Origin of the sequence: Pseudooceanicola endophyticus, from assembly GCF_018760365.1 — a bacterium.
GTDB lineage: Bacteria > Pseudomonadota > Alphaproteobacteria > Rhodobacterales > Rhodobacteraceae > Pseudooceanicola > Pseudooceanicola endophyticus.
In genome coordinates this window covers 1-188,172 of record NZ_JAHIAB010000012.1, presented here as the reverse complement: position 1 = coordinate 188,172, position 188,172 = coordinate 1, and the positions used below count along the sequence as shown (strand labels likewise).

The window sequence follows — 188,172 nt, the reverse complement described above, 5'->3', positions numbered from 1 at the left end:
CGACAAACCCGACAAACCCGACAAACCCGACAAACCCGACAAACCCGACAAACCCGACAAACCCGACAAACCCGACAAACCCGACAAACCCGACAAACCCGACAAACCCGACAAACCCGACAAACCCGACAAACCCGACAAACCCGACGGTTTTGGATCGATAAATCTCCCAAAACCGTCGCCAAGCCGAAGTGCTGACGGTGATCGGCGGCTCGGACTCGGGCAAGTCGACACTGTTGACGTGCATCAACGGGCTTGAGCCCATCGACAGCGACCGCATCCTGGTCGACGGCACCGAGGTTCATGCGAAGTCCACCAACCTCAACACCCTGCGCCGGAAGATCGGCATCGTGCTCCCGTAGTGGAATGCCTTCCCGCATCTGACCGTGCTAGAGAACGCCACCATGGCGCCCCGCAAGGTGCTGGGCATCGGCCCTTGGTCCGCAGCTGGTGGAAGAGGTGCTAGAGACGCCGAAGATGCTGGCCGAAAAAGGCACGACGATGATCTGCGTGACCCACGAGATGGCCTGCGCGCGCGATGTCTCGGACCGAGCGGCCTATTGCCACAAGGGCATCATGGCCGAGATCGGCACCCCGGAGCAGCTTTTCAACGCGCCGCAGCAGGAGGTCACGCAGCAGTTCCTCTCCAGCGTGCGCTGAGCGCGATCCCCGGACACAAGAAGGGCGCGGAGGTTTCCCTCCGCGCCCTTATTCGTTGCGATCCGCGTTCAGGCGTCGAGGGCTCAGGCGTCGAGGGCGGCCAGACCCTGCGCCTGGAACCGCTCCAGCTGCGCCAGTTCCGCGTCGCTCAGCACCACGCCCCCGGCCAGCGCCCTGTCACGGGCGGCAAAGCGGCGTTCGGAGGGCAGCCGGGCGCCCTGCGCCCCGATCGCGCTCAGCAGGCGCTCTCCCTCGGCGATGGGATCGCGACCGCTGCGGCGCGCGAAGCTCTGCGGATCCAGCGCCAGCACCAGCGCGCCATGGCGCGGCAGCAGCCCGCCCGGCCCCATGAACTCCAGCGCCTCCTTGCTCATGAACTCGCCCAGCATGGCCCCGGCCAGCAGCTCCACCATGGTCGAGATGGCCGAGCCCTTGTGCGCCCCGAAGGTCAGCATGGCACCCGACAGCGCCGCATCGGGATCGGTGGTGGGCTGGCCCTCGTGATCGACGGCCCAGCCCTCGGGGATCGGGGTGCCGGCGCGGCGGTGCAGCTCGATCTCGCCGCGCGCGGCGACGCTGGTGGCAAAGTCGAAGACATAGGGATGGGAACCGGGACGCGGCCAGCCGAAGGCGATCGGGTTGGTGCCCAGCAGCGGCTCCTTGCCACCGGCGGGGGCGACGAAGGCATAGCTCGGGCACATCGAAAGCGCCGCCAGCCCTTCCCCGGCCAGCGCCTCCACGTCATGCCAGAGCGCCGAGAAATGCAGGCAATCCCGGATCACCAGCGCCGCCAGCCCCATCTCGCGCGCCCGCGCGGCCAGCAGATCCTTCGCCGCGTAGAAGGCCGGATTCGAGAACCCGCCCCCCGCATCGACCTCGATCACCGCGCGGCCCGCGTCATGGATCTGCGGCACCGCATCCGGCGCGACCTTGCCGGCGGCGATCACCCGCAAGCAGCCCTCGATCCGGTAGAGACCGTGCGATTTGCAGTTGTCGCGCTCTCCGGCGACGATGACATGGGCCACGGCACGGGCGTTTTCGGGGGGCAGGCCCGCGGTCTCGAAAATCGCCCGGACCCGGCTCATCAGGTCTTCGACGGAAAGGATGTTCTGGTCGGCCATCGGCGGCGCGCTCCTTCGCAAGGGTTCAGGTGGTATCGGACGCGGCGGGCCGGCTGCCCCGGATCACTTGTCCACGTCCACGTAGGTACAGGCCCAGAAGACTCTGGTTTCGGTCTCGTCCAGGGCGCGCAGCCCGTGCTTGAGGGTGCTGTCGAAATAGGCGCAGTCGCCGGTTTCCAGGATCACCGCCTCGTAATGCTCGACCGTCAGCTCGACCCGGCCCGACAGCACGTAGAGCGTCTCTTCGCCGTCATGGGATTCCAGCTCGTCCCGGGTCAGCGGCGCGCGCTGCTCGACCCTGGTGACAAGCGGGATGATCTTCTTTTCCGCCAGGCTGTTGCACAGCACCTCGTATTCGAAGTTGCGGGTGCGCACCTTGCGGCCCTGCCCTGCGCGGGTGATCGCCAGCCGCGTCGTCGGCGTGCTGTCCTGCTCTCCGGCGTAAAGCCGCTCCAGCCCGATTCCATAGCCCCGCGCGACCCGCACGAGGTTCTCGTAGCTGGGCGAGACGCGACCGTTCTCGATCTTGTGGATCGTCGAAAGCGCTAGGCCCGTGCGCTGCGCCGCGACCTCAAGCGTATAGCCGCAGGCCTGCCGCACAGCCTTCATTCGCGCGCCCAGCTCATCGCGCAGCTGCTGGCGCTCCGCTTCCCAATCCTCACCGGGACCGGGGGCTGCGTCTTTTTCCGTTTCGGTCATTTTTTTCTTTTTTTACCATTGTTGGTCGTTTATGCATATATTTATGCCAAGCGCAACAATAGCAAATCGGCAAGACGCTTGGGAATGTCCCTGACCCAATTTTGTCGCCTTACCCCCATCCCCCCAGGGATTTGCAGAGATGATGAAGCAGACATGGCCGATCGGGGCCCGGGTGCTGATGACCAATTCCGGCACATACGCCCCTAAGGCTCTGGGCCTGACCGACCGCGCCGTCCGCTTCGGCTCTCTCGCGCACTGCGCCGTGACCGCCTGCAGGGGCCCCGCCCCCGCCACACTGCCCCGCTGGATCGACACCGGCGCGGCCCTCGCCTGACACACCCTTTCACCAACGGACTACCAGATGAACAAAGACGTCTTCCTCGGCACCATCCCGGCCCTGCTGACCCCCTGCAAACCCGACCGCAGCCCCGATTTCGACGCCCTCGTGCGCAAGGGCCAGGAGATGATCGCCGCCGGCATGTCCGCCGTGGTCTACTGCGGCTCCTGCGGCGACTGGCCCCTGCTGAGCGATGAGGACCGCATGGAAGGCGTCGCGCGCCTGACCGCCGCCGGCGTGCCGGTCATCGTCGGCACCGGCGCGGTCAACACGAAATCCGCCGTCGCCCATGCCGCCCATGCCCAGAAGGTCGGCGCCGCCGGGCTGATGGTGATCCCGCGCGTGCTCTCGCGCGGCCTCTCGGTTGCCGCGCAGCGCAACCACTTCAAGGCGATCCTCGACGCCGCGCCGGACGTGCCCGCGATCATCTACAACAGCCCCTACTACGGCTACGTCACCAAGGCCGACCTGTTCTTCGCCCTGCGCGCCGAACACCCCAACCTGATCGGCTTCAAGGAATTCGGCGGCAAGGCCGACCTCTCCTATGCCGCCGAACACATCACCAGCCAGGACGAGGACGTCATCCTGATGGTCGGCGTCGACACCGAGGTCTACCACGGCTTCGTCAAATGCGGCGCGGTCGGCGCGATCACCGGCATCGGCACGATCTTCCCGCAGGAAGCGCTGCTTCAGGTCGCCCTGTCGCGCCGCGCCGCCGAAGGCTGCCCCGAGGCCGACCTGCGTGCCCGCGAACTGGCCGAGGCCTTCTGGGTGCTGGCGAAATTCGACGAGGGCGTCGACCTCGTGCTGTACTTCAAGCATCTGATGGTGCTGAAAGGCCATGAGGAATATCGTCTCAACATCAACGAGACCGATGCGCTGTCGCCCTCTCAGGCGCGCTTCTGCGAGGCACAGTTCCACCAGTTCAACCGCTGGTTCGCAAACTGGTCGCAACAAGGCGGGGTGATCGCCGAATGCATGTGATCGACAGCCACACCGGGGGCGAACCCACCCGGGTGATCCTGGACGGCGGGCCGGATCTGGGCGCGGGGCCGCTGGCCGAGCGCGCCGCCCTTCTGGCGCGCGACCATGTGGATTTCACCCGCTCGGTCAGCCTTGAGCCGCGTGGCCAGGTCGCCATGGTCTGCGCCCTGCTGGTGCCCCCGGTCGATCCCTCCTGCGTGACAGGCGTCATCTATTTCGACGCCGGCGCGGTACTGGGGATGTGCGGCCATGGCACCATCGGGCTGGCGGTGACGCTGGCCCACATGGGCCGCGTCGGCCCCGGCGCCCACCGGATCGAGACCCCCGCCGGCGTTGTCACGGTCGAGGTGCTGGATGCCAATACCGTCACCGTCACCAATGTCGAAAGCTGCCGCCTGCGGGCCGATGTCTCGGTCGAGGTGCCCGGCCTTGGCACCGTGACGGGGGATGTGGCCTATGGCGGCAACGGCTTCTTCCTGGTCGATCCCAGCCCCCTGCCCGTCACCCCGGGCAATCTCCGCGCGCTGACCGATGCCACCATCGCCACCCGCGAGGCGCTGAAGGCCGCCGGCCATGGCAACGAGGTCGATCACGTGATCTTCTACGGCCCCTCCGACACGCCCGGGGTGCACAGCCGCAACTTCGTGCTCTGCCCCGACGATGCCTATGACCGTTCGCCCTGCGGCACCGGAAGCTCGGCCCGGCTGGCCTGTCTGGCCGCCCGGGGGCGCCTGCCCGCGGGGCAGGAAATCGTGCAGGAAAGCGTCATCGGCAGCAGCTACCGACTATCCTATGCGCCCGGACCCGGCGGCGGCGTGATCCCCTCGATCACCGGGCGCGCCTACGTGATGGCCGAAAGCACGCTGCTTTTTGATCCGGCGGACCCGTTCCGCAACGGCATCCCCGTGTGATCCCGGTTTGATCCCAGCGTGATCCCTCCCCCCGCGGCCCCTCCCGGGCGGCGGGGGCCTTCCGATCAGATCCCTTTCGAGGTTCGCCATGGCCCTGGCCTCTTTCCCTGAACTTGCCCCGCCCACGGGGATCATCGTCATCGGCGGCGGCATCATCGGCGTCACCGCCGCCCTTGCCCTGCAATCCGAAGGCCATCAGGTCCGCCTGATCGAGCGCACCGGCATCGCCGCCGAGACCTCCTCGGGCAATGCCGGCGCCTTCGCCTATGCCGATATCGAGCCCCTCGCGACCCCCGGCATCATGCGCAAGGCGCCGAAATGGCTGCTGGATCCGCTTGGGCCGCTGTCGCTGCGCCCGGGCTATGCGCTGCGCATGACGCCCTGGATGCTGAAGTTCTGGCGCGCCAGCCGGAAGGATCGCTATGCCGCCGCCGTGCAGGCGCAATCGGCGATGATGCAGTTTTCCGCGCAGGCCCAGGAGGCGCTGATCACCCGGCTGAAGGCCCAGGACCTGATCCGCCGCCAGGGCCAGCTGCAACTCTACGAGGGGCGCGCCGCCTTTGCCGCCAGCCAGCCCGGATGGGCGCTGCGCCGCCGTCACGGCGTGGTCTGCGAGATGCTGGAAAGCCCCGGCGCCATCGCCGAGATCCAGCCCGGCGTCTCGCCCCGCTTCACCCATGCGGGCTTTACCCCGGAGTGGATGAACACGGTCGATCCGGCGCTCTGGACGCGCCATGTCGCCCGGGCCTTCACCGAGGCCGGCGGGCAGATCGAAACCGCCGAGGTCCGCGCCCTGAAGCCGCTGTCCCCCGGCGTCGAGGTGCAGACCGCCACCGGCACGCTGCGCGCCGCCAAGGTGGTGCTGGCCGCCGGGGCCTGGTCGAAACGGCTGGCCGCGACGCTGGGGGATCGCCTGCCGCTGGATACCGAGCGCGGCTACAACACCACTTTCCCCACCGCCGCCTTTGATCTGCGCACCCACCTGACCTTCAGCGATCACGGCTTTGTCGTCACCCGCATCGGTGCGGGGCTGCGCGTCGGCGGCGCGGTGGAACTGGGCGGCATGGAGCTGCCGCCGAACTACCGCCGCGCCGAGATCCTGCTGGACAAGGCCCGCAGCTTCCTTGAGGGCTTCGATCCCCGGGGCGGCAAGCAATGGATGGGCTATCGCCCCTCGATGCCCGACAGCCTGCCGGTGATCGATCAGGCGCCGGGATCGCGCGACGTGATCTATGCCTTCGGCCACGGCCACCTGGGGCTGACGCAATCGGCGGGCACCGCGCAGCTGGTCGCGGCGCTTTGTGCCGGGCGCAGGCCGGGGATCGACCTGTCGCCGTTCCGCGCCACGCGGTTCTGAACCCCTGATCCCCCTCCTGTCCCGCCCGGGCCAGCGCTTTGGCCGGGGCGGAACAGCAGCCCCCGGACCGCCGCGCTAGGCTTGGGCCATCCACAACGGAGAGGCCCCATGCATATCGAACCCGGCGTCGTCGAGGGCGCCAAGATCCTCCTGAGCTATGCCACCGGCGCCGGCGCCGCCGGTCTGGCCCTGCAGCTGGCGCGTCAGACCGCCCGCCAGGAGGCCGCGCTGCTGCCGCTGCTGAGCCGCAGCGCCCTTGCCACCGCCCTGGTCCTGGGCGCCTTCCAGGTCCTGCCGCATTACCCCGTCGGCGTCTCCGAGGTGCATCTGATCCTCGGCTCGACCCTGTTCCTGCTGCTGGGCGCCGGGCCCACCGCGCTTGGCCTGGCCCTGGGCCTGCTGATCCAGGGCCTGATCTTCGCCCCCTTCGACCTGCCGCAATACGGCATGAACCTGACCACGCTGATCGTGCCGCTCTGGGCGCTGCAACGGCTGGCCGGGCGGATCGTCGCCCCGGGTACCGCCTATCGCGATGTCACGGCCCCGCAGGCCGCCAAGCTTTCAGCCGCCTACCAGGCCGGGATCGTCGGCTGGGTCGCCTTCTGGTCGCTCTATGGTCAGGGCGTCAATGCCGCCACCTGTGCCGCCATTGCCACCTTCGCCCTCGCCTACCTGCCGGTCATCGCGATCGAGCTGGCGCTGGATACCGTGCTGCTGGGCGCCCTGCGCCGCAGCGACCGGCTGCGCCCCACGCTGCTGCAACGGCGCCTCTCCCGGGGCTGAGCCCCCGCCTGCGCCCACATCCCGGGCGCAGGCCCATGCATCACTTCGCTTGCATCACGTCCCGGGCCGGGCTCAACTGGAAGGGTTCCCCTGCGAAAGGATCCTGCCATGCCCGTCCGGACCCTCTGCCTTTGCCTCGTGCTGCTGGGCGCCACCACCGGCTGCGCCGGCGCGGTGTCGTTCAACGACGCGCCACCCAATGCCGCCGGGCAAAGCCCCGCGTTCAAGGGCCAGACTCGCGCCCCGGAACGGCCCGCCACCCCCACCTTGTCGCGCCAGGTCCTGGCCTCCGGGCTGGAACATCCCTGGGGCATGGACGCGCTGCCCGACGGCAGCTGGCTGGTCACCGAACGCCCCGGGCGGCTGCGCCGGATCGGCGCCAACGGCACCGTCTCGGACCCGATCCGGGGGCTGCCGGACGTCGATGCAAGGGGCCAGGGCGGGCTTCTGGACGTGCTGGTCGATCCCGACTTCCCGCAAACCCGCCGCATCTGGTGGAGCTATGCCGAGCCCCGGGGCGCCGGGCGTAACGGTACCGCGGTCGCCACCGGGCAACTGTCGGCGGACGGCGGCAGCCTGAACGCGGTGCAGGTGATCTTCCGGCAGGAGCCCGCCTGGGCCTCGACCCTGCATTTCGGCGGGCGGCTGGTCATGGACCGGGACGGCGCGCTGTTCCTGACCACCGGCGAACGCTCCCTGCCGGCGGCACGCCAGCTGGCGCAGGATCCCGCGACCCATCTGGGCAAGGTGCTGCGGCTGGCGCCCCTGGGTGGGGCCGCGCCCGGCAACCCCGCCGCCCCCGGCATGGCGCCCGAGGTCTGGACCCTGGGCCATCGCAACATCCAGGCGGCGGCGCTTGCCCCCGACGGCGCGCTCTGGACCATCGAGCACGGGCCCCGCGGTGGGGATGAGCTGAACCGGCTGCGCCCCGGCGCCAACTACGGCTGGCCGGTGATCACCTATGGCGAGGATTACAGCGGACGGCCCATCGGCGCGGGGATCACCGCCGCCGAGGGGATGGAGCAGCCGGTCTATTACTGGGACCCGGTGATCGCGCCCAGCGGCATGGCTTTCTACGACGGCGCGCTGTTCCCCGACTGGCGGGGCAGCCTGCTGGTGGGCGGGCTGGCCGGTCAGGCGCTGGTGCGGCTGACGCTGTCGGGCGCGCGGGTCACCGCAGAGGCGCGCTACCTTCGGGGACAGGGACGCATCCGCGATGTGGCGGTCGCCCCCGACGGGGCGGTGATGATCCTGACCGATGCCGATGACGGCGCGCTGATCCGGCTGACCCCCGAAGGCTGACCCGCCTCAGGACCGCGACGGGTAGAGCCGCTTGTTGGTCTCGTCCGCATAGCGGCGCAGGCAGTACTGTTCGCTCAGGATGCCCAGAACGGTGCCGTCCTCTCCGACCACGGCCAGGGTGTCGGCCTCCTGCCGGGAGAACAGCTTCATCGCATCGTGCACGTTCTGCTCGGGGCGCAGCCAGCAGGCCTTGAACCGGCCCAGCGTTCCGGCGCGCTCCTTTGGGTCCAGGTCCTCGCCATGCAGTTCGGAGATGAAGCAGAGCCCGCCATATTGCCCGGCCTCGTCCGCCATGGGCATGACCTTGGTGGCGCCCAGCGGGTAGCGGCGGCGAACTTCGGCGATGGTGCTGGCAACCGGGATCGGCGTGCCGACCTTGCGCATCATTCGCCCGACGGTCAGGTCGCGCACCCAGCCCACATCGGCGGCCGATCGGATGGTCTCTCCGCGCAGGTGGAAACGCCAGGTCGAGAAGCTGAAACCGAAGACCTGGCGCACGATGGCGGTCGACACCAGCGCCGAGAACAGCACGGCAAGCGCCAGCGGCAGGCTCTGGGTCATTTCCAGCGCAAGGAAGCTCATGGCCATGGGGGCGCCGATGATGGTGGTGGCAAGCGCACACATGCCGACCACCGACAGGATCACGATGGGCAAGTTCAGCCCGAAGGCCACCATCCACAGGATGCCGATGATATTGCCCAGGATCGCGCCCAGGAACAGCGAGGCAAAGAACAGCCCGCCCCGGAACCCCGTGCCGATGGAGATGACGGAGGCCGCGGTCTTCAGCAGGAACAGCCCGGCCAGCGCCCCGATGGTCAGGTTGGCCCCCAGCACCCCGGGCATGGCGCCATGGCCCGAGGACAGTACCTGCGGCGTGATCAGCGCCAGCAGCCCCACCATCAGCCCGCCCAGGGCCGGCTGGGCCCAGTAGGGGATCGGGCTGCGGTTGAACAGCCCCTCGATCACCGTGACCGAGCGCATGATGACGATGCCGACGCCGGCGCAGACCACCGCCAGAAGTGCCACCGCCAGGTAGGCCTTGACCGAGATCTGACCGGCGAAGAACAGGCTGAAACCGGATGTGGCCCCCAGCATCCGCACCGTTGCCGTCGCGGTGATCGAGGCCGCCAGCACCGGCAGCAGCGCCGCCACGGAATAGGAGGCCAGCACCAGTTCGAAAGCGTAGAAGGCCCCGGTCAGCGGCGCATCGAAGGCCGCCGCAATGCCGGCCCCTGCCCCTGCGGCCACCAGCTGGCGCAGGTCCTCGCGGCGCAGGTGCAGCCGCTGGCCCAGCCAGGACGACAGCGCCGATCCGGTCTGGGTATAGGCGGCCTCCATCCCCACGGAGCCGCCCGTGCCGCTGGACAGGATGGTCTGGAGCGTGATGTAGAGGCTGCCCGGCACCGACAGCTTGCCGCCTTTGATGGCATTGGCCTCGATCGGGTCCGAGACCCGGCGGAACCAGCGCCGCCCGATGATGTAGCTGAGCCCGACGACGACACCGCCCAGCAGCGGCCCCGCGATGACCCGCAGCGGGTCCAGTGCCACCGCGCCGCTTGAGGGGTTCTCGGCGGCGTAGATCCATCCTTCCATCAGGTGGATCACCTCGCGCATACCGACGACCGCCAGCCCGCACAGCATGCCCAGCACCGCCGCGACGGCGGTGTAGGCGATTTCATTGCGCCGGATCAGCGCCCTCACGACGAAGGGCGCGCGCATCCGGCGCATCAGCCAGCGGCGACGGGCAGGACGCAGTCGCCAGACCACCGCTCAGCCCGAGATGTAGGCTTGGTAGAGGTCGTTCATCTTCGCGGTCATCGGGCCCGGCTGGCCGGTGCCGATGTCGCGCCCGTCGATCTTGGTGACCGGGGTGATGCCGCCCAGCGTGCCGGTGACGAAGGCCTCGTCCGCCGAGTAGACCTCGGCCAGGGTAAAGCGTTTTTCGCGAACCACGTAGCCGGCCTCCTGCCAGATCTTGATCGCCTTCTTGCGGGTGATGCCGTTAAAGCAGGTCTCGCCGTTGGAGGTCCAGAGCTCATTGCCCCGGAAAATGAAGAAATTCGTGGAGTTGCACGAGGCGACGAAACCGCGGTCATCCAGCATCAGCGCCTCGTCTGCACCCATGTTGATGGCCTGAAGCAGCGCCTGGATGAAGTTCAGCCGCGAATGCGAGTTCAGCCGCAGGTCGAAGACATCCGGGGTCGAGCAGCGGATGGTCGAGGTCATCAGCTTCAGGCCGGTCTGCTTCAGCGCCGGGTTGGGCTGCTTCCATTCGGCGACGATGACGATGGTGGCGCCGCCGACGATGAAGCGCGGATCCTGGTTCGGCGTCGATTTCAGCCCGCGCGAGATCATCATGCGGATATGGACGCCATCCTCCATCTTGTTGTGGTTCAGGCATTTCCAGATCTCGGCGATCAGGCCTTCCTTGTCGAAGCCGATGTCCAGCTGGATCGAATTCGCACCTTCGAACAGCCGGTCGATATGTTCGTCGATGGCCAGCAGCTTGCCGTTGATCAGCCGGAGGCCTTCCCAGACGCCGTCGCCCAGCACGAAGCCCGCGTCGAAGATCGACACCTTGGCCGCGTCGCGCGGGAAGAATTCGCCGTTGACGTAGATCTCCACGCCGTCGTTGCGCGGATCTTTGACATAGCTCTGCGAGGACGAGCTGCTCAGAGGGGTCATGATAGTACCTTGGAGTTTGAAAAGGGGGTCAGAAGGCGAATTCGCCGAAGCGGCGCAGGAATTCCTGCGTGCGCGGCTTCTGCGGGTTCTTCAGCACCTCGTCGGGGGTGCCGACCTCGTGGAAGACGCCATCGGCGAGGAAGATCACCCTGGTGGCAAAGTGATAGGCAAAGCCCAGCTCGTGGGTGACCAGCAGCATGGTGCGGCCCTCCTCTGCCAGCTGGTTGATGACGCGCAGCACCTCTCCCACCAGTTCCGGATCGAGCGAGGAGGTGGGTTCGTCGAAAAGCAGCACCTCGGGTTCCATCGACAGCGCACGGGCAATGGCGACGCGCTGCTGCTGCCCCCCCGAAAGCCGCCCCGGCCAGGCATCGTGCTTTTCGCCCAGGCCCACCTTGGCCAGTTCACGCACGGCGATCGCGCGCGCGTCCTGGCGGGACAGGCCCTTCACGGTGATCAGCCCCTCCATGACGTTCTGAAGGACCGTCATGTGGGGAAACAGGTTGAATTGCTGGAACACCATGCCCAGCCGCTCTCGGACCTTGCAAAGCTGCTTTTCGGGATAGGTCATGCGGCCCCGGACCTGCTGGCCGATGCGCTGACCGTCCAGCCAGATCTCGCCCTCGCTCAGCGTCTCCATGAAGTTCATGCAGCGCAGGAAGGTCGACTTGCCCGAACCCGAGCCGCCGATGATCGCCACGCGCTCGCCCGGCTCGACGCTGAAGTCGATGCCCTTCAGAACGTGGTGGTCGCCGAACCGCTTGTGCAGGCCCTTGATTTCCAGAATGGGGTTTTGAGACATTTCAGGGTCCTTTCCGGGCTCAGTTGGAGCGCGCCAGGTGCTTCTCGAGACGTCCGGCCAGGAAGGTGCCGGGATAGATCAGGACGAGGTAGATGAAGGCCACCGCGGTCAGCAGCTCGAACGGGCGGTAGTAGGTCGAGGACAGCAGCCGCCCCTGGTACATGAGCTCGTGCACCGAGATCACGGAGGCCAGCGACGACATCTTGGCGACCTCGATGGTGCGGTTGGTGAAGGCGGGCAGCATCCGCTTGATCACCTGCGGCAGGATCACCCGGCGCATGGCCTGGGCGCGCGACATGCCGATGGCCAGCGCCCCCTCCATCTGGCCGCGATGGATCGAGCGGATGCCGCCGCGAAAGATCTCGGAGGCATAGGCGGAGGTGTTCAGCGTCAGACCCAGCATCGCCGCCGCGAAGGGGCTGAGCTGGATCCCCACGAGGATCGGGAAGGCGTAGTAGAACCAGATCAGCTGGATCAGCACCGGCGTGTCGCGGAACAGTTCCACGTAGACCAGGCTGATCCCCGAGACGAGGCGGCGCTGCGACAGCCGCGCCTGGGCGATCAGGAAGCCGCCGATCAGCCCCATGGCGATGGAGGGCAGCCAGATCTCGAGGGTGACCCAGAGACCGCGCAGCAGGACCGGCCAGTTGTTCCAGACGACACTGAAATCAGGGGTGTAATGCATGGCTTGGACCTTACTGATACGCGGTGAGCCGGCGTTCGGCGATGCGGGCAAGCTGGCTCGCGGTGACCAGCAGCACGAGGTACATGGCCGCGATGGTCGTGTAGACTTCGAGCGGGCGGAAGGTCTGGGAATTGACCATCATCGCCTGGTAGAGCAGGTCGGCATAGGCCAGCGTGGAGGCCAGGGCCGTGGTCTTCAGAAGCTCGAAGCTGCGCTCGATGAAGGGCGGCACCATGCGCGAGATGGCCTGGGGCACGATGACCCGGCGCATCAGCGCCGCATGGGTCATGCCGAGCGCCCGCGCGCCCTCCCACTGGCCGCGCTCGATCGAGACGATGCCGCCCCGGAACACCTCGGCGTAGAAGGCGCCCGATTGCGTCGACAGCGCCAGAACGGCGGCGACATAGGGGCTCATGCTGACCGAGAGCAGCACCGGGAAGGCGTAGAAGAACCAGAAGAAATGCACGATCGGCGGGGTGTTGCGGTAGAACTCGATCACCACGGCGGCGGGCCAGCGCAGCCAGCGGCGCACGGAAAGCCGCATCATCGCCAGCACCAGCCCCACGAGAACGCCCAGGACGATGGATACGGCCGCGATCTTGACAGTATTCAGAAGCCCCAGTGCCAGCATATCGAAATGCGCAAACACCGGGCGGAAGTCCCAGGAATAGTTCATCTGTCGACTTTCTTTGGGGAGAGAGGGGGGACCCGCGCGCGGGGGCGCAGGTCCCGGGTGCCGGGCTTACCAGGCTTCCTTTTCCAGGCCGGGGATGCCCGTCGGATCGATGTTCTTCGATTTCAGGTAGGCTTCGAACAGGTCGTTCGGCACGCCTTCGGCATAAAGCTTGCCGAAGATCTCGTTCACCCAGTCCCTGAATTCGGGCGGGGTTTCCTTGCGCATCCCGGCCGAGGTCGCGACCGGATTCACCGGGATCGGCAGCAGCACCTTGCCCAGCTTCAGACGGGAATACTGCACCACCAGCGCCGGGTGGAACTGCACCACCGCGTCGACCCGCCCCGAGGCGAAGGCCGCGATGGCCTCGTCATTGGAGGAGAAGCGGTTGATCTGCGCGGCCTTCATCGTCTCGGTGACGTTGCGGTCCAGCGAGGTGCCCAACGTCACGCCGATGCGGGTCTCGGCGGTATCCAGATCGGCCCAGGTCGCCGCGGTGCTCTTGTCGGAAACCAGCGCGCCCATGGCATAGTAGAAGAGCGGGTTCTCGGGGAAGTCGATGGCCTTCTTGCGCTCTTCGGTCGGGTCGAGGACGAACATGATGTCGAACTGGTTGGCCTGAAGACCGGCCACGGCATTCGCCCAGGAGGTTTCGACCGGGACCATCTCCACGCCCAGTTCCTTGGCCATGCGCTCGCCCATGGCGACGCCGACGCCGGTCCATTTCTCGGACATCGGGTCCTTGAAGAACCACGGCTCGGCCGAGGCGACACCGATGCGCAGCTTGCCGGATTTCTTCACCTCGGCCAGGGTGCCGCTGTCGGCGGCGAAGGCGGGCAGAGCGCTGAAAACGCCGGCCGCAACGCCCGCAAGCAGGACGGATCTTCTGTTCATCTTACTCTCCTGTTGGAATTTTCCTTCGTATCCTCAAGGGATTGAACAAAGGTCTTGGTTGTTTCGAGGCCACGCTTCATATGGGCGCGGATTTCCGTCCTCATCGCCTCGCAATCCTCGCCCAGGGCGAGGGCGATGTAATCATCGTGGCTTTCGCGCTTGGGTCCCTGGATGCCGTGGGCGCGGTGATGCGCGGCCCAGTACAGCTGCAGCCGACCGCGGATGCCGGTCCAGCTTTGCAGCAGGATGCCATTTCCCGCGCATTCATAGGCCAGCCCGTGCAGGTCAAGCTCTGCATCGATGGCCCGCACATCGTCACGGTCGTCGATGGCCTGCAGCAGGCGGGCTTCGCGCGCGGCCAGCTCCTGGCGGAAATCGGCATCGCGGCGGTCCCAGATCTGCTCGAAGGCGAAGATCTCCAGGCAGATGCGCATCGCGTAGATGTCGTTGATGTCCTGGCTCGACAGCTCCAGCACCCGGGTTCCGGTATAGGGCACCGAGACCAGCAACCCCTCGTCGATGAGATGGCGCATGGCCTCGCGGATCGGGCCGCAGCTGGCGCCGAAGCGCACCGCCAGGCCCGCCTCCGTCACCGAGGCGCCGGGCGGATATTCCCCCGACAGGATCGCCGCCCGCATCATCGCGGCCAGCTGCGCCCCCATCGTCTCTCTCTTGATCACGCTGCCCACCATCTGATTCCCCGCATCTGCTCTCATGCCATACTGTAGATTGTCTACAATCTGGCATCCCAAAAATCAGTGAGGGTCGGGACAACCTGCCAATTTTGTGGCCAAGGCACGAAAACCGCCCCCGGAACGGACAGGCGCGACCATGCGCGATGCAATATTGGGCATTTCGCACCTGCTGCGGTCACGCAGCCTCTGCCGCCATCGGCCAGCAGAAACGAAAACGCCCGCCCCGCCGGGGGGCGGGACGGGCCATTGGGACCAGCCGATGGCGCGGGGCGCCGCTGTTACAGGATCTCGCCGCCGTCGATGACCAGGGCCAGCCCGGTCACGAAGGCCGAGCGGTCCGAGGCGAGGTAGAGGATCCCCTCGGCGATCTCCTCGACGCTGGCCCAGCGGCCCATCGGGATCGTCTCGGCCACGTAATCCTCAAGCGCGGCGCGCCCGCCCATCTGCTTCTCGAAGCCAAGGTTGAAGGGCGTGTCCACGAAGCCCGGGCAGAGCGCATTGAAGCGGATCTTCTCGCGGGCGTAATCCACCGCCATCTGCTTCACCATCGCGACGGCGGCGTGTTTCGTCGTCGCGTAGGAGACCATGCCGCGATCATACTGGCAGCCCGAGTTCGAGGCCGTGATGATGACCGAGCCGCCGCCCTGTGCGCGCATATGCGGGATCGCGGCGCGGGAGGCGACGAAATGCGCCCGCACGTTCAGCGCCCAGGCGGCATCCATCTGCGCCGGGCTGACATCTTCGACGCGGCCCTCGATCTGGATGCCGGCATGGCTGTGCAGCACGTCGAGGCGCCCCCAGGTGGCGGCGATCCGGTCGATCTCGGCGGTCACGGCATCGTCGTCGCGCATGTCGAGCGCGCGCGCCTCGCCCCTGCCCCCGGCGGCCTCGATCTCGGCCAGGGTCTCCTGGGCGAGGGCCGCGTTCAGATCGGTGACGATCACCCGCGCGCCCTCGCGGGCCATGGCCACGGCGCCGGCACGCCCGATCCCGGAGCCCGCCGCGGTGACGAGGGCGACACGGTCTTGCAAAATCATTCTGGTCTCCTGGGAACTGTATTACGGGCGCGGCTGCGCCTGGGAGCGCCGCAGCATGACCTGCGCGACGATCAGGATGGTCAGGGAGGCGCCCATCACCATGGTGCCGATGGCGTTGATCTCGGGGGTGACGCCGCGCCGGATCGACGAGAAGATGTAGATCGGCAGGGTGGTGTCCGACCCCGCGACGAAGAAGGCGATGATGAAGTCGTCGAAGCTGAAGGTGAAGGCCAGCAGGAAGCCCGCCATGATCGCCGGCAGGATCTGCGGCAGGGTCACCTGGAAGAAGGTGGCAACCGGGGTGGCGCCCAGATCGCCCGAGGCCTCGATCAGTGCGGGGTCGAGGGATTCCATGCGACCGCGCACCAGCAGGATCACCAGCGACATGGTGAACAGGCCATGGGCCGCGACCAGCGATCCGGTGCCCAGCGACAGCTTGAGGCCGGTCAGGGGCTCGAGCCAGGGGTTCACCAGGTCGAAGACGCTGACCAGGGCGATCAGGGTGGCGATGCCGATGACGATGCCGGGGATCATCACCGCGACCTGCACCAGCGTGTCGAAGATGGCGCGCACCCGCCCCCGCATCCCCGTCAGGGCAAGCGAGGCCAGCGTGCCGGCGATGGTGGCCAGCAGCGCCGAGAGGAAAGCCACCCGCACCGAGGTCCAGAGCGCCTCCAGCACGAAGGGGTTGTGCAGCGCCTTGTGGTACCAGTGCACCGAGAAGCCCTGCAACGAGGCGGCCGAGCGTCCGGCCGAGAAGGAGAACAGCGCGATGATCGCGATGGGCAGGTAGAGGAAGGCGTAGACCGCCAGGGCATAAAGTCTCATCCGGGGGTCCTCACATCAGGCCGACGTCGTCGCGGCTGGCGCCGAAGCGCTTGATCAGGCGGGAATAGATCGCGACGGTGATCAGCATGATGACCACCAGGGCCACGGCGACCGCCGATCCGAAGGCCCAGTTGCGCGATTGCAGGAACAGGTCGACCATGGCGTTGCCGATGAAGAAGACCTTGCCGCCGCCCAGGATCGAGGGGATCAGGAATTCGCCCATCAGCAGGATGAAGACCAGCATGGAGCCCGTCAGCACCCCCGGCATCGACAGCGGCAGGGTGATCTGGAGGAAGCTGCGCCAGGGCGGGGTGCCCAGATCTGCGGCGGCTTCCAGCAGCCGCTTGTCGAGCTTTTCCAGCGCCACGTAGATCGGGAAGACCATCAGCGGCAGGTAGCCGTAGACGATGCCCAGCAGCACCGCGAAGGGGGTGTTCAGCAGGCGGATGTCCTCAAGCCCGAACTGCGCCAGCAGCGCCGGGATGCCCTTGCCGCCCAGCAGGAAGATCCAGGCGTAGGAGCGGATCAGGATCGAGGTCCAGAACGGCACGATGACCAGCACCAACAGCAGGGTCTTCCATTTCGGATCGACCCGCAGCGCCAGGAAATAGGCCAGCGGATAGGCGATGAGCAGCGCCGCCACGGTCCCGAGCGGCGCCAGCGTCAGCGTGTTGCGGAAGGCCGCGAAGCGCGAGGGCAGGTTGGCGTACTGCTCTAGCGTGAAGCCTGGGGCGTAGCCGCCGATCGGGCTGCGTTCCCCGAAGGAGAAGATCAGGACGACGGCCAGCGGCAGCAGCAACAAGGCTGCGTACCACAGTCCCGCGGGTGTCAGCAAAAGCGCGCGCGCTTGGCGACGGGTGATGGCCATCGTCCCTGTCTCCTTCAGTGGGTCAGGCGGATTTGAAGCGCGCCATCAGCTCGGCACGGTTCGGGTCGGTCAGGGTCACGGCAGCGCCGAATTCCAGCGGCGCCAGGGCCTCGGCGGCGGGGTAGAGGATCGGATCGTCCAGCAGCTCTTCGGGCAGCAGGTCGTTCACGCGCTTGTCGGCCACCGGGTAGCCATGGGCGAGCGCCTCCTTGGCGTTGACCTGCGGATCCAGCAGGAAGTTGATCAGCGCATAGGCGGCCTCGCGGTGCGGGGCATCCTTGGGGATCGCGTAGTAATCCGACCAGATCTCGCCGCCTTCCTTGCCCAGGGCAAAGCCGATCTCGGGCATGTCGGTGTGCATCTGCTTGCCATCGCCCGTCCAGCACATGGTCAGCCAGGCATCGCCGTTGCGCATCGCCGGCTGGTAATCCGAGGAAATCGCGTAGAGGTGCGGCTTGACGTCCAGCAGCAGCTTTTCGGCATCCGCCAGATCGGAAGGATCGACCGAGTTGAAGCTGTGGCCGAAGTAGACCAGCGCGTTGCCGATGGTGGTCAGCTGGTAGTCATGCACCATGACGCGGCCGTCGAACTGGTCGCGCGCGCCGTCGAAGAAGGTCTTCCAGCTGTCCACGACGCCGCCGGTCTTCTTGCTGTTGAAGGCGATGCCGGTGGTGCCCCAGTTCTTCGGCACGGCATAGACCTTGCCGTCGATGGTGCCGGCCACGGCAAAGCGCGGGTCGAAGGAGGCCGGGTCGTAGTTCGGGATCTTCGACAGGTCGAGGGGCTCGATCAGGTCGGCATCGACATAGGTCTGGATGGCGTAGTTGGTGGGCACGAAGACGTCCCAGCCCGAACCGCCGGCCTGGATCTTGGCCAGCATTTCCTCGTTCGAGCCGAAGACGTTGACCTGGGTGTAGACGCCGAACTTGTCGGCGAAATCATCAAAGTTGGCCGGATCGTGGTAGTTCGGCCAGGTGGCCAGCACGACGCGGTTGCCCAGATCGGCGGCACGGGCGCGCCCCGGCAGCAGCGCGGGCATGGAGCCCCCCATCACCGCCATCGCGGTGCCCAGGCCCGTCACGCCCAGGAAGTGGCGCCGCGTGACCGAGCCCTTCTGGTAGCGGCGCAGCTCCTCGATGAAGGCCTTGCGCGAGATCGGTTTGGAATCGTCAGTCATCTTTGGATTTCCCTTGTTGGAGGCGCTGTTGGAAGGCGCTGTCGGAACGACGGAACTCAGGCCGTGGTCGCTTCGGCGGCCAGCACCAGCCCGGTGCCCGCCGGCCAGAGGATCTGGACCATGGCCTCGACATCATGCCCGCCCAGAACTCTCTCGGCCTGTCGCGGGACATTCACCTGAAGCGGCCCGATGCCTTCGGCCACCAGCAGGTATTCGGTGTGATCACCCAGGAAGGTGCGATGGGTGATGCGCGCGGGGAGCGCCGCGGTGCCCTCGGGCAGGGGCGCGCCGGCGGCGGCCAGCGAAAGCACCTCGGGGCGGATCGCGATCTCGGCCTTGCGGGGGGCGGTGTCGCCGGCGAAGACCTGCGGATGCACGGCGATGCCGTTGGCCAGGGTCGCCGTGCCGGTGTCGCCCTGGACGCGGGTCAGCTGCGCTTCCAGGATGTTCGCCTTGCCGACGAAATCGGCCACGTAGCGGCTGCGCGGGCGGTCATAAAGATCCTGCGGCGTGCCGACCTGGGCGATGCGGCCCTTGCCCATGATGCAGATCCGGTCCGACATCGCCAGCGCCTCTTCCTGGTCGTGCGTCACCAGAACGAAGGTGATCCCCAGGCTGCGCTGCAAGGCCAGAAGCTCGTGCTGCATCTCGCTGCGCAGCTTGGCATCCAGGGCCGCCATGGGTTCGTCCAGAAGCAGGATCTTGGGTTCGTTGACGATGGCGCGGGCCAGCGCCACGCGCTGCTGCTGGCCGCCCGACATTTCCCAGATCCGGCGGGGGCCGAAGGCCTCTAGGCGCACGGTCGCCAGCGCCTTCTGCACCTTGGCGGCGATCTCGGCCTTGGGCATCCGGGGACGCTGCTGGCGCAGCCCGTAGCCGACGTTCTGCGCCACCGTCATGTGCGGAAACAGCGCATATTGCTGGAAGACCATGTTCACCGGGCGCTTGTAGGCCGGCACCTTGCTGACATCCTTACGGTCGATCAGCACGCCGCCGTCGGTCGGGCTTTCAAAACCTGCCAGCATGCGCAGCGCGGTGGTCTTGCCACAGCCCGAGGGGCCCAGGAAGGACAGGAATTCGCCGCGCCGGATGCGCAGGCTCAGCCGGTCGGCGGCCAGCACCGCGCCGTATTGCTTCGAGGTGGAGACAAATTCGGCAATGGTGTCGCCTGCGCGGACCTGGGTGGTGGCGTCGGTGGAAAGGGGCTCTTTGGTCATCATCTTCCCTGTCGCGTCGCTCGCGGACGGCTTTATAACGAGATGGCACTGATTCCGATTGGTCTTGCCAAAGGGCGCATATGCCTTAACTTTCAAAAAAGTTACGAAGTTTGGTATCTACTGTATATATCACAAAGGGCATAGATGGCTGGTAAACTTCAAATCCATGAATGGGCCTCCGCCAGCGCCGAGGTCGTCTCCGCGATCGGAACCGAATCGTTCTGCAAGGCGCTGACCCGGGCCATGCGGCTGGTCGTGCCCTATGAGTTCACGGTGATCTTCGGCTATCACAAGGACCTGCGACCCATTGATATCTATGACGATTTTCCGCAATCGAAACGGTGCGTCATGGTCGATGACTACCAGGAGGGGCCCTACCTGCTGGATCCGTTCTACCAGAACTCCACCGCCCCGACCGAAAGCCGGCTGATGCGTCTGCGGGATCTGGCGCCGGATCGTTTCTATCAGGCGGAATATTTTCGAAATTACTACGTCCAGACCGGACTTGCTGAAGAAATAGGCTTTATCGTCGATATCGATGGCCAGGTCAGCGTGGTGATCTCGGCCATGCGCGAGCACAAGGCGTTTTCCGCCCGCGAATTCCGCGATCTGGAGGGGATCTTTCCCTTCGTGGCGGCCTGTGCCCGGCGTCACTGGACCGGCCTGCTGGAAGAGTTCGAGGGCCGCGAAGCCCCGGAAGGCCCCCGTCTGCCGCAGCTGATCGAGGACGCCTTCCAGCGCGTCGGGCGCAACGTGCTGACCCCGCGCGAAGCCGAGATCGTCGAATACACGCTGAAAGGCCATTCCGCCGAGGCCACCGGCCAGAGCCTCGGGATCTCTCCGGGAACGGTGCGCATCCACCGCCGCAACATCTACGGCAAGCTCGGCGTGCGCTCTCAGGGAGAGCTGTTTTCCAAGTTCATCTCCTCTCTCGAAGAAGAGATGTGAGGGGCGGGCGGGTCAGTGCCCGCCGCCCGCCCGCGCCTTCGGGGGCCGCATCGCCAGCGCCAGCAGCGCCAGCCCGGCAAACAGCGCCGTCAGCAGGGTGAAGACGTCGATGAAGGACATCACCGTGGCCTGCTGGGTGACCCGCCCCGCCAGCTGGCTGAGCGCCGCCGCCTCGCCGTTGACACCGCGCACGCCAAGGCTGGCCGACAGCATGTCGATCTGGCGCAGCGCCTCGGGGTTGGACCAGTTCAGCGCCTCCTTCAGGCGGTCGGCATGAAGGGCCTCGCGGTCGGTCAGCACGGTGTTGATCATCGCCAGCCCCACCGCGCCGCCAAGGTTGCGCGTCAGGTTGTAAAGGCCCGAGGCGCCCTTGATCTTGGCCGGCGGCAGGGTACCAAGCGCCAGGTTGTTGATCGGCACCATGCAGATCATCAGCGAAACGCCCCGCAGCACCTGCGGCCAGAACAGCTCGGAGAAGTCCCAGTCGGCGGTCATGCCGGTCAGCATCCAGGACGACAGGCCGAAGCCCAGGAAACCCACCAGCAGCATCAGCCGCAGGTCCAGTTTGGACGACAGGATGCCCGCCAGCGGCGCCGTCAGGAACATCGCCAGGCCCGAGACGAAGACCGTTTCGCCGATCATCAGGCTGTCGTAGCCGCGGATCTGCGCGAGGTAGAGCGGATAGAGGTAGACCATGCCGTAAAGGCCGATCCCCATGGTGAAGCTGAACACCGACCCGACGGCAAAGTTCATGTTGCCGTAGGAGGAGAAATCCACCACCGGGTTTTCCCGGGTGAAGGCGCGCCAGAAGGTCAGCACGCCGCCCACCACGGCGATCACGAACAGCACCGCGACGGGGCCGTCCTGCAGCCAGTCGTTGTTGGGCCCTTCCTCCAGCACGTATTCCATGCCACCCAGGAACCCCGCCAGCGCCGCCAGCCCGATCCAGTCGAAGGTGCGGAACAGCTTCCAGTCGGGCTCATCGAAATCGACAAGGGCCAGCACGCCCAGGGTCACGCCGATGCCCGCCGGCACGTTCACCAGGAACAGCCAGTGCCAGCTGAGCGCATGGCTGAGGTAGCCGCCCACCGTCGGGCCCACAGTCGGCGCCAGCGTCGCCACCAGCCCGATGATCGGAGAGACGATGTTGCGTTTCGACGGCGGGAAGATCGTGAAGGCCGCCGCGAAGACCGAGGGGATCATGCCGCCACCCAGGAACCCCTGAAGCGCGCGCCACAGGATCATCTCGTTGATGCTCGATGAGGTGGCGCACATGAAGGAGGTCGCGGTGAACCCCGCCGCCGAGAGCGCGAAAAGATAGCGCGTCGACATCATCCGCCCCAGCAGGCCGGACAGCGGGATCATGATGACCTCGGCGATCAGGTAGGCAGTCTGCACCCAGCTGATCTCGTCCTTGGAGGCGCCAAGGCCGGCCTGGATCTCGGTCAGGGAGGCCGAGACGATCTGGATGTCCAGGATCGCCATGAACATCCCGAAGACCATGATGATGAAGGCCGCGACCCGGCGCGGCGTCAGCTCCGGCTCGTCCTGGGGGTTCATGTATCGGCCCTCACTTGTCGGCCTGGGCCAGGGCGGTGCCGTCGGGCCCGCTGCGCCGGTCGATGTCGACCACCACGGAAAGCCCCGCGCGCAGGCCCGGCGCGTCCTTTGGCAGGGCGATACGCACCGGCACGCGCTGGACGATCTTGGTGAAGTTGCCGGTGGCATTGTCCGCCGGCAGCAGCGAGAAGACCGATCCCGTCGCCGGCGCGATGGAGGTCACGCGGCCCTCGATCTCGTGACCATCCAGCGCATCGACGCGGATCTTCGCGATCTGGCCGGGCACCAGGCCCACCAGCTGGGTCTCCTTGAAATTGGCCTCCACATAAAGCCCATGGTCGGGGACCACGGCGGCCAGACGGGCGCCGACGCTGACCAACTCTCCGACCTCGGTGGCGATATTGGCGACGACGCCGTCGAAGGGCGCACGCAGCACCGTGTGGTCAAGGTCGCGCTGCGCCTGCGCCACCGCCAGTTCCAGATCGGCCCGGCTGGCATCGCTTTCGGCGCGCTCGGCCTTCAGCACCTCGATCTGCGCCTCCGCGCCCTTGATCGCGGCGCGGGCGGCGGCAACATTGGCCTCGGCGGTTTCCATCGCCGCCTCGGCATCGTCCAGATCCGCCTGGCTGCCGACCTTGCGGGCGGTCAGGGTGCGGGCGCGCTCCAGCGTGGTCTGCGCGGTGTGGCGGGCGGCCTGGGCGGCCGAGAGCTCGGCCTCGGCCTGAGTGACGCTGGCCCGGGCAGCAAGGATCTGCGCGTCGATGCGCGCCAGCGTGCGATCCAGCGTCGGCAGCTTGGTCTGCGCCTGTTGCAGCGTGATCCGGTAGTCGCCGTCATCCAGCTGCACCAGCACCTCGCCCTTGGTGACATGCTGGTTGGCCTTCACCGGCACCGCCGTCACGTAGCCCTGCAGCTTGGAGGACACCAGCGACAGGTCGGCCTGCACATAGGCATCGTCGGTGCCGGTCTGGAAGCGCCTGTTGGTCCACCAGCCGTAACCGGCATAGCCCCCGCCCCCCAGCACGGCCAGCAGGACGACGCCCAGCACAAGCTTCTTGCGGCTGCGCTTGGGCGGCAGATCGGAACGGGGCGCGGTGGTGTCGGGGGCTGTCATGGCAGCGTCCTCCTCGGGGTCGGCAGGGCCGGGGTCGAAACACGAAAGGGTGGTCGACAGAATCGAACCACCCGGTTCGATGACGGCTAAATGATGCCACTCCGAAACTCAAGACTTTATCGAACCAGGTGGTTCGATTATATCCCGGACATGAGAGACGAGATTCCAGATCAGCCCGGCCCGCCCCCCCCACAGGGCCGCCGCCATGCCGCCGGCGCGGATCCCGGCAAGCGCTGCCAGATCCTGGAGGGCGCCGCGCGGGAGTTCTTCGAAAAGGGCTATGATGCGGCCTCGATGAACGGGATCTGCAAGGCCGCCGGGGTGTCTAAGGGGACGCTCTATGTCTATTTCGAGAACAAGGAAGACCTCTTCGTCGCCCTGGTCGAGAACCGCCGGGCGGAGTTCTTCGAAAGCCTGACCCAGGCGCTGGCCGGGGCCGGCACGGTCGAGGGGCGGCTGCTGACCTATGCGCGCGCGCTGCTGCGCAAGCTGACCTCGGAAGAGGTGATCCAGCTTCAGCGCATCGTCATCGGCGTCGGCACCCGCGTTCCGACGCTGGGCGCGCGCTTCTACGAGGCGGGCGCGACCTATTTCCTTGGCCGGCTGGGCACCTTCCTGCAGGCCGAGATCGACGCCGGCACCCTGCGGATCGAGGATGTGCACCGCGCCGGGACGCAGTTCGTGGAACTTATCTCCTCCGAGATCTGGCGGGCGCGGCTGTTTGCCCATCGCCCCGCCCCGCCCGGCCCCGAAGAGATCGAGGCCCTGGCGCAGGACGGGGTACGGGACTTCCTGAAGCTTTACCGGGCCTGATCAGCGTGCGCGGGCCCTGCCCGCCCGCATCCGCCGCCAGAACAGCCCGCCCGAGATCAGCGCCAGCAGGATCACCGCCAGCCCGTAGACATCGGCGGTGCGGTCCAGCCCCAGATGCGGCGCGGCCACCCCGGCCAGGATCACCGGCAGGCTGAAGGCCAGGTAGCTTTCGGTGTAGAAGGTGGCCAGCAGCCCGGCGCGATCCTCCGGGGTGGCGCGCGGCAGCAGCTCCCGGAAGGCGCCCGAGAAGGAGGCGCCAAAGCCCGCCCCGGCCAGCACGACCCCGAGGAAGATCACCGGAACCGAGGCCAGCGCCAGGGCCAGCAGGGCCAGCGCCATGCCGATCGCCAGCGCCAGCGTGCCCGCGATCAGCGCGCGTTCGGCAGGCCAGAGCCGCAGCCCGGCGACGGCCAGCACCGCCCCCGCCATCAGCGTCGCCACCACCAGCGTCCCGGTCAGCGGCGCGCTGTGCCCCTCGGCCAGGCCGACCAGCGCGGGCATCAGCGAAAAGTTCAGCCCGCCAAGCGCCCAGCCGGCGATATTGACCGGCGAGACATGCAGGAAGCTGCGGCGGGCCTCGCGCGGCAGGCGGACCTCGGGAAGGAGCGAGCGCAGGGCGCCGGGGCGGCGCTGCGTGGTCTCGGGCATCCAGAAGATCAGCAGGGCCTGAAGCGCCGAGAGCAGCAGCAGCACCAGATAGATCAGCACCGTGGGTTCGGGCGCCCAGCTGACCAGGATGCCCGAGCCGAGCGCGCCGAAGAACAGCCCGGTGAAGGCGGTCACGCTGTTCAGAAGCGGCCCGAGCTTGCGGTCGGTATCAAGGATCGCGGCGCCAAGCGCGGTGGTGGCCATGCCGGTGCCGAAGCCCTGCACGATGCGCGCCGCCCCGAGGCTGATCGCCGAATCCGCCGTCATGAAGACCACCATCGCCAGCACGTTGATCAGCGTCGCCGCCAGGATCACCGGGCGGCGGCCAACGAAGTCCGACAGCGCCCCGACGGTCAGCAGCGCGAACAGCAGACTGAGCGCATAGAGCGCGAAGATCACCGTCAGCGCCCCCGAGCCCAGCCCGAAGGCGGCCTGGTAATGCTGGTAGAGCGGCGTCGGCGCGGCGGCACTGGCCAGGAAGGTGGCGGCGGTCAGCGCGCTGTAAAGGGTCATGGCGCGCGGCGAAAAGCGGGCGCGGCGGCCATCGGGAGGGTCAAGGGCAAGGAAGGACATGGGGTCTCCAGTTCGGGTCAGGGGTGCGGGAAAGATGCGGGGGGACGGCCCGCGCGGGTAGGCCCGCCGGGATCGAAAGACTTGTGCGTTCAGCGCAAAGGCCGGGGGATCAGACCCGCCAGACCGGGGGCGATCCGATCTGACGCTTCAGCGCCTCGCTGACCACCCGGAAGCGGGCAGAGGGCTGCGCCAGGGCACGCAGCAGGGTGATGCCGGTCTCGACCGGCGGGCGGGCGGGCCCGGCGGGGGTCAGCGCCTGCAGCCGGCCCGTGCGCAGCGCCTCGCCGACCACCCAGTCGGGCAGGTAGGCCAGGCCCATCCCCTCGCAGGCGGCGCCCATCATCGCCTCGAAATCATCGCAGCGGAAGACCACGCCAGCGCGCGCCGGGGTGCCCAGAAGATCCGCCCAGCCCAGAAGGTCGGCCCCGTGCAGCTTGTCGATCAGCCGGTGCCCGGCCAGATCGTCGCAGTGCTCTGGCGCGCCGTGCCGCGCCATGTAGTCGGGCGCCGCCACCAGCACCATGCGCTGCGCCGCAAGCCGGGTGGCGATCAGCGTGCTGTCGGCCAGCGCCCCGATCCGGATCACCGCATCCAGCCGTTCCAGCACCGGATCGGCCATGCGTTCGGTCAGGTCCAGCTCCACCGTCAGGCCGGGATGGTCCCGCATCACCGCCTGCATCGCCGGGATCACGTAACGCTTGCCGAAGGTCGGAAAGCAGGCCAGCCGGAAGACCCCGGTGACGGCGCCGTCGAAGGCCGAGATCTCGGCATGGGTATCGGCCAGATCATCCAGCAGCGACTGGGCGCGTTCGAAAAGGCGCTCTCCGGCGCCGGTCATCGCCAGCGCCCGGGTCGAGCGCAGCAGCAGCGGCACGCCGACGCTGGTCTCCAGCGCGTCGATCTGGCGGGCAATGGCCGAGGGCGTCAGCCCCCGCCGCCGCGCCGCCGCCGAGAAGCTGCCAAGGCGCACCACCTCGACGAAGATCGCCAGGTGCTCGGCAAAGCGCGGATCGGTCATCTGTGCGTCCCATGCAAAAGGGTTGCGCCAACGGCGGACGTTCCGGGACAGGGCGGCGCGGCGTAGGGTCCCGGGCAGAGGCCCCCGACGGGCCGGCTCAACCCACGGAGATTCCGATGAAAATCCTTGACCGCATCCTCTCTCAGTCCGCCTATTCCGCCGAGATCGACCTGCCGCTGTCGCAGATCGACCTGGAGGACTGGCTGTTCACCCTGCCCGAGGCGGAATACCTGCGCTGCTGCGCCCCCGACCATATCGCCGCCGGCCTGACCTGGACGGATGACGGCCGCCGCATGTCGATCAACGTCGAGATGATCGGCACCGGGCTGGTGGTGCAGCACTATGTCTGCGAGGAGGCGCGGCCCGATTACCTGCGGATGAACTCGATCTCGGACGTGTTCACCGGCAATGGCCGCACCCAGGTCAACGTGGTCTGGGAGCTGATCGCCGAGGCCACGGACTCGGGCCGGACGCGCTACACCAACCGCGTCACCGCCCACCCGACCGAGGCCTTCATGGAGTTCCTCGACCAGCACGGCATCCCCTTCGAGGCCGCCGCCACCGCCCGGCAGGAGGCCGGCGGCGATCACAACCGGCGCGAAACGCCGCTGTTTGCCGAAAGCATCGGGCGCCGGGCCCGGCTGCGCACCGCCGCCTGAGGCACAGCCGCCTGAGGCACGGGGGGCCGCGCGCGGCAAGTCCTGCGCGGCCCCCGCCATGATCACGCCTCTTTCAGGGCGCGGATGCGCACCGGGATCGACTTGTAGGCGGGGGTGCCGCTGTCGGGATCATGATAGCCCAGCGGCACCAGGCAGTTGGCCTCGGGGTAATAGGCCCCGACAGAGCCGCGCGCGATGTTGTAATCGACCGCGGTGAAGCCGCTCAGCTTGCGGGTGCGGCCATCGCCGAAGACCGTCTCGACCTCGATCTTGTCGCCGGGTTCGATGCCCTGGGCGGCCAGGTCCTCGGGGTTGACCAGCACCACGTCGCGCCGTCCGAAAACCCCGCGATAGCGGTCGTCCAGCCCGTAGATCGTGGTGTTGTACTGGTCGTGGCTGCGCAGCGTCGTCAGCTTCAGCACCGAAGGATCGGTGGTTTCGGGATCCTCGGCCAGACCCTTGAACAGCAGGAATTCGGCCTTGCCCGACGGGGTGTTCCAGATCCGCTGGGTCGGTGCCAGCGGCAGGCGGAAGCCGCCGGGCACCTTGATGCGGGCGTTGAAATCCTTGAAATCGGGGAAGACGGCCTCGATCTTGTCGCGGATCAGGTCGTAATCGGCGGCCATGGCAGCCCAGTCGACGCGGGTGGCGGGCAGCGCGGCGCGCGCCATCTCGGCCACGATCACCGGTTCCGAGCGCAGGTGTTCGGAGGCCGGCGGCAGTTTCCCGCGCGAGGCATGGACCATCGACATGGAATCCTCGACCGTCACCACCTGGGGCACGCCGTTCTGAAGATCCTCCTCGGTGCGCCCGAGGCAGGGCAGCAGCAGCGCCTCGCGCCCCACCAGCAGATGCGAGCGGTTGAGCTTGGTCGCCACAGACACCGTCAGGTCCAGATCCTTCATCGCTTCGTAGGTCTGTTCGCGGTCCGGCATCGCCACGATCAGGTTCCCTCCGAGCGAGATCAGCACCCGCGCCGTGCCCGCCACGATCGCCTTGACCGAGGCCACGGCGTCATGGCCATGGGCGGCGGGGGGCGTGAAGCCGAAGGTTTCCTCGATCCGTTTCAGCAGGACCGGGCCGGGCTTTTCGGTGATGCCGACGGTGCGGTCGCCCTGGACGTTGGAATGGCCGCGCAGCGGGCAGATCCCGGCGCCGGGCTTGCCGATATTGCCGCGCATCAGCAGCAGGTTCGCCATCTGCTGCACGTTTGAGGTGCCGGTGGCGTGCTGGGTCATGCCCATGCCGTAGGTGATGATCGTGGCGCTGGATTTCACGTAGGCTTCGGCGACGCGGCGCAGGGCCTCTGCGCCAAGGCCGCTCTGGGCCTCGATGGCGTCCCAGCCGGTCGCCTCCAGATCCGCCTTCAGCGCCGCAAAGCCGTTGGTATGTTCGGCGATGAAGGCCTGGTCCAGCGCGCCGCCACGGCTCGCCTCGATCTCAAGCACGGCCTTCATGATGCCCTTCAGCGCCGCCGCATCGCCCCCCACCTTCACCTGGTGATAGGTCGAGGCGATGTCGGTGCCCGAGAAGGTCGCCATCTCGACCGGGTTCTGCGGGTCGGCAAAGCGTTCAAGCGCGCGTTCCTTCAGCGGGTTGAAGACCACGATGGGCACGCCGCGCCGGGCGACCTCGTGCAGGGTACCCATCATCCGGGGGTGGTTGGTCCCGGGATTGTGGCCCATGGCGATGATCATCTCGCAATCGTCGAAATCCTTCAGCGATACGGTGCCCTTGCCGATCCCGATGGAATGGGGCAGCCCGACGCTGGTCGCCTCGTGGCACATGTTGGAACAGTCGGGGAAGTTGTTGGTGCCGTATTCCCGCGCGAAAAGCTGGAACAGGAAGGCCGCCTCGTTCGAGGCCCGCCCGGAGGTATAGAACTCTACCGCGTTGGGATCGCTCTGGGCCTGAAGGATGCGGCCCGTGATCGCATGGGCCTCTTCCCAGCTGACCGGCAGGTAGCGGTCGGTTTGCGCGTCATAGCGCATCGGGTGGGTCAGCCGGCCCTGGGCCTCGAGGTCGTGATCGCTCCAGCCCAGCAGGTCGCTCACGCTGTGTTCGGCGAAGAATTCGGGCGGAACGCGGCGCTTGGTGGCCTCCCAGGTGACGGCCTTGGCGCCGTTCTCGCAGAACTGGAAGGTCGAGGTGTGCTCCTTGTCGGGCCAGGCGCAGCCGGGGCAGTCGAACCCGGCGGGCTTGTTGGTGCGCAGGAGCGTCAGCGCGGCGTCGGAGGCATCCATCTGCGTGCGCACGGCCTTGGCGGTGGCGCGCAGCGCCCCCCAGCCACCGGCGGGGTGGTCATAGCGGGCAATGCCGGGAATGGGCTTCTTCATCGGTATCCTCCTGTTCGCGGGCTTCGGGTCCGGGACCCGGGGCGCTGGACCAGCCATAGCGCCCCGGGACCCGACATGCACCCGGGATCAGGCTTCGGTCAGCACTTCGGGCAGCTGCGCGGCCCGGGCGCGGGCCTTGCGGGCGATGCTCTCGGCAAACAGCGGCGTCTCGCGGTGGTTATGGTCGCCCCCGGCGGCCTGGCGGGCGGCGGCGGCCTCTTCGAAGGACTGGCCGTTGACGGCGATGAAGTCCATGAAGGCATCGGTGGGGTGGCAGGTCACGCGGTTGGTGTAGCGGATGCGCCCCTCGCCGGCGGCCTCGGCGATCAGTTCCCAGATCACGTTGACCTGAGTGCGCGCGCCGGTCGGCGTGAACACGTCCGAGATCGAGTTCATCCGGCAGTAGGTGGGCGTCGCGGCCTCGGCCACGTAGTGCTGGATGACCAGCCCGGTGCCGATCTTCTCGACGTTGATCGACATGCGGCGGCCGTCATCGGTGAAGGTCGCCCCGCAGGAGACGTGATCGGGGGCACAGCAACGCTGGTATTCCGCCTCGGGCAGGTTGAACAGCCAGTCGGCGATGTCGATCTGCTCCAGCGGCACCTCGACCTCGTGGGAATAGGCGGAATAGGACAGCAGCTTGTCGGTGATGACTTTCATGATCTTTTCCTGATCTGGGCCGGCGCCCTGTGTCCCGGCTCATCCGGGATCTGCGGCGCTCTGGCGATGCATTTGGCAGCGACAGACTTGGGCGTCTGCCTGGCATCGAAACTGGGCCCCGGGGCGGGGACGCTCAATCATACGCAGGGATGAGGGGGGCGGCGAAAGCGGGAAATGGCCTTTGAAACAAGGGCCGAAATCCGGATCCCCGGGGCGGGACAAACCTAAGGATGATATCTGCCGCCCTGCCCTGCCCCTAGCTCTGGCTGCACCGGGGCCCAAAGTGCAGCCCCGTTTCCGGGCCAAGGAGAGCGCTCATGCCAGATCACCCCCTTCCCCTGACGCGCCGGCATTTCGTCGCCGCAAGCGCCAGCCTGAGCGGACTGCTCCTGCTGGCCGGCCCCGCCGGGGCCGCCACCCCCGAGATCCCCGCAAACCAGAACGGAGAGACCGCCATGACCAGCGGATATGTCACCACCCCCGACGGCACCCAGATCTTCTACAAGGACTGGGGTCCGAAGGAGGCCCAGCCGATCATGTTCCACCACGGCTGGCCGCTGAGCGCGGATGACTGGGACGCGCAGATGCTGTTCTTCCTGTCGAAGGGCTATCGCGTTGTCGCCCATGACCGGCGCGGCCATGGCCGTTCCTCGCAGGTCTCGACCGGGCACGACATGGACCATTACGCCGCGGATGCGGCAGCGGTGGTGCATCACCTCGACCTGACCAACGCGGTGCACATCGGCCATTCGACCGGCGGCGGCGAGGTGGCGCGCTATGTCGCCCGCCATGGCCAGCCCGAGGGCCGCGTGGCCGCCGCCGTGCTGGTCAGCGCCGTGCCGCCGCTGATGCTGAAGACCGAGGCCAACCCCGAAGGCACCCCGATGGCGGTCTTCGACGGTTTCCGTTCCGCGCTGGCGGCGAACCGGGCGCAGTTCTTCCTCGATGTCGCCTCGGGGCCCTTCTACGGCTTCAACCGGCCCGGCGCCGAGGTTTCCCAGGGGGTGATCACGAACTGGTGGCGCCAGGGCATGATGGGCGCGGCACTGGCCCATTACGAGGGGATCAAGGCCTTCTCGGAGACCGACCAGACCGAGGACCTGAAGGCGATCACCGTGCCGATGCTGGTGATCCAGGGTGATGACGACCAGGTGGTGCCCTACAAGGACGCGATGGTGAAGCAACATGCGCTGCTGGTCAATTCGCAGATGAAGATCTACCCGGGGTTCCCCCATGGCATGCTGACCACCCATGCCGATGTGACCAACCCCGACCTGCTGGCCTTCGTCACCCAGGCCTGAGCCCCCTCTCGGACAACAGGAAGGGCGCCGGAAGGCGCCCTTTTCGCATCTCGGTCGGAAGGGGGAGCGGATCAGCCGATGGCGGCGTCGATGGCCTCCAGCAGGCAATCCGGATCGACGGGCTTGGTCAGGAAGGCATGGGCGCCCTCCTCCAGCGCGCGGCGCCGGGCCGTGGCGGTGGGATAGGCGGTCATCATGATCACGGGCTGGGCCCAGTGCCGGCGGCGCATCTCGACCTGCAGGTCGAGGCCGGACATGCCCTCCATGTGCAGATCCGTCAGGATGCAGACCAGCGCGCCGGGGTCCTCGCAGGCCAGCAGCGCCTCGGCCGAGCCAAAGCCGACCCCTTCCATGCCCGCCGAGCGCAGCAGGCTGTGGAGGCTGCCGCGCACGCCGGGATCGTCATCCACGATCGCCACCAGGTAGGACTGCACGAATTCCGCTCCATCTTCACCGGGGACATCCCCGGATCAAGCCTAGCACGCCGGTTCACGAAACCGGCAGTCATACCTAGATGCTATACCGGCTTATCGTCGCGTCCCGCACGCCCAGCTGCTCGGCCATGCGCACCAGGTCGGCCAGAGACTGCGCCGCCATCTTGCGCATGACGTTGCCGCGATGGATCTTCACCGTGATCTCGCTCAGCTCCAGATGAGCCGCGACCTGCTTGTTCATCAGCCCGGTGACGACCAGCGCCATCACCTGCCGTTCGCGCGGCGTCAGCTGGTCGTAGCGGCGCTGCAGACCGGCCAGCAGGGCCGCCTGCGCGCGCAGTTCCGCATCGGCCTCCAGCGCGGCCGAGATCGCCTCCAGCAGCTGATCCTCGTCGAAGGGCTTGGGCAGCACGTCGATGGCGCCCGCCCGCATCCCCCGCACCGTCATCGGGATGTCGCCATGGCCGGTCATAAGGATCACCGGCATCGCCTCGGGCAGCGCGTTCAGCTCTTCCTGGAAGTCCAGCCCGTTCTCGCCCGACAGGCGGATGTCCAGCAGCAGGCAGCCCGTCGGGCCGGGCGGCGGGGCCGCCAGGAAATCGCGGGTGCAGCCGAACAGCCGCACCTCGTAGCCCATCGCGCGCAGCAGGCTGCCGATGGAGCGGCACAGCTCCGGGTCGTCGTCGATCACGCTGATGCAGCCCTGCGGGGCCTCTGAGGGGGCGGTCTTCATGGCGTGGGTCCTTCGCGGGAATCGCTTTCGGGCAGGCGAAAGCGCATTGCCAGCCCGCCCTGGGGCACGGCCTCGGCCACCAGGGTGCCGCCGTGCTGTTCAAGGATGGAGCGGCAGATCGTCAGGCCCATGCCCATGCCCTCCGGTTTGGTGGTGAAGAAGGGCCGGAACAGCGCTTCGGGGTCGCGCCCGCCCAGCCCGCCGCCGTGATCGCGGATCACCATTTCGACGAAATGGCCGTCGGTGAAGGCCGAGACGTCGATCCGGCGCTGCCCCAGCGGGGTCGCGGCCATGGCCTGGCTGGCATTCAGCAGCAGGTTCATCATCACCTGCTGGATCTGCACCCGGTCGGCCAGCACCCGGGGCAGGTCCCGGGGCAGGCTGGCGCGCACGGTGGTGCCGGTGGCGCGCATCTCCGGGGCCAGCATGGCGCTGGTCTCGGCAAAGACGTCTTCCAGGCTGATCGGCGCCGGCTGCGGGTCGGACTTGCGCGCCAGGCCGCGAATGCCGGCGATCACCCCGGCGGCCCGGCTGCCGTTATGGGCGATCTGGTCCAGGCAATCGCGCACCTCTGCCGCGTCGGGTGCCTCGCGCGCCAGCCAGCGGCGGCCCGATTTCGCATAGGTGATGACCGCGGCCAGCGGCTGGTTGACCTCGTGCGCGATGGAGGCCGCGATCTCTCCCAGCGTCGTCACCCGCGAGATATGGGCCAGCTCGGCATGGGACTGCGCCAGCCGCCGTTGCGCGCGGTTGCGTTCCGTGACGTCGATGGCGGTGACCAGGACGCGCGACCAGTCGCGGCTGTCGGGCGGCAGCGAGGCCCGCAGCACCGCCTCCACCGTCTCGCCCGCGCGGGTGACGAACTGGGCTTCGACCTCGACCGGGGACAGGCCCGCCCGCAACCCGCGGTACAGCGCCGCCTGCGCTGCCTCGGCCCCGGCGGCGAAATGCATCGACACGCTCTGGCCGATCAGCGCCGCGCCGCTGTCGTAGCCGAAAAGCCGCCCGGCCTGCAGGTTGGCATTGCGCACCCGCGCTCCTGCCGCCGCCTGGCGCACCGCCTCCATGCCGGGGACCGGATCGTGCTGCAGCAGCCGGTAGGCCGGGGACCAGTCGGTCTCCCAGATCGGAAAGCCGGCGGCATCGAAGATCGTGGCATAGCGCGCATCCGCCCCCCGCCGCGCCCGCGCCGCCGAGATCTGGCTGGCCGAGAGCAGGCCGGTCAGCACGATGGCGACCAGGCTGACGGCCAGCCGCATCGTCGGGCCCGCCAGCGGATCGTTGCCATGGCTGATCACGTAGCCGCTGATCGCCAGGCAGACGCAGACCCCGCAGGCGACCAGCACCAGCAGCCGCGATCCCTGGCGGGCCAGGATCACCACGACGATGGTGTAAAGCACCGCGACCGCGCCCTGCAGCGGCGACATCACGTCGAGCGCGAAGATGCCGAGCGCAAGGCACAGCGCCGCCCCCGAATACAGCAGGTTCCGCCCTGCCGTCGGTCGGTCCTGGTCCCGCCGGCTGGCCTGTCGCATGCGCACCGCCCAATGCTCCCATGGTTCCGTCTTGTCCGCGGGCGCAGGATAGGGCGGCCTTGTCCTGCCGTCTTGTATCATCGTGCCATCATCGGCATCCGCAGCACGAAACGCAGGCCCGGGCGGGCGTTCTCCCAGGCCGGCGTGCCGCCCAGCTCGCGGCAGGTCGCCTCGATCAGCGCCAGGCCCAGCCCGCGCCCGGTTTCGGGCGGATGGGCGCGCGGCCCGTGATCCTCGACCTCCAGGCGCAGCAGGCGGCCCTGGCGGGCGCGCAGGCGGATCACGATCTCGCCGGGGGTGCGGGGGTCGTAGGCGTGCTTGGCGGCATTCATCACCAGCTCGCTCACCAGGATGCCGGCGGCAGTCAGGGCCGAGGGCGCCATCCGCGCCGGCTCGGCCTCCAGCCGCAGCGGCCGATGGGCGGGCAGCAGCCGGGCGAAGGCACCGCAGAGCCGGCCCAGATAGGCGGCGGCCTCGGGCTCGGCGCCGGCATGGTGCAGCAGGCGGTGCATCTCGGCAATGGCCAGGATCCGCCCCTGGGTGCGCAGCAGCGCGCCGCGCTCGCCCGCTCCGGGGTCGCGCAGCTCCCGGGTGATCAGCGCCGAGAGCATCTGCAGGCTGTTGGCGATGCGGTGATCGGCCTCGGCGGCGCGATCGGGGACCGTCAGCGGCGGCAGGACGGTTCCGGACAGGACGGGCGGGCGGATGTCGGCAACGGGGGTCGGACGCATCGGGCGCTCCTTTCTCGGGGATCGGGGCCATCCTGCCCCGGGGCGCGCCCGGGGATCCATCATACGCAGGTTTGCGGTGCCCCGAGCGGGGCCATACCTGCGTATGATTTCGCCGCGCCGCCTTGTCGGGAAGACTGAGGCCGGGACCCGTCGCCCCCTCTCGCGGCGGCTCTCCGACCGGACGCCCGCGTTCCGGAGCCACCGACCGCCCCGGCGGACCGGCGGCCACCCCTCCGGGGCGCGGGCGTATCCCAAAGCCCTTCCGCCTCGCAAGGAGACCCGCCATGACCACCCAGGAGACCATCCGCAGCGCCGCCGAACGCCGGCTGAGCCTGCGCAGCGACCTGTCCGCCGCCGATACCCAGGATATTGCCGCAGGGCTGAACCGGCTGCTGGCCGACACCTTCACGCTGTACCTGAAGACGAAGAATTTCCACTGGCATCTCAGCGGTCCGCATTTCCGCGACTACCACCTGATGCTGGACGACCAGGCCGCCGCGCTGATCGCGATGACCGATCCGCTGGCCGAACGGGTGCGCAAGCTGGGCCGGACGACGCTGCGCTCGGTCGGCGACATTTCCCGCCGCAAGAGCCTGCTGGAGAACGAGGCCGACTACGTGGAGCCCTTCGACATGCTGGCCGAGCTGCAGGAGGATACCCGCCACTTCCTGGCCGAGCTGCGCGGGGTGCACGGCATCTGCAGCGCCGCCGGAGACGTCGCCAGCACCAGCCTGATCGAGGTCTGGATCGACGAGGCCGAAACCCGGATCTGGTTCCTCTACGAGGCCGGGCGCTCTACCCCGCTGCTGTGATCCCCTGCGGTCCCCCGGCCCGTGCCTGCCCGGGGACCCATCGCGCCGGCGATCCGCTGCCCTGCCCGCCCCGGTCCGCTGCCTGCCGGAGGCCAAGGTGCAGGATGGCGCTGCCCGGTGTCCCCTCCCCGGTCCCGCACCGGGACGCCGGCGCGATCCCCGGGGGGAGGTTCCCCCCGTTGCCCCCGGTCTGCCCCCCAGGCCGGGGGCCTTTTGTCCGGGCAGACCCGCTAGGCCTGCACCGCCCGGCGCCAGCGGCCCGGGCTCAGCCCCTGGGCACGGGTGAACATGCGGGTGAAATGGCTCTGATCGGCAAAGCCGCAGGCCAGCGCGATATCGACCAGCGGCAGCTGGGTCAGCCGCAGCAGCAGCCGTCCCTGTTCCAACCGTTCCGCCAGCAGCCACTGGTAGGGCGACAGGCCGGTGGTCTCCCGGAAGCCCCGGAAGAAGGCATTGCGCGGCAGATCCAGCGCAAGCGCCACATCATCCAGGCGCAGCCCCTCGAATTCCACCGACATCAGCATCTCCTTGGCGCGGGCCAGCTGGGCCGGTGACAGCCGGCTGCGCCGGCGCAGGCGCCGGGTGATGGCATGGTTGCGCTCCAGATGCAGCATCAGCCGCGCACCGATCTCGTCCGAGGCCAGCGGATCCAGAAGCGCGGGCCGCGCGAGCCAGTCCAGCAGGCCGCGCGCCATCTGGCCCAGGCGCGGATCCAGCGCCTCGTTGGTGGGGCGCAGCCGCAGCGGGCTGTGCAGCGGCAGCTCGATCAGCAGGAAATCAAAGGCCCCCTCGGCGGTGGCGGCATAATCGACGTCGAATTCACGGATATAGATCGCGTCCTGGTCGAAGACCCGGTCGTAGCGGCGGCTGCCCTCGCGGATGCGGCGGCGGTGTCCGGGCAGCAGCGACATGCCCAGGATCATCCCCCTGTCCTGCGCCGGGGTCGCGATCTCGGAGCGCACCGGGCCCGAGGCGGTCTTGCGCAGCAATGTCAGGTCTCCGGCGCGGGCGCTGTGGTTGTGGCGCAGCGATTTCAGCGAACAGCCCAGGTTGTCCCGGGATTTGCGCAGCTCCGTCTGGATTTCCGAGAGTTCCGTTGCGGCCATTGTCCGACCTCCTCACACCGCCCGGAAGCACCGGGCACCCGCATCCCGAGGATGCATGCCACAGGGCGTTACACAAGCCCGACCCGCCGGTCCAGGGCAGGGCTGCGCACCAAGCGCCCGACGCTGCCCGACCGATGGGCGGGCAGACCGGGGGCGCAGCGGACCCCGGATTTCGGCAGGGCATGGCGCCCTCCCGAGGCCGGCGCGGGCGGCGCCGCCCCCGTCATGCGCCGGCGCGGCCCCGGGCTCTTGAACGATTGTACCGCATCGCGCCGGAAGCACCGCACAAGTGCTCCACCCGCCGTCCGGATCCGCGCAGCTCTCCGGGTGCTGGTCGAAAATTCGGCAAATCCCAAAAAGATCTCCGGGACATAGATCCTTTGCTTTGCAGGGCCGCGCCACTGCCTCATTGTTTTCATACAAACAAGATTCCGGTCCACCTCCCCATCTTCCCCGACCCGTCGCCCCCGGCGCCGGCCCGGACACCGCATGTCGTATCCGTTCCTTCCGACCCTGCCAGAGAGATGCCCATGACCAAGTCCCTGCTGCTTTTGACCACCCTCGGCGCGGTGCCGATCCTGACGGCGGGCGCCGCCCGCGCGATGGATTGCTCGGTCTCCGCGATCGAGGCGCTCGCCCTGCCCGGCGTCACCATTTCCCAGGTCGCCCCCGCCCCGCAGGGCGCCGCCGCCTGTCTGGTCAGCGGCCAGCTGGTGACCACGGGCGGCACGGCCCCCGATGGCAGCGCCGGGTTCCAGATCCGCCTGCCCGACAGCTGGAACGGCCGTTTCGCCATGCTGGGCAACGGCGGCCTGGCCGGCAAGGTCGCGGTCTCGGCCAACCCGGTGGACGTGGCCTATGCCGACAGCACCGGCTATGTCACGGCGATGACCGATCTGGGCCACAGCGCCGACAGCATCCTGGATGCCAGCTTTGCCCTGAACCCCGACGGCACCCCCAACGAGGCGGGACTTGCGGACTATTACTACCGTGCCTCCCATGCCGTGACCCGGCTGGCCAAGGACATGGCGCGGGCGGTCTACGGCAAGGCGCCCGATCATGCCTATCTGACCGGCTGTTCGACCGGCGGGCGCATGGCGCAGGTCGCCGTGACCCGCTACCCCGATGATTTCGACGGCGTGATCTCGGGGGCGGCGTTCAGCGACATTTCCTCGATGCTGAAGATCCAGCACTTCCAGATCAACCAGCTGGCCAGCCCCGATGCCCAGCTGCTGCCCGGCAAGCTTCCGGCGATCAATGCCGCGATCCTGGCCAATTGCGATGCCACCGACGGCGTCACCGACGGGCTGATTCAGAACCCCGCCGCCTGCAGCTTCCGCCCCGAGAGCCTGATCTGCACCGGCGCCGAGACCGACAGCTGCCTGACCCCCGCCCAGGCCGGTGCGCTGCGCGCCTATTTCACCGCCGTGCATACCGAAGACGGCCAGCTGGTCTACCCGGGCTATGCCCCGGTCGAGATGACCGGCGGCTTCACCCTGTTCCAGGGCGGCAAGGAAAAGGCCGGCGACGTGACCGCCGCCGAGCCCTGGGGCAATGACGGCTACGCGCCCGCGCCGCTGGAATGGGCCTTCTCCGACCATATCATCCAGGACATGGTGAAGCGGGATCCCGATTACGACGTGCGCAAGCTGGGCATCGGCGCCGACGGCACCATCCCGACGGCGGTGGTGCAGGACTTCGTCGCGGCAACCGAGGCGGGCAATGGCTCGGACCTGGGCCGGACGCTGTCCTACCTGAAGGGCGGCGGCAAGATGATCCTCTACCACGGCTGGGGCGATCACGCGCTCTCGCCGTTCCGGACGGTGCGCTTTGTCGACGACCTGGCGCGGCGCGACGGCGGCTATGGCGCGCTTGATGCCTCGGCGCGGCTCTTCATGGTGCCGGGCATGTCGCATTGCGGCGGCGGCTCGGGCCCCAACAGCTTCAACACCCTCGCCGCGCTCGAGGCCTGGGTTGAACAGGGCATCGCCCCCGCGCGGATCGAGGCTGTGAAACGCGACGCGGACGACAAGGTGACCCGCTCCATGCCGCTCTGCGTCTATCCCGCCGAGGCCCGCTACAGCGGCACCGGCGATGTCATGGATACCGCCAACTGGAGCTGCACCGACAACAGCGACGGGCTGAAAATGGGCGCCATCGGCATTGCTGCCGGGATGCGCATGGCCGGGGAACCGACCCAGTAGGTCCGCGCCGGGATCACCTGTCAGGGCGGCCCCGGGCCGCCCTTTTCATGCGGCGGGCAGGCCAAGGGCGTGTTTCCCGCCTCCTGAGGTTGCGCCCCGCAGAAACAGGCGGGCCCGGTCCCGGCGGATGGCGGAAGGAAGACCAGTCGGCCCGGGTCGGCCCTTGAGGGCCGCGACCTCGACCGCTCTGGCGGCCCCGGACCGATGGGCCGCGCAGGCCCGGGAGCGAGAGGTCTTGCAACATTGCCGCCCCGATCACCGCCACCATGGGCCACGGCAGGATCAGCGCGCCCCCGGAGGTAAGGCAACGCCCAGCCGGCGACAGCACCGATCGGAATCGACAGGCTGCCGTTCACCGGTCGGATCGTGGTCGTGCCACCGGCCTCCACGGCAGCGCCGATGGTGCCGATGAACTTGCAGGCCCCTTCGGGGGAATGGTGAAGGGCGCGGCGCCGGGATCGCATCGGTCCCGGACTTGAGGCCCTGAGCCGCACCTTGGAGAGATCGGCGCGCCGCCGGACCCGACCGGATCGCCTTATCGGGAAAATCGGGGTGGGCAAGGGCCGATCCAGTTGATCCCTCCTGCTTCCTGCCCCGCGCCGGAAGGCAGGCAGAGAGGCGGCACCGGAGCGCCGCCTCTGGCATCTAAGGGCCAGGTTCAGCGGGAAAGCGTCACGTCCACGTAAGGCTGCAGGGTGATCGGACCGCTCAGCCCGGTCTTCAGCGGCTGGCGCGGACCGCCCGGCAGATGCGCGAACATCTCCGGAGCATGGGCCAGCAGCGCATTGCCCAGCGGGGTGGCAAGTTCGATCCGGATCACGTTGTCCCCGGGCTGCAGGCTGTGCCCAAGGTCGATCTGGCGGGCCAGCTGATCCACCGGCCCGAGCGGCTGAGCGTTCACCGTGATGCGGATCGTGTCGTCATGGCCGGGGATCACGATCCGGGCCCCCATCTGCCGGCTCCAGTCCGCCGGCAGGGTCAGCGTCGTCTCGTAGACACCGACGCCCGAGGCCTCGGCCAGGGCCGGGATCTGCGTCCAGGGCTCCAGCGCCGCCAGCGTCCCGGCATCGGTGCGGACATGGTCTGTCCGGCTGGCGGTGGCGCCCGGTGTCCACCCGTCCACGACCAGCCGCCAGGGGCCCAGCCGGCGCGCCTGCGGCAACGCGGGAACCTCTGCCGACAGGGTCTCTCCGGTCGAGAGGCGGGCACGGACCGTCCCCGGCGCCCCGGCCCGCAGCATCAGCGCCTCGGGGCGCAGGGTCCGCACCTCGGCACTGGCCTCGGTCACATGGGGCCGGTCCACCGCCCCCGACAGCCGCAGGATCCGGGTCTGCGACGGCCCGAGATGCAGCGTCACGGTCACGCCGTCACCCGTCGCGGTCCAGGGACCCGGATCGCGGATGGCTCCGGTCCAGGCATCCAGCACCTCGGGCGCGCCCTCCCCGCTCAGGTGCAGCTGCGCCGTCAGCGGCTGGTCGCTGTCGTTGAACAGGTAATAGTCGTCCCGCTCCGCCCCGTGGCGATGGATGCTGCGCAGCGGCACAGGCGTCCGGGGTGCGGCATCGGGGCGGAGGCCACGCCCGGCCAGCAGGGCCGTCAGCGCCGCCTCATCCGCCACCCGGGGCCAGCCGAGCGCGCCGATCCGCTGCGCCAGCGCCGTGCCTTCGCCCTGGACGGGCAGCGGGCCCAGCAGGATCACCGGCAGCCCCTGCCCGGCCAGCGCCTCCAGCCGGTCCAGCAGGGCGTCGTCCAACTGCGCCGCAAGCGGCACGATCAGCGCCTTGTAGGCCGGCCCATCGGCCTTCAGCCGTCCGCCGCTAACCCGGGCTGCCGGCAGATCCAGCACGGCGGGGCTCAGATACCCCAGGGTGTAGCCCGCATCCGCCAGCGCCCTGTCCGCCAGGTAGCCGCCCTCGATGTCGAACCCGGTGCGCAGCACCGCCAGATCGGTCCGGTTCACCCCCTGCTGCAGGATGCCCTGGGTCCGCGTCAGGTAGCCCGAGATATCCGCAAGATGCCGCCAGGTCGGCTGCTTGCCGTTCCAGGCCTCGGAAAACATCGCGCCGAAGGGGGCAAAGCCCGGCCAGCCGGTGCCCGGCGCCGTGTCATAGGCATAGCCGTGCAGGTAGAGCTGGTTCACCCCGTAGGCGAAGTTCCGGTTGATCTCGGGCAGCATGTCGCGGGTCCATTCCGTGGCATAGCCCTTGAAGAAGGCCCCCATCTCGTCCGAGAGCAGCCCGCCGCTGCCCATGTCGCGCCCCGCCCGCAGCGCCTGGAACTTGCCGTGTTCGCGCGCGAAGCCCAGGCTCTCTCCCTCGGGCTGGCCCGTGGTGGCTGCCGACAGGATCGGATCCACCGGGCCGCCATACCCCTGGTTGCGGTAGATCATGCCCAGCCCCGCCGCCCAGTCGCGCAGCGGCACCAATCGGTTCCGCTGCCAGAGCCCGGCCAGCGTCCGGTCCCAATCGTGGATCACCTGCCCGGTCAGGGCGGCATCGCGGAAAACGAAGGCCCGCTGCGCCGGTGCCGACCAGCTCTTGAGGGTGCGAAACAGCAGCACCGGCAGCTCTGTCCGGGGATCATGGCCGCGCCGGTCCGCGAAAGCCTCCAGCACCCCCGGGGTCCAGATCTGCAACGACTTCAACTCCAGGCTGTCCTCGAAAAAGGCATGGCCCGCGCGGCTGAGCCCGGCGCGGACTTCGGGCGTCAGCAGCCTGTCATCCCAGAAGGCCGTCACCGCCCGGCTGCCCTGCGCCCCGAAATGATCGACCACATAGGCGTGCGGATCGGTGACCGGTGCGTTGCCGGGACTCATGTCGAACATGTTGACCCGCTGGGCCGTGGGCCGGTGCCAGATCGCCAGCAGGATCCAGGGCCCGCCCGCCGGTGCCGTCCAGCTCAGCTGCCCGTCCCGCACCCGGTCGGTCAGATCCTGCGCGCCCTGCGCCTCCAGCACCACCGGATCCGTGCCCTGCGCCGTGCAGTCCTGCGCGCAGCGCAGCGCCAGCACCGCCACCAGGTGCCGCCGCACCTGCACATCCGGGTTGCCCGGGGTCTGGCCGCTTGGCGGCAGGATCGGCCCCGGCAGCGCCCCCGAGACGGTCTCTCCTGCCGCAACGATGCGCTGGCCATGCACCATCTCCTGCGCCGCCGCCGGACTGTCCGGCGTGATCGAAGGCAGCGCAGAGGGCCAGTGCGGCCCGAGGGTCAGATCGACGGTCATGCCCAGCCGGGCGGCCTCGTCCAGCGCGACCGCAACGGCACGGTTCCAGGCCGGCGTGCCCCAGCCGTACAGTTTCGGGTCGATGGGCGCCGAGACCGCATCGTAGACATCGGCAATTTCGACCCCGCCAAAGCCCGCCGCCGCGATCTCGCGCAGTTCGCGGCGCAGCTCCTGCGGGGTGACAAGGGCGCCGGGCCACCACCAGCGGAACCGGGGCTGGGCGGCGCGGTCATCGACCCGCGCGAAGGGGACGGGCGGCGGCCCCGCCCGGGCCAGGGCCGCCCCCGCGGCGGACAGTCCCAGCAGGCTGCAACAGCCCAGCACGCGCAACAGGGTCTTGGTCATGAAATCCTCCTCTCCTTGCACCGGCCCGCGAACTGGCGCGCACAGCAGATCCCCGACGGGCACCACAGGGCGCCGCCCGGCCCCGGCCTGGCGACGGGGCTTGGGGATCTTCCGGTGCGGGGTCCGCTCTCCTCCCGGCGCCGGTGGTGCGACCGGCGCCGGGATCAGGGGTAGAGATCTCTCGCCCGAAGGGGAAATATATTTGTCTTCTCTCATTGATTGATGAAATCTATCAATCATGCCGGATCTGAGACATTACCGCCATTTCGTCACCCTCGCCGAAGAGCTGCACTTCGGTCGCGCCGCCACGCGCCTGGGCATCGCGCAACCCGCGCTCAGCATCCAGATCCGCAAACTTGAGGATCAGCTGGGCGGCGCCCTGTTTCGCCGCACGCAGCGCTCGGTCGAGCTGACCGAGGCGGGCCGGATGCTGCTGCCCCAGGCCCGCGCCCTTCTCGAAGGGGCCGCACGGCTTGAAGACAGGGCGCGCCGTGCCATGACCGGCGAAATCGGCCATGTCACCATCGGCTATTCCAGCCTGGCGCTGCTGACCGGGCTGCTGGGGGCGGTGGTGGGCGGCATCCGCGCCGCCGCGCCCGACCTCGACATCCGGGTGCTGGAGCGCGATCCGGTCAGCCTGGTCGAAGCCCTTCAGGAAGGCCGCATCCAGCTTGGCCTGACGACGACCCTGGGGGTGCCGCTTCCCGAAACCCTGGGCCGCACCCTCTGCGCCACCTGGGGGCTGGAGGTCGTGCTGCCCCTGGCGCATCCCCTGGCCGGGCGCCCCATGCTGGAAATGGCGGATCTGCGCGCCGAGACCTTCATCGTCTACCGCCATTCGGTTGCCGATGACGGGCGCACCGTGATCCGCAAGCTGGGCGGGTTCGAGCCGCGCGCGATCCAGGAAGTGAGCAGCCCGATGATGGTGCCCGCGCTGGTCGCCGCCGGGTTCGGCGTGTCGATCCTGCCCGCCCCGATGCTGGCCCGCGCCCGCGATCCCGGTGCCCTGGGCGTGCCGCTTGCCGGGCCGGAGCCGCGCATGGACTGCTCCCTTCTGGCCCGGGAAGCGGCGGTGGAACCCTTCCTGGCCCGCGCCCTGCAGGGCGCCCGCGACGGGGCGCGCAACTGGGCCGGGCCCTGATCTGGCGCCCTGGCCCGCCCGGTCCGGTGCCGGCGCCGGCGCCGGCCGGGATGCCGTGACGGAGCCATGCTCTGGAAGCAAGGCAGGTTTGGCGAGACAGCGATGGTGCTGCGTCGCAGCAATTGCTATCTAGGGATCACGGCACAGCGATGTGCCAAAGAGTTTCCTGGACCTCTCTCCTCCTCCCTGAGGTCCGGAAATCAGCGGCGGCCCCTCTCCTCCTCCCTGGGGTCGCCGCGCTCCTCCCTCCCCCGGATTTCAGATGTTTCGCGACGCCTTTCAGGGCGTCTTCGGCATGGAAGATCCGCGCCCCTGACCGACGGGACGCGGATCTCTTCGTCGGGTCCGGCGGACCTCCCGGGAGGGGGGCGCCCGCCGCCGCCCTCAGAACGGATAGGCCTGCTTGGGATCCTCAAGGGTGATCCAGCGCAGCTGGGTGAACTCCGCGATGCCCGCCTTGCCGCCGAACCGCCCGTAGCCGCTGGCCTTGACGCCGCCGAAGGGCATCTGCGGCTCGTCCGAGACGGTCGGGCCGTTGACATGGCAGATGCCGCTTTCCAGCCGGTTGGCCACCGCCAGCGCCCGGGTGATGTCCTGGCTGAACACCGCCGAGGACAGGCCGTATTCGGTATCGTTGGCAACCCGGATCGCGGCCTCGGTATCGGCGACGCGGATCACCGATTTCACCGGGCCAAAGCTTTCCTCCGCATAGATCCGCATCTGCGGCGTCACGCCATCCAGAAGGGTCGCGGAATGCAGCGCGCCCGTGCCGCTGCCCCCGGCCACCAGCCGGGCGCCCTTCGCGGTGGCATCGGCGATCAGCGCCGCCATCTTCGCCCCCGCCTCGGGCGAGACCAGCGCGCCCAGCACCACGTCGCCCTGTGCCGGATCGCCCCAGGGCAGTGCGGCCGCCCGCGCCGCCAGCCTTTCCACGAAGGCATCCGCCACGGCCTCCACCACGATGATCCGCTCGGTCGACATGCAGATCTGGCCCTGGTTCATGAAGCTGCCGAAGATCGCCGCGTTGACCGCCCCGTCGATATCGGCATCCTCCAGCACGAGGAAGGGCGCCTTGCCGCCCAGCTCCAGCAGGGCGGGCTTCAGGTTTTCGCCCGCCAACCGCCCGATGATCCGGCCCACCCCGGTCGAGCCGGTGAAGTTCACATGCCGCACCTCGGGCGCCTCGATCAGCGTGCGCACCACCTCTGCCGCATCCTCGGGCGCGTTCGAGATCACGTTGATCGCACCGGCGGGCAGCCCGGCCTCGACCAGGCATTCGCCGATCAGCCGGTGGGTGCGCGGACACATCTCCGAGGCTTTCAGCACCACGGTATTGCCGCAGGCCAGCGCCATGGCAACGGCGCGGGTGCCCAGGATCACCGGCGCGTTCCAGGGCGCGATGCCCAGGCAGACGCCGCGCGGACGCGCCACCGCCATTGCCAGCGTGCCGGGTTTGTTCGACGGGATCACCTCTCCGCCGATCTGGCTGGTCATGGCGCCCGCCTCGCGCAGCATTCCGGCGGCAAGATGCACGTTGAAGCCGGCCCAGACCTTCGTGGCGCCGGTCTCTTCGGTCATGGCGGCGACGAAATCGGCGGCGCGGGCCTCCATGATGTCACCGGCGCGCAGCAGCACGGCGCGGCGCGCTTCGGGGCCGGTGGCGGACCAGGCGGCCAGCGCCCCCTGGGCGGCGGCCACGGCGGCACGGGCATCGGCGACGCTGGCGGCGGCGGCGCGGGTGGCGGGGGTGCCGCTGACGGGGTTCAGCCGCTCGTAGCGCCGCCCGCCCTCGGCCAGGGTATCGGTGCCCCCGATCAGCAGATCCAGATCTTTCATGACATGCTCCTCATGCTTCCAGGCCGTTCGAGGTGGCCTCGATATGGGCCCTCATGCCGCCATCGCAGGCGATATTGACCCCGCGCAGCCAGACCGAGCCCGGCGACAGCAGGAAGGTGACCACCGGCGCGATGTCCTGCGGCGTGCCGGGGCGGTCCATGATGCGCATGTCCTCCTCCGCGCGTTCGCCCAGGGTTTCCAGGAAATCGCCCAGGATCGGAGTATCGACGGGGCCGGGGCTGACCGCGTTCATGCGGATGCCCCGGTCGCGCCAGGTCCAGCGGTGCTGGTGGGTCCAGGCGACCAGCGCCTGCTTGGTGAAGAAATAGCTGCTCTCGGGGGTGATCCCCTGCGCCGCGCAGAAGTCCGCGACGGCATCGTGGGTCAGCCCCTCGGCGGCGCGGATCTTCGCCACCTCGTCCTGCCAGCCCAGCCCCGCCAGAGAGGCAAGGTTCACGATCGAGGCGCCATCGGCCAGGCTGTCGACCAGCCCCAGCGTCAGCCGCTTCAGCGCCACAAGGTTCACCGTCAGCACCACATCGGGCGGCGCGGTCGGCGGCACCCCGGCGATATTGGCCAGCCCGTCGGCGCGCAGCTCGCGCAGCCGCGCAATCAGGTCCTCCAGCGCCGCCGCATCCATCAGGTCGACCTGATGGAAGGCCGCCAGGTCCAGCGCGGCGGGGTTGCGATCGGCCCCAATCACCCTGCCGCCCGCCGCCATCACCCGTTTCGCGGTTTCCGCCCCGATCCCCGAGGCAACCCCGGTGACGATGATCGTCTTTCCTTCCAGCATCATCGCCCCCTCACTCAGCCGCCAGCGGCCCGGGGACCATCTCGTAGCCCTCGGGGTGGAAATGGCCGTTCTCGTCGCGGAAGGAATGGGCATAGTCCGGCCAGACCAGCGTCAGGCGGCCCGAACGTTCATCCACGTACCAGCTCTTGCATCCCCCGGCGAGCCAGACGGTGCCCTCGGCGCGGCCCTGAAGCCGGTCCATGTAGGCATCCTCGGCCTCGGCGGCGGCTTCGAACAGGCGAACCTGGTTCTGTTCCAGATGGTCCAGCGCCTCCAGGATGTAGTTCACCTGCGCCTCGATGATGTAGACGACCGAGTTGTGCCCCAGCCCGGTGTTCGGCCCGTTGATGATGAAAAGGTTGGGATAGCCATGCACGGCGATGCTGTCATAGGCCTGCATCCCCTTGTCCCAATGGGCATCCAGGCTGATCCCCTCGCGGCCGAAGACGCGGGCGGCGAAGGGCGGGCGCACCGCCTCGAAGCCGGTGGCGAAGACCAGCACGTCCAGATCGTAGCTTTCGCCGCTGGCCCCGTAGACCGTCGAGCCCTCGATCTTCGCCAGCGCCGAGGCCTCGAGCCGGGTGTTTTCCGCGCACATCGCCGGGTAGTAGGCGTTGGAGATCAGCAGCCGCTTGCAGCCGACCTCGTAATTCGGGGTCAGCCGGGCGCGCAGATCGGGGTCGGCCACGTTCCTTTCCAGATTGCCAAGCGCCATCGCCTTGGCCTCGTTCAGGAAGCGCGGCACGTTGCGGCGCTGCGCGAAGTTGTATTCGCCGGCCCAGAAGATTTCGGACCGCATCGCCTCCACGGTCGAGGGATCGCGGCGGAACATGCGCTTTTCGCCCTCGCTGAAGGCGCGGTCCCAGCGGGGGATCATGTAGGGGGCCGAGCGCTGGAAGACGACCAGTTCACCGGCGACCTTCTGCATCTCGGGGATGATCTGGATCGCCGAGGCGCCCGACCCCACGACGCCGATCCGCCTGCCCTCCAGCGCCACCTCGTGGTTCCAGTCGGCCGAGTGGAACAGATCGCCCGGGAAGCTCTCGATCCCGGGGATCTTCGGCATGTGGCTGTCGGCCAGGTGGCCGGTGCCGGTGATCAGCACGTTGCAGGTGTAATCCCCCTGCGAGGTCTCGATGGTCCAGAGCGCGCTGTCCTCGTCCCAGCGGCAGGCCAGCATCTCGGTGCCGAAGCGGATATGCGGCATCAGCCCCTCGTCCTCGGCGCATTGGCGCATGTAGGCCTGGATCTCGGGCCCCGGAGAGAAGACGCGGCTCCAGTCGGGCTTGGGCAGGTAGGAGAAGGAGTAAAGATGCGAGGGCACGTCGCAGGCGACGCCCGGATAATGGTTGTCGCGCCAGGTGCCGCCGACATCCTGCGCGCGCTCAAGGATCACGAAATCCGCGCGCCCGCTGCGTTTCAGCTGGATCCCCATGCCGAGGCCGGCAAAGCCCGAGCCGATGATCACGATCTTGCTGTGAAGGGTCATGTGCCTGTCCTCCGTCAGGGTTTCTGCGCCGGGATGATGGTGCCGGCGGGATGGGCGCCGGGCGCCCGGGTGAACATGTCGATGTGGTGAAACAGCTCGGCGGCGCGTTCATGCACCACTGCGTGCCCCGAGGGGATCTCGGTGTAGCGGGCGTCCTCGATGGCGCCGAAGAGCTGCTTGGAATGGTGTTTCGGCACCATCATGTCGAAGGTGCAGCCGATCACCAGGGTCTTCGCGGTGATCGTCTCGCAGGCCTCGGCGATGTCGATGCGGGTGTTCAGATCCATCTGGCGATCCACGAAACCGCTCATCTTCAGCATACCGGCGGCGGCGACCATCTCGGGCAGCGACTTCATGTTCATGAAGCCCGGCGAGAAGGCGCAGAAGGTCATGTATTCGGTGATCGAGGCACTGTCCTGATCGCGCAGCGCCCGCCAGATCCGGTTGCGCATCTGCTGATGGGTGTCGGTCTTCAGCCAGCCGGCGACCAGGATCAGGTTCGCGACCTTGCCGGGCAGCTCGGCGGCGGTCTGCGCCGCGACGCAGGCGCCCAGCGAATAGCCCAGCAGCGTCACCGGCCCTACGGGCACCGCGTCCCCGATCACCGCACGGACCTGGGCGACCAGATCCGCAAGCTCAAGCGTGGCGCCTTCGGTGTCGCTCCAGTCCAGCGCGATCACCTTCTGGCGATAGGCCATCATCGGGAAGATATAGCCGAAATGGCCGTCGACGGAGCCTGCGGTGCCATGCACCAGCACCAGCGGCGTGCGGTCATTGTCGGGCCCGGCGACGCGGTAGCGGACGCGGACCCCGGCGACGCTGACTTCGCCGTCGCGATATTTCAGATCATCAAGCATGTCTGTCTCCTTGCATGGGGATCCCGGTCCGGGGCCGCGGGGCGGCACCGGGGAACAACGGGATCGGGGCGGTCTTGGGCGGGGGCCGGGCCCCCGGGGCTGTCAGGCGGTGGGGATGTGATACCCCCCGTCCACGTAGATCGGCTGGCCGGTCACATAGGGCAGATCGCCGGCGGCCAGGGTGGCGGCGACACGGCCGATATCGGCGGTCTCTCCCCAGCGTTTCATCGCCACGGCGCCGCTTTCGACATAGGCGTCGATCTTGCCGGTGGGCGCCGATCCGGTCATCTCGGTGCGGATGAAACCGGGGCGGATCTCGTGCACGGCGATGCCGGCGGGGCCCAGGCGGTCGGCGTAAAGCTGCGTCACCATCGACAGCCCCGCCTTCGAAACGCAGTAGGGGCTGCGGTCGGTCGAGACATGCGTCGCCGCGATCGAGGCGATGAAGGTGATGGAGCGGTAGCGCGTGCTGTCGCGCGCCAGCATCCGCTTTGCCACCGCCTGGGTCAGGAAGAAGGTGCCGCGCAGGTTGATCGACAGGTTGCGGTCGAAGGCCTCCGGGGCGATCTCAAGCAGGTCGGTCAGGGGGCGTGCGGCGATGCCGGCATTGTTGACCAGCGCATCCACCGGGCCAAGCGCGGCCTCGACGGCCTCCAGCGCCGGGGCATGGGCCGAAAGATCGGCCAGGTCCATCACCCCGAAATGCGCCTTCGCGCCCTTTGCGGCCAGCGCCTCCAGCAGGCTTTCGGATTTCTCATCCGCCAGCAGGTCCAGCCCCGCCACGTCAAAGCCCCGATCCGCCAGCGCCAGCGCGATCCCGCGCCCCAGCCCCTGCCGGGCGCCTGTCACCAGTGCAACAGGTCGTGTCATCCTCATACCTCCAGCCATTCGGCACGTACCTCGGCGGACTGCATCAGCGCCGCGGGCGTGCCTTCGAAAACGATCTCCCCGTGGCCCATCACGTAGACCCGATGAGAGATGTCGAGCGCGATCACCAGCTTCTGCTCGACCAGCAGGATCGAGACGCCGCGCGCCGCGATCCGTTCCAGCAGGGTGCCGATGGCGGCGACCATCTTGGGGGCCAGCCCCTCGGTCGGCTCGTCCACCATGATCAGCTCCGGATCGCCGATCAGCGTCCGGCAGATCGTCAGCATCTGCTGTTCCCCCCCCGAGAGCGCCCCGGCGCGGGTGTCGGCGCGGGTGCGCAGCACCGGGAACAGATCGTAGATCTCCTCCAGGCTCCAGCGCCCCTCGCCGCCCGGCTTCAGCCCCAGGATCAGGTTCTCTCGCACCGTCAGCTCGGGAAAGACATCGCGGCTTTCGGGGACATAGCCGATGCCGGCATGGGCAATCTGGTGGGGCTTGCGCCCGACCAGATCGGTGCCCGCGAAATCCACCCGACCGGTGGTGCGGATCGCCCCCATCACCGCCTTCAGCAGGGTCGAGCGCCCGGCGCCGTTGCGCCCCAGCAGGCTGACGATCTCGCCCCGGCGCACGTCCAGCGTGACGCCGTGCAGGATGTGGCTCTTGCCGTACCAGGCCTCAAGGTCGCGGATGCCCAGCAGGGTCTCGGCGCGGATGTCGGTTTCGGGACGGCTCATGCGGCCTCCTCCGCATTGGGGGTGCCAAGATAGGCTTCCTGCACCGCAGGGTTGGCGCGGATCTCTTCCGGGGTGCCGGTGGCGATGACCTCTCCGTAAACCAGCACGCTGATGCGATCGGCCATCTCGAAGATCACGCCCATGTCGTGCTCGACCATCAGCAGCGAACGCCCCTCGGTCACCGCCATGATCAGCTCAAGCGCGGCGGCGGTTTCCGAATGGCTCATCCCGGCCATCGGCTCATCCAGCAGCAGCGTGTCGGCGCCGCTCGCCACCGCCAGCCCCAGCTCCAGCGCGCGCTGCTCGGGGTAGCTCAGGCTGTCGGCCCGCGACGTGCGGCGATGGGTCAGGCGCAGCTCTTCCAGCAGGCGGGTGCATTCGGCCTCCACGTCGCGCAGCCGGCCCAGCGGGCGCAGCACCGAATAGCGATGCCCCAGTTTCCACAGCACCGCGCAGCGCAGGTTCTCAAGCACCGTCATCTCGGGGAAGATGTTGGTGATCTGGAAGCTGCGCGAGAGCCCGGCATGGACGATCCGGGCGGGCGGCTTGCCCTGGATCTCCTGTCCGTGCAGCAGGATCTTGCCGCTGGTGGGGCGCAGCCGCCCCGAGATCAGGTGGAACAGCGTCGATTTCCCGGCCCCGTTCGGCCCGATCAGGGCGTGGCGTTCGCCGGCGCGCAGCTCCAGGTTCACGCCGCGGATGATATCGACCGGCCCGAAGCTTTTCCTCAGGTCGCGGATCTCGATGGCATTGGCACTCATGCGGGGTCTCCTCCCTTCAGGCCGAGGCGGTGTTGCAGGGTTTCCAGACGGCTCAGCAGCGGGCGGATGCTCAGGGCGCCGCCAAGCGCCAGCAGCGCCGCCAGCCCCCAGGAGTTCAGCCCATGCGCATCCATCGGCAGGCCCAGGATCCGGATCTGCGATCCGAGCGCGGCATCCAGCCCGGCGCGGTAGCCCAGTTCGATCAGCATGATCACCCCCGCCAGCGACAGCAGGCCCAGCCCGCCGATCGCCGCCAGCAGCGGCAGCTGCGGCCCCAGGCGCCCGGCGCGGATCATCGCCCCCGCGCCCACCAGGATCCCGGCCAGCCCGCCCGGCGCCACCATGACGACGAAGATGAACAGCAGGCCGAAATACAGCATCCAGGCCGGCGTCAGGTCCGACAGCCAGACCTTCATCAGCCCGATCACCACCGCGCCCAGCACCGGACCGAAGAACACCCGCGTGCCGCCGATATAGGTCATCAGCAGAACCAGGGTCGAGGTCGCGGCGCCCAGCTCGATCACCGTGATGATCTCGAAGTTGATGGCGGCAAGGGAACCCGCGATGCCCGCGACACCGGCGGCGATGGCATAGGTCCACATCCGCACCCGGCGCGCCGAGAAGCCCAGGAACTCGACCCGTTCGGCATTGTCGCGCACCGCATTGGCCAGCAGGCCCAGGGGCGTCGTGGTAAAGTACTTCAGCCCGGCGGCGCAGATCACGAACCAGACCGCGACGATCACGTAGATGTCCGTCGCGCTGCCGTAATCCATCCCGAAGCTGGAGCCCAGCTCCATCCGGTCCATCGACACCCCCTCCTCGGAGCCGTAGATGGAGGGGAAGATGGCGGCGGCGGCATAGACCAGCTCCGACAGGCCCAGGGTGATCATCGCGAAGGGCATCCCCCCCTTCCCCGAGGCCAGCCAGCCCCCGAAGATCCCCAGCACGAAGGCGCCAAGGCCCCCGATCAGCGGCAGCAGCGGCAGCGGAAAGGCCCAGCCCGCTTCGGCCATGCCCAGCAGCGCATGGGTGGCGATGAAGCCGCCCAGCCCGAAGAAGGTTGCATGGCCCAGCGACAGAAGCCCGGTCTGGCCCAGCAGCACGTTGTAGGACAGGGCGAAGATCGCCATGGTCCCCAGGTAGTTCAGCGTCGACACCATGGCCGTGCCCGGGAAGGCCAGCGGCAGGATGAAGAGCACCGCGATCACTGCGGCCCAGGGCAGCGTGGCCGGCAGCAGCGTCTGGCCGGGGCGCGAACGGGCGGTTTCGATGGCATTCATGGTCATGGGTAGTCCTCCTCTCCCCGGCGGCTCAGCCGCGTTTTCCGACCAGCCCGGCAGGCCGGAAGATCAGCATGACGACCAGCAGCAGATAGGGGATCACCGGCCCCAGCTGCGCCACGCTCACGCCCCAGGCATCGGTGAAGACCGGGCCCAGGAAGGTCGGCGCCTCGCTCACGCCCAGCCAGCCGAAGACGTCGCGCACAGACAGGTCGATGGCCACCGCGAAGGTCTGGATGAAGCCGATGATCAGCGAGGCGATGAAGGCCCCCGAGAGCGAACCCAGCCCCCCGACCACCACGATGACGAACAGGATCGGCCCCAGCGACGCCGCCATAGAGGGCTGCGTGACCAGCACCGGCCCGGCGATCACCCCGGCGATCCCCGCCAGCGCCGAGCCGACGCCGAACACCGCCATGAAGACCATCGGCACGTTGTGCCCCAGCATGGAGACCATCTCGGGATGGGTGAGCGAGGCTTTCACGATCAGCCCGACCCGGGTCTTCGTCAGCAGCAGCCAGAGCCCGGCAAAGACCGCCACCGCCACCACCAGCATGAAGACGCGGAAGGCCGGGTAGCCGGTGCCGAACAGCTCGAAGGCGGTGAAATCCAGCGCGGCAGGCACCCCGAAGTTCTGCGAGGACCGGCCCCAGATCATCTGCACCGCCTCCTCGATCACGAAGGCCAGCCCGAAGGTGAACAGCAGCTCGCCCAGGTGGCCGAAACGGTGCACCCGCCGCAGCCCGTAGCGTTCGACCAGCGCGCCCAGAACCCCCACGATCAGCGGCGCCAGCACCAGCGCCGGGAAAAAGCCGATGTCCTTGGACAGCTCGTAGCCAAGATAGGCGCCGACCATGAAGAAGCTGGCATGGGCGAAGTTCAGCACGCCCATCATCGAAAAGATCAGCGTCAGCCCCGAGGCCAGCAGGAACAGCAGCATCCCGTAGAGCACGCTGTTGAGGATGGAAAAGCTCAGTACGTCCAGACCCATGATCACAGCCCCGAAAAGTTTGGTTTCAGACCCGGCCGCGGCCAGTCCACCGCGATCAGCCGCCCCGAGCCCGACAGCGTCACATAGGCCGTGCGCATGTCCGGGCCGCCGAAGGCGATGTTGGTCGAGAAGGGATCGGGCATCTCGACGGTCTCGACCTCCTCGCCCGCAGGCGAGATGACCGAGATGCAGCCGGGCGTCAGGCCCGCGCAGCAGATGTTGCCGCACGCTTCCACCGCCAGGCTGTCGTAGCGCCGGAACCCCTTCAGCTGCGCCAGCACCGCCGCGCCGGGCTGGTAGGGATCGGGGGGCACGATGGTGCCGGGGCCGGTGACGGCATAGGAATAAAGCCGCCCCGTCTCGGTATCCGCGACATAGACGGTCTTCTCATCGGGGCTGAGGCCGACGCCGTTGGCGGTGGTGATCGGCCAGGCGACCTCGCAGGCGAAAGAGCCGTCGGGCCGACCGTAATACAGCCCGCCATGGACAAAGCTGCGCGCCGTGCGGGTGCCGTGATCGGTGAACCAAAGCCCGCCGTCGCGGTCGATGACGATGTCGTTGGGCATCAGCAGGTCATGGCCGCCGATGCTGCGATACAGCTCGGTCACGGTGCCGGTGGCAAGGTCCACCCGCTCGATCCGCCCGCCCGAGAAGGCCGGGTTGCCGCCGACCGGCTGGGTCACGCCGCCCGGCGCGCCCCAGGCGAAGCCGTCGCCGTTGTTGCAGATATAGAGCGCGCCATCGGCGCCCAGGGCGGCCCCGTTCGGCGCCTCCTCAAGCTGGCAGAGCACGTCGCGGCTGCCGTCGGGATGGATGCGGGTCAGGCGGCGGGCCTTGATCTCGCAGAGGATCACGCTGCCGTCGGGGCACACCACCGGCCCCTCGGGAAACCCGAGGCCCTCGGCGACGACGCGATGGGGATAGGAGGTTCTGGTCATGTCGATCTCACTGGAAGGAAGCGCCGGGAAGGCGGGATCGCCTTCCCTCTTTCGGGATCCGGGGCGCCGGATCAGGGCCGCTTCATCTTGCAGGTCGAGGGCAGGGTGACCTCCGATGCCGGGATCACCGCCACGTTGTGCCAGCCCCAGCCGGTGCCTTCCTCGTCCAGCGCCGCACCCGTAACGGGGGCGAATTTCGACACCGACATCTGGGTCAGCAGCTGGTGATCCTCGGGGCGCAGGGTGGCGGGGGCGCCGTAGATCGTGCGGAACTCGGATCCCTCCAGCGCCGCGACCAGCGGATCGACCTCGAGGCTGCCGGCCTTCTGCGCCGCCGCCACCAGCGCCCGCAACGCCGAGCTGTCGCCCGGGAAGGGGCTGGCCGAGATGCCGGTGGCGGCGCGGAAGGCGACCTCATGGGCCTGAAGACCCGCGTCCGGCAGTCCGGGATCGCCGTCGAAGACCGAATAGACCAGCCCGTCCAGCCCGGCCTGGGCAATCGCCGTGGGCGCGCCGGGGCCGGTCGAGAAGAAGGTGAACCATTCGGCCTTCAGCCCGCCCTCGCCAGCCGCCTTCAACACCAGCGACAGATCCGCCCCCCAGTCCGAGGTGATCACCGCCTGCGCGCCCGAGGCGCGGATCTTGGCGATATAGGGCGCGAAATCGGTGATCTTCTGCAGGGGATGGGTATCATCGCCCACCCATTCGATATCGGGGCGCGCCTTGCCCACCATGTCGAGGAAGGCCTGACGGCTGGTCTGCCCGGAAGAGCCTTCGGCGTTCAGCAGGAAGACCTTGGTGATATCGGGGCGGCTTTTCAGATAGGCGGCCAGACCGGCGGTCTTGGCATGGGCGTTCAGCACCCAGGAAAAGCTGTAATAGCTGCATTTCTCGCCGGTGATCGCCGGGTCGTGGCTGGCGCCGTCGAAGACGATGACCTTGTGATCGGGATTGCGGCGGTTGTGCTTCCTGACGAAATCCACCAGCGCGAAGGTGTTCGACGAAGACACGCTGGTTTGCAGGATCGTCGCGCCTGCGTCGATCGCCTTCTGCGCCTGGATCGCGGTCTCCTGCGGGGACATCTTGTTGTCGAAGGTCAGGATCTCGATCTTTTCGCCGTTCAGCCCGCCCTCGGCGTTCACCTCGTCCACGCCGTAGCGCAGGACCTTCTCGATGCGCTCGGTGACCATCGCCGCCGGACCCGAGAACGGGTCGATCATGGCGAACTTGAAGGTCTCGGCCTGGGCGGCGCTGGCGGCCCAGAGCGCGATGGCCGACGTCAACAGAATCTGCGGTTTCTTCATGGTTTCCTCCCTCGGGACAGCGCTGGAGAGCCCGCGGACGCGGGGTTTCCGGTTTCCAGCCGGAACGGCACTGTCGTAGAACCTCCTCCTCGCGGGTTGCCCCGCCCGGTCCTGCCCGGGGCGCCTTCCTCCTGCGAAGACGCCCCCGGACGGGCTCCGTGAGGTCCACATGTCCAAAAGGACCCCACGTCGTCAACCCGATCAGTCCACATGTCGGACTTAGGATCGGGAAATTTTACGATTTTTCGCGAATTTCCCGAAGATGACCTTCCTTATTTGATTTATATCAATGACTTTCAGGACATCTTCGGTGTTTTAGAAAGTTTGTATTCCGGACTTTTATTTCCCCCAACCCAGGCAGATCAGTAGGTCGCCCGCCCGCCGGACAGGTCAAAGACCGCCCCCGAGCAGAAGGAACACTCGGCGCTGGCCATGAAGGCGATCATCGCGGCGCATTCCTCGACCGTGCCGAATCTGCCCTGCGGGATCTTCGAAAGAGAGAAGGCCACCTGCTCGGGCGGCAGCTGCTCCATCAGCGGGGCGTTGATCAGCCCGGGCGCGATGACATTGGCGCGCACGCCCGTCGGCGCCAGCTCCTTGCCCAGCGACTTGATGAAGCCGATGATCCCCGCCTTGGCCGCCGAGTAGCTGGAGGCATTGGGATTGCCCTCCTTGCCCGCCACCGAAGCCACCGCGATGATCCGCCCCCGATCGCGTGCCACCATGCCATCCAGCAGCGAACGCGCGCACAGGAAGACCCCGCCCAGATGGATATCCACCACCCGCCGCCAGCTGTCATAGGGATGACCCTGCACGGGCCGGGTCTCTCCGGTGATGCCCGCCGCGGTGACCAGGATATCGACCTGGCCGCACAGCGCCTCCGTGCGCTCAGCCGCCGCGGCGACCGAGGCCTCCTGCCCGACATCCACCGCCAGCCCAAGCGCATTCCCCGGCAGCGCAGCAGCGGCTTCCTCGGCGCCCTTCAGATCCCAGATCACCACCCGGGCGCCCTCGGACGCCAGCCGTTCGGCCACCGCGCGCCCGATGCCGCGCGCTCCCCCCGTCACCACGGCCACCTGGCCCTCGAACCGCTTCATCTCCATCGACCGTCCTCCAATAGTCCATTTATGGAACCTCAGATGCAGGGTCTTTTCCGATCAGAGTCAACATGAAAAGGGATTTCCCCTATGCATCTCTGAAAATGCCCTTTAACTTGGTCCGTATGACGGACTTTCTGAAACCCCGGAACGAAGCGATGGAAAAAGACGACAAGGGCGGCAAGAGCCAGGTGGTGGAACGCACCTGCGCCATCCTGCGCGAAGTGGCGCGCCACGGGCCCCGCGGCGCCCGGCTGATCGACGTGACCACGGGCACCGGGCTCAGCCGGCCCTCGGCGCACCGGATCCTGGGCACCCTGGTCAGCGAGCAGTTCGTGCGCCGCACCCGCGACCGGCGCTACCAGCTGGCCCCCCTGATGCACGAGCTGGGGCTGAGCGCACCCAGCCCCGTCGGCAATCCCGAGGCGCTGCGCCCGCTGCTTCAGAAGCTGGCGGATGACTGCGGAGACACCGCCTATCTGGCGCTGCGCCAGGGCGATTACGGCCATTACCTGCTGCGCTGCGAGGGGCCCTACCCGATCCGCACCCATGTGGTCGGCGCCAGCCAGAGCCGGCCCCTCGTCTCGACCCATTGCGGCCGCTCGCTGCTGGCCGCCATGCCCGAGGAAGAGGCCGAGGACATCATCGCCCGCGCCTCCGACGATCCGGCGCTGTTCCTGAACGCCACCCCCGACGGGCTGCGCGACGAGATCGCCTTCCTGCGCCAGCGCGGTTTCGGCTGGGCGCAGGACGTGACCTTCGTGGGGATCACCGGGCTGACGGTGCCGGTGCCCAACCCGCTGGGACTGTCGCTGCTGGCGATCTCGGTCTCCGCGATCTCCCAGCGGCTCAGCTATGCCCGCGCGATGGAGCTGCTGCCGCTGCTGCAACGCACCGCCGAGGCGGTGGCGCAGCGGGTCGCGGAAGGCTAGGCGGCGGCGGGGCCTGGTGGCCCCGCGCCGGTTTCAGTGACGGTCCTGGCGCAGGAAGACCCGGCCCAGGGCGGCGGGCGCCACGTCGGCGCCCCTCTGGCGCAGCATGGCGACCACGAAGACCACCAGCGTCAGCGCATAGGGCAGCATGGCGCCGATATAGACCGGGAAGGCCACGCCGACGGCCTGGAGCCGGGGCATCAGCGCCTCGGCACCGCCAAACAGCAGCGCTCCGACCAGCACCATCCCCGGGCGCCAGCCCGCGAAGATCACCAGTGCGACGACGATCCAGCCGCGCCCGGCGATCATCCCCTCGACCCAGACCTGCGCCGAAACGACGGACAGGTAGGCTCCGGCCAGACCGCCCAGCAGGCCGCTCGCGGCAATCGCCAGAAGCTGCACGCGCTGGACATTGACGCCCGCCACATCGGCGGCGGCCGGGTCCTCTCCGACCGCGCGCAGGCGCAGGCCGGCGCGGCTGCGCCCCAGCCACAGGCCCACCGCCACCATCAGCACCAGCGCCAGCACGATCACCGCGTTCTGCTGGCCCAGCAGGCGGGGCAGATCGGCGCCCCAGCCGGTCTCGCCAAAGCGCGGCAGGCCGGTGAAGGGCTTTTGCACCGCGTCGCGCCCGAACAGCCCCGACAGCCCCAGACCGGCGGCCACCGTGGCCAGCCCGGTCAGCGTCTGGTCGGCGCGGAACACCACCACGGCCAGGCCAAAGCACAGCGACAGGGCCATGCCCGCCAGCGCGCCCACGGCAAGGCCGGTCCAGGGCCCCTGCCCGCCCATCACCACCAGCGCGCCGGTCATCGCACCGACCGCCATCACCCCCTCTGGGGCGAGATTCAGCACCCCGGCCTTCTCGCAGATCACCAGCCCCAGGGCGGCGATCAGCAGGGGGGCGGCGTAATCGGGCACGGTGGCGGCCCAGGACAACAGGAACCCGCTCATGCATTCCCCCTGCGTTCAATGCGATAGGTCGAGAAGAGCTGTGCCGAAAGCACCGTCAGCAGCACGATCCCCTGAGTCAGCAGCACCACCGCCTCGGAGACGCCGTAGAACATCTTCAGCACGTTGCCGGTGGTGTAGAAACCGCCCAGCACGAAGGCCACCACCAGCACCGCCAGCAGCTGAGAGCGCGCCAGGAAGGCGATGACGATGCCGCTGAACAGGTAGTCTCCGCCGATGGTCTGGCTGAGCCGGTATTCCGTGCCGGTGACGATCACTGCCCCTGCAAGGCCGCACAGCGCCCCCGAGGCCAGCACCAGCCCGGCAATCGTGCCCAGCACCGGCAGGCCGGCGGCGCGCGCGGCGCGCGGGTTCAGCCCGACCGCGCGGGCGTAGAACCCCACCCGGCTGGTCGCCATCACCAGAACCCCCAGCAGCGTCACCCCCAGCACGATCCAGATCCCGGCGTGCAGATGGCCCCAGCCCAGCAGCGGCAGGCGCTCCTCGGGGGCGAAGCTGCGGGAATTGGCAAAGCCCGTGGTGGTATCGCGCCAGGCGCCGAACAGCAGGTGCTGCACCCAGAGAAAGGCGATGGAGCCCAGCATCAGCGTGGTGATCACCTCGCTGACGTTCCATTTCAGCCGCAGCAGCAGCGGCAGGCCGACCCAGGCGGCCCCCGCCAGGCAGGAGAGCACCAGCATCAGCGGCAGGCGCAGCGCGCCGGGGCCGATGCCATGCAGCGACACCCAGGTCGCCGCCACCGCCCCCATCCACAACTGCCCCGAGATGCCGATGTTCCAGAACCCCACCCGCATCGCCAACGCGGAGCCCAGCCCCACCAGCGCCAGCGGGATCATCGCGGTCAGGGTCTGGCTCAGCCCGTCCGAGGTCAGGAAGGTTTCGACGATGAATTCATCCCAGAGCGAGGGGCCCGGCACGCCGAGCGCCATCAGCAGCCCGGCGGCAATCGCCAGCCCCAGGATCAGGCCGCCGGCATAGCACAGCGCGCTCAGCCAGCCGGGCACGCGCTGGCGGCGGATCAGCAGCGGCGCCTCAGGCATGGCCGGCCATCAGCGCGCCAAGCGCCTGGGCGCTGGCCTCGGCCACCGGCATCGGCGCGCTCAGGCGGCCGTGGTTCATCACCGCGATACGGTTGGACAGGGTCATGATTTCCTCAAGGTCTTCACTGATCAGCAGGCAGGCCGCGCCTTCGCGCACCGCCTGGCGAAGCGCGTCATGCACGGCGCGCGTGGCGCGCAGGTCCAGCCCGCGCGAGGGGGAGTGGGCCACGATCACCCGCGCCCCGGGGCCCAGTTCGCGCGCCAGCAGCAGCTTCTGCGCATTGCCCCCCGACAGAAGGCCCGCCGGGGTGGCGACACCGCCGCCGCGAATGTCGCGTTCGGTGATGGCGGTTTCGGCGGCGCGGCGCATCCGCGCCTTGTTCAGCCACCAGAACGGCCCGAAGGCGCCGCGCCAGACGCCGGTCAGCGCCAGGTTCTGCGCCAGCGGCAGCCCGCCGATCAGCGCGCTGTCCGAGCGGTCCGCCGGGATCACCGCCAGGCCCGCGCGACGGCGCCGGCGCACCGGGGCGCGCGTCGCCTCCTGCCCCGCCAGCCGGACAGTGCCCGCCACCGCCGGGCTGAGGCCGCTCAGGCAGTCCACCAGCTCTGGCTGGCCATTGCCGCCGACGCCCGCGATGCCCAGGATCTCTCCGGCGCGCAGCGACAGGCTCAGCCCCTCGACCGCCGCCGAGCCATCACCGCGGCGCACCGAGAGGTTCTCGATCTCCAGCAGCGGCGCACCCGGCGTCACCGGCGCGGGGCGCGGCGTGTCGGGCAGCTCGCCCACGGCGAGGCGGGCAAAGTCGTTCAGATCGGCGCCCGCCACCTCGGCGGCGGCCAGCACGGTGCGGCCCTGACGCATGATCGTCACCCGGTCGCAATAGCCCGCGACCTCGTGCAGCTTGTGGGTGACCAGCGCCACCGCGCGCCCCTCGTCCGCCAGGCGGCGCACCAGCGCAAGCAGCGCCCGCGCCTCGGCGGCGGTCAGCACCGCCGTCGGCTCGTCCAGGATCAGGATGCGCGCGCCCAGCAGCAGCACCCGCAGCACCTCGGCGCGCTGCTGTTCGGCAATCGAAAGACGCTCGACCCGGGCATGGGGATCAAGGCGGAAGTCCAGCTCTGCCGCCTTCTCGCGCACGCGCCGCGCGGCCTCGGACAGGGAACAGGGCTGACCGGCCCCGCCCAGGGCCAGCGCCACGTTCTCGGCCACGGTGAAGCGCCCGACCAGGCGGAAATGCTGGTGCACCATGCCCAGCCCCGCCGAAAGCGCCTCGGCCGGGGTGCGCAGCGCGGTGCCGTAGCCATCGACGATGACCTCTCCGGCATCGGCGGCATAGACGGCGGTGGCGACGTTCATGATCGTTGACTTGCCCGCCCCGTTCTCGCCCACCAGCGCGTGGACATGGCCGTATTCAAGGCGAAACCCCGCGCCGGTCAGCGCGGGGTGGCCATCGAAGGCCTTGTCGATATCGCGCATCAGCAGGGCCGGCGCGCGGCCCCTGCCGGACGTATCGGAGGGGGTCATTGCGTCTTCGGCATGGTGCCGATCACGCCCTTGACGAAGTAGTCCATGGTCCAGAGATCCTCCTCGGGCAGGACCTTGCCGGCGGGCACGACCTCGGTGCCGTCCTGACGCAGCACCGGGCCGGCATAGACCTTCAGATCGCCGTCGATGATCTGCTTCTCGGCGGCGGCGACCTTCTCCTTGGTGCTCTCGGGGACGTTCGGACCCCAGGGCGCCAGACCCACCACGCCCGAGGACAGCCCCTCGAACCAGCCATAGGGTTCCGGCTTCCAGGTGCCGGCGATGACTTCCTTGATGCGCGGCACCAGATACTTGTCCCAGTGGAACACCACCGAGGTGATGATCTGCTTGGGCGCGGCGGCGGACATGTCGAGCTGATAGCCGATCGCCCCCGCCGGGCGCTTCTCGGCGGCATTCAGCGCCGAAGCCGCCGACAGGTTGGTGGCAAGCTCATCCGCGCCCTGATCCAGGATCGCCTCGGCGACCTGGCCTTCCTTGACCGGGTCCCACCAGCTGTTGGTGAACACGGCGATGGTCTGGGCATCGGGCTTGGCGGCCTGCACGCCGCGGGCAAAGCCGTTCAGGTCCCAGTTCACCACGCCCACCGGGAAGCCCGCCAGGATGCCGACCTTGCCGGTCTTGGACATGTCGCCCGCCGCCATCCCCGCCAGGTACCAGGCCTGATAGGTGCGCGCGTAGAAGCTTTCCATGTTGTCGGAGTTGTTGACGCCCGAGGCATTGAAGAAGGCGACATCGGGATAGGCCTTGGCGGCCTCGGCCATCGCCTCGGAATAGCCGTAGGTGGTGCCGACGATGATGTTGTAGCCGCGCTTGACGTAAAGGTCGATCGCGTTGCGCAGGCTGGTGGCATCCTCGGGGATGTTCTCGGCCACGGCGATCTTGGTGTGCAGCTCGTCCGCAAGTGCCTCGCGGCCCTGATCGATGGCCTCGTTCCAGCCGCCGTCCTTGACTGTGGTGGCGTAAATGAAGGCGATCTTCGGCGGCGCCTTCAGCTCGAAGGCCTGGGCGGAGCCCGCCGCCAGGAAGGGCAGAGCCAGAACGGCGCCGGCCCGCAGCATGGATGCGATCATGTGTCTTTCCCCGTGTTCTGAGGGGCCCCCGGTCGTCGGTGCGACCGGCGGGCACGGCCTCGTTCCCTGTCGTGTCCCTTGCAATAGACGGCATTTCATCGTTCAATCAAGTGGACGATGACTCGAATATTTTCGGGTTTCCGTTCACATAACTGAACAGGTTTCCATGGATTTACAGGCACTTGACTTCTTCATTAAGGTGGCAGACGCCCGGTCCCTGTCCGCGGCGGCGCGGCTGCATGGAATCCCCAAGTCCTCGATCAGCCTGAAACTTAGGCAACTGGAGGAGCGGATCGGCGCCGTGCTGTTCGAACGGCGCGGCAAATCGCTCGAGATGACGGAATCAGGGCGCCTGCTGATGGCGCGGGCGCGCCAGATCCTGGCGCTTTGCGATGATGCCCAGGCCGCCGTCGCCGCCGTGCAGGAAGAGGCCGCCGGGCTGCTGCGCATCGGCGCCTCGGGGGAATTCGGCACCGCGCTGAATGCCCAGATGCTGCAGGCCTTCCGGGCGCTGAACCCGCGCGTGCGGGTCGATCTGGTGCTGTTCGGGCCCAATGACCAGCCCGACGCGGCACAGCAGCGCAGCTTCGACGCCATCCTCTCGTCCGGCGATGCCGAGACCGCCCAGGGCGCCGAGGTACTGTCGCGCGTGCATCACCGCCTGGTCGCCAGCCCCGCCTACCTGGCTGAGGCCGGCACCCCCGAAAGCATCGACGACCTGGCCGCCCATCGTGGCATCTTCTACCGCGCCGCCGGAGAGATCCTGCCCTGGGAACTGACCCAGGGCCGGCGCCGCCAGCGCGTCCAGCCTTCGGCGGACGTGGTGGCCAATGACTACTGGTCGCTGAAATACTTCGCCGTCGCCGGGGCCGGCATCGCCCTGCTGCCCGCCTTCTTCACGGAGCTCGAGGTGGCGCATGGCCATCTGGTGCCGGTGTTGCCCGACTGGCAGACCCAGTCCCATCCGATCACCGTCCGGGTGCCCGATCCGCGCTACGTGGCGCCGCGCACCCGTGCCTTCCTCGAATTCTGCAAGGACTACTTCCAGCCCGGCTTTGCCTATGCCGGGCCGCGCTATTTCGTCGATGCCCTCAGCTTCGGGCCCGACGCCCCAACAGGAGAGAAAAAAGAACCATGACCACGATGCTGCAAACCGGCAACGGCACCCGCACCTTCAAGAGCGCCGGGCTGGAACCCAACCGCGTGCCCTTCGACAGCCTGCCGGTGATCGACCTGGCGCCGATCTTCGGCACCGACGAGGAGGCCCGCCAGCGCCTCGCGGCCGAACTGCGCCGCGCCTGCACCGAGGTTGGCTTCTTCTACATCCGCAACCACGCCGTGCCGCAGGCGGTCATCGACGGGGCCTTCGGCGCCGCGCAGGACTTCTTCGCGCGCCCCGATGCCGACAAGCAGGCGATCCACGTCTCGAAGTCGCGCAACAACCGTGGCTACGCGGCGCTGCTGGAAGAGAACACCGACCCCACCGCCCGGGGCGACCTGCACGAAAGCTTCGACATCGCGCTTGAGGTCCCCGAGACCGATCCCGACGTGCTGGCCGGCAAGAATCTCTACGGTCCGAACCTCTGGCCCGAGGGCGCGCCCGCCTTCCGTGGCGACGTGGAGGCCTATTACGACGCGATGATCACCCTCAGCCGGAACCTGCTGCATGCCTTCGCGCTGGCGCTGGACCTGCCCGAGGATCACTTCGACACGCTGGTCAGCAAGCCGCTCGCGACCCTGCGCCTGCTGCACTACCCGCCCCAGTTCGGCGAAATCGACGACCGTCAGATCGGCATCGGCGCGCATTCCGACTACGAATGCTTCACCATCCTGGCGCAGGACGACATCCACGCGCTTCAGGCGCTGAACGCCAATGGCGAATGGATCTCGGCGCCGCCGCTGCCGGGGCATTTCGTGGTCAACATCGGCGACCAGATGGCGCGCTGGACCAATGGCCTCTTCGCCTCGACCGTGCACCGCGCGATCAACCGTTCCGGCAAGGAGCGCTACTCGATCCCGTTCTTCTTCGGCCCGAACTACGACGCCGAGATCACGCCGCTGGAAAGCTGCGTCGATGCCGATCACCCCGCGCAGTTCGAACCGATCACCTCGGGCGCCTATATCAACAGCCGCTTCGAGGCGACCTTCGCGGGCTATGCCGCCCAGAACAAGGCCGAGGACTGACAAACGAAAAGGGCGCGGTGTGACACCGCGCCCTTGCTTCGATCCGGCTCCGGACCTTACGCCCGCGACAGCAGGCTTTGCGGACGCGCCCGCGCCAGAGAGACCGTCAGCGCGGCGGTGATCGCCGCCTTCACGATGTCGCCGGGCACGAAGATCAGCACCAGCCCGGCCGATTCCAGCAGGCCGCGGTGCAGCACCAGCGCCATGCCGACGACCCCGAAGGCATAAAGCACCACGATCCCCCCGATGACCGAGGCGACGCCCGCCACCAGCCCCAGCGGGGCCGAGCGCCAGCGCTCGACGATCAGGCCGGTGACGAAGGCCGCCGCCACCCAGCCCGCCAGGAACCCGGCGGTGGGGCCGACGAAGACCCCAAGGCCGCCACGCCCGCCCGCCAGAAGCGGCAGGCCAAGCGCCACCAGCAGCAGGAACACCAGCACGGCCAGCGCGCCGCGCCGGGCCCCAAGGATGGCGCCCGCCAGCATGATGCCCATGCTCTGCGCGGTCACCGGAATGCCGAAGGCCAGCGTCAGCTTGGGCATCAGCCCCAGCACGGCAATGACGGCGGCAAACAGCGCGACGTGGGAAACGGTCTTTTCCATGGCCTCTTCGTCCTCTCCTCGGATCAGGGCAGTTTCGTGGTCTTGGGACCGGCCACGCCGCCACGCGCCTTCAGCGCCTCGGCCACGTGATCGGCATCGTCCAGTGCCAGCAGGGTCAGCGGCGGGATCAGCCGCCAGCGCGGCGCGCGATGCGCGCGCGCCTGCCAGCTGCGCCGCAGCAGCCCCGCCTTTTCCGACAGCGCCGGGATCGAGCGGATCACCAGCGCCAGGCAGATCTCGAGCGCGCGCAGGTTCAGCCCCAGCCGCGCCAGCGGGCGGCCCAGCCAGTGGACCACCTCCATCATGTCGCTGAGCCGCGTCGTCATGGTCACCAGATTGGCCAGCGCCACCGCGCTGACCATCCGCAGCACCACCACCACGCCGCCCAGCGGATCGCCGGTCAACCCGTCCCAGGCCAGCACGATCAGCGCCACCGGCCAGAGGCCGCGCAGCGCCCGCAGCCCGGCACGGAAGAACCGCCCCCCCGGCAGCAGGTACAGCCCCAGCGTGCCCGCCAGCGCGCAAAGATGGAAGGCCAGCGCATCCTGCGCGGCCAGCAGCACCGTCGCCGCCACCAGCAGGCCCAGCTTCAGCCCCGCCGGCCAGCCATGGGCCCGCGTCCTAACCGGGGAGGTCAGAGATATCATCGCCCTCTCCCTGCCGGGTCATCTCTGCCAGATAGGCGGGCAGCACCGTGCCGCTTGCCCCGACATCGCGGATCCGGCCCTGTTCCAGCCAAAGCACCGTCTCGCAATCCGCCAGATCCTCGGGCGCGTGCGAAACATGGATGACACTGCCATGATACCGCCCAAGATAGCGCATCAGCTGCGCCTTGGTCGGAATGTCGAGCCCCGCGAAGGGCTCATCCAGGATCAGCACCCGGGGCCGCATCGCGACGATGGACATCAGGCAGACCAGGCTTTTCTGGCCCTGCGACAGGGTCGAGACCGGCGCCTCTTCCCAGGCCGCCTTGCCGAAGGCCGCCAGCACCGCGCGGGCCGCGTCATCGGCATCGCGCCGGCGCAGGCCCTGCTGGCGCAGCCCGAAGGCGACCTCCTCCAGCACGGTGGGAAAGATGATCTGGTGATCGGGGTTCTGGAACAGGATGCCGACGGTCGAAAGCGCCGCCGCGCGGTCCGCCGCCACATCGACGCCGCACAGCCGCAGCTGCCCCGCATCGGGCGCCATCAGCCCCGCCAGCAGCCGCGCCAGCGTCGACTTGCCCGACCCGTTGCGCCCCACCACGCCCAGGGCACGGAACCGCAGGTCCAGCTCCAGCCCCTCCAGCACGGCGCGCGGACCGATCCGGCAGCTGACCTGCTCCAGCCGCAGATGCGCGGCGGCGATATCGGCTTGGGTGGAGATGGCCCGGCCTCCCGTTGCGGTCCCGTCAAAGCGCTTCCTGTGCCCGCTAATCGGGCAAGGCGCAAGGGCCTCGGCCCGCAGGCGCGGCACAGGGTGCGACAATTTGTCCTCCCGCTCACCGTTCACCCGCGATCACATTTCTGGCACGTCCCCCGCATGGCTGCCCTTCGTCGCCCGTTTCTGGCCGTCCTGGCGGCGCTGGTCCTTTCGATGGTCAGCGTCTTCTCGGCCATGCACATGGCGCCGGCCCCCGACAGCCGCGCCCGAATCGAGGCGCAGCTGATCCTCGGGGCGGATCCCGGCGATCTCTGCGGCATGCCCGAGATGCACATGGGCTATCACTGCCCGTTCTGCCATGCCCTGCCCGAGCCGCCCGAACCCGCCGCCCCGGACCGCCATGTCCCCCTGGCCCGCGCCCTCGACCTGCCCCGCCTGGCCGCCTTCGTGCTGCCGCGCGCGCGGCTCGACTTCGGGCTGACCGCCCGCGCCCCTCCGCTCCCGGCCTGACCCGTTTTTCCAACTGTCAGACCCCGCCCGCCACCGCGCGGGCCCGATCGGAGATCCAAGATGATCCGTACCCTCTTCTGCACCCTGACGCTGGCCGCCCTGGCCGGCCCCGCGCTGGCCCATGTCACGCTCGAACAGACCTCTGCCGCCCCCGGCGAAACCACCAAGATCACCCTGCGCGTGCCCCATGGCTGCGACGGTGAAGCCACCCGCGCCGTGCACCTCTCCCTCCCCGAGGGGGTCTATGCCGCCAAGCCGATGCCGAAGGCCGGCTGGACGCTTGAGACCGAGACCGGCGCCTATGCGCGTCCCTACATGAACCACGGCCAGCAGATGTCCGAGGGGCTGCGCCAGATCAGCTGGACCGGCGGCGACCTGCCCGACGCCTGGTATGACGAGTTCACGATCCGCGCCACCATCGGCCCCGACGTGGCGCCGGGCACGGTGCTGTACTTCCCCACCGTGCAGCAGTGCGACAACGGCCAGGCCGCCTGGACCGACACCTCGGGCGCGAAGGGCGCCGAGGGCCCCGCGCCCAAGCTGCTGGTGGTGGCGGGCGAGGCCGCGCCCATGGGCCATGACCACGCCGCTGCCCCTGCGGCGGTGACGCTGGGCGCGCTGCAGCTCTCGGGCGGCTTCTCGCGCGCGACGCTGCCCAATGCGCCGGTGGGCGGCGGCTTCCTGACCATCACCAACACCGGCACCGCGTCCGATCGCCTGGTCTCGGCCGAAACCCCCGTCGCGGCCCGCACCGAGATCCACTCGATGGAGATGAAGGAGGGCGTGATGGTCATGCGCCCGCTGGAAAACGGGCTGGAGATCCCCGCCGGCGCCACCGTCACCCTGCAACCGGGCGGCTATCACCTGATGTTCATGCAGCTGAAGCAGCCGCTCAGGCAGGGCGGGACGGTCGATGTCACCCTGACCTTCGAAACCGCCGGTACCGTCACCCTGCCGCTGGCCATCGGCGCGCCCAATGCCCGGGCGGGCGGCCAGGATCACGGCGCGATGGCGATGCCCGGCCATGACCACGACCATGCGGAGCACAACTAAGTGTCGCGCACCGCGGAACGCCTGACACTGGGACTGGTCGGCGCGGGTCTGGTGGCTGCCATCGCGCTGCTGGTCATCGAACCCCGCATCCAGGCCAACAAGGCGGCGCTGCTGGGCAAGGGCGACTACCAGCTTGAGACCACCGAGGGCACGCCCTTCACCGAGGCGACGCTGAAAGGCGCCCCCTCGGCGGTGTTCTTCGGCTTCACCCATTGCCCCGATGTCTGCCCCACCACCATGGGCGACATCGCGCTGTGGAAACAGGATCTGCCACAGGCGGAGGATCTGAAGGTCTATTTCGTCACCGTCGATCCCGCCCGCGACAGCCTCGACCAGCTGCGCGGCTACACCTCCTGGATCCCCGGGGTGACCGGCGTCACCGGCCCCCCGCAGGAGGTGCGCAAGGCCCTCTCCTCCTTCGACATCTTCGCCAACCGCGTCGATCTGGGGAACGGAGAGTACACGATGGACCATACCTCCTACGTGATGCTCTTCGATGCCCAGGGCCTGTTTGTCGAGGAGATCCCCTACCAGTCCCCCGCCGCCGAGGCGGAGGACAAGCTGCGCAACCTTCTGGCCGGCAACCCCGAGGGACGCGGCGCGCGCATGCCCTCGGACCTGATCGGGCAGATCTGCTACACGTTGCAGGACAAGGTGCTGTAACGGCGCCCGCGCTTTGGGGCGGGCCGTCGCAGGACGGCCCCCCTTCCCAGACCTCCCCCATGGCCTTGCACCTGCCCGCCTCCCCGGCCTAGGCTGTCACGCCAGCAAGGAGACCGACCGCCAGATGAGCGCCACCAAGGACAGCCCCGGGGCCCTGACCCAGAACCCCCACGCGGTGCGCGAGACGCGGGAGAAGAACCTCGAACTGGCGATCGGGCGGCAGATCCGCGACCTGCGCAAGCGCCAGCGGATGACCGGCTCGGATCTGGCGCAGGCGGCGGGCCTTTCGGTCGGCGCCCTCTCCAAGATCGAGAACGGCCTGGTTTCGCCCTCGCTCTCCACGCTTCAGGCGCTGGCCGACAGCCTGCGGGTGCCGATCACCCAGCTTTTCTCGGGCTACGACCAGCCGCGCCGCGCCGTCCACGTCAAGGCCGGAGAAGGGGTCGAGATCAAGCGCGCCGGCACCCGCGCCGGGCACCAGTACAACCTGCTGGGCCATATCGGATCGACCGACAGCGGCGTCGTCGTCGAACCCTACCTGCTGACCCTCAGGGACGAGAGCGACACCTTCCCGGTCTTCCAGCACGAGGGGATCGAGATGCTCTACATGCTGGAGGGGCGGCTGGAATACCGCCACGGCGACACGCTCTACCTGCTGGAGCCGGGGGATTCCCTGCTGTTTGATTCCGATGCGCCGCACGGGCCGGAACGTCACCTGGACCGCCCGATCCGCTACCTGTCGATCATCTGCTATCCGCAATAGGCGCCAGCTGCGCCATCAGGCTTTCGCACAGCGCATGGAAGGCCGGATCGGCGAACAGCTCCGGGCCGCGGGGCCGCGCGAAGGGCACCGGCACGATGGCGGCAATGCGCCCCGGGCCGCCCTGCATGATCACCACCTGATCGGCCAGAAAGACCGCCTCCTCGATGCCATGGGTGACCAGAAGGGTGGTGATGCGGCGCTCGGCCCAGATCCTTTGCAGCTCGATGGTCATGGTGCGGCGCAGGATCTGGTCCAGCGCCGCGAAAGGTTCGTCCAGCAGCAGCACCTGCGGATCGCTGACCAGCGCCCGGGCAATCGCAACCCGCTGGCGCATCCCCCCCGAAAGCTGCCCCGGCAGGGCCCCCTCGCGGCCTTCCAGCCCGACCAGCGCGATCAGCTCGCGGATGCGGGCGGCATGGGCGCGCCGGCTGCGCCCCAGCACCTGAAGCGGAAAGGCGACATTCGCCTCGACCGAGCGCCAGGGCAGCAGCGCCGCGTCCTGAAAGGCGATGCCCAGCCCGCCGCCGGCGCGGAACGCCTCGGGGGGCTGGCCGGCCAGACGGACCTCTCCGGCATCGGGGGCCTCAAGCCCCGCGATCAGCTTCAGCAGGGTGGACTTGCCGCAGCCCGAAGGCCCGATGACGGCGGTGAAGGTGCCGGGCGCCAGGCGCAGCGACACGCCCTCCAGTGCCTGCACCCCACCCTTCTGGTAGCGCCGCGCCACATCCCTGACCTCTATCTCCGCGTCCATGCGCCCCCTCCTAGCCCTGCCGGGCCTTGCGATAGGCGCGCGGGCTGATCCCGTACTGCGCCCGGAACGCGCGCGAGAAATGCGCCACGTCCTTGAAGCCGCGCCGCAGCGCGATGGTGGCAATCGGCCAGGAGGCAAGCAGGCTGTCGCCCAGATCGCGGCGGATCCGCTCCAGCCGCTGCGTCCGGATCCAGCCCGAGACCGGCACCTCCTCGGCCTCGAACAGCTCGTAGAGCGACCGCAGCGACATGTCCTGCGCCTCGGCGATGGCGCCGGGATTCAGCGCGGGATCGTCCAGATGCGCAAGGATATGCGCCTTGACCCGCGCCAGCTGCCCCTGGCGATGCGCCGAAAGCGGCTGGTCCGACACCATGTCCGACAGCGCCATCGCCAGCAGCTCGGTGATCTGGCTGCCCAGCCGGATCGCCAGCGGCGCGCGCCCGCTCTCGGCCTTCTCGTCACAGAGCGTCAGCACGAAGTCGAACAGGAAGCGCCCCGGCAGCGACTGCCCCGAGATCGGGCGCAGGATCAGCCCGTCGATCCCCGGCACCCGGTCGCGCAGCCCCGCCCGGGGCAGCTTCAGCGCGATCTGCCGATAGGGGCCGTCGAAGGTCATCACATAGGGCTGCTGGCTGTCGTAAAGCACGATGTCGCGGGGCCTGACCGCGATAAAGCGCCCGCCCTGCGCCAGCCGGCAATCGCCCTCGACCTGCAGGCAGGCCTCGTACCACAGGTCGGCCTCGGCGATCTCCTCCTCGCCGCGCGACACCTCCGCGGCGGTCGAGACGAAATCGGCCACCAGCACCTCTCCGCAGCGCAGCCAGGAGACCGCGCCGAAGAAATCCGCCGCCCCTGCCGCCTCCAGCACGCTGCTCGGGAACAGGGTGTTGGCCGCCGCCTGCCAGCCCGCCCGCCGCGCCGCCTCCTCCAGAGAGGCGGTCGAGAAGCTGTGCCAGCCGGGCGTCGGGCCGGCATCGGTCTGGATCAGGGGATCAGGCATCGGGCCGGTCCGTCGGCTGCAAGGGGTTGAGCGCAGGCTGTGCCACGCCCGCGCCGCGCTGAAAAGCCCCCTTCACGCCACGGTGCACCCGCCGCGGTACCGCGGGCTCTGGGCAAACCCGTCCCGAGAGGGTAGCGAGAAAGCAAACCCGACCTTACGATGTTACAGAAGGCCCCAGCCATGAGCGCAGCTCCCCGGATCGTTCTCTTCGCCCTTGGCGGCACCATCGCCTCCCTTCAGGGGGCAAGCGGCCGCGCGGTTGCCGGCGCCATGACCGGCATGGAACTGATCGAGCGGCTGGACCTCGACCTGCCCGTCACGCTTGAGGTCGAGACGCTGGCCCAGAAGCCCTCCAACGCGATCACCTTCGACGATCTGTTCCTGGTGCGCGACCTGGCCGCCCAGGCGGTGGCCGAAGGCGCGGCGGGCGTGGTGATCAGCCAGGGCACCGACACTCTGGAGGACAGCGCCTTCCTGATGGACCTGATCTGCGACCTGCCCCAGGCCGGGCTGGTGCTGACCGGGGCGCAGCGGGTGCCCTATGCGCCGGGCAGCGATGCCGCCCCCAACATCCGCGACGCCATCACCACCGCCGCCTCGCGCGCCGCGCAGGGCGCCGGCGCCCTGCTGGTCTTCGACCAGGAGATCCACGAGGCCCGCCATGTGCGCAAGGTCTCCAGCCACCGGCTGGGGGGCTTCGGCTCTCCGGGGCATGGCGCGCTTGGCACGCTGGATGGCGAATTCGTCGACCTGCGCCGCCCCGCCCCCTGGGACAAGCCGCGCTTCACCACGCTGCAGCCCCCCCTGCCCCGGGTCGACATCCTGCCGGCGGCGATGCAGGCCTCGCCGAAGCTGCTGCGCGCGGCGGTCGAAAGCGGCGCGCAGGGTCTGGTGCTGGATGGCATGGGGCGCGGCCAGGTTCCGCCCGACTGGCTGCCCGAGATCGCGCAGCTGCGCCAGGACGGCGTGCCGGTGGCGATCACCAGCAGCACCCTGTCGGGCCGTCTGGCCGAGGATTACGACTATCCCGGCTGCCTGGCCGATCTGAAGGCCCTGGGCGTGACCCCGATGGACGAGATCACCGCCCGCAAGGCGCGTCTTCTGATGATGTGCGACCTGGCTGCCGCCCGCCCCACCCCGGCCTGAGGTCCAGACCGGGGCGCCGGCGCGCTCAGGCGGCGTTGAAGCGCGCGGTGCGGGTGTCGCAGGTGTAAAGCGCGGCCATCGCCTCGGCCTTCTGGGCCAGGTCGCGCACGGCGGCGATGATCCGGTCCGCCTGCGCGTCATCGTGCAGGTAGGACAGGTTCAGCCGGGTCCAGCCGGGTTTCTCCAGCTCCTCGCCGGCGGCAAGGCGCGCCATCAGCGCTTCCGAGGCAGGCTCGTCGATCTCCAGCAGGCGGTGGGCATAGGGGCCGGCACAGGCACAGCCGCCGCGCGCCTGCACGCCGTAGTGATCCGACAGCATCCGGGTGAACAGCTGGTGATGCACCCGGCCCTTGTCCCCGAAGACCCGGAACGAGAACACCGGCAGCGCATGGCTTTGCGCGTTCTGGCCCAGGATCTGAAGCTGCGGCAGGCCGGACCAGGCGGCCAGGGCGCGCTGGCGCAGCGCCTCTTCGCGCTGGCCGATATAATCGGTGCCAACCGCATCCTTCACCATCATCACCAGCGCGGCGCGGATATCGGCCACCACGTTCGGCGTACCGGCTTCCTCGCGCGCTTCGACCCGACCGGAATAGACCTGCGTCCAGGGCGACACGAAGGACACCGTGCCACCGCCCGGCAGCGTCGGCGTCGCCCGCGCCACGATGCTGTCGCGCAGCACCGCCACGCCCGAGGCGCCCGGCCCCCCGGGGAACTTGTGCGCCGAGAAGACGATGGCATCCTTGGCGCAGTCGGTCCCCGATTTCATGTCCATCGGCAGGTAGGGCGCGCCGCAGGCATAATCCCAGACCGCCAGCGCCCCGTGGGCCTTCAGCAGCCGGGTCACCGGATCGGGATCGGTCAGCAGACCGGTCACGTTCGAGGCCGCCGAGAAGCTGCCGATCAGCAGGCCCGCCCCCTGCGCCGCGACCAGCTCTGCCTCAAGCGCCGCCAGATCAACCCCGCCGCCGGGGGCTTCGGGGATCTCGGTCACGCGGGCGCCGCTTTCGCGCCAGGGCAGGATGTTGGAATGGTGCTCGTAGGGGCCGATGAAGACGCGGATGTCCTCTCCGGCGGCGACGCGCTCGCGCAGGTTCAGCAGGCCGACGATGCGGTTCAGCCCGCCGGTGGCGCCGTTGCCGGCAAAGATCACGTGGCAATCGGGCCCCGCCCCCACCAGATCCGCGATGATGCCGCGCGCCTCTTCCCGCATCCGGGTGATCACGCGGCCCACATGCGAGGCCTCGGTATGGCTGTTGGCATAGACCGGCAGCACCTCTTCCATCACGAAGGTCTCGACCTGGCGCAGCGCGCGGCCCGAGGCGACGTAATCGGCATAAAGCATGTTCTGCAGACCGAAGGGCGTCTCGAAGGGCATACCGTCGCCGATCAGCCCGGCCTGGAGGCGTGCGGGCAGGTCCGGCCCGGCCAGGCTGCGGGCAAAGCGCTGCAGCGCGGTCTGGAATTCGGGAACGGCGGGGAAGGAAAGCGGGTCGGCCATGGCAGGTCTCGGGGTCTCTTGAAAGTCTTTTGAGGAAGTTTATTGACTTTCACCGCAAATTTTCGTCTGTTCTCACACTGAATTTCCGGAATTTTGCAGTCATTGATCGGCATATGGCCCAGAACCTAGATGAAATTGACCGCCGCATCCTGACCGCCCTGCAACGCGACTCTGCCCGCTCCCAGCGGGAGCAGGCCGAAGCGGTCGGTCTGTCGCAGAATGCCTACTGGCGGCGGCTGAAGGCGCTTGAGGCCTCGGGGGTGATCACCGGCTACCAGGCGCGGCTGGACCCGCAGGCGGTGGGCGCCAGCCTGATCGTGTTTTCCATGGTGCGCACCCGCAGCCATTCCGCCGACTGGCTGAAGCGCTTCCGCACCCATATCGCCACCATCCCCGAGGTCATCGGCTTCTACCGGATCGGCGGCGATTACGATTACCTGCTGAAGATCGCCACCAGCGACATGGCCAGCTACGACCGGGTCTACCAGCGCATCATCGAGAAGATCGAGCTTGAGACGATCACCTCCTATTTCACCATGGAGACGATCCTGGATGACCGGGCCCTGCCGGTCTGATCAGGGCCCGGAGCCGCCTCAGCTGCGGTAGTCGGTGCCGACCCCGGCGATGGAGCGCAGATGCGCCTGCCATTCCAGATCCAGCTCGCCCTCCTCGGCGCCCTGGGCATATTGCGCCACAACGTGACGGCCGATCTTGTCGTCGATCAGCCGCGGCGTCGCCCCGCCCATCGACAGCGCCGCCACCTGAATCTCGCAGGCGCGCTCCAGGTAGAACATGTTGTTGAACATCTCTGCCGCCGAGCGCCCCATCGCCACCAGCCCGTGGTTGCGCAGCACCAGCACCGGCTTGTCGCCCAGATCCGCGACGATGCGCTGACGCTCTTCCAGATCCAGCGCGATGCCCTCGAAATCATGGTAGGCCACGCGGTCGTAGAACTGCAGAGAGATCTGGTTGAGCGGCAGCAGCCCCTCCTCCATGCACGACACCGCGACGCCGGCGCGGGTATGGGTATGCATCACCCAATGGGCATCCTCGCGGTTCATGTGGATCGCGGAATGGATGGTGAAGCCTGCCGGGTTCACCCCATGGGCGCTTTCGCCGACGATATTGCCGTCGACGTCGATCTTGACCAGCGAGGAGGCCGTGATCTCGCCCCATTGCAGCCCGTAGGGGTTGATCAGGAAATGGTTGTCACTGCCCGGCACCCGGGCGGTGATATGGGTGTAGATCAGGTCGGTGAAGTTGTACTTGGCGGCCAGACGGTAGCAGGCGGCCAGCTCCTCGCGGGCCTGTTTCTCGGCGTCGGACTGGATGTCGGTGCTCAGCATGGGATCTCCGGAAATGCGCAGGGCCCCGGGCCGGGACGGCACGGGGGCTGGGCGCAGCATGGCCCGACGGGCGCTGGAACAACATGCAGATCGCGTCTAGGATCGTGCAGATGACGCCAAAACGCCCCCCTTTCGTGCAGGACCGCCCGATCCGCGTCGGGGTGCTGCTGTTTCCGCGCTTTTCCAACCACTGCCTGTCAAACGCGGTGGAGCCGCTGCGCGCCTGCAACGACCTGACCGGCCGGACCCTGTTCGAATGGCGCTACCTCGGGCTGGAGGGCGGCGCCGTCCCCTCCTCTTCCGGGCTTTCGGTGCAGACCGAGGCGCGCCTGTCCGACGACCCCGGCGGCGATCTGCTCTTCGTGCTGCCCTGCTACGATCACCGCGCCCTGGCGACACCGGCCTGCGCCCGTGCCCTGCGGGCGGCCCGGCGCCGCTATGCCACCCTGGTCGGCATGGATACCGGCAGCTGGCTGCTGGCCGCCGCCGGACTGCTGGACGGGCGGCGCGCCACCATCCACTGGGACGAATGGCAGGCGCTGGCGGAAACCTTTCCCGCCGTCGATGTGGTGCAGGAACGCGTCGTGCACGACGGCGACCTGCGCAGCTGCGGCGGCGCGCTGACCACGTTCGAACTGCTGCTGGACCTGGTCGAGGAACTGCACGGCCCCGCCCTGCGGCTTGCGCTCGCGGCCTTCTGGATGCAGCCCGACATGCCCGCCCCCTCGCCCGCCGCGCGCGACCTGCCGCAGGCGGCGGCGCTGCTGATGCGCCGGCACATCGAGCAGCCCCTGACCATCGCGCAGATCGCCGCCCGGCTGGGCCTGTCGCGGCGCCGGCTGGAGCGGCTCTGCCGCGCCCGTTTCGGCTGCGGGCCCGACGCGCTCTACCGCGACACCCGCCTGCGCGAGGCCCGCCGCCTGATGCGCCACACCGGGCTTTCGGTAGCCGAGGTCGCGACCCGCTGCGGCTATCTGGATGCCAGCGCGCTGACCCGCGCCTTCCGCCGCCACTTCGGCGACACCCCCACCCAGGCCCGCGCCCTGGACGCCGCCCCCTGACCCCGCGCCCCCGGTCGCTTCCGCGAAGTCAGGCCCCTGTCGGTTTGCAACCCGGGGGCGGCCTTGCTACACAATCCTTCGATGATGAAAGCATTCAGACACCGAGGGCCGCCGCGAGACAGGAAATGTTTCGCGTTTCCGGCGTGACGCCCCTTCTGCTTTCCTAAAAACAACTTCCATCTCCGAAGGAGTTCTCCATGCGTACCCTCGCACTGGCGCCCGTTGCCATGGCCGCTGTCCTGTCCCTGCCGCTGGCCGCCCAGGCCGATGAAACCCAGGCCGATGCCCCCCGGACCGAAGGCCAGTGCGGCGCGGTCTCCATCGCGCAGATGGGCTGGGCTGCCGCCGAAGTGACCACCAACATCGCCAAGTTCTTCCTGGAACAGGGCTATGGCTGCGACGTGAGCCTGGTGCAGTCCGACACCGTGCCCGCCATCACCTCCGTCGCCGAGAACGGCAGCCCCGACGTGGTCACCAACCTCTGGCTGAACTCGGCGGGCGATGCCTACAAGAAGCTCGAAGAGGGTGGCACGATCGAACGCGTCGCCTCCGTGCTGACCCCGGGCGGCGTCGAGGGCTGGTGGATCCCCACCAAGCTGGCCGAGGAACACCCCGAACTGAAGACCATCCAGGGCGTGCTGGATCACCCCGAATGGGTCGGCAACCGCTTCAACAACTGCCCCGATGGCTGGGGCTGCCGCGTGGTCTCCGACAACCTCGCCCGCGCCCTCGACCTGGAAGGCCACGGCATCAAGGTGTTCAACCACGGCTCCGGCGAAACGCTGTCCTCCTCGATGGGCGCCGCCGTCACCGACGACACCCCCTGGTTCGGCTACTACTGGGGCCCGACCGTGCCGATGGGCAAGTACGACATGACCCGCGTGTCGCTGGGTGATTACGACAAGGCCGCCTTCGACAAGCTGCAGAACAAGGACACGCCCGATCCCAAGGTCTCGGAGTTCCCGGCGGCGCCGATCCTGACCTCGGTCACCACGGCCTTCGCGAAATCCCACCCCGCCGAGACCGATTTCTTCCGCCACATGACCTTCAAGACCGCCACCATGAGCGGCCTGCTGGCCTGGCAGGACGAGAACAACGCCTCGGCCGAGGAAACCGCCGTGCACTTCATCACCTCGAACCCCGATGTCTGGGCGGACTGGCTGGATGACGATGCCAAGGCGAAGCTTTCCAAGCTGATGCAGTAAGCGCCGCCAGGCGCCGGACGCGGAGATGCGTCCGTTCCGACGGGGCCGGTCAGCGGCCCCGTTTTCCGTTTTCACAACAAGGGCGGGCCGCCCGGGCGGTCCGGAACCAACATGGCAACCTATGACGGCGTTTTCGACACGCTGGGCCTGCGCAGCTGGTGCGACGGCGGTCAGAGCGAAGGGCCGATGTCGATGGCCGACCTGCTGGCCAAGACCGGCGGCGACAGCGCCTCCGACACCTCGGCGGGCTGGAACACCCCCTTCCCCTCCCTCGACGCGCTGCACGATGCCTGCGGCGCCATCCCCCAGGCCCGCGACCTGACCCAGGGGCTGGAAAGCGGCTTTCTGGCGATCCGCGATCCGCTGCGCGTGGTGGTCGATCCGCTGACCCAGCCGCTGTCGTGGATGCTGGAACACATGCTGGCGCTGATGACCGCCACGCCCTGGTTCATCATGGTGCCGGTGCTGATGCTGCTCAGCTGGTTCGTCACCCGGTCGTGGAAGATCGTCGCCGGCGTCGCGCTCTGCCTGGGCCTGCTGGCCTTCGTGAACCACTACCAGGCCGCCATGGAGACCCTGGCGATCATCTTCGTCTGCGCCTTCATCTGCGTGCTTTTCGGCGTGCCCATCGGGATTGCCATGTCCCGCAGCGACCGGCTGCAGAACATCGTCACCCCGATCCTCGACATGCTGCAGACCCTGCCGCCCTTCGTCTACCTGATCCCGCTGATCTTCCTGTTCTCGGTGACCGAACCCAAGCTCTACGGCATCGCGGTGATCCTCTATGCCATCGTGCCGGTGGTGCGCCTCACCAACCTCGGCATCCGGCTGGTTGATGCCGACGTGACCGAGGCCGCCGATGCCTTCGGCATGACCAAGCGCCAGAAGCTCTTCGGCGTGCAGATCCCGCTGGCGCTGCCCAACATCATGGCCGGCGTCAACCAGACCATCATGATGAGCCTCGCCATGGTCGTCGTCGCCTCCATGGTCTCGGCCCCGGGTCTGGGCATCCTGGTTCTGCGCGGCATCCGCAATCTGGAACTGGGCGTGGGCCTGGTCGCAGGCTTCGGCATCGTCATCCTCGCCATCGCGCTTGATCGCGTCACCAAGGCCTCTCTGGCCCGCATCGATGCCAGCCAGGCCAACCGCTGAGGAGCCCGCCATGACCGAGACCACGACCGACACCCCCAAAATCTCCATCCGCCACCTCTACAAGGTCTTCGGCGAGGATCCCCAGGGCGCCCTCGCCCGGGTCCGCGACGGCCTCTCGAAGGCCGACCTGCTGGAGTCCCACGGCCATGTGCTGGGCCTCAACGACATCAACATCGACATGCATGCCGGCAAGATCACCGTGATCATGGGCCTGTCGGGCTCCGGCAAGTCGACGCTGATCCGGCACCTCAACCGGCTGATCGAACCCACCGCCGGAGAGGTCCTGCTGGACGGAGAGGACATCCTGTCCTTCAACGAGGCACGGCTGCGCGAGCTGCGCCGCACCGCCATGTCGATGGTGTTCCAGAAGTTCGCCCTGCTGCCGCACCGCACCGTGCTGGACAATGCGGGCATGGCCCTGGCGACCCAGGGCCGACCGGTCTCGGAACAGCATGAACAGGCGCGCAAGTGGCTGGACCGCGTGGGTCTTTCGGGACAGGACGCGCAATATCCGCACCAGCTTTCGGGCGGTATGCAGCAGCGCGTGGGCATCGCCCGGGCGCTGGCCTCCAACGCCGAGATCATGCTCATGGACGAGGCCTTCTCGGCCCTCGATCCGCTGATCCGCACCGACATGCAGGACCTCCTGCTGGAACTCCAGGACGAGCTGCACAAGACCATCGTCTTCATCACCCACGATCTGGACGAGGCGCTGAAGCTGGCCGATCACCTTGTGATCCTCAAGGATGGCGCGGTGATCCAGCAGGGCGAGCCGCAGCACATCCTGCTGAACCCCTCCGATCCCTACATCGAAGAGTTCGTTGCCGACATCAACCGCGCCCGCGTGCTGCGCGTGCGCTCGATCCTGCGGCCCGGCGAACCCGCCCGCTGCGACGGAGAGATCGGCCCGCAGGCCAATCTGGAAACCGTCATCGGCATGGCCGGCGGGGCTGCCGACCGCGCCTTCCGGGTGACCCGTGACGGGACGCTGCTGGGCCATGTGACGATGGCCGATGTCATGCGGGCGCTGGTGCCGCCCCACGCCGCCTGACCCCTGCCGGACGGCTCCGTACGGGGCCGTCCGGTCTTCTGCGCCTCAGCCCTGACGGGGCCGGCGCAGCTCCTGCGTCTGGCGCCGCAGCTCGGCCCATTCCTCGGCCTCCTCGCGCCGGCCCTGCTCCAGGCAATCCCGGATCTTCTCGGCCAGCGCCAGCTCGGCCCGTGGCCCCTGTGCCCGGTAGAGGGCGCGCGCCATGGTCGTGGTCTGCATGATGTTCATCGGTCTTTCCTCCCGTCCGATGGTCCTCCTCGTGCGGGCATCCTACACGAAAGGGCGCTTTGGCGCGCGCATCTCGGCCAAAGCCTGCCGATCCCCCTGCCCCGCCGCCGGGTTCACTCCTCGATGCGCAGCTCGGCGATGCTGGGATCGGCACGCCGCGCCGCCGCCAGCAGCCGCGTCGCCAGATGGGTGCGCACATAGCTGGCATGGAAGGCCGAGGGCGCGGCCAGCACCAGCCGCCCCGCCGCCAGCTCGACCTCCGTCAGGGCATGGAACCAGGCGCCGTAGGTCACCGGGTCCTCGGCATGGAGTCGCGCCTGCACGGCCCCCCAGACGCTGCCCGTGGCCACCGGTGCGGGCCCTGCCCGCAGCGGCACCACATTGGTCTCTTCGGGGGCGATCTGCGCGGGGTCCATGCGCTCGACGAAATCGGGGCCGACATTGGGCCAGCAGCCCCGGGTGTCCTCCAGGATGCGATCCAGGTCCAGCCCGTAGACGCTCAGGTGGCCACGGGCGCCGCGCCGTTTCTGCACCAGCCAGCCCATGGAGCGCAGCGTTGCCATCTCGCGCTTGACGGTGCGTTCCTCCACCGACCACAGCCGCGCGATCTCGCGCTGGCCGACGCAAAGTTCGTCCCGGCTCCAGTTGTAGCGGGCGGTGATCAGGGCCATGATCCGAAGCACCCGGCGCTGCACCAGACGATCCGCCGCCAGCGCATAGGCCATCAATGCCGACAGAATGTCGTATTTGCGCGCCGCCGCGCCCGGTCCGGCGGGTTTCGCCACCTGCATCGTCGTCTCCTGTCGGGCGCGGTCGCACCCCTGCCTGTCCTCTGGGGCCTGTTTAGCCCGGGCGGAAAGAACTTCTCAACGCTCTTTCTCGTTATGTGGCCATTAACGTCCGCTTTCTCGATTCTGTCAAGCAGACAGCCGAGGGGACGGGTCCAGGATCCGAAACCGAAATGAAATGGAGGGTATTATAGGTATTGGGGGACAGTTTCCTGTGTCCCCTATTCCGCCGGAAATGTCCCCTATTTCCGCGGCCTGGGTCCCGAACTGTCCCCTATTCCGGGTCTCGGGCGGGGGCTTTGGCACGGATCCGGCAGGGCGCAGGCCAGGGCATCGATTCGGCGGGCGTTTCCCCGGGGACACAGGCCGTAAACTTCCCTGCGGGGAAGATCCGCGTTCAGTAAACTCTCTCTTTACGCAAAAAGCAAATCCAGCGTATTTAGGAAACAGATAAGAATTTACGTTGAGGTTTTCATGTATACCCATACCGACCTGGCAAAGCTTCAGGCGCAATCCCTGAAGATGCAGGGCTGGATCCGGCAGCAGACCTTCAGCCCGGAACACACCAAGACGCTGCGGCGCTTCTCGTCCTGGGAAGTGTCCGAGCTGATCTTCCGCATCAACCAGTCGACCTTCCGCGGCCGCCTTGCCGCCGATCCCAGTCTTCCCGGCGGGGAAGTTGAGGCCGACGGGCGTCAGCGCTGGTACTCTCTGGAAGAGATCAACGAGCTGCGCCGCCGCATGAAGATCAACCGCAAGTCCCTGATGCCCGAGCGCCCCGCCGGCAAGCGCGCCTTCCGCGCCGCCGTCGCCAACTTCAAGGGCGGTGCGGGCAAGTCCACGGTGGCGCTGCACCTCGCCCATGCCGCCGCCCTTGATGGCTACCGCGTGCTGGTGGTGGACTTCGACCCCCAGGCGACGCTCAGCCATTCCATGGGCCTGACCGACGTGGCCGAGGATTACACCGTCTGGGGCATCATGGCCCGCGACCTGATCCGCGAAACCGACCGGATGAATGCCACGGTGACCGGCGCCGCCTCGGGCACCGCCCTGCCCCAACGCAAGATCCCCGCCTCGATCCGCGACATGGGTCTGGACGAGCTGCGCCATGCGGATTTCATCAAGACCACCGCCTGGTCCACCATCGACATCATCCCCTCCTGCGCCAACGCCGCCTTCGTCGAATTCGCCTCGGCGCAGTACCGCCACCTGAACCCGGAGTGGACCTTCTTCGCCGCCGTCAGCCGCTACCTGGATGGCATCGCGGATGACGACTACGACCTGATCCTCTTCGACTGCCCGCCCGCCATCGGCTACCAGTCGATGAACGCGGTCTTCGCCGCCGACATGCTCTATATCCCCTCCGGCCCCGGCTACTGGGAATATGACAGCACCACCTCCTTCATCGGTCAGCTGGCCGAGGCGCTGGAGGATCTCTCGCACGGGTTCTCGGGGACCTTCCCCGCGGGGAACATCACCCTGCCCAAGGCCTTCGCCGACATCCGCTTCCTGATGACCCGTTACGAGCCCGGCAACGACCTGCACCGGGCGATGCTGGAAGCCTTCCGAAAGGTGTTCGGCGATCATGTGACGGAACACCCGATCGAGATGACCCGGGCCGTCGAACAGTCCGGGCGCTTCCTGTCCTCGGTTTACGAGATCGACTACCGCTCCATGACGCGGGAGACCTGGCGGCGGGCAAGGATGAGCTTTGATCGGGCCTATGAAGAGTTCAAGGCCAACGCCATCGCGGCCTGGGACAAGGTCTGAAAGGAGGCTGAGACATGGCACGCAAGAGACGGATGTTCGACATCGAGATGCCGGACGAGGCCCCCGGTGCCGCACCGGAACCGATCGTCCCCGCGGGGAAGGTCGCGGAAGACCCGCCCGAGGCGCCGGTGCGCCGGCGTGGCCCCATGGCCACCGCAATCGGCGAGAATGCGGAGAGCAGCCGCGCCCGCCACGAGATCGAGGCGCAGATCCGCGCCGAGAACGATGCCCTGGCCCATGAGCACATGCGCCTCAAGCGCCTGGGCCTGGTCATGGAGCTGCTGCCGCTGGAGAGCATCGACACCGCCAAGCTGGTGCGCGACCGCGCCAAGGGCATCGACTACGAGCTGGGAGAGCTGAAGGCGTCTCTCGCCGCGCTTGGCCTGTCGAACCCGATCCGGGTCGAGGCGCGCGCCGATGGCCGTTACGAGCTGGTGCAGGGCTTCCGCCGCCTGGCCGCCTATCGCGCGCTGCTGGAAGAGACCGGCGATACGGACCGCTGGGGCACGATCCCGGCGGCGGTCAGCCAGCCCGGCGACGAGCTGGAGACGCTCTATCGCCGCATGGTGGACGAGAACCTGGTGCGCAAGGACATCTCCTTTGCCGAGATGGCGCAGCTGGCGCTCGACTATGCCGCCGACCCTTCGACGCAGGAAGATGATGCGGACAAGGCGGTGGCCGAGCTGTTCCAGTCCGCCGGCTACCAGAAGCGCAGCTACATCCGCAGCTTCATCAAGCTGATGGCACGGCTGGGCGACACGCTGCGTTTCGCCCCCGATATCCCGCGCGCCCTTGGCCTGGCGCTGGTCCAGAAGATCGAGGAGGTCGAGGGCGTGGTGCCCGCCATCAAGGCCGAGCTGGCGCCGATGGACAACCGCTCGGTCCGGGACGAGATCGAGGTGCTGCGCCGCCACGCCGGCCTGTCGGAGGCCGCGCCCGCCCCGAAGACCCCGGCGCCCAAGGCCAAGACCCCGGGCACCGCACGCACCAGTTTCCAGTTCCAGCGCCGCGAGGGGCGCGCGCGCTGCACCGCCTCCAACGGGCGGCTGGAGCTGCGGCTCGAGCGCGACTTTTCCACCATCGACCGGCGCAAGCTGGAAGAGGCGGTGAAGCGGATGCTGGACCAGCTGGACTGATCTTCCCCGCAGGGAAGACCCCCGAACCCCCGGTGCCCGGCGCCTGGGGTTTTTCTTTGCGCCGAGGCGGGGCGCGGTGTCCCGTCAGACCTGAGGGATCTTCCCGGCGGGGAAGGTGCGGTGGGGCGACATGGGGCGCTCGGACTTGGGGGCTGCGGGGCCGTCTGGATGCGGGCCGGGGATCGCTGCGCCAGCCTGTTTGATGCGGCGGCAGGGATCCTTCCCGGCGGGGAAGGTCCGGGATGTGCCGCGCAACTGCTTCCGTCTTCCCCGTGGGGAAGAGACCCCGGGACGAAACGCGGCGGGCCCTGACGGTGCGGGGGCAAGGGCTCTGGCCAAAGCGGCGATCTTCCCTGTGGGGAAGATGGCGCGGGGGGCGGTTGCCCGCCGCCGATGCCGCGCCGCGCTTCGGCCCGGAGTGCGGTGGGGCCCGGCGGTTGGGGCCGGGCCTTGGGCCGGCACCGGATCTTCCCCATGGGGAAGATCGCCCGGGCGCCATCGGCCCGGTCCGGAGCGGGCAGGGGATGCCCCTGGCCACGCCGGACGGGCATGGGGCCGGGGATCGCCGGAGCTTCCCCGCGGGGAAGATTAGAGGGGAAGGGGCCGAATGGCCGGCGCGGGGGGGGGAGGGCGGCGCCGGGCACGGAAAGGGCGCTGGCCCCGGAGGCAGGCGGCGGATCGGGTCTTCCCCGCGGGGAAGATGCCTGGGAAGATCCGGGCGGAAATGGGGCCGCCACGTCGCCAATTGCGCTTCGGAAATTTACCTGACATATGTCAGGTACTTTCAAGGAGGCCCAGATGCTGACCGATTCCATCGCCCGAACCCGCCGCTTTCACCGTGCCGTCACCACCGAAGCCGGGGTGCTGGATGCGTCTTTCCTGGGGCGGAGGCGGCCCCTTGGCCCGGCGCGGGTGCTGAACGCCATCGGGCGCGGCATCACCGATATCGCCGAGATCCGCAGCTACCTGCGGCTGGATTCCGGGCTGGCGAGCCGCTTGCTGCGGGGGCTGGAAGAGGAGGGGCTGGTGCAGACCGGCCCCAGCCCCGAGGACGGGCGCCGCCGCATCGCCACGCTGACCCCGGCGGGGGACGCCGAATATGCCGCCTACGAGGCGCTCTCGGATGTGCAGGCGGCCGAGATCATCGCCCGTCATCCCCGCCCCGAGGTGCTGCTGGAGGCGATGGATATCGTCGCCACCGCGCTTTCTTATCCGCGCAGCACGCTGGAGGAGGTCGATCCGGGCGACCCGCGTGCCATCGCCTGCCTGGAGGCCTATTACGCCGAGCTGGCGCGGCGCCTGCGCCAGGGCTTTGACGTGACGCTTTCGGCAGATCCCGAGGCCGGGGCGATGCGCCCGCCGCGCGGCAGCTTCCTGCTGGCGCTGTCGGACGGGATGCCGATCGGCTGCGTCGGGCTGAAGGGCACCGAAAAGGGCTATGCGGAGATCAAGCGGATGTGGGTCGCGCCTTCAGCGCGCGGCATGGGTCTGGCGGGGCGGATGATGGCCGAGGTCGAGGCCCGCGCCCGGGAGCTGGGGATCACGCTGCTGCGGCTGGATTCCAATTCGGCCCTGCCGGAGGCGGTGGGGCTGTACCGCAAGCTTGGCTGGCAGGAGATCCCGCGCTTCAATGAGGATCCCTATCCGGACGTCTTCTTCGAGAAGGCGCTGTAAGGCGGCATACGCTATCGTATGGAAAGTGTGTCCCCCGTCCCGGCGGGGCGGGGGAGGGGGCGGCTCAGCCCTTCAGTTCGTGGAACTTGCGGCCCCAGTAGGCCGAGGCGCTGGCGCCGGGGGTGGTGACGACGCCGACGATCTCGGCGAAGAGGACGGTATGGGTGCCGACGTCGAGGCGCTGCGTCACCTCGCAGTCGAAGGAGACCACGGCGCCGTCGAGCGCGGGCGCCCCGGTGGCGGCGGCATGCCAGTCGGCGCGGGCAAAGCGTTCCTCCATCGGGGTCTTGCCGCCGAAGAGCATCGCCAGCTCCTGGTGTTCGGGGCCAACGGTGTTGACGCAGAGCGCGTCATTGCCGGCGAAGGTCTCGGCGACGGAGCCGGAGCGGTTGACGCAGACCAGCAGGGTGGGGGGCTCTGCGGTGACCGAGCAGACGGCGGAGGCGGTGAAACCGGCGCGTCCGGCGGGCCCGTCGGTGGTGACGATGTTCACGGCCCCGGCGAGGCGGGACATCCCCTCGCGGAACTGGTCCAGGGAGACGCGGCTGAGCGCCTGGGGCGGGGTTTCCGGAAGCTCGTCCAGTTTCATGTCGGGTCCTCTGCTGCGGGCGCCGGGGGCTGGCGGTCCGTTCCAAGTGCGCAGAACCTGACGAAACGGGGCGCTGATTGCAAGGTGCGGGAGGGCGCGACGGGCTGTGCGGGGGCGCGGGACGCGGGGGCAGTGCCCGTCAGGCGGGCGCTGCGGAGGCGGGCGGGGCAGGGCGGAACACGACCGAGACGGCGGTGCCCTGCTCCGAGCTGCGGATGCTGAGCCGGGCGCCGATGCGTTCGGCGCGCCGGCGCATCCCCTGGATGCCGTAATGCGGGCTTTCGGGGGCCGGCAGGTCGCCGGGATCGAAGCCCCGGCCATCGTCGCAGATCCGGATCTGGCGCTGGTCGGTGTAGATGGTGATCACCGAGGCGCCGGCATGTTTGACCACGTTGGTGATCGCCTCCTGGACGATGCGGGCGATCTGGAGATTGCGCGAGGGGTCGTGATCGCCGAAATCGGGTTCCTCGCCGATCTGCCAGTCGAAGCGCAGCCCGTGGCGGTCCAGCAGCCCCTCCAGCCGGGTGCGCTGCATCCCCAGCAGGGTGGTCAGGCTCTCGTCGTTCTCGATGCAGTCGAGCATCAGGGCGAGGTCGCGCAGCATGTCCTCGAGCGCGTCCCGGAGGGTGCTGTCGCGGATGTCGTTGTTTTCCAGATAGGCCATGGTGCTGACGATCTGCCCGCCCAGCCCGTCGTGCAGGTCCAGCATGATGCGGTTGCGTTCCGCCTGCACCGCGCCCTGGCGTTCGGCGCGGGCCTGAAGGGCAAAGCTTTCCTCCAGCTTGCGGGATTTCTCGGCGATGCGGTCCTGGAGGTCGGCGGTCAGCGCCTCGTAGGCGGAGAGGCTGCGGATCAGCTGCGAGACGATCAGCCAGAGCCCGACCACGGTGGTCAGCAGCGGGATCAGGTGCAGCAGGTGGATGCTGCCCGGGGGCGAGGGCAGCAGCCAGCGGAACAGCCCGTCGAGCGAGAAGGTCAGCGACAGCGAGAGCGCCAGGAAGAACACCCGGTAATCGGCCTTCGCCAGCCGGTCGCGATGGCGGTGCAGCAGCACCACCGAGACCAGGCAGGTCAGGATGATCTGGAACATCAGCGGCGTGGCGGCAATGTCGATCCAGCGCAGCGGCAGCAGCAGCATCACCACCACCCCCAGTCCCAGCAGCCAGGCGTGCAGCCATTCCAGCCAGAGCCGCGGCACCTCCAGCAGGCAGCGCAGGAATTTCAGCATGAACAGCGCATAGGCCGAGAGCGAGGTGATCTGGAGCACCTTCCAGATCCGGTAGGGGCCGACCGGAAGGTTGGTGCCGAACTGTGCCAGAAAGATGCAGGCGCTGGCGCAGCACAGCGCCAGCCAGAGCTGCTTGCGATCACCCGGGCGGCGGATCCAGATCATCCCGAAGCCCAGGGTCAGCAGGATCATCATGCCCAGGCCGAACAGGCTAAAGCCCGGGCCCATCATGATGCGGACCCGGTAGAGCGGGCGCAGGACATCGACGGGGCCGAAATAGACCTCGTGCAGGTCGAGGCGCCCGGGAATGCCGCCGATCAGCGTGATCTGGAGGTCGTTGTCGCCCCGATGCATCAGCTCGGGAGAGATCTGGGCCAGCAGCGGCTGGTTCCACAGCCGCCGGTAGGGCAGGGGCTGGGAGACGAGGGCGCCGTTCAGCCGGATCTCGACATCATCCGAGAGCTTGGGCAGGTAGACCGATTGCAGCCGGTCGGGCACCGCAGAAAGGTGGATGGTGGTGCGCAGGTGGTGGATCTCGGGGGCGTCGTCATAGTGGTAGGGGGTGTAGTAGGGCAGGTGGATCGGGGTGGCATCGCGGCAGTCGGCGCTCTGGCACAGCTCCATCTCGCGGATCATCAGCGTGCCGGGCACCGGATGCAGCGCGCCGGGGGTGAGCCAGAGCATGAGCGCGCTCAGCAGCCCGACCCAGAGGGTCACGAAGACCCAGGATGTCCATCCGCCCGGCATGTGTCGCCCCTTCTGGTGGTCCGGTCCCGGTCGTCAGATCATGCCGGCCTGGGAGGCCTGCGCGACCGCTTCCATGTTGGAGCGGACCTCGAGCTTGCGATAGATGCTGGTGATGTGATTGCCGACGGTGCCGGCGGAAATGCCCAGCTGTTCGGCGATCTCGCGGCGCTTGTAGCCGCGCGAGACGGCGCGCAGGATCTCGGTCTCACGCTCGGTCAGCAGTTCGGCCGGGGCGCCGGGGCCGGGCAGGCCGGTCTTGGCGATGTTGAGGACATGGCGCGCGATCGCCGGGCTGATCGGGCTGCCGCCCTCGATCAGCGAGGTGATGGCGGTGCCGACCTCGGCCAGGTTGCCGCCCTTCAGGATGTAGCCCTTGGCGCCGGCGCGGATCGCCTCGACCACCCGGGTCTCGTCGCCGAAGATCGAGATCACCAGCGCGTCGACGGGCCAGTGCGCCCTTTGCAGGGCCGTGATCGCCTCGATCCCGGAGCCATCGGGCAGGCCGATGTCGACCAGCACCACCCGGGGCTGCCGCGCGAAGATCATCGGCACCCCCTGGTCGAGCGTGCCGGCGACGCCCGCCAGTTCCAGCCCCTCGGTCGCGGCGATGGCGGATTGCAGGCGGCGGCAGATTTCCTGCCGGTCCTCGAGGATCAGAACGGAATGCTGCGACATGGGCGGGGCTTTCGATGGGGGACTGTTGCAAATTCTAGCATGGGAAAAAATGCGCTCCATGTGTGAATCTACACATGGTCCGACGGGGCCGCGGCGGTGTTCATGGGGGCGGCCGCATGATGGCGTGCCGTGCATTGTCCCACCGATTGACCGACGCCTTTTCAGTTCCGTCATTTCCAGCAGTCTCGGCCTGTCGCGGATCCGCCCGCGGCAGGCCCTTTTGCGGGGCATGGCCGCTCAGGCGCGGCGCAGCGCCTCGCCCAGGCGTTTCCAGGCCAGGGTCGGGGCGACGCCCGACGGCCAGAAGGGCTGGAAGGCGATCGGGGTGATCGGGGTGGCGGGCAGCACCGGCGCCGGGGTCCGGGGCTGGGCCAGCAGGGCGCCCATCTGCAGCCCCATCACCGTGGCCATGGCGACGCCGCGCCCGTTGTAGCCCAGGCAGACATAGCCGGTCTGTTCGATCTGGTGGAGATGGGGATAGTGATCGGCGGTCAGCGCCACGCGCCCGTTCCAGCCGTAGTCCCAGCCGACCTTGCCGATGCCCGGCCAGAGCTTTTCGGCGTGGCGTTCCAGGCTGGGGAAGGCGCGCGGCCCGCCGGCCTCGGCCATCCGGCCCCGGCCACCGAAGACCAGCCGGCCCTCTGCATCGACCCGGTAATAGGTGGTGACGGCCGAGATCTCGAACAGGGACTGGCCGTCTGCGAGGATGCGCTTGCGCAGCTCCTCCGGCAGCGGCTTGCTGGCCAGGATGGAGCTGAACACCGGCAGCAGCGAGCGCCGCAGCCCCGGGATCAGCGGGCCGGAATAGCCGTTGGTGGCAAACAGCACCCGGTCGGCGGTGACCTTGCCCTTCGGCGTCGTCAGCGCCCAGGAATTCATCGTCTTCTCGGCCTTCAGGACCGGGGTGTCGCCATGGATGCGGGCGCCCGCCGCCCGGGCCGCCGCCGCCAGCCCGAGGGCGTATTTCAGCGGGTTCAGCTGCCCGCCCTTGGGGTCGATCATGCCGCCGGCATAACGGCCCGATCCGGTGGCCGCCGCCATCTCGGCGGCCGAGAGCATCCGGTAGGACACGCCGCAGCGCGCCGCTTCGGCGGTCAGTGCCTCGAGATCGCCCACCAGGGCGGCGGTGGGGGCGGCGCGCAGCGTGCCGCCGCGGCGAATGTCGCACTCGATGCCCAGCTCTGCCACAAGGTCGAAGACTGTGTCGGCGGCGGCCTGGGAGATCTTCATCATCTCGGCATTGAGGTCGCGGCTGACCGTTTCGGGGCCGGATTTCAGGCCCGGGTTGATCTGGCCGCCATTGCGCCCCGAGGCGCCCCAGCCCGGTTCGTTGGCCTCCAGCACCACCACGTCGATGCCGGCGCGCGCCAGTTGCAGCGCCGCCGCCAGCCCGGTGAAGCCGGCGCCGACAATGGCCACCCTTGCCGAGGTCGGCCCGCCCAGCGGCTGGCGCGGCGGCGGCGGGGCCGGCAGGGTGCGGGCATAGAGACTGTCGGGCAGCGCTTGCCCGGGGATGGTTTGAACGACATCTGTCAGCATGTCAGGAAGCTCCCGGATCGGTTGCGGCGACGGTACATCAGCGGCGTCCGGGCGCCAGATGGCAGCGCGAAAAACCCTGCCTTCGGGGGGATTTGGCGGCCCGGCTGCCGAAACGCCGGGCGCCGTGGTCACAGCCCCGGGGCGCTGAGCGCAAGGGTGCTGGCCCCGCCGCCGTGGCGGCTGACGCGGATCTGCACCGGAATGCGGTCCTTCAGGGCCTCGACATGGCTGATCACGCCAATGGTTCGACCCTGGGCCTGCAGCGCCTCCAGCGCATCGACGGCCACATCGAGGCTTTCGGCATCGAGCGAGCCGAAGCCCTCGTCGATGAAAAGCGTGGCCGCAAGCTGCGCCGTGCTGCCCATCCGCGACAGCGCCAGCGCCAGCGCGAGCGAGACCAGAAAGCGTTCCCCCCCCGAGAGCGAGCGGGTCGAGCGGGTCTCCTCGCCCATGTCGCGGTCGACGATGTGCAGCGAAAGCTCCTCGGCGCCCTGGATCAGCCGGTAGCGCGGCTTCAGCTCGGCAAGGTGGAGATTGGCGCGTTCCACCAGCAGGCTGAGGGTGACGCCCTGGGCGATCTGGGCGAATTTGCCGCCATTGGCGGAGCCCACGGCGGCATTCACCGCCGCCCAGGTCTCCTGCTGGCTGCGGGCCTCGGCGATCTCTGCATCGAGGGCGCGCAGCCCACCCAGCAGCCGGTCGTCGGCTTCCAGCTGTTCGCGGATCGCGCCGGTGCGGCTGTGCGCGGCATCGCGGCGCGCCTCGGCCTCGGCCCGGCGGGCCTGGAGGGTCTCTTCCGGCTCTTCGGGCAGAGGCTGGGCGCGGATCTGTTCCAGATCCTCGCGGCGCGCGGCCAGGGTAGCGGCGGCGCTGGTGCGGGCCTCGGCCAGGGCGGCAAGGGCCTGACGCAGCTCCGGGATGGCCCGGGGCCCCTCGGCCAGCAGGGGGGCGAGCGCCTCCGGGGCGATCCCGGCGGCGGCACAGTCGGCGGCCAGCCGCGCCCCGGCCTGCGCGGCTCGCGTGCGGGCGGGGCCGAGCGCCTCGCTGGCCTGGGCCTGCCGGTCAAGCAGCGCGGCCTGGCGTGCCTCTGTCGCGGCCAGTGCCTCGGCGGCGGCGGTGGCGGCCTCTCCGGCGGCGATCCGATCGGCATTGTGACGGCTGCGGTGGGCGGCGGTGTCGGCGCCGTCGGGTCCCTCCAGCAGGCCGTCGCGGTCCTGGCGCAGCGCCTCCGCCCGGGTCCCGGCCTCGGAGAGGCGCGTGCTCAGCTGGTCGAGGGCCTGCTGCGCGGCGGCCAGGTCGCGGGCGGCCCCGGCGATCCGGGGGGCGAGGTCGGCCAGGGTGGCCTCTGCCCCGGAGAGGGCGGCGGCCTGGTCCCGGTGCCAGTCGTGCAGCGCGCCGAGCTGCCGGTCGAGATCGCCGGAGCCAAGCGCGTCCTGCGGCAGGCCGAGCCCGGCGAGGACCGGATGCAGGATCGCCTCGGCGCGCTGCGCGCGGGCGTCGGCCCCGGTGGCATCGGCATCGCAGCCGGCGGCGGTGGCGCGGGCCTCGGCGATCCCGGTGCTCAGGGTCTCTCGGGTGGCGGCGCGGGCGGCGCGGGTCTGGCCGAGGGCGGCGATGCGGTCGCGGGTGGCGTCGATGGCGCCGCGCAGCGTCTCCAGCCGGGCCAGCTGCGCGCCCGCCTCGGCCAGCTGCGTCGTGGTGTCGGCGCCAAGGGCGTCGAGCGCGGTCTGCGCGCCGGGGGCCTCGGGGGAGGGCAGGGGGGGCAGGCCCAGCTGGCGGCCCCGGTGATCGGTGTCGGCCAGCGTCGCGGCGGCTTCGTCCCGGGTGGCTTCGGCGGTGTTGGCGGCGCTGGTCGCGGCCTCTGCCGAAAGCCGTGCGGCCTCGGCTGCGGAGAGGGCCTGTGCCTCGGCACGGGCCTGGGCATCGCGCGTGGCGCGGGCCTCCGTCAGGGCCGCGCGCATCTCCCGGGCAAGGCCGGTCAGGGCGTCGTCGGCCTGCACGGGATGGCTGAGCGCGCCGCAGACCGGGCAGGGCTCTCCCGCGCTCAGGTGGCGGCGCAGGCGGGCCGCCAGCTCCGAGGCGGCGGCCTCGGCACGGTCCACCGGCGCCTCCAGCGCGTTGATGCGGATCGCGGCCTCGGCCCCGGCGCGGGCGGCGCGGTCGGCGGCCTCGCGGTGGCGGGTCGCGTCGGTGCGCGCGGTGTCGGCGCGGGCGCGGGCTTCGTCGCGGGTGCCGGTGGCCTCGTGATGGGTCCGAAGGGCGCGGCGGGCCGCGTCCAGCAGGGTCCCGGCGCGGGTCAGCCGGTCATGGCGGGCCTGCGGATCCCCGGCCAGCAGGGCGTCGCGGGCGCTGCGGTCACGGGCGAGCTCGGCCTCGGCGGCAGAGAGCGTCTGGCCGTCGGCCTCCTCCTCGGCCTGAAGGGACTGGCGGCGGGTCTCGGCGGCCTCGGCCTGTTGGCGCAGGGTGGCGGCGCGGTCGCGGGCGGCGCGTCCCTGGGCCCGTGCGGCGTTGCGGGTCTCGAGCGCCTCGGCGATCGCCGGCCATTGCTCGGCCAGGCGGGCACTGCCGGGCCGGGTTTCGAGGGCCGCGCGGGCGGTGTCGCGGGCGGCTTCGGCGGTCCCGGCCCGGCGCAGCAGCGCCGCATGGGCCTCCTGTGCCTGCGCCAGCGCGGCCCTGGCCTGCTGGCGCCCCTCCGAGAGCTGCGCCAGGTCCTGCGCGGCGGCGCGCAGGCGTTCGTCCAGCTGCGTGGCCCGGGTCCAGACCGGCCCGAGGGTCTTGAACAGCGCCTCTGCCGCGCCCTGACGGCGGCTGGCCTCGGCACGCCGGTCGCGGGCCCCGGCCAGTGCCGCCGCCAGATCCGAGAGCTGCGCCCCGGCGGCGGCGGCGCGCTGTTCCAGCTCCTGCACCGCCTCCGCCGCATGGCGGCGGGCGTCATGGGCGGGGCGCAGCGGGGCGGCGGCCTCCAGCCGGGCCAGCCGGTCGCGTTCGGGGGTGGCGGCGGCCTCGGCGGTGCCGGCCTCGGCCAGGGCGGCCTCGGCGGCGGCAACGCGGGCCTCGGCCTGGGTGCGGGCGGCATGGCGGGCCAGCGCCGCGCCGGTTTCCGCCAGCAGCGGCCCGAGCGCCGCGATCTCCTCGTGCAGGGTCGCGGCCTCGGCCTCCAGCGCCTGGCGCGCCTCGGGGGGCAGGGCGGGGGTGGCGGCACGGCGGGTCTCCAGCGCGGCCAGGGCCTGGCGCGCGGCCTCGTGACGTTCGTAGATCCGGCGCGAGATGTCGCGGTAGATGCCGGTGCCGGTGACCTTTTCCAGCAGGGCGGCCCGTTCCTGGGTGCGGGCCCGCAGGAAGGCATCGAAATCGCCCTGCGCCAGCAGGCAGGTGCGGCGGAATTCCTCGTAGGTCAGCCCGCTCAGCGCCTCGACGCGCTTGGTGACGGCGGTCTTCTGGCTTTCCAGGACCTGCCCGTCGGACAGCCGCGTCAGGCTGCGTTCATCGCTCTGAAGCCGCCCCTCGGCGCGCCCGCGCGCCCGCCGCGCCGCCCATCCGGCCCGGTAAAGCTGGCCGTCGGTGGCCTCGAAATCGACCTCGGCAAAGCCCGAACTGGTGCCCCGCCGCAGGATCGAGCGCGCATCGGTGGCGCGGATCGTCTGGCCCTCGATATCGGGCACGTCATCGTCGACGCCATCGTTCGACAGCCGCGGGCAGCGCCCGTACAGCGCCAGGCACAGCGCGTCGAGGATCGTCGATTTGCCGGCGCCGGTCTCTCCGGTGATGGCGAAGAGCCCGGCCGACCGCAGCGGTTCGGCGGCCAGGTCGATCTCGAATACTGCGGAAAGGCTGGCCAGGTTGCCGCCCCGGATCGCCAGGATGCGCATGGATCAGACCTCCGATGCGGCGTCGCGGAAGGCCGCGACATGGGCGGCGCCCGGGGGCTGGCCGTTGGTCTTCTCGAAGGCCTTGCGGAACAGCTCTTCGGGCGAAGTGTCCTGCAGGGAGACCGGCGGCGGCGCCTCGGGCGCGGCCTCGGCCCGGCGCACCCGCAGCCCGGCGGGGCGCAGCGGGCGGGCGGCCAGCGCGGTCTCGGCGCGGGCGATCAGCACCGGGGCGGGGGCGGTGGCCTCCAGCTCCAGCTGCACGAAGGGCCGCAGCCCGGGCGCAAGGTCGGGATCGAGCGCCAGCGCCTCCAGCGCGCGTTCCAGATCCTCGATCGCCAGCGCGCCGCGCGCGGGCAGGCGCAGCATTCCGGCGGGACGGGGCAGGGGGCGGTGGCGCGGCTCCAGCCGTCCGTCTTTCAGCTCCAGCACGGTGACGCCGTGGTCATAGCCCGCCTCCGCCGCCGACAGCGGAAAGCACGATCCCGCATAGCGCACCCGCCCGCCATCAAGGCTCTGCGGCCGGTGCAGGTGGCCAAGCGCCACGTAGTCGAAGGCGGCGGGAAAGATGTCGGGAGGCACGGCATGTTCGCCGCCGATCAGGATGCGCCGTTCGGCGCCCTCGCTCTCGGTGCCGCCCTGGCAGTGCAGGTGGCCAAGCGCGATCAGCGGGCGCGGCCCGGCGATGGCCCGGGCTGCCTCGGCCAGCTCCATATGCAGCGCGCGGGCTGCCGCGACCACCGGCGATCCGCGGTCTTCGCCGGCCTCGAAGCGCAGCCCCGGCAGGTCGGCGGCGCGCAGGAAGGGGACGGCGCAGACATGGGCGGCCACCGCCCCCGAGGCATCGGGCAGGTCGATCACATGGGCCGCAGCATCGACCGCCGTGCCGTGGCGCCGCAGGCTGCCCACCACATGCACGTCGAGGCTTTCGAGGATGGCGCGCGGTGCCTCCAGCCGGCCTGCGGGATCGTGGTTGCCGGCAATCATCACGGTGACCAGCCGGGGCCGCACATCGCGGAAGCGCCGCAGCGCGGAATAGAGCAGCCGCTGCGCCTCGCCCGAGGGGTTGATGCCGTCGAAGACATCGCCCGCCACCAGCAGCACGTCGATCTCCTCCTCGGCCAGAACGCCTGCCAGCTGCTCCAGCCAGAGCGCATGTTCGGCGTCCCGGCTCCAGCCGTTCAGCGTCTGCCCGATATGCCAGTCGGCGGTGTGAAGGATCCGCATCTGCCCCCCGGATTTGCCCGTCCGCGACTATGGGCGATCGGGCGGGAAGACGCCAGCACCCGCCCCCTCGCTTTCATCTTTCCCCAAATATGCCGGGGGGAATGGCGCCGGCGGCGCCATGGGGGGCAACGCCCCCCCGCGCCCTCTCCACCCCGGGCAGGGCACAAAGCATCTCATACAGGAAATTCGCCGCGATCACCGCGGTGTTGCCCGCCGGATCATAGGGCGGAGAGACCTCGACCAGATCGCCCCCCACCAGGTTCAGCCCGGCGCAGCCGCGGATGATCTCCAGCCCCTGCTGGGTGGTCAGCCCGCCGACCTCGACCGTGCCGGTGCCGGGCGCGAAGGCGGGGTCGAGGCTGTCGATGTCGTAGCTCAGGTAGACCGGCGCATCGCCGATACGTTCGCGGATCCAGCCCATCAGCGGTGTCAGCGAGCGGTGCCAGCACTCTTCCGCCTGGATGCAGGTCCAGCCCTGCCGCCGCCCCCAGTCGAAATCATCCGCCGCATAGCCGGTGCCGCGCAGACCGATCTGGAACACCTTGTCGTTCTGCAGCAGCCCCTCTTCCCAGGCCCGGCGGAACGGGCAGCCATGGGCGACGGTTTCGCCGAACATCTCCGCGTTGGTGTCGGAATGGGCATCGACATGGATCAGCGCCACCGGCCCGTGGCGTTCCGCCATCGCCCGCAGGATCGGCCAGGTCAGGGTGTGATCCCCCCCCAGCGTCAGCGGGATCACCCCGTGCGAAAGCACCTCGCGGTAGTGATCGGCGATGATGTCCACCGATTTCTTCAGATCGAAGAGGTTGATCGGCACATCGCCGATATCGGCGACCTGAAGATGCTCGAAGGGGGCGGCACCGGTCGCCATGTTGTAGGGCCGGATCATCCGGCTCTCGTCGCGGATCTGGCGCGGGCCCAGCCGCGTGCCGGGCCGGTTCGAGGTGCCGATGTCCATCGGGATCCCCAGAAAGCAGGCATCAAGGCCCGCGGCGCTGTCCTGGGCGGGCAGGCGCATCATGGTGGCGGGGCCGCCGGTGCGGGGCATGGCATTGCCGCCCAGCGGCTGGTTGAAGGGGGAAACACTCATTGGGAAACGGGCATGGCAGGGCTCCTTTGCGCCCAGACTAGGGACGCGCGGGCCGGGGTAAAGCCGCATCCGTCCGCCCGCATGTCCGCGCGCCCGGAGTGCCGGGCAAAGCGGCAGCGCGCCAGCCCCTCGCATCCGGCCTCGACCGATCGTGAGCGGATGCGAGGGGCTGCCCCCTCGACCCCGGGGGCGGGGCGCGGCATTGCACCCCTTCTTCCCGGAGCCAAGCTCCAGACAGAAAGGACCTTTCATGCCGCGTCTCCTGCTTCTCTCGCTGCCGCTTCTGGCCGGACTGGCCGCCTGTGCCCCGATGCCGCGCACCCAGGCCAGCCAGCTCAGCCCCGAGGAGGCCGGTGCGCTTTACAAGACCGGGACCACGGCGCTGGAGGCGGGGGATGCGCGGGCGGCGGCGCGCGCGCTGCTGCCGGCGGCGGGGGCCGGCAATGTGCAGGCCGAGGGGCGGCTGGCGCAGATGTACCTGGCCGGGACCGGCCTGCGCCGCGATCCCGATGCCGCCCGCAGCTGGGCCGAGAAGGCTGCCGGCAAGGGCGATGCGGCCTCCATGCTGACGCTGGGGATCATCTACCGTCAGGGTCTGGGGGTGGCGCCGGACAAGGGGCGGGCGCTGAAATGGCTGCGCCTGGCCGAGCGCAACGGCCAGTGGCGCGCCGGGCGCTACCTGGGGCTTTACGCGCGCGAGGCGGGCGACAACGACAGCGCCGCCTACTGGTTCGGCAAGGCCGCCGCCAAGGGCGACACGATCAGCCAGTACAACCTGGGCCGCGCCTACGAAACCGGGCTGGGCCTGCGGCGCGATTACGGCGCGGCGCGCGAATGGTACGGGCGCGCCGCCGATCAGGGCGGTGCCACCGGCACCGCCGCCAAGGTCGCCCTGGCGCGTCTTTACGAACATGGCGAGGGCGGCCCGAAGGACGCGGCCAGGGCGCGCGACCTTTATACCCGTGCCGCAAATGCCGGCAGCTCCGAGGCCCGCGAGGCGCTGGCGCGGATGAACGCCACGATCTGAGCCGGCACCGGCGGGGCCCCGCCCTGTGCGAAGGTCTAAGGCCCGGGGACATTCCCCGGGGGGAAGGGCTGGGCTATCCTGCCCTTCGGGAGGACCTGACGATGACGAATTCGACCCATGCCGAACGGGTGCTGCGCACCGCCACCGATCCCGCCGCCGCGGCGCGTTCCCGGCTGGCGGCATCCTGGCGGCGGTCCCTGGACCACCACGGGCTGGACCCGGCGCAGCGCCAGGGGGTGCACCGGATCACCGAGGCCGCGCTGGCCGAACACCGGGGCCGCGCCGAGGCGATGCGCCATGTCGCGACGCCGCGGCTGGACGCGCTGTTCCAGCTGGTCGGCACCTCGGGCTGCGCGGTGCTGCTGACCGATGCCCAGGGCGTCGTGCTGGACCTGCGCAGCGCAGAGGGCGACCGCGGCGTCTTCGAAAGCTGGGGGCTCTGGCCCGGGGCCGACTGGTCCGAGGCCTCGGAGGGGACCAACGGCATCGGCACCTGCATCGCCGAGCACCGCCGCATCACCGTGCACCGGGATGAGCATTTCCATGCCCGCAACATCGCCATGAGCTGCATGGACGCGCCGATCTTCGGCCCGGAGGGAGAGCTGATCGGCGCGCTGGACGTGTCCTCGGCGCGGGTCGACCAGACCGAGGGATTCAACCGGCTGATCGCCGCCATGGTGGCCCAGACCGCCCGCCAGATCGAGACGGATACCTTCCGCGCCGCCTTCCGCGAGGCCCGCATCATCGTCGCCGACCAGGACGACAGCGAGGCTGCGGTGCTGCTGGCGGTGGACCAGGACGATATCGTGCAGGGTGCCACCCGGGGCGCGCGCCGGGCCTTCGGGCTGTCCGCCGCCGGACCGCTGGCGGGCTGCCCGGCCAGCGATCTGCTGGGCCGCGACGACGGGCCCCGGGGCTTCGAACGTGCGCAGCGCGCGGCGATGAACCGGGCGCTGGCGCGGGCGGGGGGCAATGTTTCCGAGGCCGCGCGGATGCTGGGCGTCGGCCGCGCCACCCTTTACCGGCGGATGAAGCGGCTCGGGCTGCACTGAGGGGCCGCGACCTGTCTCAGCCCTGAGACAGGTGGCCGGGGTCGCGTGCCGGGGCCCCGGTGCGGTGCAGGATACAGCGTGTCATGTTGGAGCCATGATCCGGTGGAGGACCGGAGCAGAGGAGGACACCATGAACGAGATGACCCAGGTAGGCGTCGGCTACGCCTCGCCCTTCAGGACCCGCTACGACAATTTCATCGGCGGCAAGTTCACCGCCCCCGTGAAGGGCCAGTATTTCGACAACATCACCCCGATCACCGGCGCCAAGGTCTGCGAGGTCGCCCGTTCCAGCGCCGAGGATATCGAGCTGGCGCTGGACGCCGCCCATGCCGCCAGGGAGGCCTGGGGCAAGACCTCGGCGGCGGAGCGCTCGAACATCCTGCTGAAGATCGCCGACCGGATCGAAGAGAACCTCGAGCTGATCGCGACCGCCGAAACCTGGGACAACGGCAAGCCGATCCGCGAGACCACCGCCGCCGACATCCCGCTTTCGGTCGACCATTTCCGCTACTTTGCCGGGGTGCTGCGCGCCCAGGAAGGCAATATGTCGGAGATCGACCACGACACCGTGGCCTATCACTTCCATGAACCGCTGGGCGTCGTCGGCCAGATCATCCCCTGGAACTTCTCGGTGCTGATGGCGGCCTGGAAGCTGGCACCGGCGCTGGCGGCGGGCAACTGCATCGTCATGAAGCCGGCGGAACAGACCCCGGCGGCGATCCTGGTGCTGATCGACTGCATCGCCGACCTGCTGCCCCCGGGCGTGCTGAACATCGTCAACGGCTATGGCGCAGAGGTCGGCGCGGCGCTGGCGCGCAGCCCCCGGATCGCCAAGATCGCCTTCACCGGCTCGACCGAGACGGGCCGCAAGATCATGCAGGCCGCGACCGAGAACCTGATCCCGGTGACGCTGGAACTGGGCGGCAAGTCCCCCAACATCTTCTTCTCGGACGTGATGGCCGAGGATGACGCCTTCCTCGACAAGGCGGTCGAGGGCTTCGTGCTGTTCGCCTTCAACCAGGGCGAGGTCTGCACCTGCCCCTCGCGCGCGCTGATCCAGGAGGACATCTACGAGGAATTCATCAAGCGCTGCATCGCCCGGGTCGAGGCGATCAAGCGCGGCGATCCGCGCGACATGGACACCATGGTCGGCGCCCAGGCCAGCCAGGAACAGCAGGACAAGATCCTGTCCTACCTGACCATCGGCGTCGAGGAAGGCGCCCAGGTTCTGACCGGGGGCAAGGCGGCCTCGGTCGAGGGGCTGGACGGCGGGTTCTACATCGAGCCGACGATCCTGAAGGGCCACAACAAGATGCGGGTCTTCCAGGAAGAGATCTTCGGCCCGGTCGTGTCGGTCACCACCTTCAAGGACGAGGCCGAGGCGCTGGCGATCGCCAATGACACGATGTACGGACTCGGCGCCGGGGTCTGGACCCGCGACGGCACCCGCGCCTACCGTTTCGGCCGCAATATCGAGGCCGGGCGCGTCTGGGTGAACAACTACCACGCCTATCCGGCCCATGCGGCCTTCGGCGGCTACAAGCAGTCCGGCATCGGGCGCGAGACCCACAAGATGATGCTCGACCACTACCAGCAGACCAAGAACATGCTGGTCAGCTACAACCCGAACAAGCTCGGATTCTTCTGATCCATCCCTCCTCAGGACCCGAGCCCGGCTGCCGGCCGACCTCCCCGGTCGGCAGTCCTTATCTCCCCAAAGCCCCGGAGCCGATGGCGCCGGGGCTTCCGGTTTCTCAGCGGGCCTGAAGGCGGGGGGAAAGCTGCGTCACGCTGTCCAGCGCGGGGGCGGGATCGGCTTCGATCCGCTCGATGCGCTTGAGGGCCTGGGTGAAGGTGTCGCGTTCGCGCGCGGGCAGGGCGGGATCGGCCAGCACCGCATGGAGCTGGCGCACGGCGTTCCAGACCCGCAGCGCGTCCAGCCCGTGACGGATCGCCGCCTCGCTGCCCTGGCCGGTGCGCAGGCTGGTGCGGATCAGCCGCAGCACCCGGTGATAGAGGCGTGCCTGCCAGACCCGGCCATTGTCCAGGGCGCGGGGATCGGCGGCAAAGGCGGCGAGATCCTGGCGGGTCATCCGCACCAGCGTCTCGGCGCGCCGTTCGGGGCGGGCGTGGAACATGAAGCGGTACATCACCCAGGCGAACATCGGCGCCATGACCACGCCGACCCCGGCCATGACCGACTGGCCGAAGCTGCCGGTCAGCGGGAAATGCGGCTGCAACGTCAGCAGGAAGACCATGTTGTAGTCGAAGGCGATCGGCACCGTGCGGTGATGCGCCATCACGAAGGCGCCCAGCAGCACGAAGGGCATCATCATCAGGATCAGCTGCACCTCGGCACCGGCATGGGGCCAGAGCAGCCAGCGGCAGGCCAGCATCCCCAGAACCCCGGTGGTCTGGCCGATGCCGACCCATCGCATCATCCGCACCGGGCTTTCGAAGGTCGAAAAGAGTGAGATCATCACCGAAAGGCCCAGCAGCATCAGGTTGCCCGAGCTCCAGCCGCTGACCTGCCAGAACACCCCCACCAGCAGCAGCGCGGTCAGGGCGCGCAGCCCGGCTTCGCGTGCGCCCAGCCAGTCGCGGTGCAGCACGACGGGCGGTTCGGGGCGGGTGGTCGGGGCGGCCTCGGTGGTTTCCAGGCGCGCCAGCGCGTCGCGCAGGTCCGACAGGGCCGCCGCCTGATCGGGATCGGCCAGGTTCACGGCGTCCAGATGGGAGATCGCGGTGTCGAGCTGCCCGTTGCGCAGCGCGCGTGCGGCGGCCGAAAGGTTGGGGCTGGCCGGCGGGCGCCCGGTCTGCATCAGCAGCGCCACCGCCGAGATCAGCACCGCGCGCAGGCTGCGCACCTGCTGGCGCGACCGCAGGGAGCCCGCGGCATGGGGATCCAGCCCCTCCTCGATGGCGGCGATGCGTTCCAGAAGTGCGGCGCGCGGGGTGCCCGAGGCACCGCCCGGGACGCCAAGCTGCGTCAGGATGTCGGCGACGAGGGTGCGGATATCGGCGCGCAGCCCGGCGGCGGGATTGATCCGGCCCGCCAGCAGCAGCCCCACCAGCGTGGCCACGACGACCCCGGTCAGCACGGTTGCGACCCGGTCGGCCCCGATGGCAAGCACGTGATCGGGCTGGCCGATGTCGATCAGAGAGACCATGGCGGCGGAATAGCCCGCCAGCACCGCGCCATAGGCCACGAAGCCGCGCAACAGGTTCGTCGTCGCCGTGCACAGCGCCACCCAGAGCGCCAGGCCCGCCACCATCAGCAGCGGCTCGACCCGGTAGGCCTGCACCAGCAGGATGCCGACGGCCGCCCCCGCCAGCGTGCCGAGGATGCGGAACAGGCTTTTTTCCAGCAGCTGGCCGCGCAGCGGCTGGGAGGCCGCCCAGACCGACATTGCCGCCCATTGCGGGTGGTGCAGTCCAAGCGCCCAGGCCAGCAGCAGCGCCAGGCAGGCGGCAATTGCCGTGCGGCCCGCGAAGGCCAGCTTGCCCGGATCGAAACCGAGCCGTTCGAGGACCGAGGTCATGTCCGTTTCCTTTTCGGGTCGGCGTCGTGGATGCGGGTCTCGATGCGCTCGAAGGCCTCGATCATCGCGGCTAGGGTGGCATCGTCGAGATCGGCCAGCATCTCGGACTCGATCCCCTGGAGGCGGTCGCGGATGCGCGCCACCTCGGAGCGGCCCAGATCGGTCAGCAGGATGCGGCGGGCGCGGCGGTCGGCGGGATCGACGCGGCGTTCGATCAGGGCGCGCTTTTCCAGCAGGTCCAGCAGCCGCACCAGGCTGGAGGCATCCAGCCCGACCCGTTCGGCCAGTTCGGCCTGGCTGACATCGTCGCCGCCGAGTGCGAGGTTGACCAGCGGCGCCCAGCTGGCGTCGCTCAGCCCCGATTGGGCAAGGTCATGGTCGATCATGCGGCGCCACTGGCGCGCCATGGTCACGAAGCGGTAGCCGAAGCGCGTGCGCGGAGTCTCCTGCATGGGTAGATGCGATTCCAAATGATTTGAATTGCAATCTATTTGCCATGGAGAGGCCCGCCCGGCAAGGGGCCTGCCGGGCGGAAGAGGGGCTTAGCCCTCGGCCAGCCCGGCCACCGCCACCAGCGCCTTCAGCCCGGCGCGCAGCCCGCGCAGCGACAGGGTGGGTTCGACATCGATCCATTCCTCAAGGGTGTGCGCGCGGTCGCCGGACCCGCCATGAGAGAATTTCACCGCCGGAATGCCCAGCGACATCGGGATGTTGGCATCGGTGGAAGAGGTGTCCATCCTGGGTGTGAACCCTTCCGAGCGGATCGCGGCGAGGCTGGCAAGGACGATCTCGGCGGTTTCGGGGGTGGCACCGGCGGGGCGATGGCCCAGGGGCAGGATCTCGGCGGTGACGGCGCCGGCGGCGGTGTCGCCCCGGGCGTTCTCGGCCGCGACGGCTTCGTCCACCAGGGTGCGCAGCTGGGCCTCCAGGTCGGCCAGGATCTCGGCGCTTTCAGAGCGCAGGTCGACGCCCAGGCTGACCTCGGCGGGGATGGCGTTGATGCCGGTCCCGCCCGAAAGCGTGCTGGCGCACCAGGTGCTGCGCGGGCTGGGCGGGGCGGACAGACGGCTGATCCCGTCCAGCACCCGGCCCAGGGCATAGGCCGGGTTGACCCGCCCGAAGTTCGACAGGCTGTGTCCGCCCGGTCCGCGCAGCACGACCCGGCTGCGCAGCGAACCGACGGCGCCGATGGTCAGGTCCGCGGTCTCGATCCCGTCGAAGGTGAAGAAGGCGGCGATGCGCCCGGCCCAGGGCCCCTTGGTGAAAAGGTGGCGGATGCCGCGCAGATCGCCCAGCCCCTCCTCTCCGACATCGGCGACGAAGAGGATGTCCTGCCGGGTGTCGACCCCGCCCGCCTGAAGCGCGCCGAGGAAGGCCAGCAGGGCCGCCAGGCCCCGGGTGTCATCGCCGATGCCGGGGGCAAAGAGCCGGGTCCCCTCGCGCCGGACGGTGACATCGGTGCCGGCGGGAAACACGGTGTCCAGGTGGGCGGCGGCGACGATCACCGGGCCGTCGGGGGCTCCGGTGCCGCGTCGCAGCGCGGTGACATTGCCCTCGGCGTCGATCTCGGGGGTCAGGCCCAGGGCGCGGAAACGCGCGGCCATGGCGGCGGCGCGCTCGGCCTCCTGGAAGGGTGGGGCGGGGATCTGGGTCAGGGCGACGATCTCGTCCACGAAGTGGTCGTGGTTGGTGGCAAGATGGTCGAGGGCCGCGCGCAGGCGGGGGCTGTCGGGGAGGGGGAAGTCGGTCATGACGGCGCCTTTCGGGGATCGGATGGCGCATCCTTCCGCCTTGGCGCCGGAAAGGCCAGAGCCGCCCCCCGGGATCAGCCCCGGGCGGCGCGGTTGTGGAAGGCGTAGCGCAGCGGCTGCACAGCATCCGGATCGTCAAGGCCCGCCGCCTCCGCGCAGCGGCGCGGAAAATCGAAGGCGCGCAGCATCTCGGTGCCCACGGCCACCAGATCGGCCTGGCCCTGCGCGATGAGGTCGAGCGCCTGGCGCGGTGCATGGATGCCGCCCACCGCCATGGTCGCCAGCCCGGTTTCGGCGCGCAGCCGGGCGGCCATGCCGTGCTGGCCGGTCAGCGCCGCGCCGAGGGCGGCGCCGTTGGTGCCCGGGGCGATGCCGCCGGCGGAACAGTCGATCAGGTCGACGCCGGCCTCTTTCAGGCCCTCGGCCAGCCGCAGCGTGTCCTCCAGCGTCAGCCCGCCCGCGACCCGGTCGATGCAGGAGGCGCGGTAGAACAGCGGCATGGCATCGGGCATGGCGGCGCGCAGTCCGCGGGCCACTTCCAGCGGCAGACGCATCCGGGCCTCGGGGCAGGCGCCATAGCCGTCCTCGCGCCGGTTCGACAGCGGCGACAGGAAGCTGTGCAGCAGGTAGCCATGGGCGCCGTGCAGCTCGATGAAGTCGAAACCGGCGGCGATGGCGCGCCGGGCGGCGGCAACATAGGCGGCGCGCAGCGCGGCCAGGTCGGCCAGGCCAAGCGCGCGGGGCACCGGCCAGCCCGGGGCATGTGGCAGCGCCGAGGGCGCGACCGGCTGCCAGCGATCGGCCTGGCCGGCGGGCAGCGGCGCGCCGCCGTCCCAGGGCGCGGCGCAGGCGCCCTTGCGCCCGGCATGGCCCAGCTGGATCCCGGCGCGGGCGCCGTGGCGGTGCAGCGCGGCGACGATCCGGGCCAGCCCCGGCACATGGGCCTCGTCCCACAGGCCCAGGCAGGCGGGGGTGATGCGGCCCTCGGGCAGGATGGCGGTGGCCTCGACCACGGCGGCCCCAAGGCCCGACATGGCCATGTGGGCATAGTGATCGACATGCCAGTCCCCGGCCAGCCCGTCGCGGGCCGCATACTGGCACATCGGCGACAGCACCAGCCGGTTCGCGAACTCGAGGCCGCGGATCCGCAGCGGGGTGAACAGGCCGGCCGGGGCCCGGGACATCAGAGGTCCCGCAGCAGCGAGGTGTCGAACATCTCGGGCGTGGCGGGGATGCCGACGGCGTTCAGCGTTTCCAGCGTCTTGGCGATCCAGCTGTCGCTCATCGAGAAGACGCCGCCCTTGGCCTTGATCAGGTCGACCTGGATCTTGGAGTGGAAGGCGGTCATGTCGGGGGTGTAGCCGTTGCCCTTGAACCAGCTGTCCTGCCAGTGCAGCGCTGCCTGACCGGGGGCCTGGAACTCGGTCTCCCAGCCCTTGCGGGAGGCGCGCAGGAAGCCCACCAGATCCGCGCGCCGCTTTGCCAGCGTCTCTTCGGTGACGCAGACCAGGTTCTGCCCGTAGACCAGCCCGGCATCCGAGAACAGGATGTAATCGGCCTTCTTGTGGGCCGCCTGACCGATGACATAGGGCATCGAGGTCATGAAATCGACGATGGCGTCGACCTCGCCCAGCACCAGCGGGGTGGGGTCGAAAGTATAGGGCACGATCTTGATCTTGTCGGCGTCGATCTTGTCATGCTTGAGCAGGATGCGGAACAGTTCGGTGTTGAGCGGCGGGCAGGCGACGGTGCGCCCTTCCAGATCCTTCAGGGTGCGGATGCCGCTGTCCTCGAGGAAGATCACCGCGTCGGGGCTTTTCTGGAACTGCGCGCCGATCACCTTGAAGGGGGCGCCCTTGCCAAAGATCGCCTCGGCGGTTTCGGGCGGAGAGGTCAGCGCCACATCCGCCTTGCCGGTCAGCAGCGCGGCCTGCGGGATCACGTCCGGCCCGCCGGGAATATAGTCGATCTCAAGCCCCTCGGCTGCGTAGTAGCCGTCTTCCATGGCGATGTAATAGCCGTTGAACTCCGGGTCGTTGACCCAGATCGCCTGCAGCGCAAGGCGGCTGGTGGCGGCCTGGGCGGCGCGGCCCGGCAGCAGCGCGGCGCTGGCAAGGCCGCCAAGGGCGGCGGCGGTGAAGGCACGACGGCTGAGCTGGGTCATCTGGGATCCTGAAACTGAAGGCTGGGGCTGCAAGGGTGGCGCCATATAGAAACTTGACCATGGATGCGTCAATACTTGCCTTGACGTGCGAAGGCGGCTAGGCAGCGGGCCTGATCCCGGCCCCCTCCGCTTTGCAGGAACCCCCATGCCCGCTTGTCCGATCCCGCGTCTGCTGCCCCGGCTCTGGCCGCTGGCGGTGGTGCTGGCGGGGCTGGCGCTGTGGCAGGGGCTGGGCAGCGGCACGCTTTGGGGGCGCCACATCCTGTCGACGCCGCCGCAGATCCTGGGCGACCTGTGGCAGGCGCGCCCGCTGTACCTGCTGCACGGCGCGGCGACGCTGCGCGCGGCGGCGGCGGGCTTTGCGATGGGCTGCGGCACCGCCTTCCTGGCGGCGCTGGCCTTCTGCCGCTGGCCGCTGCTGGAGCGCGCGCTGCGCGGGATCAACATCGCGATCTACACCATCCCCGCCATCGTCGTCGGCCCGCTGCTGGTGCTGTTCCTGCGCGGCGATGCCCCCCAGGCGGTGCTGGCCGCGCTGATGAGCTACTTTCCCGCCATGTCGGTGATGCTGATGGGGCTGCGGCGGGTCGATCCGGGGCTGCGGGCGCTGGTGGCGGTCTATGGCGGCGGCGAGGCCGCCCTGCTGCGCCATGTCCGCCTGCGCGGCGCTCTGCCGGAGATCCTTGCGGCGCTGCGGCTGGCGGCGCCGCTGTCGGTTCTGGGCGCGGTGCTGGGAGAGTTCGGCTCGGGTGCGCGCTTCGGCTTCGGGGCCTTCCTGCTCTCGACGCTGGCGCAGGCCAACCCGGCGCGGCTCTGGGGGATCGCGTTGGCGACCTCGGCGATCGCGGGGGCGGGCTACCTGCTGTTCCGGGGACCGGGGCGGGACCGGCTGGCGGCGCCGCTGGGCGCCGCCCTGCCCGAGGGCGCGCCGGTCGGTGGATCGCGCCTGCTCTGGGCCGTGGTGGCGATGGCGCTGCCGGGTCTGCTCTGGGCGCTGGCCACGCGGCTGAGCGCGCTGCCCGCCCTGATCGCCCCGCCCCCGGCCGAGGTGCTGGCCTACCTGGTGACCCCCGAGGCGCGCCCGCTCTGGCAGGCGCTGGCGCAGACGCTGCCGCTGGCGGGGCTGGGGCTGCTGGCGGGGATGGCGCTGGCCATGGGGCTGGCCGCGCTTGGAGTGTTGGCGCCGCGGCTGGCGCGGGGGCTGATGGGCGCGGCGCTGGTGGTGCAGAACACGCCGCTGATCGCCATGGTGCCCTTCGTGGTGCTGGTCTTCGGACGCGGCACGGCGGCTTCGGTGGTGCTGGCGATGCTGGTGGTGTTCTTCCCGGCCTACGTGGTTCTGGCGCGGGGCATGGCGGCGGTGCCGCAGGCGGCGCGCGACCTGCTGGCGGTCTACGGCGGATCGCGCTGGCAACTGCTGTGGCGCCTGGCACTGCCCTGGTCGCTGGGCCATGCCTTCACCGCCCTGCGGATGGTGGCGCCGATGGCGCTGCTGGGGGTGATGGTGGCGCAATGGCTGGTCACCGGCACCGGCCTTGGCAACCTGCTGAACGTGGCGCGGGCCAGGATGGATTACCATGCGATCTGGGGCGGCGCGCTGCTGTCGGTGCTGATCGCGGGACTGGCCTACGAGGGCGTGGGCCTGCTGGAACGGCGCTGGCGACGCTGAGCCGGGGCCACCCGCGAGGCGCGTGAAGGAAGCCGCATCTGCACGCGGGGCGGGCGCCTTCGCCACATCGCGGGAACGTCACCCGGAATCCGGCGCCTCAAACCCGGAAGCTATTCCAATTCTTCACATCCCGGTGTCATGGTAGCGATCACTTCACGACCGAAAAGAGGCTTGGGACAGCGTGGGCGGATCCGGATTCCGAATTAGAAACATCACTTATGGAACGGCTCTGGCGCTGATGATCGGCTGGGTGCTCTGGGTCGGCCAGCCGGTGCTGGTGCCGGTGCTGGCGGCGCTGATCTCGGTCTATGTGCTTTCGGCGGCTGCCGCCTCAATGGAGCGGGTGCCGCTGCTTGGCCGGCTGCCGCCCTGGGTGCGCCGGGCGCTGGTGCTGGTGCTTTTCGCGCTGGCGGTGGTGCTGTTCTTCATCCTGGTGATCAACAACCTGAGCCAGGTCGCCTCGGCGCTGCCGAAATACGAGCAGAACCTTGAGACGCTGATCACCCAGCTGGCCGGCATGGCCGGGATCGAGGACCAGCCCACCTGGGAGAACGTGCGCAGCGCCACCTTCGATCGCATCAACTTCGGCGCCTACATCACCCCGGCGCTGCTGTCGCTGCGCGGCCTCGGCACCATGCTGTTCCTCGTCGTGCTGTACGCCGCCTTCTTCATGGCCGAACGCGGGGTGCTGGCGAAGAAGGTCGTCATCGCCATGGGCGGAGAGGAAAAGGGCGACCGCGCCCTGGACCTGCTGGGCCGCATCAACGAGCGGATCGGCGGCTACCTTCTGGTCAAGACCACGCTGAATGGCATCCTCGGGGCGATTTCCTACGTGGTGCTGCTGGTGCTGGGGATCGAGTTCGCGCTGTTCTGGAGCGTGCTGATCGCCTTCCTGAACTACATCCCCTACATCGGGTCCCTGGTGGGGGTGGTCTTCCCGGTTCTGCTGAGCCTCGCGCAGTTCGGCGATATCTGGATGTCGGTGCTGGTGATGGTCTGCCTGACCATCGCGCAGATGTTCGTCGGCGCCTATCTGGAACCGCGCATGATGGGGCGGGCCTTCAACCTGTCGCCCTTCGTGGTGCTGCTGGCCCTGGCGGTCTGGAGCACGATCTGGGGCATCGCGGGCGCGGTGCTGGCGGTGCCGATGACCGCCTCGATGGTCCTCGTCTTCGCCGAGATCAAGGCGACGCGGCCGGTCGCGGTGCTGCTGTCGGGCACGGGCCGGGTCTGAGCCGCCAAAGCTTCCGGCAGGCCGAGGAGAAAGCGGGCAGTTTGCCCGCTTTCGTCGTTTCGGGGGGGCAAAGCCGTGCCGCGTGCTGGCACGGGGGCCGGGGCGGGGCCAGTCTTGTCACGGGGAAGAGCGGCGAGGAGGCGCCTCATGACATATGCGACGGTGATCGGGGGGACGCGCCATGTGTTCGCCTCCCTGCGGGAGCTTCTGGCGAAGGCCAGCCCGGAGCGGTCAGGCGACCAGCTGGCGGGGCTGGCGGCGGAAGGTCCGGTGGAGCGGCTGGCGGCGCGCATCGCGCTGGCCGACCTGCCGCTGCGCGCCTTCCTGGAGCAGGACGTGATGGGGGTGGAGGGCGACGAGGTGACGGCGCTGATCTTTGCCCGCCACGACCCGGGTGCCTTCGCGCCCGTCGCTGCCCTGACGGTCGGAGAGTTCCGCGACTGGCTGCTGTCGCCGGCGGCGGATGAACGCGCGCTGGCCGCGCTTCGCTGGGGCCTGACCCCGGAGATGGTGGCGGCGGTCTCGAAACTGATGCGGATCCAGGACCTTGTGGCGGTGGCCTCGAAGGTGAAGGTGGTGACGCGGTTTCGCAATACGCTGGGCCTGCCGGGGCGGATGGCGACCCGCAACCAGCCCAACCACCCGACCGATGACAGCCGGGGCATTCTGGCCTCGGCGGTGGACGGGCTGCTGCTGGGCACCGGAGACGCGGTGATCGGCGTCAACCCGGCGACCGACACGGTGGAGGATTACATCCGCATCGTCTCTCTGCTGGAAGAGTTGCGGCTGACCCTCGACATCCCGACGCAGCATTGCTGCCTGGGCCATGTCGGCGTGGCGCTGGAGGCGATGGGGCAGGGGGCGCCGGTGGATCTGGTGTTCCAGTCGATCGCCGGGACGCAGCAGGCCAACACCGGCTTCGGGCTGGACCTGGCGCTGCTGCACGAGGCGCGCGAGGCCGCGCTGGCGCTGAACCGCGCACCTGCCGGCGCCAACGTGATGTATTTCGAAACCGGGCAGGGGGCGGCGCTGTCGGCGGGGGCGCATCACGGCATGGACCAGCAGACGCTGGAGGCCCGCGCCTATGCGGTGGCGCGCGAATTCGATCCGCTGCTGGTCAACTCCGTGGTGGGGTTCATCGGGCCGGAGTACCTTTACAACGGCAGGCAGATCCTGCGCGCGGGGCTGGAGGATCATTTCTGCGGCAAGCTGCTGGGCCTGCCGATGGGGGTCGACGTCTGCTATACCAACCACGCCGATGCCGATCAGGAGGACATGGACAGCCTGCTGATCACGCTGGTCGCCGCCGGGGTGAATTTCGTCATCACCGTGCCCGGGGCCGATGACATCATGCTGAACTATCAAAGCCTTTCGGCCCATGACGCGGTTTTCGTGCGCGAGACGCTGCGCCGTCCCCCGGCGCCTGAATTCGAGGATTGGCTGGTCGGCATGGGGGTGATGGATTGCGGCGGGCGCACCAGCGACGGGGCGGCGCTGGTGGAGCGGCTGCGTGGCGTGCCAATGCTGGCGGCTGCGCAATGAGCCCCCGCGCCCTGTCGGAACGGCTGCGCGCGATGACCGAGGCACGGGTGATGCTGGGGCGCGCGGGCGGCGGGATGCCGACCCGGGCGGTGCTGGATTTCGCGCTGGATCATGCCCGCGCGCGCGAGGCCGTCTGGTCCGAGATGGATCTGCCGGCCCTGCGCGCGGCGCTGGCCGGTTATCCGCTGGCCGAGGTGGTCAGCGCGGCGGGGGATCGGGAAACCCATGTGCGCCGCCCGGATCTGGGGCGGCAGCTGGCCGCCGGGACGCGGCTGGCCCTGCCGCCCTCGGATCTGGTGATCGTGGTCGCGGACGGGTTGTCGGCGATGGCGGTCGATGCCCATGCGGCGCAGGTGGTGCACGCCCTTCAGGCGCTGCGCGAGACTGCCGCGCCGGTGGTGCTGGCACGCCAGGCCCGCGTGGCGCTTGGTGACCAGATCGCTGCGCGGGCCGGGGCGCGCGCGGTGGTGGTGCTGATCGGGGAACGTCCGGGGCTGTCGGCTGCCGACAGCCTGGGCGCCTATGTCACCTGGGCGCCGGAACCGGGGCTGCCCGACAGCCGCCGCAACTGCCTGTCGAACATCCGCAGCGGGGGCCTTGATCCGCAGGAGGCCGCCCATCGCATCGCCGCGCTGCTGGCGCAGATGGCACGGGAGGGGACCTCGGGCGTGGGGCTGAAACGCGAACCGCCCCTGCCGGGACAGAGCGCCAGGGCCCTGCCCGGAGGGGCGGAAAGGTAGCGCGCCGTGGCGGCGCGCTGCCGAAGGATCAGAAGGACTTGCTGAGCGACACGTTGAAGGTGCGCGGCTCGCCCTGGAAGTTGAACACCGTCGTGCTGCCGACGCGGGTGTAGTAGGCCTTGTCGAAGACGTTATCCACGCCGAACTGCAGCGTCAGGTCGTTGTCGAAGTGCTTCTTCGCCATCAGGTCCACCACGCCGTAGCCCGGGGCGGTGATGCCGTTGGAGGAGAAGTCGGACATCGTGGTCAGGCGTCCGCCGAAGCTCCAGCCGGAAAGCGCGCCCTCGGTCACGTCGTAGGAGGCCTGGATCTTGAACATGTGCTCGGGCGTGTAGGTCGAGAAGGTCTCGCCCTCGTCGTCGCCGTTCAGATATTCGGTGTGGGTGTAGGTGTAGCCCGCCGAGAGGTGCAGGTTCTGGGTCACTTCGCCGGCCACCGTCAGCTCGACCCCTTTCGATTCCACCTTGCCCGAGGCGACGTAGTAGTCGTCCACCGAGGTCGGGCGGTTCACTTCGCGCAGGTCGAAGATCGCGGCCGAGACGTTCAGGCCATAGGCCAGGGACGCCTTCACGCCGGTTTCGAACTGGCGGCCTTCGACCGGGTCCAGCAGCTTACCGCTGGCATCGGTGTAGGACTGCGGAATGAAGATCGAGGAATAGCTGGCGTAGAGCGTGGTCGAGGGGCTCAGGTCATAGGTGACGCCGGCGAACGGGGTCACATGGCCCGAGACATCATAGGAGGACGTGCTGGAAGAGCCGGTGGACAGCGTCGTCGCGGTGCTGTCGCCCTCGTACCAGCTGAGGCGCGCGCCGCCGATGAAGGTAAGCGGTTCGATCGGCGAGAGGCGCAGCTGGGTGTAGAGCCCCTTGGAGATCGTGTCGGTCTTGGTGCGGGTGGAATAGTCCACGTCCGGCGCCGAGGCCGCGCTGGCGTCCCAGTCGTCCAGGTCGAAGGTGCCCGAGATCGCGCCGCGCGCCTGGTACATGGTGCTTTCGACATGCTGCCAGTCGGCACCCACGATGGCGTTGCCGGCCCAGCTGCCCAGTTCGAACGGGGTCTCCAGGTGCGCATCCAGTGCCAGGCTGTCCTGGTGGAAGTCGCGCGCCAGCCAGGCCAGACGGGAGATCGTGTTGTCCTCGGAGGCGGCGGAGCCGGAATAGGCGTAGAGGAAGTTCGCGTCCTGCACCGAGCGGCGCATGGAGAACTTCAGCCGCGCGCCATTGTCGAAGTGATGTTCGGCGGCGACCACGTAGTCGTTGGTGTTGTTCTCGAAGTTGTTCCAGTCCATCACCGTGGTGGCAGAGCTGTCGGCGTCGATCAGCGTGCCGTCGGAATAGGTCGGCAGGCCGTTGTAGGGGGTGATGTCGCGTTCCATGTGGCTGACCGAGAAGGTCAGCTTGGTGTCCGGCGTCACGTCCCAGGCGACGGTGCCGTAAAGTGATTTCACGCCGTTGGTCACGCCGTCGACCCAGCTGTCGCCATCGCCGTAGGCGGCGACGAAGCGACCGCGCAGGGTGCCGTCCTTGTTGAGCGCGCTGGAGATATCAAACTCGCCGCGCATCTGGCCGTTCGAATCCGCCGAGACCTTGGCATAGCCGGTCTTCTCGGTGGCATTGGCCTGCTTGAGGCGCATGTTGATCGCGCCGGCGGGTTCGCCGGTGCCGATGAACAGGCCCGCCGGACCCTTCAGGACCTCGACGTGATCGACGATCGAAAGGTCGGGCTGGGTGCCGTAGATCGAGCTGACCGGCGCGGGCAGGCCGTCGAAGTAGAGGTAGTCGAACTCGTAACCGCGCGAATAGATCGAGGAACGGCCGACGTTGTTGTTCAGGATCATGATGCCGGGGGTGTCCGACAGCGCGGTCTCAAGGGCGGTGTAATCGCCGTCCTCGATCTGCTTGCGGGTCACCACGGCGGTCGACTGGGGCACCTCGCGGGCCTCCATCGCGGCCTTCTCGCCGACCGAGACCACGTCCGAGGTGTAGCTGTCGGTATCCTCGGTCTCGTAGCTGGAGCCCTTGATCGCGATGGCGTCGAGGTTGATCGCGTCCTGGGCGAAGGCCGGGCTGGCAAGCGCGGTCGTGGCCAGCAGGAACGCCAGCGAATGTCGCGTGAAGGCGGGCATGTCGTCACTGTCCTTGTAATTCTGAGTAATTCAGTCGATTATTAGGACGCCAGCGCATCGCCAGCCAGCGGCTTTCCTTTCCGGGGACGGTCGAAAACTTTCGCCAGACGGTCAGAATGGAAGGTGCGGGCGCGATGGTCAGTCGGGGACTTCAGGTCAATGGGCGGGATCTTGCCGCGCAGGGCGCGAGCATCGGCGGGGCGCTGCCGCTTCCCGAAGGTGTGACCGGCCGCCAGGAGGTGCTGCCCTCGGGCGCGCTTCTGGAGGTGCTGAGCGGCGCCCCGGCGGCGCGCAGCGCCCAGACCCGGATGCGCCCCGAGGGGCTGGCGCTGTATCTGGTGACCGAGGGGCGCATTCCCGCGCAGGTGGCGGGGCTGCCGCTGGATCTGGCCCGCGCCCCGGGGCGTCCGGCGCATGTGGTGCTGAGCGCCCTTGAGGCCCCCGCCGAGGCGCGCCACCGGATGGCCGCCGGGCAGCGGATCGGGCTTCTGACGTTGCGGCTGGGCTGGGACTGGCTGGCGGCGCGCGGCCTTTCACGCGACGCCGTCCTGGCGGGGCGGGCGCATCGCTGCGACAGCTGGCTGGCCGCGCCGGGCGATGTCTTCCGTGCCGAGGCGCTGATCCGTGCCGAGGGCAGTGCCGAGGCCGACAGCCCGGTCCTGACCCTGCGCCGCGAGGCGCTGGCGCTGTCGCTGCTGGCCCAGGCCAGCGAGGTGCTGCTGGGCACCCCCGACGGGCTGCGCCCGACCGAGCGCGAAAGGCTGCGCCGGATGGAGGATCTTGCGACCCGCCCCGGCCCCCTGCCGACGCTGGAGGACATCGCCGCCGCCGGACGGATGAGCGTCTCGTCCATGCAGCGGCTGTTCCAGCGCGCCCATGGTCAGGCGGTGCTGGGCTGGGCGCGAGGGGCGCGGATGCAGCAGGCCACCGCCGCGCTGCGCCGGGGCGAAAGCGTGGCCGAGGCCGCCCGGATCGCGGGCTATGCCACCCCGGCCGCCTTCTCCACCGCCTTCCGGGAGCTGACCGGAACCCCGCCCTCGCGCTTTGCGAAGGCGGGCTGAGGCCTTAGTCCGTACTGGATTTCTCCCACAGGTTGATACCCAGATCCTGGGCGTGCACGTCGATCTCGGCCAGCTCGACCTCGGTGAAATCGAGGCGGGTGATTGCCGCCAGGTTCTCTTCCAGCTGGCGCACGCTGGAGGCCCCGATCAGCGCCGAGGTGACGGCGGGCCTGCGCAGCGTCCAGGACAGCGCCATCTGCGCCAGGCTCTGGCCGCGGCCTTCGGCAATGGCGGTCAGGGCGCGGATGCGGGCAAAGGTGTCCTCGTTCAGGAACGAGGGCCGGAGCGAGCCGTCCTTGGCGCCGCGCGATCCCTCGGGGATGCCGTTCAGGTAGCGGGTGGTCAGCAGCCCCTGCGCCAGCGGCGAGAAGGCGATGATGCCCAGGCCCAGCTCTTCGCAGGTCTCGCTCAGCCCGTCCTCGATCCAGCGGTTGAACATCGAATAGCTGGGCTGATGGATCAGCATCGGCGTGCCCATCTGCTTCAGGATCGCCACCGCCTCGCGGGTGCGGGCGGGCGAGTAGGAGGAGATCCCGGCATAGAGCGCCTTGCCGGATTTCACCGCCGTATCCAGCGCGCCCATGGTTTCCTCAAGCGGCGTGTCGGGATCGAAACGGTGGGAATAGAAGATGTCGACGTAATCCAGCCCCATGCGCTGCAGCGACTGGTCGAGGCTGGCCAGCAGGTACTTGCGCGATCCCCATTGCCCGTAGGGGCCCGGCCACATGTCGTAGCCCGCCTTGGTCGAGATGATCATCTCGTCCCGGTAGGGGCGGAAATCCTCGGCCAGGATGCGGCCGAAGTTGATCTCGGCGCTGCCGGCGGGGGGGCCGTAGTTGTTGGCCAGGTCGAAATGGGTGATCCCGGCGTCGAAGGCGCGGCGCAGGATGGCACGCTGCGTCTCCAGCGCGCGGTCATCGCCAAAGTTCTGCCACAGCCCGAGCGAGATCGCCGGCAGCAGCAGCCCCGAGCGTCCGGTGCGGCGGTAGGGCATGGTGTCGTAACGGCTGTCGGCAGCCACGAAGGGAGAGGTCATCGCAAATCGCTTTCTGAAACGTGGGGTTGCAGGGGCGTCTGTCCTGTCCCCCATGTCGGGAGGCGGGGGCGCCTTCGTCAAGGGGGGCTGGCCCCGCCGTTGCGTCAGCCCCGGGCTGACGGGGCGCCGCTTTGCCCTAGCTGAAGGGCAAGGCCAAGCACAGGAGAGATGCCAAGATGACACATCCAGCCCTTCAGCCCGGCGCGCTTGCGGTGATCACCGGCGCGGCCAGCGGCATCGGACTTGCCGCGGCGCGGGCCTTTGCGGGCGCCGGAATGCGCCCCGTCCTGATCGACCTGCCCGGCCCCGCGCTGGAAGAGGCCGCGCGGGCGCTTGATGCCGTGGCCATCGGCGCCGATGTCTCGGACCGTGGGCAGATGACGGCGGCGCGCGACCAGGTTGCCGCGCTTGGCCCGGTCTCTGTGCTGATGTCGAATGCCGGGGTCGAGGGGGGCGGGGCGCTGTTTGCCGATCCCGAGGTCTGGCGCCGCACGCTGGAGGTCAACCTGGGCGGCGCGGTCAATTGTGTGCAGCTGTTCCTGCCGCAGATGATCGCGGGCGATACCCCCGGGGCGGTGATCTTCACCGGCTCCAAGCAGGGCATCACCCTGCCGCCGGGCGACACCGCCTACAACGTCTCGAAGGCGGCGCTGAAGGCGTTGGCGGAAAGCACCGCCCATGAGCTGGTGCAGGCCACGGGGAGCAGGATCTCGGCGCATCTTCTGGTGCCGGGCTTCACCTATACCGGTTTCACCCGCGCCAAGGGGGTGACGGAACAGCCCGAGGGCGCCTGGAGCCCCGAGCAGGTGGTGGCCGAGCTGACCGGCGCCATGGACGCGGGCCGCTTCTACGTGATCTGCCCCGACAACGAGGTCGACCGTGCGACGGATACGAAACGCATGGTCTGGGCGATGGGCGACCTGACCGAGGGCCGCCCGCCGCTGTCGCGCTGGCACCCCGACTGGGCCGGGGCCTTTGCCGCCTACATGGACGAGGGCTGAGCCGGCTGCGCGGGGGCCTGATCCCGGGGCATCTCCTGGCGCAGCAGGTAGAAGGAGGCGACGAGGATCAGCAGCGAGCCCAGCCACATCGACCCCGGCGGCACGAAGCCGAAGAAGGCCAGGTTCAGCCCGACGTTCAGCGGCAGCTTCAGCTGGTCGAAAGGTTGCAGATAGGCGGCATCGGCGATGCTGTAGGCGCGCGCCAGCAGGTATTGCGCCAGTGCCGTCAGGATGCCGATTGCCAGCAGCAGCAGCGTCACCTCTCCCGATCCGATGGCCAGGCCACTTCCCGCCGCGATCACCGCATTGACCGGGGTCAGCAGCAGCAGCAGGAAGAAGGTCAGGGCCTCGGGGCTCTGGGTTTTGGTCATGCGCTTGGTCATCAGCGTGGTCGCGGCCCAGCAGGCGGCGGCGATCACCGGCAGCAGGGCGGCGGGGCGGAAGGCATCGGACCAGGGCGCCAGGATGATCACGCCGCCCAGGATCCCGCCCAGAACGGCGATCCAGCGTTCCAGCGTCAGCTGCTCCTTCAGCAGCAGCCCGGCGCCGAGGGTGACGAAGAAGGGCGACAGCAGGATCAGCGCGATGGCCTGCCAGACCGGCACCTGCTGCAAGCCGATGGTCCAGAACTGCACCCCGGCGACGGCAAAGGCCACCCGCAGCAGGTGTGCGGGCAGCGCCCGCGTGCCAAGTGCGACCTTCACGTTGCGCACCAGCCAGGGCAGCGCGCAGAGCAGCGCGATGGCATATTGCCAGAAGGCCAGCCGGGTCGGCGGCAGGTGCAGCATCATCGCGCCGTATTGCAGCAGCGCGTTGACCACGGCGAACAGCGCCCCGGCCAGCACCATCAGCGCGGCCCCGGTCAGCGCGGGAGATTTCGGTCGGGGGGAGGGGAGAGTCATGGCGGCATCCTTTCCTTGCGCTCACAACCCAAGGCAAACAGGACCGCGCCCCGTCCGGGAAGGGCCCCTGTCGGAACTGACCTGCTCTCTTTCATCCGGACTGTGACCGTCGGCCCCGGAGTTGCACCGGGTCTGCTGACCTCCCTGAGGGGAGCGCTCGCGGGCTTGCAGGAGGGCCTGCTTACCGCCGGTGGGGAATTCCGCCCCGCCCTGAGAACGCCGGCACGCTAGTCCCGCGCCGCGCCGGCCACAATGGCAAAGCGTGCTGGGAGGGGTGCGAAAATGCGCAGGCGCCGGTGCAACTGCCTGTCAGGAGGGCAGATCGGCGGTGCGGCTGCGGCCAAGCTCGGGCAGGGCGATGGCAAGCAGGGCGGCGGCGGCCAGCAGGTAGACCAGCGCGCCGATCCCGCCATAAAGCAGCGCCCCCAGCACGCCGCCGCCCGCAAAGGCCAGCAGCGTCGCCACATGCAGCCGGAAGCGCGCGGCCACCACGGCGCGGGTGTCGGGATCGCGGGCCCCCCCCAGCAGCACCGCCAGCTCGATCCCGAGGTCGGTCGAGATCCCCGAGAGATGCGTCGTGCGCACCCGCCCGTCCGAGATCCGCGTGCTGGCGGCGTTCTGCAACCCCATGGCCAGGCTCAGCCCCAGCAGGATCATCTCTCCGCGCAGGGGGCCTTGCCAGAGCAGGTCGGCCAGGGCGAAGGCGGCGATGATCAGCGCCTCCAGCACGATGGAATAGGCATAGATGCCCCGGATGCGCGCGGCGCGCCCGCGCTCGATCAGCAGGGCCGAGACGAAGGCCCCGGCGATGAAGGCGGCGACCAGCCCGGCGGCCAGCGCCACCGGCCCCCAGAGCCCCTGCGCCAGATGGTCGGCCAGCGCCGAGACATTGCCCGTCATGTTGGCGGAAAAGAAGCCGAGCGCGCGGAAACCGGCGGCGTTCACCGCCCCCGCGACCGAGGCCAGCAGCACGGCGAGGCGCAGATCGACGGCGGTGCTGCGGCTGGCGCCGGAATGGATCAGCATGGCGCGCCCTCCGCCGGCAGCACCGCGAGACGTGACAGGATGGCGGGGGCATCCTCCCAGCGGTCGATCCGGTCATAGAGCAGGAACAGCGCCTCCCCGGCCACCACGAAGGCGACGCCGGCGTGGGACTGCGCCGGCATCCTCAGCGGGTCGGGAAAGTCGGGGGCGGCGCCGGGCACCAGCGGGCGGACCTGCGGGGCGCCGCTGCGGTCATAGAGATTGGTCGGGAACGGGCAGCCGGAAAGGCTGCGGTGAAAGAAGCGATCGGCGGCGGTCTCGTCCTCGGGGGGGCGCAGCAGCTGCGCCTCGGGGGGAAGGGGGCGCGACTGTTCGGGCGGCAGCGCCGAGGTCAGCGTCTCGATCAGCTGCGACGGGGATGTCGGTTTCGCCATGGTCCTGCCTTTCGTCCCGATGGCGCCAGTGTCGGGCGGCGACGGCGGGCAGGCAAGGGGGCCAGCGGGATTTCCCGGAACCATGGCGGCGCTGCCCCTCTTTCGGGGGGCGCGGATCGGGGGCATGGCGCCGCCTAGGCTGGCGCGACACCCAAACGGAGGATGCAAGGATGCGCGACGGCACGGGGTCCGATACCGGTCCCACCCTGACACTGGCCTGCCTGGATTGCGACCGCCAGGGGCGGATCCTGGGCTGCGACGCGGCCGCGGGGGGCCTGCCGGGGCTGGGGCCGGGCGCGCGGCTGACCCGGGCGGGGCTGGGCGATCCGGTGCGCCTGGCGGCGCTGCTGCGCGCCGCTGCCGCCCCCGAACTGCGGCCCGGGATGCTGGGATCGGCGGCGGCGCCGGTGATGCAGGTCAACCTTCTGCCGCTGCGCCCGGGGCGGGTGCGGGGGGTGCTGTTCCTGGAAGAGCCGCCGCCGGGGGCCGCGCTCAGCCCCCGGGAATGCGAGGTGCTGCGCCATGCGGCACGCGGGCTGCGGCGTGACCGGATCGCCCATGCGCTGAACATCTCGGTGCCGACGGTGGACATGCATTGCCGCAACCTGCGCCGCAAGCTGCACGCGCGCACTACCTCGGAGGCGGTGGCCATTCGGTGGCCATTGCCGGGCGCGCCGGGCTGATCGGCGGCTGAGTGCGACCCGCCCGTCTGTTGCGCAACCCGTCCGGGGGGGCGGGCGAAAAGCGCCCTCTGGCCGGGGCAGGGCCTTGCATTCGCCCCGCACCCTGCCGAGCGTGGCGGCACGTCAAGACACAGGACCTGCCGCCATGCCCCCGATCCGCGCCCCCCGCCCTCTGGACCCCCGCGCATGAGCGCCGCCGTCGGCGCCGAACTGGCGACCCGTGCGACCCGCCTGACGCCCGCGGCCTGTGCGGCCATCGCGCAGCGCCACTACGGGCTTGAAGGGACGGCGGAATTCCTTTGGGGCGAGAAGGATTCGAATTACCGCCTGAGCCTGGCCGACGGGCGTGCCTACCTGCTGAAGGTGCTCAATCCCGGAGAGGACCCGGCCACCACGCGGATGCACAGCGCGGCCCTGCTGCATGTGGCACAGGCCGATCCCGCCGTGCCGGTGCAACGCCTGCACCCGACCCGCGACGGCGCGCCCGATCTGCGGCTGACCGCCGAAGAGGGCGGCGTGCGCGCGGTGCGGCTGGTCAGCTTCCTGCCCGGCATGGCGCAGAAGGCGGCGCCGCATTCCGCCGCCCAGAGGCGCGCGGTCGGAGAGACGCTGGCGGCGCTGCAAAGCGCGCTGGCGGGCTTCGATCACCCGGCGGCGCGCAATCGCATCACCTGGGACATGAGCCATGCCGCCGACCTGGAGGACCTGCTGCCGGTGATCGCCGATCCGGGGCGGCGCGCCCGCCTGGCGGCGCTGCTGGCGGCCTTCCGAACCCGCATCCTGCCGGTGCTGGGAAGCCTGCCTGCCCAGGTCATCCACAACGATTTCAACCTCGAGAACATCCTGGTCGATCCGCAGGCGCCCGCGCGGGTCAGCGGCATCATCGACTTTGGCGACATGGTCCATGCGCCGCGTCTTTTCGACCTGGCGGTTGCGGCGGCCTACCAGCTGGGGACCGATCCCGCCGATCCGCTGGGGGCGGTCTGCGACCTGCTGGAAGGCTATCGCCGGCACCTCTGCCCGCAGCAGGCCGAGGTCGCGCTGCTGTGGACCGCGATGCGCACCCGGATGGCCATGCGCATCCTGCTGCCGGAATGGCGCGCGGATCTCTTCCCCGAAGAGCGCGCCCGTCTGACCCGCAACTCCGCCTCGGTTTGGCAGGAGCTGTCCTGGCTGGACCGGGTGAGCGAGGCCGAGGCCACGGCGCGCTTCACCGCTGCGCTTCAGCCGTAGATCCGCTCTTCGAAGGGGCGCACCTCGATCTCGGTGCGCAGGATCTCAAGGAAGGCCACCTCGGCCCGGTTGAGGCGGGCCTGGGGATGCCAGATCAGCTGAACGTCGACGGCAGGTGCGGCCTGATCGAGCGGCGGCAGGCGCCGCAGCCGGCCCCGCGCGACATCCTCGGCGGCGACATGGACCGGCAGCGGGCCGATGCCGATCCCGGCCATGATCATCCGCCGCAGCTCTTCGGTGTTGGAAGAACGGGCAACCACGTTGGGGTCCAGCTTCATCGCCATCAGCATCAGCTCCACCGCGTGGGTGTCGGTCATGTGAGAGACATGGCGCTGCCCGGCCAGGTCGGCCTCGCTGACCTCGGGGCGGCGGAACAGCGGGTGCGGCGGGCCGCAGAACAGGCCGAAATGTTCCCGGTAGACGGTTTCGCAAACCAGTTTCGGGGCCGGTTCGCGCAGCAGGCAGATCGCCGCCGTGGCCCGCCGGGCCGAGACCAGCGCCACCGCATCGCGCGAGGGCACGACCTCAAGCGAGAGGGTGGCGCGGGGGTGCTGGCGGTGAAAGCGGCTGAGCGCCTGGTCGAGGATCGGCGTCACCACATGGCTGGCCAGCATCAGGGTCACATGGCCCTGGACCTCTTCGCGGGTTTCGCGCAGCAGCACGCCCAGCCGGCGCACGGCGCCCTCGATCTCAACCGCTTCCTCGCGCAGCAGGCGCCCGGCATCGGTCAGCGCGAAATGGCCCGGGCGGCGGTCGATAAGTTGCCGTCCCAGCCGGTCCTCCAGCCGCTTCAGCGCCATCGAGACCGTTGGCTGACTGAGCCGCAGCCGCTGCGCCGCATCGGAGACAGAGCTGCTCTGGGCAAGCACGACGAAGGTGCGCAGCAGGTTCCAGTCCAGATCGCGCGCCAGCCTTTCGGCGGGGGTATCGGCGACATGGGCGGGCGCCATCCGCGAGGCGCTGCCGGTGGGGCTGGGCTGGGTGGCGGCGGATCTGAAATCCCTCATCTGACCTCCGGACGGCTGGAAGACGCTGGGCGCAGGCTAGCAGATCGGGACCGGACCGCCATCGGCGCGCCGCCCGGGTCCGGGTTTTGGCGGGGGCCGCGACCCTTTTGCCTGTTGTTCCGGCAGCGCCTGCCCCTGCGGCGCGACCGGGCCCGGATCCCCGGGACGCCGCCGCGGCGATGCGCTAGCATCGGGGGCCTGTCCCAAGGAGGCTCCCGTGCCCAGCGATCCCCTGCACCACCTGCTGTTTGTCTATTCCGCCTACCTGGTGCTGATTGCCAGCCCCGGTCCCAGCACCCTGGCCATCATGGGCGTCGCGCTTGGTCAGGGGCGGGCGCGGGCGGTGGCGCTGGCCTGCGGCGTGGTGAGCGGCAGCGTGATCTGGGGCCTGCTGGCGGCGACCGGCCTGTCGGCGGTGCTGGTCGCCTATGCGCAGGTGATCGTGGTGCTGAAGATCGCCGGCGGCCTCTACCTGCTGTTCCTGGCCTGGAAGTCGGCCCGTGCGGCCCTGGGGCCGGGGCCGGCGGCCCGGGGGCAGGCGGCGCTGCCCCGGGCGGTGCTGTACCGGCGCGGCGTGCTGATGCACCTGACCAATCCCAAGGCGATCCTGGGCTGGATGGCGATCATGACGCTGGGCCTGACCCCGGGGGCGCCGCCGATGACCCTGGCGGCGATCCTGGCGGGCTGCGCGGTCCTGTCGGCGGCGGTCAACCTGGGCTATGCGCTGGTCTTCTCGGCGCCCGCCCTCGGGCACGGCTACCTGCGGCTGCGCCGCTGGATCGAGGGCACGCTGGCGCTGGTCTTCGGCTATGCCGGGTTGCGCCTGCTGCTGTCGCGGCCCTGAAGGGCCGGCTCCGGCGGGATTCCTCCCCCGCGATCGGAGCCGGCTACACGCGGGCGGGTGTCGAGACCGGCACGTGCGCCCGAGCTATGCGAGGGCGGCGGCGGAAATGGCAAGGCCTGCCGGACGCGCGGCGCGGCACGGCCATCGGGGGGGGCGGCGCGGGCCCCTGTTTTTCCGGGCTCCGTGCGGCCATTCTTTCCGGAACGGAGAGAGTGCCTGTTCGATCCCGCGACGGAAGCCGGGGCCCCTGCTCAGTTCCCCTTGAACAGGGAGGCCGAGGAGAAGGCGATGTTCAGGCCAAGGTTCACCTCGGCGCCACGGTCCTTCAGGCTGCTGCCAAGGGTGTCCACGTAGCCGATCTGCATATAGACATTCTCCTGCACGGCCAGTTCGGCGCCCAGGCCCAGCTGGTAGAAATCGTCCTCGGTCGTGCCGAAGCTTTCCGAGACATAGGCAGCCTCCAGATAGCCCCGGGTGATCTTGGCGCCACCACTCTTGCCGATCCGGTGAGTGTAGCGCCCCGAGATCCCCCAGCTGTCGACGATGTCGATGGTTCCGTCCGCGGCATCGGGCAGCAGGCTGTCGCGCACCAGCCCATCGGTCCAGAACCCCGAGACGGTGCCCTGCGCCTCTTCTCCCAGCGGGAAGGCGTAAGAGATCCAGGCGCCGCTGCCCTGCCGGTCGGGGGCGCCGTCCAGCGTGCTCCAGTACTGCGCCAGCCCGAGGGAAAAGATCTTCCGGTTCCAGCGCAGCACCTTGTCGAGGCAGGTGTTCTGCACCGACACGATGTCGAAGGACTCGTCCAGGATCCCGGGGATCTGAACCAGCTTGGCGACACCCGCCAGCGCATCGGACTGGCTGACAATCTGTTCGCCACCTGCCGCCTCGATCAGCGCCTTGGCGACGGCGCCCGGATTGGTGACCTTCTTGCCGGCGATCTGGTTCTTGACGACACCTGACATCTTGCTCAGGCGGTCGTTGTTGGGTCCGTCCCCGTCCCACCCCTCTGCCGGAAGAAGCGTGAACAGGATGCCTTCCGCCTCGGGGATCCATGAGGAGCTGGTCTGCGCAGCCTGCGGAACCCCGGCGTCGCGGATGCAGTCCTCGAAGCGCCTGTAGGCGTTGATCGGGGCGTTCGCATCGTAGGTCCAGGACAGTCCCAGCCCGAACTGGCGTTCGACGGGATCGGCATCGCCCCGGATATAGGCGGCCTGCAGCGACAGGTTGCTGAGCCAGGCGGCGGTCGTGGGCCGGTCCTGCCCATCCAGGATTTCGCGCCGGCTGATCCCATCGCCCAGCAGCAGCAGGCCGGGGTTGACCGAAACCCCGAGGGAGACGGCCTCGTCCCGGGCCAGCGCCGAGGCGGCGGGCAGAACGACCGACCATTTCTCGCTGGCGCGGGGATCGACGACGCTTTCGGGGGTGGTATTCATCAGCGTGAACAGCGGAGAGGTCGGCGCCCCGTAATCGAGCGCGGAAGACAGCTGATCGGCGGTCAGGCACGTATCGCCTACGACGCTGTAGCAGGTGGCTTCGTCCTGGCTGTCCTCGGCCAGGGTCAGCTGCGGCATCAGCAGGCAGATCGGCAGGGCGGCGTGCAGCGCGCGGGTCCGGTTCCGGGTCATGCCGGGTCCACCGGAAAATTAAATTGGCTGCTGTCGGCAGGGACGGGCGTAATCGGCACCCTGACCGTAACGCCTGTCTCATTGGTGAAAACCAGGGTCAGGGCACCGGTCAGGGCGGCGCCGGATTCCACGTGAACCTGGGGGTTGGGAAGGGCGGCCAGCGCCTTCTGGACCAGCGAAGTGGCGTCCGCCGAAGCCAGGATCTTGCCTGCCGCGTGCCCCACGCGGACTTCCATCCCGGTCGATCCGGGCAGCGTGATTTCGACGATCAGGACTGTCAGGAGGTCTTTCTCCGTCAATTCCAGTTCAAGTGTCCATTTGTCGGATTGAGGGAAATTCGCCATTGGGACCTCCTGCGGATGATCATGCGATGATCGCCGGCTGTCGGCTTTTCAATGTCGATTCTTTATGGTGTATGCTGGAATATCCAATGCAATAAATTAATTGTATTTAAATTAATGCAATACTTAATGTATTATCCTGCTTTTGCTCTGAAAAGGCAGCGCTGTTTCTTTCCGGGGCACCTGGCAATGCAATACCCTCTTGGATGCCGCGCCCCGGGATCCCGGGGCGCGGCTTCGGGTTCTACTGCTTGATCCAGGCGTCGCGCAGGCCGTTGTTCACGCCGCTGGCGGTGCTGACCAGGTTCTGCACATGGCAGTTGTAGATCGTCGGAAAGCTCATCTCGGTCAGCCAGAGCACCGGAAGATCCTCGCGCAGGATGCCCTGCACCTGGCTGTAAAGCTCCTGCCGCTTTTCCGCCGGGAAGGCGATGGCGGCGGCGTTGAACAGCTTGTCGACCTCGGGGTTCACGTAGCCTTCGACGTTGTTCCAGGGGCTGCCGGCATCGCGGTTGGTGGACAGGTAGTTGCGCGCCACCCCCAGTTCCGGATCGCCGTTCTGGTAGAGGTAGGTGAAGGCAATGTCGTAGTCGCGCTGCGCCAGGCGCTGGTTCCAGCCGGCGACATCGGTGCTCTGCATCTCGACCTTGAAGCCCACGTCCTCGAGGTTCTGGCGCACCACCTCGGCCCAGCGTTGCCAGGTTTCGCCATAGGGCAGGGGCAGCAGCTTGATCGGGGTGCCGTCATAGCCCGCCTCCTTCAGCAGCGCCTTCGCCTTCTTCGGGTCATGCGGGTAGAAGGGCTTTTCCGGGGCCGAGTAGAATGGCGTGGTAGAGGTGATCGGCCCGTCGGCGGGTTTGCCCATGCCGTTCCAGAGCACATCGACCATGAAGTCGCGGTCCATGGCGTACATCATCGCCTGGCGGATCTTGACGTTTGCCAGGATCGGGTTCGCCTCGTTCACCCAGAGCCAGCTGAGCGGCGAGTAGAATTCCCAGCCCTTGGTGGTGTTGCAGCTGTTGTCGAGGCCGGTCAGGCGCGGCACGTCGAAATTCTCGACCGAGCCGCCGGGCAGCACGTCGACCACGCCGGTCTCGAAGGCGACGGAGCGCGAGGAGGCATCGGGGATGATGTGGTAGATCACGTCGTCGAGGTAGGGCTTGCCCTTCAGGTAGTAGTCCTGGAACTTCTCCAGCTTGATGTAGCTGCCCTTCTTCCATTCCACGAACTTGAACGGTCCGGTGCCGATCGGCGTGTCGTTGGCGGGGGCGCGGGCGTAATCCTCGACGCCCTCGTAGATATGCTTGGGCATCATCGGCAGGCTGCCGTAGTTGAAGGCTCGGATGAAGGGTTCGAAGGGCGCCTTCAGCTTGAAGACCACGGTCAGCGGATCGGGGGCGGTGACGCTTTCGACGTGATCCATCGTCATGCGGGCCTTGACCAGGGTCTTGGGCAGCATGGTCTGCAGCGTGAACAGCACGTCATCGGCGGTGAAGGGTTCGCCGTCGTGCCATTTCACCCCGTCCTGAAGGTGGAAGGTGTAGGTCAGGCCGTCCTCGGAAATCTCCCAGCTTTTCGCCAGCGAGGGTTCGGGATCGAGGTTGGCATCATAGCGCAGCAGGCTTTCGTAGATCGAGCCGCCGACCAGCCCGGCGGGGCCGTTGGCGACAATGCCGATGACCAGCCCGGGCGGTTCGGGCTGGACGATGACATCAAGGGTGCCGCCCGGGGTGGGGGTCTCCTGGGCGAGGGCCGGAAGGGCCAGCGCGGTCGTCAGGCAGAGGGCCGAAAGAAGGGTTTTCATGTCCTGGGGTCCTGTTGGTTGGGAAAGGGCCGGTTCTCCGGCGCCGGTTATGGGCGCCGCCCCCCGGGGCAGGGGGCGGGGCAGGTTCAGCGCAGCCCGGGGGCTGCGAGGGGGGCTGTGGGCATGGCTTCGGGATGGGCCGCCTGGTAGGCCGCCGAAAGGCGCAGCACGATGTCGTCGCGGAAGCGCGGCCCGACGAATTGCAGCCCGATCGGCATCCCCTCGGCAGAGAAGCCGCAGTTGACCGAGGTCGCCGGCTGCTCGGTCATGTTGAACGGGTAGGTGAAGGGCGACCAGTCGGTCCATTCGCTCATGCCGCTGCCCGGGGGCACGTCGACGCCGGCCTCGAAGGCGACCAGCGGCATGGTGGGCAGCATCAGCGCGTCGTAGTCCTTGTGGAACTTCGCCATCACCACCTTCAGCTCGGCGCGCACCTGGTCGGCGCGCAGCAGGTCGCGGGCGCTCAGCAGGCGGCCCTGTTCGGCGATGTCCAGCAGGCCCGGGTCCATCCGGGCGCGCTGTTCGGGGGTCGGATCGGCGGCCTCGACCGCCAGCGCCTGGGCGGCATACCACAGATCCAGCAGCGCCTTCTGCGGCGAGGCAAAGCCGGGATCGACCTCTTCCACGATGGCGCCCAGATCGGCCATGCGGGTGGCGGCGCGCTCGACGGCGGCGGCCACCTGCGGATCCACACGGGCGCCGTCCAGGGTGCGGGCATAGCCGATGCGCAGGCCGCGGATGCCGGCGGGGTCCTGGCGGGCGATGGCGGGCCAGTCGGGCACATCGGGCGGGCACCAGCCGTAAAGCTGGTTCACCGAAGGTCCACTGACCGCTTTCAGGAACAGCGCCGCATCCTCGACCGTGCGGGTCAGGGGGCCGCGATGGGCAAGCTCCTGCAACCCGGTCGGCGCGTCCGAGGGCACCCAGCCGAAGGTCGGCTTGATCCCGAAGACGCCGCAGAAGCTGGAGGGGATGCGGATCGAGCCCGCTCCGTCCGAGCCCTCATGCAGCACCCCCATGTTGAGCGCCGCCGCCACCGCCGCCCCGCCCGAGGAGCCCCCCGAGGCGCGCGAAGTGTCCCAAGGGTTCACGGTATTGCCGCCGAAGGGGCCGTGCGTCAGCCCCTTCCAGCCGAATTCCGGAGAGGCGGTGGTGCCCAGGATGCAGGCCCCGGCGGCGCGCAGGCGGGTGACGATCTCAAGGTCGGTTTCGGCGGGTTCGGGGCTGCCCAGCACCGAGCCGCGGCGGAACGGGATGCCCCGGACCCGCGTCAGCTCCTTGATGGAGGTCGGTGCGCCGTCGATCTCCGAAAGCGGTTCCCCGGCCTGCCAGCGTGCCTCCGAGGCGCGCGCCTCGGCCAGCGCCGCCTCGGGCACCACGTGGACGAAGGCGTTGGTGGCGGCGTTGAAACGCTCGATCCGCTCCAGCGCGGTCTGCACCGCCTCGACCGGAGAGGCCTCGCCGCTGCGGAACAGCCGCGACAGCTCGGCGGCGGACATCTCTCCTAGGTCGGTCCTGGTTTGCGCGTCCATGGATCACGCCTCCTGCGAGAGGGTCGCGGCCACGGTGTCGAGCGCGCGGGTCACGGCATCGAACATCGCGTCGATCTGTTCGGCGGTGATGATCAGCGGCGGGCAGAAGCACAGCGCATCGCCGATGGCGCGGGCGATCACCCCCTCTTCCAGCATTGCCGCCTGCACCGCGCGCCCGGTGGCGCCCGGGGTGGCGCCGGGCGCCAGCTCGATCGCGCCGATCAGGCCGACGCCGCGCGACCACAGGCCCAGCGGATGCTCTTCCAGCGCCTTCAGCCGGCCCAGGAACTGCGGCGAGAGCCGCGCGGCATTGCCGACCAGGTCGCGTTCTTCGATGATCTTGAGGTTTTCCAGACCCACGGCGGTGGCGACCGGATGCCCCGAGGCGGTGTAGCCGTGGCCGAAGATCCCCAGACGATGGCTTTCATCGGCGATCGGGGCAAAGAATTCCTCGGACATCAGGATCGCCGAAAGCGGCATGTAGGAAGAGGAGATCTGCTTGGAGGTCACCATGACATCGGGGGTGATGCCGTAGGTCTGGCTGGCAAACATCTGCCCGGTGCGCCCGAAGCCGCAGATCACCTCGTCGGCGACCAGCAGGATGTCGTATTTCTTCAGCACCGCCTGGATCGCGGCCCAGTAGCCCTCGGGCGGGACGATGACGCCGCCCGCACCCATCACCGGCTCGGCGAACATGGCGGCGATGGTCTCGGGGCCTTCCGCAAGGATCAGATCCTCAAGCGCCTTTGCCATGCGGGCCGAGAACTCTGGCTCGCTCTCGCCTTCCAGCTTCTCGCGCGGGTAGTCGGGGGTCAGCGTGTGCTTCATCCGCTCCAGCGGCAGGTCGAAGCTGGTGTGGTTCGCCGGGATCCCGGTGATCGAGCCGGAGGCGATGGTGACGCCGTGATAGGCCTTCAGGCGGCTCAGGATCTTCTTCTTGGCGGGCTTGCCCAGGGCGTTCGAGCGGTACCAGATCATCTTGACCACAAGGTCGTTGGCCTCGGATCCCGACGAGGTGAAATGCACCTTGGTCAGATGCTCCGGAGAGATCTCGATCAGCTTCTCGGCCAGCTCCACGGAGGGGCCGTGGGTCTTGTAGTTGAAGATGTGGTAATAGGGCAGCTTGGACATCTGGCGGGTGGCGGCCTCGACCAGGCGGGGTTCGCCAAAGCCCACGGCGACGGACCACAGGCCCGCCAGCCCCTCGATGTACTTCTTGCCGGTGTTGTCGAAGACATAGATGCCCTCGCCCTCTTCGATCACCAGGCCGCCGGTTTCCTCATAGAGGCGGTGGTCCACGGCGGCATGTACCTGCACGGCGATGTCGCGGGCCTCAAGGGAATTGGGCGGCGGGGTCAGCTTGTTCATTGCGGTCGTCCTTTCGGGGAAGTGTCAGGCCCGCCCGGCCTCGTAGGCGCGTCCGGGGATCGCCTCGATCAGGGAGCGGGTATAGGGGTCCTTCGGGGTCTCGAAGATCTCGGCGCCGGTGCCGATCTCGACGCAGCGGCCCTTCTGCATGACCATCACGCGGTCGCAGATCTGGGCCGCGACCCGCAGGTCGTGGGTGATGAAGACAAGGGTCAGGCCCAGGCTCTGCTTCAGTTCGGCCAGCAGATCGAGGACCTGCGCCTGGATCGACACGTCTAGCGCCGAGACCGCCTCGTCCGCGACGATCAGCTCGGGCTCCAGCGCCAGGGCGCGGGCGATGCCGATGCGCTGGCGCTGCCCGCCCGAGAATTCGTGCGGAAAGCGGTTGGCGGCCCCGGCGCCCAGTCCGACGATTTCCAGCAGCTCGGCGGCGCGTTCCAGCGCCTGCCGGGGATCGGTGCCATAGGCGATGGGGCCGTCGGCAATCGCCCGGCCCACCCGGATGCGCGGATTGAGCGAGGCATAGGGATCCTGAAAGATCATCTGCACCCGGCGGCGCGCGGCGCGCAGCGCCTTGCCCTCCAGCGCGGCCATGTCCTCGCCCTCCAGCAGGATGCGCCCGCTTTCGGGATCCTGCAGCCGCACCAGGCAGCGCCCGAGCGAGGATTTGCCCGAGCCGCTTTCGCCGACGATGCCCAGGGTCTCTCCGCGCCCGATGGTGACCGAGATGTCCTTGACCGCCTCGACCCGCTTCACCTTGCGAAACAGTCCCCCGCCCAGGGTGTAGGTCTTGCACAGCGCCTCGACCGTCATCAGCGGCGCGCGCGCCTGCGCGGTGTCGCCGCGCGCCGAAAGCGTCGGGATCGCCGCGATCAGCTTCTGGGTATAGGGGTGCTGCGGACGGGTCAGCACGCTTTCGGCATCGCCCTCCTCGACCACCCGGCCCAGCTGCATCACCGCGACATGATCGGCGATCTCGGCGACCACGCCGAAATCGTGGGTGATGAACATCACCGCCATGTCGCGATCCCGTTGCAGGGTCTGGATCAGCTCAAGGATCTGCGCCTGGGTGGTGACATCAAGCGCGGTGGTGGGCTCGTCCGCGATCAGCACCTCTGGCTCCAGCGCCAGGGCCATGGCGATGACGACGCGCTGGCGCTGCCCGCCCGAAAGCTGGAACGGATAGGAGCGCGCGGCGCGTTCGGGGTCGGGCAGGCCGACCTCTGTCAGCAGTTCCAGCGCCCGGGCGCGGCGCGCGGCGGGGCCGAGCAGCCCGTGCGCCTCGAAGACCTCCTCGATCTGGGCCGAGACCCGCATCAGCGGGTTCAGCGCCGACATCGGTTCCTGGAAGATCATGCCGATGCGGCGGCCGCGCACCTGGTACATCGCCTCTTCGGGCAGTTTCAGCAGGTCGGTCTCGCCCAGGGTGATGCGACCGCTGGCCGCGCGCACCCCCTCGGGCAGCAGGCCCATCATGGCATTGGCCGACATCGACTTGCCCGAGCCGCTTTCGCCCACCACGCACAGGATGCGCCCGGGGAACAGATCGAAGCTGACGCGGTCGACGGCATAGGGGCGGTCGGCCCCCTCGGGCAGGGTGATGCGCAGGTCGCTGATCGACAGGACCGGGGTCGCTGCCATTTCGGCGGCGGTGGTCTGGCTTTGCTGCATGGCTCAGCTCCTGCGTTTCGAAAGGCGCGGGTTCAGCACGTCGTTCAGCCCCTCGCCGATCAGGTTGAAGGCCAGCACCGTCAGCAGGATCGCCAGACCCGGGAAGAAGCTGATCCACCAGGCCTGGCGGATCACCGTGCGCCCGGCGCCGATCATGTAGCCCCAGCTCATCACGTTGGGATCGCCCAGGCCCATGAAGGACAGCGCGCTTTCGGTCAGGATCGCGGTCGCCACCATCATCGAGGCCAGCACGATGACCGGCGACAGGGTGTTGGGCAGAATCTGGCGCCAGATGATGGTCAGACCGGACTGGCCCGACAGCTCCGCGGCCTCGATGAATTCGCGGGTGCGCAGCGACATCACCTCGCCGCGCAGAAGCCGCGCGACGGGGGGCCAGCTGACCAGCGCGATGGCGATGACGATGGAGGTGATCGAGGGCTGGAAGATCGCCACCAGCACCACCGCGAAGGCGAAGGCCGGGATGACCTGGAAGAATTCGGTGATCCGCATCAGCCCGTCATCGACCCAGCCGCCGAAATAGCCCGCGGCGGCGCCCAGCGGCACGCCGATGGCCAGCGACACCACGGTCGAGATCAGCCCGACCATGAGCGAGACATAGGCGCCATGCGCCAGCCCCGACGCCAGGTCGCGCCCCAGCGTGTCGGTGCCCAGCGGAAAGCCCGGCACCGAGAGCGGCGGCAGGAAGGGGCGCTGGACGATGGACCAGGGCGAGCGGGGAAACAGGAGCGGCGCGGCCAGCGTCAGGCCCAGCACCAGCACCAGGATGACGATCCCCAGCACGGCACCGCGGTTGCGGGCAAAGCTCTTGGCAAAATCCTTCATGATGTCAGACGGATCCTCGGATCGACCACGCGATAGAGAAGATCGGTGATCAGGTTGAACAGCAGCACCATGGCGGCGGACATCACGAAAACCCCGAGCAGCAGGTTGTAATCCCGCGCCTGAAGGGCCTCGAACATCAGCCGGCCGATCCCGGGCCAGGCGAAGACGGTCTCGATCAGCACCGCGCCGCCGACCAGCTGGCCGGCCTGCAGCCCCGCCAGCGTCACCACCGGCAGCAGCGCGTTGCGCAGCACGTGGCGGCGCAGGATGAGGCCCGGGCGCAGGCCCTTGGCGCGGGCGGTCTTGACGAAATCAAGGCGGCTGACCTCCAGCATGGAGGCGCGGGTCATGCGCACGTAGACCGCCATCACGAAGAGGCCCAGCGTGGTGGCCGGCAGGATCAGGTGCTTGAAGATGTCGAAGGCGCGGGCCAGCCCCGTCAGGTCGGATCCGACGGTCAGGTAGCCGAAGGCCGGCAGCCAGCCCAGCTTGACCGAGAACAGCAGCACCGCCATCAGCGCCAGCCAGAACAGCGGGGTGGCATAGAACAGCAGCGCCACCGCCGAGATCAGGCTGTCGGACCAGCGGCCCTGGCGCGCGGCGGCGACGACCCCCGCCAGCACCCCCAGCCCGAGAGAGATCACGAAGGCCGACAGCGACAGGATCAGCGTGGCGGGCAGGCGCTCGGCGATCAGGGTCAGCACGGGTTCTTCCTGGCGGTAGGAATAGCCGAGGTTCAGCTGCGCCACGTTCGACACGTAGCGCCAGAGCTGCACGTAGAGCGGCTGATCGAGGCCGAAGCGTTCGCGCAGGTCGGCGATGAAGGTGGGATCGGCCTCTCCGGCCTCTCCGGCCATGACCAGCGCCGGATCGCCCGGCGCGGAATGGATCAGCAGGAAGTTCATGACCGTGATGGCCAGCAGGATGATCACGGCCTTGACCAGCCGCTGGGCGATGAAGCTCAGCATGGCGGCCCCTTTCGGGCATGGCTTCGCCGGGCGCGCAACAGCGCGGCAACGGTCCCTGTCATGGGAAGGTCCTTTCGTTGGAGGCGGGCCGGGCTGGGGCCGGGCCCGCTGCTGGTCCCAGCCTGACCCGCAGGGGCCGCGCCGCTCCAATAGAAACGCTGCATCCTGACTATAGCGGCGCTTTATACCTTCTCGGAAAATCGAGTATTCCCATAGGTCTACGAAAAACCCCCGCGCCATTGGACCGGGCGCGGGGGCTGATCAGCAATTGGGCAGAGCCGTTTACAGAACCTGTTCCAGCGCCAGATCGGCCAGCAGCTGCGCGCCGCGCGCGGCGTCCTCGGGGCTGCACCATTCGGCCTCGCTGTGGGAAATGCCGTCCCGGCAGGGCACGAAGATCAGCGCCGTCGGGCAGAGCGGCTGCATCGAAAGCGCATCATGCGCGGTCAGCGTCGCCAGCTCTGCCACGCTGTAGCCGCGCGCCTGCGCGAGCGTGAGGGCACGGGCGCGCAGATCGGCATCGAAGGTCAGGGCCTCGCGGAAATGGCGGTGCTCCAGCGTGATCTCAAGCCCGGTCTCGCGGGCGATCCGGGAGACGGCCTCCTCGATCTGCGCAGTGATCGCGGCGCGGCCCTCGGGGCGCATGTGGACCACCGCATAGGACATCTCGGCCCGGTGGGGGATGTTGACGCGGTTGTTGGGCCAGACATCCAGAACCGAGGCGCTGACCATGCCCTCGGGCTCCTGCGCGGCGCCGATGCGCTCGATCTCAAGCACCAGCCTGGCGGCGGCGACCAGCGCGTTGCGGCGCCGCGACATCGGGGCGGTCTGGGTATGGCCGTTCTCTCCGCGGATCGTCACGTAGCCCGAACACATGCAGGAGGACCGGTCGACCAGCCCGATCTGGGTGCCGGTGCGCTCCAGTTCGGGGCCCTGCTCGATATGCAGCTCAAGGTAGCTGTGCACCGGGCGGGCGAAGGGTAGGGGGCCGGGCGGGGCGTTCTCGGCCATCGCCTCGGCCAGGCGCAGGCCCGTGGCGTCGCGCCGCTCCAGCGCTTCGGGCAGCGACAGCGTGCCCGCAAACAGCGCCGATCCCATCACCCCGGGCTGAAACCGCGCGCCTTCCTCGTTGGTCCAGTTCACCACCTCCAGGGGGCGGCGCGGGGTGATCCCGGCGCGGGTCAGCGCGCGGCAGACCTCCAGCCCCGCGAGCACCCCCAGCACGCCGTCGAAGCGCCCGCCGGGCATCTGGGTGTCCAGGTGAGAGCCGATCAGCACCGGATCGGCCTGCGGATCCAAGCCCTCCATCCGGGCGTAAAGGGTGCCGATGGCATCGGCGCCGACGCTCAGCCCGGCCTCCTGCGCCCAATGACGGAACAGGTTGCGCGCCTCGCGGTCGGCGGGCGATAGCGCGGGGCGGTAACTGCCGCCCGCAGGGGTGGCGCCGATCGCCCCCATGGTCATCAGGTCGGACCACAGGCGGGCGGCGTCGATCTGGAGGCAGGCGGGCATGGCAGGATCCTTCTGGCGGTCACGAATGGGCGCAGTTGGCCCCGCGCCCGGCGCCCCCACAAGGGCCGCGCAGCCCGGCCCGCCCCCGTCCGCGCGCTCTGCCCGGAAATGGGGCAACGGCGCCCCGGCGCCAGAAGTCCAGCAAATACCGGCTATTGGCGCCCTTGATAGCCGGCGGACCCGCCGTTCCCATTGCCAGCGTCCCCGCAACCGGAGACAACGGGACGACTTTCCCAGAACGGACCCCGGAGCGATGAACCAGAAGCAGCTGACCGCCTTCCGGATGGTGATGCGCCACGGCACCATCACGGAGGCCGCCCGCGCCCTCAACGTCTCGCAGCCCGCCGTCAGCCGGCTGATCGCGGATCTGGAGGCCAGCATCGGCTTTCCGCTGCTGCACCGCCCCGGCGGCAAGGCCCTGCCCACCCGCGAGGCCTATGATTTCTTCCAGGAGGTCGAGCGGATGTTCTACGGCCTCGACCGCCTCGGTCAGGTCGCCGAGGAGATCCGCACGCTGAACCGCGCGGTCTGCCGCATCGCCTCCATGCCGATGGTTTCGTTCGAGATCCTGCCCCGGGCGCTGCACGGCATCGTCATGCATCATCCCGGGATCGAGTTCAGCCACGACGTGCATACCTCGCCGCGCATCCTCGATCTGCTGGCCTCGCGGCAGATCGACATCGGCATCGCCCAGACCGATCCCGGCCGTCAGGACGTCGAGGTTCTGGCCGCCTACCGCACCGATTGCGTCTGCGTCATGGCCCCCGATCATCCGCTGTCCACGCGCGAGGCGATCCACCCGGCGGACCTGCATGCGGTGCCGATGGTGGCGCTGAACTTCCGCACCCTGACCTACAGTTACCTGATGCGCTGCTGCGCCGAGGCGGGCGTGACACCGCGCATCGTCGCGGAAACCCAGCCCAGCTATTCCGCCTGCAGCCTGGCCGCCCTGGGCGTGGGCATCGCCATCGTCGATCCGATCACCCCGGGCATTTTCGGCGACAGGCTCTGCGTGCGGCCCTTCCTGCCGGCGCTGCCCTTCGATTATCAGGTGATCAAGCCGGTCGGCCTGTCAATGTCCCGTGCCGCAACGGCTTTCTACGAAGAGCTGCGCGAGACGATCGCCGGGCAATCGCATTTCGGGCGACCTGTCCATAACATTTCTGCATAAACTCAGCTGAACTTTGTATTTGAAATTATCTCCTCGCCAAGAGAGCGTCCCTGTCAGAAAAGAAGACGACCATTCCAACGACAGGGTGACGAGATCATGACCATTTCCAGACGCGACGTTCTTGCCATGGGCTCTGGCCTGGCGGCCCTGGCGGTTGCCGGCCCGGCGGCGGCTGCTGCCAAGTACACGCTGCGGATTCACACGCTGGTGAAGTCTCCGCACCCCTACAACGACATGGCCGCCGCCATGAAGGCCGAGATCGAGGAGAAGTCGGGCGGCAAGATCGCCGTCAAGATCTTCGACAGCGGCCAGCTGGGCCAGGATCCCGCCGTCATCGGCGAAATGGCCTTCGGCACCATCGACATGATGATCTCGACCACCTCGAACGCGGTGCAGCAGATCCCGGAATACGGCATCTTCACCATGCCCTACCTGTTCAAGGGCATGGACGAGGCACTGGCCAAGATCGGCCCCGGCACCCCGGTGCATGACCATTTCGAAGAGGTCTACGAAAAGCGCGGCGTCGGCATGAAGCTTCTGGCGCTTGGCGTTTCCGGCACCCGCAACATGTCCACCGCCAAGGTCGACGTGACCGGCCCTGCCGATCTGAAGGGGCTGAAGATGCGCACGCCCCCCTCGCCGATGGACGCCAAGACCTGGGCCGCCTTCGGGATGCTGCCGGTCACCGTTGCCTGGGGAGAGCTTTACGCCGCCATCCAGACCGGTGTCGCCGAGGCAATGGAAAGCTCCCTGCCGGGCTATGCCGGCTCCAAGCTCTACGAGGTCGCGCCCCATGTCGCGCTGACCCAGCACACGCTGCAGGTCAACCATACCTCGATCTCCGAGGTGACCTGGAAGAAGCTGCCCGCCGATCTGCAGGCCGTCGTCACCGAGGCCGCCAAGAACGCCAATGCGCTCGGCGTCGAAAAGGCCAAGGGCTATGATGCCGCGCTGGTCGAGGATCTTCAGGCCAACCACGGCGTCACCGTCTCGCGGCCCGATACCCAGGCCTTCATGGAGGTGCTGGCCCCGATGCAGGTCGGCCTTGCAAAGGATCTGGACCTCTCCGACGAATACGCCCTGCTGAAGGCGTAATCCCCCCTGACCGGCCGTTCCGCGCGCCCCGTGCGGGACGGTCCCGTTGAAAGACTTCTCATGCTTCATCGTCTCTGCGATGGGCTGGCCGCCGTGATCCGCTTCCTTGGCTGGATCGCCTTCGCGGCCATGATCGTTGCCGTGGCCTTCCAGGTCCTTGCCCGCAATGTCCTGGATCTGCCGGTCATCTGGACCGGCGACCTGGCCCAGCTTCTGTTCACCTGGCTCATCTTCATCGGGGCGGCCCTGGGTCTTCGGACCGGCGCCCATTACTTCGTCGACGTGCTGCCGACCCACCGCCCGAACGTGGCCTTCGCGGTCGAGGTGATCTCTCTCGTCGCGGGCGTCTGCGTCGCCTGGATCCTGGGCGTGCATGGCTGGCAGCTTGCGCAGATGCGCGCCAGCGGCGAGATCCAGTCCCTCGGCATCTCGCGGTTCTGGATCTACCTGCCGCTGCCGGTCAGCGGTGCGCTGATGGCGATCTTCCTGCTCGAGATGATCCTGGAGCTTGTCCGCAACCCCTTCCCGGAGCCGCGCGCATGAGCCCTCTCGTCGTCCTTCTCGGCAGTTTCTTCGTCCTGATCGCCCTGCGGGTGAACATCGGCTTCGCGCTGATCCTGTCCTCGGCCCTGGTCATCAAGATGCAGGGGCTGCCGCTGATTTCTGTGGTCAACCAGATGTTTGCCGGCGTCGACAGCTTCACGCTGCTGGCCGTGCCCTTCTTCATGCTGCTGGGTCGCATCCTGAACGCGGGCTCCATCACCGACCGGCTGCTCAGCGTTGCCGATGCGGCGGTGGGCCATGTGCGTGGCGGCCTCGGGCATGTCAACGTCTTCGTCTCCATGGTCTTTGCCAGCCTCTCGGGTTCGGCGGCGGCCGATACCGCCTCGGTGGGCTCGATCCTGATCCCGGCGATGAAGAAGGCGGGCTATCCGGCGCCCTTCGCGGCGGCGCTGACGGCGGCCTCCTCGACGCTGGGGGTGATCATCCCGCCCTCGATCATCCTGATCGTCTACGGCGCCTTCGGCAATGTCTCGATCGGGGCGCTCTTCGTCGGCGGCGTGGTGCCGGGCCTGACCATCGGCCTGTTCATGATGGTCTATACCTACGTGCTGGCGGTGAAGAACGGCTACCCGGCCAACCCCTTCCCCGGCATCGTGAAATTCCGCGGCATCCTGATCAAGGGCGCGGCTCCGCTGCTGATCCCGGTGATCGTGCTGGGCGGCATCGTCGGCGGCATCTTCACCCCGACCGAGGGCGCCATCGCCGCCGTGCTCTGGGCGCTGTTCCTGTCGGTGGTGGTCTATCGCGACGTGCCGGTGCGGGCGCTGCCCAAGCTGCTGTCCGATGCCATGGTCGATTTCGCCATCCCGATGTTCACCGTCGCCGGTGCCGGCATCTTCGGCTGGCTGATCGCCTATCTGGGCGCGGCGCAGATGGTGGTGGACTTCATCCTGGGCGTCACCGACCAGCCTTTCCTGATCATGCTGATGCTGATCGTCTTCCTGCTGCTGATCGGCATGGTGCTGAACCCGATCTCGGCCACGCTGATCTTCCTGCCGATCATCCAGGCGCTTGGCGATGCGGCCCATATGAACCCGATCCACATGGGCGTCCTGTCGACCATCATCCTGTCGGTCGGGCTGATCACGCCGCCCTACGGCATCTGCCTGCTGATCGCCTCGCAGATCGCCGGTGCCTCGCTCGGGCGCTGCATGCTGGCTGCCGCCCCGATCTGCCTGCTGACCATCGGCGTCGCCATCCTGTCCTACTTCGTTCCCGATCTTGTCCTGGGGCTGCCCAAGCTCCTGGTCCCGCAACTTTTCAACGGAGGCTGATCCTCATGTCCCACACCAAACCCACCGGCTCTTTCGTCGCGCTTGTCACCCCGATGAACGAGGACGGCTCGATCGACCTCGAGGGCTTCCGCACCCTGCTGAACTGGCACCATGAGAACGGCACCTCCGCCGTGCTGATCATGGGCTCCACCGGCGAGGTCTCGATGCTCTCGCCCGAGGAACGCAAGCTGATCATCGCGGAGACCGCGAAGATGAAGCCGGGCAACATGCAGATGTATTACGGCGTGACCGGCAACAATACCGCCACCACGATCGAGTACACCCGCTTCGCCAAGGAAAGCGGCGCCGACGGCATCATCATGGCCGCCCCCGCCTACATCTGTGCCGACAACGACGCGATCACCGATTACGCGATGGAAGTGCTCGACAGCACCGATATCGCCATGGGCTTCTACAACAACCCGCCCCGGGTGAAGACCGACCTGCACTGGGACAACATCCTGAAGCTGGCCAAGCATGACAACATGGTCGTGCTGAAGGAAAGCACCACCCGCGTCGGTCAGGTCGCCCAGGTCTGCGCGGCCAAGCCCGACATGTCGATCATGTGCTGCTGCTCGCCGAACCTCGGCCTCGTGGTGCCGACCATGGCGCTTGGCGGCCATGGCACCGCGAACATGACCGGCAACATCATCCCGCAGGAAATGGCCGTGATCTCCAAGCCCTGGGAAACCGGCGAGGATGCCTTCAACCACCGCGCGGCCTGGCTGGAAAACCTCGACATGCTGCATTTCGCCTATTCGACGATCAACCCGGTCTCGATGAAGACGCTGATGCGCGCCGTCGGCCTGCCCTCCGGCCCGCTGCGTTCGCCCCTGCAACCGGCCAAGCCCGAGATCCTGCAAAAGGGTCTGGATGCCTTCGCCAAGCTGGGTCTGGCGCAGAAATACGGCCTGTCGGTTCCCAAGGCCGCAGCCGAGTGATCCCCATGGCCAAGGACATGATCCCGACCGACGACACGCGCGACGCGCAGGACCTGACGGCCCCGATCAGCCTTGGCCACTGGGGCGCCTTTCGCGCCCATGTGAAGGGGGGGCGGCTGGAACGCGCCGTTCCCCTGGGCGGCGCCGATCCGCAGATGGTCGGCGCCTGGCCCGAACTGGTGCATTCCCCATTGCGCATCGCGCGCCCCCATGTCCGCCGCGGCTGGCTGGAGAACGGCCCCGGCCCGACCCCCGACCGTGGCCGGGACGAGATGGTGCCGGTGGACTGGGACACCGCGCTCGACCTTGCCGCGCGCGAGATCGCGCGGGTTCAGCGCGACCATGGTCCGACGGCGATCCTGGGGGGCTCCTACGGGTGGTCCTCGGCGGGGCGTCTGCACCATGCCCGCAGCCAGGTGCGCCGCTTCCTGGCGGCTGCGGGCGGCTTCACCGATCAGGTGACGAATTACAGCTGGGGCGCGGCGGCGGTGATCCTGCCCCATGTGCTGGGCAATACCGATGCCGTGGCCTTCGCCTCGACCAGCTGGGAAAGCATCGCAGAGCATTCCGACGCGGTGGTGGCCTTCGGGGGTCTCAACCCGAAGAACTGGCGGGTGACCTCGGGCGGGGCGGTGGATCATCCGCTGCCCGGTCTGGTGGCGCAGGCGCAGGCGCGCGGCTGCCGCTTCACGGTGATCTCTCCGCTGGCGCAGGACGTGCCCCCGGGGTTGGAGGCGGCGCTGATCCAGCCGCGCCCGGGTTCGGACACCGCGATCATGCTGGCGCTTGCGCACGAAGCCTGGGTGTCGGGCCGCGCCGATCGCGATTTCCTGAACCGCTACACCACCGGCGCCGATCGCCTGGTGGCCTATCTGAGCGGCGCCACCGATGGCGTGCCCAAGACCCTATCGTGGGCGGCGGAACAGGCCGATGTGCCCCTCTCTGCGCTGGAAGACCTGTGGCAGACGATCCGCACGGGCCGCGTCATGCTGACCGCCGCCTGGTCGCTGCAACGCGCCCAGCACGGCGAACAAAGCTTCTGGGCGCTGATCGCGCTGGCCGCGATGCTGGGGCAGGTGGGTCTGCCCGGCGGCGGCTTCAGCTTTGGCTACGGCTCCATGGGCTCGGTCGGGGCCAATGCCCGGCGCGGCTTCGTGCCGACCTTCCCCGGGCTGCCCAACAAGGGCATGTCGATCCCCTGCGCCGCCTTCGCCGATGCGCTGCTGCATCCCGGCCAGCCGCTGGATTTCAACGGTCGCCGGATCACCCTGCCGGATCTGAAGCTGGTCTACTGGGCCGGCGGCAACCCGTTCCACCACGCCCAGGACCTGACCAAGGTCGAATCCGCCTGGGCCTGCGCCGAAACCGTCATCGTCCACGAACCCTGGTGGACCCCGACCGCGCGGCGCGCCGATATCGTCTTTCCCGCCACCACCGCAGCCGAGCGCAACGACATCGGCGGCACCTCGCGCGATCCCAACGTCGTCTTCATGGCGCAGCTCGTGCCGCCCCAGGGCGAGGCCCGCAATGACCGCGACATCTTCGCGGATCTGGCCGAACGTCTGGGCTGTCGCGCGGCCTTCGACGAGGGGCTGGACGAAGAGGGCTGGCTGCGCCGCATGTGGGCCCTGTCGCAGGCGCGCGGCGCCGATCAGGGCCTTGAGGTGCCCGATTACGACAGTTTCCGCGCGCAAGGGGTCTGGCAGGTGCCGCCCCCCGAGACGCCCGAGGTCATGCTGGACACGTTCCGCGCCGATCCCGACGCCGCGCCGCTGAAGACGCCCTCGGGCCGGATCGAGCTGTTCTCGGAAACCATCGCGGGCTTTGATCTGGCCGATCAGCCCGGCCACCCTGTTTTCCATGCCCCCGCCGAATGGCTGGGCGCGGCAAGACCCGGAGAGTTCCATCTGGTCACCAACCAGCCCGAGACGCAGCTGCACAGCCAGCTCTGGCAGACCTCCTCGGGGATGAAAGGGGCGCCCGCGCCCCTGCGCATCCATCCCGGCGATGCCGCCGCGCAGGGTCTGGAAGACGGCGCCCGGGTGACGCTTTATAACCGGCGGGGCAAGTGCCTTGCCACGCTCCGCCTTGATCCCGGCGTCCGCCCGGGGGTCCTGGTCATGCCGACCGGCGCCTGGTTCGATCCCGATCCCCGCACCGGGACCGAGCGCAACGGCAATCCGAACGTGCTGACCTCGGACCGGCGGACCTCTAAACTGGGGCAGGCCTGTGCCGCGCTCTCGGCGCTGGTGCGCATCGCGCCCGCGCCCACCGAAGACTGAAGGAGACGACTATGGATCTGGGGATCAAGGGACGCCGGGCGCTGCTGACCGGGGCAAGCCGGGGCATGGGCAAGGCCTGCGCCATGGCCATCGCCGCAGAGGGCGCCGAGGTGACCATCGCCGCGCGCAACGCCGACCAGCTGGAACGCACCGCCGCGGAGATCCGCGCGGCCACCGGCGCCACGGTCCACTGGGTCGCCGCCGATGTCACCACCGAAGAGGGCCGCGCCGCGATCCTGGCCGCCTGTCCGAACCCCGACATCCTTCTGAACAACGCCGGCGGCATGCTGCCCGGCGATTTCCGGGACTGGAGCCGCGAGGACTGGATCGCCGCTGTCGACCTGATGATGCTGCCGCCGATCCTGATGATCCGCGACGTTGTGGACGGCATGATGGATCGCGGCTGGGGCCGGATCGTCAACATCGTCTCGCGCAGCGTGAAGATCCCGCAGCTTGAGCTGGGCCTGTCGAACGGCGCGCGCTCGGGGCTGGTCGGCTTCACCGCCGGGCTGGCGCGCCAGACCATCGCCCGGGGCGTGACGCTCAACAACCTGCTGCCCGGCCCCTTCGACACCGATGCGCAGCGCGAACATATCGAAGGCATGGTGGTGCCCGGCGGCCCGACGGCGGAACAGATGCATGCCGCCCGCGCCGCCGGCAATCCCGCCGGCCGGATGGGCCGCCCCGAGGAGATGGGCGCCTATTTCGCCTTCCTGTGCTCCCAACATGCGGGCTTCGTGACGGGGCAGAACCTGCTGGTGGATGGCGGCGGCTATCCCGGCACCTACTGAGGGACCAGCGATGAAGATCACCGTCATCGGGGCCGGCGTGGTCGGCGTCACCTCGGCCTGGTACCTGACCCAGGAGGGCCACGAGGTCACCGTGCTGGAGGCCCGCGAAGGCGTCGCGCTCGAGACCTCCTTCGGCAATGCGGGCGGTGTCTGCCCGGGCTTCGCGGGGCCCTGGGCGGCGCCGGGGATGCCCTTCAAGGCGGCGAAATGGATGTTCCAGCCCTCGGCGCCGCTGAAGGTGCGGCCCCGGGCCTCGCTGTCGCAATGGCGCTGGCTGGCACAGTTCGTCGCCAATTGCACGGCCCCGAAATTCGCCGCCAACAAGGCGCGGATGCAGAAGGTGGCGCATTTCTCCAAGGCCTGCCTGGTCGAGCTGCGCGAGGAAACCGGGATCGCCTATGATCACGGCACCGGCGGCGTGCTTCAGGTCTTCGAAACGCCCGAGGAATATGCCGGCGGCGAACGCTCTGCCGCCGTGCTGGCCTCCATGGGGATCGCGCATCGCCTACTGGACCGCGACGCGGTGCTGGAGGTCGAACCGGGTCTGGGCCGCTCGGGCATCCGTTTCAGCGGCGGTCTGCAACTGACCACGGACGAGACCGGCGATTGCCACCTGTTCTGCAAGGCGCTGGCGGGGCTGGCGGAAAAGGCCGGGGCAACCTTCCGCTTCAACACCCGCGTCACCGGATTGCGGACCGCAGGGCACCGTGTCACCGCCGTGCAGATCGGCGAAGAGGACCTCCCGAGCGAGGCCGTGGTGATCGCCACCGGCCCCCAGATCGGGTTGCTGAAACCGCTGGGCATCCACGTGCCGGTCTATCCGGTGAAGGGCTATTCGCTGACCGCGCAGATCACCGACAGCGCCGCCGCGCCGCGCTCCTCGGTGATGGACGAACATTCCAAGGTGATGATCACCCGGCTGGGCGACCGGCTGCGCGCCGCCGGCATCGCCGAGCTGGCGGGCTTCGATCCCGCCATGCCGGCCCCGGTCCTCGACGGGCTGAAGACGCGGGTGGCCGAGCTGTTCCCCGGTGCCGCCGATTATGACACTGCAAGCCTCTGGCACGGGTTCCGCCCGATGACCCCGGACGGGCCCAGCCGGGTGGAACGCACGCGCTATGCCAACCTGTACCTGAACCTTGGCCACGGGTCGAACGGCTGGACACAGGCCTGCGGGACCGGGCGGATGATGGCGGATCTGGTGGCCGGGCGGCCCCTGCCGGTCTGAAGCCCTCGCCCCGCCCCGGGAATTTGATCAAATATCAGATCCCGGGGCCTTCCCCGCAGGGAAGGTCACGCGCCGTGCAGCACGGGGATCTCTCCCAGCGTGCGGATGCGGTCGCGGTAGGGCGCCAGCGGGCCCTGCCAGTCGCTGCCCTCGGCCAGCAGGGCGCCGATGCCGACGATCCGGGCGCCGGCCTGTTCCAGCAGCCGCAGCGCCGCCAGCGCAGACGACCCGGTCGAGATCACGTCATCGACGAACAGCACCCGCCGGCCCTTCAGCGCCGCGACCCGGCGGCGGTCCAGGTACAGCGTCTGGCCGGGCGCGCTGGTCAGCGTGGTGCGCACCTCTTCGCGCAGCGCATCGCCCATGTGCACCTTGCGGGTCTTCTGCAGCACCACGTAATCGTCCAGCTCCAGCGCCCGCGACACTTCGATCCCCAGCGGAATGCCCAGGGTGGCGGCGGTGGCGACGATCTCGGGGCGGGTGTCGGCGAAGGCTTCGGCCAGCTCCGCCCCGGCGCGGGTGATGAAGCGCACCCCGTGGTCGATGGTCATCAGCAGGATGATCGAGGTGTCCGCGTTCACCGGAACGACGGGAAGCGTGACGGTCTGGGTGCCGATCCGCACCTGCCGGCTGGGGGGCTGGGCCATGGCCTGTCCTTTCTGAAAGGGTCCGCCGACAGCCCTCGCGCCGATGGCGGGCGCTGTCGCCTGGCGGCGGGCACCAGCCGGCAAAAACTCTCCCCTCAGCCCAAAATCAAGGCAGCCACCGGGGCATATATCCTTTTTATTCAGCAGGATAATCTCGGAACCAAAAGGGCGCAGCGTCACTTTTCACATTTGTTTGACAGCCAACGATCACCGGCGCCTCAACTGGGGTCACAGTTCCGGGAGGCGGCCGTGAAGACCCGATGGCCCCTCTCTGCCATCCCTTTCACGCCCGAGGCCTGCCATGCTGCGTACCCTGCTTCTGTCCACTGCCCTTGCCGGGCTTGCCGCCGTTTCTGCCGAGGCGAAGACGCTGATCTTCCTCTCTGCCAGCCCGGTCAGCGTGAACGACTTCCTCCAGCTCGGGGCCAATGGCGCCGAGAAGGTCGCGAAGGAAACCGGGATGGACTACAAGATCTACGAAAGCTCGGATCCGACGGTGAAGCTGCAGAACCTCGAGGCCGCCGCCGAGGAGGCCGACATCGTCGTCGCCATCACCTATGAGTATGACGAGATCCTGCCCGCCGTCGCCGCCAAGCATCCCGATGTGCAGTTCCTCGCCGTCGACAGCTGCCCTGCAGAGTCCGGCGCCAACGTGCATTGCGCCGTGTTCCGCGAATACGAGGCCAACTTCCTGGCCGGCGCCGAGGCCGCGCTGACCTCCGAGACCGGGCAGGTGGGGGCGATCGGCGCGCTCGATATCCCCTTCATCCACCGCTATACCGATGCCTTCCTGGCCGGTGCGAAATATGCCGTGCCCGATATCCGCACCGCCCCCAGCCTCTGGATCGGCGGCAACAATCCCTTCGCGGACCCGGCCAAGGGCCAGCAGCGCGGCACGATCATGGCCTCGGGTGGCACCGACCGCATCCTGGCGGCGGCTTCGGGTTCCAACGGCGGGATCTACCGCGCGCTCGGGGACTTTCCCGGCGCCGCCGCCTTCGGGGTCGACATCAACCAGTGCCCGCAGGCCCCCGGCCTGGTGATGGACAATGTCGAGAAGATGACCGATGTCGCGGTCGAGAACGGCGTTCGGGGCATCCTGTCGGGTGATCAGCCCAAGGTCGTCACCCTGGGCCTGGCCGAGGGCGGCATGACCCTGACCAGCCTCAAGCCCGGCATCACCGACAGCGGCTGCCTGTTCGAGGAACATCCCGACGTGATCGAGAAGGTCGCGGCGATCCGCGACAAGGTGATCTCGGGCGAGGTCGTCGTGGCCGATCCGATGGCCCAGTAAGGGCCGCCGGAAACCTCGATGCAGTGGGAACTTGAGACTACGGGCCTGACCAAGCGCTACGGGCGCCTGGTCGCCAATGATGCCGTCGATCTGCGCGTCGCCGCCGGAGAGGTCCATGCCGTCATGGGCGAGAACGGCGCGGGCAAGTCGACGCTGATGTCGATGCTCTACGGGCTGACCCGCCCGGACGAGGGCGCGATCCTGCTGCGGGGCCAGCAGGTGCGGCTGGCCTCCTCGCTTGATGCCATCGCGCGCGGGCTGGGCATGGTGCACCAGGCCTTCAAGCTGTTCGAGGACCTGACGGTCTGGGAAAACGTCGTCTACGGCGCCGAACCGCGCCGCTTCGGTTTCCTCGACCGGCGCTCGGCCTGCACCCGGGTGCAGGAGCTGGCGCAGCGCCATCACCTGGCCGTCGACGTGCGCGCCAGGGTGCGCGACCTTTCGGTCGGCATCCGCCAGCGGGTCGAGATCCTGAAGGCGCTCTACCGCGATGCCCGCATCCTGATCCTGGATGAACCCACCGCCGTGCTGACCCCGCAGGAGCGCGACGGGCTGTTCGCCATCATCCGCGCGCTGCGCGCCGACGGGCGCACGATCCTTTTCGTCACCCACAAGCTGCACGAGGTGATGGAGCTGACCGACAGCGTCACCGTGCTGCGTCAGGGCCGCGTCAGCGCCCGGATGCGCACCGCCGAGACCGATGCCGATGCGATCATCCGCGCCATGACGGGGCGTTCGGTCAACCTCAGCGTGGCCCGCAGCCCCGCCACCCCGGGGGCCGAGATCCTGCGCGTCGAGGCGCTGCGCGTGCCCGCCCCGGTGCGCGGCGCCAAGCCGCTGGTCGATGACATCAGCCTGAGCCTGCGCGCCGGAGAGATCGTCGGCATCGCCGGTGTCGCCGGCAACGGCCAGAGCGAGCTGATCGAGGCGATCACCGGCCTGCGCGCCGCCGAGGGGCGCATCCATCTGAACGGGCAGGAGATCTCCGGGCGTTCCGTGGCCGCGCGCCGCGCCGCCGGCATGGCCTATGTGCCCGAGGACCGCGCCCTGACCGGCACCGCCGCCGGCGCCCGCGCCACCGAGGCGCTGCTGATGGGGCGCCAGCATGACCCCGCCTTCGCCCGCCACGGCGTGCAGGACGGCGCCGCCATTGCCGCCCATGCCCGGGACCTGATCCAGGCCCATGACATCCGCATCACCTCCGAACGCACCCGCGTCGGCACGCTTTCCGGGGGTAACCTCCAGAAGGTCGTGCTGGCCCGGGAGCTGGATTTCGACGCCCCCCTGCTGATCGCCGAACAGCCCACCCGCGGCGTCGATGTCGGCGCCATCGAGGCGATCCATGCCCGCCTTGTCGCCGAGCGGGATCGCGGCCACGGCGTGCTGCTGGTCTCGGCCGAGCTGAGCGAGATCCTCGGCCTTTCCGACCGGATCCTGGTGATCTACGAGGGCCGCCTGATCGCCGAACTGCCCGGGGCGGAGGCTACCGAACAACACCTGGGCCTGCTGATGGCCGGCCGCACCCAAGAGGTCGCCCGATGATGCACCGCCTTGCCCTTCTGCGCCCCCATCCCGTGCTGATGGCGATCCTGACCGGGCTGGTCTTCGGCGCGCTGCTGCTGCTGCTGTCGGGCCAGAACCCGCTGCGCGCCTATGCCGAGATGGTGCGGGGCGCGCTGGCGCCGCGCAACTGGAACAACACGCTGGTCTGGGCGGTGCCGATGATCGGCATGACGCTGGTGGCGGCGCTGCCGCTGCGCGGCGGCATGGTCAACCTCGGCGGGGACGGCCAGCTGGTGATCGGCGGCTTCGTCGCGGCCATGGCGGCGATCTACCTGCCGCTGCCGGGGCCGCTGCTGGCGGCGGTGGCGATCCTGTCGGCAATGCTGGCGGCGGGGCTTTACGCCGCCCTTGCCGCGCTTGGCCAGACGGTGCTGGGCATCCCGATGCTGATCTCCTCTCTGCTGCTGTCCTACCCGGCCATCGGGCTGACCTCCTGGGCGGCGGGCTTTCCGCTGCGCGATACCGCGACGGGCCTTGCGCAGACCCTGCCGGTGCCCGAGGCCGCCCGCCTGCCGATGCTGTTCGGGCCGGTCTCGACCGGGGTGGTGCTGATGGCGCTGGTGGCGGCGGTGGTGGTCTGGGCCGACCGGCGCAGCGTGCCGGGATACGAGCTGCGGATGCGCGGCCTCAATGCCCGTTTCGCCCGCTACGGCGGCGTGCCCACCGCGCGCCAGACCGTCACCGTGATGTTCCTGTCGGGGGCGCTGGCGGGGCTGACCGGGGCGATCATCGTGCTGGGGACCCATTACCGCTTCATCAACGGCGCGCTGGTCTCTCCGGGCTATACCTGGTCGGGGCTGATGGCGGCGCTGCTGGCGGGCGGAGAGCCCCTGATGGCGATCGCCGCCGGCTTCTTCTTCGCCGCGCTCCAGACCGGCGGCTTCGCCATGCAGCGCGAGATCCAGGTCCCCCGGGTCCTGTCGATGGTGCTGCAGGCGATCATCATCCTCTTCGTCTCGCTGCGCAACGGCCGCGGCGCCGCCCGCAAGGAGGATCGCTCGTGACCCTGCTCAACGCCTTCACCGTCAATGCGACGGTCCAGAGCATGTCGCCGATCCTGCTGGCGGCGCTGGCCGGCTCGCTCTGCGGCCGGGTCGGGATCTTCAACATCGCGCTCGAGGGGCAGATCCTGGTCGGCGCCTTCGCCTCCATCGCCGGCAGCTTCTACACCGGCTCGGCCCTGCTGGGCGTGCTGAGCGGCATCCTGGTGACCGCGCTCTTCTCGCTGATCCTGGCGCTTGGCACGACGCGGTTCCGCGGCGATTCCATCGTCATCTCGGTGGGGATGAACTTGCTCGCCTCGGGGCTGACGGCCTATCTGCTGCGGGTCCTCTTCGACACCGCCGGCACCTTCTCCAGCCCCGAGATCGCCGAGGTGAAGCGCATCGTCATCCGCGCCATCAACACCACACCCTGGATCGGCTGGATCTTCTCGCGTCAGACGCCGATCACCTGGGCGGCCTGGATCCTGACGATCCTGGTGACGCTGGTGATGTTCCGCATGCCGCTGGGCCTGCGTATGCGCGGTGTCGGCCAGAACCCCGAGGCCGCGCGCACGCTGGGCGTCAACGTTGAACGCCTTCAGCTCTGGACGGTGGTCGCCGCCGGTGCCCTGACCGGGCTGGCCGGCGCGCAGCTCTCGCTCGGCACGGTCGGGATCTTCGCCGAGGACATGAGCGCGGGACGCGGCTGGATCGCCGTCGTCGCCGTCATGCTGGCGCGCAACCACCCGGCCTGGGCGGCCTTCGTCTGCCTGGTCTTCGCCATGGCCGATACCGCCTCGGTGCAGCTTCAGGCCCAGGGCCTGCCGAACCAGCTGACCGATGCGGTGCCCTACGTGATCACGCTGGCGGCCCTCGTCATGGGCTCGCTGCGCAACCGCAAACGGCGTCAGGCCGCCCTGGCCTGAGCCCCCTTCAAGGACCTGCCATACCCGCCATGCCCAAGGCCAAGATCATTCTCGATGTCGATACCGGTGTCGACGACGCCCTCGCCATCTACTACGCCCTGCGCCATCCCGATGTGGATCTGGTCGCGCTGACCTGCGTCTTCGGCAATACCGACGTGGAGATCGCCACCGCCAACACCCTGCGCATCCTGGAACTGGCCGGCCATCCGGAGGTGCCGGTGGCGATGGGCGCGGGCAAGTCGCTGCTCTATCCCTACACCCGGGAGGCCGATTACGTGCACGGCACCAACGGCCTCGGAGAGGTCGCGCTGCCCGAGCCCGCGATCGCCCCGGTGGCCGAACATGCCGCCGACCTGATCATCCGCCTGGTCAAGGAAAACCCCGGAGAGATCACGCTCTGCCCGGTCGGCCCGATGACCAATGTCGGCCTCGCGCTGGCCAAGGCGCCCGAGATCGCGCCGCTGATCCGCGAGATCGTCGTCATGGGCTCGACCCTGCAGCATCCGGGCATCCACGGGGTTGCCCGCCCGATGGTCGATGCCAATATCCACAACGACCCCGAGGCGGCGCATATCATGATGTGCTCGGGGGCGCCGATCACGCTGGTGGGCATGGACGTGACCATGCAGACGCTGATGTCGCGGGACATGATGGCCGACATCACGGCCAATGGCACCCCTGCGGGCGCAAAGCTGATGGAGATCGCCGATTTCTACGTGCGCAGCTACGAGGCGATGCATCCCGGCATCTCCGGCTGCCCGCTGCATGATCCGCTGGCGGTGGCGGTTTGCCATGACCCCAGCCTGGTGACGCTGGAAACGATGCGCGTCGACATCGAGCTCAGCGGCCCGCTGACCCGCGGCCAGTGCATCCCCGACCGCCGCCCGATGGGCCTGGCGCGCGCCAATTGCAAGGTCGCAACCGGCGTCGACAAGGCCCGCTTCGAAGCCCTCTTCCACGAGGTCATGCGGAGCTGAAGCGCCCGACCGGCCCCGGCCTCCCTGTCATCTGGCCGAAAATATCCCGGGGGTGCGGGGGCTGGCCCCCGCCCCTGCGGGTGCGCCAGCCCCCGCAGGGTTTCCTCCGTCGCAGCGGCTGCGCCCGCAGGGGTTTCCCTGCCAAAGCAGAGCGTCAGCCCCGCAGGGCTTCCCCCCGCCGCAGCCGGCCATCGACCCAGACGCTCCGGATCGCGCCCCGGTCGGCGCTCAGCACCAGCTTCTCGAACACCTCCGCCAGCGGTTCCTCCGCATCGAAGCGCCGGAAGGCGCAGCCCGGCGCATTGGCCTGCACCACCAGCGCATCGAAGGGCGCCCCGACCCGGAACTGTCCGAGCGGCAGCGCCAGCGCCTCGCCGCCCCCGGCGGTTGCCAGCCAGAAGGTCTCCACCGTCGAAAGCGCCGCGCCGCCCGGGCCCCGCAGCTCCGGCGCAAGTCCCGGATCGGTCCCGGCGGCGGCCAGCCGCGAGGCCATCAGCGCATGGCGCGCCGCATCGAAAAGCGAGGCGCTGAACCCGCCCGAGATATCGGTGCCCAGCCCCACCTTCACGCCGCGCTCCAGCGCGTCGCGCAGCGGGAAGACCGCATTGGCGAAATAGGCATTCGACATCGGGCAATGGGCGACGGCGCTGCCGGCCTCGCGGATCAGGCCCATGTCGGCCTCGGTGATGAAGTTCGAATGCGCCAGCACCGTGCCCTCGCGCAGCAGGCCGAAGCGCTCCAGCGCCGCGCAATCGGTGCAGCCCAGCCGGTCGTGGACATGGCCGACCTCCCAGTCGCTTTCCGAACAATGGGTCTGCACGTGGCAGCCCAGTTCCTCGGCCAGCGCACCCAGGCCCGCCAGCAGCGCATCGGTGCAGGTGGGGATGAAACGCGGGGTGATCACCGGCAGCACCAGCGGCAGCTCGCCCGTGTCCTGCGCCATCTCGCGCAGGCGCAGGACGAAATCGCGGGTGGCGGCGATCCCGGCCTCGGCCCTGGCATCGCGGTAATCCTCCGGGCATTGCGCGGGATCGTCCATGGCCACCTTGCCCACCAGCGCGCGCTGGCCGTGGCGCAGGCAGGCCTCGGCCAGGATCAGGTTGGGCTCCACGTCGACAGAGCCGAAATAGACCGCCGTGGTGGTGCCCTGATCCAGCAGGGTCTGCACCAGGTCATCATAGACCCGACGGGCGAAATCGGGATCGGCGAAGCGCGCCTCCAGCGGGAAGGTGTATTTCTGCAGCCAGACCTCCAGCGGCGCATCCAGCGCCTTGCCCAGCTGCGGCCATTGCGGCGCATGGACATGCAGATCGACCAGCCCGGGGATCAGGAAGGCGTCCGGGGGCAGGCGCTCCAGCCGGTCCGCCGCCCCGGCCTCGGCCAGAAGGGCGGCCCGCCCGGGTGCATCGGGGGGCAGCACGGCAGAGATCCGGCCCGCCCCATCCAGCACGAAGGCATGATCCTCTAGCACCTCAAGCCGGTCGCGGGCGGGGGTGTGGAAGGCGGTGCCCACAAGGATACGTTCATAATTCGGCATGGGGGATCCTGTCGGAGAGGGGGGCGTCTTGCGGCCCCGGAACATGCCCGCAGGGGTATCCCGGCGCGGGCCGGGATGCCAGAGGCGGCCTGGGCAAGCCCGGGTCAGGCGGCGCGGAAGGTGATCCGGCCATCGCAGACCGTCAGGCGGGGTGCGACCTGATCGACGGCTTCGGGGGCGGTGGCGTCCAGATCGGCATCCAGCAGCACCAGGTCGGCCAGGTAGCCGGGCTTCAACATGCCCTTGCGGTCCTCCTTGAACTCGGCCCAGGCGCCGCCGCGGGTATAGGCCTCAAGGGTTTCGTCCAGGGTCAGGTTCTCGGGCGGCAGATCGGGCGCCCAGGGGGTGCGGCAGATGCTTTCGCGGATCGTCAGTGTCGGGCTGAGCGGCACCACCGGCCAGTCGGTCGAATAGATCATCGTCACGCCGCTGTCCTTCAGCGACCGCGCGCGGAAGCCCTGGGACCAGCGCTCGCGCCCGATCTTGCGCAGGTAGAGCTCGGCACCCATCAGGCGGTTGCCGGGCACGTGCAGCGGCTGCATGGAGGCCGCAACGCCAAGGGCGGCGAAACGCGGCAGGTCGTCGGGATGCAGCAGCTCGATATGCTCGATCCGGTGGCGGCTGTCGCGGGGTCCGTTGACCGCGCGGGCGGCTTCGTAGGCGTCCAGCACCATGCGGATGCCGCCATCGCCGATGGCGTGGATCGCCACCTGGAAGCCCAGCCGGTCGGCCTCGGCCACGGCCGCGTTCAAGGCGGGCTGGGTGAACAGCGGATCGCCGTTGTGATCGGGCGCGTCGCCGTAGCCGCCCAGCATCACCGCCGTGCCGCTTTCGGCCACCCCGTCGATGAACATCTTGACGAAATCCGAGGTCAGCCGGTCGCCGGTGAACCGGTCGCGCCAGGCCGCCGCCCGGGTGGTGAATTCCGCCATCGGGGTGGTGTTCTTGCAGTGGAAGGGCACGCGGACGCGCACCGGAAGCCCCTCGGATTGCTCGATTTCCTCCAGCAGCTCAAGGGTATAGAGGTTGCCGTCCATGTTCTGGATCGAGGTGATGCCATTGGCGGCGCAGTAGTGCAGCCCCTGAAGGATCGTCGCACGGTCCGAGGCGCGCTGTTCGGGGGTGACGTGATCGGGCTCGCCCCCCGTCAGCATCCCCAGCCCCTCGCGGTAGCCCGAGGCCGACATGACGCGCACCGGGGTCATCGCCTCATGCTCGCGCAGCTCTCCGGTGGCGAGGCCGTCGGAGCCCATGACGATCTCGTTCCCGAGCGGCAGGGCGCGCCCTTCGAGGATGCCGGCGGCCTTCAGCGCGGCGGTGTTGGCCCAGGCGGTGTGGTTGTCGTAGGCGGTCATCAGGAAGGGGCGGTCGGGCAGGATCTGGTCGAGCAAATGACGCGTCACAGGCGTGTCGCCCAGGATCGCGTAATCGGTGAACTCGGCGCAGAGCAGCGCCTCGTCGGGATGGGCCTTGGCATAGTCGCGCACCAGCGTCGTCAGCCGGTCCAGCCCGGTGACCCCCAGCAGGCTGAGATGCGACAGGCCGACGGCACCGACGAAGATATGCACATGGGCATCGTTGAAACCGGGCAGCAGGGTGGCGCCCCGGGCGTCGATCACCTCGGTCGCGGGGGTGGCGAGGGCGGTGATTTCCACGTCCGGGCCAACCGCCAGCACGCGGTTTTCGGCCAGGGCGATGGCACTGGCCCGGGGCTGGTCTGGGTCCATGGTGCGGATGCGGGCATTGTGCAGGATCAGGGTCGGCGTCTGGGTCATCGGAAATCTCGGGTCGGGACAGAAAAAGGGGCCGGCCACCGGGGCCGGCCCGCAGGATCGCGAAGCGCGATCAGGTCACTTCTGAAGCTCGGTCCAGATCTTGGAGTAGATCGCGTTGACCGCCGGCGGGCAGGGGGGCACGAACTCTCCCGCGGCCTTCAGATCCTCGGGAATGTTGATCTCGGGGGCGTCCTTCATGTCGGCGGGCATGTACTGTTCCGAGCCCTTGATGCCGTTCGCGTAGCGCGCGAAGGCCGAGATCAGCGCGGCGTTCTCGGGCTCCATGATGAAGTTCATGAACAGCTTGGCGTTCTCGACGTTCTTGGCGTCCTTGAGGATGGCGACGTTGTCCATCCAGATCGGGTAGCCTTCCTTGGGATAGCCGTAGTGGATATCAGGGTTCTTCAGCCGCGAGCGGAAGGAAGATCCGTTCCAGTTCACCCCGGCGACGAAATCGCCCTTGGCGTAGTTGTCGACAGTGCCGTAATCCATCGACAGCCATTTCGCCTTGGCGGCCACTAGGTCATCACGCACCTTCTTCAGCACCGTCATGTCGTCGGTGCAGGCCTTCCCGCCCTCGTAGAAGATCGCCAGGGACATCACGTCCGACATCTCGGGGACGACGTTGATCTTGCCCTCAAGCTCCTTCGGGGGATCCATGAAGATCGCCGAGGTGTTGATATCGCCCTTGTAGACCGAGGTGTTCACCGAGATCCCGGTGGTGCCCCATTGCCAGGGCACGGAATAGTGCCGGCCGGGATCGAAGGAGACATCCACCCACTGCGGATCGACGTTCTTGAAGTTCGACATCTCGTCGGGGCGGCTTTCCAGCAGCAGCCCCTCGTTGATCCAGATCGGCATCACCGAGGAGGTCGGCACCACGATGTCAAAGCCCGAGCCCCCCTGGCGCACCTTGGCCAGTGCGGTGTCGTTGGAATCGTAATCGGTGACGGTGACTTTGACGTCGTACTCTTTCTCGAACTTTTTGATCAGCTCGGGGTTGGTGTAATTGCCCCAGTTGTAGATGTTGAGCTCGCCCTCGGCATGGGCCAGGCCCGCCTGGGCGGCCAGCGCCAGCACCGCGCTGGCGGCGAAAAGGAATTTCGGCATGGTCTCTCTCCTGTCTGGAAGGGATTTTCTAGGCTTTTCGCTCTGTTATGGTCAGGTCTTCTTGCGGTTGCTTACCAGGTAGAAGACCACGATCAGCACCACCGACAGGGCCAGGAAGGCGGTCGAGATGGCGTTGATTTCGGGGGTGATGTTGCGGCGCAGCTGGCCCAGCATGTAGGTGGGCAGGGTGTCCTGGCCGGCCGATTTCACGAATTCGGTGATCACCACGTCATCGAGGGAGATCACGAAGGCCAGCATGAAACCGGCGATGATGCCCGGGGTCAGCAGCGGCAGGGTGATGTGGCGGAAACACTGCCAGCGCGAGGCGTAGAGATCCATCGCGGCGGCTTCCAGCGTGCTGTCCATGCCCGCCAGGCGCGCCCGGATCGGCATGTAGGCGAAGGGCACGCAGAAGGCCGCGTGGCTCAGGATCAGGTAGCCAAGGCCGGTGTAGCCGGTCCAGACCTTCAGCCGCGCCACCACGATCAGCAGGGCCACGGCGGTGACAATCTCGGGCACCATGAGGGGGACTGTGAACAACAGCACCTTGGTCTTCATGCCGCGATAGCCCTTGGTGCGGGTGGTCGCCAGGGCAGCCAGGGTCGCCGAAACCGTCGCCAGCCCCGCCGCCACCACGGCGATCTGGAGCGAGCGGATCGAGGCTTCGATCACCTGGTCATTCTGCGCCGCCGAGACGAACCAGCGCAGCGAGAAGCCCTGCCAGATCGCGATCGAGGTGCCGGCGTTGAAGGCGAAGACCACCAGAACCGCGATGGGCAGATAGAGCATCAGGAAGCACAGCAGGGTGATGAAGCCGAAGCCGGGCAGGCTCTTGGTATCGAAATGCCGGGTCATTTTTCGCCTCCGCTGCGGTCATTGCGCTGGAAGATCAGCAGGCCCAGCATGACCAGCACCACCAGGGTGATGGAGAGCGCGGCGCCCAATGGCCAGTTGCGGCCCTGGCCGAACTGCAGCTCGATCAGGTTGCCGATCATCAGGGTGCTGCCGCCGCCAAGGATGCGCGGGATCACATAGGTCCCCAGGCAGGGGATGAAGACCAGCGTCGCCCCCGCGATCAGGCCGGGCCGCACCAGCGGGATCACCACCCGGGTCAGCACCTGAAAGCGCGAGGCGTAAAGATCGTAGGCGGCCTCGGTCAGGCGGAAGTCGAACTTTTCCATGGTGGAATAGAGCGGCAGCACCATCAGCGGCAGGTAGACATAGGTCATGCCGACCAGGATCGCGAAATCGGTGTAAAGCAGCTGCACCGGCTGGTCGATCAGCCCCAACTTCATCAGCAGCAGGTTCACCACCCCCTCGGAACGCAGCAGCTGCTGGATCGCGAAGGCGCGGATCAGCAGGTTGGTCCAGAACGGCACGGTGATCAGCAAGAGCAGCAGCGCGCGGGTGCGCGGGCTGCGTCCGGCCATGTAGTAGGCGGTCGGGAAGCCGACGATCAGGCACAGGATCGTGGTGATCGCCGAAAGCTTGAAGCTGCGCCAGAAGATCGACAGGTGGGCATCGGCAATGGAAATCGTGCCATCGAAGATATCCTTCGTAAACAGCACGTTGAACCATCCTTCCGGAGAGAATTTCCACACCACGTCGCCGTAGTCGCCCGGCGCCAGGAAAGAGTAGATCACCACGATCGCCAGCGGTCCGACACCGGCCAGCAGCACGATCAGGAGGGCGGGAAGGCTGAGCCACCAGCGCCGGCGCACATCGGCGCGGTTCAGGGCGGTCTCGAGCTCGGTCAGGCTCTGGTCCGGCATGTTCAGTCCTTCAGGATGCGGGTGGCCTCGGATTCCAGCGTGACGCCGACCCGCGCGCCCACCGGCGGCAGCATCTGGCCGTCGGCCCGGTTCTGGCGACGCACCACCAGCGGCACGCCGCTGTCGAGGGTCAGGTGGAAATGGGTGTCCGTGCCGAAGTACACAATTTGATCAATTTTGCCGCAAAGCTGCCCGGGGGCCGGGTCGGCCAGGGCGGTGTTCTCGGGGCGCACGGCCAGGGTCACAGCGCGCCCTGCGGCCAGTGGCCGGTCGGCCTGGGCCGTAACGGTGACGCCCCCCTCCAGCGCGACCTCGACGCGGCCCGCGCCTTCGTGCACCACCCGGCCCTCCAGCAGGTTGGTCTCGCCGATGAAATCGGCGACGAAACGGTCGACGGGGTGATTGTAGATCTCGTGAGGGGTGCCGACCTGTCTCAGCGCGCCGTTCGACAGCACGGCGATCCGGTCCGACATGGTCAGCGCTTCTTCCTGGTCATGGGTGACGAAGACGAAGGTGATGCCTGTTTCCTTTTGCAGGCGCTTCAGCTCTATCTGCATGTTCTTGCGCAGTTTCTGGTCCAGCGCCGACAGCGGTTCGTCCAGCAATAGCACCGCCGGACGCGGCGCCAGGGCACGGGCCAGGGCGACGCGCTGCTGCTGCCCGCCCGAAAGCTGGGTGATCAGCTGACCGCCGCGCCCGTCCAGCTGGACCAGTGCCAGCATCTCTTCGACGGTGCGCTCGATCTCGGAGCGCGGCTTGCCCCGCATCTTCAGCGCAAAGCCGATGTTCTCGGCCACGCTCAGGTGCGGGAACAGCGCGTAGTTCTGGAAAACGGTGTTGATCGGACGCTGGTTCGGCGCCAGCCGCGCGATGTCGCGCCCGTTCAGCAGGATCTCTCCGCGGCTCGGGGTCTCAAACCCGGCGAGCATCCGCAGCAATGTGGTCTTGCCGCAGCCCGATGGCCCCAGGAGGGTGAAGAACTCATTGCCGCGAATATCGAGGTCGATATGCTCGATCGCGGTGAAGCTGCCGAAACTCTTGCCAATTCCGGAAAGAGTGATGGTCCCGTCATCCTCGGATGGGCGCGTTGTGTCCAGCATGTAAATCCCCTGATTGCCCTCGCTTCCCAAGTGCAGTCCACCGGGTGCGCGCCTGTAAAGGGCCTTGCCGTGTCAGGGTTTCATAATTTGATCAAAATGGCTCAGAGGTCCCGCAACGGGCGGTTTTTGCACAAGTCCTGAGCACCGGGCGTCCGTGCCGGACCCCGGTTTCGGACAGGGCGGTCCGAATGGGCAGGGGCGTTGCGGGGGACGGAAACGAAAAACCCCCGGCCCCGTCCGGCCGCCCCGCCAGGGGACGACCGGTCGGGAGACCGGGGGGAATTGCCGTGCGGGGCCTTGCGGCCCGGACGTGAAGCTTACCGGCCCGAGGAGGCCAGGTAGGGCACGTCGGGGCGCGGGAAGCTGGTGACGGTGAATTCGTCGTTCAGCGCCAGGTCGCGGTTTTCGCGGGCCGAGGTGTTCAGATGCGAGGCGGCGACTTCGTGGGCCGTGCCGGAGGTCACGGTCACCGTGGCCGAGGCGATGCCTTCGTTTTCCGGCGAGGCATAGACGGAGGCGGTGGGAACCTGGACGCTGCTGTAGGTGGCGTCATCGGTGTTGGCGAAAGCGGCGCCGGCAGTGGTGGCGACGATCAGGGCGGTCAGGGCAGAAGCTGCGAGTTTCATTTCGGTCATCCTTCGTGAGGGTTCTGGTGTGACGCGGTGTGTTGCGTCTTGTGAAGCCTAGATAGCCCCAGCACCGACGGAGGATTAGACGCTCTTCATTGTCTTCTGTTTTTCACAAAATAGCACAAATGACACAAATTAACTGCGTGTTGTTCATCTGCGCACCATATTGATGCCAAAGGAGGGGTTTTACAAGGGATCCGGTGCCCCAGAGGGGGCATTGGTCGGTGCCGGCAGGGCCTCCAGCACCGCCGTGGAGGTTGTGACGGCGCCGAACAGCCCGTGATCGCGCAGGGTCAGGTTGAGGATCGTGGCGTGATGGGCGGTCAGGACCGAGGCCGTGCAATCCTCCAGCAGCAGGCAGTCGTAGCCGCGATCGCAGGCCTCGCTCATGGTGGTGTGCACGCAGCAATCCGAGGTCACGCCGGCAAAGACCAGGTTGCGGATGCCCCGCCGGCGCAGCAGGTGATCCAGGTCGGTGGCGTGGAAGGCACCCTTGCCGGGCTTGTCGATCACCGGCTCTGTGGGCAGTGGCACAAGTTCTGGCACGATCTGCCAGCCGGGTTCGCCCCGCGTCAGCATCCGCCCGCAGGGGCCGGGGCTGCCGATCTCGGCCCCCGCGCGCGCCGAGCGCCAGCGCTTGTTGTCGTTCAGGTCGCTCAGATCGGGGCGGTGCCCCTCGCGGGTGTGCAGGATGAAGTGGCCGGCCGCGCGGAAGGCCCGAAGCACCCGGCGGGTCGGGGCGATGGTGGCCTGAAGCAGGGCGAAATCCGATCCCGCCTGATGGGCAAAGCCGCCCTCGCCGCAGAAGTCGATCTGCATGTCGATCAGGATCAGCGCGGTATCGGCGGGGCCGGGCGTGCCGGACAGGGGCCAGTCGTAGGGGCGGGCGGGGACGGTCACCGGGGGTCCTCCAGCGCGGCCAGCAGATCGGCGCTGCGTCCGACCGATCCCCACAGCCCGCCGGCCAGCGCGAACATGCGGATCTGTTCGGCGTGCTGGGCGGGGCTTGTGCTGGCGCAGAGATCCTCCAGCACGAGGCATTCGTAGCCGCGGTCATTGGCCTCGCGCAGGGTGGCCTGGACCATGCCGTCGGTCAGCGCGCCGGCCAGCACCAGATTGCGCAGGCCGCGCAGCCGCAGCAGGGCATCAAGGTCCGTGCCGTAGAAGCCGCTGCGCCCGGTGACCTCGATGATGTCCTCTCCGGGCAGGGCGGGCAGCACCAGATCAGTTCCGGGCGCGCCACGCACCAGATGGCGCCCCAGCGGACCGGGGTGGCCGATCTCGGCGCCCATCCGGGCCGAGCGCCAGCGCTTGGTCTCGGGCAGGTCGTTCAGGTCGGGGCGGTGCCCCTCGCGCAGGTGCAGCACGGCCAGCCCGGCGCGGCGCAGCGCCGAGAGCGTGCTGCCCAGCGGCGCGCTCAGGGCGGCCAGCGGCGCGATGTCATGGCCCGCGCAGTCCAGCCAGCCCCCGGCGCAGAGGTAATCGCGCTGCATTCCGATCACCAGAAGGGCGGTGTTGTCGGGGCGCAGGTCACCGTCGAAGGGCCAGGGATAGAGGCCGGGCACCGGCCCGGCCTGCGGGCCGCCGGTGCCGGAGGGATCGGCAGGGGTCATGGGCGCACGCCTTTCCGTCAGGATGCTGCGAGGTTACTGCCCGGTTTTCCCGAAAACAACATTATACAACATTTTCGAACACAGCTTTGCTTGCAGTGCCTGCTGAACCGGCTTAGCCTGCCTGAAGAGTGCATATTTCCCGGGGCTCTACCGGGCTCCGCACGCAAATCACAAAATCGAACACAGCGGAGCACGCCCATGTCCGAGATCGAGTTTCGCGGGGTCACGAAAAGCTATCCCGACGGCTATACCGCCATTCGCGGCCTCGACATGACGATCCGCGAGGGCGAGTTCCTGGTGCTGGTCGGCCCCTCGGGCTGCGGCAAGTCGACGGCGCTCAGGATGATTGCAGGGCTGGAGGAAATCTCGGGCGGGGACCTGATGATCGGGGGCGTCCGCTCCAACGATCTGGCGCCCAGGGACCGCGATATCGCGATGGTGTTCCAGAGCTACGCGCTTTATCCGCATCTGACGGTGGCGCAGAACATCGGCTTCGGGCTGAAGGTGCGCGGCATGGCCAAGGCCGAGATCGCCGCGCGGGTGCAGGAAACCGCCCGGCTGCTGGAACTGGACGCGCATCTGGCGCGCAAGCCCGGGCAGCTGTCGGGGGGGCAGCGGCAGCGGGTGGCGATGGGCCGGGCGCTGGTGCGCACGCCGCAGGCCTTCCTGATGGACGAGCCGCTGTCGAACCTCGATGCGCGTCTTCGGGCGCAGATGCGGGCGGATGTGGCACGGCTTCAGCGGGCCTCGGGGGTGACGACGGTCTACGTGACCCATGATCAGGTCGAGGCGATGACCATGGGCGACCGGGTGGCGGTGATGAATGCCGGAGAGCTGTTGCAGCTGGACACGCCGCGCCGGCTTTACGATGCCCCGGCGGATCTGTTCGTGGCCAGCTTCATCGGCACGCCGCCGATGAGCTTTCTGTCCGGCACCATCGAAGGCGACCGGCTGCGCACCGGGCAGGCCGAGATCGCGCTGCCCCGGCCGCCGCGCCCGGGCCCGGTGATCGCGGGCATCCGTCCGGAGGCGCTGGTGCAGGATGCGGAGGGGCCGCTGCACGGAGAGGTCGCCTTCGTCGAGGATCTGGGGGCAAGCCTTCTGGCCCATGTCGCCCTGCCGGAGGGAGCGCTGGTGCGCGGACAGGCCGATCAGGACGGCGCCGACCTGTCGGCGCTGCGGCTCAGGGTCTCGCTTCCGGCGACGGCGCCGCTGCGTCCGGGCACGCCGATCCGGCTGACCCCCGATGCCGCGCGGCTGCATTTCTTCGACCCCGCGACCGGCAAGCGGATCTAGTGGATGCCCCGGGTCAGCCCCTGCACGAAGTAGCGGTTCAGCCCCAGCACGATGACGACGATCGGCAGGGTCGAGAAATGCGCCAGCGCCCCCAGCGTGCCCCAGGTGATGTCCTTGGTGCCGTAGGCTGACAGAAGCGCCACCGAAATCGGCTTGTCCTCCAGCCGGGTCAGGAACATGGCGAACAGGAAATCGTTCCACGAGAACAGGATGCAGAACATCACCGCGGCGATGATGCCGGGGCGCACCGCCGGCAAGGCGATCTTGAAGAAGGCGCCGAACTGGGTGCAGCCATCGGTCATCGCGGCCTCTTCCAGCTCTTTCGGGAGGCTGCGGAAGTAGGAGAACATCATCCAGGTGACGAAGGCGGCGTTCAGCGTGGTGTTGATCAGCGCGACGCTGATCCACTGGCCCAGCAAGCCGATGTCGCGCATCATCAGGTAGAAGGGGATCAGCGTCGCCGCCGGGGGCACCATGCGGATCGCCATGAAGAAATAGGCCAGCCCCATCGCCCAGCGGCTGCGCGCGCGTGCCAGCGCATAGCCCGCCGGCACCCCCACCAGCAGCGACAGCAGCGCCGAGGTCCCGGCGATCTTCAGGCTGTTGATCAGCAGCGCCGGCACGTCGAAGAGCGTCAGAACCTTGCGGAAATTCTCCAACGTCGGGGAAAAGAGCAGGGTGGGCGGGATGGCGAAGATGTCGCGCCCGGGCTTGTAGGCGGTGGCCGCCAGCCACAGGAAGGGCACCAGCGCCAGCACGATGGCCAGGCTGACCACGAGGCGCTCCATCCGGATGCTGCGGCGGTCCGAGGCGATCATCCGTTGGCTCTCCGGTCGGCGCGGCGGATGACGGCGATCAGCCCGCCCGCGATCAGCGCGATGCACAGCAGCGTCACGTTGCCCAGCGTCGAGGCGGCGCCGATGTCGAAGAACTGAAGCCCCTCCTTCACCGCCTGAAGCATCAGCGTGTTGGTGCTGTTGCCGGGGCCGCCGCCGGTGGTGACATAGACGCTGTCAAAGACCCGGAAGGCATCGACCGAGCGGATCATCAGCGCCAGCAGCACTGCCGGCAGCATCAGCGGCAGCACGATCAGGCGCACCCGCTGCCAGCCCGTGGCGCCATCGGTGCGCGAGGCCTCAAGGATGTCGGAGGGCAGGGATTTCAGCCCCGCCAGCAGGATCAGCGCCATCATCGGGGTCCATTCCCAGACATCGATGGCGATCAGCGTGGCCAGCGCGCTGTGCGGATCGGCCAGCAGGCCGCGCGGGTCGCTCAGGCCCCAGTGCGCCAGCCAGTAGCCCAGCAGCCCGAAATCGGGCAGCAGCAGCGCCCGCCAGATCAGCCCGACCACCAGCGGCGTAATCGTCACCGGCACCAGCACCAGCGCCAGGGCGATCCGGTTGAAGCGGCTGTCGCGCCAAAGCGCCAGCGCCAGGCCAAAGCCCAGGACCAGCTCGATCGTGACGGCGGCGGCGGTGAAGATCACGGTGTTGACGAAGGCGGCGCGGTTGGCGGGGGTGTCGAAGACCTCAAGGTAGTTCTGAAGCCCGACGAATTTCGTGCGGTGGGGCTTCAGCAGGTTGTAGTCGAAGAGGCTGAAATACATGCCCTGAAGGATCGGCCAGACCGCCACCACAAGGATATAGGCCAGCGCCGGGGCCGCCATGGCGACCAGGAACCAGCGCCGCCGCTGGTAAAAACCCAAGGGGCTCAGCGCGCGCGCGGGCACCGGGAGGGACAGGTCGCTCATGGGGACTCCTTCAGGCGGGGCGGGGGCCGCAGGGCCCCCGGGCGGGACCTCAGAAGAGGTCCAGCGCCTCTTTCTGCGCAGCGTCCAGCGCCGCCTTCGGATCCTCGTCGCCCACCAGAACGGCGTTCACCGCGGTGCCCAGCAGGTCCTGGATCTCGGGGTATTCGGGGATGCGCGGGCGGTAGCTGCCATCGCCGTTCTCAAAGGTCTTCTCGAGGATCGGCAGGAAGGGGAACTTGGCCTTCAGCTCGGGGTCGGCCATCTCGGATTTCCTCAGGAACGAGCCCGAGCCCTTCAGGATCATCTCCTTGTGGACGGGTTTCGAGGTCATCCACTTGATGTATTCCCAGGCGGCCTCCTTCTGCTTTTCGGAGATGCCGGCGTTGATGGCGATGCCCCAGCCGCCGACCCCGTAGGAGGGTTCCTCGGTGTTCTCGGAGGGCGCCAGCGCGATGCCCACAGTATCGACCACCTTGGAGGAGGCGGGATCGTAATAGCCGGGTGCGCCCACCGACCAGGTCTGCATCATCGCCGCGATCCCCTGGCGGAAGCTTTCCTCGCGCCCGCCCCAGTCGTAATTCGCCGCCCCCGGAGGCGCGGCCTTGTCGAACAGTTCCTTGTAGACCTGAAGGCTGTGGATATTGGCGTCGGAGTTCAGGTCCGGCTTGCCGTCCGGCCCCATGATCGCGCCGCCCATCTGGGCGTTGTACTGCATCCAGTCCTGCGCCCCGGCGGCGCCCTTCTGGCCGTTGGCGACGAAGCCGTAGACGCCGGCCGCGGGGTCGGTCATCTTCAGCGCGGCGGCGGTGAATTCCTCGGGCGTGGTCGGCACGCCCAGGCCGGCCTTCTCAAGCAGATCCTTGCGATAGGCCAGCACGTTGGCATAGCCGGCGAAGGGAAAGGCCACCTGCTTGCCGTCGTATTGCCCAAGCGCCTGCATCAGCACGGGATAGATGTCGTCGGTGTCGATCTCGTCCTTGTCGCGGGCGATCCAGTCGGTCAGATCGACGGTATAGCCGTTCTCGGCATATTGCCCGGCCCAGACGATATCCATGGTCACCAGGTCGTAGCTGCCGGTCTGGCCGACGAAATCGGCGGTGGTCTTGGTCAGCAGCGAACCGTAGTCGAGGATGTCGACCTTCAGCTTGGCGCCGGTGGCGGCTTCGAATTCGGGGGCCATTTCGGCCAGGACGGCGGCGAACTGGTCGTTCTGGGAGGCCAGCGTCAGCGTCACCCCCTTGAGCGACTGATCGGCGAGCGCCGGTGCCGCAAGGGCCGCGACCGAGGCCGACGCCAGGGCGAGGCACCGGAGAGAGGACAATCTTTTCATCTGAACTTCCCTGTTGCTGTGGCGCCCGCAGGCGGGCGGGATCGCGTTTCTTCTTGTTTGTTTTTGGGACATCCTGCCCCAATACGAACAAAAGCACACATATGCGAACTTGACAAAGGCCAAAAATTTTCGACACAAAACATAACTGAACATTTCCGCGGGGGAGCCGAAACAAGCGGCGACCGCATAAATTTCCATCACGCAACCGTCATCCGGGGCCGGGACGTTCCGGCGGGATGCAGGATTTCAGGACTTTTGCACCATGTCGCAGCAGGGGAAAGAGGCAGATTGTCCGGCGCTGAGCGCTCTGGAGGCCCGCATCCCGGTCGAGCTGGAGCAGGTCCAGGCGCTGCCCGATCCCTGGATCGACGGGGCCTCGGGGCAGGTGCCGGTGGTGATCTGCGGGGCGGGCATGTCGGGGCTGGGGCTGGCCTTTGCGCTGCGCCGCGCGGGCGTTGCCGATGTGCGGGTGATCGATGCCCGGCCCGCCGGACGGGAGGGGCCCTGGATCACCTCGGCGCGGATGAAGACCCTGCGCTCGCCCAAGCATCTGTCCTCGCTCGACCTCGGGATCCCCAGCCTGACCATGCGCGCCTGGTACGAGGCGCGCTACGGTGCGCCCGCCTGGGCCGCGCTGGAGCGCCCCAGCAAGGAGGACTGGATGCGCTACCTGCTGTGGTTCCGCCGGGTGAGCGGGATCGCGGTGCAGAACGACACCCGGCTTTGCGCCATTGCCCCGGCGCAGGGCGGGCTGCGGCTGACGCTTGAGGGGCCCGAAGGCGTGACGCAGCTTGGCGCCGCGCGGCTGGTGCTGGCGACCGGGCTGGATGGCGGCGGCGGGCCGCATGTCCCGCCCGAGGTCGCCCGTGCCCTGCCGCGCGCGCGCTACACCCATTCCGCGGAAGAGGCCGAGGACGGGCGCCTGAAGGGGCTGCGGGTCGCGGTGCTGGGCGGGCAGACCTCGGCCTTCGACTGGTCGGTGACGGCGCTGGAGCAGGGCGCCGCGCAGGTGGTCCAATTCGGGCGCGAGGCCCATCTGCCGCGCACCGAGGCGCTGGCCTGGATGGCATTCCCCGGCTTCATGACCAGCTTTCCCGATCTGCCGCCCGAGGTCCGCTTCCGCTTCATGCAGCAGTATTTCCGCTGCAAGATCCCGCCCACCCAGGACCAGTACGACCGTGCCATCGGCGATCCGGCCTTTCGCTACCTGCCCGGCAGCGGGACCTGCCGTTTCGCCATGGAGGGGGCGCAGATCCGCATCGCAAACGCCCATGGCACCTTCCATGCCGATCACCTGCTACTGGGCACCGGCTATCGCTACGATCCCGCCCTGCGGCCCGAGCTGCACAGCCTTCAGGGGCTGTTCACCACCTGGGGCACGCGCCTGCCCGAGGCCGCCGCCGATCCCTTCATCGCCGCCCACCCCTACCTTGGCCCGGGGTTCGAGCTGCTGCCGCAGGCGCCCGGCGCCGACTGGATCACGCGGGTACATCTTTACAATGCGGCGGCGCTGCCCAGCCTCGGCCCGATCAGCAACGGCATCACCGGGTTCCGCTACGGGGTGCCGCGTCTGGTGCGGGCGCTGGTGACGGGCTTGTTCGCGGCGCGGGCGGATGCTTTCCTGTCCGCGTTCGAGGCTTTCGAGGCCCCGCATTTCGATCCCCGCCCGCCCCGCGAAAGGAGCGCCTGATGACTCTCTCCGACACGCTGGACCGCGCCCGCACGGATTCGGTCGAATTCCCGACCATGCTGGCCAACCATGCGCCGATGGTGCTGGTGGCGCTGAAGCGGATGGGCGCCTCTGAGGCGCGGCGCGCGGCCTGGTACGAGGGGTATCGCGCCAGCCATGCGCTGCCTGCGCCGCCACCGCCCGTGGCGCCTCTGACCCGTGCCACCTGGACCGAGGCCCTGGGTGATCGCAGCCGAGAGACCGACGCCCGCGCCTTCTTCCGCGCCGAGGTCGCGCGGATGGGCGTCGATGCCTGCCTGCGGCTTTACCTGCCGCGGCTGGCGCCGGGGATGGCCGGATCGGCGCTGCATCCGCTGATGCGGCTGGCCTATGCGCTGATCGATGGTGATGCCCCGGCGGTGGGCGATGCGCTTGGCTACTGGGTCTGCACCTATCTGGCGGTGCCGCGTGCGGCTGGTGGGCCGGTTACCTCGGATCCGGTGGAGGTTCTGGCCGGGGTCGCTGCTCTGCCCGGGGTGCGCGACTACCGGGTCGAGATCGATCTGCTGTGGAAGAACATCGAGGCGGTCTCGGCCCTGCCGGGCTTTGCCGATCTGGCGGGGCAGATGCAGCCCTGCCCGCAGGCGGCGCGGCGGATGGCGCGGGCGGCGCTGGCGCTTTATGCCGGGACGATGGATTTCTCGGCCCTGCACGCGGTGACCGGGCTGCACTGGCTGCGCCTGCTGCGGCCCCATGTCGATGATCCGGAGGCGCTTTATCCGCAGTTCTGGGCGGTGATCGCGGCGCTGGTGCCGAAGATCGGCTTTCCCGATCTGCCCTGTGCCGAGACCCTGGCCCGCTTGCGCGCCCTACAGGCCCCCGACTGGCCCGAGATCTTCGCGACCGCCTGCGCCTCGGAGGATGAGCACGACATCAGCCTGACCTATTCCGCCGCGCAGGAAGAAGCCGTCTGGGGCGATCCGCTCTACCGCGTGGTGGCGGCGCGGCGGGTGGGGCTGCTGCCATGCTGATCCGGGATGTGCGCATCGATGGTCGCCGCGTCGACCTGCGGCTGCGCGACGGCCTGATCGTGGAAACCGGCCCGGGGCTGGACGCGGCCGAGGGCGAGGCGCTGCTGGAGGGGCAGGGCCGTCTGGCGCTGCCCGCGCTGGTCGATGGCCATGTGCATCTGGACAAGACCCTGATCGGGCTGCCTTTCATTCCCCATATCCCCGGCACGACCATCGCCGCGCGCATCGCCGCCGAACGGCATCTGCGCCGCAGCGTCGCCCTGCCGGTGGCGGACCGCGCCCGCGCCCTGATCGCGCGGCTTTCCGCTCTTGGCACAGTGGCGCTGCGCAGCCATGTCGATATCGACCCCGAGGTCGGGCTGGACAGCCTGCACCAGATCCTGGCCCTGAAGGCGGAACTGGCCGGTGTGATGCAGATCCAGACCGTCGCCTTCCCGCAATCGGGCATCCTGCGCGAACCGGGCACGGCGGCGCTGCTGGAAGAGGCGGCGAAGGCGGGGGTGGACCTGATCGGGGGCCTCGATCCGGCGGGGATCGATGGCGATATCACCGGCCATCTGGACACCATCTTCGGCCTTGCCGAACGGCACGGGCTGGGCCTCGACATCCATCTGCACGACGGCGGAGAGCTGGGCGCGCACGAGCTGTCGCAGATCGCGCGGCGCACCGCGCGCGCCGGGCTGTCGGGCCGGGTCAATGTCAGCCATGCCTTCTGTCTGGGCGCGCTCAGCCCCGATGCTTTCGCGCGGATCGCGGCGGAGTTGGCAGAGGCGGGGGTCAGCATCATGACCTCGGCGCCGGGGCCGGTGCCGATGCCGCCGGTGAAGGCCCTGCGCGCTGCCGGTGTCACCGTCTTTGCCGCCAATGACAACATCCGCGACGCCTGGTCGCCCTTCGGATCGGGCGATCTGCTGGAACGCGCGGCGATCCTCTGCGACCGGCAGGATTTCCGCGCCGATGCGGATCTGGAGCTGGCGCTGGATCTGGTCAGCACCGTGCCCGGCGCCGTGCTGGGGCGTCCGCGTGCGGACCTGACCCCGGGGGCGCTGGCCGATCTGATGCTGGTCCCCGCCGGATCGCGGGCCGAGGCCGTCGCCGCCCGCCCCCCGGAGCGTCTGGTGATCAAGGGGGGGCGCGTGGTGGCGGGCGCTCAGGTCATGTAGACGCCGCCGGTGACGTTGATCGCCTGGCCGGTCATGAAGCGCGCGCTTTCGGAGCACAGGAAGACCACCACGCCCGCCACGTCCTCGGGCGTCTCGATCCGGCCAAGGGGCGTCTGGGCGATGTAATCGGCCTCGACCGCTTCGGGGGTCATGCCGCGCAAGGTGGCCTCCCAGCCGATCTCGCGCTCCTGCATGGAGGTGCGCACGAAGCCCGGGCAGACCGCGTTCACCCTGATGCTCAGCGGCGCCATTTCCCGTGCGAGTGCCTGCGTCCAGCCCACCACCGCGAATTTCGAGGCCGAGTAATGCGCCAAGAGCGGCGCCCCCACCTTGGCCGCCAGCGAGGCGGTGTTGACGATGGTCCCATGCCCCTGCGCCGCGAAGATCTGCCCGGCGATCTGGTTCGCCAGGAAGACGCCCCGGGTGTTCACGTCCATGTTGAAGTCCCATTCCGCATCGGTGATCTCCAGCGCGCGGGCCATCGACGACACGCCCGCATTGGCGATCAGGATGTCGAGGCCCCCCATGGTGTCGAGTGCCGCTTTAACCGCCGCCTCGACCGAAGCGCGCTGACGCACGTCGACGGGCAGGGCGAAGGCGTCTCCGGGCAGGCTGTCTGCCACCGCCTGCGCGGCCTCCGGGTTCAGGTCCGCCAGCGCCACCCGCACCCCCTGCGCCGCCAGGGCCGTGGCGATCGCCCGCCCGATTCCGCTGGCCGCCCCGGTGACAAGCGCCCGCTGACCTGACAAATCGGGGAAAATTGAGGCGGGCAGGCTGTGGGGGGACATGGCAATCTCCTATGCTGAACACAAACAAACAAAAACTAACATCAATCGCAATGAAATTGTTTGAATTTCGGCGGTGCCACGGTTATGCGGGTATAAAAGGAACATTGCGAACATGAGCAGGTCGGAAAGCGAACATAAGCCGGTGGAACGGGCGAAGATCCCGGCGCAGGTCCGGCTGGCGGCGATCCTGGAGCGTCTGCGCGCCGGCGGCTCGGTGACCGTGACCGAGATCGCCCGTGATTTCCACGTCTCGGACATGACCGTGCGCCGCGACCTGAGCGAGCTGGAGCGCGAGGGCCTGCTGGAGCGCGTCCATGGCGGCGCCGTGCTGCTGAGCGAGGGGCCGCTGTCGGTGATCGACGATGTGGAGCCGCGCTTTGGTGCCCGCGCCGTGCACATGAGCGCCGCCAAGACCGCCATCGCGCGGGAAGCCGCGCGGCTGGTCGCGGGCTACCGCACCGTGGCGATGGACGTGGGCACCACCACCCATGCGGTGGCGCAGATGATGGAGGTCACCAGCCGCTCGCGCATCTTCACCAATTCGCTGCGCGTCGCCGAGGCGCTTTCGCCCACCCAGGCCGAGGTCTACGTGCCGGGCGGTCGCGTGCGCCCCGACGAGATGTCGATCACCGGCCCCCAGGCCGTCGAATATTTCGAGAAGCTGCATTTCGACGTGGCGCTGCTGGGGATCTCGGGGCTGACGGGCGAGGGGCTGTTCGATTACTCGATGGAGGACAGCGAGCTGAAGCGCGTCTATGTCGCGCGCTCGGCCACCCGGGTGGTGCTCTGCGACAGTTCCAAGTTCCGCCGCATGTCGCTGACCAAGGTCTGCGATCTGTCCGACGTGCAGCTGCTGATCACCGATGCGGCACCGCCCGCCGATCTGGCCCAGGCGCTGGAGCGCGCCGGGGTCGAGATCCGCATCGCCCCCTGACGGATTCCCTCAAGCCCTTTCCAGGAGCCCCAGATGATCTTTGACTTTTTCGGCGAGACCTCGAAGGCCGTGATTTCCATGGCACATATCGGCGCGCTGCCGGGATCGCCGCTGTATGATGCGGACCGGGGCATGGACGGGCTGATCGAGGACGTGGCGGCGGATGTCGAACAGCTGCAGGCGGGCGGCGTCGATGCGATCATGTTCGGCAATGAAAACGACCGCCCCTATGTCTTCAAGGGCACGCCCGAAAGCATCGCCGCGATGACCGTGGTGGTGCAGGCGATCAAGCCGCTGCTGAAGGTGCCCTTCGGGGTCAACTACCTGTGGGATCCGCAGGCGACGGTGGCGATCGGGGCGGTGACGGGCGCTTCCTTCGTGCGCGAGATCTTTACCGGTGTCTTCGCCTCCGACATGGGCGTCTGGCAGCCCGACTGCGCCGCCGCCGCCCGCCTGCGCAGCACGCTGAAGCGGCCCGACATGAAGATGCTGTTCAACATCAACGCGGAATTCGCCCATTCCCTCGACCAGCGCCCGATCGAGCTGCGGGCGAAATCGGCGGTCTTCTCCTCGGTCGCGGATGCGATCCTGGTCTCGGGGCCGATCACCGGGCAGCCGGCGGATGCCTCGGACCTGCGCAAGGTCTGCGAAGCGGTGAGCGACGTGCCGGTCTTTGCCAATACCGGCGTCAATATCGACAACGTGGCCGATGTGCTGGCGGTGGCCTCGGGCTGCGTGATCGGCACCCATTTCAAGGTCGATGGCGACACCTGGAACAAGGTCGATGGCGACAGGGTAAAGCGCTTCATGGACAAGGTTGCGACCCTGCGCTGAGCCATGGCAATGTTCCTGGGCCTCGATATCGGCACGACCTCGACCATCGGGATGTTGGTGGAGCTGCCGGGCCGCGTGAAGGCGCTGGCCTCGCGCCCTGTCACGCTGCATTCCGACCACCCCGGCTGGGCCGAGGAGGACCCCGAACAGTGGTGGGCCAATGTCTGCGCGCTGGTGCCCGATCTGCTGGCGCAGGCGGGCGGGGGCCGGATCGCGGCGGTGGGCGTTACGGGGATGCTGCCGGCGGTGGTGCTGCTGGATGAAGACGACCGGCTGATCCGCCGTTCGATCCAGCAAAGCGACGGTCGCTGCGGCGCCGAGGTGGCCGAGATGCGCAAGCAGATCGACGAGGCCGCCTTTCTGCACCGCGCCGGCAACGGGGTGAACCAGCAGCTGGTGGGGGCGAAACTGCGCTGGCTGGCAAGGCACGAGCCGGAAAACCACGCCCGCATCGCGACCGTCTTCGGCAGTTACGATTACGTCAACTGGCGGCTGACCGGCGCGAAGCGGATCGAACAGAACTGGGCGCTGGAGGCCGGTGTGGTCGATGTCGCCTCCGGCACGGTTGATCCGGAATTGGCCGCGATGACCGGCGTGCCCTTTGCCGCCCTGCCGCCCCGGTCCCGCTCGACCGAGGTGATCGGCCATGTCACCGCCGAGGCTGCCCTTCAGACCGGTCTGGCGGAGGGCACGCCGGTGATCGGCGGGGCGGCGGACATGATCGCTTCGGCCTATGGCGCCGGGATCCGGTCGGCGGGGGATGTGCTGCTGAAATTCGGCGGCGCCGTCGACATCCTGACCGCGACCGAGCGCGTGGCCCCCGATGCGCGGCTTTACCTCGATGACCATCTGGTGCCGGGGCTGATGATGCCCAATGGCTGCATGTCGACGGGCGGATCGGTGCTGAACTGGTTCGTCGCCACCTTCTGCAAGGGGATCGAGGCGCCGGGCGGCAACCTGCATGGCTGGCTGGATGCCCGGGCGGCAAAGCGGCCCGCGGGCGCCGATGACCTGCTGGTGCTGCCCTATTTTCTGGGCGAGAAGACCCCGATCCACGACCCTGCCGCCCGGGGCGTGATCGAGGGGCTGACCCTGTCCCATGACCTTGGGCACCTCTGGCGCGCGGTGCTGGAAAGCTACGCCTTCGCCCTGCGCCACCATGTCGAGGTTTTGCGCGACATGGGCCACCCGGCGACGCGTTTCGTCGTCTCGGACGGCGGTGCGGCCTCGGATGTCTGGATGCAGATCGTCGCGGATGTGTTGCAGGCCCCGGTGCAGCGCCTTCAGGGGCATCCCGGTTCGGCCCTTGGGGTGGCGCTGACGGCGGCGGTGGCGGTGGGGCAGGCGGATTGGGACGCGGTGACGGGCTTTGTGAAGACCGGCGCGGTGATCGCCCCCGATCCCTCCCTTGCCGCCCGCTACGACCGCGCCTATGCCCGGTTCCATGATCTTTACGCCCGTCTGAAGGGCTTTCACGGCTGAGGAGGCCCCGATGCACGCTCCCTTCATCCTCGACAACGTGCGGCTTGCGGACGGAGAGGTCCTGTCGATCCGGATCGAGGACGGCGTGATCGCCGCCATGGGGCAGGGGCTGGCGGAGGGGCCGGAGCGTTTCGACGCGCAGGGCGCGCTGCTGTCGCAGGGGTTCACCGACGCGCATGTGCATCTCGACAAGGCGCTGCTGCTGGAGCAATGCCCGATCTGCGAGGGCACGCTGCCCGAGGCCGTCCGCCTGACCGCCGCCGCCAAGCGCAGCTTCACCGAAGAGGATGTCCATGCCCGCGCCTCGCGGGTGATCGAGATGGCGGTGCGCGCCGGCACCCAGAGGATGCGCTCTTTCGTGGAGGTCGATCCCCGGGCCGGCCTGCGCAGCTTTGCGGCGCTGAAGCGGCTGAAGGCGGACTGGGCGGACCTGATCGACCTGCAGCTGTGCATCTTTGCCCAGGAAGGCCTGACCCAGGAGATGGAGACCTACGCCCTGATCGACCGGGCGCTGGCCGAGGGCGGCGATCTGGTGGGCGGCTGCCCCTACACCGATGCGGATCCGGTGGCGCATGTGTCGCTGATCTTCGATCTGGCCGAGCAGCACGACGTGGACGTGGATTTCCACGCCGATTTCGACCTTGATCCCGAAGGCTCGATCCTGCCCGAGATCATTGCCCAGACCCTTGCGCGCGGCTGGCGGGGGCGGGTGGCGGTGGGCCATGCGACGAAATTCGCGGCCTTTTCGCCCGAGCGGCGGGAAGCGCTGGCCCGCCAGATGGCCGGGGCCGGAATCGCGCTGGTGGTGCTGCCGGCGACCGACAGTTTCCTCAATGGCGACCGGCGCGATCCGCTGCGGCCCCGGGGGCTGGCGCCGGCGCATCAGATCGCGGGCTTCGGCACCACCGTCGCGCTGGCCACCAACAACGTGCAGAACCCCTTCACCCCGCATGGCGATGCGGCGCTGCTGCGGATGGCGAACCTTTATGCCAGCCTCGATCAGCTTGCGTCGGAGGGAGAGATGGCGGCGGCCTTCGGCATGATCACCACGGCCCCGGCACAGATCCTGCGGGCATCGGTGCCGATGCTTGCCGTGGGGGCGGCGGCGGATTTCGTTCTGCTGGGTGCCGAGAGCCCGGCCCATGCGGTGCGCACCAACGCCCCGGTGCGCGCGGTGGTGCGTGGCGGCGTGCTGCGGCTCTGGGCGCCGGCGCCGCCCCTGGTGCGCGGCTAGGTCAGGTCGGGACGCTCTGGGCGGGCACATGGCCCAGGGCGGCGGAAATCTCCTGCCCGGTGGCCAGCAGCAGGTCGATGTAATCGGCCCGCCGCGCCTCGTCGAAGCGGAAGATCGGGAAGGCGATCGAGATCGCGCCGACCGAGCGGCCCAGATGGTTCAACAGCGGCACCGCCATGCAGCGCACGCCCGCTTCGCTTTCCTCGATCTCCTCGGCAAAGCCCCGGCTGCGGGTCAGCGCCAGCTGGTCGCGCAGCACCTGCGGATCGGTGATCGTGTTGGGGGCGCGGCGGCTCAGCTCCATGGCGGCGATGCGCTCCTCGATCTCAGAAGGGTCACGGAAGGCCAGCAGCGCCTTGCCGAGCGAGGTCGAGTGCAGCGGGTTGCGCATCCCGATGGTCGATTTCATCGACAGGCTGTAGACCGAGGGGTAGCTGTGCACGTAGACGACCCGCTGGTCATGGGACTCCAGCAGCCCGAGGTTGATGGATTCCCCCGTCGCGCGCGACAGCTTGCCCATGCCCGCATCGGCCACCTGCACGATGTCGCCATCCTGCTTCAGCGCCCGCGCCGCGACCGAGAACAGCTTGAGCGTCAGGCCGTATTTCTCGGTCTCGGGGTCCTGGGTGACATAGCCCAGATCGACCATGGTCTGCAGCAGCCGGTGCGTCGTGCTTTTCGAGGTCATGGCGTGCTGGGCGATGGTCGCCAGGCTTGCCGTATCGTCCTCGGACAGGGTCTCGAGCACTGAAAACACCTTCAGCACCGAGGCGACATTCTCGGATTTCTGGAGATTCGCAGCCATGGTTTCCATTTCTGTTTTTATGGAATTGCATTTTGTTTTTTTGAACCGCGCTTGTCAAGAAGCCTGAGCGAATGCGGCCATCATGCTGATATATCGTGATTAATTTAAGAAATGCGCCGCCAATCAACCCTCTTGCCTCGGGGGGCGACTCTGTGCTTACATGTTTTCGGAACGCTATTCCGAAAATTTCGATAGCGGAGGGAGGACATATGAAAGACGCGACGGGGATGCATCCGCTCCTGCGCCAGAAGGATCACGCCATTTCGCGGGCCGAGGTCTGCGCGCTGATCGACCGGCTGACCGACAACCTGATCCATATCGAGGACACCACGGGCGAATTCCTGCTGCGGCTGGAGGACGGGAGGGTCATCGACACCAAGGGCTGGGCCGGCTGGGAATGGACCCACGGGATCGGCCTTTACGGGTTGTTCAAGTACTGGCAGCTGACCGGCAATGCCCCGGCGATGCAGATCATCCGCGACTGGTTCGCCGACCGGCTGGCCGAAGGCACGCCGACCAAGAACATCAACACCGTCGCGCCCTTCCTGACCCTGGCGGAACTGCACGCGCTGGATCCCGATCCCGCCAATGTCCCCTATCTGGAAACCTGGGCCGAATGGATCATGGCCGAGATGCCGAAGACCCGTGTCGGCGGGTTGCAGCACATCGTCTACAACTCGGTCAACGACCAGCAGATGTGGGACGACACGCTGATGATGTCGGTGCTGCCGCTGGCGCGCATCGGCCAGGTGCTGAACCGCCCCGCCTATGTCGAGGAGGCGAAGTACCAGTTCCTCGTCCATGCCCAGTACCTGATGGACACGCAGACGGGGCTCTGGTTCCACGGCTGGACCAGCGAGGGCAACCACAACTTCGCCCGGGCGCTCTGGGCGCGGGGCAACAGCTGGATCACCATCGCCATCCCCGAGTTCATCGAGATGCTGGACCTGCCCGAGAGCGATCCGATCCGCCGCCACCTCGTGGCGTTGCTGGCCCGGCAGGCCGAGACGCTGAAGGCCACGCAGGGGGAAAGCGGCCTCTGGCCGACGCTGCTGGATGATCCCGAGAGCTACGAGGAGGCCTCGGCCACGGCGGGCTTTGCCTATGGGCTGATGAAGGCGGCACGGCTGCGGCTGCTGCCGGCGGACTATCGGGAGGTGGCCGAGCGCGCCGTGCAGGGCGTCATCGCCAATATCACGCCCGAGGGCGAGCTGCGCAATGTCTCCTTCGGGACGGCCATGGGCAGCGACCTTGAGTACTACCGGCAGATCCCGCTGACCTCGATGCCCTACGGGCAGGCGATGGCGATGTTCTGCCTCTGCGAATACCTGCGCGGCTACATCTGAGCCGCGTCTATCAACGGACGGTTCTTTGGGAGGAGAGACCAGATGAACAGGATGATCACGGCGCTTGCGGCGCTCGGGCTGATGGCGGGCGCGGCCCAGGCGGAAACCCTGCGCTTTGCCTATGCCAGCAATGCCACCGCCACCAAGGAGGCCATGGCGAAATTCGGAGAGCTGGTGAAGGAGAAGAGCGGCGGCGATGTCACCGTGCAGTTCTTCCCCGACAGCCAGCTGGGCGGAGAGCGCGAGCTGGTCGAGATGGTGCAGGGCGGGATGCTCGACATGACCAAGGTCTCGGGCGGGCTGATGGAGAGCTTCGCGCCGGTCTACGGCGTCTTCTCGATGCCCTATCTTTTCGACAGCGAGGCGCATTTCTACGCCGCCATGGATGATGCCGACATCATGGAGCCGATCTATCAGGCGACGGCCAAGCAGGGGATGGTGGGGCTGACCTACTACAATTCCGGCGCCCGCAGCTTCTATACCTCGAAGGTGCCGATCAAGTCGGTGGCCGATCTGAAGGGGCTGAAGATCCGCGTCATGCAAAGCCCGACCTCGATCGAGATGGTCAAGGAGCTGGGCGCCTCGCCGATCGCGATGGGGCAGGGAGAGGTCTATACCTCGATCCAGCAGGGCGTTCTGGATGGGGCCGAGAACAACGAATACGCCCTGACCGTCGCGCGCCACGGCGAGGTGGCGAAATACTACAGCTACGACATGCACAGCCGCATCCCCGATATCGTGCTGATCTCGACCGCGACGCTGAACAAGCTCTCGGAGAAGGACCGTGCGGCGGTGATCGCGGCGGCGAAGGAGTCGACCGAGTACCAGAAGCAGCTTTGGGATACCGCCATCGAGGCTGAGAAGAAGAAGGCTCAGGATGAGTTCGGGGTGCAGTTCTTCTACCCGGACGTGGCCGAATTCCAGAAGGCCGTGCAGCCGATGTACGAGGCGCTGAAGGCGGAGCCCGCGAAATACGCGGTCTACGAGAAGATCCGCGCCCTGGCGGGCGAGTGAGATGCGGGGACTTCGCCGCGGCCTCGATCTGATCGTGGGTACGCTGTGCTGTGTCCTGCTGGCGGGGATGGTCTGCATCCTCGCCTGGCAGGTGATAAGCCGCTACCTGCTGGATGATCCCTCGACCTTCTCGGAAGAGGCGCTGCGCTACGGGGTGATCTGGCTGTCGCTGCTGGGCGCGGCCTATTCCACCGGACGCGGCAGCCACATGGCGGTGGACCTGGTGACGGGCTTTGCCCGGGGCCGGGCGCTGCTGGCGCTGCGCTGCCTGGTGCCGCTGTCGCTTCTTGGCTTCGGGATCGTCGTTCTGGGCATCGGCGGCTGGCACGGGGTCGAGATCGCCCGGGGCCAGACCAGCGCCGTGATGCGCCTTCCGATGTCTCTGATCTATGCCAGCCTGCCGGTGAGCGGCGTGCTGATGGCGCTCTACAGCGCGCTGAACCTGGCCGACATGCTGAGCGGAACCCGGGCGCTGCCCGATCCGGTCGAGCAGGCCCTGACCGCAGGAGACTGAGACATGGCCGGACAGGCAAGCCTGCTGCTGCTGGGCACCTTCGGGGTGCTGGCGGCCCTCGGCATCCCGCTGGCGGTCAGCATCGTCGTTGCGGCGCTGGCCGCGGTGCTGATGATGGTGCCCCTCGACATGGCGCTGTTCACGGCGGCGCAGAAGATGATGGCCAGCCTCGACAGCTTCAGCCTGCTGGCGGTGCCCTTCTTCATCCTTTCCGGTGTCATGATGAACTCCGGCGGGATCGCGATCCGGCTGGTGAATTTCGCCAAGCTGATCTCGGGGCGCATCCCGGGCGCGCTGGCACAGACCAATATCGCCGGCAACATGCTGTTTGGCTGCATCTCGGGCTCGGCCATCGCGGCCTCGACCTCGATCGGGGGCGTCATGGTCCCGATGCAGGAGAAGGAAGGCTACGACAAGCGTTTCGCCGCCGCGATCAACATCGTCTCGGCGCCGACGGGGATGCTGATCCCGCCGACAACCGCCTTCATCATCTATTCGCTGGTCTCGGGCGGTACCTCCATCGCGGCGCTGTTCCTGGGCGGCGCGGTGGCGGGGGCGCTCTGGGGGATCGGGCTGATGGCGGTGACCGCCGTCATGGCCTGGCGGCGCGGCTATCGTTCCAGCGGCTCGGTCAGCCTTGGCCAGGCCGGACGCATCACCCTGGATGCCCTGCCGAGCCTGTTCCTGATCGTGCTGGTGATCGGCGGCATCACCTTCGGCATCTTCACCGCAGTCGAGGCCTCCGGCATTGCCGTGCTCTACACGCTGCTGCTGGCGCTGGTGATCCACCGCACCGTGCCGCTGCGCGCCGTGCCGGGCTTCCTGCTGGAAACCGCGCAGATCACCGGGACGATCATGCTGCTGCTGGCGGCCTCGGCCGCGCTCAGCTTTGCCATGGCCTTTACCGGCATTCCCGCCGCGATCTCCTCTCTGATCCTCGGGCTCAGCAACAACCCGGAGGTGGTGATGCTGATCATCAATGCCATCCTGCTGGTGGTCGGCTGCTTCATGGACATCGGACCGGCGATCCTGATCTTCACCCCGATCCTGCTGCCCATCGCCCAGAAGGTCGGCTACGACCCGGTGCATTTCGGCATCATCATGGTGTTCAATCTGGCCATCGGGACCATCACGCCCCCCGTCGGCACCGGCCTTTTCGTCGGCGCCTCGGTGGCCAAGGAACGGGTCGAGCGGATCATTCCCGTGCTCTGGCCCTTCTACCTCCTGCTCTTCGCGCTGCTGCTGGTCGTGACCTACTGGCCCGCGCTGACGCTGAGCCTGCCGCGCCTTCTGAACCTCTGAGGCCGCGGCCCCGGTTCCGCGCGGCCTCCCTGCCGCGCGGGCCCCAACCTGAACTGACGGAGACCGACATGCTGACCGTGGAAACCCGCCACGCCATTCACCCCGACCATGCCCGCGCCATGGACACCGCCGCCCTGCGCAGCCATTTCCTGGGCACCGGCCTGTTCGCGACCGGAGAGATCCGGCTGCTCTACACCCATTACGACCGCTTCGTGCTGGGCGGTGCGGTGCCCGGTGACGCGCCGCTGGTGCTGGATGTGGTGGCCGAGACGAAAACGCCGAGCTTCCTCGACCGGCGCGAGATGGGCATCGTCAATATCGGCGACACCGGCACGGTGACGGCGGGGGGCGAAAGCTACGAGATGGGCAAGGGCGATGTGCTGTACCTGGGCATGGGAACGGGGCCGGTGACCTTTGCCGGAGCGGGCCGTTTCTACATCACCTCCACCCCCGCCCATGCCAGCTATCCCAGCCGGCTGATCACGGTCGAGGACGCGGTGAAGGTGCAGATGGGCGCCGCCGAGACCTCCAACAAGCGGACCATCAAGCAGTTCATCCACCCCACCGTGATGGAAAGCTGCCAGTTGATCCTGGGCTATACCGCGCTTGAGGACGGCTCGGTCTGGAACACCATGCCGGCCCATACCCATGACCGCCGGATGGAGGCCTACCTGTACTGGGGTATGGCGCCCGAGGCCCGCGTGCTGCACCTGATGGGCGAACCGAGCGAGACGCGCCACCTGTTCGTGGCCAATGAAGAGGCCGTGGTTTCCCCCTCCTGGTCGATCCATTCCGGGGCGGGGATCGGGGAATATACCTTCATCTGGGCCATGGCGGGCGACAACGTGGATTACACCGACATGGACTTCCACCAGCCGGCGGATCTGGCATGAGCGACGTGTTCTCCCTGAAGGGGCGGCGCGCGCTGGTGACGGGGGCCAATACCGGGATCGGGCAGGCCATCGCGCTGGCGCTGGCGGGGCAGGGCGCGCGCGTCACCTGCGCCGGGCGGCGCAGCTGCGGCGAAACCGTCGCCGCGATCCGGGCCACGGGCGGCGAGGCCGAGGAGATGATCCTCGATTTCGCCGATCCGATGGCGGCCACCCATGTCTTCGAGGGCCAGGGCTATTCGATCCTGGTCAACAACGCCGGCATCATCCGGCGCGCCGACAGCACCGACTACCCCGAGGCCGATTGGGACGCGGTGATGGACGTGAACCTCAAGGCGGTGTTCTTCACCTGCCAGGCCTTCGCGAAGGCGTTGGTGGCCGAGGGCGCGCCGGGGGCCATCGTCAACATCGCTTCGCTGCTCTCGTTCCAGGGCGGCATCCGGGTGCCGGCCTACACGGCGGCCAAGCATGGCGTGGCGGGGCTGACCAAGATCCTGTGCAACGAATGGGCGCCCCACGGCATCACCGTCAACGCCATCGCCCCGGGCTATATCGCGACGAACAACACCGAGGCCCTGCGCGAGGATCCCGAGCGCGCCCGCGCCATCCTGGAGCGCATCCCTGCGGGGCGTTGGGGCCGCCCCGAGGATATCGGCGGCACGGCGGCCTTCCTGTGTTCCCCGGCGGCGGCCTATGTGAGCGGCGCGGTGCTGAACGTCGATGGCGGGTGGCTCGCACGATGAGCCCCCGGGTGATCTGCATGGGCGAGGCGATGGGAGAGATCGCCGCCACCCCCGCCGGGTTCGCGGTCGGGGTCGGGGGCGACACGTTCAACACCGCCGTCTATCTGGCCCGCGCCGGGGTGGATTGCGCCTTTGCCAGCGCGGTCGGCCCCGATCCCTTCGGCCAGATGATCCGCGCCCGGCTGATCGAGGAGGGCATCGACGATGCCCTGCTGTTCGACAGTGATCGCGAAACCGGGCTTTACGCGATCACCACGCGCGACGGCGAGCGCAGCTTCCATTACTGGCGCGATCATGCGGCGGCCCGCCACCTGCTGCGGGATCACGCCGGTCCGCTGGCGGCGGCAATCCCGCAGGCCGGGGTGCTCTATCTCAGCGGCATCACCGCCTGGGTGCTGGGGGCAGAAGCCGGGGCGCTGCTGGCGCTGCTTGAGGCCGCACGCGCCGCCGGTGTGATGATCGTCTTCGATGGCAATTACCGGCCCCGGCTCTGGGCCGGGCAGGAGGACCGGGCGCGCGACCTGTTCCGCCGGATCGGCGCGCTGAGCGACCTGCTGCTGCCCACCGCCGAGGACGAGGCGCTGCTTTGGGGCGATGCCGGGCCGGAGCAGAGCCTCGACCGGCTGTCAGGGGGCAGCGCGGCGCGGATCGTGCTGAAGATCGGGGCACAGGGGGCGCTTCTGCGGCAGGACGGGCGGACCCGCCACATCCCGGTGCCGGTCCCTGTGACGCCGCTCGACACGACCGCTGCCGGAGACAGTTTCAACGCCGCCTGCCTGGCGGCCCTGCTGGCCGGCGCCCCGCCCGAGGACGCGGTTCTGGCAGGCCATGCCCTGGCGGCCCGGGTCATCGGCTGTCCCGGCGCCCTGCTGCCCCGCCCGGTGCCGCGCCGCGCCGGACATGGCTGACCCCCGAAGCGCGCCCGGGGCCGGACCGCGTGTTCACGGCAGCGGGCCACCCCTGTAGAACCAGTCGATCGCCTCGGCATCGTCACAGATCTGCTGGCCCCGCGCGCGCAGATGCGCCGCGATTTCCGGGGTCATGCCGTCGTCCCGGGCATGGCCGGCCTCGCCCCTGCGGATCATCGCCCCGGAATCGAGGATCGGCACCTTTCCGGCGCTGCGGGCCTCGAACCTGGCCTCGTGCCGCTTCATCCAGTCGAAAGAGGTGTGCTCCAGGATGACCGGCCATTGCCGGTCATCGGGGCGGATCCCAAGGAAGGCCGCGAGCCGGCGGATCGATCCTTCGTGATCGCGCTTCATGTCCGAGAAATGCAGGAACAGCACGTTCGGGGCCCGGCGCAGCGGCCACCAGGCGGCCAGGAACCCGAAGAAGGCGCCCTGAAGGCCGTGGCTGTCGACGACCTCGTTGTAGAAGCTGGGAAAATCGGGGCGGCAGAGGGCCTCGCGCGGGACCTGCCAGAGCGCGTACCAGGCGTCTGAATGCTTTTCCAGGAAGGGCCGGAAGGACACCAGCGCCTCTTCGGGATTGCGGAAGATGACAACGTATTTCACCGTCCTGTCCGTGCCCGCGGGCAGGAACGGCAGGGTCGGCGGGGCGGAATGGGTCTTGAAGGCCCGGCGGCGGTCGGCAGGCATCGCCTCGACCCGGTCCAGCACCTCGCGGGGGGATTGCTCCGGATGGCCCAGGAATTCGATCCAGGGCACCTCGGCGTAGATGTCGTCGAAGGCCCGGGTGCCGCCGCGCAGCAGCTGGTGGACGATGTTCATGGTCCAGGTTGTGCCGCTTTTCGGCGGGACCGAGATCACCACGTCGCCGTCGCGCCAGTGGATGTGCTGCTGGATGTCGGGATCGATCCAGGGCGGACCGCCGGACGGCTGCGGGGTCTGGTTCATCGGGGTCCTTCCCGGTCTATGCGGCCTGAAACAGCAGGAGCGTGCCCCAGGCGATCAGCCCCACGCCCAGCACGCGGCTGACCAGCATCCCGAAGGGCAGCAGCTTTTCCAGTGCCACGATCAGGGCCAGGAAGACGATCCAGTAGAGGTTCATCACCCCGCCCACCAGCAGCAGCGCCATCAGCCCCCAGCAGCAGCCCAGGCAATAGGTGCCGTGGTCCAGCCCCATGCGCAGCGCCCCGGCCAGGCCGGGCCGGCGCCGTTCCGAAAGAAAGCGTGCGGGGCTGCGGCAATGGCTGAGGCAGGCGGCCTTCATCGGCAGGAACTGGTAGATGCCCGCCGCCAGCAGCAGCGCCCCGCCCAGACGCGTGTCGGTGAGCGTCATCATGGAGGCCGAGACCAGCCCCGAAGCTTCGAGACCCCAGTGCAGGGCGGTCGCCACGCCGCTGAAGCCGGCCCAGGCCAGCAGGTAGCCCGTCAGAAACAGCGCCGAGGCCAGCGGCAGGGCCGTGCCGCCCCGGGCATGACGGCCAAGCGCGGCATGCAGCAGCACCGTGGGGGCGGCACTTGGCAGCATCATCGCCACCATCATGATCCACCACATCAGGAAGACCAGCAGCGCATGGCGCAGCCCCCAGTCCCCGTCCGAAGCCCGTGCCATGTCCGTCATCCCCGACACCGCCGGTGCGGTCATGTCGGATGCGGGCCGATCAGCCACCCCGGCCATGGAGGTCATCTTCAGCGCCGACATCTCCATGCCGACCCCGAACAGGGTATAGAGGGACGCCAGAAGAAACAGCGTTCCCATGAGCGCGGCCAGCATCAGGCGCTCATGCGCCAGGGCGCGCTCGACCAGGGGCAGGCCGGGCATGGGCGGACCTCCGGTTCAGGCGGGTTCGAGCAGACCGGCGTTGCCGATGTGCAGGACGGCCATATGGGCGTGGCTGTCGACATTCCCGGTCAGGGATAGGTCGCCATAGGTCTTCGTGGTGGCCTTGCCGACCTCGGCCAGACGGTATTCGAAGCCCTCGGGCAGGGAAATCCGCGCCCGGTGCTCGGCGCCGGTGACGGGATTGATCAGCGGGCCCCAGTCGGTGTCGAAGACGCCGACCACCCGGGCGGTGCCAGTGCGGGCCTCGTAATCCAGAGTGATCTCGATCGGGCGGAACAGGGTTTCGCGCTTGTGCGGGCTCATGGCTGAGAAGACCCACCAAAAAGTGGCCATTTCCTCGGTGTCCCCGCCGGTGGCGATCTGTTCGAGGGCGGCGCGCTGTTCGGGCGTGGCGCGGTCGTCGATGACGGTCTGCATGGTGCCGTTGCCCTCATGCACGGCGCCGGGCCATTTGAACACCTGCGCCAGTTTCAACCCCGAGAGATCGACATCGCCGTAATGGCCCTTTTCGATGATGAAGGCCGCTGCCGCTTCGCAGGCGCCTTTCGTGGGCAGGGAGACGAATTGACAGGGACACCCGGTGTCGCAATTGCAGTTCACAAGCTCGAAGCCGTGAATTTCCCATGGAGTCATAACCTTACCCTCACGAAAACTACAAACTGTGATTAAATTGTAACAATTAATTAAGTGATTCGTCAAAATAACTTGATTGACTTCGCAAATCAGATCCCGGTTCGGAGCTGTGCGGAAGGGGGATCTCGGGGGCCTTTTGTGACCAGAAAGGTGGATGATTCCGAGGGCATGAGTTCCCTCTTTACGTGTGCATGGTTTGCGGCACGCTGCCGCTGTGAACCGGAGGGGGCGTGGCCTGGGCATCGCGCAACGGGCCGTTACTTTCAGCAGGTTTGACCATTTTTTCGGCAAATGAGATTCATTTGAGATCTGTGGACAGTTTTCCTGTTCATATGAATCGCCGCCGGAGGAAAGTATTCATATGAACACAATCCAAGCCTTGGTGATTCATCTGAATTCTTGAGGCGCCGGAGATACAACAGGGAAACACACATGTTCACGCATTCCTCTCTTGCGCGCGGTCTGGTGCTCGGCGCCGTGCTCGCAACTTCGATGCTGGCGACGGGGGCCCAGGCCGCCGACCTGCGTCTGAAATTCGCCGGCACCCTGCCGGTCGAACATCAGGGCACAAAGACGATGGAGCAGATCGCCAAGACCATCGAGGATGCCGATGTCGGCCTCAAGGTCACGGTCTTCCCCGCAAACCAGCTGGGTTCGGGCGAGGAGCTGTTCGAGGACACGATCCGCGGCAATATCGATTTCTCCATGGGCTTCATCTACGCCCACAAGGATCCCGCCTTCGAGATCGCCTCGATGCCCTACCTGGCCGGCGACTGGGACGAGATGTCGGCGGTGCTGCGCAACCCCGACAGCGCCTACAACCAGGTCATGGGCGAGCACCTGGATGCCATCGGCCTGCACCTGCTGCAGAACAACCCGGAAGGCTTTGCCAACGTGCTTTCCACCAAGGAGCCGAAGAACTGGGACACGCTCGACCCCAAGGACATGAACATCCGGGTCTGGTCCTCCAACGTGGTGAAGGACACCATGAAGGAGCTGGGCTTCAACACCACCACCATCGCCTGGGCCGACATCTTCCCGGCGCTGCAGTCGGGTATCGTCGATGGCGCGGAATGCTGCACCAAGCAGGCGACCTACACGATCTTCGCCAAGTCCGGGGTCGGGTCGTACTACATCGACTACAATGCCTTCATGGAGATCTCGACCTTCTACGCCTCCAACAAGACCTGGGCCAAGCTGAACGACGAACAGCGCGCCGTGGTCGAGAAGGCCTTTGCCGAGGCTTCCGACAGCTTCTTCCAGTGGAACCGCGACAATGACGCGGCCTTCGAGCAGAAGCTGGTCGAGAGCGGCTACACCGTGCTGACCCCCTCGCCCGAGAAGGCCGCCGCGATGCGCGATGCCGTGCGCGCCAAGATCTGGCCGCAGATGGCCGATATCGTCGGCCAGGACGTGCTGGACCGCATCAAGGCCGACGTGGAGTAATCCCGCCGCCGGCGGAACGGGCGCCGTCCCGTTCCGTCCCCTCCCTCCAGCAAGCGAGCCCGCCGCATGAGCGACCTCTCCGACCATCTGCCCCGGCCCCTCGCGGTGCCGCTGCGGGGCCTGCGTGCCGTGATGCACGCGATCATCGTGCTGAACGGCTGCCTGATGGCGCTGACCTTCTTCTGCGTCGTGATCCTGCGCTACGTCTTCCACGCCGATCTCTTCGCCTACGAGGAATGGCTGATGGCGGCGGCCTTCTGGGGCTTCTTCATGGCGGCGGCGGTGGCGACCCATGACCGGGCGCATATCAATGCCGACATCCTCGGGCTGCTGATCACCCGCCCGCTCTGGCGCTGGCGGCGCGCCCTGCTGGTCGAGGCGCTGGAACTGGCGATCCTGAGCTACCTGTCCTGGCTGGGCTGGGAAATGGTCATGGAAGAGATCGCCGATTACCCGATGTGGCAAAGCACCATCGCCCTGCACATTCCCTTCCTCGTGCCGCGCGCGGCGATCGCGCTCGGCTTCGTCCTGATGTGGCTCTTCTCGGCGCTGCACCTGTGGGTGCTGCTGAAGGAAGGCCCCGCCGCCCCGGAGGCCCAGGCATGATCATCGCAGGCAGCATCTTTGTTCTCTGTGCCCTTCTGCTGATCGGGCTCAGCGTGCCGCTGGCCTTCGGTGGCGTGCTGATCTTTCTGGCCAGCGTGACCACCACCGATGTCACCGGCTTCCTGCCCTCGGGGCACTGGAAGATGAACTCGGTCGTGATCCTGGCGATCCCGCTGTTCATCCTGGCCGGTGCGGTGATGGAAAAGGGCCGGATCGCCGCGCCGCTTGTGGCGCTGGCGCAGCTTTTCGTCGGCCATATCCGTGGCGGCCTGCCGGCGGCCGCCGTCGTGGCCTCGGGCGTCTTCGGGGCGATCTCGGGCAGCGCCAATGCCACGCTGACCTGCATCGGCGGCATCATGATGCCCCACCTGCGCAAGTCGAACTACCCGGAGGGGCTGTCGGCGGCGCTGATCGTCAACGCGAGCCCGCTGGGCCTGCTGATCCCGCCGTCGGCCAGCCAGATCCTTTATGCCTGGGTGGCCCAGCAATCGGTGCTGGCCTGCTTCCTCGCGACCGTGATCCCGGGGCTGATCCTGATCGTGCTGCTTTCGCTGACCAACCAGGTGCAGCTGCGCAAGTACCGCAACCTGAACCTGCCCCCCGCGCCCGAGCGTTTCCTGCCCGAGTTCAAGGCCCGCACGCGCAGCGCCATGCCGGCTCTGGTGATGCCGCTGATCATCCTGGGCGGCATCTACGGCGGCGTCATGACACCCACCGAGGCCGCAGGCTTTGCGCTGATCTACGCCATCCCGGTGGCGATCTACGTCTACCGCGGCCTGACCTGGCGGAGCTTCCTGACCACCATGCGCGAGGGCGGCGTCACCGTCGGCGTGGTCATGGCGATGATCTTCATGGTGCTGATCGTCTCGCGCTTCCTGATCTTCGAGGACATCCCCGGCATCGCCCAGGACCTGGTCTATTCCGTGTCCGAGAACCCGGTGGTGATCCTGCTGATGGTCAACCTGGTGATGATCCTGATCGGGATGCTGATGGACGACATCTCGGGGCTGCTGCTGGCCACGCCGCTGCTGCTGCCGATCGTGCAGGGTGTCGGCATGGACCCGGTGCATTTCTCTGCCGTGCTGGGCGTCAACCTCGGGATGGCCAATGTCACGCCGCCGACCGCGCCGCTGCTGTATCTGGGCGCAAGGGTCACCAACACGCCGGTCAGCCGGATGCTGCTGCCGACCTTCATCTTCATCCTCTTCGCCTGGCTGCCGACCCTGCTGCTGACCACCTTCATCCCGGAAATTGCCCTCTGGCTGCCCGAAGTACTGCTGGGCCGATGAAAAGGCCCGGCAAATCTTGCGCCGCCGTTGAGGCGCGCGGCACCCGGAGGTAATCCTGTGGAAGATATTTCAGAACGGAAACAGGCGCTTGCGATGAGCGAATATCAAGACCTCCAGGACCGGCTGAAGCGGGGCTTCCCTGATCTGCCGCCCGCCCTGCAAACCGCCGCGACCTATGTGCTGGAACATCCCGGCAATATCGCCACCCTGTCGATGCGCCAGGTGGCGGCGGATACCGGGATCTCGCTCGGGAATTTTCCACGGCTGGCCAAGGCCCTGGGCTATGACACCTACAACGAGCTGCGCTCGGTCTTCAGCACCCATGTCCAGACCGGCAGCGTCGGCGACTACCACATTCGCGCCGGCGCCCTGCAGGAGGGTGCGGTGGGCGACGGCCTGCAGGCCACCTGGCAGGAGTTCCGCGACGCCGCGCATCGCAATGTCGATGCGCTGTTCGAGCAGAACCACCTGTCGGCGGTGAATGCCGCCGCCGGGCGCCTGGCGCAGGCGCGGCGGATCTACGTGGTGGGGATGCAGGCCTCGCTTTCCAGCGCGATCTACGCGAAATACCTCGGCTCCATGGTGTCGGAACGCTTCCGCATCGTCTCGGGGCAGGGCGGCGTCTTTGCCGACGACATCGCCGAAATCGGGCCCGAGGACGCCGTTCTTGCGGTCTCCATGCGGCCCAGCAGCGAGTTCACCATCCGCGTTGCCCGCGCCGGGCGGGCCGCCGGGGCCCATGTGGTGGCGCTGACCGACAGCGATGCCGCGCCGCTGGCGCTGAGCGCCCAGGAAGTGCTGCTGATCCCCAACCGCAGTCCGATGTTCTTCGACAGCTACCTCGGCGTGACCCTGATGCTGGAGGTGCTGCTGGGCTTCCTGACCATGCAGAGCCCCGATGCGGTTGCCCGCATCGAGAACATGGAAAACCGCCGTCGTGCCATGGGTGAATACTGGCAGGACCGCGACATCTGATGACTGGCCTATTTTGACGGACCCCAAGACATGACCGATACGCTGCGCATCCTCGCGTGCCAGATCGACATCCCCGCGATGACCACCGCCGCCGAGCGCGACGCCCATCTGGCCCGCGTCTCGGAGGAGGTGCGCCGCCAGCTGCGCGACCGGCCCGCCGACCTGGTGGTGCTGCCCGAACTGGCCAGCATCGACTACTCCCGGGCCGCCTTCGACAATCTTGATGCCCTGGCCGAGCCGCTGGACGGCGCCTCGTTCCGGTGCTGGTCCGAGGTCGCGCGCGAACATGGCATCCACGTGGTCTACGGCTTTGCCCGCGATGCCGGCGAGACCGCGCATATCTGCATGGGCGCCGTCGATCCCCAGGGGCGTCTGGTCGGCCATTACGACAAGCTGCACCTGGCACAATACGGCGCCTCGATGGAGAAGGACTATTTCACCCGCGGCGACCACCTTCTGGTGCTCGAGGTCGCGGGCTTCCGCGTGGCGCCGATCATCTGCTACGACATCCGCATCCCCGAGCTGTGCCGGACCCTTGTGCTGGATCACGGCGTCGACGCGATTCTGCATTGCGGTGCCTATTTCCGCGATGTCTCGTTCCACACCTGGCACGATTTCGCGGTGTCGCGCGCGATCGAGAACCAGTGCTACTTCCTGTCGCTGAACCGGGCCGGGGCGGATTACGGCCAGTCGCTGTTCTGCCATCCCTGGCATGACGAGACGCTGGCGCCCACGGCCTTCCCCGCCCATGCGGAGGCCTTCCTGCACCTGCGCGCCACCCGGGAGGAGATCACCTCCGTGCGCGAGACCTATTCCTTCCTGCGCGATCGCCTGGACAGCTACCTTCTGCCGGTGACCGGAAGCGTCGATCCGGTCACTGCCTGAGGCGGGCGGTGCCGGAAAAAAGGCGGGCCCCGGAGACATGGCGTCTCCGGGGCCCTTTCGCATCCGGGCTCAGCCCAGCTCGCGGGTCAGCTCGGGAACGGCCTCGAAGAGGTCGGCGACCAGGCCGTAATCGGCGACCTGGAAGATCGGCGCCTCTTCGTCCTTGTTGATCGCGACGATCACCTTGCTGTCCTTCATCCCCGCAAGGTGCTGAATTGCCCCGGAAATCCCGACCGCAACGTAAAGATCCGGCGCCACGACCTTGCCGGTCTGGCCGACCTGCCAGTCGTTCGGCGCAAAGCCCGAGTCGACCGCCGCACGCGAGGCGCCAACCGCCGCGCCCAGCTTGTCCGCCAGGCCCGAGATCAGCGCGAAATCCGCCTCCGAACCGACGCCGCGACCGCCCGAAACCACGATCTTCGCCGAGGTCAGCTCGGGCCGGTCGCTCTCGGCCACCTTGTCCTCCAGCCATTCCGAC

172 protein-coding genes, 1 pseudogene and 1 riboswitch are annotated in these 188,172 nt (G+C 68.6%); of the genes and pseudogenes, 76 read left to right on the top strand and 97 right to left on the bottom strand.

All coding sequences use genetic code 11. The annotated features are described in order from the left end of the window. Both KM176_RS19520 and KM176_RS25305 read left to right on the top strand, forming a co-directional pair. The coding region (locus tag KM176_RS19520; RefSeq protein WP_215558811.1) for a hypothetical protein at positions 1 to 259 on the top strand (259 nt) is incomplete at its 5' end. After that, positions 183 to 660: pseudogene (locus tag KM176_RS25305) on the top strand (ATP-binding cassette domain-containing protein); the annotation flags it as partial. The gene KM176_RS19520 and the pseudogene KM176_RS25305, both read left to right, overlap by 77 nt. A gap of 83 nt (positions 661 to 743) precedes the next feature. Here KM176_RS25305 and KM176_RS19510 read toward each other — a convergent pair. Both KM176_RS19510 and KM176_RS19505 read right to left on the bottom strand, forming a co-directional pair. After that, positions 744 to 1,781 (bottom strand): Ldh family oxidoreductase, encoded by a 1,038-nt coding sequence (locus tag KM176_RS19510; protein WP_160895639.1) that lies wholly within the window; start codon positions 1,779 to 1,781, stop codon positions 744 to 746. Positions 1,782 to 1,844: 63 nt separating this feature from the next. Beyond that, complete coding sequence (locus KM176_RS19505; RefSeq protein WP_160895640.1) at positions 1,845 to 2,480, bottom strand: helix-turn-helix domain-containing protein; 636 nt, start codon at positions 2,478 to 2,480, stop codon at positions 1,845 to 1,847. A 139-nt stretch (positions 2,481 to 2,619) separates the two neighbouring features. On the opposite strand from KM176_RS19505, the gene KM176_RS19500 reads away from it, so the two are divergent. From KM176_RS19500 to KM176_RS19475, 6 genes are all read left to right on the top strand, one after another. Beyond that, positions 2,620 to 2,814, top strand: coding sequence for a hypothetical protein (locus KM176_RS19500; RefSeq protein ID WP_160895641.1), 195 nt, complete (start codon positions 2,620 to 2,622; stop codon positions 2,812 to 2,814). A gap of 27 nt (positions 2,815 to 2,841) precedes the next feature. After that, positions 2,842 to 3,801, top strand: a complete 960-nt coding sequence (locus tag KM176_RS19495) for a dihydrodipicolinate synthase family protein (RefSeq protein ID WP_160895642.1) — start codon at positions 2,842 to 2,844, stop codon at positions 3,799 to 3,801. Further along, the gene (locus KM176_RS19490; RefSeq protein ID WP_160895643.1) at positions 3,792 to 4,712 is read left to right on the top strand and encodes a 4-hydroxyproline epimerase; all 921 of its coding nucleotides are present in this window, start codon (positions 3,792 to 3,794) and stop codon (positions 4,710 to 4,712) included. Before KM176_RS19495 ends, KM176_RS19490 begins: the two co-directional genes overlap by 10 nt. 88 nt (positions 4,713 to 4,800) lie before the next feature. Beyond that, complete coding sequence (locus tag KM176_RS19485; protein ID WP_160895644.1) at positions 4,801 to 6,069, top strand: NAD(P)/FAD-dependent oxidoreductase; 1,269 nt, start codon at positions 4,801 to 4,803, stop codon at positions 6,067 to 6,069. A 108-nt stretch (positions 6,070 to 6,177) separates the two neighbouring features. After that, a complete protein-coding gene (locus KM176_RS19480; RefSeq protein ID WP_160895645.1) occupies positions 6,178 to 6,852 on the top strand; it encodes an energy-coupling factor ABC transporter permease in 675 nt (224 codons plus the stop codon). Positions 6,853 to 6,960: 108 nt separating this feature from the next. Further along, positions 6,961 to 8,154: a PQQ-dependent sugar dehydrogenase gene (locus KM176_RS19475; protein ID WP_160895646.1), complete on the top strand. Its 1,194-nt coding sequence runs from the start codon at positions 6,961 to 6,963 to the stop codon at positions 8,152 to 8,154. Between the two features lie 6 nt (positions 8,155 to 8,160). On the opposite strand, the gene KM176_RS19470 is transcribed toward KM176_RS19475, so the two are convergent. From KM176_RS19470 to KM176_RS19415, 12 genes are all read right to left on the bottom strand, one after another. Continuing rightward, positions 8,161 to 9,921: a chloride channel protein gene (locus tag KM176_RS19470; protein ID WP_202397928.1), complete on the bottom strand. Its 1,761-nt coding sequence runs from the start codon at positions 9,919 to 9,921 to the stop codon at positions 8,161 to 8,163. A 3-nt stretch (positions 9,922 to 9,924) separates the two neighbouring features. Then, on the bottom strand, positions 9,925 to 10,839 hold the full coding sequence (locus KM176_RS19465; RefSeq protein WP_160895647.1) for an aminotransferase class IV: 915 nt from the start codon (positions 10,837 to 10,839) through the stop codon (positions 9,925 to 9,927). A 28-nt stretch (positions 10,840 to 10,867) separates the two neighbouring features. Next, the gene (locus KM176_RS19460) at positions 10,868 to 11,641 is read right to left on the bottom strand and encodes an amino acid ABC transporter ATP-binding protein (protein WP_160895648.1); all 774 of its coding nucleotides are present in this window, start codon (positions 11,639 to 11,641) and stop codon (positions 10,868 to 10,870) included. Positions 11,642 to 11,660: 19 nt separating this feature from the next. Further along, on the bottom strand, positions 11,661 to 12,326 hold the full coding sequence (locus KM176_RS19455) for an amino acid ABC transporter permease (RefSeq protein ID WP_160895649.1): 666 nt from the start codon (positions 12,324 to 12,326) through the stop codon (positions 11,661 to 11,663). A 10-nt stretch (positions 12,327 to 12,336) separates the two neighbouring features. Then, a complete protein-coding gene (locus tag KM176_RS19450; protein WP_160895650.1) occupies positions 12,337 to 13,002 on the bottom strand; it encodes an amino acid ABC transporter permease in 666 nt (221 codons plus the stop codon). 66 nt (positions 13,003 to 13,068) lie between these two features. Further along, positions 13,069 to 13,893, bottom strand: a complete 825-nt coding sequence (locus KM176_RS19445) for a transporter substrate-binding domain-containing protein (protein ID WP_160895651.1) — start codon at positions 13,891 to 13,893, stop codon at positions 13,069 to 13,071. Next, positions 13,890 to 14,585 carry a GntR family transcriptional regulator gene (locus KM176_RS19440; RefSeq protein ID WP_215558810.1) on the bottom strand — a complete coding sequence of 232 codons (696 nt, stop codon included), beginning with the start codon at positions 14,583 to 14,585 and terminating at the stop codon, positions 13,890 to 13,892. Before KM176_RS19440 ends, KM176_RS19445 begins: the two co-directional genes overlap by 4 nt. 281 nt (positions 14,586 to 14,866) lie before the next feature. Then, the gene (locus KM176_RS19435; protein ID WP_160895653.1) at positions 14,867 to 15,625 is read right to left on the bottom strand and encodes an SDR family NAD(P)-dependent oxidoreductase; all 759 of its coding nucleotides are present in this window, start codon (positions 15,623 to 15,625) and stop codon (positions 14,867 to 14,869) included. 21 nt (positions 15,626 to 15,646) lie between these two features. After that, on the bottom strand, positions 15,647 to 16,453 hold the full coding sequence (locus tag KM176_RS19430; protein ID WP_160895654.1) for an ABC transporter permease: 807 nt from the start codon (positions 16,451 to 16,453) through the stop codon (positions 15,647 to 15,649). 10 nt (positions 16,454 to 16,463) lie between these two features. Then, positions 16,464 to 17,321: an ABC transporter permease gene (locus tag KM176_RS19425; RefSeq protein WP_160895655.1), complete on the bottom strand. Its 858-nt coding sequence runs from the start codon at positions 17,319 to 17,321 to the stop codon at positions 16,464 to 16,466. A 22-nt stretch (positions 17,322 to 17,343) separates the two neighbouring features. After that, on the bottom strand, positions 17,344 to 18,498 hold the full coding sequence (locus KM176_RS19420; protein WP_160895656.1) for an ABC transporter substrate-binding protein: 1,155 nt from the start codon (positions 18,496 to 18,498) through the stop codon (positions 17,344 to 17,346). Between the two features lie 56 nt (positions 18,499 to 18,554). Beyond that, the gene (locus KM176_RS19415) at positions 18,555 to 19,715 is read right to left on the bottom strand and encodes an ABC transporter ATP-binding protein (protein WP_160895657.1); all 1,161 of its coding nucleotides are present in this window, start codon (positions 19,713 to 19,715) and stop codon (positions 18,555 to 18,557) included. Positions 19,716 to 19,859: 144 nt separating this feature from the next. Between KM176_RS19415 and KM176_RS19410 the strand changes: the two genes are divergently transcribed. Further along, on the top strand, positions 19,860 to 20,663 hold the full coding sequence (locus KM176_RS19410; protein WP_160895658.1) for a helix-turn-helix transcriptional regulator: 804 nt from the start codon (positions 19,860 to 19,862) through the stop codon (positions 20,661 to 20,663). Positions 20,664 to 20,675: 12 nt separating this feature from the next. Here KM176_RS19410 and KM176_RS19405 read toward each other — a convergent pair whose 3' ends face one another. Both KM176_RS19405 and KM176_RS19400 read right to left on the bottom strand, forming a co-directional pair. Further along, positions 20,676 to 22,223, bottom strand: a complete 1,548-nt coding sequence (locus KM176_RS19405) for a DHA2 family efflux MFS transporter permease subunit (protein WP_160895659.1) — start codon at positions 22,221 to 22,223, stop codon at positions 20,676 to 20,678. A gap of 10 nt (positions 22,224 to 22,233) precedes the next feature. Next, entirely contained in the window at positions 22,234 to 23,337 is a 1,104-nt protein-coding gene (locus KM176_RS19400) for an HlyD family secretion protein (RefSeq protein ID WP_160895660.1), read from the bottom strand. Positions 23,338 to 23,487: 150 nt separating this feature from the next. Between KM176_RS19400 and KM176_RS19395 the strand changes: the two genes are divergently transcribed. After that, a complete protein-coding gene (locus tag KM176_RS19395; RefSeq protein WP_160895661.1) occupies positions 23,488 to 24,150 on the top strand; it encodes a TetR/AcrR family transcriptional regulator in 663 nt (220 codons plus the stop codon). Here the strand turns inward: KM176_RS19395 and KM176_RS19390 are convergent, their stop codons facing one another. Both KM176_RS19390 and KM176_RS19385 read right to left on the bottom strand, forming a co-directional pair. Continuing rightward, positions 24,151 to 25,371, bottom strand: coding sequence for an MFS transporter (locus KM176_RS19390; RefSeq protein WP_160895662.1), 1,221 nt, complete (start codon positions 25,369 to 25,371; stop codon positions 24,151 to 24,153). 109 nt (positions 25,372 to 25,480) lie between these two features. Then, entirely contained in the window at positions 25,481 to 26,389 is a 909-nt protein-coding gene (locus KM176_RS19385; protein ID WP_160895663.1) for a LysR family transcriptional regulator, read from the bottom strand. 116 nt (positions 26,390 to 26,505) lie between these two features. On the opposite strand from KM176_RS19385, the gene KM176_RS19380 reads away from it, so the two are divergent. Next, a complete protein-coding gene (locus tag KM176_RS19380; RefSeq protein WP_160895664.1) occupies positions 26,506 to 27,048 on the top strand; it encodes a hypothetical protein in 543 nt (180 codons plus the stop codon). 62 nt (positions 27,049 to 27,110) lie between these two features. Here KM176_RS19380 and KM176_RS19375 read toward each other — a convergent pair whose 3' ends face one another. Both KM176_RS19375 and KM176_RS19370 read right to left on the bottom strand, forming a co-directional pair. Next, positions 27,111 to 29,384 (bottom strand): FdhF/YdeP family oxidoreductase, encoded by a 2,274-nt coding sequence (locus tag KM176_RS19375; RefSeq protein ID WP_202397929.1) that lies wholly within the window; start codon positions 29,382 to 29,384, stop codon positions 27,111 to 27,113. Positions 29,385 to 29,471: 87 nt separating this feature from the next. Beyond that, the gene (locus KM176_RS19370) at positions 29,472 to 30,044 is read right to left on the bottom strand and encodes a hypothetical protein (RefSeq protein WP_160895665.1); all 573 of its coding nucleotides are present in this window, start codon (positions 30,042 to 30,044) and stop codon (positions 29,472 to 29,474) included. 317 nt (positions 30,045 to 30,361) lie between these two features. Between KM176_RS19370 and KM176_RS19365 the strand changes: the two genes are divergently transcribed. Next, positions 30,362 to 31,345, top strand: a complete 984-nt coding sequence (locus KM176_RS19365) for an alpha/beta fold hydrolase (RefSeq protein ID WP_160895666.1) — start codon at positions 30,362 to 30,364, stop codon at positions 31,343 to 31,345. A 71-nt stretch (positions 31,346 to 31,416) separates the two neighbouring features. On the opposite strand, the gene KM176_RS19360 is transcribed toward KM176_RS19365, so the two are convergent. The 4 genes from KM176_RS19360 to KM176_RS19345 all read right to left on the bottom strand — a co-directional run bounded on the left by KM176_RS19360 (position 31,417) and on the right by KM176_RS19345 (position 34,778). Continuing rightward, positions 31,417 to 31,779, bottom strand: coding sequence for a response regulator transcription factor (locus KM176_RS19360; protein ID WP_160895667.1), 363 nt, complete (start codon positions 31,777 to 31,779; stop codon positions 31,417 to 31,419). Between the two features lie 76 nt (positions 31,780 to 31,855). Then, on the bottom strand, positions 31,856 to 32,512 hold the full coding sequence (locus KM176_RS19355; protein WP_160895668.1) for a response regulator transcription factor: 657 nt from the start codon (positions 32,510 to 32,512) through the stop codon (positions 31,856 to 31,858). Next, the gene (locus tag KM176_RS19350; protein ID WP_160895669.1) at positions 32,509 to 34,047 is read right to left on the bottom strand and encodes a sensor histidine kinase; all 1,539 of its coding nucleotides are present in this window, start codon (positions 34,045 to 34,047) and stop codon (positions 32,509 to 32,511) included. Before KM176_RS19350 ends, KM176_RS19355 begins: the two co-directional genes overlap by 4 nt. A 77-nt stretch (positions 34,048 to 34,124) precedes the next feature. Next, a complete protein-coding gene (locus KM176_RS19345) occupies positions 34,125 to 34,778 on the bottom strand; it encodes a sensor histidine kinase (RefSeq protein ID WP_160895670.1) in 654 nt (217 codons plus the stop codon). A 284-nt stretch (positions 34,779 to 35,062) separates the two neighbouring features. Between KM176_RS19345 and KM176_RS19340 the strand changes: the two genes are divergently transcribed. After that, entirely contained in the window at positions 35,063 to 35,590 is a 528-nt protein-coding gene (locus tag KM176_RS19340; RefSeq protein ID WP_160895671.1) for a Dps family protein, read from the top strand. A gap of 230 nt (positions 35,591 to 35,820) precedes the next feature. On the opposite strand, the gene KM176_RS19335 is transcribed toward KM176_RS19340, so the two are convergent. Continuing rightward, positions 35,821 to 36,696 (bottom strand): helix-turn-helix transcriptional regulator, encoded by an 876-nt coding sequence (locus KM176_RS19335; protein WP_160895672.1) that lies wholly within the window; start codon positions 36,694 to 36,696, stop codon positions 35,821 to 35,823. A 530-nt stretch (positions 36,697 to 37,226) separates the two neighbouring features. On the opposite strand from KM176_RS19335, the gene KM176_RS19330 reads away from it, so the two are divergent. Continuing rightward, on the top strand, positions 37,227 to 38,900 hold the full coding sequence (locus KM176_RS19330; protein ID WP_160895673.1) for a tannase/feruloyl esterase family alpha/beta hydrolase: 1,674 nt from the start codon (positions 37,227 to 37,229) through the stop codon (positions 38,898 to 38,900). 658 nt (positions 38,901 to 39,558) lie between these two features. Here KM176_RS19330 and KM176_RS19325 read toward each other — a convergent pair. Continuing rightward, positions 39,559 to 42,468, bottom strand: a complete 2,910-nt coding sequence (locus KM176_RS19325; RefSeq protein ID WP_160895674.1) for a glycosyl hydrolase — start codon at positions 42,466 to 42,468, stop codon at positions 39,559 to 39,561. A 238-nt stretch (positions 42,469 to 42,706) separates the two neighbouring features. Here KM176_RS19325 and KM176_RS19320 point away from each other — a divergent pair, with 238 nt between their 5' ends. Further along, on the top strand, positions 42,707 to 43,609 hold the full coding sequence (locus KM176_RS19320) for a LysR family transcriptional regulator (RefSeq protein WP_160895675.1): 903 nt from the start codon (positions 42,707 to 42,709) through the stop codon (positions 43,607 to 43,609). A 384-nt stretch (positions 43,610 to 43,993) separates the two neighbouring features. Here KM176_RS19320 and KM176_RS19315 read toward each other — a convergent pair whose 3' ends face one another. From KM176_RS19315 to KM176_RS19260, 12 genes are all read right to left on the bottom strand, one after another. Then, complete coding sequence (locus KM176_RS19315; RefSeq protein WP_160895676.1) at positions 43,994 to 45,445, bottom strand: aldehyde dehydrogenase; 1,452 nt, start codon at positions 45,443 to 45,445, stop codon at positions 43,994 to 43,996. A gap of 10 nt (positions 45,446 to 45,455) precedes the next feature. Then, positions 45,456 to 46,241 carry a coniferyl-alcohol dehydrogenase gene (locus KM176_RS19310; RefSeq protein WP_236045376.1) on the bottom strand — a complete coding sequence of 262 codons (786 nt, stop codon included), beginning with the start codon at positions 46,239 to 46,241 and terminating at the stop codon, positions 45,456 to 45,458. A 7-nt stretch (positions 46,242 to 46,248) separates the two neighbouring features. Further along, a complete protein-coding gene (locus KM176_RS19305; RefSeq protein ID WP_160895677.1) occupies positions 46,249 to 47,727 on the bottom strand; it encodes a flavin-containing monooxygenase in 1,479 nt (492 codons plus the stop codon). 14 nt (positions 47,728 to 47,741) lie between these two features. Next, positions 47,742 to 48,584: an alpha/beta fold hydrolase gene (locus KM176_RS19300; RefSeq protein WP_160895678.1), complete on the bottom strand. Its 843-nt coding sequence runs from the start codon at positions 48,582 to 48,584 to the stop codon at positions 47,742 to 47,744. Between the two features lie 102 nt (positions 48,585 to 48,686). Beyond that, positions 48,687 to 49,454 carry a 3-ketoacyl-ACP reductase gene (locus tag KM176_RS19295; RefSeq protein ID WP_160895679.1) on the bottom strand — a complete coding sequence of 256 codons (768 nt, stop codon included), beginning with the start codon at positions 49,452 to 49,454 and terminating at the stop codon, positions 48,687 to 48,689. A gap of 2 nt (positions 49,455 to 49,456) precedes the next feature. Next, positions 49,457 to 50,185 carry an ABC transporter ATP-binding protein gene (locus tag KM176_RS19290; RefSeq protein ID WP_202397930.1) on the bottom strand — a complete coding sequence of 243 codons (729 nt, stop codon included), beginning with the start codon at positions 50,183 to 50,185 and terminating at the stop codon, positions 49,457 to 49,459. After that, positions 50,182 to 50,946, bottom strand: a complete 765-nt coding sequence (locus KM176_RS19285) for an ABC transporter ATP-binding protein (RefSeq protein WP_160895680.1) — start codon at positions 50,944 to 50,946, stop codon at positions 50,182 to 50,184. The genes KM176_RS19290 and KM176_RS19285 overlap by 4 nt, the downstream gene beginning before the upstream one ends. Continuing rightward, a complete protein-coding gene (locus KM176_RS19280; RefSeq protein WP_160895681.1) occupies positions 50,943 to 52,232 on the bottom strand; it encodes a branched-chain amino acid ABC transporter permease in 1,290 nt (429 codons plus the stop codon). The genes KM176_RS19285 and KM176_RS19280 overlap by 4 nt, the downstream gene beginning before the upstream one ends. 25 nt (positions 52,233 to 52,257) lie before the next feature. Next, positions 52,258 to 53,217 carry a branched-chain amino acid ABC transporter permease gene (locus KM176_RS19275; RefSeq protein WP_160895682.1) on the bottom strand — a complete coding sequence of 320 codons (960 nt, stop codon included), beginning with the start codon at positions 53,215 to 53,217 and terminating at the stop codon, positions 52,258 to 52,260. A 2-nt stretch (positions 53,218 to 53,219) separates the two neighbouring features. Continuing rightward, a complete protein-coding gene (locus tag KM176_RS19270; protein ID WP_160895683.1) occupies positions 53,220 to 54,155 on the bottom strand; it encodes an SMP-30/gluconolactonase/LRE family protein in 936 nt (311 codons plus the stop codon). 71 nt (positions 54,156 to 54,226) lie between these two features. Then, a complete protein-coding gene (locus KM176_RS19265) occupies positions 54,227 to 55,459 on the bottom strand; it encodes a branched-chain amino acid ABC transporter substrate-binding protein (RefSeq protein WP_160895684.1) in 1,233 nt (410 codons plus the stop codon). 362 nt (positions 55,460 to 55,821) lie between these two features. Next, the gene (locus KM176_RS19260) at positions 55,822 to 56,562 is read right to left on the bottom strand and encodes an SDR family NAD(P)-dependent oxidoreductase (RefSeq protein WP_160895685.1); all 741 of its coding nucleotides are present in this window, start codon (positions 56,560 to 56,562) and stop codon (positions 55,822 to 55,824) included. 152 nt (positions 56,563 to 56,714) lie between these two features. On the opposite strand from KM176_RS19260, the gene KM176_RS19255 reads away from it, so the two are divergent. Further along, the gene (locus tag KM176_RS19255) at positions 56,715 to 57,488 is read left to right on the top strand and encodes an IclR family transcriptional regulator (protein WP_160895686.1); all 774 of its coding nucleotides are present in this window, start codon (positions 56,715 to 56,717) and stop codon (positions 57,486 to 57,488) included. A gap of 33 nt (positions 57,489 to 57,521) precedes the next feature. On the opposite strand, the gene KM176_RS19250 is transcribed toward KM176_RS19255, so the two are convergent. From KM176_RS19250 to KM176_RS19235, 4 genes are read right to left on the bottom strand one after another with little or no spacing between them, the layout of a single operon-like run. Continuing rightward, positions 57,522 to 58,442 carry an ABC transporter permease gene (locus tag KM176_RS19250; protein ID WP_160895687.1) on the bottom strand — a complete coding sequence of 307 codons (921 nt, stop codon included), beginning with the start codon at positions 58,440 to 58,442 and terminating at the stop codon, positions 57,522 to 57,524. Further along, positions 58,439 to 59,500, bottom strand: coding sequence for an ABC transporter permease (locus KM176_RS19245; RefSeq protein ID WP_160895688.1), 1,062 nt, complete (start codon positions 59,498 to 59,500; stop codon positions 58,439 to 58,441). Before KM176_RS19245 ends, KM176_RS19250 begins: the two co-directional genes overlap by 4 nt. Then, on the bottom strand, positions 59,493 to 61,025 hold the full coding sequence (locus KM176_RS19240) for an ABC transporter ATP-binding protein (RefSeq protein ID WP_160895689.1): 1,533 nt from the start codon (positions 61,023 to 61,025) through the stop codon (positions 59,493 to 59,495). Before KM176_RS19240 ends, KM176_RS19245 begins: the two co-directional genes overlap by 8 nt. Then, positions 61,022 to 62,116, bottom strand: coding sequence for a BMP family ABC transporter substrate-binding protein (locus KM176_RS19235; RefSeq protein WP_160895690.1), 1,095 nt, complete (start codon positions 62,114 to 62,116; stop codon positions 61,022 to 61,024). The genes KM176_RS19240 and KM176_RS19235 overlap by 4 nt, the downstream gene beginning before the upstream one ends. A gap of 166 nt (positions 62,117 to 62,282) precedes the next feature. Here KM176_RS19235 and KM176_RS19230 point away from each other — a divergent pair, with 166 nt between their 5' ends. Together KM176_RS19230 and KM176_RS19225 are read left to right on the top strand one after the other, a co-directional pair. Further along, positions 62,283 to 63,254 carry a LysR family transcriptional regulator gene (locus KM176_RS19230; RefSeq protein ID WP_160895691.1) on the top strand — a complete coding sequence of 324 codons (972 nt, stop codon included), beginning with the start codon at positions 62,283 to 62,285 and terminating at the stop codon, positions 63,252 to 63,254. After that, positions 63,251 to 64,300, top strand: a complete 1,050-nt coding sequence (locus KM176_RS19225; protein WP_202397932.1) for an isopenicillin N synthase family dioxygenase — start codon at positions 63,251 to 63,253, stop codon at positions 64,298 to 64,300. The genes KM176_RS19230 and KM176_RS19225 overlap by 4 nt, the downstream gene beginning before the upstream one ends. A 56-nt stretch (positions 64,301 to 64,356) precedes the next feature. Here the strand turns inward: KM176_RS19225 and KM176_RS19220 are convergent, their stop codons facing one another. From KM176_RS19220 to KM176_RS19210, 3 genes are read right to left on the bottom strand one after another with little or no spacing between them, the layout of a single operon-like run. Beyond that, positions 64,357 to 64,902 (bottom strand): biotin transporter BioY, encoded by a 546-nt coding sequence (locus KM176_RS19220; RefSeq protein ID WP_160895692.1) that lies wholly within the window; start codon positions 64,900 to 64,902, stop codon positions 64,357 to 64,359. A gap of 23 nt (positions 64,903 to 64,925) precedes the next feature. Next, positions 64,926 to 65,549, bottom strand: coding sequence for an energy-coupling factor transporter transmembrane component T (locus KM176_RS19215; protein WP_160895693.1), 624 nt, complete (start codon positions 65,547 to 65,549; stop codon positions 64,926 to 64,928). Then, positions 65,524 to 66,369, bottom strand: coding sequence for an energy-coupling factor ABC transporter ATP-binding protein (locus KM176_RS19210; RefSeq protein ID WP_236045375.1), 846 nt, complete (start codon positions 66,367 to 66,369; stop codon positions 65,524 to 65,526). The genes KM176_RS19215 and KM176_RS19210 overlap by 26 nt, the downstream gene beginning before the upstream one ends. Positions 66,370 to 66,423: 54 nt before the next feature. On the opposite strand from KM176_RS19210, the gene KM176_RS19205 reads away from it, so the two are divergent. From KM176_RS19205 to KM176_RS19190, 4 genes are all read left to right on the top strand, one after another. Further along, a complete protein-coding gene (locus tag KM176_RS19205) occupies positions 66,424 to 66,774 on the top strand; it encodes a hypothetical protein (protein ID WP_160895694.1) in 351 nt (116 codons plus the stop codon). 60 nt (positions 66,775 to 66,834) lie between these two features. Next, the gene (locus KM176_RS19200) at positions 66,835 to 67,827 is read left to right on the top strand and encodes a DUF1775 domain-containing protein (protein ID WP_160895695.1); all 993 of its coding nucleotides are present in this window, start codon (positions 66,835 to 66,837) and stop codon (positions 67,825 to 67,827) included. Next, complete coding sequence (locus tag KM176_RS19195) at positions 67,828 to 68,490, top strand: SCO family protein (RefSeq protein WP_160895696.1); 663 nt, start codon at positions 67,828 to 67,830, stop codon at positions 68,488 to 68,490. It begins immediately after the preceding gene. Between the two features lie 124 nt (positions 68,491 to 68,614). Continuing rightward, a complete protein-coding gene (locus KM176_RS19190) occupies positions 68,615 to 69,253 on the top strand; it encodes a helix-turn-helix domain-containing protein (protein ID WP_160895697.1) in 639 nt (212 codons plus the stop codon). Here the strand turns inward: KM176_RS19190 and KM176_RS19185 are convergent. After that, entirely contained in the window at positions 69,234 to 70,004 is a 771-nt protein-coding gene (locus tag KM176_RS19185; protein WP_160895698.1) for an ABC transporter ATP-binding protein, read from the bottom strand. The genes KM176_RS19190 and KM176_RS19185 overlap by 20 nt on opposite strands. 10 nt (positions 70,005 to 70,014) lie before the next feature. Further along, on the bottom strand, positions 70,015 to 71,004 hold the full coding sequence (locus tag KM176_RS19180; RefSeq protein ID WP_160895699.1) for an AraC-like ligand-binding domain-containing protein: 990 nt from the start codon (positions 71,002 to 71,004) through the stop codon (positions 70,015 to 70,017). A gap of 180 nt (positions 71,005 to 71,184) precedes the next feature. Between KM176_RS19180 and KM176_RS19175 the strand changes: the two genes are divergently transcribed. Next, positions 71,185 to 72,150 carry an asparaginase gene (locus KM176_RS19175; RefSeq protein ID WP_160895700.1) on the top strand — a complete coding sequence of 322 codons (966 nt, stop codon included), beginning with the start codon at positions 71,185 to 71,187 and terminating at the stop codon, positions 72,148 to 72,150. A gap of 25 nt (positions 72,151 to 72,175) precedes the next feature. On the opposite strand, the gene KM176_RS19170 is transcribed toward KM176_RS19175, so the two are convergent. Beyond that, positions 72,176 to 73,648: an aminotransferase class V-fold PLP-dependent enzyme gene (locus KM176_RS19170; RefSeq protein WP_160895701.1), complete on the bottom strand. Its 1,473-nt coding sequence runs from the start codon at positions 73,646 to 73,648 to the stop codon at positions 72,176 to 72,178. A 113-nt stretch (positions 73,649 to 73,761) separates the two neighbouring features. Here KM176_RS19170 and KM176_RS19165 point away from each other — a divergent pair, with 113 nt between their 5' ends. Next, entirely contained in the window at positions 73,762 to 74,223 is a 462-nt protein-coding gene (locus KM176_RS19165; protein WP_160895702.1) for an Lrp/AsnC family transcriptional regulator, read from the top strand. An 18-nt stretch (positions 74,224 to 74,241) separates the two neighbouring features. On the opposite strand, the gene KM176_RS19160 is transcribed toward KM176_RS19165, so the two are convergent. Beyond that, a complete protein-coding gene (locus KM176_RS19160) occupies positions 74,242 to 74,994 on the bottom strand; it encodes a class II aldolase/adducin family protein (protein ID WP_160895703.1) in 753 nt (250 codons plus the stop codon). A gap of 110 nt (positions 74,995 to 75,104) precedes the next feature. Between KM176_RS19160 and KM176_RS19155 the strand changes: the two genes are divergently transcribed. From KM176_RS19155 to KM176_RS19140, 4 genes are all read left to right on the top strand, one after another. Next, positions 75,105 to 76,055, top strand: a complete 951-nt coding sequence (locus KM176_RS19155; protein ID WP_160895704.1) for a GlxA family transcriptional regulator — start codon at positions 75,105 to 75,107, stop codon at positions 76,053 to 76,055. 197 nt (positions 76,056 to 76,252) lie between these two features. After that, complete coding sequence (locus tag KM176_RS19150; RefSeq protein WP_160895705.1) at positions 76,253 to 77,260, top strand: glycine betaine ABC transporter substrate-binding protein; 1,008 nt, start codon at positions 76,253 to 76,255, stop codon at positions 77,258 to 77,260. Between the two features lie 111 nt (positions 77,261 to 77,371). Then, on the top strand, positions 77,372 to 78,412 hold the full coding sequence (locus KM176_RS19145; protein ID WP_160895706.1) for an ABC transporter permease: 1,041 nt from the start codon (positions 77,372 to 77,374) through the stop codon (positions 78,410 to 78,412). 10 nt (positions 78,413 to 78,422) lie between these two features. Then, positions 78,423 to 79,463 (top strand): quaternary amine ABC transporter ATP-binding protein, encoded by a 1,041-nt coding sequence (locus KM176_RS19140; protein WP_160895707.1) that lies wholly within the window; start codon positions 78,423 to 78,425, stop codon positions 79,461 to 79,463. 45 nt (positions 79,464 to 79,508) lie between these two features. On the opposite strand, the gene KM176_RS19135 is transcribed toward KM176_RS19140, so the two are convergent. Then, on the bottom strand, positions 79,509 to 79,691 hold the full coding sequence (locus tag KM176_RS19135) for a hypothetical protein (RefSeq protein WP_160895708.1): 183 nt from the start codon (positions 79,689 to 79,691) through the stop codon (positions 79,509 to 79,511). Between the two features lie 113 nt (positions 79,692 to 79,804). Beyond that, the gene (locus tag KM176_RS19130) at positions 79,805 to 80,482 is read right to left on the bottom strand and encodes a DnaA N-terminal domain-containing protein (RefSeq protein ID WP_160895709.1); all 678 of its coding nucleotides are present in this window, start codon (positions 80,480 to 80,482) and stop codon (positions 79,805 to 79,807) included. 471 nt (positions 80,483 to 80,953) lie between these two features. Here KM176_RS19130 and KM176_RS19125 point away from each other — a divergent pair, with 471 nt between their 5' ends. From KM176_RS19125 to KM176_RS19115, 3 genes are all read left to right on the top strand, one after another. Continuing rightward, the gene (locus KM176_RS19125; RefSeq protein WP_160895710.1) at positions 80,954 to 82,249 is read left to right on the top strand and encodes an AAA family ATPase; all 1,296 of its coding nucleotides are present in this window, start codon (positions 80,954 to 80,956) and stop codon (positions 82,247 to 82,249) included. Between the two features lie 14 nt (positions 82,250 to 82,263). Further along, a complete protein-coding gene (locus tag KM176_RS19120; RefSeq protein ID WP_160895711.1) occupies positions 82,264 to 83,385 on the top strand; it encodes a ParB/RepB/Spo0J family partition protein in 1,122 nt (373 codons plus the stop codon). A gap of 798 nt (positions 83,386 to 84,183) precedes the next feature. Next, positions 84,184 to 85,059: a bifunctional helix-turn-helix transcriptional regulator/GNAT family N-acetyltransferase gene (locus tag KM176_RS19115; RefSeq protein WP_160895712.1), complete on the top strand. Its 876-nt coding sequence runs from the start codon at positions 84,184 to 84,186 to the stop codon at positions 85,057 to 85,059. A gap of 64 nt (positions 85,060 to 85,123) precedes the next feature. On the opposite strand, the gene KM176_RS19110 is transcribed toward KM176_RS19115, so the two are convergent. The 7 genes from KM176_RS19110 to speB form a co-directional block, all read right to left on the bottom strand. After that, complete coding sequence (locus KM176_RS19110; RefSeq protein WP_160895713.1) at positions 85,124 to 85,648, bottom strand: flavin reductase; 525 nt, start codon at positions 85,646 to 85,648, stop codon at positions 85,124 to 85,126. 139 nt (positions 85,649 to 85,787) lie between these two features. Continuing rightward, entirely contained in the window at positions 85,788 to 87,623 is a 1,836-nt protein-coding gene (locus tag KM176_RS19105) for a sensor histidine kinase (protein WP_160895714.1), read from the bottom strand. 33 nt (positions 87,624 to 87,656) lie between these two features. After that, complete coding sequence (locus KM176_RS19100) at positions 87,657 to 88,298, bottom strand: response regulator transcription factor (RefSeq protein ID WP_160895715.1); 642 nt, start codon at positions 88,296 to 88,298, stop codon at positions 87,657 to 87,659. Between the two features lie 237 nt (positions 88,299 to 88,535). Then, positions 88,536 to 89,837, bottom strand: coding sequence for an NAD(P)/FAD-dependent oxidoreductase (locus KM176_RS19095; RefSeq protein ID WP_160895716.1), 1,302 nt, complete (start codon positions 89,835 to 89,837; stop codon positions 88,536 to 88,538). A gap of 128 nt (positions 89,838 to 89,965) precedes the next feature. Beyond that, entirely contained in the window at positions 89,966 to 93,706 is a 3,741-nt protein-coding gene (locus KM176_RS25205; RefSeq protein ID WP_160895717.1) for an AAA family ATPase, read from the bottom strand. 3 nt (positions 93,707 to 93,709) lie between these two features. After that, positions 93,710 to 94,930 carry an exonuclease SbcCD subunit D gene (locus tag KM176_RS19085; protein ID WP_160895718.1) on the bottom strand — a complete coding sequence of 407 codons (1,221 nt, stop codon included), beginning with the start codon at positions 94,928 to 94,930 and terminating at the stop codon, positions 93,710 to 93,712. Between the two features lie 73 nt (positions 94,931 to 95,003). Then, positions 95,004 to 96,020, bottom strand: coding sequence for an agmatinase (gene speB / locus KM176_RS19080; protein ID WP_160895719.1), 1,017 nt, complete (start codon positions 96,018 to 96,020; stop codon positions 95,004 to 95,006). A 250-nt stretch (positions 96,021 to 96,270) separates the two neighbouring features. Between speB and KM176_RS19075 the strand changes: the two genes are divergently transcribed. From KM176_RS19075 to adh, 3 genes are all read left to right on the top strand, one after another. Further along, positions 96,271 to 97,047, top strand: coding sequence for a tetratricopeptide repeat protein (locus KM176_RS19075; RefSeq protein WP_160895720.1), 777 nt, complete (start codon positions 96,271 to 96,273; stop codon positions 97,045 to 97,047). A 101-nt stretch (positions 97,048 to 97,148) separates the two neighbouring features. Further along, positions 97,149 to 98,099 carry a GAF domain-containing protein gene (locus KM176_RS19070; protein ID WP_160895721.1) on the top strand — a complete coding sequence of 317 codons (951 nt, stop codon included), beginning with the start codon at positions 97,149 to 97,151 and terminating at the stop codon, positions 98,097 to 98,099. 130 nt (positions 98,100 to 98,229) lie between these two features. After that, on the top strand, positions 98,230 to 99,747 hold the full coding sequence (adh, locus tag KM176_RS19065) for an aldehyde dehydrogenase (RefSeq protein ID WP_160895722.1): 1,518 nt from the start codon (positions 98,230 to 98,232) through the stop codon (positions 99,745 to 99,747). Positions 99,748 to 99,853: 106 nt separating this feature from the next. On the opposite strand, the gene KM176_RS19060 is transcribed toward adh, so the two are convergent. From KM176_RS19060 to KM176_RS19040, 5 genes are all read right to left on the bottom strand, one after another. After that, the gene (locus KM176_RS19060) at positions 99,854 to 101,641 is read right to left on the bottom strand and encodes an FUSC family protein (protein ID WP_160895723.1); all 1,788 of its coding nucleotides are present in this window, start codon (positions 101,639 to 101,641) and stop codon (positions 99,854 to 99,856) included. Further along, complete coding sequence (locus KM176_RS19055; protein WP_160895724.1) at positions 101,638 to 102,093, bottom strand: MarR family winged helix-turn-helix transcriptional regulator; 456 nt, start codon at positions 102,091 to 102,093, stop codon at positions 101,638 to 101,640. Before KM176_RS19055 ends, KM176_RS19060 begins: the two co-directional genes overlap by 4 nt. Positions 102,094 to 102,183: 90 nt before the next feature. Continuing rightward, positions 102,184 to 103,392: a M20/M25/M40 family metallo-hydrolase gene (locus KM176_RS19050; RefSeq protein WP_160895725.1), complete on the bottom strand. Its 1,209-nt coding sequence runs from the start codon at positions 103,390 to 103,392 to the stop codon at positions 102,184 to 102,186. A 74-nt stretch (positions 103,393 to 103,466) separates the two neighbouring features. Continuing rightward, on the bottom strand, positions 103,467 to 104,576 hold the full coding sequence (locus KM176_RS19045) for an oxidoreductase (RefSeq protein WP_160895726.1): 1,110 nt from the start codon (positions 104,574 to 104,576) through the stop codon (positions 103,467 to 103,469). Next, positions 104,576 to 105,556 (bottom strand): ABC transporter substrate-binding protein, encoded by a 981-nt coding sequence (locus tag KM176_RS19040; protein WP_160895727.1) that lies wholly within the window; start codon positions 105,554 to 105,556, stop codon positions 104,576 to 104,578. Before KM176_RS19040 ends, KM176_RS19045 begins: the two co-directional genes overlap by 1 nt. Before the next feature lie 145 nt (positions 105,557 to 105,701). On the opposite strand from KM176_RS19040, the gene KM176_RS25200 reads away from it, so the two are divergent. From KM176_RS25200 to eutC, 4 genes are all read left to right on the top strand, one after another. Beyond that, positions 105,702 to 107,225, top strand: coding sequence for an ABC transporter permease (locus tag KM176_RS25200; protein WP_160895728.1), 1,524 nt, complete (start codon positions 105,702 to 105,704; stop codon positions 107,223 to 107,225). 238 nt (positions 107,226 to 107,463) lie between these two features. Next, positions 107,464 to 108,459, top strand: a complete 996-nt coding sequence (locus KM176_RS19030) for an AI-2E family transporter (protein ID WP_160895729.1) — start codon at positions 107,464 to 107,466, stop codon at positions 108,457 to 108,459. 147 nt (positions 108,460 to 108,606) lie between these two features. Continuing rightward, entirely contained in the window at positions 108,607 to 110,001 is a 1,395-nt protein-coding gene (locus KM176_RS19025) for an ethanolamine ammonia-lyase subunit EutB (protein WP_160895730.1), read from the top strand. Then, complete coding sequence (gene eutC, locus KM176_RS19020) at positions 109,998 to 110,741, top strand: ethanolamine ammonia-lyase subunit EutC (RefSeq protein WP_160895731.1); 744 nt, start codon at positions 109,998 to 110,000, stop codon at positions 110,739 to 110,741. The genes KM176_RS19025 and eutC overlap by 4 nt, the downstream gene beginning before the upstream one ends. Positions 110,742 to 110,769: 28 nt before the next feature. On the opposite strand, the gene KM176_RS19015 is transcribed toward eutC, so the two are convergent. Further along, entirely contained in the window at positions 110,770 to 112,866 is a 2,097-nt protein-coding gene (locus KM176_RS19015; protein ID WP_160895732.1) for a TonB-dependent siderophore receptor, read from the bottom strand. Between the two features lie 134 nt (positions 112,867 to 113,000). On the opposite strand from KM176_RS19015, the gene KM176_RS19010 reads away from it, so the two are divergent. Beyond that, positions 113,001 to 113,927 (top strand): helix-turn-helix transcriptional regulator, encoded by a 927-nt coding sequence (locus tag KM176_RS19010; RefSeq protein ID WP_160895733.1) that lies wholly within the window; start codon positions 113,001 to 113,003, stop codon positions 113,925 to 113,927. Between the two features lie 4 nt (positions 113,928 to 113,931). Here the strand turns inward: KM176_RS19010 and mgrA are convergent, their stop codons facing one another. Further along, positions 113,932 to 114,963, bottom strand: a complete 1,032-nt coding sequence (gene mgrA / locus KM176_RS19005; protein WP_160895734.1) for an L-glyceraldehyde 3-phosphate reductase — start codon at positions 114,961 to 114,963, stop codon at positions 113,932 to 113,934. A gap of 176 nt (positions 114,964 to 115,139) precedes the next feature. Between mgrA and KM176_RS19000 the strand changes: the two genes are divergently transcribed. Continuing rightward, positions 115,140 to 115,964 carry an SDR family NAD(P)-dependent oxidoreductase gene (locus KM176_RS19000; RefSeq protein WP_160895735.1) on the top strand — a complete coding sequence of 275 codons (825 nt, stop codon included), beginning with the start codon at positions 115,140 to 115,142 and terminating at the stop codon, positions 115,962 to 115,964. On the opposite strand, the gene KM176_RS18995 is transcribed toward KM176_RS19000, so the two are convergent. From KM176_RS18995 to KM176_RS18985, 3 genes are all read right to left on the bottom strand, one after another. Then, positions 115,946 to 116,866, bottom strand: coding sequence for a DMT family transporter (locus KM176_RS18995; RefSeq protein ID WP_160895736.1), 921 nt, complete (start codon positions 116,864 to 116,866; stop codon positions 115,946 to 115,948). The genes KM176_RS19000 and KM176_RS18995 overlap by 19 nt on opposite strands. 79 nt (positions 116,867 to 116,945) lie before the next feature. Next, positions 116,946 to 117,088, bottom strand: a riboswitch (FMN riboswitch). An 87-nt stretch (positions 117,089 to 117,175) separates the two neighbouring features. After that, positions 117,176 to 117,892: a YoaK family protein gene (locus tag KM176_RS18990; protein ID WP_160895737.1), complete on the bottom strand. Its 717-nt coding sequence runs from the start codon at positions 117,890 to 117,892 to the stop codon at positions 117,176 to 117,178. Continuing rightward, positions 117,886 to 118,284 carry a hypothetical protein gene (locus KM176_RS18985; protein ID WP_160895738.1) on the bottom strand — a complete coding sequence of 133 codons (399 nt, stop codon included), beginning with the start codon at positions 118,282 to 118,284 and terminating at the stop codon, positions 117,886 to 117,888. The genes KM176_RS18990 and KM176_RS18985 overlap by 7 nt, the downstream gene beginning before the upstream one ends. A gap of 170 nt (positions 118,285 to 118,454) precedes the next feature. On the opposite strand from KM176_RS18985, the gene KM176_RS18980 reads away from it, so the two are divergent. Together KM176_RS18980 and KM176_RS18975 are read left to right on the top strand one after the other, a co-directional pair. Then, positions 118,455 to 118,967 (top strand): helix-turn-helix transcriptional regulator, encoded by a 513-nt coding sequence (locus KM176_RS18980; RefSeq protein ID WP_160895739.1) that lies wholly within the window; start codon positions 118,455 to 118,457, stop codon positions 118,965 to 118,967. A 186-nt stretch (positions 118,968 to 119,153) separates the two neighbouring features. Continuing rightward, positions 119,154 to 120,200, top strand: a complete 1,047-nt coding sequence (locus tag KM176_RS18975) for a phosphotransferase (RefSeq protein ID WP_160895740.1) — start codon at positions 119,154 to 119,156, stop codon at positions 120,198 to 120,200. Here KM176_RS18975 and KM176_RS18970 read toward each other — a convergent pair. After that, positions 120,191 to 121,207: a LysR family transcriptional regulator gene (locus KM176_RS18970; protein ID WP_236045374.1), complete on the bottom strand. Its 1,017-nt coding sequence runs from the start codon at positions 121,205 to 121,207 to the stop codon at positions 120,191 to 120,193. The two genes, KM176_RS18975 and KM176_RS18970, sit on opposite strands and share 10 nt — an antisense overlap. Positions 121,208 to 121,424: 217 nt before the next feature. On the opposite strand from KM176_RS18970, the gene KM176_RS18965 reads away from it, so the two are divergent. After that, the gene (locus KM176_RS18965; RefSeq protein ID WP_202397934.1) at positions 121,425 to 122,051 is read left to right on the top strand and encodes a LysE family translocator; all 627 of its coding nucleotides are present in this window, start codon (positions 121,425 to 121,427) and stop codon (positions 122,049 to 122,051) included. A 251-nt stretch (positions 122,052 to 122,302) separates the two neighbouring features. Here KM176_RS18965 and KM176_RS18960 read toward each other — a convergent pair whose 3' ends face one another. The 9 genes from KM176_RS18960 to KM176_RS18920 form a co-directional block, all read right to left on the bottom strand. Then, the gene (locus KM176_RS18960) at positions 122,303 to 123,676 is read right to left on the bottom strand and encodes a hypothetical protein (RefSeq protein WP_160895741.1); all 1,374 of its coding nucleotides are present in this window, start codon (positions 123,674 to 123,676) and stop codon (positions 122,303 to 122,305) included. After that, on the bottom strand, positions 123,673 to 124,020 hold the full coding sequence (locus KM176_RS18955) for a hypothetical protein (protein WP_160895742.1): 348 nt from the start codon (positions 124,018 to 124,020) through the stop codon (positions 123,673 to 123,675). Before KM176_RS18955 ends, KM176_RS18960 begins: the two co-directional genes overlap by 4 nt. 241 nt (positions 124,021 to 124,261) lie before the next feature. Then, complete coding sequence (locus KM176_RS18950) at positions 124,262 to 125,821, bottom strand: ABC transporter substrate-binding protein (RefSeq protein WP_160895743.1); 1,560 nt, start codon at positions 125,819 to 125,821, stop codon at positions 124,262 to 124,264. An 86-nt stretch (positions 125,822 to 125,907) separates the two neighbouring features. Next, complete coding sequence (locus KM176_RS18945) at positions 125,908 to 127,353, bottom strand: amidase (RefSeq protein WP_160895744.1); 1,446 nt, start codon at positions 127,351 to 127,353, stop codon at positions 125,908 to 125,910. Between the two features lie 3 nt (positions 127,354 to 127,356). Then, a complete protein-coding gene (locus KM176_RS18940) occupies positions 127,357 to 128,721 on the bottom strand; it encodes an aspartate aminotransferase family protein (RefSeq protein ID WP_202397936.1) in 1,365 nt (454 codons plus the stop codon). Between the two features lie 24 nt (positions 128,722 to 128,745). Next, entirely contained in the window at positions 128,746 to 130,392 is a 1,647-nt protein-coding gene (locus tag KM176_RS18935) for an ABC transporter ATP-binding protein (protein WP_236045373.1), read from the bottom strand. Positions 130,393 to 130,395: 3 nt separating this feature from the next. Beyond that, positions 130,396 to 131,235, bottom strand: a complete 840-nt coding sequence (locus KM176_RS18930; RefSeq protein ID WP_160895745.1) for an ABC transporter permease — start codon at positions 131,233 to 131,235, stop codon at positions 130,396 to 130,398. After that, positions 131,232 to 132,203 carry an ABC transporter permease gene (locus KM176_RS18925; protein WP_160895746.1) on the bottom strand — a complete coding sequence of 324 codons (972 nt, stop codon included), beginning with the start codon at positions 132,201 to 132,203 and terminating at the stop codon, positions 131,232 to 131,234. Before KM176_RS18925 ends, KM176_RS18930 begins: the two co-directional genes overlap by 4 nt. Positions 132,204 to 132,485: 282 nt before the next feature. After that, positions 132,486 to 133,715 carry a M20 family metallo-hydrolase gene (locus KM176_RS18920; RefSeq protein ID WP_160895747.1) on the bottom strand — a complete coding sequence of 410 codons (1,230 nt, stop codon included), beginning with the start codon at positions 133,713 to 133,715 and terminating at the stop codon, positions 132,486 to 132,488. 253 nt (positions 133,716 to 133,968) lie between these two features. Here KM176_RS18920 and KM176_RS18915 point away from each other — a divergent pair, with 253 nt between their 5' ends. From KM176_RS18915 to KM176_RS18880, 8 genes are all read left to right on the top strand, one after another. After that, on the top strand, positions 133,969 to 134,886 hold the full coding sequence (locus tag KM176_RS18915) for a LysR substrate-binding domain-containing protein (protein WP_160895748.1): 918 nt from the start codon (positions 133,969 to 133,971) through the stop codon (positions 134,884 to 134,886). Between the two features lie 96 nt (positions 134,887 to 134,982). Then, positions 134,983 to 135,981: a TRAP transporter substrate-binding protein gene (locus KM176_RS18910; RefSeq protein WP_160895749.1), complete on the top strand. Its 999-nt coding sequence runs from the start codon at positions 134,983 to 134,985 to the stop codon at positions 135,979 to 135,981. 60 nt (positions 135,982 to 136,041) lie between these two features. Continuing rightward, entirely contained in the window at positions 136,042 to 136,524 is a 483-nt protein-coding gene (locus KM176_RS18905; protein WP_160895750.1) for a TRAP transporter small permease, read from the top strand. Then, on the top strand, positions 136,521 to 137,819 hold the full coding sequence (locus KM176_RS18900) for a TRAP transporter large permease (RefSeq protein ID WP_160895751.1): 1,299 nt from the start codon (positions 136,521 to 136,523) through the stop codon (positions 137,817 to 137,819). Before KM176_RS18905 ends, KM176_RS18900 begins: the two co-directional genes overlap by 4 nt. Positions 137,820 to 137,824: 5 nt before the next feature. Further along, positions 137,825 to 138,760, top strand: a complete 936-nt coding sequence (locus KM176_RS18895; protein ID WP_160895752.1) for a dihydrodipicolinate synthase family protein — start codon at positions 137,825 to 137,827, stop codon at positions 138,758 to 138,760. 5 nt (positions 138,761 to 138,765) lie between these two features. Next, entirely contained in the window at positions 138,766 to 141,042 is a 2,277-nt protein-coding gene (locus tag KM176_RS18890; RefSeq protein ID WP_160895753.1) for a molybdopterin-dependent oxidoreductase, read from the top strand. 11 nt (positions 141,043 to 141,053) lie between these two features. Beyond that, positions 141,054 to 141,833, top strand: coding sequence for an SDR family oxidoreductase (locus tag KM176_RS18885; RefSeq protein ID WP_160895754.1), 780 nt, complete (start codon positions 141,054 to 141,056; stop codon positions 141,831 to 141,833). A 10-nt stretch (positions 141,834 to 141,843) separates the two neighbouring features. Next, positions 141,844 to 143,061, top strand: a complete 1,218-nt coding sequence (locus tag KM176_RS18880) for a D-amino acid dehydrogenase (protein ID WP_160895755.1) — start codon at positions 141,844 to 141,846, stop codon at positions 143,059 to 143,061. 65 nt (positions 143,062 to 143,126) lie between these two features. Here KM176_RS18880 and KM176_RS18875 read toward each other — a convergent pair whose 3' ends face one another. Continuing rightward, positions 143,127 to 143,708: a phosphoribosyltransferase family protein gene (locus KM176_RS18875; RefSeq protein ID WP_160895756.1), complete on the bottom strand. Its 582-nt coding sequence runs from the start codon at positions 143,706 to 143,708 to the stop codon at positions 143,127 to 143,129. A gap of 301 nt (positions 143,709 to 144,009) precedes the next feature. Between KM176_RS18875 and KM176_RS18870 the strand changes: the two genes are divergently transcribed. Genes KM176_RS18870 through KM176_RS18850 form a run of 5 tightly spaced genes read left to right on the top strand, consistent with a single transcriptional unit; the run spans position 144,010 to position 149,451 of the window. Further along, entirely contained in the window at positions 144,010 to 145,002 is a 993-nt protein-coding gene (locus KM176_RS18870; RefSeq protein ID WP_160895757.1) for a BMP family ABC transporter substrate-binding protein, read from the top strand. A gap of 18 nt (positions 145,003 to 145,020) precedes the next feature. Then, a complete protein-coding gene (locus tag KM176_RS18865) occupies positions 145,021 to 146,544 on the top strand; it encodes an ABC transporter ATP-binding protein (RefSeq protein ID WP_160895758.1) in 1,524 nt (507 codons plus the stop codon). Continuing rightward, complete coding sequence (locus tag KM176_RS18860; RefSeq protein WP_160895759.1) at positions 146,541 to 147,569, top strand: ABC transporter permease; 1,029 nt, start codon at positions 146,541 to 146,543, stop codon at positions 147,567 to 147,569. Before KM176_RS18865 ends, KM176_RS18860 begins: the two co-directional genes overlap by 4 nt. Continuing rightward, positions 147,566 to 148,474: an ABC transporter permease gene (locus KM176_RS18855; protein WP_202397937.1), complete on the top strand. Its 909-nt coding sequence runs from the start codon at positions 147,566 to 147,568 to the stop codon at positions 148,472 to 148,474. Before KM176_RS18860 ends, KM176_RS18855 begins: the two co-directional genes overlap by 4 nt. 29 nt (positions 148,475 to 148,503) lie before the next feature. Continuing rightward, on the top strand, positions 148,504 to 149,451 hold the full coding sequence (locus KM176_RS18850) for a nucleoside hydrolase (protein ID WP_160895760.1): 948 nt from the start codon (positions 148,504 to 148,506) through the stop codon (positions 149,449 to 149,451). A gap of 154 nt (positions 149,452 to 149,605) precedes the next feature. Here KM176_RS18850 and guaD read toward each other — a convergent pair whose 3' ends face one another. From guaD to KM176_RS18805, 9 genes are all read right to left on the bottom strand, one after another. Next, complete coding sequence (gene guaD, locus KM176_RS18845) at positions 149,606 to 150,988, bottom strand: guanine deaminase (protein WP_160895761.1); 1,383 nt, start codon at positions 150,986 to 150,988, stop codon at positions 149,606 to 149,608. 104 nt (positions 150,989 to 151,092) lie between these two features. Beyond that, on the bottom strand, positions 151,093 to 152,763 hold the full coding sequence (locus KM176_RS18840) for an amidohydrolase (RefSeq protein ID WP_160895762.1): 1,671 nt from the start codon (positions 152,761 to 152,763) through the stop codon (positions 151,093 to 151,095). A 75-nt stretch (positions 152,764 to 152,838) separates the two neighbouring features. Next, positions 152,839 to 153,873 carry an ABC transporter substrate-binding protein gene (locus KM176_RS18835; protein WP_160895763.1) on the bottom strand — a complete coding sequence of 345 codons (1,035 nt, stop codon included), beginning with the start codon at positions 153,871 to 153,873 and terminating at the stop codon, positions 152,839 to 152,841. Positions 153,874 to 153,924: 51 nt separating this feature from the next. Continuing rightward, complete coding sequence (locus KM176_RS18830; protein WP_160895764.1) at positions 153,925 to 154,728, bottom strand: ABC transporter permease; 804 nt, start codon at positions 154,726 to 154,728, stop codon at positions 153,925 to 153,927. Next, positions 154,725 to 155,645, bottom strand: coding sequence for an ABC transporter permease (locus KM176_RS18825; RefSeq protein WP_160895765.1), 921 nt, complete (start codon positions 155,643 to 155,645; stop codon positions 154,725 to 154,727). The genes KM176_RS18830 and KM176_RS18825 overlap by 4 nt, the downstream gene beginning before the upstream one ends. Before the next feature lie 2 nt (positions 155,646 to 155,647). After that, positions 155,648 to 156,745: an ABC transporter ATP-binding protein gene (locus tag KM176_RS18820; protein WP_160895766.1), complete on the bottom strand. Its 1,098-nt coding sequence runs from the start codon at positions 156,743 to 156,745 to the stop codon at positions 155,648 to 155,650. Between the two features lie 317 nt (positions 156,746 to 157,062). Beyond that, on the bottom strand, positions 157,063 to 157,371 hold the full coding sequence (locus KM176_RS18815; RefSeq protein ID WP_160895767.1) for a hypothetical protein: 309 nt from the start codon (positions 157,369 to 157,371) through the stop codon (positions 157,063 to 157,065). Between the two features lie 189 nt (positions 157,372 to 157,560). After that, positions 157,561 to 158,274, bottom strand: a complete 714-nt coding sequence (locus KM176_RS18810) for a cysteine hydrolase family protein (RefSeq protein ID WP_215558809.1) — start codon at positions 158,272 to 158,274, stop codon at positions 157,561 to 157,563. Further along, on the bottom strand, positions 158,271 to 158,987 hold the full coding sequence (locus tag KM176_RS18805; protein ID WP_160895768.1) for a cysteine hydrolase family protein: 717 nt from the start codon (positions 158,985 to 158,987) through the stop codon (positions 158,271 to 158,273). The genes KM176_RS18810 and KM176_RS18805 overlap by 4 nt, the downstream gene beginning before the upstream one ends. A gap of 198 nt (positions 158,988 to 159,185) precedes the next feature. On the opposite strand from KM176_RS18805, the gene KM176_RS18800 reads away from it, so the two are divergent. Beyond that, positions 159,186 to 160,283 (top strand): ABC transporter ATP-binding protein, encoded by a 1,098-nt coding sequence (locus KM176_RS18800; protein ID WP_160895769.1) that lies wholly within the window; start codon positions 159,186 to 159,188, stop codon positions 160,281 to 160,283. Here the strand turns inward: KM176_RS18800 and KM176_RS18795 are convergent. The 3 genes from KM176_RS18795 to KM176_RS18785 are packed head-to-tail and all read right to left on the bottom strand — an operon-like array spanning position 160,280 to position 163,363. After that, positions 160,280 to 161,101 (bottom strand): carbohydrate ABC transporter permease, encoded by an 822-nt coding sequence (locus tag KM176_RS18795; RefSeq protein ID WP_202397939.1) that lies wholly within the window; start codon positions 161,099 to 161,101, stop codon positions 160,280 to 160,282. The genes KM176_RS18800 and KM176_RS18795 overlap by 4 nt on opposite strands. Continuing rightward, complete coding sequence (locus KM176_RS18790) at positions 161,098 to 162,033, bottom strand: carbohydrate ABC transporter permease (protein ID WP_160895770.1); 936 nt, start codon at positions 162,031 to 162,033, stop codon at positions 161,098 to 161,100. The genes KM176_RS18795 and KM176_RS18790 overlap by 4 nt, the downstream gene beginning before the upstream one ends. Positions 162,034 to 162,082: 49 nt before the next feature. Then, positions 162,083 to 163,363 (bottom strand): ABC transporter substrate-binding protein, encoded by a 1,281-nt coding sequence (locus tag KM176_RS18785; RefSeq protein ID WP_160895771.1) that lies wholly within the window; start codon positions 163,361 to 163,363, stop codon positions 162,083 to 162,085. A 262-nt stretch (positions 163,364 to 163,625) separates the two neighbouring features. Between KM176_RS18785 and KM176_RS18780 the strand changes: the two genes are divergently transcribed. From KM176_RS18780 to KM176_RS18770, 3 genes are read left to right on the top strand one after another with little or no spacing between them, the layout of a single operon-like run. Beyond that, complete coding sequence (locus KM176_RS18780) at positions 163,626 to 165,053, top strand: FAD/NAD(P)-binding protein (RefSeq protein ID WP_160895772.1); 1,428 nt, start codon at positions 163,626 to 163,628, stop codon at positions 165,051 to 165,053. Further along, a complete protein-coding gene (locus KM176_RS18775; protein WP_160895773.1) occupies positions 165,053 to 166,063 on the top strand; it encodes a questin oxidase family protein in 1,011 nt (336 codons plus the stop codon). Before KM176_RS18780 ends, KM176_RS18775 begins: the two co-directional genes overlap by 1 nt. Continuing rightward, positions 166,057 to 167,226, top strand: coding sequence for an amidohydrolase (locus KM176_RS18770; protein WP_160895774.1), 1,170 nt, complete (start codon positions 166,057 to 166,059; stop codon positions 167,224 to 167,226). The genes KM176_RS18775 and KM176_RS18770 overlap by 7 nt, the downstream gene beginning before the upstream one ends. Here KM176_RS18770 and KM176_RS18765 read toward each other — a convergent pair. Further along, complete coding sequence (locus KM176_RS18765; RefSeq protein ID WP_160895775.1) at positions 167,214 to 168,014, bottom strand: SDR family NAD(P)-dependent oxidoreductase; 801 nt, start codon at positions 168,012 to 168,014, stop codon at positions 167,214 to 167,216. The two genes, KM176_RS18770 and KM176_RS18765, sit on opposite strands and share 13 nt — an antisense overlap. Before the next feature lie 112 nt (positions 168,015 to 168,126). Here KM176_RS18765 and KM176_RS18760 point away from each other — a divergent pair, with 112 nt between their 5' ends. The 4 genes from KM176_RS18760 to KM176_RS18745 are packed head-to-tail and all read left to right on the top strand — an operon-like array spanning position 168,127 to position 172,498. Next, entirely contained in the window at positions 168,127 to 168,948 is an 822-nt protein-coding gene (locus tag KM176_RS18760; protein WP_160895776.1) for a DeoR/GlpR family DNA-binding transcription regulator, read from the top strand. Between the two features lie 33 nt (positions 168,949 to 168,981). Then, entirely contained in the window at positions 168,982 to 169,782 is an 801-nt protein-coding gene (locus KM176_RS18755) for a BtpA/SgcQ family protein (protein ID WP_160895777.1), read from the top strand. A gap of 3 nt (positions 169,783 to 169,785) precedes the next feature. Continuing rightward, entirely contained in the window at positions 169,786 to 171,264 is a 1,479-nt protein-coding gene (locus KM176_RS18750) for an FGGY-family carbohydrate kinase (RefSeq protein WP_160895778.1), read from the top strand. A 10-nt stretch (positions 171,265 to 171,274) separates the two neighbouring features. Then, positions 171,275 to 172,498, top strand: a complete 1,224-nt coding sequence (locus tag KM176_RS18745) for an amidohydrolase family protein (RefSeq protein ID WP_160895779.1) — start codon at positions 171,275 to 171,277, stop codon at positions 172,496 to 172,498. 1 nt (position 172,499) lies between these two features. Here KM176_RS18745 and KM176_RS18740 read toward each other — a convergent pair whose 3' ends face one another. Beyond that, positions 172,500 to 173,303 (bottom strand): IclR family transcriptional regulator domain-containing protein, encoded by an 804-nt coding sequence (locus KM176_RS18740; protein ID WP_160895780.1) that lies wholly within the window; start codon positions 173,301 to 173,303, stop codon positions 172,500 to 172,502. A 209-nt stretch (positions 173,304 to 173,512) separates the two neighbouring features. On the opposite strand from KM176_RS18740, the gene bglB reads away from it, so the two are divergent. From bglB to KM176_RS18705, 7 genes are all read left to right on the top strand, one after another. Continuing rightward, a complete protein-coding gene (gene bglB, locus KM176_RS18735; RefSeq protein WP_236045372.1) occupies positions 173,513 to 174,649 on the top strand; it encodes a beta-galactosidase BglB in 1,137 nt (378 codons plus the stop codon). Between the two features lie 42 nt (positions 174,650 to 174,691). After that, positions 174,692 to 175,663 carry a TRAP transporter substrate-binding protein gene (locus tag KM176_RS18730; RefSeq protein WP_160895781.1) on the top strand — a complete coding sequence of 324 codons (972 nt, stop codon included), beginning with the start codon at positions 174,692 to 174,694 and terminating at the stop codon, positions 175,661 to 175,663. Between the two features lies 1 nt (position 175,664). Next, a complete protein-coding gene (locus tag KM176_RS18725) occupies positions 175,665 to 176,177 on the top strand; it encodes a TRAP transporter small permease (RefSeq protein ID WP_160895782.1) in 513 nt (170 codons plus the stop codon). 3 nt (positions 176,178 to 176,180) lie between these two features. Then, complete coding sequence (locus KM176_RS18720) at positions 176,181 to 177,479, top strand: TRAP transporter large permease (protein ID WP_160895783.1); 1,299 nt, start codon at positions 176,181 to 176,183, stop codon at positions 177,477 to 177,479. Between the two features lie 68 nt (positions 177,480 to 177,547). Beyond that, entirely contained in the window at positions 177,548 to 178,372 is an 825-nt protein-coding gene (kduI, locus tag KM176_RS18715) for a 5-dehydro-4-deoxy-D-glucuronate isomerase (RefSeq protein WP_160895784.1), read from the top strand. After that, positions 178,369 to 179,112, top strand: coding sequence for a 2-dehydro-3-deoxy-D-gluconate 5-dehydrogenase KduD (gene kduD / locus KM176_RS18710; RefSeq protein WP_160895785.1), 744 nt, complete (start codon positions 178,369 to 178,371; stop codon positions 179,110 to 179,112). The genes kduI and kduD overlap by 4 nt, the downstream gene beginning before the upstream one ends. Then, positions 179,109 to 180,020: a sugar kinase gene (locus tag KM176_RS18705; RefSeq protein ID WP_160895786.1), complete on the top strand. Its 912-nt coding sequence runs from the start codon at positions 179,109 to 179,111 to the stop codon at positions 180,018 to 180,020. Before kduD ends, KM176_RS18705 begins: the two co-directional genes overlap by 4 nt. Before the next feature lie 33 nt (positions 180,021 to 180,053). On the opposite strand, the gene KM176_RS18700 is transcribed toward KM176_RS18705, so the two are convergent. Genes KM176_RS18700 through KM176_RS18690 form a run of 3 tightly spaced genes read right to left on the bottom strand, consistent with a single transcriptional unit; the run spans position 180,054 to position 182,493 of the window. Next, positions 180,054 to 180,968, bottom strand: coding sequence for a sulfotransferase domain-containing protein (locus KM176_RS18700; RefSeq protein WP_160895787.1), 915 nt, complete (start codon positions 180,966 to 180,968; stop codon positions 180,054 to 180,056). A gap of 16 nt (positions 180,969 to 180,984) precedes the next feature. Next, a complete protein-coding gene (locus tag KM176_RS18695; protein ID WP_160895788.1) occupies positions 180,985 to 181,839 on the bottom strand; it encodes a DUF2182 domain-containing protein in 855 nt (284 codons plus the stop codon). A 15-nt stretch (positions 181,840 to 181,854) separates the two neighbouring features. Beyond that, complete coding sequence (locus KM176_RS18690; protein WP_160895789.1) at positions 181,855 to 182,493, bottom strand: DUF1326 domain-containing protein; 639 nt, start codon at positions 182,491 to 182,493, stop codon at positions 181,855 to 181,857. A gap of 432 nt (positions 182,494 to 182,925) precedes the next feature. Here KM176_RS18690 and dctP point away from each other — a divergent pair, with 432 nt between their 5' ends. The 5 genes from dctP (at position 182,926) to KM176_RS18665 (ending at position 187,694) form a co-directional block, all read left to right on the top strand. After that, the gene (gene dctP, locus KM176_RS18685) at positions 182,926 to 183,939 is read left to right on the top strand and encodes a TRAP transporter substrate-binding protein DctP (protein WP_160895790.1); all 1,014 of its coding nucleotides are present in this window, start codon (positions 182,926 to 182,928) and stop codon (positions 183,937 to 183,939) included. 66 nt (positions 183,940 to 184,005) lie between these two features. Further along, positions 184,006 to 184,545, top strand: a complete 540-nt coding sequence (locus tag KM176_RS18680; RefSeq protein ID WP_160895791.1) for a TRAP transporter small permease — start codon at positions 184,006 to 184,008, stop codon at positions 184,543 to 184,545. Continuing rightward, positions 184,542 to 185,834: a TRAP transporter large permease gene (locus tag KM176_RS18675; protein WP_160895792.1), complete on the top strand. Its 1,293-nt coding sequence runs from the start codon at positions 184,542 to 184,544 to the stop codon at positions 185,832 to 185,834. The genes KM176_RS18680 and KM176_RS18675 overlap by 4 nt, the downstream gene beginning before the upstream one ends. 93 nt (positions 185,835 to 185,927) lie before the next feature. Then, positions 185,928 to 186,809, top strand: a complete 882-nt coding sequence (locus KM176_RS18670; protein ID WP_160895793.1) for a MurR/RpiR family transcriptional regulator — start codon at positions 185,928 to 185,930, stop codon at positions 186,807 to 186,809. A gap of 30 nt (positions 186,810 to 186,839) precedes the next feature. Continuing rightward, positions 186,840 to 187,694: a carbon-nitrogen hydrolase family protein gene (locus KM176_RS18665; protein WP_160895794.1), complete on the top strand. Its 855-nt coding sequence runs from the start codon at positions 186,840 to 186,842 to the stop codon at positions 187,692 to 187,694. A gap of 69 nt (positions 187,695 to 187,763) precedes the next feature. Here the strand turns inward: KM176_RS18665 and KM176_RS18660 are convergent. After that, on the bottom strand, positions 187,764 to 188,172 hold a 409-nt coding region (locus KM176_RS18660; RefSeq protein WP_215558808.1), incomplete at its 5' end, for an electron transfer flavoprotein subunit alpha/FixB family protein.

Coding starts and splice junctions, on each gene's coding strand:
- KM176_RS19510 (WP_160895639.1), bottom strand. CDS start 1,781: ATGGCCGACCAGAACATCCTTTCCGTCGAAGACCTGATGAGCCGGGTC.
- KM176_RS19505 (WP_160895640.1), bottom strand. CDS start 2,480: ATGACCGAAACGGAAAAAGACGCAGCCCCCGGTCCCGGTGAGGATTGG.
- KM176_RS19500 (WP_160895641.1), top strand. CDS start 2,620: ATGATGAAGCAGACATGGCCGATCGGGGCCCGGGTGCTGATGACCAAT.
- KM176_RS19495 (WP_160895642.1), top strand. CDS start 2,842: ATGAACAAAGACGTCTTCCTCGGCACCATCCCGGCCCTGCTGACCCCC.
- KM176_RS19490 (WP_160895643.1), top strand. CDS start 3,792: ATGCATGTGATCGACAGCCACACCGGGGGCGAACCCACCCGGGTGATC.
- KM176_RS19485 (WP_160895644.1), top strand. CDS start 4,801: ATGGCCCTGGCCTCTTTCCCTGAACTTGCCCCGCCCACGGGGATCATC.
- KM176_RS19480 (WP_160895645.1), top strand. CDS start 6,178: ATGCATATCGAACCCGGCGTCGTCGAGGGCGCCAAGATCCTCCTGAGC.
- KM176_RS19475 (WP_160895646.1), top strand. CDS start 6,961: ATGCCCGTCCGGACCCTCTGCCTTTGCCTCGTGCTGCTGGGCGCCACC.
- KM176_RS19465 (WP_160895647.1), bottom strand. CDS start 10,839: ATGACCCCTCTGAGCAGCTCGTCCTCGCAGAGCTATGTCAAAGATCCG.
- KM176_RS19460 (WP_160895648.1), bottom strand. CDS start 11,641: ATGTCTCAAAACCCCATTCTGGAAATCAAGGGCCTGCACAAGCGGTTC.
- KM176_RS19455 (WP_160895649.1), bottom strand. CDS start 12,326: ATGCATTACACCCCTGATTTCAGTGTCGTCTGGAACAACTGGCCGGTC.
- KM176_RS19450 (WP_160895650.1), bottom strand. CDS start 13,002: ATGAACTATTCCTGGGACTTCCGCCCGGTGTTTGCGCATTTCGATATG.
- KM176_RS19445 (WP_160895651.1), bottom strand. CDS start 13,893: ATGAACAGAAGATCCGTCCTGCTTGCGGGCGTTGCGGCCGGCGTTTTC.
- KM176_RS19440 (WP_215558810.1), bottom strand. CDS start 14,585: ATGGTGGGCAGCGTGATCAAGAGAGAGACGATGGGGGCGCAGCTGGCC.
- KM176_RS19435 (WP_160895653.1), bottom strand. CDS start 15,625: ATGATTTTGCAAGACCGTGTCGCCCTCGTCACCGCGGCGGGCTCCGGG.
- KM176_RS19430 (WP_160895654.1), bottom strand. CDS start 16,453: ATGAGACTTTATGCCCTGGCGGTCTACGCCTTCCTCTACCTGCCCATC.
- KM176_RS19425 (WP_160895655.1), bottom strand. CDS start 17,321: ATGGCCATCACCCGTCGCCAAGCGCGCGCGCTTTTGCTGACACCCGCG.
- KM176_RS19420 (WP_160895656.1), bottom strand. CDS start 18,498: ATGACTGACGATTCCAAACCGATCTCGCGCAAGGCCTTCATCGAGGAG.
- KM176_RS19415 (WP_160895657.1), bottom strand. CDS start 19,715: ATGACCAAAGAGCCCCTTTCCACCGACGCCACCACCCAGGTCCGCGCA.
- KM176_RS19410 (WP_160895658.1), top strand. CDS start 19,860: ATGGCTGGTAAACTTCAAATCCATGAATGGGCCTCCGCCAGCGCCGAG.
- KM176_RS19405 (WP_160895659.1), bottom strand. CDS start 22,223: ATGAACCCCCAGGACGAGCCGGAGCTGACGCCGCGCCGGGTCGCGGCC.
- KM176_RS19400 (WP_160895660.1), bottom strand. CDS start 23,337: ATGACAGCCCCCGACACCACCGCGCCCCGTTCCGATCTGCCGCCCAAG.
- KM176_RS19395 (WP_160895661.1), top strand. CDS start 23,488: ATGAGAGACGAGATTCCAGATCAGCCCGGCCCGCCCCCCCCACAGGGC.
- KM176_RS19390 (WP_160895662.1), bottom strand. CDS start 25,371: ATGTCCTTCCTTGCCCTTGACCCTCCCGATGGCCGCCGCGCCCGCTTT.
- KM176_RS19385 (WP_160895663.1), bottom strand. CDS start 26,389: ATGACCGATCCGCGCTTTGCCGAGCACCTGGCGATCTTCGTCGAGGTG.
- KM176_RS19380 (WP_160895664.1), top strand. CDS start 26,506: ATGAAAATCCTTGACCGCATCCTCTCTCAGTCCGCCTATTCCGCCGAG.
- KM176_RS19375 (WP_202397929.1), bottom strand. CDS start 29,384: ATGAAGAAGCCCATTCCCGGCATTGCCCGCTATGACCACCCCGCCGGT.
- KM176_RS19370 (WP_160895665.1), bottom strand. CDS start 30,044: ATGAAAGTCATCACCGACAAGCTGCTGTCCTATTCCGCCTATTCCCAC.
- KM176_RS19365 (WP_160895666.1), top strand. CDS start 30,362: ATGCCAGATCACCCCCTTCCCCTGACGCGCCGGCATTTCGTCGCCGCA.
- KM176_RS19355 (WP_160895668.1), bottom strand. CDS start 32,512: ATGAAGACCGCCCCCTCAGAGGCCCCGCAGGGCTGCATCAGCGTGATC.
- KM176_RS19350 (WP_160895669.1), bottom strand. CDS start 34,047: ATGCGACAGGCCAGCCGGCGGGACCAGGACCGACCGACGGCAGGGCGG.
- KM176_RS19345 (WP_160895670.1), bottom strand. CDS start 34,778: ATGCGTCCGACCCCCGTTGCCGACATCCGCCCGCCCGTCCTGTCCGGA.
- KM176_RS19340 (WP_160895671.1), top strand. CDS start 35,063: ATGACCACCCAGGAGACCATCCGCAGCGCCGCCGAACGCCGGCTGAGC.
- KM176_RS19335 (WP_160895672.1), bottom strand. CDS start 36,696: ATGGCCGCAACGGAACTCTCGGAAATCCAGACGGAGCTGCGCAAATCC.
- KM176_RS19330 (WP_160895673.1), top strand. CDS start 37,227: ATGACCAAGTCCCTGCTGCTTTTGACCACCCTCGGCGCGGTGCCGATC.
- KM176_RS19325 (WP_160895674.1), bottom strand. CDS start 42,468: ATGACCAAGACCCTGTTGCGCGTGCTGGGCTGTTGCAGCCTGCTGGGA.
- KM176_RS19320 (WP_160895675.1), top strand. CDS start 42,707: ATGCCGGATCTGAGACATTACCGCCATTTCGTCACCCTCGCCGAAGAG.
- KM176_RS19315 (WP_160895676.1), bottom strand. CDS start 45,445: ATGAAAGATCTGGATCTGCTGATCGGGGGCACCGATACCCTGGCCGAG.
- KM176_RS19310 (WP_236045376.1), bottom strand. CDS start 46,241: ATGATGCTGGAAGGAAAGACGATCATCGTCACCGGGGTTGCCTCGGGG.
- KM176_RS19305 (WP_160895677.1), bottom strand. CDS start 47,727: ATGACCCTTCACAGCAAGATCGTGATCATCGGCTCGGGCTTTGCCGGC.
- KM176_RS19300 (WP_160895678.1), bottom strand. CDS start 48,584: ATGCTTGATGATCTGAAATATCGCGACGGCGAAGTCAGCGTCGCCGGG.
- KM176_RS19295 (WP_160895679.1), bottom strand. CDS start 49,454: ATGACACGACCTGTTGCACTGGTGACAGGCGCCCGGCAGGGGCTGGGG.
- KM176_RS19290 (WP_202397930.1), bottom strand. CDS start 50,185: ATGAGCCGTCCCGAAACCGACATCCGCGCCGAGACCCTGCTGGGCATC.
- KM176_RS19285 (WP_160895680.1), bottom strand. CDS start 50,946: ATGAGTGCCAATGCCATCGAGATCCGCGACCTGAGGAAAAGCTTCGGG.
- KM176_RS19280 (WP_160895681.1), bottom strand. CDS start 52,232: ATGACCATGAATGCCATCGAAACCGCCCGTTCGCGCCCCGGCCAGACG.
- KM176_RS19275 (WP_160895682.1), bottom strand. CDS start 53,217: ATGGGTCTGGACGTACTGAGCTTTTCCATCCTCAACAGCGTGCTCTAC.
- KM176_RS19270 (WP_160895683.1), bottom strand. CDS start 54,155: ATGACCAGAACCTCCTATCCCCATCGCGTCGTCGCCGAGGGCCTCGGG.
- KM176_RS19265 (WP_160895684.1), bottom strand. CDS start 55,459: ATGAAGAAACCGCAGATTCTGTTGACGTCGGCCATCGCGCTCTGGGCC.
- KM176_RS19260 (WP_160895685.1), bottom strand. CDS start 56,562: ATGGAGATGAAGCGGTTCGAGGGCCAGGTGGCCGTGGTGACGGGGGGA.
- KM176_RS19255 (WP_160895686.1), top strand. CDS start 56,715: ATGGAAAAAGACGACAAGGGCGGCAAGAGCCAGGTGGTGGAACGCACC.
- KM176_RS19250 (WP_160895687.1), bottom strand. CDS start 58,442: ATGAGCGGGTTCCTGTTGTCCTGGGCCGCCACCGTGCCCGATTACGCC.
- KM176_RS19245 (WP_160895688.1), bottom strand. CDS start 59,500: ATGCCTGAGGCGCCGCTGCTGATCCGCCGCCAGCGCGTGCCCGGCTGG.
- KM176_RS19240 (WP_160895689.1), bottom strand. CDS start 61,025: ATGACCCCCTCCGATACGTCCGGCAGGGGCCGCGCGCCGGCCCTGCTG.
- KM176_RS19235 (WP_160895690.1), bottom strand. CDS start 62,116: ATGATCGCATCCATGCTGCGGGCCGGCGCCGTTCTGGCTCTGCCCTTC.
- KM176_RS19230 (WP_160895691.1), top strand. CDS start 62,283: ATGGATTTACAGGCACTTGACTTCTTCATTAAGGTGGCAGACGCCCGG.
- KM176_RS19225 (WP_202397932.1), top strand. CDS start 63,251: ATGACCACGATGCTGCAAACCGGCAACGGCACCCGCACCTTCAAGAGC.
- KM176_RS19220 (WP_160895692.1), bottom strand. CDS start 64,902: ATGGAAAAGACCGTTTCCCACGTCGCGCTGTTTGCCGCCGTCATTGCC.
- KM176_RS19215 (WP_160895693.1), bottom strand. CDS start 65,549: ATGATATCTCTGACCTCCCCGGTTAGGACGCGGGCCCATGGCTGGCCG.
- KM176_RS19205 (WP_160895694.1), top strand. CDS start 66,424: ATGGCTGCCCTTCGTCGCCCGTTTCTGGCCGTCCTGGCGGCGCTGGTC.
- KM176_RS19200 (WP_160895695.1), top strand. CDS start 66,835: ATGATCCGTACCCTCTTCTGCACCCTGACGCTGGCCGCCCTGGCCGGC.
- KM176_RS19190 (WP_160895697.1), top strand. CDS start 68,615: ATGAGCGCCACCAAGGACAGCCCCGGGGCCCTGACCCAGAACCCCCAC.
- KM176_RS19185 (WP_160895698.1), bottom strand. CDS start 70,004: ATGGACGCGGAGATAGAGGTCAGGGATGTGGCGCGGCGCTACCAGAAG.
- KM176_RS19180 (WP_160895699.1), bottom strand. CDS start 71,004: ATGCCTGATCCCCTGATCCAGACCGATGCCGGCCCGACGCCCGGCTGG.
- KM176_RS19175 (WP_160895700.1), top strand. CDS start 71,185: ATGAGCGCAGCTCCCCGGATCGTTCTCTTCGCCCTTGGCGGCACCATC.
- KM176_RS19170 (WP_160895701.1), bottom strand. CDS start 73,648: ATGGCCGACCCGCTTTCCTTCCCCGCCGTTCCCGAATTCCAGACCGCG.
- KM176_RS19165 (WP_160895702.1), top strand. CDS start 73,762: ATGGCCCAGAACCTAGATGAAATTGACCGCCGCATCCTGACCGCCCTG.
- KM176_RS19160 (WP_160895703.1), bottom strand. CDS start 74,994: ATGCTGAGCACCGACATCCAGTCCGACGCCGAGAAACAGGCCCGCGAG.
- KM176_RS19155 (WP_160895704.1), top strand. CDS start 75,105: ATGACGCCAAAACGCCCCCCTTTCGTGCAGGACCGCCCGATCCGCGTC.
- KM176_RS19150 (WP_160895705.1), top strand. CDS start 76,253: ATGCGTACCCTCGCACTGGCGCCCGTTGCCATGGCCGCTGTCCTGTCC.
- KM176_RS19145 (WP_160895706.1), top strand. CDS start 77,372: ATGGCAACCTATGACGGCGTTTTCGACACGCTGGGCCTGCGCAGCTGG.
- KM176_RS19140 (WP_160895707.1), top strand. CDS start 78,423: ATGACCGAGACCACGACCGACACCCCCAAAATCTCCATCCGCCACCTC.
- KM176_RS19135 (WP_160895708.1), bottom strand. CDS start 79,691: ATGAACATCATGCAGACCACGACCATGGCGCGCGCCCTCTACCGGGCA.
- KM176_RS19130 (WP_160895709.1), bottom strand. CDS start 80,482: ATGCAGGTGGCGAAACCCGCCGGACCGGGCGCGGCGGCGCGCAAATAC.
- KM176_RS19125 (WP_160895710.1), top strand. CDS start 80,954: ATGTATACCCATACCGACCTGGCAAAGCTTCAGGCGCAATCCCTGAAG.
- KM176_RS19120 (WP_160895711.1), top strand. CDS start 82,264: ATGGCACGCAAGAGACGGATGTTCGACATCGAGATGCCGGACGAGGCC.
- KM176_RS19115 (WP_160895712.1), top strand. CDS start 84,184: ATGCTGACCGATTCCATCGCCCGAACCCGCCGCTTTCACCGTGCCGTC.
- KM176_RS19110 (WP_160895713.1), bottom strand. CDS start 85,648: ATGAAACTGGACGAGCTTCCGGAAACCCCGCCCCAGGCGCTCAGCCGC.
- KM176_RS19105 (WP_160895714.1), bottom strand. CDS start 87,623: ATGCCGGGCGGATGGACATCCTGGGTCTTCGTGACCCTCTGGGTCGGG.
- KM176_RS19100 (WP_160895715.1), bottom strand. CDS start 88,298: ATGTCGCAGCATTCCGTTCTGATCCTCGAGGACCGGCAGGAAATCTGC.
- KM176_RS19095 (WP_160895716.1), bottom strand. CDS start 89,837: ATGCTGACAGATGTCGTTCAAACCATCCCCGGGCAAGCGCTGCCCGAC.
- KM176_RS25205 (WP_160895717.1), bottom strand. CDS start 93,706: ATGCGCATCCTGGCGATCCGGGGCGGCAACCTGGCCAGCCTTTCCGCA.
- KM176_RS19085 (WP_160895718.1), bottom strand. CDS start 94,930: ATGCGGATCCTTCACACCGCCGACTGGCATATCGGGCAGACGCTGAAC.
- speB (WP_160895719.1), bottom strand. CDS start 96,020: ATGAGTGTTTCCCCCTTCAACCAGCCGCTGGGCGGCAATGCCATGCCC.
- KM176_RS19075 (WP_160895720.1), top strand. CDS start 96,271: ATGCCGCGTCTCCTGCTTCTCTCGCTGCCGCTTCTGGCCGGACTGGCC.
- KM176_RS19070 (WP_160895721.1), top strand. CDS start 97,149: ATGACGAATTCGACCCATGCCGAACGGGTGCTGCGCACCGCCACCGAT.
- adh (WP_160895722.1), top strand. CDS start 98,230: ATGAACGAGATGACCCAGGTAGGCGTCGGCTACGCCTCGCCCTTCAGG.
- KM176_RS19060 (WP_160895723.1), bottom strand. CDS start 101,641: ATGACCTCGGTCCTCGAACGGCTCGGTTTCGATCCGGGCAAGCTGGCC.
- KM176_RS19055 (WP_160895724.1), bottom strand. CDS start 102,093: ATGCAGGAGACTCCGCGCACGCGCTTCGGCTACCGCTTCGTGACCATG.
- KM176_RS19050 (WP_160895725.1), bottom strand. CDS start 103,392: ATGACCGACTTCCCCCTCCCCGACAGCCCCCGCCTGCGCGCGGCCCTC.
- KM176_RS19045 (WP_160895726.1), bottom strand. CDS start 104,576: ATGTCCCGGGCCCCGGCCGGCCTGTTCACCCCGCTGCGGATCCGCGGC.
- KM176_RS19040 (WP_160895727.1), bottom strand. CDS start 105,556: ATGACCCAGCTCAGCCGTCGTGCCTTCACCGCCGCCGCCCTTGGCGGC.
- KM176_RS25200 (WP_160895728.1), top strand. CDS start 105,702: ATGCCCGCTTGTCCGATCCCGCGTCTGCTGCCCCGGCTCTGGCCGCTG.
- KM176_RS19030 (WP_160895729.1), top strand. CDS start 107,464: ATGATCGGCTGGGTGCTCTGGGTCGGCCAGCCGGTGCTGGTGCCGGTG.
- KM176_RS19025 (WP_160895730.1), top strand. CDS start 108,607: ATGACATATGCGACGGTGATCGGGGGGACGCGCCATGTGTTCGCCTCC.
- eutC (WP_160895731.1), top strand. CDS start 109,998: ATGAGCCCCCGCGCCCTGTCGGAACGGCTGCGCGCGATGACCGAGGCA.
- KM176_RS19015 (WP_160895732.1), bottom strand. CDS start 112,866: ATGCCCGCCTTCACGCGACATTCGCTGGCGTTCCTGCTGGCCACGACC.
- KM176_RS19010 (WP_160895733.1), top strand. CDS start 113,001: ATGGTCAGTCGGGGACTTCAGGTCAATGGGCGGGATCTTGCCGCGCAG.
- mgrA (WP_160895734.1), bottom strand. CDS start 114,963: ATGACCTCTCCCTTCGTGGCTGCCGACAGCCGTTACGACACCATGCCC.
- KM176_RS19000 (WP_160895735.1), top strand. CDS start 115,140: ATGACACATCCAGCCCTTCAGCCCGGCGCGCTTGCGGTGATCACCGGC.
- KM176_RS18995 (WP_160895736.1), bottom strand. CDS start 116,866: ATGACTCTCCCCTCCCCCCGACCGAAATCTCCCGCGCTGACCGGGGCC.
- KM176_RS18990 (WP_160895737.1), bottom strand. CDS start 117,892: ATGCTGATCCATTCCGGCGCCAGCCGCAGCACCGCCGTCGATCTGCGC.
- KM176_RS18985 (WP_160895738.1), bottom strand. CDS start 118,284: ATGGCGAAACCGACATCCCCGTCGCAGCTGATCGAGACGCTGACCTCG.
- KM176_RS18980 (WP_160895739.1), top strand. CDS start 118,455: ATGCGCGACGGCACGGGGTCCGATACCGGTCCCACCCTGACACTGGCC.
- KM176_RS18975 (WP_160895740.1), top strand. CDS start 119,154: ATGAGCGCCGCCGTCGGCGCCGAACTGGCGACCCGTGCGACCCGCCTG.
- KM176_RS18970 (WP_236045374.1), bottom strand. CDS start 121,207: ATGAGGGATTTCAGATCCGCCGCCACCCAGCCCAGCCCCACCGGCAGC.
- KM176_RS18960 (WP_160895741.1), bottom strand. CDS start 123,676: ATGACCCGGAACCGGACCCGCGCGCTGCACGCCGCCCTGCCGATCTGC.
- KM176_RS18955 (WP_160895742.1), bottom strand. CDS start 124,020: ATGGCGAATTTCCCTCAATCCGACAAATGGACACTTGAACTGGAATTG.
- KM176_RS18950 (WP_160895743.1), bottom strand. CDS start 125,821: ATGAAAACCCTTCTTTCGGCCCTCTGCCTGACGACCGCGCTGGCCCTT.
- KM176_RS18945 (WP_160895744.1), bottom strand. CDS start 127,353: ATGGACGCGCAAACCAGGACCGACCTAGGAGAGATGTCCGCCGCCGAG.
- KM176_RS18940 (WP_202397936.1), bottom strand. CDS start 128,721: ATGAACAAGCTGACCCCGCCGCCCAATTCCCTTGAGGCCCGCGACATC.
- KM176_RS18935 (WP_236045373.1), bottom strand. CDS start 130,392: ATGCAGCAAAGCCAGACCACCGCCGCCGAAATGGCAGCGACCCCGGTC.
- KM176_RS18930 (WP_160895745.1), bottom strand. CDS start 131,235: ATGAAGGATTTTGCCAAGAGCTTTGCCCGCAACCGCGGTGCCGTGCTG.
- KM176_RS18925 (WP_160895746.1), bottom strand. CDS start 132,203: ATGCTGAGCTTCATCGCCCAGCGGCTGGTCAAGGCCGTGATCATCCTG.
- KM176_RS18920 (WP_160895747.1), bottom strand. CDS start 133,715: ATGCCCGCCTGCCTCCAGATCGACGCCGCCCGCCTGTGGTCCGACCTG.
- KM176_RS18915 (WP_160895748.1), top strand. CDS start 133,969: ATGAACCAGAAGCAGCTGACCGCCTTCCGGATGGTGATGCGCCACGGC.
- KM176_RS18910 (WP_160895749.1), top strand. CDS start 134,983: ATGACCATTTCCAGACGCGACGTTCTTGCCATGGGCTCTGGCCTGGCG.
- KM176_RS18905 (WP_160895750.1), top strand. CDS start 136,042: ATGCTTCATCGTCTCTGCGATGGGCTGGCCGCCGTGATCCGCTTCCTT.
- KM176_RS18900 (WP_160895751.1), top strand. CDS start 136,521: ATGAGCCCTCTCGTCGTCCTTCTCGGCAGTTTCTTCGTCCTGATCGCC.
- KM176_RS18895 (WP_160895752.1), top strand. CDS start 137,825: ATGTCCCACACCAAACCCACCGGCTCTTTCGTCGCGCTTGTCACCCCG.
- KM176_RS18890 (WP_160895753.1), top strand. CDS start 138,766: ATGGCCAAGGACATGATCCCGACCGACGACACGCGCGACGCGCAGGAC.
- KM176_RS18885 (WP_160895754.1), top strand. CDS start 141,054: ATGGATCTGGGGATCAAGGGACGCCGGGCGCTGCTGACCGGGGCAAGC.
- KM176_RS18880 (WP_160895755.1), top strand. CDS start 141,844: ATGAAGATCACCGTCATCGGGGCCGGCGTGGTCGGCGTCACCTCGGCC.
- KM176_RS18875 (WP_160895756.1), bottom strand. CDS start 143,708: ATGGCCCAGCCCCCCAGCCGGCAGGTGCGGATCGGCACCCAGACCGTC.
- KM176_RS18870 (WP_160895757.1), top strand. CDS start 144,010: ATGCTGCGTACCCTGCTTCTGTCCACTGCCCTTGCCGGGCTTGCCGCC.
- KM176_RS18865 (WP_160895758.1), top strand. CDS start 145,021: ATGCAGTGGGAACTTGAGACTACGGGCCTGACCAAGCGCTACGGGCGC.
- KM176_RS18860 (WP_160895759.1), top strand. CDS start 146,541: ATGATGCACCGCCTTGCCCTTCTGCGCCCCCATCCCGTGCTGATGGCG.
- KM176_RS18850 (WP_160895760.1), top strand. CDS start 148,504: ATGCCCAAGGCCAAGATCATTCTCGATGTCGATACCGGTGTCGACGAC.
- guaD (WP_160895761.1), bottom strand. CDS start 150,988: ATGCCGAATTATGAACGTATCCTTGTGGGCACCGCCTTCCACACCCCC.
- KM176_RS18840 (WP_160895762.1), bottom strand. CDS start 152,763: ATGACCCAGACGCCGACCCTGATCCTGCACAATGCCCGCATCCGCACC.
- KM176_RS18835 (WP_160895763.1), bottom strand. CDS start 153,873: ATGCCGAAATTCCTTTTCGCCGCCAGCGCGGTGCTGGCGCTGGCCGCC.
- KM176_RS18830 (WP_160895764.1), bottom strand. CDS start 154,728: ATGACCCGGCATTTCGATACCAAGAGCCTGCCCGGCTTCGGCTTCATC.
- KM176_RS18825 (WP_160895765.1), bottom strand. CDS start 155,645: ATGCCGGACCAGAGCCTGACCGAGCTCGAGACCGCCCTGAACCGCGCC.
- KM176_RS18820 (WP_160895766.1), bottom strand. CDS start 156,745: ATGCTGGACACAACGCGCCCATCCGAGGATGACGGGACCATCACTCTT.
- KM176_RS18815 (WP_160895767.1), bottom strand. CDS start 157,371: ATGAAACTCGCAGCTTCTGCCCTGACCGCCCTGATCGTCGCCACCACT.
- KM176_RS18805 (WP_160895768.1), bottom strand. CDS start 158,987: ATGACCCCTGCCGATCCCTCCGGCACCGGCGGCCCGCAGGCCGGGCCG.
- KM176_RS18800 (WP_160895769.1), top strand. CDS start 159,186: ATGTCCGAGATCGAGTTTCGCGGGGTCACGAAAAGCTATCCCGACGGC.
- KM176_RS18795 (WP_202397939.1), bottom strand. CDS start 161,101: ATGATCGCCTCGGACCGCCGCAGCATCCGGATGGAGCGCCTCGTGGTC.
- KM176_RS18790 (WP_160895770.1), bottom strand. CDS start 162,033: ATGAGCGACCTGTCCCTCCCGGTGCCCGCGCGCGCGCTGAGCCCCTTG.
- KM176_RS18785 (WP_160895771.1), bottom strand. CDS start 163,363: ATGAAAAGATTGTCCTCTCTCCGGTGCCTCGCCCTGGCGTCGGCCTCG.
- KM176_RS18780 (WP_160895772.1), top strand. CDS start 163,626: ATGTCGCAGCAGGGGAAAGAGGCAGATTGTCCGGCGCTGAGCGCTCTG.
- KM176_RS18775 (WP_160895773.1), top strand. CDS start 165,053: ATGACTCTCTCCGACACGCTGGACCGCGCCCGCACGGATTCGGTCGAA.
- KM176_RS18770 (WP_160895774.1), top strand. CDS start 166,057: ATGCTGATCCGGGATGTGCGCATCGATGGTCGCCGCGTCGACCTGCGG.
- KM176_RS18765 (WP_160895775.1), bottom strand. CDS start 168,014: ATGTCCCCCCACAGCCTGCCCGCCTCAATTTTCCCCGATTTGTCAGGT.
- KM176_RS18760 (WP_160895776.1), top strand. CDS start 168,127: ATGAGCAGGTCGGAAAGCGAACATAAGCCGGTGGAACGGGCGAAGATC.
- KM176_RS18755 (WP_160895777.1), top strand. CDS start 168,982: ATGATCTTTGACTTTTTCGGCGAGACCTCGAAGGCCGTGATTTCCATG.
- KM176_RS18750 (WP_160895778.1), top strand. CDS start 169,786: ATGGCAATGTTCCTGGGCCTCGATATCGGCACGACCTCGACCATCGGG.
- KM176_RS18745 (WP_160895779.1), top strand. CDS start 171,275: ATGCACGCTCCCTTCATCCTCGACAACGTGCGGCTTGCGGACGGAGAG.
- KM176_RS18740 (WP_160895780.1), bottom strand. CDS start 173,303: ATGGCTGCGAATCTCCAGAAATCCGAGAATGTCGCCTCGGTGCTGAAG.
- bglB (WP_236045372.1), top strand. CDS start 173,513: ATGAAAGACGCGACGGGGATGCATCCGCTCCTGCGCCAGAAGGATCAC.
- KM176_RS18730 (WP_160895781.1), top strand. CDS start 174,692: ATGAACAGGATGATCACGGCGCTTGCGGCGCTCGGGCTGATGGCGGGC.
- KM176_RS18725 (WP_160895782.1), top strand. CDS start 175,665: ATGCGGGGACTTCGCCGCGGCCTCGATCTGATCGTGGGTACGCTGTGC.
- KM176_RS18720 (WP_160895783.1), top strand. CDS start 176,181: ATGGCCGGACAGGCAAGCCTGCTGCTGCTGGGCACCTTCGGGGTGCTG.
- kduI (WP_160895784.1), top strand. CDS start 177,548: ATGCTGACCGTGGAAACCCGCCACGCCATTCACCCCGACCATGCCCGC.
- kduD (WP_160895785.1), top strand. CDS start 178,369: ATGAGCGACGTGTTCTCCCTGAAGGGGCGGCGCGCGCTGGTGACGGGG.
- KM176_RS18705 (WP_160895786.1), top strand. CDS start 179,109: ATGAGCCCCCGGGTGATCTGCATGGGCGAGGCGATGGGAGAGATCGCC.
- KM176_RS18700 (WP_160895787.1), bottom strand. CDS start 180,968: ATGAACCAGACCCCGCAGCCGTCCGGCGGTCCGCCCTGGATCGATCCC.
- KM176_RS18695 (WP_160895788.1), bottom strand. CDS start 181,839: ATGCCCGGCCTGCCCCTGGTCGAGCGCGCCCTGGCGCATGAGCGCCTG.
- KM176_RS18690 (WP_160895789.1), bottom strand. CDS start 182,493: ATGACTCCATGGGAAATTCACGGCTTCGAGCTTGTGAACTGCAATTGC.
- dctP (WP_160895790.1), top strand. CDS start 182,926: ATGTTCACGCATTCCTCTCTTGCGCGCGGTCTGGTGCTCGGCGCCGTG.
- KM176_RS18680 (WP_160895791.1), top strand. CDS start 184,006: ATGAGCGACCTCTCCGACCATCTGCCCCGGCCCCTCGCGGTGCCGCTG.
- KM176_RS18675 (WP_160895792.1), top strand. CDS start 184,542: ATGATCATCGCAGGCAGCATCTTTGTTCTCTGTGCCCTTCTGCTGATC.
- KM176_RS18670 (WP_160895793.1), top strand. CDS start 185,928: ATGAGCGAATATCAAGACCTCCAGGACCGGCTGAAGCGGGGCTTCCCT.
- KM176_RS18665 (WP_160895794.1), top strand. CDS start 186,840: ATGACCGATACGCTGCGCATCCTCGCGTGCCAGATCGACATCCCCGCG.